This is a genomic window from Pseudomonas sp. PME37.24/006 (assembly GCF_055556635.1).
On the sequence record NZ_JBVHNL010000004.1, the window covers coordinates 56,679 to 287,364 of the forward strand.

Annotated in this window: 206 protein-coding genes, 1 other RNA gene and 1 pseudogene (2 of these 208 only partly in view); 117 read left to right on the forward strand and 91 right to left on the reverse strand. The window is 61.3% G+C overall.

The genetic code is table 11. The features are described from left to right. The 4 genes from ACZ3GY_RS16405 to ACZ3GY_RS16420 all read right to left on the reverse strand — a co-directional run. A protein-coding gene (locus ACZ3GY_RS16405) for an ABC transporter substrate-binding protein (RefSeq protein WP_465911108.1) crosses the window boundary here: on the reverse strand, positions 1–230 show its beginning. Its footprint begins 805 nt before the window's first position; 230 of the gene's 1,035 nt are visible here — the first part of the coding sequence; it begins with the start codon at positions 228–230; the stop codon falls past the left edge of the window. A gap of 44 nt (positions 231–274) precedes the next feature. Further along, positions 275–1,384 (reverse strand): ABC transporter ATP-binding protein, encoded by a 1,110-nt coding sequence (locus tag ACZ3GY_RS16410; RefSeq protein ID WP_465911109.1) that lies wholly within the window; start codon positions 1,382–1,384, stop codon positions 275–277. A gap of 218 nt (positions 1,385–1,602) precedes the next feature. Continuing rightward, a complete protein-coding gene (locus ACZ3GY_RS16415; RefSeq protein ID WP_463562431.1) occupies positions 1,603–2,232 on the reverse strand; it encodes a response regulator in 630 nt (209 codons plus the stop codon). Between the two features lie 15 nt (positions 2,233–2,247). Next, a complete protein-coding gene (locus ACZ3GY_RS16420) occupies positions 2,248–4,650 on the reverse strand; it encodes a PAS domain-containing sensor histidine kinase (RefSeq protein WP_465911110.1) in 2,403 nt (800 codons plus the stop codon). A gap of 189 nt (positions 4,651–4,839) precedes the next feature. Between ACZ3GY_RS16420 and ACZ3GY_RS16425 the strand changes: the two genes are divergently transcribed. Then, positions 4,840–5,811 (forward strand): alpha/beta hydrolase family protein, encoded by a 972-nt coding sequence (locus tag ACZ3GY_RS16425; RefSeq protein WP_465911111.1) that lies wholly within the window; start codon positions 4,840–4,842, stop codon positions 5,809–5,811. A 68-nt stretch (positions 5,812–5,879) separates the two neighbouring features. Here the strand turns inward: ACZ3GY_RS16425 and ACZ3GY_RS16430 are convergent, their stop codons facing one another. From ACZ3GY_RS16430 to ACZ3GY_RS16440, 3 genes are read right to left on the reverse strand one after another with little or no spacing between them, the layout of a single operon-like run. Continuing rightward, on the reverse strand, positions 5,880–6,638 hold the full coding sequence (locus tag ACZ3GY_RS16430; RefSeq protein ID WP_465911112.1) for a DnaJ domain-containing protein: 759 nt from the start codon (positions 6,636–6,638) through the stop codon (positions 5,880–5,882). Between the two features lies 1 nt (position 6,639). Next, complete coding sequence (gene murU / locus ACZ3GY_RS16435) at positions 6,640–7,311, reverse strand: N-acetylmuramate alpha-1-phosphate uridylyltransferase MurU (RefSeq protein WP_465911113.1); 672 nt, start codon at positions 7,309–7,311, stop codon at positions 6,640–6,642. Further along, positions 7,308–8,333, reverse strand: a complete 1,026-nt coding sequence (locus ACZ3GY_RS16440) for an aminoglycoside phosphotransferase family protein (protein WP_465911114.1) — start codon at positions 8,331–8,333, stop codon at positions 7,308–7,310. Before ACZ3GY_RS16440 ends, murU begins: the two co-directional genes overlap by 4 nt. A gap of 125 nt (positions 8,334–8,458) precedes the next feature. Between ACZ3GY_RS16440 and ACZ3GY_RS16445 the strand changes: the two genes are divergently transcribed. From ACZ3GY_RS16445 to ACZ3GY_RS16495, 11 genes are all read left to right on the forward strand, one after another. Further along, positions 8,459–11,266, forward strand: a complete 2,808-nt coding sequence (locus ACZ3GY_RS16445) for an LPS-assembly protein LptD (RefSeq protein WP_465911115.1) — start codon at positions 8,459–8,461, stop codon at positions 11,264–11,266. Then, positions 11,247–12,542: a peptidylprolyl isomerase gene (locus ACZ3GY_RS16450; RefSeq protein WP_463562437.1), complete on the forward strand. Its 1,296-nt coding sequence runs from the start codon at positions 11,247–11,249 to the stop codon at positions 12,540–12,542. Before ACZ3GY_RS16445 ends, ACZ3GY_RS16450 begins: the two co-directional genes overlap by 20 nt. Positions 12,543–12,641: 99 nt before the next feature. Further along, on the forward strand, positions 12,642–13,646 hold the full coding sequence (pdxA, locus tag ACZ3GY_RS16455; RefSeq protein WP_465911116.1) for a 4-hydroxythreonine-4-phosphate dehydrogenase PdxA: 1,005 nt from the start codon (positions 12,642–12,644) through the stop codon (positions 13,644–13,646). A 120-nt stretch (positions 13,647–13,766) separates the two neighbouring features. Further along, on the forward strand, positions 13,767–14,579 hold the full coding sequence (gene rsmA, locus ACZ3GY_RS16460) for a 16S rRNA (adenine(1518)-N(6)/adenine(1519)-N(6))-dimethyltransferase RsmA (RefSeq protein WP_465911117.1): 813 nt from the start codon (positions 13,767–13,769) through the stop codon (positions 14,577–14,579). Positions 14,580–14,593: 14 nt separating this feature from the next. Beyond that, the gene (gene apaG, locus ACZ3GY_RS16465; protein WP_465911118.1) at positions 14,594–14,974 is read left to right on the forward strand and encodes a Co2+/Mg2+ efflux facilitator ApaG/CorD; all 381 of its coding nucleotides are present in this window, start codon (positions 14,594–14,596) and stop codon (positions 14,972–14,974) included. After that, entirely contained in the window at positions 14,974–15,798 is an 825-nt protein-coding gene (locus ACZ3GY_RS16470; protein ID WP_463562441.1) for a symmetrical bis(5'-nucleosyl)-tetraphosphatase, read from the forward strand. The genes apaG and ACZ3GY_RS16470 overlap by 1 nt, the downstream gene beginning before the upstream one ends. Beyond that, entirely contained in the window at positions 15,795–16,124 is a 330-nt protein-coding gene (gene glpE / locus ACZ3GY_RS16475; RefSeq protein ID WP_463562442.1) for a thiosulfate sulfurtransferase GlpE, read from the forward strand. The genes ACZ3GY_RS16470 and glpE overlap by 4 nt, the downstream gene beginning before the upstream one ends. 413 nt (positions 16,125–16,537) lie before the next feature. Then, positions 16,538–18,460 (forward strand): PrkA family serine protein kinase, encoded by a 1,923-nt coding sequence (locus ACZ3GY_RS16480; RefSeq protein WP_463562443.1) that lies wholly within the window; start codon positions 16,538–16,540, stop codon positions 18,458–18,460. A gap of 72 nt (positions 18,461–18,532) precedes the next feature. Continuing rightward, positions 18,533–19,804 carry a YeaH/YhbH family protein gene (locus tag ACZ3GY_RS16485; protein WP_465911121.1) on the forward strand — a complete coding sequence of 424 codons (1,272 nt, stop codon included), beginning with the start codon at positions 18,533–18,535 and terminating at the stop codon, positions 19,802–19,804. After that, positions 19,801–21,369 (forward strand): SpoVR family protein, encoded by a 1,569-nt coding sequence (locus ACZ3GY_RS16490; RefSeq protein ID WP_465911122.1) that lies wholly within the window; start codon positions 19,801–19,803, stop codon positions 21,367–21,369. The genes ACZ3GY_RS16485 and ACZ3GY_RS16490 overlap by 4 nt, the downstream gene beginning before the upstream one ends. 87 nt (positions 21,370–21,456) lie before the next feature. Beyond that, complete coding sequence (locus ACZ3GY_RS16495; RefSeq protein WP_465911123.1) at positions 21,457–22,677, forward strand: multifunctional CCA addition/repair protein; 1,221 nt, start codon at positions 21,457–21,459, stop codon at positions 22,675–22,677. A 262-nt stretch (positions 22,678–22,939) separates the two neighbouring features. Here ACZ3GY_RS16495 and folK read toward each other — a convergent pair whose 3' ends face one another. Together folK and folB are read right to left on the reverse strand one after the other, a co-directional pair. Further along, a complete protein-coding gene (folK, locus tag ACZ3GY_RS16500) occupies positions 22,940–23,467 on the reverse strand; it encodes a 2-amino-4-hydroxy-6-hydroxymethyldihydropteridine diphosphokinase (protein ID WP_465911124.1) in 528 nt (175 codons plus the stop codon). Further along, positions 23,458–23,814: a dihydroneopterin aldolase gene (gene folB, locus ACZ3GY_RS16505; protein WP_465911126.1), complete on the reverse strand. Its 357-nt coding sequence runs from the start codon at positions 23,812–23,814 to the stop codon at positions 23,458–23,460. Before folB ends, folK begins: the two co-directional genes overlap by 10 nt. Positions 23,815–23,888: 74 nt before the next feature. Between folB and plsY the strand changes: the two genes are divergently transcribed. Further along, positions 23,889–24,458 (forward strand): glycerol-3-phosphate 1-O-acyltransferase PlsY, encoded by a 570-nt coding sequence (gene plsY, locus ACZ3GY_RS16510; RefSeq protein WP_463565941.1) that lies wholly within the window; start codon positions 23,889–23,891, stop codon positions 24,456–24,458. Positions 24,459–24,497: 39 nt separating this feature from the next. On the opposite strand, the gene tsaD is transcribed toward plsY, so the two are convergent. Then, positions 24,498–25,523, reverse strand: coding sequence for a tRNA (adenosine(37)-N6)-threonylcarbamoyltransferase complex transferase subunit TsaD (gene tsaD / locus ACZ3GY_RS16515; protein WP_225838000.1), 1,026 nt, complete (start codon positions 25,521–25,523; stop codon positions 24,498–24,500). Between the two features lie 205 nt (positions 25,524–25,728). Between tsaD and rpsU the strand changes: the two genes are divergently transcribed. The 3 genes from rpsU to rpoD all read left to right on the forward strand — a co-directional run bounded on the left by rpsU (position 25,729) and on the right by rpoD (position 29,981). Then, positions 25,729–25,944, forward strand: a complete 216-nt coding sequence (gene rpsU, locus ACZ3GY_RS16520; RefSeq protein ID WP_003296736.1) for a 30S ribosomal protein S21 — start codon at positions 25,729–25,731, stop codon at positions 25,942–25,944. A 142-nt stretch (positions 25,945–26,086) separates the two neighbouring features. After that, positions 26,087–28,066, forward strand: a complete 1,980-nt coding sequence (gene dnaG, locus ACZ3GY_RS16525; protein WP_465911130.1) for a DNA primase — start codon at positions 26,087–26,089, stop codon at positions 28,064–28,066. A 67-nt stretch (positions 28,067–28,133) separates the two neighbouring features. Then, positions 28,134–29,981 (forward strand): RNA polymerase sigma factor RpoD, encoded by a 1,848-nt coding sequence (gene rpoD, locus ACZ3GY_RS16530; RefSeq protein ID WP_463566151.1) that lies wholly within the window; start codon positions 28,134–28,136, stop codon positions 29,979–29,981. A gap of 66 nt (positions 29,982–30,047) precedes the next feature. On the opposite strand, the gene yjiA is transcribed toward rpoD, so the two are convergent. The 3 genes from yjiA to ACZ3GY_RS16545 all read right to left on the reverse strand — a co-directional run bounded on the left by yjiA (position 30,048) and on the right by ACZ3GY_RS16545 (position 33,372). After that, entirely contained in the window at positions 30,048–31,013 is a 966-nt protein-coding gene (gene yjiA / locus ACZ3GY_RS16535) for a GTPase (RefSeq protein WP_465911131.1), read from the reverse strand. Positions 31,014–31,097: 84 nt separating this feature from the next. Continuing rightward, on the reverse strand, positions 31,098–31,301 hold the full coding sequence (locus ACZ3GY_RS16540; protein WP_042556574.1) for a YbdD/YjiX family protein: 204 nt from the start codon (positions 31,299–31,301) through the stop codon (positions 31,098–31,100). Continuing rightward, positions 31,291–33,372, reverse strand: coding sequence for a carbon starvation CstA family protein (locus ACZ3GY_RS16545; protein ID WP_465911132.1), 2,082 nt, complete (start codon positions 33,370–33,372; stop codon positions 31,291–31,293). Before ACZ3GY_RS16545 ends, ACZ3GY_RS16540 begins: the two co-directional genes overlap by 11 nt. 270 nt (positions 33,373–33,642) lie before the next feature. Here ACZ3GY_RS16545 and ACZ3GY_RS16550 point away from each other — a divergent pair, with 270 nt between their 5' ends. From ACZ3GY_RS16550 to ACZ3GY_RS16565, 4 genes are all read left to right on the forward strand, one after another. Continuing rightward, positions 33,643–35,019, forward strand: a complete 1,377-nt coding sequence (locus tag ACZ3GY_RS16550; RefSeq protein ID WP_465911134.1) for a cache domain-containing protein — start codon at positions 33,643–33,645, stop codon at positions 35,017–35,019. Further along, on the forward strand, positions 35,016–35,642 hold the full coding sequence (locus ACZ3GY_RS16555) for a response regulator (RefSeq protein WP_463562452.1): 627 nt from the start codon (positions 35,016–35,018) through the stop codon (positions 35,640–35,642). Before ACZ3GY_RS16550 ends, ACZ3GY_RS16555 begins: the two co-directional genes overlap by 4 nt. A gap of 141 nt (positions 35,643–35,783) precedes the next feature. Further along, on the forward strand, positions 35,784–36,152 hold the full coding sequence (locus ACZ3GY_RS16560; protein ID WP_463562453.1) for a PilZ domain-containing protein: 369 nt from the start codon (positions 35,784–35,786) through the stop codon (positions 36,150–36,152). A gap of 127 nt (positions 36,153–36,279) precedes the next feature. Beyond that, positions 36,280–36,426, forward strand: coding sequence for a hypothetical protein (locus ACZ3GY_RS16565; protein ID WP_465911136.1), 147 nt, complete (start codon positions 36,280–36,282; stop codon positions 36,424–36,426). A gap of 25 nt (positions 36,427–36,451) precedes the next feature. Here the strand turns inward: ACZ3GY_RS16565 and radA are convergent, their stop codons facing one another. Next, positions 36,452–37,816, reverse strand: coding sequence for a DNA repair protein RadA (gene radA / locus ACZ3GY_RS16570; RefSeq protein ID WP_463562455.1), 1,365 nt, complete (start codon positions 37,814–37,816; stop codon positions 36,452–36,454). Between the two features lie 135 nt (positions 37,817–37,951). Here radA and ACZ3GY_RS16575 point away from each other — a divergent pair, with 135 nt between their 5' ends. Continuing rightward, positions 37,952–38,437: a GNAT family N-acetyltransferase gene (locus ACZ3GY_RS16575; protein ID WP_465911137.1), complete on the forward strand. Its 486-nt coding sequence runs from the start codon at positions 37,952–37,954 to the stop codon at positions 38,435–38,437. A 76-nt stretch (positions 38,438–38,513) separates the two neighbouring features. On the opposite strand, the gene ACZ3GY_RS16580 is transcribed toward ACZ3GY_RS16575, so the two are convergent. Then, complete coding sequence (locus ACZ3GY_RS16580) at positions 38,514–38,786, reverse strand: DUF465 domain-containing protein (RefSeq protein ID WP_465911138.1); 273 nt, start codon at positions 38,784–38,786, stop codon at positions 38,514–38,516. 289 nt (positions 38,787–39,075) lie between these two features. On the opposite strand from ACZ3GY_RS16580, the gene mscL reads away from it, so the two are divergent. Next, the gene (mscL, locus tag ACZ3GY_RS16585; protein ID WP_463562458.1) at positions 39,076–39,489 is read left to right on the forward strand and encodes a large-conductance mechanosensitive channel protein MscL; all 414 of its coding nucleotides are present in this window, start codon (positions 39,076–39,078) and stop codon (positions 39,487–39,489) included. A gap of 60 nt (positions 39,490–39,549) precedes the next feature. Here the strand turns inward: mscL and ACZ3GY_RS16590 are convergent, their stop codons facing one another. From ACZ3GY_RS16590 to araD1, 4 genes are all read right to left on the reverse strand, one after another. Then, positions 39,550–41,115: a TerC family protein gene (locus ACZ3GY_RS16590; protein WP_465911139.1), complete on the reverse strand. Its 1,566-nt coding sequence runs from the start codon at positions 41,113–41,115 to the stop codon at positions 39,550–39,552. A gap of 282 nt (positions 41,116–41,397) precedes the next feature. Further along, positions 41,398–42,171: a ferredoxin--NADP reductase gene (locus tag ACZ3GY_RS16595; protein ID WP_225837978.1), complete on the reverse strand. Its 774-nt coding sequence runs from the start codon at positions 42,169–42,171 to the stop codon at positions 41,398–41,400. Between the two features lie 346 nt (positions 42,172–42,517). Further along, positions 42,518–44,095, reverse strand: coding sequence for an aldehyde dehydrogenase (NADP(+)) (locus ACZ3GY_RS16600; protein WP_465911140.1), 1,578 nt, complete (start codon positions 44,093–44,095; stop codon positions 42,518–42,520). Between the two features lie 66 nt (positions 44,096–44,161). Then, on the reverse strand, positions 44,162–45,157 hold the full coding sequence (araD1, locus tag ACZ3GY_RS16605; protein WP_465911141.1) for an AraD1 family protein: 996 nt from the start codon (positions 45,155–45,157) through the stop codon (positions 44,162–44,164). A 115-nt stretch (positions 45,158–45,272) separates the two neighbouring features. Between araD1 and ACZ3GY_RS16610 the strand changes: the two genes are divergently transcribed. Next, positions 45,273–46,193: a LysR family transcriptional regulator gene (locus ACZ3GY_RS16610; RefSeq protein WP_465911142.1), complete on the forward strand. Its 921-nt coding sequence runs from the start codon at positions 45,273–45,275 to the stop codon at positions 46,191–46,193. A 168-nt stretch (positions 46,194–46,361) separates the two neighbouring features. Here ACZ3GY_RS16610 and ACZ3GY_RS16615 read toward each other — a convergent pair whose 3' ends face one another. After that, entirely contained in the window at positions 46,362–47,351 is a 990-nt protein-coding gene (locus tag ACZ3GY_RS16615; protein ID WP_465911143.1) for a DctP family TRAP transporter solute-binding subunit, read from the reverse strand. A gap of 313 nt (positions 47,352–47,664) precedes the next feature. On the opposite strand from ACZ3GY_RS16615, the gene ACZ3GY_RS16620 reads away from it, so the two are divergent. Then, entirely contained in the window at positions 47,665–48,786 is a 1,122-nt protein-coding gene (locus tag ACZ3GY_RS16620; RefSeq protein WP_465911144.1) for a methyltransferase, read from the forward strand. Positions 48,787–48,887: 101 nt separating this feature from the next. On the opposite strand, the gene ACZ3GY_RS16625 is transcribed toward ACZ3GY_RS16620, so the two are convergent. Together ACZ3GY_RS16625 and ACZ3GY_RS16630 are read right to left on the reverse strand one after the other, a co-directional pair. Then, the gene (locus ACZ3GY_RS16625) at positions 48,888–50,207 is read right to left on the reverse strand and encodes a TldD/PmbA family protein (protein WP_465911145.1); all 1,320 of its coding nucleotides are present in this window, start codon (positions 50,205–50,207) and stop codon (positions 48,888–48,890) included. Then, positions 50,207–51,649 carry a TldD/PmbA family protein gene (locus ACZ3GY_RS16630; RefSeq protein ID WP_465911146.1) on the reverse strand — a complete coding sequence of 481 codons (1,443 nt, stop codon included), beginning with the start codon at positions 51,647–51,649 and terminating at the stop codon, positions 50,207–50,209. The genes ACZ3GY_RS16625 and ACZ3GY_RS16630 overlap by 1 nt, the downstream gene beginning before the upstream one ends. A 356-nt stretch (positions 51,650–52,005) precedes the next feature. Here ACZ3GY_RS16630 and ACZ3GY_RS16635 point away from each other — a divergent pair, with 356 nt between their 5' ends. Next, complete coding sequence (locus tag ACZ3GY_RS16635; RefSeq protein WP_465911147.1) at positions 52,006–52,794, forward strand: transporter substrate-binding domain-containing protein; 789 nt, start codon at positions 52,006–52,008, stop codon at positions 52,792–52,794. Positions 52,795–53,082: 288 nt separating this feature from the next. Here ACZ3GY_RS16635 and ACZ3GY_RS16640 read toward each other — a convergent pair whose 3' ends face one another. The 4 genes from ACZ3GY_RS16640 to ACZ3GY_RS16655 form a co-directional block, all read right to left on the reverse strand. Beyond that, positions 53,083–55,230 carry a TonB-dependent siderophore receptor gene (locus ACZ3GY_RS16640; RefSeq protein WP_465911148.1) on the reverse strand — a complete coding sequence of 716 codons (2,148 nt, stop codon included), beginning with the start codon at positions 55,228–55,230 and terminating at the stop codon, positions 53,083–53,085. A 256-nt stretch (positions 55,231–55,486) separates the two neighbouring features. Continuing rightward, on the reverse strand, positions 55,487–55,630 hold the full coding sequence (locus ACZ3GY_RS16645) for a DUF2474 domain-containing protein (RefSeq protein WP_225837963.1): 144 nt from the start codon (positions 55,628–55,630) through the stop codon (positions 55,487–55,489). Continuing rightward, a complete protein-coding gene (gene cydB, locus ACZ3GY_RS16650) occupies positions 55,630–56,637 on the reverse strand; it encodes a cytochrome d ubiquinol oxidase subunit II (protein WP_465911149.1) in 1,008 nt (335 codons plus the stop codon). Before cydB ends, ACZ3GY_RS16645 begins: the two co-directional genes overlap by 1 nt. Positions 56,638–56,639: 2 nt before the next feature. After that, positions 56,640–58,085, reverse strand: coding sequence for a cytochrome ubiquinol oxidase subunit I (locus tag ACZ3GY_RS16655; RefSeq protein ID WP_465911150.1), 1,446 nt, complete (start codon positions 58,083–58,085; stop codon positions 56,640–56,642). Positions 58,086–58,584: 499 nt separating this feature from the next. On the opposite strand from ACZ3GY_RS16655, the gene ACZ3GY_RS16660 reads away from it, so the two are divergent. From ACZ3GY_RS16660 to ACZ3GY_RS16675, 4 genes are all read left to right on the forward strand, one after another. Then, the gene (locus tag ACZ3GY_RS16660; RefSeq protein WP_465911152.1) at positions 58,585–60,744 is read left to right on the forward strand and encodes a TonB-dependent receptor family protein; all 2,160 of its coding nucleotides are present in this window, start codon (positions 58,585–58,587) and stop codon (positions 60,742–60,744) included. A gap of 170 nt (positions 60,745–60,914) precedes the next feature. Continuing rightward, complete coding sequence (locus ACZ3GY_RS16665) at positions 60,915–61,469, forward strand: RNA polymerase sigma factor (protein ID WP_225837956.1); 555 nt, start codon at positions 60,915–60,917, stop codon at positions 61,467–61,469. Next, positions 61,466–62,395, forward strand: coding sequence for a FecR family protein (locus ACZ3GY_RS16670; RefSeq protein ID WP_465911154.1), 930 nt, complete (start codon positions 61,466–61,468; stop codon positions 62,393–62,395). The genes ACZ3GY_RS16665 and ACZ3GY_RS16670 overlap by 4 nt, the downstream gene beginning before the upstream one ends. 126 nt (positions 62,396–62,521) lie before the next feature. Further along, entirely contained in the window at positions 62,522–64,924 is a 2,403-nt protein-coding gene (locus tag ACZ3GY_RS16675; protein ID WP_465911155.1) for a TonB-dependent siderophore receptor, read from the forward strand. A 71-nt stretch (positions 64,925–64,995) separates the two neighbouring features. On the opposite strand, the gene ACZ3GY_RS16680 is transcribed toward ACZ3GY_RS16675, so the two are convergent. The 6 genes from ACZ3GY_RS16680 to ACZ3GY_RS16705 form a co-directional block, all read right to left on the reverse strand. Continuing rightward, positions 64,996–67,398 carry a TonB-dependent receptor gene (locus ACZ3GY_RS16680; RefSeq protein WP_465911157.1) on the reverse strand — a complete coding sequence of 801 codons (2,403 nt, stop codon included), beginning with the start codon at positions 67,396–67,398 and terminating at the stop codon, positions 64,996–64,998. Positions 67,399–67,578: 180 nt separating this feature from the next. Beyond that, positions 67,579–68,511 carry a FecR family protein gene (locus ACZ3GY_RS16685; RefSeq protein ID WP_465911158.1) on the reverse strand — a complete coding sequence of 311 codons (933 nt, stop codon included), beginning with the start codon at positions 68,509–68,511 and terminating at the stop codon, positions 67,579–67,581. Further along, positions 68,508–69,011: an RNA polymerase sigma factor gene (locus ACZ3GY_RS16690; RefSeq protein ID WP_465911159.1), complete on the reverse strand. Its 504-nt coding sequence runs from the start codon at positions 69,009–69,011 to the stop codon at positions 68,508–68,510. Before ACZ3GY_RS16690 ends, ACZ3GY_RS16685 begins: the two co-directional genes overlap by 4 nt. A gap of 182 nt (positions 69,012–69,193) precedes the next feature. Continuing rightward, positions 69,194–70,492 (reverse strand): TRAP transporter large permease, encoded by a 1,299-nt coding sequence (locus ACZ3GY_RS16695; RefSeq protein ID WP_463562476.1) that lies wholly within the window; start codon positions 70,490–70,492, stop codon positions 69,194–69,196. After that, entirely contained in the window at positions 70,482–70,958 is a 477-nt protein-coding gene (locus ACZ3GY_RS16700) for a TRAP transporter small permease (protein WP_463562477.1), read from the reverse strand. The genes ACZ3GY_RS16695 and ACZ3GY_RS16700 overlap by 11 nt, the downstream gene beginning before the upstream one ends. Positions 70,959–71,000: 42 nt before the next feature. Next, positions 71,001–71,999 (reverse strand): DctP family TRAP transporter solute-binding subunit, encoded by a 999-nt coding sequence (locus ACZ3GY_RS16705; protein ID WP_465911161.1) that lies wholly within the window; start codon positions 71,997–71,999, stop codon positions 71,001–71,003. A 335-nt stretch (positions 72,000–72,334) separates the two neighbouring features. Here ACZ3GY_RS16705 and ACZ3GY_RS16710 point away from each other — a divergent pair, with 335 nt between their 5' ends. The 13 genes from ACZ3GY_RS16710 to ACZ3GY_RS16770 all read left to right on the forward strand — a co-directional run bounded on the left by ACZ3GY_RS16710 (position 72,335) and on the right by ACZ3GY_RS16770 (position 89,383). Further along, on the forward strand, positions 72,335–73,681 hold the full coding sequence (locus ACZ3GY_RS16710; protein ID WP_465911162.1) for an MATE family efflux transporter: 1,347 nt from the start codon (positions 72,335–72,337) through the stop codon (positions 73,679–73,681). 271 nt (positions 73,682–73,952) lie between these two features. After that, positions 73,953–75,722, forward strand: a complete 1,770-nt coding sequence (locus tag ACZ3GY_RS16715) for a protein-disulfide reductase DsbD (protein ID WP_465911163.1) — start codon at positions 73,953–73,955, stop codon at positions 75,720–75,722. 120 nt (positions 75,723–75,842) lie between these two features. After that, positions 75,843–76,292, forward strand: coding sequence for a type II 3-dehydroquinate dehydratase (aroQ, locus tag ACZ3GY_RS16720; RefSeq protein WP_225837939.1), 450 nt, complete (start codon positions 75,843–75,845; stop codon positions 76,290–76,292). A gap of 72 nt (positions 76,293–76,364) precedes the next feature. Continuing rightward, positions 76,365–76,814: an acetyl-CoA carboxylase biotin carboxyl carrier protein gene (accB, locus tag ACZ3GY_RS16725; protein WP_225837937.1), complete on the forward strand. Its 450-nt coding sequence runs from the start codon at positions 76,365–76,367 to the stop codon at positions 76,812–76,814. 17 nt (positions 76,815–76,831) lie between these two features. Next, on the forward strand, positions 76,832–78,187 hold the full coding sequence (gene accC / locus ACZ3GY_RS16730) for an acetyl-CoA carboxylase biotin carboxylase subunit (protein WP_225837935.1): 1,356 nt from the start codon (positions 76,832–76,834) through the stop codon (positions 78,185–78,187). Between the two features lie 137 nt (positions 78,188–78,324). Next, a complete protein-coding gene (prmA, locus tag ACZ3GY_RS16735; RefSeq protein WP_463562481.1) occupies positions 78,325–79,203 on the forward strand; it encodes a 50S ribosomal protein L11 methyltransferase in 879 nt (292 codons plus the stop codon). A 165-nt stretch (positions 79,204–79,368) separates the two neighbouring features. Next, on the forward strand, positions 79,369–80,775 hold the full coding sequence (locus ACZ3GY_RS16740; RefSeq protein ID WP_465911166.1) for a DUF3426 domain-containing protein: 1,407 nt from the start codon (positions 79,369–79,371) through the stop codon (positions 80,773–80,775). A gap of 203 nt (positions 80,776–80,978) precedes the next feature. Next, positions 80,979–81,977 carry a tRNA dihydrouridine synthase DusB gene (dusB, locus tag ACZ3GY_RS16745; protein WP_465911168.1) on the forward strand — a complete coding sequence of 333 codons (999 nt, stop codon included), beginning with the start codon at positions 80,979–80,981 and terminating at the stop codon, positions 81,975–81,977. After that, complete coding sequence (gene fis / locus ACZ3GY_RS16750) at positions 81,974–82,294, forward strand: DNA-binding transcriptional regulator Fis (protein ID WP_131174301.1); 321 nt, start codon at positions 81,974–81,976, stop codon at positions 82,292–82,294. The genes dusB and fis overlap by 4 nt, the downstream gene beginning before the upstream one ends. 73 nt (positions 82,295–82,367) lie before the next feature. Beyond that, positions 82,368–83,972 carry a bifunctional phosphoribosylaminoimidazolecarboxamide formyltransferase/IMP cyclohydrolase gene (purH, locus tag ACZ3GY_RS16755; RefSeq protein WP_465911170.1) on the forward strand — a complete coding sequence of 535 codons (1,605 nt, stop codon included), beginning with the start codon at positions 82,368–82,370 and terminating at the stop codon, positions 83,970–83,972. A gap of 198 nt (positions 83,973–84,170) precedes the next feature. Then, complete coding sequence (gene purD / locus ACZ3GY_RS16760; RefSeq protein WP_465911171.1) at positions 84,171–85,460, forward strand: phosphoribosylamine--glycine ligase; 1,290 nt, start codon at positions 84,171–84,173, stop codon at positions 85,458–85,460. A 160-nt stretch (positions 85,461–85,620) separates the two neighbouring features. Next, the gene (locus ACZ3GY_RS16765) at positions 85,621–88,410 is read left to right on the forward strand and encodes a hybrid sensor histidine kinase/response regulator (RefSeq protein WP_465911172.1); all 2,790 of its coding nucleotides are present in this window, start codon (positions 85,621–85,623) and stop codon (positions 88,408–88,410) included. Between the two features lie 88 nt (positions 88,411–88,498). Further along, entirely contained in the window at positions 88,499–89,383 is an 885-nt protein-coding gene (locus tag ACZ3GY_RS16770) for a LysR family transcriptional regulator (RefSeq protein ID WP_465911173.1), read from the forward strand. Here the strand turns inward: ACZ3GY_RS16770 and ACZ3GY_RS16775 are convergent. From ACZ3GY_RS16775 to hslO, 4 genes are all read right to left on the reverse strand, one after another. After that, the gene (locus tag ACZ3GY_RS16775; protein ID WP_465911174.1) at positions 89,373–90,701 is read right to left on the reverse strand and encodes an NTP/NDP exchange transporter; all 1,329 of its coding nucleotides are present in this window, start codon (positions 90,699–90,701) and stop codon (positions 89,373–89,375) included. The genes ACZ3GY_RS16770 and ACZ3GY_RS16775 overlap by 11 nt on opposite strands. A gap of 68 nt (positions 90,702–90,769) precedes the next feature. Continuing rightward, positions 90,770–92,695: a RecQ family ATP-dependent DNA helicase gene (locus tag ACZ3GY_RS16780; RefSeq protein WP_465911175.1), complete on the reverse strand. Its 1,926-nt coding sequence runs from the start codon at positions 92,693–92,695 to the stop codon at positions 90,770–90,772. 127 nt (positions 92,696–92,822) lie between these two features. After that, positions 92,823–94,364 (reverse strand): phosphoenolpyruvate carboxykinase, encoded by a 1,542-nt coding sequence (locus tag ACZ3GY_RS16785; RefSeq protein ID WP_465911176.1) that lies wholly within the window; start codon positions 94,362–94,364, stop codon positions 92,823–92,825. Positions 94,365–94,518: 154 nt separating this feature from the next. Then, complete coding sequence (hslO, locus tag ACZ3GY_RS16790; RefSeq protein ID WP_225837915.1) at positions 94,519–95,406, reverse strand: Hsp33 family molecular chaperone HslO; 888 nt, start codon at positions 95,404–95,406, stop codon at positions 94,519–94,521. 218 nt (positions 95,407–95,624) lie between these two features. Here hslO and ACZ3GY_RS16795 point away from each other — a divergent pair, with 218 nt between their 5' ends. Then, entirely contained in the window at positions 95,625–96,416 is a 792-nt protein-coding gene (locus ACZ3GY_RS16795; RefSeq protein ID WP_465911177.1) for a phosphatase PAP2 family protein, read from the forward strand. Between the two features lie 6 nt (positions 96,417–96,422). Here ACZ3GY_RS16795 and ACZ3GY_RS16800 read toward each other — a convergent pair whose 3' ends face one another. Further along, positions 96,423–96,836, reverse strand: coding sequence for an RNA-binding S4 domain-containing protein (locus tag ACZ3GY_RS16800; protein WP_463565943.1), 414 nt, complete (start codon positions 96,834–96,836; stop codon positions 96,423–96,425). A 109-nt stretch (positions 96,837–96,945) separates the two neighbouring features. Between ACZ3GY_RS16800 and rimA the strand changes: the two genes are divergently transcribed. The 4 genes from rimA (at position 96,946) to ACZ3GY_RS16820 (ending at position 100,073) form a co-directional block, all read left to right on the forward strand. Then, positions 96,946–97,728, forward strand: a complete 783-nt coding sequence (gene rimA, locus ACZ3GY_RS16805) for a S6 modification regulatory phosphodiesterase RimA (protein ID WP_465911178.1) — start codon at positions 96,946–96,948, stop codon at positions 97,726–97,728. Between the two features lie 82 nt (positions 97,729–97,810). Then, positions 97,811–98,278, forward strand: coding sequence for a retropepsin-like aspartic endopeptidase RimB (gene rimB, locus ACZ3GY_RS16810; protein ID WP_442963975.1), 468 nt, complete (start codon positions 97,811–97,813; stop codon positions 98,276–98,278). After that, positions 98,275–99,180 (forward strand): 30S ribosomal protein S6--L-glutamate ligase, encoded by a 906-nt coding sequence (gene rimK / locus ACZ3GY_RS16815; protein WP_042554499.1) that lies wholly within the window; start codon positions 98,275–98,277, stop codon positions 99,178–99,180. Before rimB ends, rimK begins: the two co-directional genes overlap by 4 nt. Continuing rightward, on the forward strand, positions 99,177–100,073 hold the full coding sequence (locus ACZ3GY_RS16820) for a S66 peptidase family protein (protein WP_465911179.1): 897 nt from the start codon (positions 99,177–99,179) through the stop codon (positions 100,071–100,073). Before rimK ends, ACZ3GY_RS16820 begins: the two co-directional genes overlap by 4 nt. Positions 100,074–100,079: 6 nt before the next feature. Here the strand turns inward: ACZ3GY_RS16820 and ACZ3GY_RS16825 are convergent, their stop codons facing one another. The 3 genes from ACZ3GY_RS16825 to ompR all read right to left on the reverse strand — a co-directional run bounded on the left by ACZ3GY_RS16825 (position 100,080) and on the right by ompR (position 106,105). Next, positions 100,080–103,868 (reverse strand): bifunctional diguanylate cyclase/phosphodiesterase, encoded by a 3,789-nt coding sequence (locus tag ACZ3GY_RS16825; RefSeq protein ID WP_465911180.1) that lies wholly within the window; start codon positions 103,866–103,868, stop codon positions 100,080–100,082. Positions 103,869–103,957: 89 nt separating this feature from the next. Continuing rightward, positions 103,958–105,271, reverse strand: a complete 1,314-nt coding sequence (locus tag ACZ3GY_RS16830) for an ATP-binding protein (RefSeq protein WP_463562494.1) — start codon at positions 105,269–105,271, stop codon at positions 103,958–103,960. 96 nt (positions 105,272–105,367) lie between these two features. After that, on the reverse strand, positions 105,368–106,105 hold the full coding sequence (gene ompR, locus ACZ3GY_RS16835; protein ID WP_131180899.1) for an osmolarity response regulator transcription factor OmpR: 738 nt from the start codon (positions 106,103–106,105) through the stop codon (positions 105,368–105,370). Between the two features lie 263 nt (positions 106,106–106,368). On the opposite strand from ompR, the gene ACZ3GY_RS16840 reads away from it, so the two are divergent. From ACZ3GY_RS16840 to rmf, 4 genes are all read left to right on the forward strand, one after another. After that, a complete protein-coding gene (locus ACZ3GY_RS16840; protein ID WP_465911181.1) occupies positions 106,369–108,696 on the forward strand; it encodes a Tex family protein in 2,328 nt (775 codons plus the stop codon). A 3-nt stretch (positions 108,697–108,699) separates the two neighbouring features. Then, on the forward strand, positions 108,700–109,089 hold the full coding sequence (locus tag ACZ3GY_RS16845; protein ID WP_465911183.1) for a PaaI family thioesterase: 390 nt from the start codon (positions 108,700–108,702) through the stop codon (positions 109,087–109,089). Between the two features lie 217 nt (positions 109,090–109,306). Next, entirely contained in the window at positions 109,307–110,887 is a 1,581-nt protein-coding gene (gene gshA, locus ACZ3GY_RS16850) for a glutamate--cysteine ligase (protein ID WP_465911185.1), read from the forward strand. A gap of 132 nt (positions 110,888–111,019) precedes the next feature. Beyond that, on the forward strand, positions 111,020–111,256 hold the full coding sequence (gene rmf, locus ACZ3GY_RS16855) for a ribosome modulation factor (protein ID WP_465911186.1): 237 nt from the start codon (positions 111,020–111,022) through the stop codon (positions 111,254–111,256). 112 nt (positions 111,257–111,368) lie between these two features. On the opposite strand, the gene ACZ3GY_RS16860 is transcribed toward rmf, so the two are convergent. The 10 genes from ACZ3GY_RS16860 to ACZ3GY_RS16905 all read right to left on the reverse strand — a co-directional run bounded on the left by ACZ3GY_RS16860 (position 111,369) and on the right by ACZ3GY_RS16905 (position 122,754). Further along, a complete protein-coding gene (locus ACZ3GY_RS16860; RefSeq protein WP_465911187.1) occupies positions 111,369–113,183 on the reverse strand; it encodes a T6SS phospholipase effector Tle1-like catalytic domain-containing protein in 1,815 nt (604 codons plus the stop codon). Further along, the gene (locus ACZ3GY_RS16865) at positions 113,180–113,653 is read right to left on the reverse strand and encodes a DUF3304 domain-containing protein (protein ID WP_465911188.1); all 474 of its coding nucleotides are present in this window, start codon (positions 113,651–113,653) and stop codon (positions 113,180–113,182) included. The genes ACZ3GY_RS16860 and ACZ3GY_RS16865 overlap by 4 nt, the downstream gene beginning before the upstream one ends. A gap of 2 nt (positions 113,654–113,655) precedes the next feature. Beyond that, on the reverse strand, positions 113,656–114,132 hold the full coding sequence (locus ACZ3GY_RS16870) for a DUF3304 domain-containing protein (protein ID WP_465911189.1): 477 nt from the start codon (positions 114,130–114,132) through the stop codon (positions 113,656–113,658). Next, on the reverse strand, positions 114,107–114,961 hold the full coding sequence (locus ACZ3GY_RS16875; RefSeq protein WP_465911190.1) for a DUF4123 domain-containing protein: 855 nt from the start codon (positions 114,959–114,961) through the stop codon (positions 114,107–114,109). Before ACZ3GY_RS16875 ends, ACZ3GY_RS16870 begins: the two co-directional genes overlap by 26 nt. Continuing rightward, the gene (locus ACZ3GY_RS16880) at positions 114,958–117,024 is read right to left on the reverse strand and encodes a type VI secretion system Vgr family protein (RefSeq protein WP_465911191.1); all 2,067 of its coding nucleotides are present in this window, start codon (positions 117,022–117,024) and stop codon (positions 114,958–114,960) included. Before ACZ3GY_RS16880 ends, ACZ3GY_RS16875 begins: the two co-directional genes overlap by 4 nt. 128 nt (positions 117,025–117,152) lie before the next feature. After that, a complete protein-coding gene (locus tag ACZ3GY_RS16885) occupies positions 117,153–117,671 on the reverse strand; it encodes an Hcp family type VI secretion system effector (RefSeq protein WP_465911192.1) in 519 nt (172 codons plus the stop codon). A 455-nt stretch (positions 117,672–118,126) separates the two neighbouring features. Beyond that, a complete protein-coding gene (gene argA / locus ACZ3GY_RS16890; protein WP_463562498.1) occupies positions 118,127–119,425 on the reverse strand; it encodes an amino-acid N-acetyltransferase in 1,299 nt (432 codons plus the stop codon). A 118-nt stretch (positions 119,426–119,543) separates the two neighbouring features. Beyond that, entirely contained in the window at positions 119,544–120,689 is a 1,146-nt protein-coding gene (argE, locus tag ACZ3GY_RS16895; RefSeq protein ID WP_465911193.1) for an acetylornithine deacetylase, read from the reverse strand. An 80-nt stretch (positions 120,690–120,769) separates the two neighbouring features. Then, positions 120,770–122,035: an inorganic phosphate transporter gene (locus tag ACZ3GY_RS16900; RefSeq protein ID WP_465911194.1), complete on the reverse strand. Its 1,266-nt coding sequence runs from the start codon at positions 122,033–122,035 to the stop codon at positions 120,770–120,772. 38 nt (positions 122,036–122,073) lie between these two features. Further along, positions 122,074–122,754 (reverse strand): TIGR00153 family protein, encoded by a 681-nt coding sequence (locus ACZ3GY_RS16905; RefSeq protein ID WP_463562501.1) that lies wholly within the window; start codon positions 122,752–122,754, stop codon positions 122,074–122,076. A gap of 299 nt (positions 122,755–123,053) precedes the next feature. Between ACZ3GY_RS16905 and ACZ3GY_RS16910 the strand changes: the two genes are divergently transcribed. The 8 genes and pseudogenes from ACZ3GY_RS16910 to ACZ3GY_RS16945 all read left to right on the forward strand — a co-directional run bounded on the left by ACZ3GY_RS16910 (position 123,054) and on the right by ACZ3GY_RS16945 (position 130,742). Beyond that, the gene (locus ACZ3GY_RS16910; RefSeq protein ID WP_465911197.1) at positions 123,054–124,424 is read left to right on the forward strand and encodes a CYTH domain-containing protein; all 1,371 of its coding nucleotides are present in this window, start codon (positions 123,054–123,056) and stop codon (positions 124,422–124,424) included. 67 nt (positions 124,425–124,491) lie between these two features. After that, complete coding sequence (locus ACZ3GY_RS16915) at positions 124,492–125,232, forward strand: DUF502 domain-containing protein (RefSeq protein WP_463562503.1); 741 nt, start codon at positions 124,492–124,494, stop codon at positions 125,230–125,232. A 195-nt stretch (positions 125,233–125,427) separates the two neighbouring features. After that, positions 125,428–127,212: a type IV pilus assembly ATPase TfpB gene (tfpB, locus tag ACZ3GY_RS16920; protein ID WP_465911199.1), complete on the forward strand. Its 1,785-nt coding sequence runs from the start codon at positions 125,428–125,430 to the stop codon at positions 127,210–127,212. Between the two features lie 579 nt (positions 127,213–127,791). Continuing rightward, a pseudogene (locus tag ACZ3GY_RS16925) lies at positions 127,792–128,010 on the forward strand (HAMP domain-containing protein); the annotation flags it as partial. 144 nt (positions 128,011–128,154) lie between these two features. Continuing rightward, positions 128,155–128,868 carry a methyl-accepting chemotaxis protein gene (locus ACZ3GY_RS16930; RefSeq protein WP_465911841.1) on the forward strand — a complete coding sequence of 238 codons (714 nt, stop codon included), beginning with the start codon at positions 128,155–128,157 and terminating at the stop codon, positions 128,866–128,868. A 76-nt stretch (positions 128,869–128,944) separates the two neighbouring features. Then, positions 128,945–129,868: an SPFH domain-containing protein gene (locus tag ACZ3GY_RS16935; protein ID WP_463562505.1), complete on the forward strand. Its 924-nt coding sequence runs from the start codon at positions 128,945–128,947 to the stop codon at positions 129,866–129,868. 3 nt (positions 129,869–129,871) lie between these two features. Next, complete coding sequence (locus ACZ3GY_RS16940; RefSeq protein ID WP_463562506.1) at positions 129,872–130,324, forward strand: NfeD family protein; 453 nt, start codon at positions 129,872–129,874, stop codon at positions 130,322–130,324. A 115-nt stretch (positions 130,325–130,439) separates the two neighbouring features. Next, positions 130,440–130,742 carry a DUF2388 domain-containing protein gene (locus ACZ3GY_RS16945; RefSeq protein WP_465911201.1) on the forward strand — a complete coding sequence of 101 codons (303 nt, stop codon included), beginning with the start codon at positions 130,440–130,442 and terminating at the stop codon, positions 130,740–130,742. 192 nt (positions 130,743–130,934) lie between these two features. Here ACZ3GY_RS16945 and gcvH read toward each other — a convergent pair whose 3' ends face one another. From gcvH to ACZ3GY_RS17005, 12 genes are all read right to left on the reverse strand, one after another. Then, complete coding sequence (gene gcvH / locus ACZ3GY_RS16950) at positions 130,935–131,318, reverse strand: glycine cleavage system protein GcvH (RefSeq protein ID WP_465911202.1); 384 nt, start codon at positions 131,316–131,318, stop codon at positions 130,935–130,937. Positions 131,319–131,430: 112 nt separating this feature from the next. Then, a complete protein-coding gene (gene gcvT, locus ACZ3GY_RS16955; protein ID WP_465911203.1) occupies positions 131,431–132,525 on the reverse strand; it encodes a glycine cleavage system aminomethyltransferase GcvT in 1,095 nt (364 codons plus the stop codon). Between the two features lie 207 nt (positions 132,526–132,732). Then, entirely contained in the window at positions 132,733–134,349 is a 1,617-nt protein-coding gene (locus ACZ3GY_RS16960; RefSeq protein WP_465911204.1) for an ABC transporter permease, read from the reverse strand. Between the two features lie 108 nt (positions 134,350–134,457). Continuing rightward, positions 134,458–135,459: an extracellular solute-binding protein gene (locus ACZ3GY_RS16965; protein WP_465911205.1), complete on the reverse strand. Its 1,002-nt coding sequence runs from the start codon at positions 135,457–135,459 to the stop codon at positions 134,458–134,460. 138 nt (positions 135,460–135,597) lie between these two features. After that, the gene (locus ACZ3GY_RS16970; protein ID WP_465911206.1) at positions 135,598–138,039 is read right to left on the reverse strand and encodes a TonB-dependent siderophore receptor; all 2,442 of its coding nucleotides are present in this window, start codon (positions 138,037–138,039) and stop codon (positions 135,598–135,600) included. A 117-nt stretch (positions 138,040–138,156) separates the two neighbouring features. Further along, complete coding sequence (locus ACZ3GY_RS16975; RefSeq protein WP_463562513.1) at positions 138,157–139,092, reverse strand: FecR domain-containing protein; 936 nt, start codon at positions 139,090–139,092, stop codon at positions 138,157–138,159. A gap of 3 nt (positions 139,093–139,095) precedes the next feature. After that, positions 139,096–139,596, reverse strand: a complete 501-nt coding sequence (locus ACZ3GY_RS16980) for a sigma-70 family RNA polymerase sigma factor (RefSeq protein ID WP_465911207.1) — start codon at positions 139,594–139,596, stop codon at positions 139,096–139,098. Positions 139,597–139,682: 86 nt separating this feature from the next. Further along, complete coding sequence (locus ACZ3GY_RS16985) at positions 139,683–140,903, reverse strand: 2-octaprenyl-3-methyl-6-methoxy-1,4-benzoquinol hydroxylase (RefSeq protein ID WP_465911208.1); 1,221 nt, start codon at positions 140,901–140,903, stop codon at positions 139,683–139,685. 12 nt (positions 140,904–140,915) lie between these two features. Continuing rightward, positions 140,916–141,398: a DUF4442 domain-containing protein gene (locus ACZ3GY_RS16990; protein WP_225837843.1), complete on the reverse strand. Its 483-nt coding sequence runs from the start codon at positions 141,396–141,398 to the stop codon at positions 140,916–140,918. Beyond that, the gene (gene ubiH / locus ACZ3GY_RS16995; RefSeq protein ID WP_465911210.1) at positions 141,395–142,585 is read right to left on the reverse strand and encodes a 2-octaprenyl-6-methoxyphenyl hydroxylase; all 1,191 of its coding nucleotides are present in this window, start codon (positions 142,583–142,585) and stop codon (positions 141,395–141,397) included. The genes ACZ3GY_RS16990 and ubiH overlap by 4 nt, the downstream gene beginning before the upstream one ends. 4 nt (positions 142,586–142,589) lie before the next feature. After that, positions 142,590–143,924 carry a Xaa-Pro aminopeptidase gene (pepP, locus tag ACZ3GY_RS17000; protein WP_465911211.1) on the reverse strand — a complete coding sequence of 445 codons (1,335 nt, stop codon included), beginning with the start codon at positions 143,922–143,924 and terminating at the stop codon, positions 142,590–142,592. Positions 143,925–143,963: 39 nt separating this feature from the next. Continuing rightward, positions 143,964–144,518 carry a YecA/YgfB family protein gene (locus ACZ3GY_RS17005; protein WP_463562518.1) on the reverse strand — a complete coding sequence of 185 codons (555 nt, stop codon included), beginning with the start codon at positions 144,516–144,518 and terminating at the stop codon, positions 143,964–143,966. Positions 144,519–144,659: 141 nt separating this feature from the next. On the opposite strand from ACZ3GY_RS17005, the gene ACZ3GY_RS17010 reads away from it, so the two are divergent. From ACZ3GY_RS17010 to ACZ3GY_RS17030, 5 genes are all read left to right on the forward strand, one after another. Continuing rightward, the gene (locus ACZ3GY_RS17010) at positions 144,660–144,869 is read left to right on the forward strand and encodes a TIGR02449 family protein (protein ID WP_027908823.1); all 210 of its coding nucleotides are present in this window, start codon (positions 144,660–144,662) and stop codon (positions 144,867–144,869) included. After that, positions 144,866–145,180: a cell division protein ZapA gene (locus ACZ3GY_RS17015; RefSeq protein ID WP_225837836.1), complete on the forward strand. Its 315-nt coding sequence runs from the start codon at positions 144,866–144,868 to the stop codon at positions 145,178–145,180. The genes ACZ3GY_RS17010 and ACZ3GY_RS17015 overlap by 4 nt, the downstream gene beginning before the upstream one ends. A 33-nt stretch (positions 145,181–145,213) precedes the next feature. Continuing rightward, positions 145,214–145,392: non-coding RNA, 6S RNA (ssrS, locus tag ACZ3GY_RS17020), on the forward strand. A gap of 127 nt (positions 145,393–145,519) precedes the next feature. Continuing rightward, positions 145,520–146,116 (forward strand): 5-formyltetrahydrofolate cyclo-ligase, encoded by a 597-nt coding sequence (locus ACZ3GY_RS17025; protein ID WP_465911213.1) that lies wholly within the window; start codon positions 145,520–145,522, stop codon positions 146,114–146,116. A gap of 236 nt (positions 146,117–146,352) precedes the next feature. Next, positions 146,353–146,802: an EVE domain-containing protein gene (locus tag ACZ3GY_RS17030; protein WP_463562520.1), complete on the forward strand. Its 450-nt coding sequence runs from the start codon at positions 146,353–146,355 to the stop codon at positions 146,800–146,802. Here ACZ3GY_RS17030 and ACZ3GY_RS17035 read toward each other — a convergent pair whose 3' ends face one another. Next, a complete protein-coding gene (locus ACZ3GY_RS17035) occupies positions 146,803–147,216 on the reverse strand; it encodes a flagellar basal body-associated protein FliL (RefSeq protein ID WP_465911214.1) in 414 nt (137 codons plus the stop codon). A gap of 150 nt (positions 147,217–147,366) precedes the next feature. Between ACZ3GY_RS17035 and ACZ3GY_RS17040 the strand changes: the two genes are divergently transcribed. From ACZ3GY_RS17040 to fecA, 4 genes are all read left to right on the forward strand, one after another. Beyond that, entirely contained in the window at positions 147,367–148,344 is a 978-nt protein-coding gene (locus ACZ3GY_RS17040) for an NADPH:quinone oxidoreductase family protein (protein WP_465911216.1), read from the forward strand. Positions 148,345–148,428: 84 nt separating this feature from the next. Continuing rightward, a complete protein-coding gene (locus tag ACZ3GY_RS17045) occupies positions 148,429–148,941 on the forward strand; it encodes a sigma-70 family RNA polymerase sigma factor (RefSeq protein WP_465911217.1) in 513 nt (170 codons plus the stop codon). A gap of 2 nt (positions 148,942–148,943) precedes the next feature. Next, on the forward strand, positions 148,944–149,912 hold the full coding sequence (locus tag ACZ3GY_RS17050) for a FecR domain-containing protein (RefSeq protein ID WP_465911219.1): 969 nt from the start codon (positions 148,944–148,946) through the stop codon (positions 149,910–149,912). A gap of 73 nt (positions 149,913–149,985) precedes the next feature. Further along, positions 149,986–152,361 carry a TonB-dependent Fe(3+) dicitrate receptor FecA gene (gene fecA, locus ACZ3GY_RS17055; protein ID WP_465911220.1) on the forward strand — a complete coding sequence of 792 codons (2,376 nt, stop codon included), beginning with the start codon at positions 149,986–149,988 and terminating at the stop codon, positions 152,359–152,361. Between the two features lie 143 nt (positions 152,362–152,504). Here the strand turns inward: fecA and ACZ3GY_RS17060 are convergent, their stop codons facing one another. The 4 genes from ACZ3GY_RS17060 to trxA all read right to left on the reverse strand — a co-directional run bounded on the left by ACZ3GY_RS17060 (position 152,505) and on the right by trxA (position 156,881). Further along, complete coding sequence (locus ACZ3GY_RS17060) at positions 152,505–153,470, reverse strand: CDP-6-deoxy-delta-3,4-glucoseen reductase (protein WP_465911222.1); 966 nt, start codon at positions 153,468–153,470, stop codon at positions 152,505–152,507. Beyond that, on the reverse strand, positions 153,470–154,936 hold the full coding sequence (gene ubiD, locus ACZ3GY_RS17065; protein ID WP_225837818.1) for a 4-hydroxy-3-polyprenylbenzoate decarboxylase: 1,467 nt from the start codon (positions 154,934–154,936) through the stop codon (positions 153,470–153,472). The genes ACZ3GY_RS17060 and ubiD overlap by 1 nt, the downstream gene beginning before the upstream one ends. A 118-nt stretch (positions 154,937–155,054) precedes the next feature. Next, complete coding sequence (gene rho, locus ACZ3GY_RS17070; RefSeq protein ID WP_042552300.1) at positions 155,055–156,314, reverse strand: transcription termination factor Rho; 1,260 nt, start codon at positions 156,312–156,314, stop codon at positions 155,055–155,057. Between the two features lie 240 nt (positions 156,315–156,554). Next, positions 156,555–156,881 carry a thioredoxin TrxA gene (trxA, locus tag ACZ3GY_RS17075; protein WP_073262724.1) on the reverse strand — a complete coding sequence of 109 codons (327 nt, stop codon included), beginning with the start codon at positions 156,879–156,881 and terminating at the stop codon, positions 156,555–156,557. A gap of 254 nt (positions 156,882–157,135) precedes the next feature. Here trxA and ppx point away from each other — a divergent pair, with 254 nt between their 5' ends. From ppx to ACZ3GY_RS17150, 15 genes are all read left to right on the forward strand, one after another. Continuing rightward, entirely contained in the window at positions 157,136–158,641 is a 1,506-nt protein-coding gene (gene ppx / locus ACZ3GY_RS17080) for an exopolyphosphatase (RefSeq protein ID WP_465911223.1), read from the forward strand. A 283-nt stretch (positions 158,642–158,924) separates the two neighbouring features. Beyond that, positions 158,925–160,676, forward strand: coding sequence for a potassium/proton antiporter (locus tag ACZ3GY_RS17085; RefSeq protein WP_465911224.1), 1,752 nt, complete (start codon positions 158,925–158,927; stop codon positions 160,674–160,676). A 147-nt stretch (positions 160,677–160,823) separates the two neighbouring features. Beyond that, positions 160,824–164,162, forward strand: coding sequence for a mechanosensitive channel MscK (gene mscK / locus ACZ3GY_RS17090; protein WP_465911226.1), 3,339 nt, complete (start codon positions 160,824–160,826; stop codon positions 164,160–164,162). Further along, entirely contained in the window at positions 164,159–165,622 is a 1,464-nt protein-coding gene (gene selO, locus ACZ3GY_RS17095; protein WP_465911227.1) for a protein adenylyltransferase SelO, read from the forward strand. The genes mscK and selO overlap by 4 nt, the downstream gene beginning before the upstream one ends. A gap of 10 nt (positions 165,623–165,632) precedes the next feature. Continuing rightward, complete coding sequence (locus ACZ3GY_RS17100) at positions 165,633–166,142, forward strand: CbrC family protein (protein WP_465911228.1); 510 nt, start codon at positions 165,633–165,635, stop codon at positions 166,140–166,142. A gap of 437 nt (positions 166,143–166,579) precedes the next feature. Beyond that, the gene (locus ACZ3GY_RS17105; RefSeq protein ID WP_465911230.1) at positions 166,580–167,173 is read left to right on the forward strand and encodes a hypothetical protein; all 594 of its coding nucleotides are present in this window, start codon (positions 166,580–166,582) and stop codon (positions 167,171–167,173) included. A gap of 78 nt (positions 167,174–167,251) precedes the next feature. Next, a complete protein-coding gene (locus ACZ3GY_RS17110; RefSeq protein ID WP_465911231.1) occupies positions 167,252–167,671 on the forward strand; it encodes a hypothetical protein in 420 nt (139 codons plus the stop codon). Between the two features lie 141 nt (positions 167,672–167,812). Then, positions 167,813–168,250 (forward strand): DUF695 domain-containing protein, encoded by a 438-nt coding sequence (locus tag ACZ3GY_RS17115; protein WP_465911233.1) that lies wholly within the window; start codon positions 167,813–167,815, stop codon positions 168,248–168,250. A 78-nt stretch (positions 168,251–168,328) separates the two neighbouring features. Next, positions 168,329–168,685, forward strand: a complete 357-nt coding sequence (locus ACZ3GY_RS17120; protein WP_465911235.1) for a hypothetical protein — start codon at positions 168,329–168,331, stop codon at positions 168,683–168,685. An 88-nt stretch (positions 168,686–168,773) separates the two neighbouring features. Further along, entirely contained in the window at positions 168,774–169,001 is a 228-nt protein-coding gene (locus ACZ3GY_RS17125) for an HTH-like domain-containing protein (protein WP_465911236.1), read from the forward strand. 25 nt (positions 169,002–169,026) lie between these two features. Continuing rightward, a complete protein-coding gene (locus ACZ3GY_RS17130) occupies positions 169,027–169,323 on the forward strand; it encodes a hypothetical protein (RefSeq protein ID WP_465911237.1) in 297 nt (98 codons plus the stop codon). A gap of 135 nt (positions 169,324–169,458) precedes the next feature. Continuing rightward, positions 169,459–169,965, forward strand: coding sequence for a hypothetical protein (locus ACZ3GY_RS17135; RefSeq protein ID WP_465911238.1), 507 nt, complete (start codon positions 169,459–169,461; stop codon positions 169,963–169,965). A 79-nt stretch (positions 169,966–170,044) separates the two neighbouring features. After that, a complete protein-coding gene (locus ACZ3GY_RS17140) occupies positions 170,045–170,395 on the forward strand; it encodes a hypothetical protein (protein ID WP_465911239.1) in 351 nt (116 codons plus the stop codon). 89 nt (positions 170,396–170,484) lie between these two features. Next, positions 170,485–170,934 carry a hypothetical protein gene (locus tag ACZ3GY_RS17145; RefSeq protein ID WP_465911240.1) on the forward strand — a complete coding sequence of 150 codons (450 nt, stop codon included), beginning with the start codon at positions 170,485–170,487 and terminating at the stop codon, positions 170,932–170,934. Between the two features lie 146 nt (positions 170,935–171,080). Beyond that, the gene (locus ACZ3GY_RS17150) at positions 171,081–171,545 is read left to right on the forward strand and encodes a hypothetical protein (RefSeq protein WP_465911241.1); all 465 of its coding nucleotides are present in this window, start codon (positions 171,081–171,083) and stop codon (positions 171,543–171,545) included. Between the two features lie 167 nt (positions 171,546–171,712). On the opposite strand, the gene ACZ3GY_RS17155 is transcribed toward ACZ3GY_RS17150, so the two are convergent. Further along, on the reverse strand, positions 171,713–172,030 hold the full coding sequence (locus tag ACZ3GY_RS17155; protein WP_465911242.1) for a CcdB family protein: 318 nt from the start codon (positions 172,028–172,030) through the stop codon (positions 171,713–171,715). Then, positions 172,030–172,275, reverse strand: coding sequence for a type II toxin-antitoxin system CcdA family antitoxin (locus tag ACZ3GY_RS17160; protein WP_225837786.1), 246 nt, complete (start codon positions 172,273–172,275; stop codon positions 172,030–172,032). Before ACZ3GY_RS17160 ends, ACZ3GY_RS17155 begins: the two co-directional genes overlap by 1 nt. A gap of 179 nt (positions 172,276–172,454) precedes the next feature. Between ACZ3GY_RS17160 and ACZ3GY_RS17165 the strand changes: the two genes are divergently transcribed. Further along, complete coding sequence (locus tag ACZ3GY_RS17165) at positions 172,455–174,644, forward strand: OsmC domain/YcaO domain-containing protein (RefSeq protein ID WP_465911244.1); 2,190 nt, start codon at positions 172,455–172,457, stop codon at positions 174,642–174,644. Between the two features lie 219 nt (positions 174,645–174,863). Here ACZ3GY_RS17165 and ACZ3GY_RS17170 read toward each other — a convergent pair whose 3' ends face one another. Continuing rightward, entirely contained in the window at positions 174,864–176,327 is a 1,464-nt protein-coding gene (locus ACZ3GY_RS17170) for an alpha/beta hydrolase (protein WP_465911246.1), read from the reverse strand. Positions 176,328–176,549: 222 nt separating this feature from the next. Here ACZ3GY_RS17170 and ACZ3GY_RS17175 point away from each other — a divergent pair, with 222 nt between their 5' ends. Next, positions 176,550–177,527, forward strand: a complete 978-nt coding sequence (locus ACZ3GY_RS17175; protein ID WP_465911248.1) for a sulfite exporter TauE/SafE family protein — start codon at positions 176,550–176,552, stop codon at positions 177,525–177,527. A gap of 74 nt (positions 177,528–177,601) precedes the next feature. Next, positions 177,602–178,036 carry a thioredoxin TrxC gene (trxC, locus tag ACZ3GY_RS17180; RefSeq protein ID WP_465911249.1) on the forward strand — a complete coding sequence of 145 codons (435 nt, stop codon included), beginning with the start codon at positions 177,602–177,604 and terminating at the stop codon, positions 178,034–178,036. An 89-nt stretch (positions 178,037–178,125) separates the two neighbouring features. Here trxC and ACZ3GY_RS17185 read toward each other — a convergent pair whose 3' ends face one another. Continuing rightward, on the reverse strand, positions 178,126–178,896 hold the full coding sequence (locus tag ACZ3GY_RS17185) for a ParA family protein (protein WP_465911251.1): 771 nt from the start codon (positions 178,894–178,896) through the stop codon (positions 178,126–178,128). Positions 178,897–179,126: 230 nt separating this feature from the next. Here ACZ3GY_RS17185 and ACZ3GY_RS17190 point away from each other — a divergent pair, with 230 nt between their 5' ends. The 22 genes from ACZ3GY_RS17190 to ACZ3GY_RS17295 all read left to right on the forward strand — a co-directional run bounded on the left by ACZ3GY_RS17190 (position 179,127) and on the right by ACZ3GY_RS17295 (position 198,263). Next, positions 179,127–179,840, forward strand: coding sequence for a beta-ketoacyl synthase chain length factor (locus tag ACZ3GY_RS17190; RefSeq protein ID WP_465911253.1), 714 nt, complete (start codon positions 179,127–179,129; stop codon positions 179,838–179,840). Next, positions 179,813–180,622, forward strand: a complete 810-nt coding sequence (locus tag ACZ3GY_RS17195; protein ID WP_465911254.1) for a lysophospholipid acyltransferase family protein — start codon at positions 179,813–179,815, stop codon at positions 180,620–180,622. Before ACZ3GY_RS17190 ends, ACZ3GY_RS17195 begins: the two co-directional genes overlap by 28 nt. Next, positions 180,603–180,863 (forward strand): phosphopantetheine-binding protein, encoded by a 261-nt coding sequence (locus tag ACZ3GY_RS17200; protein WP_463562544.1) that lies wholly within the window; start codon positions 180,603–180,605, stop codon positions 180,861–180,863. The genes ACZ3GY_RS17195 and ACZ3GY_RS17200 overlap by 20 nt, the downstream gene beginning before the upstream one ends. A gap of 11 nt (positions 180,864–180,874) precedes the next feature. Then, positions 180,875–181,132 (forward strand): acyl carrier protein, encoded by a 258-nt coding sequence (locus ACZ3GY_RS17205; protein ID WP_465911256.1) that lies wholly within the window; start codon positions 180,875–180,877, stop codon positions 181,130–181,132. Continuing rightward, positions 181,129–181,674: a COG4648 family protein gene (locus ACZ3GY_RS17210; RefSeq protein WP_463562546.1), complete on the forward strand. Its 546-nt coding sequence runs from the start codon at positions 181,129–181,131 to the stop codon at positions 181,672–181,674. Before ACZ3GY_RS17205 ends, ACZ3GY_RS17210 begins: the two co-directional genes overlap by 4 nt. Continuing rightward, entirely contained in the window at positions 181,671–183,329 is a 1,659-nt protein-coding gene (locus ACZ3GY_RS17215; RefSeq protein WP_465911257.1) for an ApeI family dehydratase, read from the forward strand. The genes ACZ3GY_RS17210 and ACZ3GY_RS17215 overlap by 4 nt, the downstream gene beginning before the upstream one ends. A 14-nt stretch (positions 183,330–183,343) precedes the next feature. Beyond that, positions 183,344–184,075, forward strand: coding sequence for a glycosyltransferase family 2 protein (locus ACZ3GY_RS17220; RefSeq protein ID WP_465911842.1), 732 nt, complete (start codon positions 183,344–183,346; stop codon positions 184,073–184,075). After that, positions 184,075–185,010 carry a lysophospholipid acyltransferase family protein gene (locus ACZ3GY_RS17225; protein ID WP_465911258.1) on the forward strand — a complete coding sequence of 312 codons (936 nt, stop codon included), beginning with the start codon at positions 184,075–184,077 and terminating at the stop codon, positions 185,008–185,010. Before ACZ3GY_RS17220 ends, ACZ3GY_RS17225 begins: the two co-directional genes overlap by 1 nt. Beyond that, positions 184,991–186,532 carry an HAL/PAL/TAL family ammonia-lyase gene (locus tag ACZ3GY_RS17230; protein ID WP_465911259.1) on the forward strand — a complete coding sequence of 514 codons (1,542 nt, stop codon included), beginning with the start codon at positions 184,991–184,993 and terminating at the stop codon, positions 186,530–186,532. Before ACZ3GY_RS17225 ends, ACZ3GY_RS17230 begins: the two co-directional genes overlap by 20 nt. A 233-nt stretch (positions 186,533–186,765) precedes the next feature. Then, positions 186,766–187,191: an acyl-CoA thioesterase gene (locus tag ACZ3GY_RS17235; protein WP_465911260.1), complete on the forward strand. Its 426-nt coding sequence runs from the start codon at positions 186,766–186,768 to the stop codon at positions 187,189–187,191. Then, positions 187,188–187,796 (forward strand): outer membrane lipoprotein carrier protein LolA, encoded by a 609-nt coding sequence (locus ACZ3GY_RS17240; RefSeq protein ID WP_465911261.1) that lies wholly within the window; start codon positions 187,188–187,190, stop codon positions 187,794–187,796. The genes ACZ3GY_RS17235 and ACZ3GY_RS17240 overlap by 4 nt, the downstream gene beginning before the upstream one ends. Beyond that, positions 187,786–190,128 carry an MMPL family transporter gene (locus ACZ3GY_RS17245; RefSeq protein ID WP_465911262.1) on the forward strand — a complete coding sequence of 781 codons (2,343 nt, stop codon included), beginning with the start codon at positions 187,786–187,788 and terminating at the stop codon, positions 190,126–190,128. Before ACZ3GY_RS17240 ends, ACZ3GY_RS17245 begins: the two co-directional genes overlap by 11 nt. Then, positions 190,125–191,273: a cation:proton antiporter gene (locus ACZ3GY_RS17250; RefSeq protein WP_465911263.1), complete on the forward strand. Its 1,149-nt coding sequence runs from the start codon at positions 190,125–190,127 to the stop codon at positions 191,271–191,273. Before ACZ3GY_RS17245 ends, ACZ3GY_RS17250 begins: the two co-directional genes overlap by 4 nt. Next, a complete protein-coding gene (locus ACZ3GY_RS17255; RefSeq protein WP_465911266.1) occupies positions 191,260–192,504 on the forward strand; it encodes an NAD(P)/FAD-dependent oxidoreductase in 1,245 nt (414 codons plus the stop codon). The genes ACZ3GY_RS17250 and ACZ3GY_RS17255 overlap by 14 nt, the downstream gene beginning before the upstream one ends. A gap of 10 nt (positions 192,505–192,514) precedes the next feature. Then, complete coding sequence (locus tag ACZ3GY_RS17260) at positions 192,515–193,243, forward strand: class I SAM-dependent methyltransferase (RefSeq protein WP_465911267.1); 729 nt, start codon at positions 192,515–192,517, stop codon at positions 193,241–193,243. Then, a complete protein-coding gene (locus tag ACZ3GY_RS17265; protein ID WP_465911268.1) occupies positions 193,240–193,722 on the forward strand; it encodes a hypothetical protein in 483 nt (160 codons plus the stop codon). The genes ACZ3GY_RS17260 and ACZ3GY_RS17265 overlap by 4 nt, the downstream gene beginning before the upstream one ends. After that, on the forward strand, positions 193,719–194,927 hold the full coding sequence (locus ACZ3GY_RS17270) for a beta-ketoacyl-[acyl-carrier-protein] synthase family protein (protein ID WP_465911270.1): 1,209 nt from the start codon (positions 193,719–193,721) through the stop codon (positions 194,925–194,927). The genes ACZ3GY_RS17265 and ACZ3GY_RS17270 overlap by 4 nt, the downstream gene beginning before the upstream one ends. Beyond that, positions 194,924–195,394 (forward strand): hotdog family protein, encoded by a 471-nt coding sequence (locus ACZ3GY_RS17275; RefSeq protein ID WP_463562558.1) that lies wholly within the window; start codon positions 194,924–194,926, stop codon positions 195,392–195,394. Before ACZ3GY_RS17270 ends, ACZ3GY_RS17275 begins: the two co-directional genes overlap by 4 nt. Next, a complete protein-coding gene (gene fabG, locus ACZ3GY_RS17280; protein WP_225837744.1) occupies positions 195,391–196,119 on the forward strand; it encodes a 3-oxoacyl-ACP reductase FabG in 729 nt (242 codons plus the stop codon). Before ACZ3GY_RS17275 ends, fabG begins: the two co-directional genes overlap by 4 nt. Positions 196,120–196,138: 19 nt before the next feature. Then, positions 196,139–197,365: a beta-ketoacyl-ACP synthase gene (locus ACZ3GY_RS17285; protein WP_225837734.1), complete on the forward strand. Its 1,227-nt coding sequence runs from the start codon at positions 196,139–196,141 to the stop codon at positions 197,363–197,365. 34 nt (positions 197,366–197,399) lie between these two features. Then, on the forward strand, positions 197,400–197,804 hold the full coding sequence (locus tag ACZ3GY_RS17290) for a hypothetical protein (protein WP_465911271.1): 405 nt from the start codon (positions 197,400–197,402) through the stop codon (positions 197,802–197,804). An 18-nt stretch (positions 197,805–197,822) separates the two neighbouring features. Beyond that, positions 197,823–198,263, forward strand: coding sequence for an excinuclease (locus ACZ3GY_RS17295; protein ID WP_465911272.1), 441 nt, complete (start codon positions 197,823–197,825; stop codon positions 198,261–198,263). A gap of 55 nt (positions 198,264–198,318) precedes the next feature. Here ACZ3GY_RS17295 and ACZ3GY_RS17300 read toward each other — a convergent pair whose 3' ends face one another. Continuing rightward, positions 198,319–198,873 (reverse strand): methyltransferase family protein, encoded by a 555-nt coding sequence (locus tag ACZ3GY_RS17300; protein ID WP_225837727.1) that lies wholly within the window; start codon positions 198,871–198,873, stop codon positions 198,319–198,321. Between the two features lie 60 nt (positions 198,874–198,933). Between ACZ3GY_RS17300 and ACZ3GY_RS17305 the strand changes: the two genes are divergently transcribed. Genes ACZ3GY_RS17305 through ACZ3GY_RS17330 form a run of 6 tightly spaced genes read left to right on the forward strand, consistent with a single transcriptional unit; the run spans position 198,934 to position 203,298 of the window. Beyond that, a complete protein-coding gene (locus tag ACZ3GY_RS17305; protein WP_463571611.1) occupies positions 198,934–199,341 on the forward strand; it encodes a beta-hydroxyacyl-ACP dehydratase in 408 nt (135 codons plus the stop codon). Continuing rightward, positions 199,334–200,218: an ABC transporter ATP-binding protein gene (locus ACZ3GY_RS17310; RefSeq protein WP_465911275.1), complete on the forward strand. Its 885-nt coding sequence runs from the start codon at positions 199,334–199,336 to the stop codon at positions 200,216–200,218. Before ACZ3GY_RS17305 ends, ACZ3GY_RS17310 begins: the two co-directional genes overlap by 8 nt. Further along, positions 200,215–201,402 carry an ABC transporter permease gene (locus ACZ3GY_RS17315; RefSeq protein ID WP_465911276.1) on the forward strand — a complete coding sequence of 396 codons (1,188 nt, stop codon included), beginning with the start codon at positions 200,215–200,217 and terminating at the stop codon, positions 201,400–201,402. The genes ACZ3GY_RS17310 and ACZ3GY_RS17315 overlap by 4 nt, the downstream gene beginning before the upstream one ends. After that, complete coding sequence (locus ACZ3GY_RS17320) at positions 201,384–201,650, forward strand: acyl carrier protein (RefSeq protein ID WP_084304607.1); 267 nt, start codon at positions 201,384–201,386, stop codon at positions 201,648–201,650. The genes ACZ3GY_RS17315 and ACZ3GY_RS17320 overlap by 19 nt, the downstream gene beginning before the upstream one ends. After that, positions 201,647–202,750 (forward strand): beta-ketoacyl synthase N-terminal-like domain-containing protein, encoded by a 1,104-nt coding sequence (locus ACZ3GY_RS17325; RefSeq protein WP_225837710.1) that lies wholly within the window; start codon positions 201,647–201,649, stop codon positions 202,748–202,750. The genes ACZ3GY_RS17320 and ACZ3GY_RS17325 overlap by 4 nt, the downstream gene beginning before the upstream one ends. Beyond that, a complete protein-coding gene (locus ACZ3GY_RS17330) occupies positions 202,747–203,298 on the forward strand; it encodes a hypothetical protein (RefSeq protein ID WP_465911277.1) in 552 nt (183 codons plus the stop codon). The genes ACZ3GY_RS17325 and ACZ3GY_RS17330 overlap by 4 nt, the downstream gene beginning before the upstream one ends. A 167-nt stretch (positions 203,299–203,465) precedes the next feature. Here the strand turns inward: ACZ3GY_RS17330 and darH are convergent, their stop codons facing one another. From darH to ACZ3GY_RS17350, 4 genes are read right to left on the reverse strand one after another with little or no spacing between them, the layout of a single operon-like run. Then, positions 203,466–204,467 carry a BtrH-related acyltransferase DarH gene (gene darH, locus ACZ3GY_RS17335; protein WP_465911278.1) on the reverse strand — a complete coding sequence of 334 codons (1,002 nt, stop codon included), beginning with the start codon at positions 204,465–204,467 and terminating at the stop codon, positions 203,466–203,468. After that, a complete protein-coding gene (locus ACZ3GY_RS17340; RefSeq protein ID WP_465911280.1) occupies positions 204,464–204,871 on the reverse strand; it encodes a DarG family dialkylresorcinol biosynthesis protein in 408 nt (135 codons plus the stop codon). The genes darH and ACZ3GY_RS17340 overlap by 4 nt, the downstream gene beginning before the upstream one ends. Beyond that, on the reverse strand, positions 204,861–206,018 hold the full coding sequence (locus tag ACZ3GY_RS17345; RefSeq protein ID WP_225837704.1) for a beta-ketoacyl-ACP synthase III: 1,158 nt from the start codon (positions 206,016–206,018) through the stop codon (positions 204,861–204,863). The genes ACZ3GY_RS17340 and ACZ3GY_RS17345 overlap by 11 nt, the downstream gene beginning before the upstream one ends. A 19-nt stretch (positions 206,019–206,037) precedes the next feature. Beyond that, positions 206,038–206,955 (reverse strand): dialkylrecorsinol condensing enzyme, encoded by a 918-nt coding sequence (locus ACZ3GY_RS17350; protein WP_465911281.1) that lies wholly within the window; start codon positions 206,953–206,955, stop codon positions 206,038–206,040. A gap of 82 nt (positions 206,956–207,037) precedes the next feature. Between ACZ3GY_RS17350 and ACZ3GY_RS17355 the strand changes: the two genes are divergently transcribed. Next, positions 207,038–207,439, forward strand: a complete 402-nt coding sequence (locus ACZ3GY_RS17355; RefSeq protein WP_225837701.1) for a DUF2141 domain-containing protein — start codon at positions 207,038–207,040, stop codon at positions 207,437–207,439. Positions 207,440–207,445: 6 nt separating this feature from the next. On the opposite strand, the gene hemE is transcribed toward ACZ3GY_RS17355, so the two are convergent. The 11 genes from hemE to ACZ3GY_RS17410 all read right to left on the reverse strand — a co-directional run bounded on the left by hemE (position 207,446) and on the right by ACZ3GY_RS17410 (position 223,167). Continuing rightward, complete coding sequence (hemE, locus tag ACZ3GY_RS17360) at positions 207,446–208,513, reverse strand: uroporphyrinogen decarboxylase (protein WP_465911283.1); 1,068 nt, start codon at positions 208,511–208,513, stop codon at positions 207,446–207,448. Between the two features lie 199 nt (positions 208,514–208,712). Then, a complete protein-coding gene (locus ACZ3GY_RS17365) occupies positions 208,713–210,131 on the reverse strand; it encodes an FAD-dependent oxidoreductase (RefSeq protein ID WP_465911285.1) in 1,419 nt (472 codons plus the stop codon). A 114-nt stretch (positions 210,132–210,245) separates the two neighbouring features. Continuing rightward, positions 210,246–214,694 (reverse strand): glutamate synthase large subunit, encoded by a 4,449-nt coding sequence (gltB, locus tag ACZ3GY_RS17370; RefSeq protein ID WP_465911286.1) that lies wholly within the window; start codon positions 214,692–214,694, stop codon positions 210,246–210,248. 222 nt (positions 214,695–214,916) lie between these two features. After that, positions 214,917–216,509, reverse strand: a complete 1,593-nt coding sequence (locus ACZ3GY_RS17375; protein WP_465911288.1) for an AAA family ATPase — start codon at positions 216,507–216,509, stop codon at positions 214,917–214,919. A 7-nt stretch (positions 216,510–216,516) separates the two neighbouring features. Beyond that, on the reverse strand, positions 216,517–217,623 hold the full coding sequence (gene aroB / locus ACZ3GY_RS17380) for a 3-dehydroquinate synthase (RefSeq protein ID WP_465911290.1): 1,107 nt from the start codon (positions 217,621–217,623) through the stop codon (positions 216,517–216,519). A gap of 51 nt (positions 217,624–217,674) precedes the next feature. After that, positions 217,675–218,193, reverse strand: a complete 519-nt coding sequence (aroK, locus tag ACZ3GY_RS17385) for a shikimate kinase AroK (RefSeq protein ID WP_465911291.1) — start codon at positions 218,191–218,193, stop codon at positions 217,675–217,677. Between the two features lie 3 nt (positions 218,194–218,196). Then, positions 218,197–220,341: a type IV pilus secretin PilQ gene (locus ACZ3GY_RS17390; protein WP_465911292.1), complete on the reverse strand. Its 2,145-nt coding sequence runs from the start codon at positions 220,339–220,341 to the stop codon at positions 218,197–218,199. Positions 220,342–220,395: 54 nt separating this feature from the next. Continuing rightward, positions 220,396–220,914: a type 4a pilus biogenesis lipoprotein PilP gene (gene pilP / locus ACZ3GY_RS17395; RefSeq protein WP_463562579.1), complete on the reverse strand. Its 519-nt coding sequence runs from the start codon at positions 220,912–220,914 to the stop codon at positions 220,396–220,398. Next, positions 220,911–221,534 carry a type 4a pilus biogenesis protein PilO gene (gene pilO, locus ACZ3GY_RS17400; RefSeq protein WP_463562580.1) on the reverse strand — a complete coding sequence of 208 codons (624 nt, stop codon included), beginning with the start codon at positions 221,532–221,534 and terminating at the stop codon, positions 220,911–220,913. The genes pilP and pilO overlap by 4 nt, the downstream gene beginning before the upstream one ends. After that, the gene (locus tag ACZ3GY_RS17405) at positions 221,531–222,103 is read right to left on the reverse strand and encodes a PilN domain-containing protein (RefSeq protein WP_465911293.1); all 573 of its coding nucleotides are present in this window, start codon (positions 222,101–222,103) and stop codon (positions 221,531–221,533) included. The genes pilO and ACZ3GY_RS17405 overlap by 4 nt, the downstream gene beginning before the upstream one ends. After that, the gene (locus ACZ3GY_RS17410; RefSeq protein ID WP_463562582.1) at positions 222,103–223,167 is read right to left on the reverse strand and encodes a pilus assembly protein PilM; all 1,065 of its coding nucleotides are present in this window, start codon (positions 223,165–223,167) and stop codon (positions 222,103–222,105) included. The genes ACZ3GY_RS17405 and ACZ3GY_RS17410 overlap by 1 nt, the downstream gene beginning before the upstream one ends. Before the next feature lie 181 nt (positions 223,168–223,348). Here ACZ3GY_RS17410 and ACZ3GY_RS17415 point away from each other — a divergent pair, with 181 nt between their 5' ends. Continuing rightward, positions 223,349–225,787: a penicillin-binding protein 1A gene (locus ACZ3GY_RS17415; protein WP_465911294.1), complete on the forward strand. Its 2,439-nt coding sequence runs from the start codon at positions 223,349–223,351 to the stop codon at positions 225,785–225,787. 230 nt (positions 225,788–226,017) lie between these two features. On the opposite strand, the gene ACZ3GY_RS17420 is transcribed toward ACZ3GY_RS17415, so the two are convergent. The 4 genes from ACZ3GY_RS17420 to rpmE all read right to left on the reverse strand — a co-directional run bounded on the left by ACZ3GY_RS17420 (position 226,018) and on the right by rpmE (position 229,863). Next, positions 226,018–227,286: a malic enzyme-like NAD(P)-binding protein gene (locus tag ACZ3GY_RS17420; RefSeq protein WP_465911295.1), complete on the reverse strand. Its 1,269-nt coding sequence runs from the start codon at positions 227,284–227,286 to the stop codon at positions 226,018–226,020. Between the two features lie 102 nt (positions 227,287–227,388). Beyond that, entirely contained in the window at positions 227,389–228,825 is a 1,437-nt protein-coding gene (locus ACZ3GY_RS17425) for a M48 family metalloprotease (RefSeq protein WP_465911843.1), read from the reverse strand. Beyond that, positions 228,825–229,622: a thermonuclease family protein gene (locus ACZ3GY_RS17430; RefSeq protein ID WP_465911296.1), complete on the reverse strand. Its 798-nt coding sequence runs from the start codon at positions 229,620–229,622 to the stop codon at positions 228,825–228,827. The genes ACZ3GY_RS17425 and ACZ3GY_RS17430 overlap by 1 nt, the downstream gene beginning before the upstream one ends. Positions 229,623–229,647: 25 nt before the next feature. After that, the gene (gene rpmE, locus ACZ3GY_RS17435) at positions 229,648–229,863 is read right to left on the reverse strand and encodes a 50S ribosomal protein L31 (protein WP_463562586.1); all 216 of its coding nucleotides are present in this window, start codon (positions 229,861–229,863) and stop codon (positions 229,648–229,650) included. A 167-nt stretch (positions 229,864–230,030) separates the two neighbouring features. Here rpmE and ACZ3GY_RS17440 point away from each other — a divergent pair, with 167 nt between their 5' ends. After that, positions 230,031–230,686: the 5' end (the start) of a primosomal protein N' gene (locus ACZ3GY_RS17440; protein WP_465911297.1), read on the forward strand. The gene runs 1,564 nt beyond the window's last position; the window shows 656 of its 2,220 coding nt (coding positions 1–656); it begins with the start codon at positions 230,031–230,033; the stop codon falls past the right edge of the window.

The following is a 230,686-nucleotide window of genomic DNA, read 5'->3' on the forward strand; positions in this document are numbered from 1 at the left end:
CACGACACGCTGTTGGTGTCGACCATGGCTTTGACCTTGGCCATTTCACCGTTGTACTCACCGGCAATGATCTTGCCGTTACCCGCCGCTTCCCATGGCTGGTAGTAGGCCTTGACCTGGGCGTCCTTGTTGGCGCCACCGAAGTTGATGACGGTGAGGTCTGCAGCGTGAACCTGTGCAGCGCAGACCAGGCCCAGTGTCAGCGCGGAAAGGGAGAATAGCTTCGACATTTTTATGTTGGCTCCAAGTGCTGTGGTAAAGCGCAAAACGCCGATCATTCCGCCGACAGCGGATCGAGGGCGCGAACGTGCTCGACCTGCCAGCCGAGCGGGATCACGTCACCGACGGCAAGCGCAGAATCGAGCTCGGCAATCGGCTGTTTGACGAAGAAATCGGTCTTGCCGCACACCTCGAGGCGCACCCTTACATGGTCGCCGAGGTAGATGAATTCGGACACACGACCGGAAAAACGGTTGTCGCAGTTCTGCGCAGCTGCATTCAGGCGAACGCGCTCCGGGCGGATCGACAGGCTCACCGCGTCGCCAGGCTGGCCGACGTTGACCGCCAAGGCCTGCACCTTCTCGCCACGGCTCAGCTGCACCGTGCAGTTGTCGCCATTGCGCTCGACCAGTTGGCCAGCGAAACGGTTGTTTTCACCGATGAATTGCGCGACGAAGGTGTTGCTTGGTGACTCATAGAGATCCCGCGGCGCGGCGATCTGCTGAATCTCGCCCTGGTGGAACACCGCCACGCGGTCGGACATGGTCAATGCTTCGCTCTGGTCGTGGGTCACGTACACCACAGTCACGCCCAGACGCTGGTGGATGTGCTTGATCTCCATCTGCATGTGCTCGCGCAACTGCTTGTCCAGCGCCCCGAGCGGTTCGTCCATCAGCACCAGTTGTGGTTCGAACACCAAGGCACGGGCCAGCGCCACGCGCTGCTGCTGACCGCCGGACAACTGCGCCGGATAACGGCTGGCGAAAGCATCGAGCTGTACCATCGACAGGGCACGTTTGACCCGCTCACTGACGTCGGCCTTGCTCATGCCGCGCACAGTCAGAGGAAATGCCAGGTTTTCCAGCACGGTCATGTGCGGGAACAACGCGTAATTCTGGAACACCATGCCGATGTCGCGCTTGTGCGGCGGCACGTTGTTCAAACGCTTGCCGGCCAGGGTGATCTCACCAGCCGTGGGCGTTTCGAAACCGGCCAGCATCATCAGGCTGGTGGTCTTGCCGGAGCCGGATGGCCCGAGCAGAGTCAGGAACTCGCCTTTGCGAATTTCCAGGTTGAGGTCTTTGACGATCAGGTTCTCGCCGTCGTAGCTCTTTTGCACGCCACGAAAGCTGACCAGGATGTCGCTCGAAGAAGTGTCGCCCATCACCGCACCTGCCTGTTGTTCTACCGTGGCTCAAGACTAGAACCGGCACTAGAACCTGCAAATCGGGCGTAATGACTCTTTGCTATAAGGCAGACGGAAAGGCAATTGTAGGGCGAACCCTACAGCGATGTCGCAAATGGATAAGTCGACGACCGGCAGACCTCAATCAACGGGGCGTAAACCTTAGAGAGCGTGTCGCTGATAGATAACCCGGTCTTTTAGACCAGCTTGTGCTCGACCGCGTAGCGCACCAGATCAGCGACTGAATGCAGGTTGAGCTTCTGCATCAGGCGCGCCTTGTGGGTGCTGATGGTCTTGCTGCTGAGTGCCAGGTGGGCGGCGATCTCGTTGACGCCCTCACCTTGTACCAGGCGCTCGAACACCGAAAACTCGCGCTCGGAAAGTCGCGCGTGGGGCGGCCGTGCATCAGTCAGGCCAACCTCGAAGACCATACGATCAGCCAGATCAGGGTCGATGTAGCGACCGCCACCAGCAACCTTGCGAATCGCGGTGAGCAGCAGGGCCGGATCGCTGTCCTTGGTAGCGTAACCGGCAGCGCCGACCTTCAGCGCACGGGCCGCCATCTGTGCTTCGTTGTGCATCGACAGCACCAGGATCGCCGGAGCTTGGGGCAATGCGCGAATCCGCGGAATCGCCTCCAGACCGTTGACGCCAGGCATGGAGATATCCAGCAGTACCACCTCACAGGGCGTGTGACGCAGGGTTTCCAGCAGTTGCTCACCGTTACTCGCCTCGCCGACCACTTGCAGGTCGCGGGCCATGCCGATCAGTTGCTTGATGCCTTCGCGGACGATGGTGTGGTCTTCGGCCACCAGTACTCGGATCACGTGCTCAACCTCTGCTCAGTCATTGGGCACACACTCATGCAGCGGCACCCTGACCCGCAACAGAGTACCTTCGCCGGGACGGCTGTCGAGGGTCAATTGTCCGCCGAGCATCAGCACGCGCTCGCGCATGCCCACCAGTCCAAAGGAATCGGTACGTACCGCAGCTGGATTGAAACCACGGCCGTCGTCACTGATCGACAGGCGCAAGCTGTCGCCCAGCAGCTCCAGGCGCACTGTCACCGTATGCGCATCGGCATGGCGCATAACGTTGGTCAGCGACTCCTGCAGGATGCGAAATAACCCGGTCGCCTTGGCATCGCTAAGCGGCGGTACGTTCTCCGGCACTTCGACCAGGCAGGGAATCTGCGTACGCGCTTCGAAGCGCCGCGCCTGCCACTCGATGGCCGAGGCGATGCCCGCGTCCAGAATTGGCGGGCGCAGCGCGGTGGCCACATCGCGCACCAACTGGAACAACTGGGCGATCAGCTTCTTCATGTTGTTCAGGCGATCACGCAGGCCGGGGTCAAGATCGGCGTAACCCAGTTCGCACATCGAGGTTTCCAGCTTGAGTACGGTCAGCACCTGGCCCAGCTCGTCGTGCACTTCGCGGGCGATGCGTGCTTTCTCCTCCTCACGCACGCTCTCCAGGTGCGCCGACAGATCGCGCAGACGCACCTGCGATTCGGCCAGCGCCAGCTCGTTGCGTTTGTTCTCGCTGATGTCCCAGACCACCCCGTCCCAGATTAGCCGACCATCGGCCATGCGCCGGGCCATGGCCTTGATGTCAACCCAGCGCGACTCGCCGAGGTGGGTGAGCATGCGTCCCTGCCAGTGCCAGTCGCTGTCGCTGTCGAAGGCGCGATCCTGGACGCGGTGGTAATCGGCCTTGTCGTCCGGATGCACCAGGCTGCGTAAGCCATGATCGGGCGCCAGCAATGTCGATGCCCGATAGCCGACCAGGCTTTCGCTGCCCTCGCCGATGAAGGCGAATAGCGCCAAATCACCCGGACGCGCGCGCTCCAGGCGAAATACCACGCCGGGCACGTTGGCAGCGATGCCCTGCAGCCGCGCCTCGCTCTCCTGCAGCGCGGCCAGGGCACGGCGGCGCTCGGTGACATCAGTGATAAACACCACCAGGTATTCGGTATCGCGGTACTGCAGAAAACTCAGCGATACGTCCACCGGCAAACGGCTGCCATCGACCCGCAGGCATTCGGTCTCGAAGCTCGGCGGCCGCTCGTCACCACTGCGCGCCAACCGCCACAGGTTGAGCCAGCGATCCATGTTCAGGTTCGGCTCGAAATCACTCAATGGCCGGTCGACCACGCCGCCGCTGCGGCAGCCCAGCATCGCCTCCGCCGCACGATTGGCGTAACGCACATGGCTGTCCCAATTGACCCAGAGAATGCCCACCGTGCTGTTGTCGATGGAAAATTGCGACAGCCGCAGTGCATCGCGGGCGACCTCACGCAGTTCGATCTCGTGACGCGCGGCGAGCAGACGAAACTCCAGGGTGTCGCGTTGACGCCTCATCAACAGCGCCAGCAATAGTGCGAAGATCAGCAGCAGGCCAAGCAGCAGGCTGATACCACGCCAGAAGCTCGATGAGCCTTCCTGCTGCAGGTAGCTCGGCGGCAGCCAGCGGTTGTGCAGATCATCCAGCTCGCGGGCGGACACGCTGCGCAGCGCAACATCGACGATGGCCGAGAGCTCCGGCCAGTCACGCCGGGTGGCGACGCGCAGCAGCTGTGGAAAACCGATATCGCCGACGATCGCCAGACCAAGAAACTCCGGCTCACGGGATAGACGGCCTAGTTGCGCTTCATCGAGCACCGCGTAGTTGGCCTGCTGATTGAGCACCCGCTGCAGGGCCTGACGCGGTGAACTGACGGTATCCAACTTGAGTTTCGGGTAGCTGCTGCGCAGGTAATCGAGCACCGCCTCCGACACTTTCAAGGCAATGGGCGAGCGTCCGTCGAGCTGCTCCAGATCGACCGCCCCACTGCTGTCCCGCTCGCCAATCAGCAAATGCGACACGCGCAGGAAAGGGTCGGAAAATACCCAGCGACGCAGCCCTGCGGGCGTCTGGCCAAGGCCACTGGCGAGGTCGATCTGATCGTTGTGCAACGCCTGTTCCAGCTCTTCCTGAGTCTGGAAGGTTCGCCAACGCAGTTGCACACCCATCAGCGCGGCCAGCGTATTCATCATCTCGACATTGGCGCCCGTGAGACGGTGCACGCGACGGTCGAGCTGGGCATAGGGCGCCTGCAATACCACCCCAGCTCGCAATATGGGGTGGCTGGCGAGCCACTGCTGCTGCTCGACATCGAAGATCGGCGCGCGCGCAGGCGGCGACTCATCCGCCCACAGCACGGTCGGCAAGCTCAGCAGCAGGAGAAACAGCCAGCGGTGGATCATGCTCGGGCACCGAAAAAGCAAGGAGACAGTGGGGGGCGAACGCCCGCCGCAAAGGCAGCATTAGGCTACATCAGGATCCGATAAATCCACGACAAGTTGGCGAGCACCATGCTTTCGACAAGGCCGCGCCTTGCACTGAAACGCCAACAGACCCTAGTCTCTAAGCGCTATCCACATGCGAGCCATACGATGACGCGCTTTCGACACTCGCCACGCTACGTGCTGTGCCTTGCGCTCCTGTCAGGCTGCATGCCTGCCCTGGGCGATCAGAGCCCACCGGCCGAAGCCGGCGAAAAAACTGAAGCCAAGCCCGAGCAACGCGCGCCCTTGGCAGAACGCAGTGACCTCGAAGCACTGGCCCTTGAGCGTCAGCTGGCCGCCAGTGAACAACAACAGCTCGACGCCGCCGGTACGCCGTTTCTCGCGCTCTGGCTGCCAGCCAATGATCCAGCCCCCAAGGGAGCAGTGGTTCTGCTGCCGGGTGATGAGGAGAGTGCCGATGCGCCAAGGGTCATCGGCCCTTTGCGGCAAAAGCTGCCGGATACCGGCTGGCACAGTTTGAGTCTGAGCCTACCGGATCCTCAGGGCGCCAACCTTCCGCTGCGCGTCGCCGAACCGCCCGCGGCGGCGGGCGAGGCGCCGGCCGAGAAATCTGCGGAGCCGGCCACGCCCGAGCCGACACCAGCACCAGCTACCGAGCCAGCCCAGAGCGCAGAGGCCGCGCGCACCGCGCATGTCGAGCGCGTGTTCGCCCGAATCGATGCAGGCATCGCCTTTGCCGCGCAACAACAAGCCAAGACGGTGGTACTGCTGGGCCACGGCAGCGGCGCCTATTGGGCCGCCCGCTATATCGCCGAACGTACACCCGCCAACATCACCAACCTGCTGTTGGTGGATATCCGCCAGCCAGAAGGCTTCGATTCGCCGATCAATGACCTGCTGGCGCAACTCAAGGCCAGTGTCGGTGACTTCTATTACCGCGACAGCCCTACCGCTCGACAGGCCGCGCTATTGCGCAAGCAGCTCAGTCAGCGACAGAAGCAACCCACTTACGTCCAGATTGGCCTGGACGCTCTACCGGGCAACCCTCGCGTAGCCGAAGAGCAATTGTTCAGACGCCTGCGCGGTTGGCTGGATAAGCAGGTGGGGGGCGGCAAGTAAGCAGTTCGCAGCGCCACCGTTGCGCTATCGCTGAGCCGGATGAGCGCCCGACTACGCGACAGGCTTGCTCAGCGGAATCCGCGGCGCTGGCGAATCAGCGCATAGGCATTGTGTAGTTCGCGGGTCGCTTCGGTTGCTTCACGCACCTTCTCAGGCGATGCGCCACTACCAGCGATTTTGTCCGGATGATGACGACTGAGTAGGCGGCGATAAGCTTTCTTGATCTGCAGAGCATCGCTGTCGGCATTTACACCGAGCAGCCTCAGCGCCTGCTGATAGCCATCGGGGGCCGCAGTTGGTGGGCCACGACGCGGCGAGCAGTCCGCACTCAACGCCTCCTGGACATCGGCTGAAACACCCAACCACTTCCCCCACAACAGAATCAGTTCGCGCTCGGCCTGCCCCACCTTGCCATCGGCCCAGGCCATGCGCCAACAGGCTCGCAATAGTGCATCCGCATCGGCGCGCTGGCGTTGTAGAGCGCCACGCAGATTATCCTGCCCCGTCTTGCCCCGGGAAAATGCCTCGATGGCTGCTGCCTTGGCTGACTCGCCGACGGCCAGCCGCTGCATCTCGGCACGGGCCTGGCGGATATGCGCCTGCTGCACCACGCCATCACTTTTCGCCAAGCGGCCAAGCATGACGAACAGCAAGTGTTCATCACCCACGGTTGATGAGCTACGCAGTCGCTCCCCCAACACCTTCCAGCCACGCAGACCGAGGCGCCGGTCGAGTACCTGCCCCAGCAGCCCGCCGAGCAGCAGCCCGGGGATGCTCGCCAGTGCATAGCCCGCCACGGCACCTACCAGCGTCAGTGGCCAGTACATCTCAGCGCTCGCCCGTCAGCAGGCGTTCGACTTCGGCCAGCCGCTCGTGGGTACCGACATCGACCCAGCACCCGGAGAAACGCTCACCGCTCACCTCGCCTGCCAGCATGGCGTTGCGTAGCAACGGAGCGAGCTTGAAGGCTCCCGCCTGGCAATCAGCGAACAGCGCCGCACTGAGCACGGCGATACCGCTGTAGGTGAAGCTGTCGCGGCCTGCGACGGCATCTTCGACCTGGCCGCCCTGCAGCTGGAAGTCGCCTTTCGGGTGGTGAGGCGGGTTGTCCACCAGCACCAAATGCGCCTGCCCGCTCAGCGGACGGCGCAGATTGGCGAAATCGTAATCCGTGAAGATATCGCCATTGACCACCACGAAAGGCTCATCACCCAGCAGCGGCAGCGCCTTGAAGATCCCACCGCCGGTTTCCAGCGGCTCGCCCTCGGGCGAGTAGTGAATGCTTACGCCATAGCGCTCGCCATCACCAAGATAATCCTCGATCTGCTGGCCGAGCCAGGCGTGGTTGATCACCAGCTCGGTAAAACCGGCACGAGCCAGAGCCCGCACGTGGTATTCGATCAGCGGCACACCGGCGGCCTTAACCAGGGGCTTGGGCGTATGCAGCGTCAGCGGCCGCAGCCGCTCGCCCTTGCCGGCGGCGAGGATCATCGCCTTCATCGGGCAGCCCCCGCAGCTTGCTTGAGCTGGGAAATCAGTTCGCCAAGCTCTGCCAGTTCCGGCCGCCTGCCGAGTACCGCTTCTATATAGGCGAAGAAACGCGGCACATCCGCCAGGTAGCGCGGCTTGCCGTCCCGGTGGCAGATGCGCGCGAAGATACCGATCACCTTGAGGTGGCGCTGCACGCCCATCAGGTCGCTGGCCCTCAGAAAGTCCTGCACATCGTCCTGCACCGGTATGCCTGCTGCACGGGCCTGCTGCCAATAATCTTCCAACCAGGCCTGCACGCGCGCTTCCGGCCAACTGAGAAAGGCATCCTTGAACAAGCTGGTGATGTCGTAGGTGACGGGGCCATAGACGGCGTCCTGAAAGTCCAGCACGCCGGGGTTGGGCTCACTGATCATCAGGTTGCGCGGCATGTAGTCGCGGTGCACCAACACCTTGGGCTGGGCCAGGGCACTGTCGATCAGCAGCGTACAAATACGCCCCCAGGCGGCCTGCTGCGCGGCATCGAAGGTAATGCCCAGCTCTCGGGCAACATACCAATCCGGGAACAATTGCAGCTCGCGGCGCAGCAAGGCGTCATCGTAGTGCGGCAATGGTTCGTCCATCGGCAGCCGCTGATAGGCGAGCAATGCGTCGATTGCGGGGCTGAACAGACTGTCGGCGTTGTCGCTGTCGATCACATCCAGGTATGTCTGTCGGCCAAGATCGCTGAGCAGCAGAAAGCCCTGCTCGAGATCCGCGGCATGGATAAGCGGCACGTTGAGATCGGCGCGTGCCAGCAAGCTGGCGATATCGACGAACGGTCGGCAATTTTCCTGCGGCGGCGGCGCATCCATCACGATCAGGCTGCGGCCAGCGGCCTGCCAACGGAAATATCGGCGGAAGCTGGCGTCGCTACTGGCTGGCTGCAATGAGGCATGTGGCACCTCTCCCCAGTGTTTTGAAGCGAATAATTCCTGCAACTGGGGCGCCAGCCACTGTTGCAGACGCTGCAGACGTACATCTTGATCAGGCATTACAAGGGTCTCCGACGGCGCTAGCCGTTGCGCGGGTCATGCTTTATTATCCAGCATCTTTTTCAGCCCATCGAGAGGCGTGCGGCCCCTGGGGCCAAAAGCGCACAGGAAGCCCGGAAAACAAGATGGCAGTAAAATACCCCGCTTTTCGCAAGAAATTCCCGCTTCTGGTAACGGGCGGCCTGTTGGCCCTTCAGCCTTTCGCCAGCCCATTCGCCACAGCTGCCGAACAGTTCAACTGTCAGGCATCGCCTACCGGCGGCTGGGCCTGTGCGCCTAAAACCAGTACGGCCAATCTGCCTATTCGCCCGACGCACAGCACCAATGCGGTGAGCGCAGGCACGGCTACTGCGGCAGCTGCTAAGCCTGAGACCAAGGCCGCGCCAACGCAAGTCACCGAAAGTGGTGGCAGAGCGCTGGCTTCACGCAGCGCTGATTACAGTCACCTGGACTGGGTGCCGCGCGAGCAACTGACCAGCGCGCAGCTGGCCGAGATCGGCCCATCCTGCTCTGGCTCTTATATCGAGCCGAGCCGCCCAGGCATGAACGACACTACGCCGATGAGCGAAGCGCCGATGTTCGTGTCGGCCAAGGCTTCTCGCTATCAGCAGGAAGAGCAGGTCGCCACCCTCGCGGGTGACGTGGTCGTGCGCCAGGCTGGCATGCAGGTCGAGGCTGACGAAGCCAACCTGCATCAGGCAGAAAATCGTGGTGAGCTGGTCGGCAATGTGCGCCTGCGCGACAAAGGCGCCCTGGTCGTCGGTGACCGTGCCGAGCTGCAACTGGACAATGGTGAAGCGCAAATCGAAAACGCCGAATACGTGATGCATGCCGCTCACGTACGTGGCAGCGCGGCCTACGCCAAGCGCGAAGAAACCGCAATCATCCGCCTCAAGGATGGCACCTACACCAGCTGCGAGCCTGGCAGCAACGCGTGGCACCTGACGGGTAACAACATCACCCTGAACCCAGCCACGGGTTTCGGGACCGCGACCAACGTCACCCTGCGGGTCAAGGATTTCCCGGTGTTCTACACACCGTATATCTACTTCCCGATCGATGACCGTCGCCAGTCCGGCTTCCTGCCACCCAGTTTCGGTAGTTCAAGCGACAGCGGTCTGACCCTGCAGACGCCGTACTACTTCAACCTGGCGCCGAACTTCGACGCCACCCTGTATCCGACCTATATGGCCGACCGGGGCCTGCTGCTAGAAGGCGAGTTCCGCTACCTGACCCGCAACAGTGAAGGTCAGGTAGGTGCCGCTTATCTCGATGACAGCAATGACGACCGTAAACTGCAGTCGGACTACACAGATAAGCGCTGGATGTACAGCTGGCAGCACAAGCAGGGTTTGAATGACCGTTTGCTGGCCGAAGTTGATTACACCGATATCAGCGATCCTTACTATTTCCAGGATCTGAGCACTGACCTGGGTATCGATACCACCCGCTACGTCAACCAGCGCGGCACCCTGACCTGGCGCGGCAGTAGCTACACCGCGCGGCTCAATGCTCATGCCTATGAGCTGGCCACCATTACCGATCTGACCCCTTATAACCGTCTGCCGCAAATCACCCTCGATGGCAAACTTCCAGTTGAGCCGGGTGGCTTCAACTTTACCTACGGCACGGAACTGGTGCGCTTCGACCGTGATCTGCGCAGCGGCAACTTCATCAACGAAAATGGTGAGATCGAGGGGCTCTGGCACGATGCTCGACTCAGGGGTTTAGCCCGAGCGAACGGCACTCGTATGCATGTCGAGCCGGCGGTTAGCCTACCGCTGGACTGGAGCTGGGGCTTCCTCAAGCCACAGGTCAAATACATGCAGACCAGCTACGATCTGGATCTTGACCAACAAGGCAAAAACACCCTGCTTACAGAGCAGCAGTACAGCAGTAGCCAGAACCGCGGCGTCGGGCTGTTCAGCGTCGACAGTGGTCTGTATTTCGACCGCGACACCTCGCTGTTCGGTCGTGAAGCTCGCCAGACTCTCGAACCACGCCTGTTCTACCTCTATGTCCCCGAGGAAGATCAGACAGATATCCCGGTATTCGACACTGGCGAAAGCAGCTTCAGCTATGCATCGCTATGGCGCGAGAACCGTTTCAGCGGCAAGGATCGTATCGGCGACGAGAACAAGTTGTCTTTGGGCGTAACCAGTCGCTGGATCGAAGCGAACGGTTTTGAGCGTCAGCGCTTCAGTATCGGCCAGGCCTTCTATTTTGAAGATCGCAAAGTGACCATGCCTGATTCGTATCGGGGCCTTCCAAACACTCAGCGTCTGCGAGACCGCTCTGATTACACCTCAGACGTTTCGCCCTACGCCTTGGAATATATGTACCGCTACAACCAGGACTGGCGCTTCACCTCGGACTTCAACTGGGATCCGGATAGCCGCCGTACCCGCTCGGGCAGCGCCATGTTCCATTACCAGCCCGCAGACAATCCACGCAAGATCGTCAACGCCGGCTATCGCTACCGTAACGACACAATGCGCTTCGATCAGAGTACTGGCGAGTGGAGCTATGGTGGCGACTATGGCAGACCTACCCTGCCAAATGGCTCGGCGAACCCCAACTTCATCAAGGACTACTACAAGATCAGCCAGCACGACTTCTCCGTCATCTGGCCACTCGGCCCGCAGTGGAGCGTCATTTCCCGCTGGCAGTACGACTACGGCCGCAACCGTACCCTGGAAGCCTTCGGCGGCTTCGAGTACGACAGCTGCTGCTGGAAGCTGCGCGTCATCAACCGTTACTGGATCGACTACGACGAGGTCAGCCTCAATCCATCGCGTAACGATGAACCAGACACCGGCATCTTCCTGCAAATCGTCCTCAAAGGCCTGGGCGGCGTGACTGGCAGCAACGTTGAGACATTCCTCGACCAAGGCATTCAAGGTTATCGTGAACGTGAAGATCAAGCTTTCTGAGTGCGTGCGCCCGCTGCTGTTGGGCGCGCTGTTTCTGGGTACCGCGGCACACGCCGATGTACAGCCCCTCAACCGCGTGGTAGCGATCGTCGACAACGACGTGATCATGCAGACCCAACTCGACGCCCGTGTCCGCGAGGTTCAACAGACCATCGCCAAGCGCGGCGCCGAGGTGCCACCGGCCAATGTCCTGGCCCAGCAAGTACTGGATCGTCTGATCATCGAGAATATTCAGTTGCAGATGGGCGAGCGCTCCGGCATTCGCATCAGTGACGAAGAACTCAACCAGGCCATCACCACCATTGCCCAGCGCAATGGCATGAGCATCGAGCAATTCCGTGCTGCCTTGGCCCAGGACGGCTTGTCGTTCAATGAAGCACGTGATCAGGTTTCCCGTGAAATGGTCATCAGCCGCGTGCGCCAGCGCCGCGTGGCCGAGCGCATTCAGGTAACGGATCAGGAAGTGAAAAACTTCCTGGCTTCCGACCTGGGCAAGATGCAACTTTCCGAAGAGTTCCGCCTGGCCAACATCGTCATCCCGGTGCAGGAAGACGCTTCTTCCGATGCCCTGCAGACCGCCGAACGTCGCGCCCAGGACATCTACCAGCAAGCGCGTCAGGGCGCCGACTTCGGCCAACTGGCCATCGCCAACTCGGCCAGTGAAACGGCGCTGGAAGGCGGTGACATGGGCTGGCGCAAAGCGGCTCAACTGCCGCCGCCTTTCGATAGCATGCTTGGCGCAATGAGCGTTGGCGACGTGAGCGAGCCGATCCGCACACCGGGCGGTTTCATTCTGCTCAAGGTGCTCGAGAAGCGTGGTGGCGAGGCTGCAGCCGTACGTGACGAAGTCAACGTGCGCCATATCTTGATCAAACCCAGCGAGATCCGCAGCGAAGCCGAAGCTCAGGTTCTCGCGGAGCGTCTCTACCAGCGCATCCAGTCTGGGGAAGACTTCGCCGAACTGGCGAAAAGCTTCTCCGAAGACCCGGGCTCTGCACTCAACGGCGGCAGCCTCAGCTGGATTGACCCGAACGCCTTGGTGCCTGAGTTCCGCGAAGTGATGAACAACACCGCCAGCGGGGAAGTCTCCAAACCGTTCAAGAGCCAGTTCGGCTGGCATGTGCTGCAGGTCATGGGCCGGCGCGCCACCGACAGCAGCGAGCAGATGCGCGAGCAACAGGCGCTGAATCTGCTGCGCAACCGCAAGTACGAGGAAGAGCTGCAGACCTGGCTGCGCCAGATCCGCGATGAAGCCTACGTGGAGACCAAGCTGTAAGCTTGGTTGTATGCTGCACGACTAAGCCCGGCCCAGCGCCGGGCTTTTTCATTTCCGCCTGCGCTAGAATCGCTAGCGACCTGCCTTCGAGAATTGATCATGCCCAACTGCCTGCGCTTCGCCATCACTCCCGGAGAACCTGCAGGTATTGGCCCTGACTTATGCCTGCTGCTTGCCCGCGAGCCCCAGGCGCATGCTCTGATCTGTATCGCCAGCGCCGCGTTGCTACGTGAGCGCGCCATGGAGCTGGGCCTGGATATCGCACTGATCGAAACCGGCCCTGGTCAATGGCCACAGCAACCGGCCGCCGCCGGCAGCCTGTATGCATGGGACACCCCGCTGGCCGAGCCAGTCAGAACCGGCCACCTGGATAAAGCCAACGCTGCCTATGTGCTGCAAACCCTGACCCGCGCCGGGCAGGGCTGCATCAACAGCTACTTCGCAGGCTTGATCACGGCGCCCGTGCATAAAGGTGTGATCAACGATGCAGGCATCGCCTTTTCCGGCCATACCGAATTTCTCGCCGAGCTGACTCACACTGAACAGGTGGTGATGATGCTGGCGACGCGGGGATTACGCGTTGCCCTGGTGACGACGCATCTGCCGCTCAAAGACGTGGCAAGCGCGATTACCCATGAGCGTCTGCAGCGTGTGACACGCATCCTGCACGCCGATCTACGTGACAAGTTCGGCATTGCCGAGCCGCGCATCCTGGTCTGCGGCCTCAATCCACACGCAGGCGAAGGTGGCCACCTGGGCCGCGAAGAAATCGACGTGATCGAGCCGGCGCTGCAGCAATTGCGCGCAGAGGGCATGAACCTGATCGGCCCATTGCCCGCCGATACACTGTTTACCCCCAAACACCTGGATCACTGCGATGCGGTGCTGGCCATGTACCACGACCAAGGATTGCCGGTGCTCAAATACAAAGGTTTCGGGGCTTCGGTGAACGTGACCTTGGGCTTGCCGATCATCCGCACATCGGTCGATCACGGCACCGCGCTGGATCTGGCCGGCACTGGACGAATCGATTGCGGCAGCCTGCAGGTGGCACTGGAGACGGCCTATGAAATGGCCCAAAGCAGCGATACACGCAGCACCTGAAGCCTACAGAGTCCTTCAGCAAAGCGCTTGACGGTCGTTCCCTGCTAAACTGCGCGTTTTCGCCTGATCGCTTTACGCTCTTGCTTGACGCTTGCAGCTTGAAGCTTGGAGCTGCTTCTGATGTCCGAGCCCTACCAACACCGTGCGCGCAAACGTTTCGGTCAGAACTTTCTTCATGATGCAGGGGTGATTCATCGCATTCTGCGTGCCATCCATGCACGCGATAACGAACACCTGCTGGAGATCGGCCCAGGCCAGGGCGCCCTCACCGAAGGGCTGCTAAACAGCGGTGCACAACTCGACGTGATTGAGCTGGATCTCGACCTGATCCCCATCCTGGAGGCAAAATTCGGTGGAGAGCCACGCTTTCGCCTGAATCAGGGCGACGCCTTGAAGTTCGATTTCGCACGCCTGCAAGCCGAACCCAACAGCCTGCGCGTCGTCGGCAACCTGCCCTACAACATCTCCACCCCGCTGATTTTCCACCTGCTGGCCAATGCCCACCTGATCCGCGATATGCACTTCATGCTGCAGAAGGAAGTGGTCGAGCGCTTGGCTGCCGGCCCCGGCGGCGGTGACTGGGGGCGGTTGTCGATCATGGTGCAGTACCATTGTTCAGTGGAGCACCTATTCAACGTCGGCCCCGGCGCCTTCAATCCGCCCCCCAAGGTAGATTCGGCGATCGTCCGCCTGACACCACACAAACAGTTGCCCCACCCGGCCAAGGATCACCATCTGCTCGAACGTGTAGTGCGCGAGGCGTTCAATCAGCGCCGCAAGACCCTGCGCAACACGCTCAAGGCTCTACTTCCAGCCAGCGAGATCGAAGCGGCAGGCGTCGATGGCAGCTTGCGCCCGGAACAGCTGGATCTGGCCGCATTTGTGCGCCTGGCCGACCAGTTAGCCGAACAACCCGTTCCCTCGCTCACCTGACTTACCGAGTGCCCATGTCCGACTCTCGCTACCAGATCGACGTCAGCATCATCACCCGTTACCTGCCGGAGCAGTCACAGCCGCAGCAGAATCGCTTCGCTTTTGCTTACGACGTGACCATCGCCAACAACGGCGAACTGTCAGCGCAACTATTGTCGCGCCACTGGCTGATCACCGATGGCAATGGCCAGGTGCAGGAAGTACGCGGCGCGGGCGTGATTGGTGAGCAACCACTGATCGAGCCTGGCACCAGCCACAGCTATAGCAGCGGTACATTGATGGCGACCCAGGTTGGCACCATGCAGGGCAGTTACCAAATGATCGCCAATGACGGCAAGCGTTTCGATGCCCTCATCGCCCCCTTCCGCCTTGCAGTGCCGGGTGCCCTGCACTGATGGCAACCTATGCCGTTGGTGATCTACAAGGATGCCTGAAGCCGCTGCAATGCTTACTGGAGCGTGTCGCCTTCGACCCCCAGCGGGACCGGCTGTGGCTGGTCGGCGACCTGGTCAATCGCGGGCCCGAATCGCTGGAAACCTTACGGTTTCTGTACCGAATGCGTGATTCGCTGGTCTGTGTACTGGGCAATCACGACCTGCACCTGCTGGCCGCATCACGCAATATTGAACGGCTCAAGCGTGGCGACACCTTACGGGAAATTCTCGAGGCAGCCGATCGCGACGATTTACTCGACTGGCTGCGCAAACAGAAGCTGCTGCATTACGATGAGCAGCGCGATATAGCTCTAGTGCATGCTGGCATTCCCCCGCAGTGGAACATGGCCAAGGCGCTCAGGCGCTCTGAAGAAGTCGAGAACGCCCTGCGTGACGACGCCCTTTACCCAATGTTCCTCGATGGCATGTACGGCAACGAACCCGCGCGCTGGAACAAGGAGCTGCAAGGTGTGACGCGGCTGCGGGTGATCACCAACTACTTCACCCGCATGCGTTTCTGCAAGGCGGACGGCACCCTGGATCTGAAAAGCAAGGAAGGCCTCGGCACCGCGCCCGCCGGCTACCTTCCCTGGTTCAGCCACAAACAGCGCAAAACCCGTGGCCATAAGATCGTATTCGGCCACTGGGCCTCCCTGGAGGGACACTGCGATGAACCTGGAGTATTTGCCCTGGACTCGGGCTGTGTGTGGGGGGGTAGTTTGACCCTGATGAATATCGATAGCGGCGAATACCATCGCTGCGACTGTAGCGAGGAAACAGCATGAGCGAGTTCAAACGCATCCCCCCGGAGCAGGCCAAGGCCCTGCGTGAGAATGGTGCGGTAGTGGTCGACATCCGTGACCCGCAAAGTTTCGCTGCCGGGCATATCAGCGGCTCGCAGCACCTGGACAACTACTCCTTGGCCGATTTCATCGCCAAGGCCGATCTCGATGGGCCAGTGATCGTCGCCTGCTACCACGGCAACTCCAGCCAGAGCGCAGCCGCCTACCTGATCGGGCAAGGATTCTCTGACGTTTACAGCCTCGACGGCGGCTTCGAACTCTGGCGCAACACTTACCCACAGGAAACCGCATCCAGCCCGGCGGAATAAAATTTTTCATCTGCCGGGCCCGCGTCAGCACTGGGCTCGGCTCCCCCCAGAGTGCTGCAACAGCACTACTGCCCGCGATTGCGCCTTGACCTTGTCGATTCCGAACTATCCTTACCTTAGGCCATCCCAATTCAGGTAGCCGGCCAACCGGCCGAACGGGCCATCGGTAACCACCTTCAGCAGACAGTCAGGCCATGCAACGAATGGTCATGGCGGGAGAAGGCAGCCGATACGCCGGGCGGGTAATAGCTCGGCGGCTGTCCTTGACCTGCCACGCCACGGACAGGCCGACCACGAGGTTCTGACTAACTGCGGGGTGCTCGGGGGATTCATCTCGGTAGCGCAAGCACCGAGTCTGCATGCACCCGCTCGACCGATCCCGGCCGGCTCCAAGCATCGAGCGAGGTGAAGTCATGAGCATTTTCAGTCACTTCCAGCAACGATTCGAGGCGACCCGCCAGGAAGAGTACTCGCTGCAAGAGTACCTCGAACTGTGCAAACAGGATCGCAGCACCTACGCCAGTGCTTCCGAACGCCTGCTGATGGCAATCGGCGAGCCGGAGCTGCTCGATACGTCGCACAACTCGCGTTTATCACGCATATTTTCCAACAAGGTAATCCGCCGCTACCCCGCCTTCGCCGACTTCCATGGCATGGAAGAGTGCATCGAGCAGATCGTTTCCTACTTCCGCCATGCGGCTCAGGGCCTAGAGGAAAAGAAACAGATCCTCTATCTGCTGGGCCCCGTTGGCGGCGGTAAATCGTCCCTGGCAGAGAAACTCAAGCAACTGATGGAGAAGGTGCCCTTCTACGCCATCAAAGGCTCACCGGTATTCGAATCTCCGCTAGGACTGTTCAATGCAGACGAGGACGCCGCAATCCTCGAAGAGGATTACGGCATTGAACGACGCTATCTGGGCAGCATCATGTCGCCTTGGGCCAGCAAGCGTCTGGCCGAATTCGGTGGCGATATCAGCCAGTTCCGCGTGGTCAAGCTCTACCCCTCGATTCTCAACCAGATCGCCATTGCCAAGACCGAACCCGGCGACGAGAACAACCAGGATATCTCCGCCCTTGTCGGCAAGGTGGACATTCGCAAGCTTGAGGAATACCCGCAGAACGATGCCGATGCCTACAGCTACTCGGGCGCACTGTGCCGGGCAAACCAGGGCCTGATGGAGTTCGTCGAGATGTTCAAGGCGCCGATCAAGGTGCTGCATCCACTGCTCACTGCTACCCAGGAAGGCAACTACAACAGCACCGAAGGTTTGGGGGCTATTCCCTATAACGGCATCCTGCTGGCCCACTCCAACGAATCGGAATGGCACACCTTCCGCAACAACAAGAACAACGAAGCGTTCATCGACCGTATCTACATCGTCAAGGTGCCCTACTGCCTGCGCGTCAACGACGAGATCAAGATCTACGACAAGCTGTTGATCAGCAGCTCGCTGGCCAACGCCCACTGCGCGCCTGACACCCTGAAGATGCTCGCCCAGTTCTCTACCCTGTCGCGCCTCAAGGAACCGGACAACTCCAATATCTACTCGAAGATGCGCGTCTACGACGGCGAGAACCTCAAAGACACCGACCCCAAGGCCAAATCGATTCAGGAATACCGCGATGCCGCTGGCGTCGATGAAGGCATGAATGGTCTGTCGACCCGCTTCGCCTTCAAGATTCTCTCCAAGGTGTTCAACTTCGACCCCCATGAAATCGCCGCCAACCCGGTGCATCTGCTCTACGTGCTGGAACAGCAGATCGAGCAGGAACAGTTCCCGGGCGAAGTGCGCGAGCGTTACCTTCGCTTCATCAAGGAGTACCTGGCACCGCGCTACATCGAATTCATCGGCAAGGAGATTCAGACCGCCTATCTCGAGTCCTACAGCGAATATGGCCAGAACATCTTCGACCGTTACGTGCTGTACGCCGATTTCTGGATTCAGGATCAGGAGTACCGCGACCCGGAGACAGGTGAAATCCTCAACCGCGTAGCCCTCAACGAGGAGCTGGAGAAGATCGAGAAACCGGCCGGCATCAGCAACCCAAAAGACTTCCGCAACGAAATCGTCAACTTCGTGCTGCGCGCCCGCGCCAACAACAACGGCAAGAATCCGACCTGGCTGAGCTACGAGAAGCTGCGTGTGGTAATCGAGAAGAAGATGTTCTCCAACACCGAGGATCTGCTGCCCGTCATCAGTTTCAACGCCAAAGCCAGCAAAGAGGATCAGCAGAAGCACAACGACTTCGTCAACCGCATGGTCGAGCGCGGCTACACCGAGAAGCAGGTTCGCCTGCTGTCCGAATGGTATTTGCGCGTACGTAAATCGCAGTAAGCGGCCTCAGGCTTCAGGCCATGGCGGCTCAGCCGCCCGTGGCTTGAAGCCTGTAGCGCCCGGAGGGCTTGTATGAGCTACGTGATCGACCGTCGCCTGAATGGCAAGAACAAGAGCACGGTGAACCGTCAGCGGTTCATCCGTCGTTACCGTGATCACATCAAGAAGGCCGTGGAAGAAGCAGTCAGCCGCCGCTCCATCACCGACATGGAACACGGCGAGCAGATCAGCATTCCAGGGCGCGATATCGACGAACCGGTGTTGCACCATGGCCGGGGCGGCAAACAGACCGTCGTGCATCCCGGCAACAAGGATTTCATCGCTGGCGAACGCATCCCTCGGCCACAGGGCGGTGGTGGCGGCCAGGGTGCTGGCAAGGCCAGCAATTCCGGCGATGGCATGGATGAATTCGTCTTTCAGATCACTCAGGAAGAATTTCTCGATTTCATGTTCGAGGATCTGGAGCTGCCCAATCTGGTCAAACGCCATCTGACCGGCGCCGAGACCTTCAAGACCGTACGCGCCGGTATCAGCAGCGAGGGCAACCCGTCGCGGATCAACATCATCCGCACCCTGCGCTCGGCCCATGCCAGGCGCATCGCGCTGTCCGGCAGCAGCCGGGCAAAATTGCGTGAAGCCAAGGCAGAGCTGGAACGCCTGCGCCGTGAAGAGCCCGACAACTTCGGCGACATTCAGCTCCTGGAAGCCGAAATCGAACGGCTCAGCGCGCGCATTCACCGCGTTCCGTTTCTCGACACTTTCGACCTCAAGTACAACTTGCTGGTCAAACACCCCACTCCCAGCTCCAAGGCGGTGATGTTCTGCCTGATGGACGTATCCGGCTCCATGACCCAGGCGACCAAAGATGTCGCCAAGCGCTTCTTCATCCTTCTCTACCTGTTCCTCAAGCGCAATTACGACAAGATCGACGTGGTATTCATCCGCCACCACACCAGCGCCAAGGAAGTGGACGAGGAAGAGTTCTTCTACTCGCGGGAAACCGGCGGCACCATCGTATCCAGCGCCCTGAAAATGATGCAGGAGATCATGGCCGAGCGTTATCCGGTCAACGAATGGAACATCTACGGCGCCCAGGCTTCCGACGGCGACAACTGGAACGACGACTCACCGGTGTGCCGCGACATCCTGATCAAGCAGATCATGCCCTTCGTGCAGTACTTCACCTACGTGGAAATCACCCCGCGCGAACACCAGGCCCTGTGGTTCGAATACGAACGGGTCGCCGAAGCCTTCGACGAGACCTTCGCCCAGCAGCAACTGGTATCGGCGGGCGACATCTACCCGGTATTCCGCGAACTGTTCCAGCGGAGGCTTTCGACATGAGCAGCAACGCCAGCAGCAGGAAACGCCAGCCTCTATCCACTGGCTCGGAATGGACCTTCGAGCTGATCCGCGACTATGACCGGGAAATCAGCCGGCTCGCCGAACGCTACGCACTGGATACCTACCCGAACCAGATTGAGGTGATCACCGCCGAGCAGATGATGGATGCCTATGCCTCCGTGGGCATGCCGCTGGGCTATCACCACTGGTCGTACGGCAAGCAGTTTCTCAGCACCGAGAAATCCTACAGCCGTGGGCAGATGGGCCTGGCCTACGAAATCGTCATCAACTCCGACCCTTGCATCGCTTACCTGATGGAGGAAAACACCATCACCATGCAGGCGCTGGTGATCGCTCATGCCTGCTATGGACACAACAGCTTCTTCAAGGGTAATTACCTGTTCCGCACCTGGACGGACGCCAGTTCGATCATCGATTACCTGGTGTTCGCCAAGCAGTACATCACCCAGTGCGAAGAGCGCCATGGCATCGATGCGGTCGAGGATCTGATCGACTCCTGCCATGCGCTGATGAATTACGGCGTGGATCGCTACAAACGCCCTTACCCGATATCAGCCGAGGAAGAGCGCCGTCGTCAGAAAGATCGAGAAGAGCACCTGCAGCGCCAGATCAACGACCTGTGGCGTACCATCCCCAAGAGCGCCAGCAAGGCCGGCGATGAGGACAACAAGCGCTTTCCAGCAGAGCCTCAGGAAAACATCCTCTATTTTCTGGAAAAACATGCGCCGCTGCTCGAGCCCTGGCAGCGCGAAGTGATCCGCATCGTGCGCAAGATCGCCCAGTACTTCTACCCGCAGCGTCAGACCCAGGTCATGAACGAAGGCTGGGCAACGTTCTGGCACTACACCCTGATGAACGACCTCTACGACGAGGGCCTCGTTACCGAGGGCTTCATGATGGAGTTTTTGCAATCACACACCAGCGTGGTGCTTCAGCCGTCTTTCGACAGCCCTTACTACAGCGGCATCAACCCCTACGCCCTGGGGTTTGCCATGTACCGCGACATCCGCCGCATCTGCGAGGAGCCGACCGAGGAGGATCGCCACTGGTTCCCCGACATCGCCGGCAGCGACTGGCTGAGCACACTGAAATTCGCCATGACCAGCTTCAAGGACGAGAGCTTCATCCTCCAGTACCTGTCGCCCAAGGTAATCCGCGACCTCAAGTTATTCAGCATTCTCGACGACGACCAGAAAGACGAATTGAGCGTACCGGCCATCCACGATGAACCCGGCTACCAGGTCATTCGCGAAACCCTGGCTGCCCAGTACAACCTGGGCAATCGCGAACCCAACGTACAGATATGGAACATCGACCGACGTGGCGATCGCTCACTGACCTTGCGCCACTTCCAACACGATCGCAAACCACTGGGCAACTCCACCGAAGACGTGCTCAAACACCTGCACCGCTTGTGGGGTTTCGATATTCACCTGCAAACGCTGCAAGGTGAACAGATCGTCAATACTCACCACGTACCACCGAAGAACGCCGCCTCGGACGGCGACTTGCCACGTCTGGATCTGCACATTCCTCCCCTCTGAACACCGGGCCCAACCTGGGCCCAGTGATGCCTACGCGACGACAGGCTCCGACGCAGCGGTTATCCTCTGCCCATGATGGAGATCCCTATGCATATCTACAAAGTCGGCGGCGCGGTACGCGACCGCCTACTCGGGCGGCCAGTCACCGAGATCGACTGGGTCGTGGTTGGCAGCACTGCAGAGGCCATGCTGGAAGCGGGCTATCGCCCGGTCGGTGCAGATTTTCCGGTGTTTCTGCACCCGCAAACCGGTGAGGAATATGCGCTGGCGCGCACCGAGCGCAAGAGTGGCCGTGGCTACGGTGGTTTCACGTTCCACGCCAGTCCTGAAGTGACTCTGGAAGAAGATCTGATCCGCCGCGACCTGACCATCAACGCCATCGCCGAAGACCAATACGGCCAGCTTATTGACCCGTACGGCGGGCAACGTGACCTCGCCGCCAAACAGCTGCGCCATGTATCTCCAGCTTTTGCCGAAGATCCGCTGCGCGTTCTGCGCGTGGCCCGCTTCGCTGCCCGCTATGCACCGCTAGGCTTTAGCGTGGCAGCCGAGACGCTGACGCTGATGCGCCAGCTTGCCGAATCCGGTGAGTTGGACGCTCTCACGCCCGAGCGCAGCTGGAAGGAGATATCCCGCGCGCTGATGGAACCGAGGCCTGATGTTTTCATTCAGGTGCTGCGCGATTGCGGCGCCTTGGCGGCCATGCTGCCAGAGGTGGATGCCCTGTTTGGTGTGCCTCAGCCAGCGGCACACCACCCGGAGGTCGACACCGGTATTCATGTGCTGGCCGTGCTGCGCCAGTGCGCCGAGCACGGGCAACCTCTGCCGGTGCGCTGGGCCTGCCTGCTGCATGACGTGGGTAAGGGGCTGACCAAACCTGCCGATTGGCCCCGACACATAGCCCATGAGCACCGAGGTATCCCGCTGATAAAGGCGATCAACAGCCGCTGCAAGGTGCCTCGGGAGTGCCAGGAGTTGGCCGAGCTGGTCGGCGAGTTTCACACCCACGCTCACCGTGCCCTGGAATTGCGCGCATCGACCCTACTGGAGCTGATGCAGCGCTTTGACGTGTTCCGCCGCCCGCAACGCTTCGAAGCCTTTGTCGCGGCCAGCGAGATGGATGCCCGTGGCCGTCATGGGTTGGAACAGCGTGAATATCCGCAGGCCGCCTACCTGCTGGACGCCATGCAGGCGGTTCGCCAAGTGGCCGTGCAACCGTTACTGGAGCGCGGCTACAAGGGCGCGGAACTGGGCGAAGCGCTCAATCGCGAGCGCCTTGCCGCACTGAAGACATTCAAGGGAGCCTAGGGTCTGTTGCCGTTTCACGCACGGCCGCGCCGGAGCCCGTTTTACCGCGAGGCAAGGCACGAGCCGCGAAGTTTAGCTGGCTAAATGAGCCGGCGAGAAACGCAGCATCGCGGCAAAACGGGCCCGGCCCTGCGGGTTGCGCGGGAAATCTCGCCATGTGTCGTTGGAGGACTTGAAAAGGGAACGCCATTCCCTGCGTCCTCCGCCTAACCTGGCGAGATTTCTCGCGGCAACGCGGCTCGCGTTGAAACGGCAACAGACCCTAGGGCGACGGCAGCAACTCGGCAGGCGTCAGCTCGGCACCGCGCCACTGGAAGGAAACCGGCCACAGTTGCTGCTCGATCCGCGCCTCGCGCCACAACTGGGCGAAGCTGCGACCTACACCCGGATGCTCGACATCGGGCACCAGCAGGGCCAGCGGCCTGAGCACAAACGCATTTCTGAGAATTTCTGCGCGGGGCAACACCAAGCCATCGAAATTGCCGACCAGCTGGTCGTACATCAGCACGTCGATATCCAGTGGCAATCCGACTCGATCCGGGGCATAGCGACCGTTATCAGCCTCGATGAACTTCAGCCGGCGATCCAATTCGAGCAGCGGTAACTCGGTATATCCAGCAATCACCAGATTGAAGAACGGGCCACTCTTGATGCCAACCGCCAGGCTTTCGAAGACTGGCGAGCAGCGCATGTCGGTGATGATATCGGCCAGGGCATCGAGACCAGCGCGCAGGTGCACTTCGCGCTCCATATTGCTGCCCAGGCCCAGCAGTATCGGGGTTAGCGACATCCGCGCTCGATCTCCACGCCAACACCACCACGGGCAGCAGGCACAGCCCCTGGTTTGGTCAGGCGCAGGCGCACCCAGGGTATGCCGAACTCGCTCATCAGCAGCGCGACCAGACGCTCGGCGAAGGTTTCCACGAGGATGAACTGCGACTCGCTGGCGAAGGCCTGGATACGCGTGGACACCGAGGCGTAATCCAGCGCCTTGCTCAAGTCATCATCTTCGGCCGCCGGACGGTTGTCCCAGCCCAGCCACAGATCCAGCTGCAGGCATTGGCGGATGGTGCGCTCCCAGTCGTAGGCACCGATAACGGTGTCGACTTCCAGACCCGCGATAAACACTGTGTCCAAGCATGCTCTCCACGGCACGACAAGCTCGCCGTACCTCGTTAGAATCGGGCATCCCCCGGCGCGGAATGGATACCATGTTTTGGTTGCTGGCGATCCTCGCCTACCTGCTCGGCTCGCTGTCCTTCGCTATCCTACTCAGCCGCATGACCGGCCTGGCAGACCCGCGCGCCAGTGGTTCGGGCAATCCCGGCGCCACCAATATGCTACGGGTGGCCGGCAAACGCCTGGCCATTCTCACGCTGATTGGCGATCTGTTCAAAGGTTTGCTGCCGGTTCTGTTTGCTGCCCACCTTGGATTCGAGCTGCAACAGCAGGCTTGGCTGGGGCTGGCGGCCGTGGTCGGGCACCTTTACCCGATCTACTTCCGCTTTCGCGGTGGCAAAGGCGTCGCCACCGCAGCCGGCATGCTGCTGGGCCTGTATCCACCCGCGGCGCTGCTGGCGCTCTGCACCTGGCTGTTGACCTTCACACTGACCCGTACCAGCTCCCTCGCGGCACTGACCGCAGCGCCGCTGACCTTGCCCCTGCTCGCCTGGCAACAGCCGGCCGCGCTGCTGCCGATGTGCGTACTCAGCGGGCTGATCGTCTGGCGTCACCGCAGCAATCTACGCGATCTGTGGGCCGGCCGTGAGCGGCATTTCTAGATACTAGCCATGAGCGAACTTCATGCAGCCTGGGCGGAGTCACAACGCCGGTAACTGCTCCATCGGCCAGCGTGCCTGTACGCTGATCGCCAGATCCTGATGTTGCCCGGCGAGCAGTCGCTGACAACCGGCGTAAGCGATCATCGCGCCGTTGTCGGTACAGAATGCCGGACGGGCGTAAAAGACCTTGCCCTTCAGCGCTGCAAGCATGTCTTCCAGCGACAGGCGCAGTGCCTGATTGGCGCTTACGCCGCCGGCGATCACCAGGCTGTTGAGGCCCGTCTGTTTGAGCGCCCGCCGGCATTTGATGGTCAGCGTCTCGACCACTGCCTGCTGGAACGCCAAGGCCACGTCACAACGGGTCTGCTCGCTGTCGTCGCCATTGGCGCAGCATTGCTGCCAGGTATTGAGGGTGAAGGTCTTCAAGCCACTGAAGCTGAAATCCAGGCCAGGGCGATCGGTCATCGGCTTCGGGAACACGAAGCGCCCGGGCGTGCCGCGCTCGGCGAGCCGGGCGATCTCCGGGCCACCGGGATAACGCAGGCCCATCAGCTTGGCGGTCTTGTCGAACGCTTCGCCGGCAGCATCATCCAGCGACTCACCGAGCAACTGGTATTCACCGATTCCGTCGACCCGAACCAGCTGGGTATGCCCACCCGACACCAACAAAGCGACGAACGGAAAAGCCGGCGGGTTAGGCTCGAGCATGGGCGCCAGCAGGTGGCCTTCCATGTGGTGTACGCCAATGGCCGGTACATCCCAGGCAAACGCCAACGCCTGGGCGCAAGACGCCCCGACCAGCAGTGCGCCGACCAAGCCAGGGCCCGCCGTGTAGGCAATGGCGTCGATATCGGTTGCCACGCAGCCGGCCTCCTCCAGCACCTGGCGGATCAGCGGCAGCATGCGTTTGACGTGGTCGCGCGAAGCCAACTCCGGCACCACGCCGCCATAGGCGCGGTGCAGGTCGATCTGACTGAACAGCGCGTCTGCAAGCAGGCCGCGTTCGCTGTCGTAGAGCGCGACACCGGTCTCGTCGCATGAAGTTTCCAATCCCAGCACCAGCATGGTTTCGCCTTGATTTAACAGACCGCAGAGCGTGAAAGGCCGGCATAATAATCGTCGCCAAGCGGCACAGACCAGTGCTTTTCGATCAGAGGCTTTGCATTCCGCCTGACTAGGCGGTAACATCCGCAACCCTTAAAAACCTGTGATCTTTCCGTGCTATTGCCAGGAAGACACAAACCTCCGGTAATAAAGAAGGTAGCTCTGGATGCCAGCCGTCAAAGTTAAAGAGAACGAACCCTTCGACGTAGCTCTGCGTCGTTTCAAGCGCTCCTGCGAAAAAGCCGGTGTTCTGGCCGAAGTTCGTAGCCGCGAATTCTACGAAAAACCGACTTCCGAGCGTAAGCGTAAAGCCGCCGCCGCGGTCAAGCGTCACGCGAAGAAAGTGCAGCGCGAGCAGCGCCGCAGCGTTCGCCTGTACTAATACAGTACTCGCAACGCCTGAATGCCCGGCGCAAGCCGGGCATTATCGCCAAAAACTCCGCATAGCCCACGGGCGAATGTTCGGAGTTTTTGCGTTTTTGCCGCTATTGTTCCCTACAGCGCTGCAGCAGTACTGAGCACCTATGGCCGGCCTGATCCCGCAATCCTTTATTGATGACCTACTTAACCGCACCGACATCGTCGACGTGGTGAGTTCGCGCATCCAACTGAAGAAGACCGGTAAGAACTACAGCGCCTGCTGCCCTTTCCATAAGGAAAAATCGCCCTCCTTCACCGTCAGCCCCGACAAGCAGTTCTATTACTGCTTCGGCTGTGGCGCCGGTGGTAACGCCCTGGGCTTCGTGATGGATCACGACCAGATGGAGTTTCCCCAGGCGGTCGAGGAACTGGCCAAACGCGCCGGCATGGATGTACCGCGCGAGGACGGCGGGCGCGGCGGCAAACCCCGCCAACCCAGCGACTCGCCACTCTATGCGCTGCTCAAGGCCGCCGCGGACTTCTACCGCCAGGCACTGAAGAGCCATCCGCAGCGCCGCGCCGCGGTCGACTACCTGAAAGGCCGCGGGCTGTCCGGCGAGATCGCCCGGGACTTCGGCCTTGGCTTCGCACCTCCGGGCTGGGACAACCTGCTCAAGCACCTGGCTGGCGATAGCCTGCAGCACAAGGCAATGATCGATGCCGGCCTGCTGGTGGAAAACCCCGACAGCGGCAAACGCTACGACCGCTTCCGTGATCGGGTGATATTCCCCATTCACGACAGCCGTGGCCGCGTCATCGCCTTTGGCGGCCGGGTACTGGGCGACGACAAGCCCAAATACCTGAACTCGCCAGAAACCCCGGTATTCCACAAGGGCCAGGAACTCTACGGCCTGTACGAGGCGCGCAAGCACAACCGCAATCTTGACGAAGTCATGGTGGTCGAGGGCTACATGGATGTCATCGCCCTTGCCCAGCAAGGCCTGCGCAACGCCGTGGCAACCCTGGGCACCGCCACCAGCGAGGAACACCTCAAGCGCCTGTTTCGCCTGGTACCAAGCGTATTGTTCTGCTTCGACGGCGACCAGGCCGGCCGCAATGCAGCCTGGCGGGCACTGGAAGCCGCCCTGCCAAACCTGCAGGATGGCCGTCGAGCCCGCTTCCTTTTCCTGCCTGAAGGCGAAGATCCGGACACCCTGGTACGTAGCGAGGGCACCGATGCATTCCGCGCACGCATTCAACAGCACGCCCAACCCCTGGCTGATTATTTCTTCCAGCAACTGAGTGAAGAAGCCGACCCACGCTCGCTGGAAGGCAAAGCACACCTGGTGACGCTGGCCGCACCGCTGATCGAAAAGATCCCCGGCAACACGCTGCGCGCCCTGATGCGTCAACGCCTGACCCAGATTACCGGCCTCAGCAGCGACGCCCTGAGCCAGATATCCACGCCGCCCGTCCGACAAGCTTCAGCGCCCCCTCAGCAAGAGGGCAATAGCCCTGCACCGCACTTCGAAGCCATCCCCGACAGCGCCTACTATGACGCAGCGCCTGGCCATGAGGAGCACCCAGTTGCCCCAGCATTCGAGCTTCCAGCCAGAAAACAGGGTAAGGGCGACTGGAAAAAAGAGGGCGGCAAGTGGAGCAAGAAAGGCCGTGATGACTACCACCCACCGCGCACCGTAGTGAGCGTCGAGTCGCCCCACCTGAGCGCTCTGCGCAGCTTGCTGCACCATCCAGAACTTGCACAGAAGGTCGATGATGTCAGCAACTTCGCTGCCGAAGGCGACACGTATGCTCAATTATTGGTGGCACTGGTAGGTACGCTACAGAAGCAGCCTGGCCTGCGCTCGCTGCAACTGATCGCCCGCTGGCACGGCACCGAACAAGGTCGACTACTCAAGGTACTGGCCGAAAAAGAATGGTTAATCGATCACGACAACCTTGAACGGCAGTTTTTCGACACCATAACTACACTTGTCCATAGTCAGTCATTACGACGCCGCGAAACCGCTCTGCGTAGCATCATGCAGAAAGGCCCTAGCGAACTCACCGACGAGGAAAAGGCTCTGCTGCGTGAGCATTACAGCAGTCTTTCCTCGCCCAGCAAGACCCCAACTGGCGCCTGAGCGCCGAGCTGAGGTATAATCCTCGGCTTGTTTTTAGCCCGCCAAGACCTTCAGTGGATAGGGTGTTATGTCCGGAAAAGCGCAACAGCAATCTCGTATCAAAGAGTTGATCACCCTGGGTCGTGAGCAGAAGTATCTGACTTACGCAGAGGTCAACGACCACCTGCCTGAGGATATTTCAGATCCTGAGCAGGTGGAAGACATCATCCGCATGATCAATGACATGGGGATCCCGGTACACGAGAGTGCTCCGGATGCAGACGCCCTGATGCTGGCCGATGCCGACACCGACGAAGCCGCCGCTGAAGAAGCTGCTGCTGCGTTGGCTGCGGTTGAAACCGATATCGGTCGCACCACCGACCCGGTGCGCATGTACATGCGCGAAATGGGTACTGTGGAGCTGCTGACCCGTGAAGGCGAGATCGAAATCGCCAAGCGGATCGAGGAAGGCATCCGTGAAGTAATGGGTTCAATTGCCCACTTCCCAGGTACCGTCGACAGCATTCTCGCCGAATACACCCGCGTCACCACCGAGGGCGGCCGCTTGGTCGAAGTCCTCAGTGGCTACATCGACCCGGATGACGGCATCGTTCCTGCTGAAGCTGCTGCTCCCGTGCCTGCGGCCGGCGATGCCGCTGCCGAAGAAAAGGGCGACGATGAAGAAGACGGCGATAGCGACGACGAGGAAGAAGAAGGCGACGGTGGACCGGATCCTGAAGAGGCTCTGCGCCGCTTCACCGCAGTCTCCGATCAGCTGGAAATCGCCAAGAAAGCGCTGAAGAAGCATGGCCGCAGCAGCAAACAGGCCATCGCAGAGCTCAAGGCATTGGCCGAGCTGTTCATGCCGATCAAGCTGGTGCCCAAGCAGTACGAAGCCCTGGTGGTTCGCGTACGTGAAGCGCTGGATCGTCTGCGTGGCCAGGAACGCGCCATCATGCAGCTGTGCGTACGTGATGCACGTATGCCGCGCGCCGACTTCTTGCGCCTGTTCCCGGGTAATGAAGTTGATCTGGACTGGGCTGCTGGCCTGGCCAAAGGCAAATCCAAGTATGCGGAAGCCATCGGCAACCTGCAGGCCGACATTCAGCGCTGCCAGCAGAAGCTGATTGCCCTGCAGACCGAAAGCGACCTGACGCTGGCCGAGATCAAGGACATCAACCGTCGCATGTCGATCGGTGAGGCGAAAGCCCGCCGCGCGAAGAAAGAGATGGTCGAAGCCAACCTGCGTCTGGTGATTTCGATCGCCAAGAAGTACACCAACCGTGGCTTGCAATTCCTCGATCTGATCCAGGAAGGCAACATCGGCCTGATGAAGGCGGTGGACAAGTTCGAATACCGTCGCGGCTACAAGTTCTCGACCTATGCAACCTGGTGGATCCGTCAGGCGATCACTCGCTCGATCGCCGACCAAGCACGCACCATCCGTATTCCGGTGCACATGATCGAGACGATCAACAAGCTCAACCGCATCTCCCGTCAGATGCTTCAGGAGATGGGCCGCGAGCCTACTCCGGAAGAGCTGGGTGAGCGCATGGAAATGCCTGAGGACAAGATCCGCAAGGTATTGAAGATCGCCAAAGAGCCGATCTCCATGGAAACCCCGATCGGCGACGACGAAGACTCGCACCTGGGCGACTTCATCGAGGACAGCACCATGCAGTCCCCGATCGACGTAGCCACCGTGGAAAGCCTCAAGGAAGCCACTCGCGAAGTGCTTTCCGGCCTGACTGCCCGCGAAGCCAAGGTGCTGCGCATGCGCTTCGGGATCGACATGAACACTGACCACACCCTCGAGGAAGTGGGCAAGCAGTTCGATGTTACCCGTGAGCGTATTCGTCAGATCGAAGCCAAGGCCCTGCGTAAGCTGCGTCACCCTACCCGTAGCGAACACCTGCGCTCGTTCCTCGACGAGTAAGGTTTCACGGGAATAAAAGATGCCGGACAGCGCGAGCTGACCGGCATTTTTTTGTCTGCGATAAAGCTAGGCGCTGAGCGCGGCGAAGCCCTGACGGATCGCCTCTTCAGGCAGGTTATCGCCGATGAAGACGATCACGCTCTCACGCTTCTCGTCAGCACCCCACTCGCTGTCCCAATCGAAACCATAGAGCCGCAACACGCCCTGGAACACCATGCGACGGTCTTCCTCGGTAATGCTCAGCACGCCTTTGTAACGCAGCAGTGAATTGCCGTGCTCTTCCAGCAGGTCTTCCATGAAACCGGAAAGCCGATCCAGATCCAGCGGCGTATCGCTGGTAAGCACCAGCGTGGAAATACGGTCACTGTTCTTGCTAGGTGCAACCGGGCGCAGGCTCGGTGCGATATCGGCGTTGAGGTTGAAGCCACGCACGTCGAGCAGTTCGCCCAGGTCAATGCGGCCGTGCTCGACCACCCGGATGGGCGCCCTTCTGTTGATGCGCTGCAAGCGCGCGATCAACGCCTCACGGCTGGCTTCATCGACCAGATCGGTCTTGCTCAGCAGGATGCGGTCAGCGAAGCCGACCTGAGCCTGGGCGATGGTTTCCTGCAGGTGGCGCTCGGCGTTGGCGGCATCCACCAGGGTGATGATGCCATCCAGCACGTAGCGCTCGCACAACTCCTCCGTAGCGAAGAAGGTCTGCGCTACCGGCGCTGGGTCAGCGAGGCCGGTGCATTCGATCACCAGCCGGTCGAAGGCCAGTTCGCCGCTGTCGAGCTTTTCCAGCAGCAGGAACAGCGCCTTTTCCAGCTCGACATGAATGGAGCAGCAGACGCAGCCATTGGCCAAGGTCATCACCTGCACCGGCTCGCTGCCGAGCAACTGGCTGTCGATCGGCACTTCGCTGTATTCGTTTTCGATGACCGCAATCTTCAGGCCGTGCTCGGCCTTCAGCACATGGCGCAATAGGGTGGTCTTACCAGCCCCGAGAAAACCGCTGAGCACGGTTACCGGAATGGGGGAAAAGGACATAAAACACGTTCCTCTGAATGACACACGCCACGACTAGGCGTGGCGTGTGGTTCTTGAACCGGGCAGTAAACCCGGCAGATGGAATCAACAGCAGCGGATAGGCCGCCCCTTGCCGCCACCATAACGCGCTTCCTGGCGCTCGCGGAAGAAGGCTTCGTAGCTCATCACCGGCTTGTCCGGATGCTTCTTGGCCATGTGCTCGACATAGGTGTCGTAGTCAGGCATGCCCACCAGCATCCGCGCGGCCTGGCCGAGGTACTTGCCCATGCGGCTGAGGTCATTGAACACGGGCTACCTCCGGTGCGTCGGCAGGAATGGCCTGATACGGCGCCTCATTATCGCTGCGCGAATCCTTGCGCCAGGCGGCACGGCCAACTTTGACGGCATAGAACAGCACACTGACCACCACGAACAGGAACAGCACAGTGAGCGTGGCGTTAGTGTAGGCGTTGAAGATCACGTGCTGCATCTGACCAAGATCCTTGGCCGGTGCGAGGATCTGACCGGCATCCACAGCAGCCTGATATTTCTTGGCCAGAGCCAGGAAGCCGACTGCCGGGTTCGGATCGAGCAGTTTGATCAGCCCTGCGGTGGTGGTGCAGATCAGCAGCCAGGTGGCCGGAATCAGCGTCACCCACACATAGCGCTCACGCTTCATCTTGATCAGCACCACGGTACCGAGCATCAGCGCGATGCCGGCAAGCATCTGGTTGGAGATGCCGAACAGCGGCCACAGGGTGTTGATCCCGCCCAGCGGATCGATCACGCCTTGATAGAGCAGCCAACCCCACAGCGCCACGCAGCCAGCGGTGGCGATGACGTTGGCGAACCAGGACTCGGTCTTCTTCAGCGAAGGCACGAAATTGCCCAGCAGATCCTGCAGCATGAAGCGCCCGGCACGGGTACCGGCATCGACCGCGGTGAGGATGAACAGCGCCTCGAACAGGATCGCGAAGTGGTACCAGAAAGCCATGGTGTTCTCACCCGGCAGCAGATTGTGGAGGATCTGCGCGATCCCCACAGCCAGGGTCGGCGCACCACCGGCACGCGCCAGGATGGTGTTCTCGCCGATATCCCGAGCGACCGCTTCCAACTCTTCGGGGGTAATCAAGAAACCCCAGCTGCTGACCGCGGCGGCAACCGACTGCACATCCGAGCCGACCAGCGCCGCAGGGCTGTTCATGGCGAAGTACACACCCGGCTCGATCACCGAAGCGGCGACCATCGCCATGATGGCCACGAAGGACTCCATCAGCATGCCGCCATAACCGATGTAACGGGCATGGGACTCGTTGGCGAGCAGCTTGGGCGTGGTGCCTGAGCTGATCAGGGCGTGGAAGCCGGAGACCGCACCGCAGGCGATGGTGATGAACAGGAAGGGGAACAGCGTGCCCTTCCACACCGGCCCGGTGCCATCGGTGAACTGGGTCAGCGCCGGCATTTTCAGCTCGGGCATGACCACCAGAATGCCGATAGCCAGAGCGATGATGGTGCCGATTTTCAGGAAGGTCGACAGGTAGTCACGTGGTGCCAGTATCAACCATACCGGCAATACCGCGGCGACGAAGCCGTAACCGATCAGCATCCAGGTGATCTGCACACCGGTGAAGGTGAAGGCCGGGCCCCACACAGGATCGGCAGCGATCACGCCACCCAGCCAGATCGAACCGAGCAGCAGGATCACCCCGATCAGGGAAATCTCACCAATGCGGCCGGGCCGGATATAGCGCATGTAAATGCCCATGAACATGGCGATGGGAATGGTCGCCATTACCGTGAACATGCCCCACGGGCTTTCCGCCAACGCCTTGACCACAATCAGCGACAGCACCGCAAGGATGATGATCATGATCATGAAAGCGCCGAACAGCGCGATGGTGCCTGGCACCTGGCCCATTTCCTCGCGCACCAGCTCGCCCAAGGAGCGGCCGTTACGGCGCGTGGAAATGAACAGCACCATGAAGTCCTGCACCGCACCGGCCAGAACCACACCGGCAATCAGCCAGAGCGTGCCGGGCAGATAGCCCATTTGCGCGGCGAGCACCGGGCCGACCAACGGACCGGCGCCAGCAATGGCGGCGAAGTGGTGACCGAAGAGGATGTGCTTGTTGGTGGGAACGTAGTCCAGGCCGTCGTTGTTGAGTACGGCGGGGGTCGCGCGACTGGGGTCGAGTTGCATCACCTTGGTGGCGATGAACAGGCTGTAGTAGCGATAGACGACGAGATAGATCGCCACGGCAGCGACGACAATCCACAAGGCATTGATCGACTCACCACGATTCAGCGCCACGGTACCTAGCGCGAAGGCGCCCAGTAAGGCGACGGCAAACCAGGCGAGATGGCTAGCCATTCTGGTCATTTGGCCTCTCCTGCCGCAGACCTTGGCCCACGGCGTTCATTGTTATTGTTGTGCCCCGCAAATCAGAGCCCAGCAACTATCTCTCTAAGTTCCCTTGCCGGTAATTCGCAAAACTACCCACGGCCCTCTACGTAGAACTACGCAGCTCGGCACCAAGCCTACCGACCGGTCACCGCCAGCTTTTGTGTATGCTCTGCCGGCCGCAGCCCCAGGGATGATCAATGCACCCTGCTCTACCCCGCCGGCGAACCTCCCCTCCGGAGTGAATCGATGCAACTCAAACACAAGATCGTCGCCCTGAGCCTGTTGCCCATGCTGTTAGCAGTGGCCGTGGTCTGCCTGCTGGTACTGGTGCAAAACCAGCGCCTGGGCAATCAGCAGGCGCAACTCATCGAGCGCAGCATCCTTAGCAGCAAGCAGGCCGAGCTCAAGCACTATGTGGAAATGGCCCTGAGCACCATCGAGCCGCTGTACGAGAATGGCCTCGACGACGACGAAACCAAACGTCAGGTGCTTGCCCTGCTGGCTCGGATCAATTTCGGCAGCGACGGTTACTTCTTCGTCTACGACCGCAACGGCAAAAGCCTGATGCACCCGCGCCAGGGCGCTCTGGTGGGTAAAGACCTGTGGAACATGACTGACTCCAAAGGCTTGCTGGTGATCCAGGCGCTGATCCGCAGCGCCCAACAGGGCGATGGCTTTCAGCGCTACGGCTGGCAGAAACCCTCCACCGGACAGATGGCGGACAAGCTCGCCTACGTGACCCTGCTCGATCGTTGGGGCTGGATGCTCGGCACCGGTATCTATCTGGAGGACGTCGACAACGCCATCGCCCAGGTTCGCCATGACGTTGGCAGCGGTATTCGTACCACCATGCTGGCCATCGCGGTGGTCGCCCTGATCGCCGTGCTAGTGGTGTTCGCCAGTGGGCTGACGCTCAACGTCAGCGAACATCGCCTCGCCGACCGCAAACTGCAGCAACTTACCCAACGCATCATCACCTCTCAGGAAGATGAGCGATCCCGGCTGTCCCGCGAGCTGCACGACGGCATCAGCCAGTTGCTGGTATCGATCAAATTCAAGTTCGAACTGGCAGGCCACGAACTGGAGGCCGGCAAGGCCAGCGCCGCGCAAACACTGCACCAAGGAATCGAGCGCCTGGCGGGAGCGATTGGCGAAGTCCGGCGCATCTCCCACGACTTGCACCCATCACTACTCGACACCCTCGGTCTCGCCTCGGCCATCGGCCAACTGGCCAGCGAATTCGAGCAGCGCAGCGGGCTCAGCGTGAACTATCACAACAGCCTGGGTGATACCCGGCTGAGCGATGACATGAACGTGGCGCTGTTCCGGATCTTGCAGGAGGCGCTAACCAACATCGAACGGCATGCCCACGCCAGCCGGGTGGCAATCAGCCTGACGGGCAACAGCCGAAGTGTAAACCTGCGGATCAGTGATGACGGTGCCGGCTTCAGCCCACGCAAGGCCGAACAGCACAGCGGCGGCATCGGCCTGCGCAATATCCGCGAGCGGGTCGAACATTTCGGCGGGGACTTCAACGTCACCTCGACGTCATCCGGCACCAAGCTCGACGTTGCCCTGTTACTCTCCGCCGCCACGCCACCTACTCAGGATCAGCCGCTATGAAGACGATCCGTATCGCGCTCGTCGACGACCACGTGCTGGTGCGCGACGGCATACGTACGCTGCTGTCGATGGTCGAGCACTTCGACATCGTCGGCGAAGCCGGCAGTGGCAGCGAAGCACTGGAACTGGTGGCCCGTGAGCAGCCCGACATTCTGCTGATGGACATCGGCCTCAAGGACATCAACGGCCTGGAACTGACCGGCATCATCAAAAAGCGCCACCCGGCCATCAAGGTGCTGATTCTGAGCATGTACGACAACCAGGAATACGTCAGCAGTTCGCTGCGCATGGGCGCATCGGGTTATGTGCTGAAAGAGGCGCCGTCGCAGGAAATCATCTCCGCTATCGATGTGCTGGCGGTTGGCGGTCGGTTCTACAGCGGCGATGTCGCGCAGAAGCTGTCTCAGGAAGAAACCGAAGAAGGCGAACTCACGCCGCGCGAGCGCCAGGTTCTGCTGATGATGGCGCAAGGGCTCAACAATAAGGCCATGGCCGGAGAACTGCAGATCAGCGTGCGTACCGTAGAAACCTACCGCCTGAACATTCGTCGCAAGCTCGATATCGAAAAGCCAGCCGATCTGGTCAAGCACGCCATCCAATACGGATGGGCGCCGGAAACCTGACAACAAACCGCGGAATGTTTGCTTACCGCGGTGATCATATGCAGATGCGCGATCACTCCCACATACGACAGTGATCTACCGATTGGCGGCGGCGATAAGCTCGCTTGGCTATAGTGGACAAAACAAATAGAGGATGCCCCCATGAGCAACACCCATGAACGCCGACGCTTCCAGCGCATCGACTTCGATGCCCCTGCGGAGATCGTCCAGGGCGAACGAGTCTGGCAAGTGGAGCTTCACGACATCTCGTTCAAGGGCGTTCTGGTACGTCGCCCATGGAACTGGGATGGCGGTACCGGTGAAGATTATCTGGTGCGCGTCACCCTCGACGACAAGCTACAGGTGGCGATGCAGGTCGAGCTGGTGCATCTCGAGGAGCGTGTACTGGGCTTTCAGTGCCACCACATCGACCTTGATTCCATGAGCCATCTGCGGCGTCTGGTCGAGCTCAATCTGGGTGATGAGCAACTGCTCGAACGGGAGCTGGCTGCGCTTTGCGAGGAAGACTGAACGCCATGCGGCGTCCTGTCGCGCACGTGCGCCGGCAATGATTGACCTTGATCAAGGTTCTCCGAAGGGGCGAATCGCAGGATAGAGACGAACCCAACAGGGGAACATTCCCCACGGAGGCATCGTCATGATCAGCGCCCCTATCGCCAAGGCAATCGACTTCCCCTCGCAACGTCAGGCACAGCGCCCGGCTCGCCCGAATGCCTGGCTGGCACGCATCGGCCAGCGCCTGCAGCGCCGCCAATACGCGGATGCCGTCTGCCCAATACACTGAGCAAAGCAGCTGACCGAGGACGCGCTTACTCGAAGAGCGCGTCCAACGCCTGCTCCAGACGGGTAACGGCGACTATCTGCAGGCCCGGCGGCGCTTCTTTCGGCGCGTTGCCTTTGGGCACGATGGCGCGCTTGAAGCCATGCTTGGCGGCCTCTTTGAGACGTTCCTGGCCACTCGGCACCGGCCGTATCTCACCTGATAAACCAACCTCGCCAAACACCAGCAGATCGTGAGGCAACGGCCGATTGCGCAAGCTGGATATGACGGCCGCCATCAACGCCAGGTCGGATGCCGTTTCCAGCACCTTCACCCCGCCGACCACGTTGAGAAACACGTCCTGATCATAGGTAGGAATGCCGCCGTGACGGTGCAGCACCGCCAGCAGCATGGCCAGGCGATTCTGATCCAGCCCCAGGGTGACCCGGCGCGGATTGCCCATATGGCTGGTGTCGACCAGCGCCTGCACCTCCACCAGCATCGGCCGAGTGCCTTCCCAGGTCGCCATGACCACGCTGCCCGGTACTTCTTCCTGAGCACGGGTCAGGAAGATCGCTGATGGGTTGCTCACTTCCTTGAGGCCCTTGTCGGTCATGCCGAACACGCCCAACTCGTTGATCGCGCCAAAACGATTCTTCACCGCCCGCAGCAGACGTAATCGGCCATCCGGGTCGCCTTCGAAATACAGCACGGTATCGACCATGTGCTCCAGCACCCGCGGCCCGGCTAGCGAGCCTTCCTTGGTGACGTGGCCGACAAGGAAGATCGCCGTCCCACTTTGTTTAGCGAAACGCACCAGCAGCGCCGCGCTCTCGCGCACCTGAGCAACACCACCAGGTGCCGACTGCAGCTGCTCGGTGAAGATGGTCTGAATCGAGTCGATCACCATCACCTTGGGCTTTTCCTGGCGGGCGGTGGCGATGATGCTTTCGATGCAGGTTTCGGTCATCACCTTGAGCTTGTCTTCAGGCAGCCCCAAGCGCCGGGCACGCATCGCCACCTGCTGCTGGGATTCCTCGCCAGTGACGTAAAGCGCCGGGAAACGCTGAGCCACATTGCACAACGTCTGCAGGAGGATGGTCGACTTACCGATGCCAGGGTCGCCACCAATCAGCACCACAGAGCCGTCCACCAGGCCGCCACCGAGCACCCGGTCGAGCTCCGCCGAGGCGGTGGAAAAGCGCGGCATTTCCTCGACGCTGACTTCGGCCAGGGTCTTGAGCTGAGCCTGCGCGCCCGTCCAACCCGTTCGCCCGCTGGGCGCCGCCGCGCCGGCTTCGATCATGGTTTCGGTCAGCGTGTTCCACGCACCGCACTCACCGCACTGCCCGGCCCACTTGGGAAAGGTCGCGCCGCACTCGGTGCAGCCATACAAGCGTTTGGCCTTGGCCATGAGAGTCGTCCTGCTGGAAAGCGAAGCCCGAAACGATACCGAACAACTGGATAAATTTACAGACATTCGGCACGCAGGCTATCAGCGGCCGGCGCAGGGGCCGATAATGTGCCGCTCATCCGCGAGATACCTGCCATGTCCATCGAACTCGTTCCCGCCAGCGCCGAGCAGCTACCGCTGATCCGCAACCTCTATCAGTTCTACGCCTACGAGTCGTCGGACTGGGAGCAGGAGGACGTTGAAATCGACGGGCGTTTTTATGTTCATGAGCCGCATCTGCAGCGCTACTGGCAGGACGAAGGCTGGAGCGCGCTGCTGATTCTGGTCGATGGTTTCATCGCGGGTTTTCTATTGCTCGAACGATGCGACGACCCGAGCGTGGCCGAGATGGAATTCGCCGACCTGTTCGTTCTACGCAAATACCGCCGCCTGGGCATCGGGCGGGCGGTGTTGCAGCAGGTGGTAAGCGACGGGCGCACCTGGCTGACCTGCTGTTACGAGCAGGACGAACTGGCGAGCGCCTTCTGCAAGCAGGTGCTGAGCGAGCTACCGCAGAACGTGAGAGAACTGGACGCCACCGAGGCCGAACCCGGTCTGCGCCGCTTCGTGCTGCACCCGTAGCCTGCGGTTGAGCGATACCCGGGGATGGTGACAAAGCCGAGATCGCTTCCTGGGTATCGCTTCGCTCAACGCAAGGCTACGTCGATTTACGAGTTCCGCACTGCTTGCCACAGTTGCAGCATCCACCATCGGCCTTGCGGATCTGCCGAGCCAGATCCTCGCGCAGACCGGAGCGCCGCAGCTTGAGTGCGGAAAGCGGCACACCATCAGGCCGCTCGATGCCGTTTTCGATGCGCGCGATACGCCGGTCGGCATCGTCGTGTTGTTCGGCCAACGCGGCGTAGGCAGGATTGCGGCGCTGCAGCATCTGCGACTGCGTTTCGGGGTGAGCGGAGTAATCGATATGCATGGCTGGGCTCCCGCCAAATGAATTAGCACCACTGTAGCCCGGTAGCACGTGATGGTTTTTGATCCTCGTCAACGCCCCTCAAGCAACGGATCAACCTCCCGTCGACTAGCCAGGAGAAGCGAAGCAGAGCGGCCCTTACGAGCCCCCCGAGTAATTGGCCGGTAATAAATTCGGACAATATCCCGACACTGGGGTCACAACCGATACACGCGGCCTGGAGGCGGTGTATGGCAGATAAGCGGGAGTGATTTACACTTCACTGCACGAATCAGACTAATGGGGGTTGTACATGGGCATCATCAACGAATTCAAGGCGTTCGCCGTCAAAGGCAATGTCGTCGATATGGCGGTCGGTATCATCATCGGCGCCGCCTTCGGCAAGATCGTATCGTCGTTCGTTGGCGATGTGATCATGCCGCCGCTGGGCTTGTTGATCGGTGGGGTGGACTTCTCCGATCTGGCGATCACCCTGAAGGCCGCCGAAGGCGATCTGCCCGCCGTAATGCTGGCTTATGGCAAGTTCATCCAGACAGTCATCGATTTCGTCATCGTCGCCTTCGCCATCTTCATGGGCGTCAAGGCGATCAACCGCCTCAAGCGCGAAGAAGCGGTGGCGCCCTCGGTACCGCCAGCGCCGACTCCTCAAGAGCTGCTGCTGGGCGAGATCCGCGATCTGCTCAAGGATCAGCAGCGCAAGGATTGACCCGAACACCGCAAACAATAACGGCGCCTCGAGGGCGCCGTTATTGTTTATGCCAACCGGTTACACGGCCAGTTCGGTGCTACCAGGCTTCAGCAGCACCCGCGTTATACGACGCTCCTTGACCTCGATCACGGTCAGCTCCCAGCCCAGATAATCGACTTTGTCACCGATCAGCGGCAGGCGGTCGAGCAGGCTCATGGCTAGGCCGGCAAGGGTCTGATAGTCGTCCGTAGGGCGCGCAGCGAAATCCAGCCGGTCGCGCAATACCGCCAGGTTTACCGCACCGTTGACGCGATAACCGCCCTCCACTTCCTCGACATCCGGGCCATCCACTTCGCTGGCATCCGGCAGCTCACCGGCAATTGCTTCAAGAATGTCGGTCAGCGTCAGCAAGCCTTCGAAACCACCGAACTCGTTGACCACGAAGGCCACGTGAGTGGAGCCCTGGCGCATCTGCTCCAGGGCGCTGAGCACGCTGGAGCTGTCCGGCAGGTTGATCGGCGCACGCACAAGGTTCTCGATATCCGGTTGCTGGCCCTTGAGCAGCTCCTTGAACAGCTCCTTCTTGTGGATGTAACCCAGCGGCTCATCACGGGAGTCGTTGCGGGTAACCACAAGGCGCGAGTGCGGTGAGTCGAGCAGCGCCTGGTGGATCTTCTCAGGGGCGTCGTCGAGGTTGATGCGGTCGACTTCCATGCGGTCGGTCATGACCTTCTGGATCGACATTTCCGCCATGTTCAGCACGCCACTGATCATCACCCGCTCGCGGCGGTCGAACAGCGCGGTTTCGCCCTGCTCGCCGTCGAGCATGTCGGCGATGTCCTCACCCACTTCGTCGGCCTGCACCTTGCCGCCCAGCATGCGCATCACCGCATGGGCCGTGCGGTCACGCAGACCACGCTGGCCTTGCAGGCTGCGCTTGCGGCGCGAACGAGCGATCTGGTTGAACAGCTCGATGAGAATCGAGAAACCGATAGCCGCGTATAGGTAGCCTTTCGGAATGTGGAAGCCCAGACCTTCGGCAGTCAAGCTGAAGCCGATCATCATCAGGAAGCCCAGACACAGCATGATCACCGTCGGGCGTGCGTTGACGAACGCGGTCAGTGGCTTGCTGGCGACGATCATCAAGCCCATGGAGATCACCACGGCGATCATCATCACTTGCAGGTGCTCGACCATGCCCACGGCGGTGATGACCGCGTCCAGAGAGAACACTGCGTCGAGCACGATGATCTGCGCCACAACCGGCCAGAACCGCGCATAGACCTTGCTGCCACCATGTTGGTGGGTACGCCCTTCGAGACGTTCGTGCAGCTCCATGGTGGCCTTGAACAACAGGAACACACCACCGAACAGCATGATCAGGTCACGGCCGGAGAAGGTCTTGCCGAACACGTCGATCAGCGGCTCGGTCAAGGTGACCAGCCACGCGATGCTGGCCAGCAAGCCCAGGCGCATGATCATCGCCAGGCTCAGGCCGATCAGGCGGGCACGGTCACGCTGCTCGGGCGGCAGCTTGTCGGCGAGGATGGCAATGAACACCAGGTTGTCGATGCCCAGGACGATTTCCAGGACGATCAGGGTCAACAGGCCTAACCAGGCCGTCGGATCAGCGATCCATTCCATTTAGTGTGTAGCTCTCTCTAGGGGAAAACAAAGGCAGCCGAAAGCGCCACGCATGCACAGGGCAGGCACGGGAAATCTCGGCTGACGGGAAGAATGCGCAACGTTCGGCTGCACGGAAGGCTTGCACCGAGCGGCGCTGCCTTTGGGAAGTACCGCCCTCGTCCATAACGGCGAGGGCGATCGTCTACTGTCGCTGTCCATGAAGACCGGATAGTGGAAAACAGACCACGCAATCTACTGGAGCGCGAGTCACACTGAAAGCGCTGAGTTTGTAACGGCGCTTTACCAGTAGTTTTCCACGGCCACTTGGCCAGGACGGCGGGTCAGGCTCAAGTTGAGGCCCCGCGCCTTCAGGCGCTGGCGGATGTCGTCGATCATCTGCGGGTTGCCACAGATCATTAGCCGCGAATGCTCAGGCGCCAGTTCCAGACCAGCGGCACGCTCCAACTCGCCGCTGTCGAGCAGCTCGGTGATGCGGGCATTCAGGCAACCCGGCGCCTGCTCGCGGGTAACTACCGGCAGGTAGGTGAGCTTATGGGTGTACTCAGCCAGGTGCTCGAGCTCGGCAAAACCGTGGATCATCGGCTGGTAAGCCAGTTCGTCGAGCGACCTTGCGCTGTATACCAGCACGATGCGCTCGAAACGCTCCCAGATTTCGAAATCCTGCAGCATCGACAGGAACGGCGCGATGCCGGTGCCGCTGCCAAGCAACCACAGATCGCGACCATCGATGAAACGGTCGAGGGTCAGGTAACCCGTCGCCATCTTCTCCACCAACAACGTATCGCCCACGCGCAAACGACTCAGTTCACTGGTGAACTCACCACCTGGCACGACGATGGAAAAGAACTCCAGATGCTCGTCGTGGGGCGCCGAGACCAGCGAGTAGGCACGCCAGACCACGGTGCCGTCAGCCTTTTCCACCCCGAGACGGACGAACTGCCCGGCGCGGAAACGAAACCCCGCATCCCGGGTGGTACGCAGGGTGAACAGGCTCGGGGTCAGGGTCTGCACCTCGAGCAAGGTCTGGCGGGTGAACTTGTCTTCGCTGCTCATCGACGGCTCCATCGGGACTCATGCCCCTAGTGTCGCGCAAAGCCACGCGGCTAAACACCGGCAAAGATCAGGGACAACGGCACCCAAAACCACGCAACCAACTTTGTAGGAGCGTCGACCCCGGCGCGATGCGAGGGTGGCCGTCCAACAGAATCTGCTGCGCGCCTTCCATTCGCCGCGAGGTCGCGGCTCCTACAGACCGGTAGCCTGGGGTGAGCGAAGCGATACCCGGGAAAGGCCTTGCCTTACAACGCCAATCAATCCTGGCACACGAAAAAGCCGACCCTGAGGTCGGCTTTCTCTTTACCGCTTAGAGCGGGCTGGCGCCGTGTCGGTGAGCCGTTTCTTACAGCGCGTCGCGGCTGCTGGCGCCATCCACAAGACGGGCGATACCCAGCGGGTTGGCATTCTTCAGTGCGTCGGGCAGCAGAGTGTCCGGGCAGTTCTGGTAGCACACCGGACGCAGAAAGCGGTCGATGGCCAGGGTGCCGACCGACGTACCACGGGCATCGGACGTCGCCGGGTACGGGCCGCCGTGCACCATGGAGTCGCAGACTTCCACGCCGGTCGGGTAGCCATTGAACAACACGCGACCGACTTTCTGCTCGAGCAGCGCGAACAGCTCTTCGCTACCGGCGAGATCGCCCGGCTCGGTGATCAGCGTAGCGGTCAATTGACCGTGCAGCCCCTTGATGGCGGTCAGCAGCTCGGCCTTGTCGGCCACTTCGACGACGACAGTAGTCGGGCCGAAGACTTCTTCCTGCAGTCGTTCGTCGCCGTTCAGCAGCAGGCTGACGTCGGCCTTGAACAGTTGCGGGCGAGCCTGGCTGCCTTCTTGTTTAGCGCCGCTCAGATGGCTGATGCCGGGGTGTGCAGCGAGTGCTGCAACGCCCTTGCCGTAACTCTCTAGGCCGACAGGATTGAGCAGGGTCTGCGCCGGCTGTTCGGCCATTTGGGCGGTCAGGCTCTGCAGAAAGGCGTCGAACTCTGGCGAGCGGATACCAATCACCAGGCCGGGATTGGTGCAGAACTGGCCAGCTCCCAGCACTACCGAAGCGGCCAGCTCGCCAGCGACCTGTTTGCCGCGCGCCTTGAGGGCTTCGGGCAGCAGGATGACCGGGTTGATGCTGCTCATCTCGGCGAACACCGGGATCGGCTGCGGGCGGGCTGCTGCCATATCGCACAGGGCACGGCCACCACGCAGCGAGCCGGTGAAGCCGACAGCCTGAATGGCCGGGTGCTTGACCAGCGCGGCACCGACGATGCCCCCGTAGATCATGTTGAACACGCCTTTCGGCATGCCGGTTTTCTCAGCGGCGCGCAGCAGTGCCGCGCCAACCAGTGCGGTGGTAGCCATATGGCCGGGGTGAGCCTTGAACACCACCGGGCAGCCAGCGGCCAGCGCGGAAGCGGTGTCACCACCCGCTGTGGAGAAGGCCAGCGGGAAGTTGCTGGCGCCAAACACGGCCACCGGGCCGAGGCCGATGCGGTACTGGCGAATGTCCGGGCGCGGCAGCGGCTGACGATCCGGCAACGCACGGTCGATGCGCGCGCCGAAGAAATCGCCACGGCGCAGCACCTTGGCGAACAGGCGCATCTGGCCGCTGGTACGGCCACGCTCGCCCTGGATACGACCAGCGGGCAGCGCGGTTTCCTTGCACACGGTGGCGACGAAATCGTCACCCAGGGCATCCAACTCGTCGGCGATTGCATCGAGGAAATCGGCGCGCTTGGCCGCCGGCAAGCTGCGGTAAGTCGGGTAGGCGGCGGCTGCAGCTTTGGCAGCGGCGTCGACTTCTTCGGCGGTGGCCTCGACGAATTCATACGGCAGCGTTTCGCCGCTGGTGGCGTCGACGCTCTGCAGCTTCACGGAGCCGCGGGCACTGTAGGCGCCGCCGATGATGTTATGGCCGTTAACGGACATGAAATATTCCTCCTGGTCAGAACCGGGTCGGGGCCCTGAGGCCCCGCGGTGAATGACGGCTGGTGGTTACAGGGCAGTCACGCCGCCCGGCTCGAGCGGCTCGTCGGCCGCCACCAGCCCATTGCGCAAAGGTGCGCCAAACTCGTTCATTTCGATCTCGAAGGTATCACCCGGCTGGGCCTTGATACCGTCGGCATAGGACAGCGTAGCGGTTCCGAAATAATGCACATGCACATCACCCGGACGCAGGAACTGCTGGTACTTGAAGTGGTGGAACTCCAGGTTCTCCAGACTGTGGCACATGTTCTCCTCGCCACTGAGGAACTCCTTCTCCCACAACACCTCGTTGCCACGGTGAATGCGGCTGGTGCCGGACAGATGGGCCGGCAGCTGGCCTACGCGCAGCTCAGGGCCATAGGCGCAGAAACGCAGCTTGGAGTGAGCCAGGTACAGGTAGCTGCGGCGTTCCAGCACGTGGTCGGAAAACTCGTTGCCCAGTGCGTAACCGAGGCGGTAGGGCTTGCCGTCATCACCGATGACGTACAGACCGACCAGCTCGGGCTCTTCGCCGCCGTCCTCGGCGAACACCGGCACCGGCAGATCGGCGCCCGGGCGCACGACGATGCTGCCATCGCCCTTGTAGAACCACTCTGGCTGGGCGCCAATCTTGCCAGCGCCAGGCTTGCCGCCTTCGAGCCCCCAGCGAAACATGCGCATGGTGTCGGTCAGGGTGGCTTCGTCCTGGGCCTTGTGCTGGTGCATCTTGTCACGGGTCGAGGCGCTGCCGAGGTGGGTCAGGCCGGTACCGGTGACCAGGCAATGGGCCGGGTCCTCATGATCCAGCGGCGGCAGGATGCGCCCGCCTTTCTGCAGATCGGCATACGCCGGGCCAGCCTCGGTACCTAGGCCGTTCACTTCATCCTGCAGGCTGTGCCCGGCACGGATCGCCGCCAGCGCCAACTCACGGGTGCTGCTGATGCCGCGAACGGTGCGGATGGTATCGCCTTCGACAACACCAACCTGACGCTGGCCTTCGGTGGATTCGAACTGGATCAGTCGCATGGCTTATCTCTCTTATTGGTCGCTTGCCCGAAAGGGTACAGAGCAGACTTTACGAACTGCGCGCCAGCCTGCCTAATGACAGCCTCTGATCAAGCAATAACTATTGGTTATCCCCATGATCGCTTCGCTACCCGCTTTGGTTTCCCGGCTGCGCCTGAAACAGCTGCGCCTGCTGATCGCCCTCGACGAACAGGGCTCGCTGCACAAGGCCGCGGACGCCGTGGCGATCAGCCAGCCCGGCGCGACGAAAGCCCTCAACGAAATAGAGTCGGCTTTCGGCATGCGCCTGTTCACGCGCACCAGCCAGGGGCTGGAAGCCAATGACCTGGGGCGTTGCGCGATTCGCTACGCACGGCTGATCCACAGTGACCTGGCTCACCTGCGCGAAGAAATGCTGGGCATTCTGCAGGGCCAGGGCGGCCGCCTGGTGGTAGGCGTGATCATGGGCGCGGTGCCCCAGCTGACCCGCGCCTTGTCGCGGCTGCGGGCGCGCCAACCGGAGCTATCGGTGGAAATCGTCGAAGACACCAGCGCACGCCTGCTCAGCCTGATCGACCAGGGCCGTCTGGATCTGGCGATCTGCCGCACCAGCGTCAGCCGCAGGCCGGACGACTACGATTGCCTGAGCCTGCATCAGGAACAGCTGAAAGTGGTCGCCAACCCCGCGCACCCGCTAGCAGCCACTCCGGGCTTGAGCCTGGAGCAGCTGGCAGCCTACAGCTGGGTGGTGTTCCCGGCGAACATGCCCATGCGCCTGGTGCTGGAGCGGGCGTTCAGCGATGCCCAGCTGGAATTCCCGCGCTACCCCCTGGAAACCGCCTCGACCTTCGCCACCCTGATGCTGCTGCAGGAAGACCCGAACCTGGTCGCGCTGATGCCGCGGGAAACGGCTCAATACGCGGCACGCTCAGGCCAGCTGGCATGCCTGGAGCTCTCCGAGGTGCTGCGCAGCGAGCCCTATGGCGTGATCAGCCGCCATGGCTCGCCTCTGTCGTCGCCTGCCCGCTTGCTGCTGGAGGAGTTGCGGGCTTCGTAAGATGGGTCGGGCCACGTGGGTGTAACCCATCACCATGGAGGAGCTGTGCACCCATCCTACGGCCGCGAATTCTAGTGAGAGCGGGCCATGCGCGCGGAAAAATCGCGGGCATGGACTAGGCGTCCCCGCCCGCTCCCACAGGAATACGCATTAAGCCGACGTAATCGATCAGCGACGATTGACCGTCTGCGCCGCGCGCAGCACGTCGGCACCGATCTCGGCTTCGGAGGCCTGCCAGACCGGGCGCATCGCTTCACGCCAAGCGCTGCGCTGCTCGGGGGTCAGCGGCAGGATCTGGCTGCGACCGCCAGCGACGATCTGCTCGCGGCTCTTGCGGTTCTGCTCTTCGGCGTCCTGATTCACCTTGAAGCTGACCTCTTCGATGATCGCTTCCAGCTGCACGCGCACCTGATACGGAATACCGACCCAGAACTTGGAATTGCTGATCAGCATGTAGTTGAGCGAGCCGTGATTGGTTTCGGTGATGAACGGCTGGGCGCTGTCGAGTTTCTGGCTCGCCAGGTTCGACCAGGGGTTTTCCGCGCCTTGCACGGTGCCCTTCTGCAACGCAGCCAGGGTTTCACTGAAGGCGATCTTGCTGGTGCTGGCGCCGATCTGCGCGAACTGCGCTTCCAGTACTGGCGACGGCTGAATGCGGAAGGTCAGGCCCTTGGCATCGGCAGGCAACTTCAACGCGCGGTTGGCGGAGAGCTGCTTCATGCCGTTGTTCCAGTAAGCCAGGCCGTAGATGTCGTAGCTGGCCATGGAGCGCAGCAGCTCGCGGCTCTTTTCGCGCTTCTGAAAGCGCTTGACCGCTTCCAGGTCATCGAACAGGAACGGAAGGTCGAACACCTGCAGTTGCTTGGTGTAGGCATCGAATTTCGACAGCGAAGGCGCCAGCAGTTGTACCTTGCCGTCGCGCAGGGCCTGCAACTCGTCGTCGTCACCGAACAGGCTGGAGTTGGGGTAGACCTCGACTTTCACCTGGGCACCGAGGCGCTCTTCCACCAGTTGTTTGAACAGCAGGGCGCCTCGGCCCTTGGGCGTATCGTCGGCAACCACGTGGGAGAACTTGATGACGATGGGTTCGGCGGCGGATACCGACGTGCAGACCAGCAGCAGAGCAGACAGGGCAATGGTGACAACGGACTTGAACATGCAACACCTTGGCAATGGCAGGCAAAGGCGCATGCGCGAGGCAGGCACCTGAAGGAAATGGATTATCGAGTGACCTCAACGAGGCATCGGCAAAGCGCTGTCGGCTACGCCCGGCGAATGGCGCGGGTGTGCGACTATTATTGGAAGGGCTGCGGCAAAGGGTCAGTGAGCTTGACCTTGTCGGCAGGGGCGCGATTCTTGTCGATCCCCCGCCGCGGAACAAGCGGCAATAACGCCAACTGCAGCACAGCTTGAAGATTCGCCGCCCGCGGCATGGCAGAATGCGCGCCGCCACACCCACCACGAGATCAGCATGTCGTCGTCTTTCGTCACCCCTTTCGCCACCCTGGAACTGCAGCGCCAGCCCGAGCAACCCGGCATGCCGCTGCAAGCCTTCGATGCCGCCGACGCCTACCTGCTCGAACAGGTGCAGACGCTTTCAGGCACCCTGCGCGTGCTGCTGCTCAACGACAGCTTCGGCGCCCTGGCCTGTGCGCTGGCCGGCCGCGCCCAGGTAACCAGCAGTGGCGACTCGCATCTGGGTCACCTGGCGCTGCGTCTCAACCTGACACGTAACGGTCTTGCCGAAGATACGGTGAACTTCGTGCCGGCCAGCGAGGGGGTGAGCGGCCCCTTCGATCTGGTGCTGATCCGCGTGCCGAAAACCCTGGCGCTGCTCGAGGAACAGCTGATCCGCCTACACGGCCAGCTAGCGCCTGAGGCCCAGGTGATCGCTGGCGGCATGATCAAGCATCTACCCCGTGCGGCTGGTGATCTGCTGGAGAAATACATAGGCCCGGTGCAGGCTTCGCTGGCGGTGAAAAAAGCCCGCCTGCTGCATGCCACGCCAGAAGCTAAAGCGACGCCGACGTCGCCCTACCCGACCCGCTATCGCCTCGACAAACCGGCACTCGAACTGAGCAACCACGCCAACCTGTTCTGCCGCGAAGGGCTAGATATCGGCACCCGCGCCTTTCTGCCTCACTTGCCAAAGCACCTGGACAACCGTCGAGTCGCCGACCTTGGCTGCGGCAACGGTGTGCTGGGCATCGCCTACGCATTGAGCAGCCCCAGCGCCGAGCTGACCCTGGTGGACGAGTCCTACATGGCCGTGCAATCGGCCGCGGAAAACTGGCGTGCCGCGCTGGGCGATCGCCCGGTGACCGTCCGCGCCGGTGACGGCCTGGCCGAGCAAGAAGCCGACTCGCTGGATCTGGTGTTGTGCAACCCGCCCTTCCATCAGCAGCAGGTGGTCGGCGACTTTCTCGCCTGGCGCATGTTCCAGCAAGCCCGCAACGCATTGGTCACCGGCGGTGAACTGTGGATCGTCGGCAACCGCCATCTGGGTTACCACACCAAACTGTCGCGCCTGTTCCGGGGTGTCGAGCAGGTGGCGGCAACGCCCAAGTTCGTGGTGCTCAAAGCGACCAAGTAATCGCCGCGGCCCCGGGTATCGCTACGCTCAACGCCGGGCTACCAGAGTCACTCGTAGCCTGCGGTTGAGCGCAGCGATACCCAGGAACGGGCAGCGCCGCGCTACAAGGTCAGGGTAAACCGCGACAGCAACGCGCCAGGCAAAGCCATCGAGCCGGTCTGCCGCGCGCCGTAAGTGCCGCCGGGCAACAGCAGTTCCGGCTCGCGGGTCAGGGCTTCCAGATTCGGGCCGAGGAAATCGAACAGCGAATCGTCGAAGCGCATGGTGTTGACCGGTGCCTGGATGCGGCCGTCTTCGACCCAGAAAGTGGCAAAGCGGGTCATTCCTGTCAGACGCCCGGCCGGCAGGTCGGAGAAGTTGCTGTACCACAAGTTGCCGATATACAGCCCGGTACCGAGCCGCTGCAGGGCCTCGCTGTCGTCCAGATCGCCGCCATGCATACGCAGCGACAATGGATATTCACCACTCCCTGCGCCGTTGGCCATCAAGCCATATTCGGCTGCGCTGCGTGAGCTGACCAGGCGCTCGCCGGGCTGCCCTTCGCTCAGCAGCCGCAGCGGCTGACGCGGGCCCTCGCGGGTAAACGCCGGTGCCAAACCGCCTTCGATACGCTCGTCGATGGTCACCTTGGCACTGAGGCTGGCGCTCCCGGCGAACAAGCGCTGCAAGGGGCTGCTGCCGGTGGCCAGCGCCTGGGCGGAAAAACCCCAGGCGAACAGGCCGAACAACTCTTCCAATGCAGCAGGCGTCAGGTAGGCGCGATAAGCCCCCGGTTTCAGTTCATGGGCGGGCTTGCCGAGATGCTGCAACTGCTCGCGGGCGAACGCCAGTTTGCGATTGAAGGCCTGAGCATCCCAGTGCTCCCCGGCGTAGTTGCTTTTCACCGCCTGACCATTTTCATGGAACAGGCTGAATTCGAAGTTGAAGCTGCTCGCCGCGTGCCAGCCGAAGGCGCCCCAGGAACTAGCGAAACCCTGATATTGCGGCCCGGCGGCATAGAAGCCGACCATATCCAGCCCGGCTGACGCCTCATTGATCTGGACGGTGGCGGCCTGGCTGTCCTGAATCCCCTGACCCGCAGCGGTTTCACAGCGCCAGGCTTCACGATTCAGGCGCAGGTAAGGATCGTCGGCCAGTGTCGGCAGTACCGCGCGCAGGCGCTGCAGGGCCTGATCGAGGCGCAGTTGGTCATCCGCGAACACCCCGCTCAGGGCCAGCTCGAAATTGCCATGCCGCTCACCCTGATACAGGGCCAGGGTGGCGTATGCCTGCTGCACCTGGCCAGCCTGGCGCACACGGGCATGGTTGAAGCGGATAAAGTCGGAGGCTTCGGCCTCGTAGGCCAGGGTGAACCCCTCGCCGGTCTGCAGGCGGGTATTCAGGTAAGCGAGCAGACGCTCGAAATGCTGACGCGCTTCCATCAGGCAGCCCCTCCAAAAACATCGATATCGGCGAACACGCACGCCGGCGTGGCGTGGCCGACGCGAATCACCTGATTCGGCTCGCCCTTGCCACAGTACGGCGTACCCAGCACCTCGAAGGTACTGGCATCGCCGACGGCCTTGAGGTTGCGCCAGAACCGCGCGGAGATACCGCGGTAGTTGGCGTTCTTCACCACGCCCTTGAGTTCGCCGTTCTCGATCAACTGCCCCCACTCGCAACCAAACTGGAATTTATTGCGCGCATCGTCGATCGACCAGGAGCGATTGTTGCTCATCAGGATGCCGTGCTCGATGCCGCCGATCATCTGCTCCAGGCGTTGCGTGCCGGGCTCGACATTGAGGTTGGCCATGCGGTCGAGGGTCGGCCGGTTCCAGCTGCAGGCACGGCTGTTGGCCACGCCCTCCAGCCCACTGCGCCACTGCGACAGCGCGCCGCCGAGCGGCCGTTGCAGAACGCCCTCGCGTATCAGGTATTCGCGCTGCGCCGGGGTGCCGTCATCGTCATGGCGATAGCTGGCCAACTCGCCCGCCACCGTCGGGTCGAAGGTCACGTTGAGCAGCGGCGAGCCGTATTGGTAACTGCCGAAATCCTCCTGGCGGATAAAACTGGTGCCGGCGAAATTGCGCTCGTCACCGAGGATGCGATCCAGCTCCAGCGGATGACCGATGGACTCGTGGATCTGCAGGATCATCTGATCCGGCATCAGCAACAAGTCACGGTGACCGCTCGGCGTGTTGGGCGCCAGCAGCAACTGCAGCGCCTCGTCGGCAATACGCGTAGCGGTGCCAACCAGACCCAGCTGATCGATCACCTCGACACCGCCCTGGCGAGCCAGGTGGCTGCCGCCAAAGCTGCGGCTCTGGCTGTCGGCGCCATCGCTGGTGGTCACCCCCAGTTGAGGGAACACATAGTGCTGGGCGCGCCGCAAACGGGCACCGACGCTGTTCAGGTAAATCTGCTCGGTGGCGGTGAAACTCAGGCCTGCGTACCAGTCCACTAGGCGCTCGTCACGCGGCACCCGCGCCGACTCGGCCGCCAGCAACTCGTACCAGTGCGCTGGGCTGGCCAGGGATCGTTCGTAGCCGGGCATCACGTCATCAGCCTGCTCATGGGGCACCGGTATCTCATGCATATCGAGCAGATTACGGCCCGCAAGCTGCCGAGCCAGTTGCTCGGCCTTGTCGAGCGCTGCCTGCAGCCCGGTCTGGCTGAGATCGCTGGTCGCCGCGTAGGCCTCCACGCCAGCGATACGCACACTGAGCATCGCGCCGGTATCGTCACCGAACGACGGCGCCAGCGCCACGTTGCGGCGCACCCAATAGCGCTCGGTGGTTTCCCGCACATGGCGCAACGACCAGAAGTCGGCGGTGGAGTGCAGCGCGGCAAAGCGGCGTTGCAGGGTTTCGCTGAAGGCGAACATCGGGGCTCCCTTTGGCTGGTGGCAAAGGGGGCAGTATGGGAACGATTGTCGGGATGGATCAACTCGGAATGAGTGGATCGTTCCCACGCTCCGCGTGGGAACGCCTCGGCAGGGTGCTCTGCGTCAGCGACATCGTCAGCTCAGCCTGCAGGGGCTGCATTTCAACGTGGCTAGTTGATGGACATACGTAGCGTGGACAACGCGAAGCTTGTCCACCATTTTCACAGCACGTTGTCCCGAATGAATTCGGGTTAGTCTGGGTCAGTGTCTCGCTCAGGGGCTTGGCTCCGTGGCACCTCATCCTTACTGTGTCTTGCAAGATTGCCCCTTCCTCCAACCGCGAGCATCGACTCATGATGAAAAACCTGAAACACAGCGCCATAGCCGCCTTGCTTATCGGCCTGTCGAGTTTTGCCCAGGCTCAGGAAACGCCATCGCATCTGGACAAGGTGCTGGAGAAGGGGCAACTGGCGGTGTGCACCACCGGCGATTACAAGCCCTATACCTTTCTGCGCCAGGACGGCGAGTACGAAGGCATCGATATCGAGATGGCCCAGTCCCTCGCGCAAAGTCTTGGGGTGAAGGTGCAGTGGGTGCCGACCACCTGGAAAACCCTGATGCCGGATATGGTGGCGGGCAAATGCGATATCGGCATGGGCGGTATCTCGGTGATGCTCGAGCGCCAGAAGAAGGCCTTTTTCAGCAGCACGCTGGATGTCGACGGCAAGATTCCTTTGGTTCGCTGCGAAGACGTTTCGCGTTACCAAACCGTCGAGCAGATCAACCAGCCTTCGGTGCGCCTGATCGAGCCGGCCGGCGGCACCAACGAAGCCTTTGCGCGGGCATATCTACCGAAGGCTCAGCTGAACTTCCACGACAACAAGACGATCTTTCAGGAGCTGCTGGATAAGCGCGCCGACGTGATGATCACCGACTCGTCCGAAGCCCTGTATCAGCAAAAACGCATGCCCGGCCTGTGCGCCGTCAACCCGACGGACTACATGCAATACGGCGAGAAAGCTTACCTGCTGCCTCGCGACGACATGACCTGGAAGAGCTATGTGGATCAGTGGCTGCACTTGAGCAAGGCCACCGGCGCGTATCAGAAGACGCTCGGTCACTGGCTGGCGGTGCCGGGGCAGTAACAGAATCGCGTCTGCGCAGAATGTGGGCCCGACCGGGATGGATAATGACTAAAGTGTCCTCCATTCCACGACTGCGTCCCTGAGCATCGTCAGCTCAGCCGGCACAGGCGGCGCGGAGCTCCACCGGATGCATTACCACGCAGAGTGCGGAGAACGATCTAATGTTTCACACGCACAGTGAGAATTGCACTTTGCAGAAATGGGGTCGGCACCAAGGAGAGGGTATTTCAGAAGGTAAAGACACCCAGTGCGCCAGCGTGGCGCACCGGGTTGATGAACAGCGAAGGATCAGAAGTTGTAAGCCACGGTACCGGTCACGGTGCGGCGGTTGCCAGTGAAGCAGTCGCCACGGGCCAGGCAGGTGGTGTAGTAGGTTTCGTCTTCGAGGTTGGTGGCGTTCACCGTGAAGTCCCAGTTCTGGTACTGGTAGCCGACCATGGCATCGAACAGGGTGGTGGACGGGGTTTTCAGGTCGTCTTGGCCATCCCAGCTCGCCCCCACGTAACGCACACCCGCACCGACACTGAAGCCCGAAATGCCTGCGACGCTGAAGCGGTGTTTGCTCCAGACCGAGGCCATGTTGTCCGGCACGCTCTCGATGCGCTTACCTTTGTTGACGGCCTCACCTTCCAGCGTCTCGGTATCGAGCTTGGTATAGGTGGCGATCAGATCCCAATTGGAGGTGACTTCAACCTGGGCTTCCAGCTCCAGGCCGCGCACGCGGGTTTCACCGCTTTGCAGGGTATTGAGCGGGTCGTTGGGGTCAGACATCTGGCGGTTCTTCTCACGCAGGTCGAATACCGCCGCGGTGTACAGGCTGTTGCTGCCCACCGGCTGGTACTTGATCCCCATCTCCCACTGCTCGCCTTCGAGCGGCTTGTAGGACGCCAAGGTGCGGCGGTTGAGACCGATCACCGGCTGGAATGACTCGCTGTAGCTGATGTACGGCGCAATGCCGTTGTCGAACAGGTAGGTTAGGCCAACGCGGCCGGTAGCGGCGTCATCCTTCTGCGCGCGGCTGCCCTCAGTCTTAGTGTCGGCCCAGTCCTTGCGCATGCCCAGAGTGAGCAACCAGTTCTCGTAGCGAATCTGATCCTGGACATACAGGCCCTGCTGCACCACGCGCTGTTCCGGGTCGTCACTCAGGGTGATGTCCGAACCGTCATAGGTGCCATAGATCGGGTCATACAGGTCCAGTGGCGTGGCGGTACCGTAGCCGGTCTTGCCGTTGGTTACCGCGTGCTGGTAGTCGGTACCGATCAACAGCGTGTGCTGCAACGCGCCCGTGTCGAAACGCGCTTCGCCCTGATGGTCGGCCGTCCACATTGTCACTTCAGGTTTGGAGATGGAAGACACGCGATTCACCGTGCGACCGTCTGCGCCAAATACCGGTGCCCAGCCGTAGACGGTCTGGTAGCTGGCTTTGCTCTTCTGCCAGCGCAGGTTCTGCCGCACGGTCCAGGTGTCATCCAGGCGCCAGGAGAAATTGGAGGTCAGTGCGGTCTGCTCGGTGTCGTACTCGTCGAAGCCCGGTTCACCGGCGAAGGTGCTGCTGCTCAGGCGGCCGGCGCGGCCTTTATAGAGCGTGCCCTCGTGGGGCAGAAACTGCGAGGAAGACACCGAATCGTCCTTCTGCACGTTGGCCATGACGGTCCATTCGATGTCGTCGCTCGGCTTCCAAGTCAGCGATGGCATCAACAGCGAGCGGTTGTCGTGCACGTGATCCACCTGCGAACCGGAATCGCGCTTGATCGCCACCACGCGGTACAGCAGGGTGCCGTCTTCATTCAGCGGGCCGGTGGTGTCGATGGCCAGCTGTTTGCGGTCGAAGGTGCCATATTGCGCCTGGATCTGAGTTTTCTGTTCCGCCTGCGGGCGCTTGCTGACCATATTCACCAGGCCACCCACCGGGCTCTGGCCATAGAGCATGGACGACGGGCCCTTGAGCACCTCGATGCGCTCCAGAGTGAACGGGTCAACACGCGTGTTGTTGTAGTAACCGACGCCCTGCTGCAGGCCATCCAGGAACATGGCCGGTGAGGTGCCGCGCACCATCACTGAGTCGACACGGCTGTCGAGACCGAAGGCCTCACCGCGCACGCCGGCGGTGTAGCGCAGGGCATCTTGTACGGTCAACGAACCCTGGTCGCGAATCCGGTCGGCGGTGACCACGCTGATCGACTGGGGGATTTCCGTGATCGGCACATCGGTCTTGGTGCCGCTGGCACTGCGGGCGGCCACGTAGCCCTGCACCGGATCACTGGCACGCTCGCCTTGAGGTGTAGCGATGATGCTTTGCGGCTGGAGCTCGATGGTTTCGGGAGGGTTTTCTTCAGCACCGACAACCAGGGAGACGGCGGCAACGGGAAAACCCAGCGCGGCAGCACGGATAGAGCGGACAAGGCATCGACGAACAGTAATAAAGGAGGCAGACATTGCGCATCTCGATTAAAAGCAGGCGAAATTGAATGCGCATGATATTGATAACAATTAATATTTAAAACCAAAAGAACACCCAAACAATCCCCGCGCTGCTCAACGGTCACTCACCCGTGCACCGCCAAAGCCGGAACTTGAGCCCATTGTTCAACCCGTTGACCAGCGCCCCCCCCGAATCAGAGCCACTGACTTCCCACCAGGTAACTAAGCTACAACTGTGCGTACTGGACAGAAACATAGATCGGTCGGGCCATTACGGCGTACTCAACCCCGCCGCATTCATGAATAGCCGCAATAGATACGACACCAGCCCGAGGCTCAGCACGCTGACCGTCCAGATGCCGGCCAGCCAGGCGATGCGTTGCCAGAGGGGTTTCTTCTCGGTCGATCTTTCCATCAGTGGTACCCCTGATCAGGCGTCACCTTGCCGCGGAATACGTAGTAGCTCCAGGCGGTGTAGACAAGGATGAACGGAATGATGAACAGTGCGCCGACCAGGGCGAAGCCCTGGCTTTGCGGGGGTGCGGCGGCCTGCCAGATGGTCAGCGAGCCGGGCACGATGTTCGGCCACAGGCTGATGCCCAGGCCGCTGTAGCCGAGGAAGATGAGCACCAGGGTCAGCACGAACGGCTTGCTGTTGTCGTGGTTGGCCACCGAGCGCAGCAGGTAGAAGAAGGTCGCCAGCACCAGCAGCGGCACGGGTGCGAACCAGAACAGGTTGGGCAGGCTGAACCAGCGCTCGGCAATGCTCGATTGAGACAGTGGCGTCCAGAGGCTGACGATGCCGATCACGGCCAGCATCAGCAACGCCAGGGGCCGGGCCATCCTGTGCATCTGTTGCTGCAGGCGCCCTTCGGTTTTCATGATCAGCCAGGTGCAGCCGAGCAGTGCATAGGCGGCGATCAGCCCCAGGCCGCTGAACAGCGGGAACGGCGCCAGCCAATCCAGCGAGCCGCCGGAAAACGCCCGGCCTTCGACCGGAATACCCTCGATGAACGCCCCCAGCGCCACGCCCTGAAAGAAGGTCGCGGCGATGGAGCCGCCGATGAACGCCTTGTCCCAGATATGCCGTTTGTGATCCCTGGCCTTGAAGCGGAACTCGAAGGCCACACCGCGAAACACCAGCCCCAGCAGCATGAACATCAACGGCAGATACAAGGCACTGAGCACCACCGAGTAGGCCAGCGGGAAGGCGGCGAACAGCCCGGCGCCGCCCATCACCAGCCAGGTTTCGTTGCCATCCCACACGGGCGCCACGGTGTTCATCATCACGTCGCGTTCGCCCTTGTCCGGCACGAACGGAAAGAGGATGCCGATGCCCAGGTCGAAGCCGTCCATGATCACGTACATCATCACGCCAAAGACGATGATCACCGCCCAGATGACGGAAAGATCGATACCCATGGTCATGCCCTCCCGCTCGCAGTGCTGGTGATCGAATCGCTGTCGTCCAGGCCTTCCTTCGCGGCGGACAAAGGCCGCGCCTGCGTATGTCGAGTGCCCGGCCCGCCGTCATCCTGATGGTCGCCTTCACCGCTGACCGGCCCTTTGCGCACCAGGCGCATCACGTAGCTCATGCCTGCACCGAACACCGCGAAGTAGACGACCACGAACAGCACCAGGGTGATCCCCAGCTGCGCGGCGCTGTGCATCGACACGCCATCGGCGGTACGCATCAGCCCGTAAACCACCCACGGCTGGCGGCCGATCTCGGTGGTAAACCAGCCGGCGAGGATCGCGATCAGGCCAGACGGCCCCATCCATAAGCAGAAGTACAGGAACGGGCGCGACTGATAGAGACTGCCGCGCCAGCGCAGCCACAGGCTCCAGAGCCCAGCCAGGATCATCAGCATGCCCATGGCGACCATCACCCGAAACGACCAGAACACGATGGTCGAGTTGGGCCGGTTCTCCTTGGCGAATTCCTTCAGAGCGGGCACCTGCTTGTCGAGGCTGTGGGTCAGGATCAGGCTGCCCAGGTACGGCACCTCGACCTTGAAGCGGGTTTCCTCGCGCTCCATGTCCGGCCAGCCGAACAGGATCAGCGGCGTCGGCTCACCGGAGCTGTTGTCCCAGTGGCCCTCGATGGCGGCGATCTTCGCAGGTTGATGCTCGAGGGTATTGAGGCCATGGAAGTCGCCGATCACCGCCTGTACCGGAGCGACCAGCAGGGCCATCCACAGCGCCATGGAGAACATCTTGCGCATCGCCGGGGTGTCGCGCCCACGCAGCAGGTGCCAGGCCGCCGACGCGCCGACGAAGAACGCGGTGGCGAGAAACGCGGCAGTGGCCATGTGCGCCAGGCGGTAGGGGAACGAGGGGTTGAATACCACGGCGAACCAATCCACGGGAATGACCCGGCCGTCGACGATCTCGAAGCCCTGGGGCGTTTGCATCCAGCTGTTGGAGGCGAGAATCCAGAAGGTCGAGATCAGCGTGCCGATCGCCACCATGATCGTCGAGAAGAAGTGCAGCCCCGGCCCGACGCGGCTCCAGCCAAATAGCATGACGCCGAGAAAACCCGCCTCGAGGAAGAATGCGGTCAGCACTTCGTAAGCCAGCAGCGGCCCGGTGACCGAACCGGCGAAATCCGAGAAGGCGCTCCAGTTGGTGCCGAACTGGTAGGCCATCACAAGGCCGGAGACAACGCCCATGCCGAAGTTGACGGCGAAGATCTTCGCCCAGAAATGGTAGAGGTCGCGGTACACCGTTTCGCCGGTCTTCAGCCAAAGCCCTTCGAGCACAGCCAGGTAACTGGCCAGGCCGATGGTGATGGCCGGAAAGATGATGTGGAAGGAAATGGTGAAGGCGAACTGGATGCGCGCGAGATCCAAAGCCTCTAGGCCGAACATGGACGTGCCCCTCGATCAAAGTTATTGGTTATCGAATTCTTGTAGTGATTGCAGACGCCAACAGCCAAGGCGAAAGGCGCCTTGATCTGGATCAATGGATCAGTTTCAGATTACGCCTTGCGGTGCCACTTACCAGCGTGGCCGGATGCCGCGCGACAGGCTGTCGCTGTGGCGTTGTGCCTTAGTCTGCTCGATTTCGGCGCTTTGCCTGCAAAGTGGCGATACCAACCCGTGGGAGAGGCTTTAGCCTCGAGCCTTGTAAGCCTATCCAGGCAAAATCGAGGCTAAAGCCTCTCCCACAAAAGTGTTCAACGAATGGCCGTTTTTACCTTTTAGCAGTCGCTTTATGTCGCCTAAAAAAGATCGTGAACAGGCTTTAAGTTCTTCAGTTATCGCGCACCGTGCGCGTGATCGGACGAGGTGCAGAAGTGGCCTGGCACACGCGGGCGCCGTCCTACCCCGCGCTATCCCAAATACCGCTCCACGGAGAACTTCCCGAATGCCTTGCCTGCCCCCCTTCGCCCTGCGCCCTCGCCACCTGCTGGCCGCCAGCCTGCTGACCTGCGCGGTACTTCCTGCCGCCCATGCCGAAACCAGGCCGGGCATCGTGCAACTGGAAGGCGTGCGGGTGACCGACCAGGTGCTGACCGAGCAGCAGGCGGCCGAAGAGCAGCTCAAGCAGGTACCGGGCGGCACCAACCTGGTGGACATGACGCGCGTCGAGCAGGGGCGCGTGGCCGGCAACCAGGATGTGCTGGCCTACCAGCCGGGCGTGTACGCGCAGTCGCCTGGCAACGAGGGCATCAAGATCGCCATCCGCGGCTCGGGCATCAATCGCGGCACCGGCTCTCACGCTTCCGGCAACCACATCATGCTCGACGGTTTGCCGCTGACCGGCTCGGGCGGCACGCCTTATGAGCTGCTGGAACCGCTGTGGATAAGCCGCGCCGAAGTGCTGCGCGGCGCCAATGGGTTCGACAAAGGCTCGCTGGCCCTGGGCGGCGCCATCGACTACATCACCCGCACCGGCCGCGACGCCGACACGCTGCAACTGCGCTACGAAGCCGGCAGCCACGGTTACCAGAAACGCAGCATCAGCTCCGGTCAGGTGCTGGGCGATTTCGATTACTACATCAACCTCACCGACAGCCAATACGACGGTTATCAGGATCATGCCTCGGGCAAAGGCAAGGGCGTGGCCGCGAACGTTGGTTATCGCCTCAACGACAACCTGGAAACGCGCTTCTACCTGCGCTATCGGGAAACAGAGCATGACGTCCCGGGACGCCTGAGCAAGGCGCAGATCAAGCACGACCCACGGGCTGCCGCCGCCAACAACCTGCGTATCGATGCGCACCGCGACCAACCCGGCAGCACCTGGCTGGCCAACAAGACCACCTGGCAGATCGACGACGATTCGACGCTGGTAGCCGGCCTGGCCTATCACCACTACCCGATGGATATCGTCGAGAACAGCTCGCCCAACGGCAACACCTACCGGGTGCGCGTGGACTACAGCGATGTCAGTGGCACCCTGAACTACAACCGCCGCCACACCCTGTTCGGGCTCGACAGCACCACCACAATCGGCTTTCGCAGCACCACCAATCTGCCAAGCAGCAAGTCCAAGGAAAATGCCGCCCTACCGATCAGCGTCGGTGGCACCGATTACCCGGCCGGCACCCTGATGCGCGCCTACGAACACCTCGGTTCGGACAACGTGCTGCACGCCAGCAACGAAACCGAGCTGGTGCCCGATCTGTGGCTGACCACCGGCCTGGCGCTGATCTATACCCGCCGTCAGGTCGAGGTGACCTGGCCGGCCACCGAGGACACGCTCAGCGAACACACCTGGGACTACGCACCGCGCATCGGCCTGCGCTATCAGCTCAACCCCGAGGTGCAGCTGTACGGCAATATCAGCCGCTCCGTCGAACCGCCCCACGCCTGGTCGATGCTCTGGAGTTCGCCGCTGCGTTTCCCGGCCAGCAACCAGCCGTACAGCGCTCGCCAGCGCGCGCCGATCTCGATGGACAACCAGACCGCCACCACCTTCGAAGTTGGCGGGCGCGGCGACTCCGTGCTTGGCCAATGGGACGCGGCCTATTACTACTCGGTAGTACGCCACGAGTTGCTGACCGTGCAGGTCGAGAACAACGTGTTCTCCGAATCCAACGCCAGCCCGACTATCCACCAGGGGATCGAGCTCGGCCTCGACAGCCCGCTGTGGCGAGGCGGCGCAGCCGGTGATCTGGCCTTGCGCCAGGCGTATACCTTCAGCGATTTCCACTACCGCGACGACGACACCTACGGCGATAACCGACTGCCCGGCCTGCCGCGCCATTACTACCAGGCCGAGCTGCGTTACAGCCACCCGAGCGGTTTCTACGCCGAGCTCAACACCCAGTACGCCTCGAAGGTTGCCGTGGATTACGCCAACTCCTACTACGCTGATGCCTACGCCATCTTCGGCGCGACCCTGGGTTACGCCTCGCCGAAAGATGACTGGCAGACCTGGCTGGACTTGCGCAACCTGACCGACAAGCGCTACGCCGCCACCGTCACGCCGGGCTACAACGACAACGGCGCAGACGCCGCTCGCTCCACGCCGGGCGACGGTTTTGGCGCCTTCGTCGGAGTGTCTTACAGCTTCAATTGACGCGAGTCGCCTGGCTGACTGCGCCGTGTATCGCGGCGAGTCAGCCAGGCAATGGCCGACCTCAAGACCAATCACGCTAACGCCCGCCACACCAATAGCAATAATTGTTATTTACGAATTATTGCCAATTGCCTATCCTCTGGCCGCTTCCAACACCCAGAGGGCTTATCGTGCCGATTGCCACGCTGCAGGCCAGCCAACCCGCGCTCCGCGACGCCGCCAAGGTCGACTGGCAAGGCATCGACCTTGGCTGGGCCTACAGCGATCTGCTGCTCAGCCTTAGCCGTCGCACCCGCTGCGTGCAACGCGCTTACGATGTGCTGCACGATGCCCTGCTGCGCTTTGCCCTGGCGCAACATCAGCGCCGTATCGAGCAGCCCAACGCCTACCTGCGCCGTGTCGCCCATTCGGTGCTGATCGATTTCTACCGCAGCGAGTGGCGCCTGGAATCACTGGAATCGCACAACCCGGAAGACCTGGCCCCCGATCAGGTGGCGCCGTCCTGCGAACATCTGCTCGATATCCAGCAGCGGCTCAAGGCGTTGCAGCGCATCCTCGACTGCCTGCCCGAGCGTTGCGCAGAAGTGTTCTGGATGGCCCGTATCGAGGGTTACACCCAGCCGGATATCGCCACGCGCCTGGGCATCAGCCTGAACATGGTCGAACGGCACATGATGCGCGCCCTGCTCGACCTGCGCCGCGCCCGCGACCTGCTGCAATCATGAGCGACCCGACCGAGCAGGCCGCCGCCTGGTTTCTGCGCCTGCGCGGCGATGCGCGACTGGCGGAGCAGGCGGAATTCCGCAGCTGGCTGGCAGCCGACCCGGCGAACGCCGAGGAATACCGTGCCTTCGAAGCGCTCTGGAACGACTTCGGCAGTACCCGCCAGACCGAAGCGCTGGCCATGGCCATGGAGCGCCAGCAACGCGGGCAGCCACGTTACCTGCGCCGCGGCGTCTATGCGCTGGTGCTGATGCTCGCCTCGGCTGCGGGCTGGCTCGGTTATCGGCAGAGCCCTCAGCAGCTCGCGTTGCACACGCCGATTGGCGAGCGCCAGCAGATCACCCTGCGCGATGGCAGCGAGTTGCAGTTGAACGCCGCCACCCGGATCGACGTCCGTTATGGCTGGCGCCAGCGCAACATTGACCTGCGGCAGGGCGAGGCGCTGTTCGATGTCGCACGCAACCCTCTGCGCCCCTTCGTGATCGATAGCGGCCTGGCGCAGATCACCGTGCTAGGCACCCGCTTCGTGGTCAACCGCCTGCCGGATCGGCTGCGGGTGAGCGTCGATCATGGCCGGGTCGAGGTGGCCAGCACACGCCACCCGAACGAAACCTGGCAGGTGGAGGCCGGCCAGGTCGTGGAAGTCGATGGTAATGGCCACCTGCGCAAGGTCGACCTGCCGGCCGACAATGCCCTGGCCTTCACCCGCGGCAACCTGGTGTTCGAAGACGCCGATCTTGGCGAGATCGCCGCCAGCTTGTCGCGCTATCGCGAACGGCCGCTGCAAGCCCACGCTGGCTACCGGAGCCCGCGCATCAGTGCCGTGCTGCAACTGAGTGACGTGGAAGACTTCATCCGCGCCCTGCCGACCATCGCCCCGGTGCGCGTGACCGAAGGCAGCCAAAGCACCGAACTGAGCGTGCGTTAGCGATTCGCCCCACATCGCCACGGCCACGAAGAGAACAGCACAACGGCGACCATTCGTCGCCGCTACATCAGGGGAAACGCCGGGCATTCCGTCCTTCAGGCAAATTCCCATGAGAAGGATGTCTCGATGCGTCATTCGTTCGCGCTACGCAACCTGCTGGCCGTTGCCAGTTTCGCCTTGGTTGCGCCCGCGCTGGCTGCCCCTGTCGATCTGAACCTGCCCGCCCAGCCCCTGAGCCTGTCGCTGCGCCAACTGGGCGAAGCCGCCGGTTTGAGCATCGCCGCCGACAGCAGCCTGACCGGGCATCTGCACGCACCCGCGGTAAGCGGCACGCTGGAACCCACAGTGGCGCTGCAGCGCCTCCTCGATGGCAGCGGCCTGACTTACCAGCGTGCGGGCAACACCCTGATCATCACCCGCCAGAGCGACACCGGCGCCTCGCTGGAACTGGGCGCCACCAGCATCACCGGCGCAGGCCTGGGTGACACCACCGACGGCACGGGCTCGTACACCACCGGCTCGACCAGCACAGCGACCAAGATGCCGCTGACCATCCGCGAAACGCCACAGTCGATCAGCGTCATGAGCCGCCAGCGCATGGATGACCAGAACCTCACGCAGCTGACCGATGCGGTGCGGCAGACCCCTGGCCTGAGCGTAAACCAGAGCGGCAACATGGGTTCGGACAGCAGCGCCATCTACTCCCGCGGCTTCCAGGTACAGAACTATCAGATCGATGGCGAACCGCTGCTCAACAGCAATTACAACTCGGTATTCCAGACCAACGACCTGGCGCTCTACGACCGTATCGAAGTGATCCGCGGCGCCACGGGGCTGACCAATGGCATTGGCACTCCAGGCGCCACCATCAACCTGGTGCGCAAGCGCCCGACCAGCGAATGGAAGAGCAGCATTGGTCTGCAGGCAGGTTCCTGGGATAACAACGCCATCGAACTGGACAGCGGCGGGCCACTCAATGAAAGCGGTAGCGTACGGGGCCGCATGGTCGCCGTTTATCGCGATGCCGGCTCGTATATCGACCGCCTGCAGGAACGTCACAAGGTGTTGTACGGCATCGTCGAGGCCGACCTGACACCAGACACCCTGCTCACCATCGGCGCAGACGCACAGCAGCACGACGCCAACAACCACGCCCGCGGCGGTCTGCCGCTGTACTTCAGCGATGGCTCGCGCACCGACTGGTCACGCTCGGCCTCGGCAGCCAGCACCTGGGCCTACTCCGAACGTCACTTCGCCTCCGGCTTTGCCTCCCTCGACCAACAATTGAACGATGACTGGAAAGCCAAGCTGACCCTCAGCAGGGGACGCTATGCGTTCGACGAAGTGCTCGGCTATGCCGGTGCACGGGTCTATCCGAATCGTGAAACCGGAAGCGGTGGCATGCTCTATGGCGGCCGCTGGGGGGCAAAGCCCGTGCAGGACAGCCTCGACATGCACCTGCGCGGCAGCTTCGAGCTGCTCGGCCAGCAGCATGACCTGGTGATCGGCCACTCCCGCCAACAGACCCGCTACAAAGCGGACAACTATGACCTCTGGCGTTTCGCCGGCTGGAGCAGCGACATTCCCAGCTATTACGGTTGGGATGGCAAGACTCCGGCAGAGCCCAATATTCCGGTTAACGGGCGCATGAATTACAACGAGAAGCAGCAGGCGACCTACACCAGCATGCGCCTACGCGCGACCGACAAACTGTCGGTATTCCTCGGCGGCCGCGTGACCGACTGGGAGAACGTGCAGAAGACCGACAACTACGGCGGCATCGACGATGAAACCACCCGACGTACCGAAACCGGTGTGTTCACGCCCTTCGCAGGTGTCGTCTATGAGCTGGACGACACCTGGTCGGCCTATGCCAGTTACACCAGCATCTTCAAGCCCCAGAGCAATCGTCTGCTAGACGGCAGCTTTATCGACCCGCTGGAAGGTGTCGGCTACGAGCTGGGCGTCAAGGCAGGCTTCTTCGAGGATCGCCTGAATTTCTCCACGGCGATCTACCAGATCGAGCAGGACAACCTTGCCGTCTCCATACCCGGTGAGTTCGCCCCTAATGGTGATCAGGCGTACCGCGCCGAATCCGGCACCAAAACCCGTGGCTTTGAGGTGGAGTTGAGCGGCGAACTCATGACGGATTGGCAACTGACGGCCAGTTATTCGCGCAATATCGTCCAGGACAGCAATGGCAGAGCGCTGAATACCGAGATCCCGCAGAATACCGCCAAGCTGTTCACCAGCTATCTGCTCGACAACCTGGGCAATGGCCTGACCGTGGGCGGCGGGGTGAACTGGCAGCACGCAATCTACAGCGATGCCATGGGGCCCAACAGCGTGCGCTTCACCCAAGGCAGCTACGCCGTGGTCGACCTGATGGCCCGCTACCCCATCACCGAGCAACTCAGCGCAACGCTCAACCTCAACAACCTGCTCGACAAGGAGTACTACACCAGCACGTCGTCGGCCTACTACGGCACGCCGCGTAACGCGTCGCTGGGCTTGCGCCTGACGTTCTGACCGGCACCAGCCCGACGTGGGAGTACGCCGGGCTGGTTAGCGTGATGCAGGGTCGTTATCTACGCTGCAATTTAGAAGTCCAGAGTGGCCGAAACCTTCAGGGTTCGCGGCTCGCCCTGGGTCAGGTAGCCGCCGTTGGTGGACGCCCAGTAGGCCTTGTCAGCGACGTTCTCCAGGCCGGCACGCAGGGTCAGCTTGCGCTCTTCATCGAGATTCATCCCATAACGGGCGCCAAGATCCACTCGCGTCCAGGCGGGGATGCTCAGGTCGTTGGCCGAGTCTATGTACTGGCCGCCAGTGCGCAACAACAGACTGTTGAGGCTCAGCCCAGGCACACCTGGCACATCCCAGTCGGCACCCACGTTGAACTGGAACTGCGGCACGCCAACAGCGCGGTTACCGTCATTGGCGCCATCTGCAGTGCCTCGCAACTCGGTGTCCATCCAGGTCGCCCCAGCCAGTACACGCAGCCCGGATACCGGCTCACCGAACAGGTTCAACTCGACGCCGCGGTTGCGCTGTTCAGCATCCACGCTGAACGTACCGCCCTGAGTAATTCCTTGCGGTTGCTCGATCCGATAGACACCCAGGCTACCACCGAAGGTGCCCCAATCCAGCTTGATGCCCGCCTCGATCTGTTTGGAACGATAAGGCGCGAATGTCTGCCCGGCGTTGTTGACCGCCGCGGTAGGCGCGGTCGGCCCCTGCTGCAGAGATTCGATGCGGTTGGCGTACAGCGACACGACGTCCGTGGCCTTGAACACCACGCCATAGGCCGGCGTGGTGATGCTCTCATCATAAGGCGTCCCACGAACTCCGCTGTTCGCGTTCCAGGAGTCAGAGGTCAGGCTCTGCCGACGCAAGCCCAGCGTCAGCAGCAGGCGGTCGTCCATGAAGCCCAGCGTGTCGGAAATGGCAGCACTGCGGGTCGTGAGTTTGGCCGTCTTGCGTGGATCATGGATATCACCACTGACACTGGGTATCGGCTCGGGGCTTGGGAAGGGATCGTACAGATTGCCCGGCAAGCGATTGGCTGCGATGGTCGACTCGAAGGCATTGCGCTTTACCTGCCACAAACCGTTGACCGCGAAGTTCAGTTGATGACTGATCGCACCGGTCTGCACACGACCACGCAAGCCGCCTACCGAGCTGAGGGTTTCCTGGTCGAGCGGCGAATAGAGACGACCGACCCGACCATCTCCATTCGACGAGGCGAGAAACAGCGAGGAATACACACCATTCTCGCGGGTGTACTTTCCGCCGCCGGCCAGGTAGGCCGTCCAGTTATCACTGAGGTCGTACTCGGCGTTGAACATGCCATAGGTATCCTCCAACTGCGACCAACTCCAAGGCTGCGCGTAGTTGGCGTCCGAGTCCGGTGCCTTGGGGAGCTTGCCGCCTAGCCCAGCGGTTGACGCAGCCAGGTTGATGACCGCTCGGCCTTCATTGATACGCTGCTTCTGGTAGCCGAAATCAGTCGAGACGCGCAGCCTGTCACCGCGGTAATCCACGCCGACAGCCGCCAGGCTGAAATGTGAATGCTCACCGTCCACCGCCGCTTCGCCATCACGCTTGGCCAGGTTGACGCGTAGCCCGAAGCGATTGTCCTCGCCGAAACGCTGGCCCAGGTCGATATGCCCGCCAACACGCGAATCACTGGCGTAATCGAGGGTAATGCTGCGATTGGGGGTATCCTCGGCGCGCTTGGAAATCACGTTGATCGTGCCGCCGACGCCGCTACCACCAGGTGCCACACCATTGAGAAAGGCATTGGCGCCTTTGAAAACCTCCACACGTTCCACGGCCTCGGTGGAAATGATCTGCCGCGGCAGGATGCCGTACAGACCGTTGAAGGCGATCTCGTCGCTGTACAGCTGGAAACCGCGCACCACGAACACCTGGGAGAAGTTGCCGAAGCCGTTGGACTGGCGAATCGCCGGATCACTGGCCAACACCTCACCAAGGCTGCGCGCTTGACGATTATCGATCAGTTCGTTGGTGTAGCTGGCCGCGCTGAACGGCACATCCTGCATGTCCTGATTGCCCAGCATACCGATGCGCGCACCTCGGGCAACCTGGCCACCGGCGTATTCCACGGGCAGATCGAGGCGGCCTTCGGCCTGGCCGCTGACGGTGGTGGCGCCGAGTTGCAGGGCGTCGTTGCCCTGGCTGAGCGGCACCAGGGTCACGGTGCCCTGCTGGTCGATCTGGTAGCTGAGGCCACTGCCCTGCAGCAGCAATTGCAGGCCTTCAGCGACCGAGTAATCGCCCTTCAAGGCCGGTGCCTGACGATCACTCTGGGTCAGGCTGGCGTCGTAGAGCAGACGCACATTGGCCTGTTCGGCGAAATCGGTCAGCGCAGCATCGAGGCGCTGGGCAGGCAGGTCGAACTCCAGCGCTGACGCGGTCGTGGCAACGAGCAGCAGGTGGGCGGCAGCCAGTGCCTGGAAAAGAGGAGAACGCGTCATGCGCATGCTGGGTTTCCTGTGTTCTGCCAAAGTTCATGCGAAAAAGTCGCATTTGCAGAAACGGAAGACGAAACGCCGATGCGTTTCTGAACCAGGAACGTAAGTATTTTTACGTCAGCCGCTAAATATCTATCGTGGCACCTGCAAGACCGGCCCGGCATCGCTGAAGACCGCGCTGCGAAAACCTTAGCTGCGGCTCACCAGCAGCAGCCCGGGCAGCCTTACCAGGCGCACGGGCAAGTTGCTTTCGATGGCGCGCAGCACCGCCTGCGGGTCGTCATGGGCGAAGACTCCGGTCACCTTCAGGTCACGCACGCTCTGGTCGAGAAAGATCACCCGCTGGCTCTGGCTGCGCTCTAGCTCGGCGAACACCTCGCTCAGAGGCTGTGCACGAAACACCAGTTTGCCGCGCTGCCAGGCCAGTTGCTGACGGGCATCGAGTGGCTGCACAGGCTCCAGTTGATCACCGCTCCAGCGCACCTGCTGGTTCGCACCTACTGGCAGCGGTTGCTCGCGGGCATCGCTGGCCTGCACCTGCCCTTCGGTCACAGCCAGTACCACCTGGCCACCGCTGTAGTCGACATCAAAGCGCGTACCGGTCACGCGAATACGCGCTGGCCCGGCCTCGACGAAGAACGGCCGGCTGGCATCCTTGGCCACCTGGAAGTCCGCTTCACCACGATACAGACGAATGCTCCGGCGCCCTTCGCTGATGCTCCAGTCCAGCGCGGTGGCGCCATTGAGCGTCAGCACCGTGCCATCTTCCAATTCGACGATGCGCACTTCGCCCGGAGCGGTCGCCAGGTCGGCGTACCAGCCCACCCAGGTGCCCTGGGGCAACCAGAGGGCCAGGAGCAGCATGGCGGCGCTGGCCAGTGGCACCGCCCAACGCAGCCGCCGGCCACGGCGTAGTGGCAGAACCAGCGCAGGCGCGGGCTGCTCGCCAAGCTGCCCCAACAAAGCCCACAACCGATCCACCTCACTGGCGGCCTGCTCATGGGCCGGCGAAGCACAGCGCCATGCATTAGCGGCGGCCCGGTCGGCAGCGCTGGCGCGGCCGGAATGCAGCAGTACCTGCCACTCTCGAGCCTGGGCGAGAAGCGAAGAATCGGTGGTCACGACATCAAGTCCATTTTCTGCTGACACTGCTCCAGGGCCTTGAGGATATAGCGCCCGGCCATGCTTTCGGAAACACCGAGGCGCTGGCCGATTTCCTTCTGGGTCAAGCCATCGAGGCGGTTCCACAGCAGCGCCTGGCTCAAATGTGGGGGCAGATCGTGAAGAATATCTTGCAGGCGGGCAAGCTGTTGACCATCACCGACGATCTGCTCGGGACCAGGCTGATCCGACTCCAGTTCCACCGACACGCTTTCCTGCACGGGCCGCGCCTGTTGCTGACGACGGTGATCGATGATCAGGTTACGGGCGATGCGATAAAGAAAGGCACGCAGATTCTCCACTTCTCCCGTGCCACGGCGCTGAAAGCGCAGCCAGGTTTCCTGACGCAGGTCGGCCGCCAGCTCGTCGCACTTCACCTGGCGGGTGAAGAAGCGCAGCAATTCGCCGGCATGGTGCTGGAACTGGCCTTCCTGGGCATCGAAGTCGTGGGGCGGGCGCACTCGGCAATCTCGTGCTGGAAACGGGTTGCGAACATATATCCGCTGATAATAATTTTCAATCAGCCAAGGCAACCCCTCGTCGGCCACCGGGCAGCACAAGCGCATTGCTCGACCAGCCCGGTTAACCTCTTGAGGGTTCACGCCAGCCGCCTACAACCCAGGCGCCAACCCTCAACCCCTCATCAATCCACCGCGTAGCCAAGTACCCGTGGCAGCCACAGGGCGATTTCTGGGAACACGGCAACCAGCACCAGTGCACAGCCCATCACCACGACGAATAACAGCGCCCAGCCGATGGTCTGCTCGAGGCGAATCTTCGCGACTTCGGCGGTGACCATCAGGTTGATCGCCACGGGCGGCGTGAACTGGCCAATGGCGATGTTCATGGCCAGCAGAATGCCGAACCACACCGGGTTCCAGCCGAAGTGCTGCATCACCGGAATCAGGATCGGCATGAGGATCAGGTAGATCGAAATGGCGTCCAGCAACATGCCCGCCAGCAGCACCGCGACCATCACCAAAATCAGCAAGACCGTGCCGTTATCGGACAGCGAGATCAGCCATTCGGCCATGTGCCGGAACGTGCCAAGCATGGTGCCGGCCCAGGCGAAGATGCCGGCCAGGGCGATGATCAGCATCACCACACCGGAAATTACCCCCGCCTCGCCACACAGGCGCCACAGGCTGCGCCAGTCCAACTCCCGGGTGACGAACAGCCCCACCGCCACGCCATAGGCAACCCCGACCACCGCCGCTTCCGTAGGGGTGAACAGGCCACTGCGCAAACCACCCAGAATCAGCACCGGCGCCAGCAGTGCCGGAATCGCCTGCTTAAAGCTTGGCCACAGCGGTGGCCGCTCAGCACCTTCGGGCGACTCCCAGCCGTAGTGACGCGCCAGCAGCCAGATCGGCAGCAACAACACCGCACCGGCCAGAATCCCGGGAAACAGACCGGCGGCGAACAGCGCACGCAGGTCGACACCGGGCACCACGATTGAATAGAGAATCAGCGCAATCGAGGGCGGAATCAGAATGGCCGTCGACGCCGATGCGGCGATCAGCGTCGCGGAAAAGGGCTTGGGGTAACCGGCTTTGGTCATGCTCGGCAGCATCACCATGGCCACCGCAGCGGCATCCGCCGGCCCGGAGCCACTCATGCCGCCCATGATCAGGCAGACCAGCACCGCGACCATCGCCAACCCGCCATGCCGCGGGCCGATCATCGCCTGGGCAAAGCGCACCAGACGCAATGCTACGCCGGCCTTTTCGAACACCAGGCCGGTGAGGATGAACAGCGGAATGGCGATCAGCGGGTACTTGGCCACACCGTTATAAGTGTTGGTGCCCAAGGTCGCGAGCATGTCCGGCGACAAGCCGGCAATGATGCCAATCGCACCGGACAGGCCGAGGGCGAAGGCCACTGGTACACCGATCAGCAATAGCAGCAGAAAACTGGCGATCAGCCAGAGATCAGGACTCATCGTGTTCGCTCCCACGCAAGCGATCCAGAGTCATCTGGCTCAGGCGCACGAACATCAACAGGCTCAGCAGCGGCAGCCAGACCACGTACCACCAGTTGGGCAGACCCAGGCCAGGGGACTCGGATTGCCATTGGTATTCCTCGAGGGCGAATTGCCCGCCGAACCACAGCACCAGTCCGAGCACCAGCGTGCAGGCCAGCCATTGCACGATGATCAGCGGCGTGCGCAGGGCCGGGCACAGGCGCTCGAGAAAGCCGATACGAATGTGCCGGTTGCGGCGCAGCGCCACCGAGGCACCGGCAAAGGTCAGCACCACCAGCAGAAAGACCGACAGTTCTTCGGTAAAGGCAAAGGATGCATTGGTGAAATAACGCACCACCACGTTGGCCAGGCTGATCAGGCTGATGATCAGCAGCGCCAGGGTGGCGAGTCCGCGCTCGAGCGGCGCGTCCGCTGGTTTGTTCATGACGTCCTCACAACGGGAGCCGGCGCCGGCTCCCTACAACGATCAGGGTTTGGCAATGGCGCTACGGGCCGCGTCGAGCAGTTTGTCACCGATCTTCGACGCCCACTTTTCGTGAACACTCTGGGTCGCGTCGACGAACGTCTGACGCTCGGCAGCGCTCAGCTCGACCACCTCGACACCCCGGCTGCGGATGTCTTCCAGGCGCTTGGCCTGCTGGCTGCGCGACAGCTCGACTTCCCACTTGCCGGCGTCGATTGCCGCCTGCTCGAGCAATTTGCGATCAGCCTCTGGCAGGGTTTTCCACACGCGCTGGTTGACCGCGAAGATCAGCGGGTCGGCCATGTAGTGCCACAGCGTCAGGTACTTCTGGCCAACCTGATCGACCCGCGCCACATCGAATACCGACAGCGGGTTTTCCTGGCCGTCCACCGCGCCGGTGGTCAGCGCCGGTTTGGCATCCGCCCAGCTCATCTGCGTAGGGTTGGCACCCAGTGCGCTGAAGGTGTCCTGGAACAACGGCGAGCCGACCACGCGGATCTTCATGCCAGCCAGATCGGCCGGTGCGCGCACCGGTTTTGATGAGTTGGAGACCTCACGAAAACCATTCTCGCCCCAGGCCAGGGGCACGATACCGCGCGCCTCGATAGCGGCGAACGACAGTTTGCCCGCCTCGCCCTGGGTGATGGCATCCAGATCAGCGTTGTCGCGCATCAAGAATGGCAGGGAAAACAGGTTCAGCTCAGGCACCTGCGGCGACCAGTTGATGGTCGAGCCCACGGCCATGTCGATCAGCCCGGAGCGCATCGCCGAGAACTCCTTGGTCTGATCACCGGCAACCAGTTGCGCGTTCGGGTAGACCCGCAAAGTGATGCGTCCTTCGGAGCGCTCATTGACCAGATCCGCCCACTTCTGCGCGGCCTGCCCCCAGGGGAACGCATCCGACAATACGGTGGACACGGAATATTCACGCGCCTGCGCAGAAAAGCCTGCAGTCAGTGCAGCAGTCGCGGCCACAGCCGCGAAAAAACCAGTGAGTTTCATGATGCGTCCTTTATTGGATCGTGGTTCTAGTTGTTTTAAGCGCTTACGCCTCGGCAGCAGCCAGGGACGCAGCAGATCCAGCGGCGAGTGGATGCCTCGCCTGGTAGTGCCGGATTGGCACGAAGAGAGCACCGACGGTGCCAGAGCGGCCGTTTTCGTCTTGTGAACGACTGGCCGCCGCCTTGCGGGTTGCGCTGAGCCTGGCAACTATCCCAGAAGCGCCGCACGCATGCCATCTCCACTGCCGCCGAAAAACGTTCAACGGCCACATCCCTAAAGCTGCCCGCTGTCATCGCACGCCGCTTTATACTGCGCAACCCCGATGGAGCCCCCGCATGTTTCGTGATGCCTGGCGCCACGCGCCGACCCACCGCAAGGTCTGGGCGCTGGCTGCACCGATGATTCTTTCCAACCTGTCCGTGCCACTGGTGGCGCTGGTCGATACAGCCGTGGTCGGTCACCTGCCCCACGCTCATCAATTGGGCGCCGTGGCGGTGGGCAGCAGCCTGTATATCCTGATCGTCGGGCTGCTCGGTTTTCTGCGCATGGGCACCACGGGCTTCGCCGCCCAGGCTTGTGGCCGGGGGGATGGCGGCGCATTGCGCCAGGTGCTGGTGCAGGGCCTGCTGCTCGCCGCATTGCTGGCACTGACCCTCGGTGCGCTGGCGGTTCCCTTCAGCGGTCTGGCCTTGGGGCTGATGAATCCGTCGGCCGAGCTGGATGCCCTGACCCGCGACTTTCTGCACACCCGCCTGCTCGGCCTGCCGGCCGCACTGGCCAACTTCGCCTTGATCGGCTGGCTGCTCGGCGCCCAGAACGCGCGCGCGCCCCTGGTGATGCTGCTAGTCACCAACCTGCTGAACATCGTGCTGTCGCTGTGGTTCGTGCTGGGCCTCGACTGGGAAGTCGTTGGCGCTGCCCGCGCGGCGGTGCTGGCTGAATGGGGTGGGCTGCTGGTGGGCCTGGCGCTGACCCGTGGCGCCCTGCGCCGTCATCCTGGCAGCACCCAATGGGCGGCGATGGGCAAGTGGCAGAGCTGGAGCGCGCTGCTGGGCGTCAATCGCGATATCTTCCTGCGCTCTCTGGCGCTGCAGGCGGTGTTTTTGCTGATCACCATTCAGGGGGCACGCCTGGGCGACGCCACCGTGGCAGCCAACGCGCTGCTGCTCAATGGTCTGCTGGTCACGGCCTATGCCTTGGATGGGCTGGCCCACGCGGTCGAGGCGCTGTGCGGTCACGCCATCGGCGCGCGCGACCGCCTGGCGCTCAGGCGTAGCCTGATCGTCGCCGGTTTCTGGTCGCTGCTGGCCAGCCTGCTTTTCGCGCTGGCGTTTGGCGCGGGCGGCCACCTGTTCGTCAACCTGCAGACGAACATCCCAGTGGTACGCGAAACGGCTGGGCACTACCTGCCCTACCTCGCCTTACTGCCGCTGTTCGCGGTGTGGAGTTATCTGCTCGACGGCCTGTTCATCGGCGCCACCCGTGCCCGGGAGATGCGCAACGCCATGCTCGTGGCCCTGGCCCTCGGCCTGCCAATCGCCCTGGCACTGCAGGGCTTTGGCAACCACGGCCTGTGGATGGCGTTCCTGGCCTTCATGGCCCTGCGCGGCCTGACGCTGGGCGCCCTGGCCTGGCACCTGGCGCGCCGCGACCTGTGGCTCGCAACTCCCAGCGGCCGGTAATGCCAGGCTACTATTGACTCGGTCTGAAGGCGCGCTCAGTGGAAGGTTGATGGGCTTCGGCCCAGTCATTTTCGTGGATCGGCCGCGAACCGCGTCAACATTCCTCGCTTTGCGCCCCAGCAAGCGCCCACAGGCTCGCGGCCTTATGCCGCAGCAACCGAGCGCAACGGCTGGTGACAGCCACCTGGCGCAACCACCACTTACAGCACACCCCATGGCGTAGCTCGCTGGCTCCGTTATCATGGCGCCATCAACGCCCCACGAGATGCCCATGCCACGTTTCCTCTGCCTGCTGCTGTTGCTCGTCGTCCTGCCTGCTGGCGCGGGTGTTTTCGATAGCCGCCCGAATGCGGCGCCGCTCGGCCAGGCGCTGAACAACAGCGCGGATTTCCTGCCGGTGCGCGAGGCGTTCAAGCTGAGCCTGGTGAACAGCACGCCCACTTCCGCGACCCTGCGTTTCGTCGCGGCCGAGGGCTATTACCTCTATCGTCACCAGTTCAAGTTCAAGGTCGAACCCGCTGCGCTGGCCGGCGCGCCCGTGGAAGTGCCGGAAGGCCTGCACAAGAACGACCAGTATTTTGGCGACGTGCAGGTGTTCTACGAGGTGCTGGATGTCGAGGTGCCGCTCGACAATCCGGACAATGGCCCACTCAACCTCGCTGTCACCTACCAGGGCTGCGCCGATAAAGGCCTGTGCTATCCACCGGAAACCGAGACACTGGCCATCAATGGCGGGGTTACCGCTTCGAGCGGCGAAGCGCTGCCGAGCAAAGCGGGCTGGAGCTGGACCGATCTGGCGCTGATGTTTGCTGCCGGTCTGACGCTGACCTTCACGCCATGCGTGCTGCCCATGCTGCCGATCCTCTCCGGCGTGGTGCTACGCGGCCGGCCGAGTCGCGGCCGTGGGCTGGCATTGTCGCTGGCCTACGTGCTGCCAATGGCCGCCTGCTACGCCGCACTGGGTGCATTGATGGGTCTGTTCGGCGCCAAGCTCAACCTGCAGGCGATGCTGCAATCGCCGTGGATTCTGGTGCCATTCGCGCTGTTCTTCGCACTGTTCGCAGTGGCCATGTTCGGCGTCTTCGAACTGCGCCTGCCGGCCTTCATCCGCGAGCGTCTCGATCGCAAGGCAGCGCAGACACAAGGTGGCACTCTGGCCGGCGCAGCGACCCTGGGCGTGCTTTCCAGCCTGATCGTTTCCCCCTGCATCACCGCGCCGTTCACCGCGCTACTGCTCTATATCAGTAGTACCGGCGATGCCGTTGGTGGCGCGCTGCAGCTGTTCGCGCTCGGTTTGGGCATGGGCACGCCGCTGGTGATCTTCGCAGCCGGCGGCGGCGCGCTGCTACCCAAATCGGGCACCTGGATGGTCGCTGTGCGCAACGCCTTTGGCGTGATGTTGCTGGCGGTATCGGTGTGGCTGCTCGAACGAGTCTTGCCCGGCAGTTTGTCGCTGGCGCTATGGGGCCTGCTGGCCGCTGGCGTCGCGCTGTTCCTGGGAGCGCTGGAGTTCACGCCGAAAAGCGCGCGGGACAAACTGGCCCAGCTCGCCGGCCTGGTTTTGCTGGTCTACGCCCTGGCAGCCTGGACGGGCGCCCTGCAAGGCCGCGACGACCCGCTGCGACCGCTGGGCAGTGGTTCGGCGGGCGCCGAGCAGAACACCACGACAGCCGGCAGTTGGCAAACCATCAGCACCCCTGCGGAACTGGACGCAGCCCTGGCGCAGGCCAAGGGCGCAGGCCAGCCACTGCTGCTCGACTGGTATGCCGACTGGTGCATCAGCTGCAAGAAAATCGAGCGCGAGGTGTTCAATTCACCACAGGTCGGCCCGCAGTTGGCTGACTATCATCTGCTGCGTTTCGACATGACAGACAGCACGGCAGCCCAACGCGCGCTGCTCGACCGCTATCAGCTGTTCGGTCCGCCGGCGATCCAGCTGTTCGATGGCCGCGGCCAGGAATTGCACGACCTGCGGGTGGTCGGCGAGATTGACGCTGCGGGCTTTTCCGAACGCCTGAATCAAGCACGAGAACGTTTTTAGGCAATTCGGTCACATCTTCGGCGAAAGATGCGGACATCGTGCCGACTACTCCCGAAAACTGGACATCCCTACGGCACTTCTGGCAGAGTCCGCGCAGCTAAAAAGAAGGAAGCCCGGATCATGTCGACCCTACTGGTTTTGCACGGCCCCAATTTGAACCTGCTCGGTACCCGAGAGCCCGGCACCTATGGCGCCACGACCCTCGAGCAGATCAATCTCGACCTGGAGCAACGTGCCCGCGAGGCCGGCCATCATCTGCTGTACCTGCAGAGCAATGCCGAGTATGAGTTGATCGACCGTATCCATGCTGCCAGAGGCGAAGGCGTCGACTTCATCATCATCAACCCTGCCGCCTTCACTCACACCAGCGTCGCATTACGTGACGCGTTGCTGGCGGTGAGCATCCCATTCATCGAAGTGCACCTCTCCAATGTGCACAAGCGCGAGCCTTTCCGGCATCACTCCTACTTTTCCGACGTGGCGGTAGGCGTGATCTGCGGTCTCGGCGCCAGCGGTTATCGGCTGGCCCTCGAGGCGGCCCTGGAAAACCTGGCGAGCCAAAACACCTGAAACCGGCGCCTTGAAGCGGCGGTTCATTCGCACAACTTGAACGACCCTGACCAGACTGGGAGTTGAACACCTATGGATATTCGCAAAGTCAAAAAACTGATCGAGCTGCTGGAAGAGTCCGGCATCGACGAACTGGAAATCAAGGAAGGCGAAGAGTCCGTACGCATCAGCCGTCACGGCAAACAACCGGCCTATGCCCAGCCTGTCTATGCACCGGCTCCGGCACCAGTTGCAGCAGCCGCTCCGGTTGCTGCCGAAGCCGCCGCACCAGTTGCTGCCAAGCTGAACGGCACCGTAGTGCGTTCGCCAATGGTCGGTACTTTCTACCGCGCTGCTTCGCCAACCTCGGGCAACTTCGTTGAAGTCGGTTCGACCGTGAAGAAAGGCGACATCCTCTGCATCGTTGAAGCGATGAAGATGATGAACCACATCGAGGCCGAAACCAGCGGCACGATCGAATCCATCCTGGGCGAAAACGGCCAGCCGGTGGAATACGATCAACCGCTGTTCACCATCGTCTGATGCACGGGGAACCCGTAATGCAGAAGCTGGAAAAAGTTCTGATCGCCAACCGCGGCGAGATTGCCCTGCGCATCCTGCGTGCCTGTAAAGAACTGGGCATCAAGACCGTAGCGGTGCACTCCACTGCCGACCGCGAACTGATGCACTTGGCCCTGGCCGATGAGTCGGTCTGCATCGGCCCGGCACCCGGTAACCTGTCGTACCTGAACATCCCGGCGATCATCAGTGCCGCGGAAGTCACCGGTGCGACCGCCATCCACCCCGGCTACGGCTTCCTCGCGGAAAATGCCGATTTCGCCGAGCAGGTGGAAAACTCCGGTTTTGCCTTCATCGGCCCGAAAGCCGACACCATTCGCCTGATGGGTGACAAAGTGTCGGCCAAGCAGGCCATGATCAAAGCTGGCGTACCCGTGGTGCCTGGCTCTGACGGCCCGCTGCCAGAAGACGAAGCAACCGCTCTGGCAATTGCCCGCGAAGTCGGCTACCCGGTGATCATCAAGGCCGCTGGCGGCGGCGGTGGTCGCGGCATGCGCGTGGTGTGGAAAGAAGAAGAGCTGATCAAGTCGGCTCGACTGACCCGCAGCGAAGCCGGTTCGGTGTTCGGTAACCCAATGGTCTACCTGGAGAAATTCCTCGGCAATCCACGTCACGTGGAAGTCCAGGTGCTCTCCGACGGCCAAGGCAACGCCATCCACCTCTATGACCGCGACTGCTCGCTGCAACGCCGTCACCAGAAGGTACTGGAAGAAGCCCCGGCTCCGATGATCGACGAGAAGGCCCGCGCCGAAGTGCTCAAGCGCTGCGTCGATGCCTGTATCGAAATCGGCTACCGCGGTGCCGGCACGTTCGAATTCCTCTATGAAGACGGTCGTTTCTACTTCATCGAGATGAACACCCGCGTACAGGTCGAGCACCCGGTCACCGAAATGGTCACCGGTATCGACATCGTCAAGGAAATGCTCAGCATCGCCGCGGGTAACAAACTGTCGTACAAGCAGGAAGATGTAAAGCTTCTGGGCCACGCTCTGGAGTGCCGCATCAACGCCGAAGACCCGGATACCTTCATGCCTTGCCCCGGCAAGGTGAAGCACTTCCACGCGCCAGGCGGTTTCGGCGTACGTGTCGACTCGCACCTGTATAGCGGCTACACCGTACCGCCGAACTACGACTCGCTGATCGGCAAGCTGATCACCTACGGCACCACCCGTGACGAGGCCCTGGCCCGCATGCGCAATGCCCTGGAAGAAATCGTCGTCGACGGCATCAAGACCAACGTGCCTCTGCACCGCAACCTGGTTGTGGACAAGGGCTTCTGCGAAGGCGGCGTGAATATCCACTACCTGGAAAAGAAACTGGGTATGGATAAGCACTAAGCAACGAGCAGTATGTTGTGTGCATGACAGGGAGCGGCTAAGGCCGCTCCCTTGTTTTTTCCGGTCGTATTATCATTGACCGCCTTTTTTCTGCAGCCCGAGCCTCCGCCTCGAGGCTGCCTGCACGGGAGCCATCCATGCCCTGGTTACAACTGCGCCTCGCCATCACCCCAGAACAGGCTGAAACCTACGAAGATGCCCTGCTCGAAGTTGGCGCGGTATCGGTTACCTTCATGGATGCCGAAGATCAGCCTATCTTCGAGCCGGATCTGGGCACCACGCCCCTGTGGAGCAACACCCATCTGCTCGCCCTGTTCGAAGCCGACACCGATGCCGAGGCCCTGAGCGCCCATTTGCAGCTGCTGACCGGCGGCGAATTGCCCGAGCATCACTTCGAGGCGATTGCCGACCAGGATTGGGAGCGCAGCTGGATGGACGGCTTCGCGCCGATGCGCTTCGGCCAACGCCTGTGGATCGTACCCAGCTGGCACGAAGCACCCGAGCCGGACGCAGTCAACCTGCTGCTCGACCCCGGCCTGGCGTTTGGCACCGGCACCCACCCAACCACCTCGCTGTGCCTGCAATGGCTCGATGGCCAGGAACTGGAAGGCTGCAGCGTGCTGGACTTCGGCTGCGGCTCGGGAATCCTGGCGATCGCCGCACTGCTGCTCGGCGCACCACGCGCAGTCGGTACCGATATCGACCCCCAGGCACTGGAAGCCTCCCGTGACAATGCCGGGCGCAATGGCATCGCCGAGGAACGCTTCCCGGTCTACCTGCCGGCCGACCTGCCCCAAGAAGCCGCAGATGTGGTGGTGGCCAACATTCTTGCCGGGCCACTGGTCAGCCTGGCACCGCAGATCACTCGCCTGGTGAAAAACGGCGGCCGTCTGGCACTGTCAGGCATTCTCGCCGAGCAGGCCGAGGAAGTGCGCGCTGCCTACGCGTCAGAGTTTCTGCTTGACCCAACCGCAACGCTGGATGGCTGGGTACGTATCAGCGGTGTACGCCGCTGATCAGAGCAAGTGACTGACTGGCCGCCCCCGGATTACGCCCTTGGCTAATCCAGGCTACGCAGGTCGCAATCGCCCGACGCCGCTGATGCCGAAGTGTTGGCTCGTCAGGCAGTTGAGTTAGACTAACCGACCGTTTTCGCCGCCACGCCGGCCGCCGGATTGCGCATGACCGAAAGTTTCATCACCCAATGCCCGAACTGCAGCACCAGCTTCCGCGTGAACTTGGCTCAGCTCGGTATTGCCCAGGGTTCAGTGCGCTGTGGCGCCTGCCTGCAGGTGTTCAACGCCGCTCGCCAGTTGCGCGAGCAGGGTCATAACATCCCGGACATGCGTGCGGCCGCGCCTACAGCACCCAAGGTACCTGCACCTGCACCTGCACCTGCACCTGCACCTGCACCTGCACCTGCACCTGCACCTGCACCTGCACCGAGTATTGCGCCAGAAGCGGCGGCGCCAGCCAAGCCTGCCAGCAAGCTCGATGACGAGACGCTGTGGATTCACGACGACCTCGATCTCGATGATCTGGATCTGGACGAAGAGCTGGCCAAGCTCGAAGCACAGGAACAGCAGCTCTCTCGCCAGTTCCTGGAGCTTGACCAGCTCTCGCGACAGACGCCACGTTTCGACCAACCGGAAGAAGATAACGAGCCCGCCGATGACGAGCGCTGGGCCGAGGCACTGCTGCGCGACGATCCGCCGGTCAGCAAACTGGAGCTCGAACCGCTGATCGAGCAGTCATTCGGCGACTCGCCGGACTTCGGTCAGCCGCCACCGCCCAGCACCAGCGTGCCTGACGATGTGCCACCGATTCCAAAGACACCCGGCATCCGCGACCTGATCGACGCCCCCCAAAAACGCAGCACGACGCGCGAAGATGCTGAACCGAGCTTCAGCCTCAGCGCGCAACGCGATAACGAACCTGCCACCATCGAGCCTGAACACCCGGACGACGATCTGGATGAACCGCAGCCACCCAAACAGAAGAGCGTCCCACGCACTCGCTCACGCAGCGAACCGAACCTGCGTGACGACGCGCTCTTCGAGCTTGAGGAAGAGCCGCTGCAGCTCGACTGGCAACCACCGCGCAAACCCTGGGGCCGCTGGCTGGGCTGGGGCCTGCTCAACCTACTCGCGATTAGCGCGCTGGCCGGCCAGTACGTGATTTATCACTACGCCGAACTGGCGCGCCAGGATCAATACCGCCCCTGGTTCGAACAAGCCTGCCCGGTGCTCGGCTGCAGCCTGCCATCCAAGGTCGATATCGACCAGATCAAGAGCAGCAACCTGGTAGTACGCAGCCACCCCGAATTCAGCGGGGCACTGGTAGTCGACGCGATCCTCTACAATCGCGCGCCCTTCTCCCAGCCATTCCCGCTATTGGAGATGCGCTTTGCCGACCTTAACGGCCAGTTGATCGCCAGTCGCCGCTTCAAACCCAGCGAATACTTGGCGGGCGAACTGGCCGGCCAGGCGGAGATGCCGCCGCAAACACCGATCCATATCGCCCTCGACATCCTCGACCCTGGCGCTCGGGCAGTGAACTACAGCCTCAACTTCCACTCGCCGGAGTAAGGCGCGCCTAGCCGATCAACGGCTTTCAGTAGAAAGCCGTCTGCAACAAGGCAATCGGGCAGCGCGACCGGAAGCCACAGGCCAACTGTTCAGATTTTGTTCAAAACGATCTTTATCCGGTCATTCAGAGCGGGTATGATCTCCACCCTTTTTCGCACTCTCCTACTGGCCTCAACAGCACGTCTCTTGAGCAGGGAAGCCCTATGTCGGCGCTAAGCATCGGCCCCTATACATTGCCCAATCGACTGATCCTGGCCCCAATGGCCGGCGTCACCGATCAGCCGTTCCGACAGCTTTGCCGCCGCCTTGGCGCCGGTATGGTGGTGTCGGAGATGGTTACCAGCGATGTGCGCCTGTGGAATACGCGTAAATCGAGCCTGCGCATGATCCACAGCGGCGATCCGGAGCCACGCTCCGTACAGATCGCCGGTGGCGACCCGCAGATGCTCGCAGAGGCAGCCCGAGCCAACGTGCAACTGGGCGCCCAGATCATCGACATCAACATGGGTTGCCCGGCCAAGAAGGTCTGCAACAAGGCTGCGGGCTCTGCCCTGCTCAAGGATCAGCCGCTGGTGCAGGCGATCCTCGAAGCGGTAGTGGCTGCGGTAGACGTCCCGGTCACGCTGAAGATCCGCACCGGCTGGGACAGACAGAACAAGAACGGTGTCGACGTGGCGCGTATCGCCGAACAATGCGGCATCGTTGCCCTGGCCGTACATGGCCGCACCCGCGCCGACCTGTACACCGGCGACGCCGAATACGACACCATCGCCGCGATCAAACAGGCGGTATCCATCCCGGTATTGGCCAATGGCGACATCGACTCACCGGAAAAGGCCGCTCATGTACTGGCAGCCACCGGAGCCGATGGTTTGCTGATCGGCAGGGCAGCCCAGGGCCGCCCATGGATTTTCAGAGAAATAGAGCATTACCTGCGCACCGGCGCCCACTGCCCCGCCCCTGCGCTGACCGAGATTGAACGCATTCTGCTCGAGCACTTGGCCGCCCTCCACGCCTTCTACGGCGATGTGATGGGTGTGCGCATCGCCCGCAAGCACGTCGGTTGGTACCTCTCGACGTTGCCCGGCGCCCGCGAATTCCGAGCTGAGTTCAATCGTCTGGATAGCCAGGAGGCGCAGTGTGCAAGCGTTCGCCAGTTCTTCGGTGAGCGCTATAACGATGAAGATGGGGTGGCCGCATGACCATGTTGAACGAGACCTTAGGAAGTGGGATTGCACCCGTGAGCGACAACACCAGTTTGAAACAACACCTCAACACGCCGAGCGAAGAAGGCCAGACCCTGCGCGGCAGCGTCGAAAAAGCCTTGCATAACTATTTCGCTCACCTTGAAGGTGCGGACGTTACCGACGTCTACAACCTGGTGCTCACCGAAGTGGAAGCCCCGCTGCTGGAAACCGTCATGAATTACGTGAAAGGTAACCAGACCAAAGCCTCCGAACTGCTTGGTCTGAACCGCGGCACCCTGCGCAAGAAGCTCAAGCAGTACGACCTTCTCTGATCCTGCATTCCGGAAAAAGGCGACTCGATGAAGTCGCCTTTTTTGCTAATACTCTGCTCTGATGGACTCTGAAATGACCGACCAGACCACCCGCCTCCCCGTCCGCCGCGCGCTGATCAGTGTCTCCGACAAGACCGGCATCCTCGAATTCGCCCGCGAACTCGTCGCCCTAAACGTGGAAATCCTCTCCACCGGCGGCACCTACAAGCTGCTCAAGGACAATGGTGTGGCAGCAGTGGAAGTGGCCGACTACACCGGCTTCCCGGAAATGATGGACGGCCGGGTGAAGACCCTGCACCCGAAAATCCATGGTGGCATCCTTGGCCGTCGCGCCCTCGACGGCGCGGTGATGGACGAGCACGGCATCAAGCCGATCGACCTGGTGGCAGTCAACCTGTATCCCTTCGCCGCCACCGTCGCCAAGCCGGGCTGTGACCTCGCCGACGCCATCGAGAACATTGATATCGGCGGGCCGACCATGGTGCGTTCGGCTGCGAAAAACCACAAAGACGTGGCCATCGTGGTCAATGCCGGCGACTACGCCGCGGTCATCGACTCCTTGAAAATCGGTGGCCTGTGCTACGCGCAGCGCTTCGACCTGGCCCTCAAAGCCTTCGAGCACACCGCGGCCTATGACGGCATGATCGCCAACTACCTGGGCACCATCGACCAGGGCCGCGACACACTGTCCACCGAAGACCGCAGTTTGTTCCCACGCACCTTCAGCGCTCAGTTCATCAAGGCGCAAGACATGCGCTACGGTGAAAATCCGCACCAGAAAGCCGCCTTCTACGTCGAGCATGCCAGCGAAGCCTGCGTGGCGACCGCGGTGCAGCTACAGGGCAAGGAACTGTCGTTCAACAACGTGGCCGACACCGACGCCGCACTGGAATGCGTGAAGAGCTTCGTCAAGCCGGCCTGCGTGATCGTCAAGCACGCCAACCCGTGCGGCGTGGCCGTGGCCCTGGACAGCGAAGGCGGCATCCGCCAGGCCTACGAACTGGCTTACGCCACCGACACCGAATCGGCGTTCGGCGGCATCATCGCCTTCAACCGCGAGTTGGATGGCGAAACCGCCAAAGCCATCGTCGAGCGCCAGTTCGTCGAAGTGATCATCGCCCCGAAAATCAGCGCCGCGGCTCGTGAAGTGGTCGCCACCAAAGCCAACGTGCGCCTGCTCGAGTGCGGCGAATGGCCGGCCGAACGCGCGGCGGGCTGGGACTACAAACGCGTCAACGGCGGTCTGCTACTGCAGAGCCGTGATATCGGAATGATTACCGCCGATGACCTGAAGATCGTCACCCAGCGCGCGCCAAGCGAGCAGGAAGTCCACGACCTGATCTTTGCCTGGAAAGTGGCCAAGTTCGTCAAATCCAATGCCATCGTCTACGCCAAGGGCCGCCAGACCATCGGCGTCGGCGCCGGCCAGATGAGCCGCGTCAACTCCGCGCGCATCGCCGCGATCAAAGCTGAGCATGCCGGCTTGCAAGTCGCTGGCTCGGTGATGGCATCCGATGCTTTCTTCCCGTTCCGCGATGGCCTGGATAACGCCGCCGCCAATGGCATCACTGCAGTGATTCAGCCAGGCGGTTCGATGCGCGATGCGGAAGTGATCGCTGCCGCCGACGAAGCCGGTATTGCCATGGTGTTTACCGGCATGCGCCACTTTAGGCACTAAATCGGCCTCACTCGGACAGGCATCTGCGGCGTTGCCTGGTACCTCCTCAATGCTCATTGCCAGTAGGCAACTCCGCTTGAGGAGGTACCAGGCGCCTTGCATCTACCAGCCCGATCGCGACCTCGATATTTGCAGGGTGAATAGTAAAAGCACTATCCACCGAACGGGCCCAAGGCCCGCCTCCATTGGGAGAAAGACATGAATGTATTGATCATCGGCAGCGGCGGTCGTGAACACGCCCTGGCCTGGAAAGTGGCGCAGGACAAGCGCATCGAGAAAGTCTTCATCGCCCCGGGTAACGCTGGCACCGCCACCGAAGCCAAGTGCGAAAACATCGCCATCGACGTCCTGGATATTCAGGCACTGGCCGATTTCGCCGAGAAGAACGTGCAACTGACCATCGTTGGTCCGGAAGCGCCACTGGTCAAAGGCGTGGTCGACCTGTTCCGCACCCGCAAGCTGGATATCTTCGGCCCCACCGCCGCGGCGGCTCAGCTGGAAGGCTCCAAGGCCTTCACCAAGGACTTCCTGGCGCGCCAGAATATCCCTACCGCCGATTACCAGAATTTCACCGAAGTGGAGCCAGCCCTGGCCTACCTGCGTGAGAAGGGCGCACCAATCGTCATCAAGGCCGACGGTTTGGCAGCAGGCAAAGGCGTGATCGTCGCCATGACGCTGCAGGAAGCCGAAGATGCCGTGCGTGACATGCTCGCCGGCAATGCCTTCGGTGAAGCCGGCTCACGGGTAGTGATCGAGGAATTCCTCGACGGCGAAGAAGCCAGCTTCATCGTCATGGTCGACGGCGAGAACGTGCTGCCGATGGCCACCAGCCAGGATCACAAGCGCGTTGGCGACGCCGACAGCGGCCCGAACACCGGCGGCATGGGCGCCTACTCGCCGGCCCCGGTGGTCACCGCTGAAGTGCATAAACGGGTGATGGACGAAGTCATCTACCCCACCGTGCGCGGCATGGCAGCCGAGGGCAATGTCTACACCGGTTTCCTGTACGCAGGCCTGATGATCGACAAAGCCGGCAAGCCCAAGGTCATCGAATTCAACTGCCGTTTCGGCGACCCGGAAACCCAGCCGATCATGGTGCGCCTCGAGTCGTCGCTGGTGCTGCTGGTCGAAGCCGCACTGGCCAAGGCACTGGACAAGGTCGAAGCACGCTGGGATCCACGCCCAACCGTCGGCGTCGTGCTGGCGGCTGGCGGCTACCCGGGCGACTACGGCAAAGGTGACGTAATCGAAGGCCTGGACGACGCCGCGACCCTCGAAGGCAAGGTGTTCCACGCCGGTACTGCGCTCAAAGACGGCAAGGTCGTCACTGCTGGCGGCCGCGTGCTCTGTGCCACAGCCATCGGTGCGAGCGTTGCCGACGCCCAGCAGCAGGCTTACCGCCTGGCCGAGAAGATTCGCTGGAACGGCATGTTCCACCGCAACGATATCGGCTACCGTGCTATCGCACGCGAGCGCGGCGAAAACTGATGTAACAAGACAGCGGCATCAATCGATGCCGCCCGTCCGCAATACTCGAGCACCACGGATCATCAGGGTGCTCAGGCTGTCAGGATAGCGTCTCAGTGTCATAGTTTGCGCCACCACGGCCGGCTATAATCCAGCCGTATCACCTCAAAGGGACTGCCTCGTGCGACGGCTCAGGATTGCCATAGGTTTACTCGTTAGCCTGCTATTGGCCGGCGCCTGCCTGTCGAGCATGGCAGCGCCATATCAAGCCTCGGCGCCTTATGCCAGCGGCTGGTCGGTCTTCGTCGACGACAGCGCCCAGATGACCCTGGATGACGTGCGCAACCGGCGTAACCAGTTCCTTGCGCTCGATAACCTCGCCTTTACTTACCCCCCCAGCCAGAAAGCCGTCTGGTTGCGTTTCGACGTGCCTGAACACCAAGCACCCTATTGGCTTTGGGTGTTCGCCCCTCGTGTGCAATTGCTTGATTACTACCTGCTGCAGGGCGCGCAGGTTGAGCAAAGCGTACACACCGGTGAATCGATGCCGCTGAGTTCGCGCCCGCTGCCCTCGCGTGCGTACCTGATGTCCCTCCCCAATGACGGGCAGGCGCGGGAGGTCTATGTACGGATGACCTCCAACCACCCGCTGATGGCCTGGTTCAAGGTCATCGACGAGAGCGAACTGGTCAGCCTGGAAAAACCGGCCTACCTGTTTGGCGCACTGCTCGGCGCCCTGCTGCTGGTGGTGGTCTACAACCTGATCCGCTTCGCCTACGCGCGCTCGGTCTGCAGCCTGTGGCTGGCAGGGCTGCACGCAGGCCTGGCAACCTGTGCAGCGGCCAACCTGGGCATGCTCGCGGCCTGGGTGCCAAGCCTCGGTTACAACCAATCACTGATCGCCGATATCAGCGCGTTGATCGCCGCGTTCTGCCTGTCATCGTTCGCCCTCGGTTTCTTCCGCAATACACCGATGCAGCGCAGCAAGCTCAACTGGCTGCTGCAGGGGCATGCGCTGCTGACCCTGGCGCTGGGCCTGACCATTCTGATCACCGGCCTGCTCTGGTACAGCTCGCTGGTGTACCTGACGGTATTCCTCGGCACCTTGTTCGTGCTGCTAGTCAGCGCTGTGCACTGGCATAACGGCTACCAGTCGGCACGGCTGATCGTCAGCGGCATGGTGGTGTTCAACGTTGGCTTCGGCCTCTTCATTCCGATTCTGCTCGGTTTCGATCAGCTCGATCCCGGCTGGCTGGTAACCGGGGTATTCACCATCGCCACCCTCAGCGGCGTGGTACTCAGCGCAGCATTGGCCGAACATCAGCGGCAGTTGCAGCGTGCTGCCTCACGAGCACGCACCGCACTGGCTGCCAATGACGCCGAGCTAAAAGCCAAGGCCGAGTTTCTGGCCAAGATCAGCCACGAGATCCGCACCCCCATGAATGGCGTACTGGGCATGACCGAGCTGCTGCTCGGTACGCCCCTGTCGGCGAAACAGCGCGACTATGTACAAACCATCCACAGTTCCGGCAACGAGCTGCTCAACCTGATCAACGAGATTCTCGACATTTCCAAACTGGAATCCGGGCAGATCGAACTGGATGACGTGCAATTCGACCTCAACGCTCTCACGGAAGACTGCCTGGATATCTTCCGTGCCAAGGCCGAATTGCAAAAAATCGAGCTGATCAGCTTTATTCAGCCACAGGTGCCACGGATCGTCAGCGGTGATCCCACACGCCTGCGCCAGACGTTGCTGAGCCTGCTCGACAATGCCTTCAAGCAGACCAGCGAAGGCGAGATTCTCCTGGTGGTGGCACTCGATACCAGTGGTGAGCAACCACGCCTGCGCTTCGCCGTGCAGGACAGCGGCCACCCACTCAATGCCAGCGAGCGCGACGCATTGCTCAATACCGAACTGCAGAGCAGTGACTTCCTGTCAGCTACCCGCCTGGGCGGTCGCCTGGGGCTGATCATCGCGCGCCAGTTGATTCGTCTGATGGGCGGGGAGTTCGGCATTCAGAATGGCGGTAACCAGGGGTCGACGCTGTGGTTGACCCTCCCCCTGGACAACGCCCGCCTGCAACAGCCAGGCACTGATATCGACGGTACGCTACAGGGCACCCGCCTACTGGTGGTAGACGACAACGACACCTGCCGCAAAGTGTTGCTGCAGCAGTGCAATGCCTGGGGTATGAACGTCAGCAGCGTGCCATCGGGCAAGGAAGCGCTGGCCCTGCTGCGCACCAAGGCGCACATGCGCGAATACTTCGACGCGGTGCTACTCGATCAGGACATGCCCGGCATGAGTGGCATGCAGTTGGCGGCGAAGATCAAGGAAGACCCAAGCCTCAACAACGATATCCTGATCATCATGCTCACCGGCATCAGCCATGCACCGAGCAAGGTCATTGCCCGCAATGCCGGCATCAAGCGCATCCTCGCCAAACCGGTGGCAGGCTACACCCTCAAGGCCACCCTGGCTGACGAACTGGCCCAGCGTCAGCGTGGGCAGAGTGTTCCCATGGCCCTCAGTACCACGCCGCTGAGGGTACCGGAAGATTTTCGCATCCTTGTCGCCGAAGACAACAGCATTTCCACCAAGGTGATTCGCGGCATGCTCGGCAAGCTCAACGTGCAGCCCGATACGGCCAGCAATGGTGAAGAAGCGCTGAGTGCGATGAAAGCGCAGCGCTACGACCTGGTGCTGATGGATTGCGAAATGCCGGTGCTTGATGGCTTCTCCGCAACCGAGCAACTGCGCGCCTGGGAAATTGCCGAACGCCGCCAACGTACTCCGGTGGTTGCATTGACCGCGCATATCCTCAACGAGCACAAGGAACGCGCGCGGCAGGTCGGCATGGACGGTCACATGGCCAAACCAGTAGAGATGTCACAACTGCGCGACCTGATCGAGCACTGGGTCGGCGAACGCCGGGATCAGCCCGAGGACGACACCGTGCCGAATTGAGTGGCCTGCTAGAATCGCGCTTGAACACTGCTGAGCAGGCGCGCCCTACGCGCCGCGACAGCGTCGCCACCGTCACGACGAAGCGCCCATGGATATCAAGCAGCTCAAGTTTCTGATCGCCCTCGACGAGACCCGTCACTTCGGCCAAGCGGCAGCACGCTGCCACATAACGCAGCCGACGTTGTCGATGCGTCTGCGCAAGCTGGAAGACGAGCTGGGTCTGGAACTGGTGCGGCGCGGGCAGCGCTTCGAAGGTTTCAGCACCGAAGGTGAACGCATCCTCGCCTGGGCCCGTAGCCTGATGGCCGCTCACGATGGCCTGTATGCAGAGGCAGCGGCCTGCCGCGGGCAACTGGTCGGCACTCTGCGCCTCGGCGTGGTGCCACTGTCGGGTTTCGATCCGATGGATCTGGTGCAGCTGTTCGCCGAACAGCATCCCGGGCTACGTTTCCAGCTATTCGCCTTGAGCAGCGACCAGATCCTCGAGCGCCTGGGCAGTAATCAACTCGACCTCGGGCTGTCGTACCTCGACCGTCTCGACCGTGAACATTTCGACAGCCTGGAACTGGCCGCGACACACATGGGGTTGCTGTATGACCGTCGTCATTTTCAGTTCACGGAAACAACCCTGCGCTGGGAAAACCTGATCGAACTGCCGCTGGGCCTACTGTCTGCCGGTATGCACTTTCGCCAGTCGATCGACCACAGCTTCCGCTCACGGGGCCTGACGCCACTGCCGAAGCTGGAAACCGATGCCGTTCACCAGTTGCTGCAGGCCGTCAGCGCCGGCCTGTGCTGCTCAATCATGCCGCTGCGCAATGGCCTTGCCGAATTCACCAACGACTTGGTGCTGACGCCCATCGAGGACGCCCATACCCTGGCGCCGCTGGGCCTGATCATGCGCCGCAGCGCACCTCGCTCGGCGCTGGCCGAAGCCTGCTTCGCCGAGGCACGCTCGCTAATCAGCGCATGAGCGGAGGCTCGCCGCTCTCGCTCGGTGGCTGTACGCCGGTTTCACCGCGATCGGCGCGACCGCCCAGGTACCAGCCGAGCAGCCCCCAGATGGCCGCACACAGCGCTCCGATCACCGCAATCAACGCCACGCCGTAACCGAGCATGTCGATCAGGCTCTTGGCCCAACCGCTGACCGCATCACCGCCGCGATAGACCACGGTGTCGATGAAGTTCTTGGCCTTGTACTTGCTCTCGGCATCCAGCGGCGCGAAGAGCATTTCCCGCCCCGGCCGTACGAATGCGTATTCACCGATGCGCCGCACGATCATCAGCCCCGCCAGCACGGCGAAGGTGGGTGCCATGGCCAGGGCGAGAAAGCCCACGCACATCAGCACCGGCACCGCCGCCAGCAGCGCGCGTACGCCCAGGCGCTGAGCGACCCGCCCGGTGATGAACAACTGGGCCAGTAGCGCTCCCGCCTGCACCACGAAGTCGATCAACCCGAACACGCGCACCTGCTCGTCACGATCAGGGAACAGCTCGGCCACCAGCCGCGCCTGCTCGAAGTACAGAAAGGTAGTGACGGTGGCGAGCAGGATGACGAAAGCGGATATCCCCAGCAGGTAGGACGACTGGAACACCCGAGTCATGCCGCTGAACGGATTGCCCGCCACCGGGCGCCGTGGATTTTCCGCCTGGCTGGCGCCCGGTCGCCCTGCTCCGGCACGCTCGCGCCAGCCCATCAGGTAATGTTTGAGCGCCAGGGCACCAGCCAGCAGCAATGCAGCCAGCAACGCCAGGCCACTGGCACCGACGGCGCCCACCAGCAGCGCACTGAGCGCCGGACCAGCCAGGCCACCGACGCTGGCACCGGCAGCGATGAAAGCGAACAGCCGCTTGGCCTGCGGTGAGTCGAAGACATCGGCCATCAGGCTCCAGGCCACAGACACCACGAACAGGTTGTAGACCGAGATCCACACGTAGAACACCCGTGCCATCCACAAGCTCTCGCTGGTGACACTGAATGCCACGGCGAAAGCCAGCAGGTTGAGGCAGAAGAAGCCGTAGACCCAGTCGATGAAATGAATGCGCGGCACTCTGGAGTTGAGCCAGGCGAACAGCGGCACGGCCAGCAACATGACCACGAAGGTCGCGGTAAACAGCCACTGCAGATTCTCCACACCGGCCTGGATACCCATGGACTCACGGATCGGCCGCAGCATGAAGTAGCCGCAGAACAGGCAGAAAAACAGCGCGAAGCCCGCCAGAGCGGCTGCCAGCTCTCCGGGCTGTGCATTGATCGCGCGGGCCACGCGCTGCGGCAGAGAAAGGGACATGGCAACGCTCTCGGAGTCGAAGCGTTGCAGTATGGCCTACTCGGGCGAGTGGTATTTCGACAGCCGGCTCAACCCGCGCTCAACCAGGCCCTGATCTCGCTGTACGGATAATCCTCCAACGCCGCGAAACCACTGATCTGCCGGGCCTTGAGGCGGGTGAACAGCGGCACGCTGATGCCGCACAAGAAGCGCGCCAGACATTCGTTACTAGGCAATTCACCACCGCGGGCGCCTTGGTACTTGCTGATGAACGCGCCACACAACTGATCACGATCAAGGCCCGCCAACGGCGCGAGCGAAGGCGGCTCCGGCAGGTGAGCGACCTGGCCGCGACAGACCGAGCAGTGCCCGCACTGCCGTGGCGCACGCTCGTCGCCGAAGTACACCGCCAGGCGATGGCTCAGGCACTGCTCACTGGCGAACAGCTCGAGCATGGCCTGGATACGACGGATCTCGCTGCCCTCCTGAGCCTGGAAGTAGCCGTGCAGTTCGCCCGCCAGGGTCTGAGTGTCGAAGCCTTGCAGCACGGCATAGACATCAGTCATCTGCTTGCTTTCCAGTTCGATCCAGCCGCGCTCCTGAAAGAAGTCCAGTGCCTTGACCACCCGCAAGCGTTCCGCCTGGTGATCGCGATACAACGCGTCGAAATCCACCGTGCACCAGGTCCGCGCCCGGGTCGAGGCATTGACGATGGCTTCGACGAACTGCCGGCGCTCCCCTTCGAAACGCGCCAGCAAGGCCTCGGGTTCGATCAGGTACTTGAAGCGGTATTCGGCGAAGTAGGCATAACGCGGCGCGATGATGCCGCGCAGCTCGAGTTGCACGAGCAGCGTCTTGAGCGGCAACTGGCGGATATTGCTGTGGTCGCTCAGCGCATTGATGGTCATTTCCCACTGGCCGCCGCTGGCGTTGTCGCGAATTTCCTCGAGCACCCTGGCGATACCGTCGAGCTCCGGCGTATCGCCGTAGACGAAGTTCTCCAGCACATTGAGGCTGTCGCGATTGGCCAGCACCAGGCAATCCGAGGGTTCGCCATCACGGCCGGCGCGGCCAATCTCCTGGCTGTAGTTCTCTACCGACTTGGGCAGGTCGAAATGCACCACGTTGCGGATATCACGCTTGTCGATGCCCATGCCGAAGGCGATGGTCGCGACGATGCAACCCAGCTCACCCGCCATGAAGCGGCGCTGGATCGCCTCACGGATCTCATGCCCCATGCCGGCGTGGTAGGCGCTGACGGAAAGGCCCTGCTGGCTGAGTTGCTCGGCCACCTGCTCCGCGGTCTTCTGCTGGGTGACATAGACGATGCTCGACTCGCCCCGCTTGGCGCCCAGCCACTGCTGCAGGCGCCGTTGCTTGTCACGGCCCGCCACGGGCTCGACCAGCAGGTTCAGGTTGGGCCGATAGAAACCGGTGGTGACCACGTCCTCGGCGGCGATGGCGAACTTCTTCTGCATGTCCGCGATCACCGGCGGCGTGGCCGTGGCGGTGAGCAGCAGCACCTGGGCGATAGCGAACTGACGCTGATAATCCGGCAGCTTCAGGTAGTCCGGTCGGAAGTTGTGGCCCCACTCGGAAATACAGTGAGCCTCGTCGACCACCAGCAGGGAAATCGGCACGCCGGCGATGAAGTTGCGAAACCGCTCGTTCTTCAGGCGCTCGACCGAAATCATCAGGATCTTCAGCTCACCAGACTTCGCCTTGGCCATGGTTTCGCTGACCTGCTCGCGGCTCTGCGCCGAATCGATGCTGGCCGCACTGATGCCATGTCGATGCAGAAAGGCGAGCTGATCCTGCATCAGTGCCAGCAGCGGCGAGACCACCACGGTCAGGTGCGGCAAATGCAATGCCGGCAACTGGTAGCACAGGGACTTGCCCGAGCCGGTGGGGAAGATCGCCGCAGCCGAGCGGCCGGCGAGTACGGCGCTGATGACCGTTTCCTGGCCGGGCCGCAGCTGATCGAAACCGAAGACACGTTTGAGGGTACTGGGCATATGCTGTCACTCCATTGACCGCCTGATGGCCAATAACCGTAGCGTGTATGGAAAGCGTTTTACAGGCCGCGATAGCCCATAAATGACAAAGCCGCCCGAAGGCGGCTCTGTCGAACACGTGGCGAGCTTACAGCTGCGGGCCGGCGCTCTTGATGGCATCGCTGACATCGAACTTGGTGAAGTTGTCGATGAACAGCTTGGCCAGGCCTTTGGCGGCCTCGTCGTAGGCATTCTGGTCAGCCCAGGTGTTGCGCGGGTTGAGCAGATTGGTCTCGACGCCCGGAACGGCCTTCGGCACGCTCAGGTTGATGATCGGCAGTTGCTCGGTTTCGGTACCGATCAGCGCACCGCTCTGGATGGCTGCAATCACGCCACGCGTGGTCGGGATGTTGAAACGCTTGCCGACGCCGTAGCCACCGCCAGTCCAGCCGGTGTTGACCAGATAGACTTTGGAGCCGAACGCCTGGATGCGCTTGATCAGCAGCTCGGCGTAAACGCCAGCCGGGCGCGGGAAGAACGGTGCGCCGAAGCAGGTGGAGAAGGTCGACTTGATGCCAGGACCCGAACCCATTTCGGTAGAACCGACCAGAGCGGTGTAACCGGACAGGAAGTGATAGGCCGCCTGCTCTTCGTTGAGGATCGACACCGGTGGCAGCACGCCAGTCAGGTCGCAGGTCAGGAAGATCACTGCATTCGGCTCGCCACCGAGGTTCTTCTCGCTGCGCTTCTCGACGAATTCCAGCGGGTAAGCGGCGCGGCTGTTCTGGGTCAGGCTGTCGTCGGTGTAGTCCGGCGCGCGCTGCTCGTCGAGCACCACGTTTTCCAGCACGGTACCGAACTTGATGGCTTTCCAGATGACTGGCTCGTTCTTCTCGGACAGGTCGATGCACTTGGCATAGCAACCGCCTTCGATGTTGAACACCACGCCGGTGCCCCAGCCATGCTCGTCGTCACCGATCAGGTAACGGCTTTCATCGGCGGACAGGGTGGTCTTGCCGGTGCCGGACAGACCGAAGAACAGGGTCACGTCGCCTTCTTCACCGATGTTGGCAGCGCAGTGCATCGGCAGCACGTCGGCGGCCGGCAGCAGGAAGTTCTGCACGCTGAACATGGCTTTCTTCATTTCACCGGCGTAACGCATACCGGCGATCAGCACCTTCTTCTGAGCGAAGTTGATGATCACGCAACCGTCGGAGTTGGTGCCATCACGCTCAGGCACGCATTCGAAGTTGGCAACGTTGAGTACTTGCCATTCCTGCCTGGCGGACGGGTTGTACTGCGCCGGCTCGATAAACAGCTGGCGGCCGAAGAGGTTCTGCCAGGCGGTGGCAGTGGTCATCTTGACAGGCAGGTAGTGAGCTTCGGCGGAACCTACATGAACGTGAGAAACGAAGCTGTCCTGAGCGTCGGAGAACGCCTGAACGCGATCCCACAGGGCATCGAACTTGTCAGCCGGGAACTTGCGGTTGATCGGCCCCCAGCCGATGTCAGCCGAAGTGCTCGGCTCATCGACGATGAAGCGATCGACCGGAGAACGCCCGGTACGGTGGCCGGTGCGTACAACCAGAGCACCGCTGGACGCCAGTTCGCCCTCACCGCGACGAAGGGCTTCTTCGACCAGTTGAGCGGTGCTGATGTCGGTGTACACAGCGTTATTGGCTTGCGTCATGTGAGTCCCCGTCGGCCAACGGCCGAGTCTTCCAAACGTTTTGTAGTCATGCACGGAGCAGGACTACAGCTAAAAAAGTGCGCGGATTATGCCAGAAAAGCGAACTGCGAGGGCAGCCCCCAAATCCGAACACGCTGCGCGTTGCTGGCGGCCCTCAATGACGCGTGTCAGAGGGCTGCTGACTGCCTCCACCGGCGAACAACTGGGCGATGTCAGTGGCATCAAACCCATAGCGCTCGTTGCAAAATTGGCAGTCGACTTCAACACGGCCGTGATGCTCGCTGAGCAACAGCTCGGCATCGGCCTGCCCTAAACTGACCAGCGCTTTGGCTGAGCGTTCACGAGAGCAGCTACAACGGAACTGCAAGAGGCGCGGATCGAACAGTCGAACCGACTCTTGATGGTAGAGACGATGCAACAGGGTTTCGTTATCCAACCCCAGCAATTCCTCGCTTTGCAGGGTGTCAGCGAGGATCACCAGTTGCTCCCAACTGGCAGCGCGCTCTTCGTCATCGGTAAGGCGATCGGCTGGCAGTTGCTGCAACAGGAACCCGCGGGCACGCAGGCCGTCGGCACACAACCAGAAGCGCGTGGCCAGCTGCTCGGAAGTGGCGAAATAGTTGGTCAGGCAGTCGGCCAGGGTGTCACCGTCCAGGGCGACAATGCCCTGATAACGCTGCCCCTGCTTCGGATCCACGGTCATGGCCATCACGCCTTCGGGCATCAGTTGCGTCAGGCCGTCAGCATCGGCAATGCGCTCAGCCTCGTAGCGGGCGATGCCACGCAGCTCGCCGTCGCTGGAGCACTCCACCATCAGCAGCGGCACCGGGCCCTCCGAACGTATCTGCAGCACCAGCAAACCGTCGAACTTCAGCGTACCGACCAGCAAAGACGCAGCGGCCAGCAATTCACCAAGCAATTGCGCCACTGGCCGTGGGTACTCGTGCTTGGCCAGCACCTGCTGGTAGCTGCCAGACAGCCCGACCAATTCACCGCGCACATCGGTATCGTCGAAAAGAAAGCGTTGGGTGAAGTCGGACATAACGGATCGCCTGCTCAAAGATGCGTAGCAGACCAGGGGACGGCGCCACTGGCCTGGAGGCCGGCAATTTTAGGCGCAAACGCGGCGCCGACCAAGCTGAATGCGAAGAACGGCTGAGGTGCGCCCCGCTGAACGAAGGCTGAACGAGAGCCTGAAAGGCACCAAGGCGGCGCCCAGGCTGCCTAGAATCGGCGGTTTTCCTCGAAAGTCCTTCCGCCATGCTCCTCAGTTTAAATGCCCAATGGCGCCCTCGCGCCCTGATCATCAGCCACCTGCTCATCGCCCTCCTGTTCGCCAGCTGGCTATGGCCGGTGACTCGTATTTACTGGAATCAGTTCGATCTGTGGCTGTTCCACCTGCTCAACGACCCGGTACATGCCGGCGGCCTGTGGGCGCACATCTGGGCCATCGGCAGCATGCGCCCGGTAGACGCGGGTGTGGGCCTGGTGATGCTAGCAATCATGCTGCGCGCCGGCCTGGTATTTCCGGCCGCCCAGGTACGCACTGGGCTGTATGCGTTTCTGGTGGCGCTGACTGTCATGCTGCTGATGCGTGTGCTGTTCGCCGATCTGGTCGAGTACATGGGCTGGCAGCACGCCAGCCCCTCGCTGCTGGTGGAAGGCAGCGCGCGACTCACCGAAATGTTCCCGGCCTGGGAAGAACGCTGGGATCTGAAGGACAGCGCCAGCCGCAGCTTCCCCGGTGATCACGCCTCGGTGCTGATGATCTGGGCAATATTCTGCAGCCTCTTCGTCAGCGGCTGGCGTCGGGCATTGGTCTGGGCGGTCGCGCTAATCGGCTCGATGCCGCGCCTGGTCGCCGGGGCCCACTGGGGTGCGGACGCCTTGGTCGGCGGCGTGCTGCTCAGCGTCCTGGGAATCGCCTGGAGTTGCTACACCCCGCTGGCCTTCCGCGCCAGCGCGGCAATAGAGCGTGTGACGCTGCCGCTGATGCGCAGCCTGGCAAGAGTGCCATTGCTGGGATCGTTCAGCGTGATCAGCGCGCGCTGACCCCGACTACTCCACCCAATCGCCGGAGCCGCCGCGCAGGTAGAAAAGCTGCCGGCGCTGCTTCTTGCTGGGCCGCCCATCGGTTTGCACGCCCAAGGCGCCAGCCTTGCGCTGCTCCGCGGCCAACTCGCGCCGCACGATGCTCTCGCCGGTCTCGGCATACAGCGTCTGGGCCTCTGGTGCGCCGCGGCGCACCACGGAGAGCGCCTGCACGGTCACCGTACGCTCCTCATAACCGGTGCGAATCACATACTCCTCGCCTACTTTCGGCTCCTTGCCCGGCTTGCAACGCTCGCCACGGCAATGCACCTTGCCGCCTTCGATCGCCGCCTTGGCCAGCGCACGCGTCTTGAAGAAGCGCGCGGCCCACAGCCACTTGTCCAAACGTACCTTGTCATCGGCATCCTGCTTTGCCACCATCACCTCACTGTAGATTGAATTGCCATCACAATTTTGCTGCCACATCAGCCTGTCCATATTGTCATACGGATACAAGCATTGATCGTGCAACCGCTATATCGGAGCAGCAGTGACCCATTTTCCCAGCGATCTCACCCATCCCGAAAAATGTCGCGGCTGCCAGAGTAGTCCGCAGCTGGATTTCGACTTCAACTTCGCCTTCCAGCCCATCGTCGACATCCGCACTCGGCAGGTGTTCGCCCATGAAGCACTGGTTCGCGGCACGGCAGGTGAAGGTGCGCTAAGCATTCTGGAACGCGTCAACGACGACAACCGCTACCGTTTCGACCAGCGCTGCCGTACCCAGGCGATTGCCGAAGCGACGCAATTAGGCATGGACACTTATCTGTCGATCAACTTCCTGCCCAATGCCGTGTACCGCCCCGAGTTATGCATCCGCAGCACTCTGGAAGCGGCTCGCCAACATAATTTCCCGCTGGATCGGCTGATTTTCGAGACGCTGGAAAGCGATCACATGCGCGACAGCAAGCACCTGACCCATATCCTGCGTCAGTATCAGGAGTTCGGTTTCAAGACCGCCATCGACGACTTCGGCGCCGGGCATTCAGGCCTTACCCTGCTTGCCGACTTTCAGCCTGATCTGATCAAGCTGGACATGGCGCTGATTCGCGGTGTCGATCAGGACAAGGCGCGCCAGGCCATCGTGCGCGGCATCATCGCCATTTGCCGTGACCTGAACATCCAGGTGATCGCCGAAGGGATAGAGACGCCAGGAGAGCGGGACTTCTTGGCCGCCAGCGGGATTGATCTGATGCAAGGTTACCTGTTCGCCAAGCCACTGTTCAAAGGCCTACCGGCAATCGCAGAGGCAGCCTGGCCGGCGACGGATTAGACTCGCTGACAGGCGCGCAAAGCGGCTCATTTCAGTACCATAAGCGCCTCATTGCCGACCTCAGCCGCTACGGAATTCCTGCTTGAAAACATTCGACCACCTCAACGTGATCGGCCTGCGCGAATGGGTCAACTTGCCGGAACTGGGCATCATCGGCCTGCGCGCCAAGATTGATACCGGCGCCAGCACCTCGAGCCTGCATGCCAGCGATATCCAGCCATTCGAACGCGACGGCGAACGCTGGGTGCGGTTCACTGCCTATATCGGCACTCAGGTGCAGCGTCGTCATCGTTGCGAAGCGCGTCTGGTCGCCTACAAGAGCATCAAAAGCTCCAATGGTCTGGCGCAGAGCCGTTACGTAATTCGCACTAGTTTGATGTTGGGCGATCTACAGTGGCCGGTGGAGTTCACCCTGGCCAGCCGCAAGACCATGCGCTACCGCATGTTGCTGGGCTCCAAAGCGCTGATCGAGGGCCAACTGGTGGTCAATCCGGCGCTCACTTATGTACAAGACAAACCCGTGCTTCCCGACCCGAGCGGTGCCCAATGAAAATCGCTGTGCTGTCGCGCAACCCGCGCCTGTATTCCACCCGCCGCCTGGTCGAAGCCGGGCAGCAGCGCGGCCATGAAATGGTGGTGATCGACACCCTTCGGGCCTACATGAACATCGCCAGCCACAAGCCGCAGATCCACTACCGCGGCAAGCCGCTGGAGGGCTTCGACGCGGTGATCCCGCGCATCGGCGCCTCGGTGACCTTCTACGGCTGCGCGGTACTGCGCCAGTTCGAGATGATGGGCGTGGTACCACTCAACGAATCGGTGGCCATCGCCCGCTCGCGAGACAAACTGCGCTCGTTGCAGCTACTGTCGCGCCGCGGCATCGGCTTGCCAGTGACCGGCTTCGCCCACTCGCCGGACGACATCCCCGACCTGATCGACATGGTCAACGGCGCACCGCTGGTGATCAAAGTGCTGGAAGGCACCCAGGGCATCGGCGTGGTGCTTTGCGAGACGGAGAAGGCGGCCGAGTCGGTGATCGAGGCCTTCATGGGCCTCAAACAGAACATCATGGTGCAGGAATACATCAAGGAAGCCGGCGGCGCTGACATCCGCTGTTTCGTGGTCGGAGACAAGGTCATCGCGGCGATGAAGCGTCAGGCCAAGCCCGGTGAATTCCGCTCCAACCTGCACCGCGGCGGCACCGCCAGCCTGATCAAGATCACCCCGGAAGAACGCATGACCGCCATCCGCGCCGCCAAGGTCATGGGGCTGTCGGTAGCGGGGGTCGATATCCTGCGCTCCAACCACGGCCCGCTGGTGATGGAGGTGAACTCCTCGCCCGGCCTGGAAGGTATCGAAGTGACCACCGGCAAGGACGTCGCCGGGATGATCATCCAGTTCCTGGAGAAGAACGGCGGCCCCAACCTGACGCGAACCAAGGGTAAAGGATGAGTAAACCATTCGCAGGCCGCCTGGCGCTGATCGCTCCCGCCTCGGCCATCGCCGACGACGTATTCGAAGCGACCTTGGCGCAGCTCGAGGTGCAGGGCATCGACTACCACCTGGGCCGCAATGCGCGCGCCCGCCATCGCTACCTGGCCGGCACGCCTGCGCAGCGTCTGGATGACCTTCACGAAGCGTTCAGCCTGCCGGATATCGACGCCGTATGGTGCCTGCGCGGCGGCTACGGCTGCGCGCAATTGCTGCCAGGGGTCGACTGGCCGCTGCTGCAGAAAGTCAGCCCGCGCCCGCTGATCGGCTATTCCGACCTGTCGCTGCTGCTCGATGCCTTCGGCAATAATGGGCTGCCCGCCATTCACGGCCCGGTCACTACTGCGTTTGGTCTGCAGACGCTATCCGCACCGAGCGGCCAGCGCGAGCGCCTGGCCTCCATGCGCTCGCTATGGGATCTGTTGCAAGGCCGTAGCCATTCACTGCCGGTGCGCCATATCAGCGGCCCGCAATCTGCCGTTGAAGGCTCGCTGGTTGGCGGCAACCTCACCGCACTGGCCAGCGGCTGTGGCACCGTCGCTGGCATGCAACTGCCCAAGGATGCCATCCTGATTCTCGAAGACGTCGGCGAGCCCTACTACCGCCTGGAGCGCAGTTTCTGGCAGCTGTTCGAAAGCTTCGGCGAGCGGCGCCCGGCAGCGATATGCCTGGGCAGCTTCACCGACTGCCCGCGACGCGGTGTGCAGCACAGCATCGAGGAAATCATCGGTGAGTACCTTGCGCCGTTCGATATTCCGCTATACGGCAACTTGCCCAGCGGCCACGGCGATCTCAATCTTGCCTGGCCCTACCGCCGCCAGGCGCGCCTGCAGGGCGCGAGCCTTGCCTGGTAACGCGGCCTAGGGAAGCACCCGCAACGGCGTGTCCAACCTGGCCAGAAAGTCCGCTTCGACCACTGGCCTGCCCAACAGGTAGCCCTGGCCGAACTCACAGCCCAGCGCCTTGAGGTGCTCAAGCTGCTCAGCCGTCTCGATGCCTTCGGCTACGCATTCCAGGTCGAGATTGCGGGCGATCATCAGGATGGTTTCGACTAGCAGCGTGTTGCTACCAACCTCGCCAGTACCAAGATCCTGGGTGAAGCTGCGGTCAATTTTCAGCCTGTCCAGCGGCAATCGCTTGAGGTACGTCAGGGAGGAATAACCGGTGCCGAAATCGTCGATGGAGAAGCGCACACCCAACACCTTGAGCGCCTGCATATTGGCGATGCACTGCTCGACATCCTCGAGCAGAACACCCTCGGTAAGCTCCAGTTCCAGCGCTGCGGCAGGCACTGCATAGCGTTGCAGGCAACCGCTGACCCGAGCAACACAACCTCGACTGCGCAGCTCACGCGGGCTGAGGTTAACCGCCAGCACCAATTGTGGTCGCTCCGGCAACCAGCGCTGCAGGGTTGCACAGGCCTGCTCCAGCACCCAGTTGCCGATGTCCTGAATCAGCCCGGTTTCCTCGGCCAGGGGGATGAACTGACCCGGCATTATCTCGCCACGTTCAGGGTGCGCCCAACGCACCAGCACTTCGGCGCCGATGACACTGCCATCGGTGAGTCGCAGCTGTGGTTGGAACGCCAGGTACAGCTGGTTGCGCGAGATCGCCTGGCGCAACTCACCCTGCAGCTGCAACCGCTGATCGATGGCAGCCTGCATTTCCGGTGCAAAGAAATGCAGGGCATTGCGGCCTGCCTGCTTGGCCCGATACATGGCGGTATCCGCCTGTTTCAGTACATCAGCGGCGTTCTGTGCGCCGAATGGATGCAGGGCAATACCGATACTGGCGCTGACCGACAATTCATGACCGTCGATCAGGCAGGGTGCCTCAAGGCTCTTGAGCAACCTCTCCGCCGTCAGGGCTGCCTGCTCACCTGCCAGTTGAGCATTGGCATCCAGTGCTTCGAGCAGCACGACGAACTCATCCCCTCCCATTCGCGCCAGCGTGTCTTCAGGGCGCAACTGGCTGGCCAAACGCGTCGTGACCTCACGCAACAGACTGTCCCCCACCAGATGGCCGAGGCTATCGTTGACGTTTTTGAAATGATCGAGATCGATAAACAACAAGGCGCCCAGGCTGCCCTCACGCATTTCACGATCCATGGCGTGCTGCAGGCGATCGAGCAGCAGACGGCGATTGGGTAACCCTGTCAGCTCATCACTGTAAGCCAGGCGTTCGATTTCCCGCTGATAGCGCTGGCGCTCCGATATATCAGAGATGCTACAGCGAATCAGCACCGGCTCGCCCGGCAGACGTACCAGGCGTACTTCACAAGGAAAATGGCGCCCACTGCTGTCGCGGTGCGTCCATTCAAACACCGGTGCATCACCCTGCAGGGCAGCCTCGACATACCCTTTGCCGGCCTGGGCCGACAGCGCCCCGCTAGGCTGCCGCAGGGGGCTCAATTCGAAGGGCAGGCGGCGGAGCAGATCTTCGCGGCGACAGGCGAACATGCGCAGGGCGTTCTCGTTGAAATCGACCATTCCACCATCCTCGGTGTACAGCAAGATGGCTTCTGGGGCATGTTCGACGATGGTGCGATAGCGCGCTTCGGCCTCGAAGCGCGCGCTGATGTCCTCGACCAGCAGCAGGAACATGCTGATGGCACCGTTGCCACGCCGCACGGCGCGCAAGTTGAGCCGCGTCTGTACTTCGCTGCCATCGGGGCGCAGGAAACGCCGGTCACGCTCGAAGCCTTCCCGGCTACATTGCAGCACATCATCGAGCAGCAATTGTTCGATCTCAAGATCATCAGCGACGCTGATACTTTCCCAGTTGCAGTCCAATAACTGCTCACGGCTGCGCCCGAGAATGCTGCACAGCTTGAGGTTGACCTCTTCCCAGCCAAACGTAGGAGTGATCAACGCCATGCCGATCAGAGGCGCCTCGAAGAACAACCGCAGGCGATCATCGCGCTCGCGCAACTGCTGCTCAGTACGGCGCCGCGCAGTGATGTCCTGAACGGCGCCATACAGACGAACCAATTGCGTACCATCTCTCTCAGCAGCACCACGCAGGCGAATCCAGCGTGTCTTGCCAAGAAAGGTGGTCACTCGTACTTCGAGGTCGAAACGCTCACCGCCCTCGATCATCTCCTGCAGGGTTCGATAAACCAACGCCTGCCCGGTGGCATCGAACCGGCTCACCGATTCGTCGAAGGTAAGCGCTGCCTTTCGCGGATCCAATTCATAGATCGTGAAGCAGCCAGCACTCCAGTACATGCTCATATCGTGCATGTTGAGCACCCAACCGCCGATATTGGCCAGGTCTTCTGTCTGGCTGAACAGGTGGCTCTGCTGAAGCAGCTCCTCACGCTGACGAGTTACCTCCTGGGCCAACTGCTCACGGGCACTGACATCCTGCTGCATGACGATGAAATGACTGAGCCCCGACTCATCATGCATCGGCGCCAGAATCACCTCACTCCAGAACGGCTGACCGTCCTTGCGCTGCAGGTGCAGCACCGCATTACCCGGGGTGCCACGGCGGATAGCCGTTTCCAACACCCGCATCTCGTCATGTCGCCGGTCATCGCGCAGCAACCGGCGCAGGCTTAGCCCCAGGCTGCCTTGCACATCACGACCAGTAATCCGCTCGAACGACGGGTTGCAGTAGATCAGCGGTAAATCTTCGCGCCTGGCATCGGCGATCACCACCCCGAGCGGGCTGGCGTCAAGCGCTAGGTTGGCCAACGCAAGCTGTTGCTGCATCGCTGCGCTACGGACGAGCGCCAGGCGCAGATCACTGAGGCTACGCCCCACCAACATGGCCGCCAGGGTAAACAGCAGAATGCTGAAGTGCAGCTCCAGCCGCTGCGGCTCGATCCAGCTGGAATTGGAAGCCACGCCATGAAACCAGGGCAGTGCGAGAATGCTCAGCACGCTCATCGCGGCACCGCACAAAGCACCGGCAAAGCCCCACACCAGCGCCAGGCTCAGCATGACCAAGCCAATCAACGGCAGCTTCAGGGGCAGCGGCAGAAACTCCAGAAGAACCGGCAAACAGATCAGCAAGACCACAAGCAGTGACTTGGATGGTACCAAGCGCAGCACCTCGGGCACGTGTAGCAGCGGCACCAGAATGCCTTCAACGTGCATCAACCAGCCACGGCGACGCAACCACGGGGTAACGTAGGTCAGCAGCGGAATCGAGATAACCAGCGCGGTCAGGCTATCGGCCAGCCACATAGTGAGTGCCACCTGCGGCGCCGCATAGGCGGATAGGCTGCCAAAAAGTAACAATGTGCCCAACAATGACAAGCACGTCAGCGCCGCAGGTAGCAATACGCCCAGCAGGATGAAGCGCAGCAAATGGCTGATATCTGGCAAGGCCGCATCGAATGGCCGCCAGCGCAACAGCAGATAACAGAACGCAACGCCCATTGTCTCCGGTAGTGCATGCACGGCAGCCCAGTGCCAATCGAGCCCCCATAGGGGCACACAGAGCATCGCATTGACGTAAAGCGCCAACAGCACACGTGGCCCCCACCAGAGCGTCAGCACCAAACCCAGGGCAAAAGGCAGATACAGGATTGCTATGCCACCCTCGAACTGGGTGGTTAGGGAAAGCAGAGTGGCCAGGTGGAGCGCCGGGAGCGGCAACCACCATGTCCAGAACGGCAGGCGCTCGGAAGTGGGGGGCATGCAGACCTCATATCGATACGCCAGTACAGCATAAATCAGCCAGCGTGCACTGGGCAGCTGCCTGCCTCGAAATAAAGCCTAGCCGAGAATCACGCTGCGTCGCGCGGCAGCAGCAGCCCCAATGGCAGGCATATCCGCGCCTCCAGGCCACCGCCAATGCGGTTGCGCAGCTCGACGCTCCCTCCATGTAATGAGGCAATGCGCTTGACGATAGCCAGACCAAGTCCAGCCCCTTGGCCACCGCGCGCACGGTCACCGCGTATGAACGGGTTGACGATGTTGCCAAGCTCGCTCGGGTCGATGCCGTTGCCGCGATCCATCACGCTGAGCACCACATAGGGTGCACTGTGGTCATCGGCCACCGAGAGAACGATTTCCACGGCACTGCCGCCATAGCGCAGGGCGTTTTCGATCAAGTTGACGATCAGCCGCTTGATCGAAACTCGGCGCAACGGGAATGCGGGCACCGCTTCCAGAAACAGGCTCACCTGCTCCTGTTTCTGGTTGTAAGGGGCCACCACTTCGCGGATAAGCTCGGGCAGATTCAACTCTTCCACCGGTTCGTCTCGACCATCGCGGATAAAGGCCAGGAACTGATCGAGGATGGCATCCATATCCTCGATATCACGCACCATGTCGTCGGTCAGTTCGGAGTCGTTATTGAGGAATTCCAACGACAGACGCAAGCGCGTCAAAGGCGTACGCAGATCATGGGAAACACCGGCCAACATCAGTTCCCGCTCGCGGGCCGCCTGTTCGACATCCTCGGCCATCTGATTGAAGGCCCGATAGACCTCGGTCATCTCGCTTGGCGTATCACTGACTGGCAAGCGCACACTGCGTCCCTGGCCAAACTGCCGGGCGGCGAATACCAGGCGCTTGAGTGGCGCGCTTAGCTGGCGCACGAAAATCCAGGCGGCCGCAGTAGAAAGCAAGCCGATACCGAGGAACCAACCCAGTACGCTCCAGATACGCTGACCGCGCAGCGGATGGGGATAGAGCGGCACGCGCAGCCAGTCATCGCCCAGCGTCGGCGCGTGCACCCACAAGGCAGGCGGGCTTTTGGCACGCACGCGGGTTTCAGTATCGGGGCCAAGCTCGGACTGCATCTGCCGCTGGAAGATCTCGCTGTAGGGCCAGTGCTCCTCGCTGGCTGGCACCTCGGTACGCGGCACCCGCTTGAGGCCAGCAGCCTCGGCAATATTGGCCCGATCCTCGGGATTAGCCGCCCAATAGGCGCGTAGCGTCAATGCGGCACCGTGGCTGTACTGACGGTCGACCAGCACGTCCTCGTTCATCATCAGATAAACCAGGGTCAGCGCTTTGGAAAACAGCACGACGATCAGCACCAACCAGAGGGTGCGCGAGAAGAAGCTTTGCGGGAACCACAGTGGGGCTTTCATGGAGAACACACAATCCGTAGGTGTCAGCTAACTGGCGATCAGGGTGCAAGGATCGCCAGCAAGCTGGCTCCTAGATAGGTTTTGCCGTACGAACTGTTACTTGTTGCCGTCCGGCACGAACACGTAGCCCACGCCCCAGACGGTCTGGATATACCGTGGTTTGGAAGGATCCGGCTCAATCAACCGGCGCAAACGGGAAATCTGCACGTCGATGGAACGCTCCAGCGCATCCCACTCACGACCGCGCGCCAGGTTCATCAACTTGTCACGGGTCAGCGGCTCGCGGGCATGTTGCACCAGCGCCTTGAGCACGGCGAACTCACCGGTGGTGAGCATGTGTACCTCTTCGCCCTTCTTCAACTCTCGGGTCGCCAGGGACAGTTCATAGTCACCGAAAGTGACGCTCTCGTCCTCGCTGCCCGGTGCGCCCGGTACCACCGGTGCCTGACGGCGCAGCACGGCCTTGATCCGCGCCAGCAGCTCACGCGGGTTGAATGGTTTGGCCAGGTAATCGTCGGCACCCAGTTCCAAGCCCTGGATACGGCTGCTCTCGTCGCCCTTGGCGGTGAGCATGATGATCGGCACCTGATTGTTCGAGGCGCGCAGGCGGCGGCAGGCGCTCAGGCCATCTTCGCCGGGTAGCATCAGGTCGAGAACCACCAGATTGAACAGTTCGCGCGACAGTAGTCGATCCATCTGCTCGACGTTCTCCACCGCACGTACGCGGTAGCCTTGCTCGTCGAAGAAACGCTCGAGCAAACGCCGCAGACGGGCATCGTCGTCGACAATCAGGATTTTCTCACCTTCGACCGGTTGTGCTGCAGTGCTGCTCATAGGGGCTCCTTGATCGAGAATCCGCGACGCGACGCGCCCGACTTCAACGCGGCATTATGGCTCAGAGGCCGTATAGACCACGTATTGTCCATTGTTAGCAGATTTTTCGCTGCCCTTGGCGCACTTAACTGACTTTCACGGTCTGACAGCAGCTTGTGGCGTGGCATGCGCGCCTTCATGCATGGCTATAATGCGCCGCTTTATCATCCGGCCAATCATGAGCGAGGCCGGTTTTCGTCGTTTCAGGGTGGATTCTTCTTTCTATGCTCAGCATCAACAACCGTATCGCCGAAGAACTGGGCGTACGCCCGCAACAGGTCGCCGCTGCCGTCGCACTGCTCGACGAAGGCTCCACCGTGCCGTTCATCGCACGCTACCGTAAGGAAATTACTGGCAGTCTCGACGATACCCAGTTGCGTAATCTGGAAGAACGGCTGCGCTACCTGCGCGAACTCGACGAGCGTCGCGCCAGCATCCTCGCCAGCATCGAGGAGCAGGGCAAGCTGACCCCCGAGCTGACCCGTGAAATCAACCTCGCCGATACCAAGACCCGCCTCGAAGACCTTTACCTGCCCTACAAGCAGAAACGTCGCACCAAGGGCCAGATCGCGCTGGAGGCTGGCCTCGGCGAGTTGGCAGACGCACTGTTCAATGACCAGAACCTGACCCCGGAAACCGAGGCGGTGCGTTTTATCGATGCCGAGAAAGGCTTCGCCGACACCAAGGCAGTGCTCGAGGGCGCCAAGTACATCCTCATGGAGCGTTTTGCCGAGGACGCCAGCCTGCTAACTAACCTGCGCGACTTCCTCAAGGACAACGCCACCCTCAGCGCCCGCGTGATTGCCGGCAAGGAAGCGGAAGGCGCCAAGTTCCGTGACTACTTCGAGCATGACGAGAAGCTCAAGGGCGCCCCTTCACACCGCGCTCTGGCGATTTTCCGTGGCCGCAACGAGGGCATCCTCAGCGCCAGCCTCAAAGTTGGCGAAGAACTACCAGGCACCCTGCATCCGTGCGAGGGCATGATCGCCGAGCGCTTTGGCATCTCCAACCAGGGCCGCGCCGCCGACAAATGGCTGGGCGAAGTGGTGCGCTGGACCTGGAAGGTCAAACTCTACACCCACCTGGAAACCGACCTGCTGGGCGAGCTACGAGAAGGCGCCGAGCACGAAGCCATCAGTGTTTTCGCCCGTAACCTGCATGACCTGCTGCTGGCCGCACCGGCCGGCCCGCGCGCCACCCTGGGCCTCGACCCGGGCCTGCGCACCGGCTGCAAAGTGGCCGTGGTCGACGCCACCGGCAAGGTGCTGGATACCGCCACCGTCTACCCCCACGCACCACGCAACGACTGGGACGGCACCCTCAACGTGCTGGCCAAACTGTGCGCCAAGCACGGTGTCGATCTGATCGCCATCGGCAACGGCACCGCCAGCCGCGAGACCGACAAACTGGCCATCGAGCTGATCAAGAAATATCCAGGCCTGAAGATGACCAAGATCATGGTCAGCGAAGCCGGCGCTTCGGTGTATTCGGCCTCGGAACTGGCCGCGAAGGAATTCCCAGATCTCGACGTGTCACTGCGTGGCGCCGTGTCTATCGCCCGTCGCCTGCAGGATCCACTGGCCGAGCTGGTGAAGATCGACCCGAAATCCATCGGTGTGGGCCAGTACCAGCATGACGTTTCCCAGCTCAAGCTGGCGCGCAGCCTGGACGCCGTGGTCGAGGACTGCGTGAACGCCGTTGGCGTAGACGTGAACACCGCCTCCAGCGCCCTACTTGCGCGCATCTCCGGCCTCAATGCGACCCTGGCCCAGAACATCGTTGCCCACCGCGATGCCCACGGCGCCTTCAAGACCCGTGACGCCCTGAAGAAGGTTCCACGCCTCGGCGACAAAACCTTCGAACAGGCCGCTGGTTTTCTGCGCGTGATGAACGGTGACAACCCGCTGGACGCCTCGGCAGTGCACCCGGAAACCTACCCGCTGGTGCAACGCATTGCCGTCGATACCGGCCGCGATATCCGCTCACTGATCGGTGATGGCGGGTTTCTCAAGCGCCTGGACGCGAAAAAATTCACCGACGAGACGTTCGGTCTGGTGACTGTCGGCGACATCCTCAGCGAACTGGAAAAACCCGGCCGCGATCCGCGTCCCGAGTTCAAGACTGCCGAGTTCCAGGAAGGCGTGGAAACCCTCAAGGATCTCGAGCTGGGCATGATCCTCGAAGGCGTGGTGACCAACGTGACCAACTTCGGCGCCTTCGTCGATATCGGTGTCCATCAGGACGGTTTGATACACATTTCGGCGCTGTCCGAGAAGTTCATCAAGGATCCGCACGAGGCGGTCAAGGCCGGCGACGTGGTCAAGGTCAAGGTCATGGAAGTGGACATCCCGCGCAACCGCATTGCTCTGTCGATGCGCATGGGCGACACCCCCGGCGAGAAAGTCGAGGGCCCACGTGGTGGCGCTCGCCAGGGTGGCGGCAAAGGCGGCCAGGCACCGCGCAGTGAGCGTCACTCCGGCCAGGAAAAGCCTGCACCGGCCAATGCCGCCATGGCCTCGCTATTCGCCAATGCCAAGCAACTGAGGAAGTGATCCGTGAACGAATCCTTGGAAGAAATCGGCAAGAGCAGCGCCTTCGGGCGCCTGCTTGGCCTGCAGATCGTCAAAGCCCAAGCCGGCGAAGCGGTGATCAAGCTGAACATGCACGACGGCCTGCGCAACCTGCACGGCAAGCTGCACGGTGGCGCTCTTTTCTCACTGATCGACACCGCCATGGGCCAGGCCAGCCACAGTCTCAGTGACGGCGAGCCGACCAGCGTCACTCTGGAGTGCAAGGTCAACTACATCCGTGGGGTTACCGAGGGTGAGCTGAGCTGCCGCGCCTGGGTGGTGCACGCGGGGCGCCGCACCCAGGTGATCGAGGCAGAGGTGCATCAGCACGACAAGCTGGTCGCCAAGGCTCAGGCCACCTTCGCCTGCCTGTAAGTGAGCCGCCGTTAAAGCTGGCTCTGCCTGCCAACAGCCTGCAGAACCGGCAGGTCGGCCCGAACCCCACGCCGGGCAGTAGCCCTTCGCCAGAGCGCCTTGCAGCGTTAGAATGCACACTCTATTTCGCCAGACGACCAACGTCAGCAATCCGCCCCTTGTAGAGTGCAGAATCCACCCCCATATTGGGGCGACCGCTGCGTGAAGGAATGCAATCTTGAGCGACCTGTTCTCCCGCCGTCTGGCACTGCTCGGTGAGCACGCCAACCTTTCCCTGCTTTCCCAGTGCCTGCACGGCATCGAGCGCGAGTGCCTGCGCGTCGATAGTGAAGGCGAGCTGGCGCTGAGCGAACATCCGGTCGCCCTGGGTTCGGCGCTCACCAACGCACAGATCACCACGGATTACTCCGAGTCGCTGCTCGAGTTCATTACCTCGACCGCCGTTGACCCGAGCGACACGCTGGACGAACTGGATCGCATCCACCGTTTCGTCTACAGCAAGCTCGACGGCGAGTACCTGTGGAGCCCGTCGATGCCGGGCCCGCTGCCGGACGAGGATACCATTCCGATCGCCCGCTATGGCCATTCCCACATCGGCCAGCTCAAGTACGTCTACCGCAAAGGGCTGGCCCTGCGTTACGGCAAAACCATGCAGTGCATCGCCGGCATTCACTACAACTTCTCCCTGCCGGAGCAGCTGTGGGCCGTGCTGCAGGAGGCCGAGAGCGACACGCGCAGTGCCCGCGACTATCAGTCGTCGCGCTACATCGCGCTGATCCGCAACTTCCGCCGCTACAGCTGGTTGCTGATGTACCTGTTTGGCGCCTCGCCGGCTCTGGACAAGAATTTCATGCGTGGCCGCCCCCACCAGTTGCAGGAACTCGATGCCGACACCCTGTATCTGCCCTATGCCACCAGCCTGCGCATGAGCGACCTGGGTTACCAGAGCGAAGCCCAGGCCGGGCTGACGCCCTGCTACAACGACCTGACCAGCTACACCGACAGCCTGCGCCAGGCGGTCGGCACGCCCTACCCGCCCTACGTCGATATCGGCACCAAGAAGGACGGTGACTGGCTGCAGCTCAACACCAATATTCTGCAGATCGAAAACGAGTACTACTCCAACATCCGCCCGAAACGCGTGACTTACAGCGGCGAGCGGCCGATCCAGGCACTCATGGCTCGCGGCGTTCAATACGTGGAAGCTCGCTGCCTGGACATCAACCCGTTCCTGCCGTTGGGCATCGACCTCGCCGAATCGCGTTTCCTCGACGCCTTCCTGCTGTTCTGCGCCCTGCAGGACAGCCCGCAGTTGAGCAATGGCGAGTGCGGCAACTGCTCGGACAACTTCCTCAAGGTGGTCAAGGAAGGTCGCCGTCCCGGCCTGCACCTGCATCGCCAAGGCGGGCCGGTGGTGCTGCAGAGCTGGGCTCATGAGCTGCTCGACGGTATCGAAGCGATTACCCGGCTGCTCGACAGCAGCCAGGGTGGCGAAGCCCACGCCAGCGCCCTGCAGGCGCAACGCGCGAAAATCGATGACGCGAGCCTGACGCCATCGGCACAGGTGCTGGCAGAACTGCAGAAAGGTGAAAGCTTTTCGGCCTTCTCCCTGCGCCAGAGCAAACGTCACGCCGAGTACTTCCGCGCACAGCCGCTGAGCGCCGAGCAACAGGCCGAATTCGAGCAGGCGGCGCAACGTTCGCTGCAAGAGCAGGCTGAGCTGGAGGTGCATGAGGATGGTAACTTCGACAGCTTCGCAGCTGCCTATCAGGCCAGCATTCTGGCGCTGGCGGTATGAGGAACTGACTGGCCGCTCACGCCAACCCCGTCACAAAAAAAGCCAACGGTCATAAATCCGAGACCAGCGGCCCGTTTCTATCGGATGGATTTGGCTAGCATTGATTGCAGGCACTCAATGCGAACCCATCTCATGACCCACAGCGAAAAAGACCAGCACTGGAGCCTGGAGAGCCTTACCAAGGCCTACCAACAAGGCTACATGGCTGGTCTGGCAGGCCACTCCTCAGACGCACAGCCCTTCGCTGACAGCGTCCCCGCTGCCGCCTGGGAAGCCGGCTGGGTCGACGGAGAGGGCCAACGCCGACTCAGCGCAGAGAAGATCAACCGCGCCGCACCCAACCCTTCCGCCACCAAAAAGCGCGCCTGATTCGCTTCGAACCCTCAAGCTGCCATTCCAGGGCAGCAGCAACAGCCTTATGCACCAGGATCGCCGGCGAGCTAGCGCATTTTGGAAATATGCTACGGACTGCCGAGCCTGGCTAGCTTGGTAAATCGAACCCTCGAATAGCGAAGAAGTTCTGCCCCGTAAACTGCGTCAAAGAACGCTGGGCTGTACCGACGGCGAGGCGATCATGAACGAAGTGACCAAATAGCCGGTGTACGGGTTCGCTTACGCCTTTCGAGGGCTCTTCAAACCATGCCAACAGAAGCACTACCCATAAATCTGCTTGCTCTCGCGTACCAGCGGCGCCCCAACCTCTAGCTGGATTGTTCAGTGCTGAGCGCATGCGTACCGCTTCTTCATTGACTTCCTCCAGCCAGCCGAGGTTGGTACGCAACTGCGCCTTTTCCTGTCTAATTGCCCTCAGGCTCTGTTCGCGTGCCTGGCGCTGCGCGGCGCTTTCCCGAGGGATACCCAGCATGCCAGCCATATTGCCAGTCGCGCTGGCGCGCAGCCGGTCTTCATCTTCGTTTAGTTGCTTGATGCGCGCGTGATAAGGCCCCCAGAGTGCGGCCATCCAACGGATGTAAACACGCATATGGGCGGCGAACTGCTGCTGCTCGTGGCGCATGGGTGCACCAGCGTAAACAGGTTTGAAAGCCTTGACTTCGGCAAGGCTGGCTTGCACTTCGCGTTCGTAGTGACGGCTTAGCCCTCTGGCACTGCTTTGTTCGAAGTGATCGTTGAAAACGAAAAGCTCAGCCGTATCTGCGTCTTTTTCATATAGTTCGTTCAGTTCTGGAAGTGGTGCACCTGCGCGGCGGGCGGCGTGGTACATCTCGTGCAGGCTTACCAATGCCAGCTCGGCGCTGGGTTTCTGCTCCCCTGGCAGCAGGCTGCCTCCTACATCCTCACTCACACCGGGCACCCATTTTTCTCTCCAGTTCGCTTGAGCTGCGCCCAGCAAGCGCGCGCGCCGGTAGAAGCGCCGTTCGTGGGCGGCCACCAGATGCAGCGCCTGTTTTACCCGCGCGGGTAAAGGGCCGCCGTCGTCCAACACGGTACGCAGTGGCAGGGGCAGATAGGGGAAATCGACATGGCTGCGATCGATGCCATCGAACAGGCCGGCAAAAAGAATGCTCAGCTCCTTGCCCTGGTAACGATAAGAACCCTCTGCAGTTTGTGGCTCACGGCTAAGCAACTCGTGCAGAAATGCGCGTGCCAGCGTGGCCCCGTAGTCGAAACCATAGACGGTCAGTTCGATATGCTTGAGCGGGGGCTGATCGCGCTGTGCCTCGACCTTGCGGATTGCTTCGTTAAGGAAATCGATTGCGCCCTGAATGCGGGTGTCCGCTCCAGTCTTTAGCAACTCGGCGGCAAATCGGCTATCACGCACGGGGGCCATCGCTTCGAGGCTGGCGTCGATCACCGCACCTTTGAGCAGGCCGGCGATCTTGAGCGGGTTATGCAGCAGCGGTTTCAGGTTGCGGCTGATACGCTCCCACCAATTTCGCTTGGAATCTAGAGCATCCTTGGCAGACTCTATGGCCTGCTCTTTGGCCATATCGGAGGGTACCTCGCTGGCCGTCTTGCCGAAGCTGCTCAGGGCACTATTGGAGGCGAGGTTCAGATCGGCAGAAAAGTCTTCACCCAGGCCGGATGCATAGAACTTTCTATATGAAAAAAGTGGATCCTGACCTTGATTTGGCTGATCAAACGTATGGACAAGGAATAGCTTCCCGATATTGCTGACCCGACCTGTTTGCATATCCCTAACAAGGTGACGACCGAATCCGTCGAAGAAAAATCCGATTTTCAACGTGCGTGCGCAGCTCGTTATATGTGGGCTGGCTAGTGAGGGGCGACAGCGCGCGGCCATGGCTGCCGCTTGCTCGCTAAGGTCATTACTCATGGCATTTGCATCTCTTTGTCTGGGGCTTCCGTAAAGCTTTCATAGCGGCTATCCAGATTGGGGCTCCAGAACAAACGCACCTGATCACCAGGGAAGAAATGCACATGCAGGTATTTGTCTTGCCGGGTGCGAGGCGGATTGGGTACTTCCTGCGTGATGGTCTCTTTTTGTATGCCCTGGCGAACTTGTTCTCCGGTACGGCCCTTGATCCATTCCACCTTGAGCACATCACCGTCTATACGCCAGCAGCACGTCGCCCCACCATTCCCCCCCCAGTTTTCGTTGACGAAATAACTGAACACAGGACGATCCGTATGATTGTGTCCATATAGGATTGCACCGGGCATCTGGGTATAAGCCCAAGCTACATAAGCAAGTACTAACAGACCTAAAAACACCAAACCAAGCAGGGATTTTGAAACCGCCGGCAGCGCTCTCCAGCGATTAATTAACGAGTTTATGGCGTTCACTGTCATATCTCCTTGTCCGGGACTGCCGTGAGGTTTTCATAACGGCTGTCCATATTAGGGCTCCAGAACAAACGCACCTGATCACCAGGAAAGAAGTGCACATGCAGGTATTTGTCTTGCCGGGTGCGCGGCGGATTGGGTACTTCTTGCTCAAGAGTTTCCTCTCGAACGCCTGCTTCGTACTGAGGTTGCGTCATGCTTTTGATCCATTCCACCGTAAGCACAGCTCCCTCGATACGTGAGCAACAAGTGACCTTTCCACCGCCATAAGCAGAGGTATTGCCGCCCCAAGCCTCGTTTACGGCATACCCAGATATGGGACGATCCGTATGGTTATGCACATAGAGCATCGCGCCTGGCGTTTGCATATAGGCCCAGGCGATATAGGCAGTGCGGAAGCGACTATGAATACTGCGCTTAAGGTGCCTCTGCTCCGCATGAGCTTGTGCCAACTCATCCCTGATTATCCAACTGTTCATCCTGTTCGAGCTGGAGGTCGGCCAGAGCGTGGCCGTCACGCTCGATTCTTTGCAGCATGGCGGGCCAATGTGGATTCTGGTCGATGGCTTTACCGCCCAGCAGGCTGTAAAGGGCGTAAAAGTATTGATCCGAGGGGCGCGACAGGCCTGCCTTGCGCGCCTGGGCTAACGCCTGACTGGCTTGGTTCAGCCGCTCACCATGGCATTCGCTGTTGAACACCTCGGGGGCGTTGCCCTGCAACTCGGCAACCAGCGTCTGGGCATGCGGGTCGACACCCAGTGCGCCCACCAGCGGTGGATCGAGTTCGATTGGGTAGTACGGCGGCAGGTCGTTTCGCGCTAGCCCTTCGACGCGCTGCCAACCTTGTGAAGTGGGCAACCACCAATAGACGATGGGGCCAAACAACCATGTGTGCCAAGGCTGCTCCTGACGTGCATGCAGGATTGGCACTACGTTGTGGGCATAACTGCGGATCAGCAGGGGCTCGCCATCGATATTGCGGCAGGCCAGGGCATCGCCAAGATGTTTCTGCAGTTCCCGGATATCAAGTTGGCTGCTTAGCCAACCATGCTGTGCTCCCTTATCGAGGCGCTCATCGAGCTGTGTGTACTTGGCGAACGGCTGAGCACTGAGCTCGATGAGCGCAGGGCCTTCGATACCTAAATGTGCCACCTCCGGCTGCTGCAGCAGAGGCAAAACCGAGTACTCTGTGAAAAGTGCCATACGCAGCTCGGACGATAGCAGGCCGAGCTCTACAACCATTGCCACCGTGTGCCCTGCCGCAATTGCCGCTTCCCAATCGGTACGCACCGCGTTTTGCTCACTCATACGAAGACTCCGGCAAGCGTCGCACTGCCTTCACGCATGGCCTTGCGAAGGCATTCGAGGCAAATGCCCTGCGGCGGTGCCAGCCTTGGCTCAGGTTGGGCTCTGTGCAACAGGTTACCGGCCTTATCCGCGTCAGCCTGTTTCAACGCCCCCGGCAATAACGGCACAGCCCCAGTGCTATTGCCCGGGCTGCCACCCGAGTTGATGTTGATTATCGCCCCGCTCAGGGTTACGCCGCCGCCGTCGATCTTGATGAAGCTGCCGCCAGCCTTGAGGGTCAGTTCACTGCCGGCTTCGAGCACCACTTTCAGGCCGCTGCTTAGGTGGATCTCCTGGCCGGCTTCGATGAACTGGCCGGTGCCGATCTGCACATGCTGGTTCACGCCCACGGTCAGGTGGTCATCGGCCCGCGCTCCGACTTTGCGGTCGGCGTGCACGGTGTGGTGTTCTTCGGCCTTGAATTCGCTGTAGCTGTTTTGCTCGACGGTGTCGTGGCGTTCGTTGCCAACGCGGATCTTCTGGTTGTTCTGGACGTTCTCGTCCCAGTCGCGCTGGGCGTGCAGGTAGATCTGCTCCTGGCCTTTCCTATCTTCGATGCGCAGTTCGTTGTAACCGCCCCCGCCGAGGGAACTCAGGGTCTTGAAGGTGCTGCGAGTCTTGTTGGCTGGCAGGTCATAGGGAACGACGTTTTCCTTGTGGAACAGGCAGCCGGTGATCAGCGGCTGATCCGGGTCGCCTTCCAGAAAGGTCACCAGCACCTCCATGCCGATTCGCGGGATGGCGATGCCGCCGTACTGGGCACCCGCCCAGGCTGATGAGACGCGCAGCCAGCAGCTGGTCTTGTCGTTGGCCTGGCCCTCGCGATCCCAGTGGAACTGCACCTTGACGCGGCCGTACTCATCGCAGTGGATTTCTTCACCGGGCGGCCCGGTGACGACAGCACTCTGGCTGCCAAGGATGCGTGGTTTACGGTGTAGCAGGGACGGACGGTTGGGTACGTCCCATGGGGTGGCCAGGAAGCGGTTGCGGTAGCCCTGGTGGAAGTCGTCTTTCAGGTCGGTGGTGTCGCTGCTGACCGACTCCTCCAGGACTTGGGGCTGCTTGCCTTCGTGGAGAATTTCGGTGAGCAGCCACAGATCATTCCATCTGGCTTTGGGGTGTTGGGTCAGGGCGAGAAAGTGGCCACTGACCAGCAGCGGCTGGTCGCTTTTGCCTTCTGCAAGCTGGTAGTCGCTGCGGTGACGTTCGAGGGCGCGTTTGGCCAGGTGCTTGCCCCGGTCACGGTCGATGAAGCGACCCGGGTAGTCGTAGTCTTCAAGGTCGGGCAGCGCGTCGCCGCGGTTCTCGCTTTCCAGCTTCAGGCGCGGTTTCTCGAAATCATAGTCGCGGCGGGTCGTGCGGCTGGTACGGGTTTCCAGGCGCAGATCGAAGCGCTTGATGACCGGGTCATTGGCGGCCATGCCGGAGTCTTGCTGGTAGGCTACCGGTGCCAGTTTGGGGAACACCGTCTGGTCATCGCCAAATACCAGTTTGTGGGCCTCGGCGCTGTGCTGGAAGTGGTAATGGATCCCTTCTTCCTCGCACAGGCGCTGGATGAACTGCAGATCCGATTCGTCGTACTGGACGCAGTAGATGCGCTCGGGATAGACCGAACCGGTTTTGAATTCGTAGGCATCGCTCTGAATGCCATGCTCTTCGAGCACCTGGCCGATAATGTTCGGCACCGTGAGGTTCTGGAAGATGCGTTGGTTGATACGGTGTGCGAGATAGGCCAGCTGTGGGCGTAAGGTCACTGCATAGCGGGTCAGGCGCTTGCCTGACTCACCTTGGGCGGCGCGGTAGATCTGCCCATGAATGCCACTGCCGTCAGACGATAGCTGCAGGAAAGCCTGCTTGTGAAGCAACGTTTCAAGCGCAAGGGAAGGTTGTTCACTGACCAGTTCCACATCGAACACAAACGGTTGGCTGATGGCCTCCCGGCCGCTGAGGGCGAATACCTGAAGGTCGTTCGTAAGCCCTTCTACGGTCAGGCTGAAATGGGTCTGATTGGCCGGCGCGAACATCCCTTGTTCCTCGTGCAATGCAGCGGCGACCGCAACACCCAGGCAGGGCGTTTGTGGACGCAACGTTCTTGAAGTACGCAAACAGCATCGGCCAGCAGAGCTGGCCGATGCTTGAACGGTCGGCGGGCTTAGCCTGCGACCGGGGAGCGCCAATCATCGGAGCCCGAAGTACCGGAGACTTCGTGGGTCCAGGTGATTTTGCGATAGGTGAAATGCACGTCTTCCAGATGAGTGAAGTGTGCGTTGGCCGGATCCTGGCAGTTATGCATGTAGTCCTTGATGTCGACGATGATCGCGTCTTCAAGTTTGGTGGTGTAGTAGTGCTCCTGAGTGCCTTGGGCAGAGGTGCGGTACCACTGAATTTCGATGCTGGTCATACGTTCACCAGAGGTCAGGGCTGCCAGCAGCAGTGGCGAAGCCTTGTCGAAAACCTTGGTGATGACGACGGGCTTGTGCACGCGCTGACCGGTCGGCTGGCCCGACTGTGGGTCACGCGGGATGATCACCTCGTGGTTGAAGCCCTGAACCATGACCTGGTCTTCGTGACCTTCCTGGTAGGTATTACCAACCGAGTCCGCGGTGAACGCGCCGGCGGTGATCAGGCCTTGTTTTTCGCCAGTGATGGATATGTACGCAGGTGTTGCCATGGATGCTCTCCTTGCAAGAAGTTAGGGTGCCCGGAGGCGAAATCGCCGCTGGGTTCCCGCTTGTAATCAAGCTTCATGCCAGATTTTGAAAAGTGTAAGTAAACCAACTGTTTCCATGCCGAATGAGTAAATTTCTTTCCGCATTGTTAAGGAATACTCCAGGAAAGTGCGCAAGAAGTTGCGCGCTACTGTGCAGGTTCTTGCGCACAAGGGTTCATCTCCACTAATGCCGGGGTGTTCAGGTGTATATCGACTGGATAATACTCTTCATCGTGTGCAACTTCTTGCGCAATGGGTTTCTGCATGGGAGGAGTCGTTAAAAGGCGAATGTAAGTTAATTTAAAAATTGCTTGAGCCAACTTATGCCGCTAGCGAACTCGACTTGGCAAACGAGCGGTTCATTGACATAACACTGGAACAGCACGCCCCAAGTAATCACTCGCTACCTTTGCCTGTTAAAGCGCTTTCTCGAAGATCTTCGAATTACGTTGGAAGTTGTATAGCGAAGCGCGCGCCGCCGGCATGCGCTCGACGCTGCTTGGCTCGAAACCGCGTTCGCGGAACCAGTGCGCCGTGCGGGTGGTGAGCACGAACAGGGTGTTGATACCTTTGGCCTTGGCCCGCTCCTCGATGCGTTCGAGCAGTTCGTCGCCGCGCCCGCCGTGGCGGTACTCGGGATTGACCGCCAGGCACGCAAGCTCACCACAGGTCGAGTCGGCGATTGGGTAGAGCGCGGCGCAAGCGATGATCATGCCGTCGCGTTCGACGATGCTGAATTGGCCGATCTCGCGCTCAAGCACTTCCCGGGAGCGGCGCACCAGAATGCCCTGCTCTTCCAGTGGGCTGATCAGCTCGATCAGGCCGCCAACGTCCCCGATATTCGCCTCGCGCAGCGATTCGAACTGCTCGGGGTCGACCAGGGTGCCGCCCCCATCGCGGGTGAACAACTCCGTCAGCAGCGAGCCGTCGCCGGTGTAGCTAACGATATGGCTGCGCTTGACGCCGCTGCGACAGGCCTGGGCCGCGGCATCCAGCAGCTCACCCTGATAGTCGCTCCCCAGGCGCGAAACATGGGCTGGAACCTGTTGCGGGCGTAGTTCACGGATCAGCTTGCCGTCGTCGTCGAGCAGACCCTGCTGGCTGCTGAACAGGATCAGCTTGTCGGCAGCCAGATCGATGGCCGCGCGCATGGCCACGTCCTCGCAGGCCAGGTTGAATATTTCGCCGGTTGGCGAATACCCGAGCGGCGACAGCAGCACGATATTGCGCTCGTCGAGCTGACGGTTGATGCCCTTGCGGTCGATACGCCGCACCTCGCCGGTGTGGTGATAGTCGACGCCATCCAGCACGCCGATGGGCCGCGCGGTGACGTAGTTACCGCTGCTCACCCGCAGGCGCGAGCCCTGCATCGGCGAGGCGGCGATATCCATGGACAGACGTGCTTCGATAGCGATGCGTAGTTGGCCGACCGCATCGATCACACACTCCAGGGTCGGGCTGTCGGTCACGCGCAGGTCGCGGTGGTAAACCGGTGTCAGCCCACGACTGGTCAGGCGTGCCTCGATCTGCGGGCGCGAGCCGTGCACCAGCACCAGACGCACACCGAGACTGTGCAGCAGCACCAGATCGTGGACGATATTGCCGAAATTCGGATGAGCGACCCCTTCGCCCGGCAGCATGACCACGAAGGTGCAGTCACGGTGAGCGTTGATATAGGGCGAAGCGTGGCGAAGCCAGTTGACGTAGTCGTGCATGTGCAGCGGAACCCTTGTGAAAACGAAGGAAGCATCAATGGGCGCGAAGCAAGACGCTTCGCTGGCGTACTCGGTGCGTTATCGTCGTCGCAACGGCATCAGGGGGACGCTCCTCGTATCAGTTCGGGGTCAGGCAATAGTGCTGGATCAGTTGGCGCAGCAACTGCACCGTCGGCACCAGGCGGTCAGTATCCAGATACTCACCGGGCTGGTGCGCGCAGTCGATATCACCGGGGCCAAGTATCAGCGTCTCGCAACCAAGCTGCTGAAAATACGGGGCTTCGGTACCAAAGGCTACCGCCGCTGCAGTATGCCCGGTCAAGCGTTCGGCAAGGCGCACCAGCTCGGCGTCGGCGACCTGCTCGAAAGGCGGCACGCTGGGGAACAACGGTGCGAAGTCGATGCTCACCTGATGTTGCTCGGCCAGGGGCTGCAGCTTCTGGCGAATCGCCGCGCGCAGCGCTTCCGGCTGCATGCCCGGCAACGGGCGCAGGTCGAACTCTAGGGAACATTGGCCGCAGATCCGGTTGGGGTTGTCGCCGCCATGGATGCAACCGAAGTTGAGGGTCGGTTGCGGTACGCTGAATTGCGGGTTGCGGTACTCCTGCTGCCATTGGCGGCGCAGTTGCATCAGCTCACCCATGACGTCGTGCATGGCATCCAGCGCGCTATGGCCCAGCGCCGGATTGGAGGAGTGCCCGCTCTGCCCGAGGATGTCGATGCGCTCCATCATCACACCCTTATGCAGGCGGATCGGTTTGAGCCCGGTCGGCTCACCGATCACCGCAGCGCGGCCAAGCGGCCGCCCGGCTTCGGCCAGGGCCCGCGCGCCCGACATCGAACTCTCTTCATCGCAAGTGGCGAGGATGATCAGCGGCTGCTTGAACGGCTGGTCGAGCAGCCCCTGAACGGCCTCGATGATCAGCGCGAAGAAGCCCTTCATGTCACACACGCCAAGGCCTACCCAACGATCACCCGTGTCGGTCAGCTTGAGCGGGTCGCTTTGCCACAAGGCTTCGTCGAAGGGAACGGTGTCGCTGTGCCCGGCCAGCACCAGACCACCAGGCCCGCTACCCAAGGTCGCGATCAGATTGAATTTGCCTGGCTCGATCTGCTGCTTCTCGCAGGCGAAGCCCAGGTCGCTCAGCCAGTTGGCCAGCAGATCGATGACCTGAAGGTTCGATTGATCCAGCGCAGGCTGCGTGCAACTGACCGATGGCGCGGCAATCAGCGCCGCGAAACGATCCTTGAGGGTAAATGACATGGCGGCTCTCTCGGGTCGGTCGCTTCATCATAAAGAGAAGCAACGCCCGCGAGAACCGCCAATGGGGAATTGCTGCTCCCTTACAGGAAGATCAGCATGAAGATCTCTAGGTAGATGATCGCAAGCGCAGCACCAATTGGCAGCGTCACGACCCAGGAGGTGAAGATCTTGCCGACCACTGCCAGGTTCAGTGCACCGATGCCACGGGCCATGCCGATACCCAATACCGCACCCACCAGCGTGTGCGTGGTAGAGATCGGCAAGCCAATACCGGAGGCAGCGACTACGGTGGCGGCAGTGGCCAGTTCGGCAGCGAAGCCACGGCTTGGCGTCAGCTCGGTGATCTTCTTGCCAATAGTGGCGATCACCTTCCAGCCATAGGTGGCCAGGCCGATGACGATACCCACGGCCCCCATCAGCAGCACCCAGCCTGGCACCGACGACTGGCCACCGATGACCATGTCGCCACCGGCTTCGATCACCCCGACCACAGCAGCCAGCGGGCCGACTGCGTTGGAAACGTCACTGGCGCCGTGAGCGAAGGCCATGGAGCAGGCGGTGAAGATCATCAGCACCGCGAAGACTTTCTCGACGCTGGCGAAGTGGAAATCCTTGTCGGCTTCCTCGTCCAACTTGATGCGGCGCAGCAACAGGATGCCCAGGCCGGCCACCAGCAGGCCGACACCGGCAGACAGCAGAATGCTTTGGCCGGTGGTGAAGTTCAGACCAACATGCTTGAGGCCTTTGGTGAAGGTCATCAGCGCCAGCATGAAGCCGGTCAGGAACATATACACCGGCACCCAACGCTTGGCATTGCGGAACGGGTCTTCGGTATCGAAGATCAACCACTGAACGCTCATGAACAGGCCGAAAGCGAGCAGCCCGGAAATGAACGGCGTGACCACCCAGCTCGACACAATAGGTACCAGGCCGCCCCAATTCACCGCATCGACCGACACGCTGACCGAAGCGAAACCGATAATCGCGCCAACGATGGAGTGCGTGGTCGACACCGGCCAGCCGCGCAACGAGGCGATCAGCAACCAGGTACCGGCCGACAACAACGACGCCATCATGCCCAGCACGAACATGTCGGCGGGAATCACCGATGCATCGACGATGCCGTTCTTGATGGTTTCGGTCACCTGGCCACCAGCCAGGTAGGCACCGCAGAATTCGAAGACCATGGCGATGAGAATCGCCTGCTTGATGGTCAGTGCCTTCGCACCCACCGAAGTGCCCATGGCATTGGACACATCATTAGCACCGACACCCCACGCCATGAACAAACCAAAGCAGCAGGCCATCACGAGGAGTACGAAACCGTAGTCCGCGACAAGAGACATAGAGATTTACCTGTAAACCCAGAAAGGATGCTGGCGGCTTAGCGCGCCAGCAGTTGTTCCAGCCGGTTGCCCACGCGCTCGGCGCGATCGGCAATGTCTCCGACCCAGTCGATGATCCGATAGAGGAACATCACATCGACTGCGGGAAGATCCTTTTCCAGTTTGAACAAGGTGCGGCGCACCTCGATCTGCTGGCGGTCGGTCTCGCGCTCGATTTCTTCGAGCTCCTCGACCATACGCTCGACCAGAGTGGCCTCACGACCGGCGAAACCCGCCTCGAGCAGCGAATCCAGCTCCTTCATTGCCTTCAGCGCCTGGGCGCTGGCATCCACGCAACGACGCACGTACGCCAGCATCAGCGGTTGCAGGTCGACGGGAATGGTCATGGAGCGGCCCAGCATCAGCCCGGCGATGTCCTTGGCCCGGTTGGCCACTTTGTCCTGAGTGCTGAGCAACTCCAGCAGATCGGAACGTGGCACGGGCAGGAACAAGCTCTTGGGCAGGTGCATGCGCACATTCTTCTTGAGTTTGTCCGCTTCGTTCTCGAGGCGAACCATCTCTTGCTGCACCTGCTCGACGCGCGCCCAGTCTTCGGCCATTACCGCCTCGAAGAATGGCACCAGATTGGCGGCGCACTCATGAGCCTTGGCGATATGCTGCTGCATCGGCCCGATCGGCGAGCGGCCAAAAAGGCTGCTGATGAACGGATTGCTTGGCATGGGGGTGACCCCTGTCTGTCAAAGAGGCGGCAAGTATACGGATGACATCCGAGGCAAGCCAGCACGTGTCATCGTTCCGTCACAATGTCGCATTTCCTCACGGATTTTCAGCGAACACCGGGGAAATATCAGCGAAACTATAACCATGCATAGCTTAGCCAAGCCGTTATCGACAGCCAGTACCGTTCGCCGACCTGCATCCGCCGCACTTTTCCACTACCCTGTACGCCCTAACGTGCCGGGCAGCGTCCAGCACCGTGCAACCCCCGCCGCCGTCGCCGTTTCACCGAGCCCTCGCAATGAATAAAGAAACCGAAATCAAACTGCGCGCCAGTCGCGAAACCCTGGCTGCCCTGCAAACCCACCCACTGCTGAAGAAACGCAGCAAGGCTGGCTGGGAGACAAGCGAGCTGTTCAACCAGTACTTTGACACCGAAGCGCGTGACCTCGCTGGCGCCAAGGTCGCCCTGCGCATTCGCAAGGATGGCGATCAGGTAATCCAGACCCTGAAGAGCCGTGGCCAGAGCGTGGCCGGGTTGTCCGAGCGTAACGAGTGGGACTGGAACCTGGCCAAGGCCAAGCTGGATCTGAAAAAACTCGACGACAGCTGCTGGCCAGCCAGCCTGACGGAGCTGGACAAAAAACAACTGAAGCCGCTCTTCACTACTGATTTCGTTCGCCAACGCACGGAGATCGCCTGGGGCCGCGGCAAGGCCCGAGTGATCATCGAGGCCGCTCTGGATCTGGGCAAGGTGGTCGCTGGCAAGCAACAGGAAGAAATCTGCGAGCTGGAACTCGAGCTGCGCCAGGGTGAACCCGAAGCACTGCTGGAGCTGGCCGCCGAACTGGCCGCCGACCTGCCATTGATGCCCTGTGACATCAGCAAGGCCGAGCGTGGTTACCGGCTGTTCGACGAAGGTAGCTACAACCTGCACTTCCCTACACCGGAACTGCCGTCCGAGCAGAGTCTGGACGACAGCGTCGCCGCCATCGGCTGGTTCCTGCTCGGCAGCAGCCAGCGCCTCGCCGAGCAGTATCGTCACAACGGCCACTGGCGCCTGCTGGTTGAGTGGCAGCAGTGCCTGATCGACCTGCGTGCCCTGCTCGGCAGCCTCGGCCAAGCGGCACCGCGTGCCAGCAGCAGCGAGCTGCGCAAACTGCTCGACGCGCTTCTGGAAGACTGGCGCCCACGAGTGCTCGCCGGCCAGGAAGACGACGCGGCACGCCAGGATGCGCCTGCACAATTCACTGCCGAACTGGCACAAACCCGCTGGGGCCTGTTCTCGCTGAACGCCTCGCGCTGGTTGCTGAGCCGTGCCTGGACGGCCTCGCGCAACAAGCGTGGTGACCGCCAGGGCGCTGCCGCCCTGCAAAGCTGGTTGCCGACCTTCATCGCTGAAGAAGGCCGTGATCTGCAGCTCAAGCGCTACCAACAGCAGCCTGAGGATCTCGCCGAGCAACTGCCACGTCTTGAGCGCCTGTTGCTTTGGCTGCATCTGGCACGTGGCGTGCTCGAGGTTGCCGAGACCGACCGACTGTTTGGTGAGCTGAACAAACTGGCTGAACTGGCCAAGCGTCCGCTGAGTCCAGAAGAGCTGGAGCCGCGCATGACTCAGACCCAGATCATCATGAGTCTGAAACCCTGGAAAACGCTGCTGAAAAACGGCTGATAGCGGGTGACAAAAACAGGCAGGTAGCCCCCTACCTGCCTCGCTTCGACGACAGGATTCTCCCTCGATGTTCAAACTCAGCCTGAAATCCATCATCGCAACCTGGCTCACCGGCCTGCTGGCCTTGCTGCCACTGGCGCTGACCATGGTGGTGTTGGCCTGGATCGTCAGCCTCCTGAACAACCTGATCGGCCCGTCCACCGCCATCGGCAGGCTATTCGCCGCCCTCGGTACACCGTTCGCCAGCAACCCCTTTCTGGCCTACCTGCTCGGCAGCCTGGTGTTGCTGATCAGTCTCTATCCACTGGGACTGGCGGTAAAACTGGGCTTACGCCGCCCCCTCGGCTGGCTGATCGACGTGACCTTGCGCCGTACACCACTGATCGGCAATTTCTACAACCTGGCCGACCGCTTCGTCGGCCTGCTGGACAAGAAGAACACCGACATCACCAGTATGCGCCCCGTGTGGTGCTTCTTCGGCGGTGATGGCGTAGCGGTTCTAGCGCTGCAACCCAGCTCGCAACCGGTGATACTGGAAGGCCGCCCGCACTTCGCGATTCTGGTGCCCACCGCGCCGATCCCCATCGGCGGCGGCTTGCTGTATGTCCCGGTTGAGTGGGTGAAATCAGCCAATATGGGCGTCGACGCACTGACCAGCATTTACGTGTCCATGGGACTGACGCCACCGCCAGCGCTTCCCGTACAGGGCCTGGAAGACGACAGCGCCAAGGACAGAACAGAAGATCGCCCCCCCTCGCAAGAGCAGTTGCCCCTCAACAACGAGCAGCCACCCGCGCCGAGGGTATGACACGACCCGCAGGGCCTGCTCGATAGCCTGACCCACTTCGGGCCGCGCGAGACAACCAGTAGCCTGCTAGATGTGTTTCACCGTGCGGGGCCGACAGCAGCAAACCTTGAACAGGCGCTTAGTCAGCACAACGACAATCAGGCATGCTGGCACCCCGCACGGAGCACCCCACTCAACGGATATCCAGGAGCCCGCATGTCCAGCCTCTCGCCTTCCGCCCCCGACCGCCTGCTGGATCTCAACGAGCTGTTGCGCGAGCTGGTTGCCCAAGGGCGGGTCTCCCAGGAGAATGCCGAGCAATGCCTGGCAATCCGCCGTAGTGGTGCCAACAACGACCTGCATCCGCTGGAGTTTATGGCTGCTCAGCAACTCGACGATCTGTCGAGACCGGGACGCAAGCACGATCTGGAAGGTCTGACCCTGTGGTTGGCAGAGCTTGCGGGCCAGCCTTATCTGCGTATCGACCCACTGAAGATCGACGCCGCAGCGGTCACGCCGCTGATGTCCTACGCCTTCGCCCAGCGGCACAAGATCCTGGCCGTCGCGGTGAACGCCGAATCGGTGACCATCGCCAGCGCCCAGCCCTTCATGCACGGTTGGGAAGCCAACCTCACCCACGTACTGAAGCGCTCGATCAAGCGTGTGGTAGCCAACCCGGCGGACATCCAACGTTTCACCGTGGAGTTCTATCGCCTGGCCCGCTCGGTCAGCGGCGCGACGAACAGCGATGCGAAGATCAGCAACGTCGGCAACTTCGAGCAACTGCTCAACCTCGGCGCACAGGATCAGGAACCGGACGCCAACGACGCCCACGTGGTGAACATCGTCGACTGGCTGTTCCAGTACGCTTTCCAGCAGCGCGCCAGTGACATCCACATCGAGCCGCGACGGGAACAAGGCAGCGTGCGCTTTCGCATCGACGGCGTGCTGCACACCGTCTACCAGTTCCCGGCCCAGGTCACCATGGCTATCGTCAGCCGTCTGAAGACGCTGGGGCGGATGAACGTCGCCGAAAAGCGCAAGCCCCAGGACGGCCGGGTGAAAACCAAAACGCCCGCCGGTAACGAGGTCGAGCTGCGCCTGTCGACCCTGCCGACCGCCTTCGGCGAGAAGATGGTGATGCGGATCTTCGACCCGGACGTGCTGCTGCGCGGCTTCGACCAGTTGGGCTTCAGCCCGGACGACCTCAAACGTTGGGAGAGCATGACCCGCCAGCCCAACGGCATCATTCTGGTTACCGGCCCCACCGGCTCGGGCAAGACCACCACGCTGTACACCACACTCAAGCAGCTGGCGACCGACGAGGTGAACGTGTGCACCATCGAAGACCCCATCGAGATGATCGAGGGCGCCTTCAACCAGATGCAGGTGCAACACAACATCGACCTGACCTTCGCCAGCGGCGTGCGAGCGCTGATGCGCCAGGACCCGGATATCATCATGGTCGGCGAGATCCGCGACCTGGAAACCGCCGAGATGGCCATCCAGGCAGCACTGACCGGCCACCTGGTGCTGTCGACCTTGCACACCAACGACGCGCCAAGCGCCATCACGCGCCTGCTCGAACTGGGCGTGCCGCACTACCTGCTCAAGGCCACCTTGCTCGGCGTCATGGCCCAGCGTCTGGTGCGTACGCTGTGCCCACACTGCAAGGCGCCTCTCGAGCTCGAAGAAGCAGACTGGCAGGAGTTGACCCGGCCCTGGAACGCACCGCTGCCAACCGGCGCGCACCGCGCCGTGGGCTGCGTGGAGTGCCGGGAAACCGGTTACCGCGGACGCGCTGGGGTGTATGAAATCATGGTACTAAACGACAGCCTCAAGCCATTGATCAGTGCCGACACTGACCTCACCCCACTGCGCCGCCAGGCCTTCAAGGACGGTATGCGCAGCCTTCGCCTGTCCGGCGCGCAGAAGATCGCCGCTGGCCAGACCACCATTGAGGAAGTGTTGCGCGTGACACCGCAAAGCGAGCAGCGTTAATCTCCGCTAAACGGGCTCACCGGGCCCGATTCAGCCAGGAGCGGCGCCATGAATATCCGCCAGAAGATGCTTGCCTGCGGGGCTGTCAGCATCATTGCCACACTTCTGGTGGGAGGCATCGGCCTCTGGGGCCAGGCACTGCTGGGAAATGCCCTGGCCGCCAACGAAGTGAATGCCAACGCACTGCGCAATCACATGGACGGCGACATGATGCACGACGCCTTGCGCGCCGATGTGCTGGGAGCATTCCTCACCGTACCCGGTGACAGCGCTGCGGCCACTCAGGTGCGCGATGACCTGAAAGAACACAGCGATCGCTTTCGTCAGGCCATGGCAGAAAACAGCAAGCTGCCGCTGGCTGCCAACACTCGCAAGGCCATCGATGAGCTCGGCCCGGCGCTGGAAAACTACATCCAATCAGCGACCCGCATCGTCGAGCAAGCCCTCGTTGATCCCACAACAGCACGCACGCTGATGCCCGAGTTCTCGCGCAGCTTCAGCGAGCTGGAAGAGCGCAATGAAACCGTCAGCGCGCTGATAGAAGCCAGCGTGGCACAGACCCGAACGGACAGCGAGGCCATGGTGCGCAAGGCATCATGGTGGCAATGGATCGGCCTGGGTCTGGCGTGCCTACTGATCCTGTGGATTACCCGGCGCCTGCTGCAGTCGGTACTGCAGCCCTTGGCGAAAGTCATCCACGCTGCGCGTACCATGGCCCAGGGTAACCTGAGCACGAGCATCAGCGTCGATAGCAATGACGAAGCCGGCCAACTGCAACAGGCCCTGGCGGATATGCAGATCAGCCTGCGCAAGATGATCGAGACGATTCGTAGCGAGAGTGAAGAGCTGCGCAAGACGTCCCAGAATATCAGTCGAACCTCCAGCTCGGTGGCCAGAGGCGCCAGCGAGCAAGCCGACAGCGCGACCAGCATGGCCGCCGCCATGGAGCAGATGATCGGTAATATCGCGCAGATCGCCGAACACGCACGCAGCGCCCGCGACATCTCCGAACAGTCGGAGCACCTGACCAACAGTGGCGGGCAGGTCATTCTCGGCGTGGTAGAGGGCATGAATCACATTGCCGATGCGGTCAATCAGTCCTCGCAGACCATTACCGCACTGGGCCAGTCATCCGAGGAAATCAACTCGATCATCCAGGTGATCCGAGGCATCGCCGAGCAGACCAACCTGCTCGCACTCAATGCTGCCATCGAGGCGGCACGTGCCGGTGAGGCCGGGCGGGGCTTTGCCGTGGTGGCCGACGAAGTGCGCAGCCTGGCAGCGCGTACCGCGCAGTCGACCCAGGAAATTACCGGGATGATCCAGCGCATTCGCGAATCCACCGCGCAGGCCGTCAAGAGCATGGATTCGGGTGTCAGCCGGGTGAACGACGGCGTCGGCATGGCGCAGCAGGCCAACACCTCGATCAGCGATATTCGCCAGGGCGTGCAGCGCTCGGCGCAGATGGTCGATGAGATTTCCCACACCATCAGCGAACAATCCAAGGCTAGCAACGAAGTCGCCAAACGTGTGGAGATGATCAGTGAGGTGGCCCAACATAACAATCTGGCCATGCAGGATCTGGCCACCATGTTGGTGCACATGAATAACTCGGCCGAAGCGGTGCAGGCCTCGGTGAAACGTTTCGAACTCTAAGTCCGCATCATTGCAACGCAATCTCCAGTACGCTTGCAGCCCATTCGAATAGACATTCAACAGGGATCTTCTTTTTATGGAAATCGGTACTGCAGTCGTCTTCCTCTTCGTTGGCTTGGCATTCGCCATTGTCTTCATGGGCTTCAAGGTCGTCCCGCAAGGGTCGGAATGGACAGTCGAGCGCTTTGGACGCTACACCACCACACTCAAACCCGGCCTGAATATCATCGTGCCGGTGATGGATCGCGTCGGCCGCAAACTCAATGTAATGGAAAGCGTGCTCGACATTCCGCCTCAGGAAGTCATCACAGCGGACAACGCCACCGTGCAGATCGATGCGGTGTGCTTCTTTCAGGTGATCAATTCAGCCCAGGCCGCCTACGAGGTGAACAACCTCGAACACGCCATTCGCAACCTGCTGCAGACCAACATCCGTACCGTGCTCGGTTCCATGGAGCTGGACGCCATGCTCAGCCAGCGTGACGGCATCAACGAGAAGTTGCTGAGAACCGTTGACGAGGCTACCGCGCCCTGGGGCATCAAAATCACCCGGATCGAGATCAAGGACATCAGCCCGCCTGCCGACTTGATGGCGGCGATGTCCGGCCAGATGAAGGCCGAACGCATCAAACGTGCGCAAATTCTCGAGGCTGAAGGCCTGCGTGCCGCCGCCATCCTCACTGCGGAAGGCAAGAAGCAAGCGCAGATCCTCGAGGCAGAGGGCGAGCGCCAGGCGGCGTTTCTCGAGGCAGAAGCGCGTGAACGGGCTGCCGCTGCAGAGGCCGAGGCGACGCGCGTGGTCTCGGTGGCAATTGCCGAGGGTAATGTGCAGGCGGTCAATTACTTCGTTGCCCAGAAGTACATCGACGCCCTCGGTAAACTGGCCAGCGCCAACAACAGCAAGGTTATCCTGATGCCACTGGAAGCCAGCCAGATGATCGGCTCGATCGGTGGTATTGGCGAGATCGTCAAAGCTACATTTTCCGACAAGAAGGCCTGAGTCATGCTGGCTTATCTGCAGAACCTGACGTTCTGGGACTGGCTGGCACTCGGCACCGTGCTGCTGATTCTCGAGGTGTTCGGTGCGGGCGGTTACTTGCTGTGGATAGGCATCGCCGCGGCCAGTATCGGTGTATTGACCTACGTGATCCCCGACACGCCATGGGCGCTGCAATTCATCCTGTTTGGCAGCCTGTCCGTGCTGACGGCGGTGTTCTGGTGGCGGCGCCAGCGCAGTTCTGGTCAAACCTCCGAGCAGCCGGGCCTGAACCGCCGCGGCCAGGAACTGCAGGGACGACGCTTCGTGCTGCACGAAGCTATCGCTGGGGGGCGCGGCAAGATCAAGGCAGGAGACTCACTGTGGCTGGTGGTTGGTCCGGACATGCCGGCCGGCACCCTGATAGAAGTGATTGGCCAGGACGGTGTCTTGCTGAAGGTTCGTGCGGCAGACACCTGAAACGACTCACTCGCGATACCAGCACTGCACGCAGACCGCTATCCGAGAATACGGTGGAACCAGTCGCAGCGCTGCACACTCCTAAGCAATAGGAAAATCAACAGGAGTTACTGCTATGCGCCGTTTAAGTTCGTTGTTGTTCGCCGGCCTGTTCTTGGCCGCATCCTCCCAGGCATTCTCCGCCAACCTGCGCGATATCCTCTCGTCGGGTGCGACCACTGCGTCGACCTACCTGACGTTCAAGGACAACAAGATGATCATCCCTGCGCAGGATGACGCCAGCAGTTATGTCGCCACTAATGGCGAGATCCGCGGGCCGTACCTGGAAGCCGCACTGCAGAAAATCCGTGCGGATCATCCTGATCTGCAAGCCAGCGACCTGGAGCTGGCTACTGCGATCCTCACTGCCCAGCAGTGATAAAAAAGCCGGCTCGAAACAGGCCGTGTGAAAACGTAGCGAGCGAAGGTCAGGCAAGGCAAAAACCGGCGAAAAAGCGCAGTTTACGAGTTGTAAATGAGCATTTTGAGCCGGTTTTTAACGCCGCATGACCGAGCGCAGTAGTTTTCACACAGCCTGGATAGCCGGCTTTTTCTATACAGCCTCGAAGACTCAGCCGTCGATGCTCGCCTCATAACCAGCGCTGTCGAGCAGCTTCTCCAGTTGCGCGGCGTCGCTAGGCTGCAGTTTGAAGAACCAGCTGCCGTACGGATCATTGTTGACGCTTTCCGGGCTGTCAGTGAGTGTCTCGTTGATTGCGATCACTTCACCACCGACCGGCGAATAAATGTCGGATGCGGCCTTCACCGATTCCACCACACCAGCGTCCTGGCCAGCTTCCAGCACCTTGCCGACTTCCGGCAATTCGATGAACACCACATCGCCCAGAGCTTCCTGAGCATGATCGGAGATGCCCACGGTTACGCTGCCGTCGGCCTCCAGTCGCGCCCACTCGTGGCTGGTGGCGTAACGCAGATCGGCGGGGATAGAGCTCATGTTGTCGTTCCTCATCAGACAGGACGGCGACCGCGCCGTCAGGGAAATTTAGCAGGTGCGCACAGGTTGCATCCAGCCGCTCGCATGCAGCGACCGTAACGAGTCGACCGTATCAGATCAACACTTTACCGTGGCGTACGAAATTCGGCTGCACAACGCGTAGCGGGTACCACTTACCGCGGATTTCCACCTCAGCGCGATCCCCCGTCTTGGCCGGCACACGAGCCAGGGCGATGGACTTGCCCAGTGTGGGCGAAAAGCTGCCGCTGGTGATCTCACCCTCGCCCACGCCATCGACCCGAACCACCTGCTGAGCTCGCAGCACGCCACGCTCCTCGAGCACCACGCCAACCAGACGCGAGTGCGAACCGTCCTGATACTGACGCAATAACGCCTCACGGCCGATGAAAGCGCGCTCGGCTGGCTCCCAGGCCAACGTCCAGGCCAAGTTGGCAGCCAGCGGGGAAACCTGCTCGTCCATGTCCTGGCCATAGAGATTCATGCCGGCTTCCAGGCGCAACGTATCGCGTGCACCCAGGCCGATCGGTGAAATACCCGCGCCGACCAGGTCATTGAAAAAGGTCACCGCTTCGCCAGCCGGCAACATGATTTCCAGACCATCTTCACCGGTGTAGCCGGTACGCGCGATGAACCATTCACCATCGGGCAACCCCTGGAACGGCTTGAGCTCGTGGATCAGGCTGGCACGGGCCTGGCTCACCAGCTCGCTGGTCTTGGGGCGTGCCTTGGGCCCCTGGATGGCGAACATCGCCAGATCGCTGCGCTCGCGCAGTTCGACAGCGAAGTCGGTGCTCTGCGCACGCATCCAGGCCAGATCCTTGTCGCGGGTCGCGGCATTGACTACCAACCGGTAGGTCGGCGCACTCGAGGCCTCGAGCAGATAGACGATCAGGTCATCGATCACGCCGCCTTCTTCGTTGAGCATGGCGCTGTACAGCGCCTTGCCCGGCGCTTGCAGACGCGCCACATCGTTGGCCAGCAGGTGCTGCAGGTAGACTTGGGCTTCGCCCCCCAGCACATCGACGACGGTCATGTGCGAGACGTCGAAAACCCCGCAGTCACGACGCACCTGGTGGTGCTCCTCGACCTGCGAGCCATAGTGCAGCGGCATGTCCCAGCCGCCGAAGTCGACCATCTTCGCGCCGAGCGCGAGGTGCAGGTCGTAAAGAGGTGTGCGCTGTCCCATGGGATCTCCTTCCGGGCGTTGCAAGGCCGTGGCGCGCACTGATCGGGCCATTCCAGATGATTTTGGAAATGGCTGCATGACGGGCCGCAGCGAATGGCGCGCATTGTAGCCGCATGGTCGGGGCCGGTCATCTTGGACATTGGCAAGCCTTGTAACAAAGCCCGCCAGGCGGGCCATGGAGCGGCTCTGCGCCTGCCTGGAGACCGTTTATCCGAATCGCCGGGCAGAGCGGCGGATGAGCAGAATCACCGGTAGCAGGCCCACCAGCACCAGCGTCAGCGCCGGCAATGCGGCCCGCGCCCACTCACCTTCACTGGTCATTTCGAAGATGCGTACGGCCAGGGTGTCCCAGCCGAACGGGCGCATCAACAGCGTGGCGGGCATTTCCTTGAGCACATCGACGAACACCAGCAGCGCCGCGGCCAAAGCGCCGGGCATCAGCAGTGGCAGATACACACGCAAAAACAGCGGCACACCGCCGACGCCCAAGCTGCGCGATGCTTGCGGCAGCGAAGGACGAATCCGCGCCAGGCTGTTTTCCAGCGGCCCGTAGGCCACTGCCAGAAAGCGGATCAGATAAGCCAGCAACAACGCGCCAAGGCTGCCGAGCAGCAGGGCTTTGCCGGCGCCACCCAGCCATGTCGACAGCGGGATGACCACCCCGTTGTCCAGGCCGCTGAAGGCCAGCATGATCGCCACGGCCAGCATCGAACCAGGTAGCGCATAGCCGAGGTTGGCCAGACCGACGGTGGCGCCCATCAGCCGCGTAGGTGCCAGACGCCGGGCGAACGCCAGCAGCAACGCCACAGACACCGTGATCAGTGCCGCCATTACGCCCAGGTACAGGGTGTGCAGGATCAGCGCCAGGTAACGCTCATCCAGATCGAAGCGCCCGCGCTGCCAGAACCACACCAGCAGTTGCAGCACCGGGATGACGAACCCGCAGGCGAACACCAGCAGGCACCCGCCACTGGCTGCGAACGCGCGCCATCCACGAAGATGGTACAGCGCCCCGCTACGCGCTCGCTCGGCGCAAGGCCGCACCGCACCACGTGCGCGACGCTCGCCGTAAAGCACCAGCATCACCGCGAACAGCAGCAGGCAAGCCAGCTGCGCGGCGCTGCCCAGACTATAGAAGCCGTACCAGGTCTTGTAGATGGCCGTGGTGAAGGTATCGAAATTGAAGACCGACACGGCGCCGAAGTCGGCCAGGGTCTCCATCAGCGCCAGCGCCAGCCCGGCACCAATGGCGGGTCGTGCCACGGGCAGGGCGACCCGCCAGAAAGCTTGCCAAGGCGAATGACCGAGGGTGCGTGCCGCCTCCATCAGCCCCCGGCCCTGGGCCAGGAATGCATTGCGCGCGAGCAGGTAAACGTAGGGGTAGAACACCAGCACCAGAACGATGATCACCCCGCCGGTGGAACGCACTCGCGGAAACCGCACGCCACTGCCGAACCATTCACGCGCCAGGGTTTGTACCGGCCCGGAGAAATCCAGCAGGCCGACGAACACGAACGCCAGTACATACGCGGGAATGGCGAATGGCAGCATCAGCGCCCAATCGAGCCAGCGCCGCCCGGGGAATTCGCAAAGGCTGGTCAGCCAGGCCAGGCTCACGCCCAGCACCGTTACGCCAACGCCCACGCCAAGCACCAGGGTCAGGGTGTTGCCGATCAGCCGTGGCAGTTGCGTCTCCCACAGGTGCGACCAGATCTGCCGATCCACCTCGTGCCAGCTGGCCAGCAGAACCAGCAGGGGCATGAGCACCAACAGGGCCACGGCAAAGGCGATGGGATACCAGCGGCGCTGGGCGGGATGAGCCACGCAAACTCCTAGAAAGCGCAAAGCACGACGCCCCGGACAGGCCGGGGCGTCGAATTACCAGTGTCTGACGAGTGGGTTTAGGGCCCGTTCAGGCACAGCAGTCAGTGATCAGTTCCAGCCAGCACGATCCATCAGGCGGATAGCTTCGGCCTGGCGCTTACCTGCCACTTCCACGGCGATGCTGTCGGCCTTGAACTCACCCCAAGAGGCGACTTCGGAAGATGGCTTGACCTTTGGATTGGCCGGAAACTCCTTGTTGGCGTCGGCAAAGATGTTTTGCGCCTCGGCACTGGTCATCCACTCGACCAGTTTCTGAGCGGCTTCGGGGTTCGGCGCATTCTTGGTCAGGCCGACACCAGACAGGTTGACGTGCACCCCGCGATCATTCTGATTCGGCCAGAACAGCTTGGCTTTGAGATCAGGCTTCTGCTCGTGCAGACGACCGAAGTAGTAGGTATTGACGATGCCCACGTCGCACTGGCCAGCGGCAACGGCGTTGATCACCGAGTTGTCATCGGGGAATACGTCCGTGGCCAGGTTGTTGACCCAACCCTTGATGATCTCTTCGGTCTTGGCCTCGCCATGGGTTTCGATCAGCGTGGCGGTGAGCGACTGGTTGTAGACCTTCTTGCTTGTACGCAGGCACAGGCGGCCTTCCCAGTTCTTGTCGGCCAGCGCTTCGTAGGTGGTCAGCTCGCCATCTTTCACACGCTCAGGCGAAAACACGATGGTGCGCGCACGCAGCGACAGGCCAGTCCAGGCACCGCTGCTGGCGCGGTACTGAGCAGGAATGTTGGCGTCGACAACGCTGGACTTCATCGGTTGCAGAATGCCCATCTGTTCGGCTTGCCAGAGGTTGCCGGCATCTACGGTGAGCAGCAGATCCGCTGGCGTGTTCTCGCCTTCGGCCTTGATGCGCTCCATCAGCGGCGCTTCCTTGTCGGTGATGAACTTCACCGCAACCCCGGTCTTGGCGGTGTAGGCATCGAACACCGGTTTGATCAGCTCGTCGATACGCGAGGAGTAGACGACCACTTCATCGGCCGCCTGCACAGCGCTGGCAAGCGTACTGAGGGTGAAAACAGCGAGAAGCGCGCGGCGTACCGACATGGTGAAGACCTATTGGAGTTGGAAGAGCGAGGATGATAGTGACTCGCATCTACAACGCACACCGTTAGGTCATTGCCAGATATTACCGCTGTCCCTGAACAGCGAGCGCCCACATCCGTGTGGGCACTCGACGCCTGATCAGTAGTTGTACTGCAGGCTGGTCATGACGTTGCGCGGCGCGCCATACAAACCTGCCGCCGTGGTGGTGAGGTACTCCTTGTCGAACAGGTTGTTGAGGTTCACCGATGCCGACAGCGCCGGTGTGACCTGGTACTTCGCCATCAGGTTGACCAGCGCATAACTGCTCTGCGTGGTCGCATAACTGAGGTCGTAGCCACTCTCGCTCTGCCAGTTCACGCCGCCGCCGACGGTCAGCTTGTCCAGAGCACCCGGCAGCCGATAGCTGGTGAAAAGCTTGACGCTGTTGCGCGGGATCTCGGTGACGATGCGTTTGTCGTCATCATTGAAACTGACGCTGTAGGAGTAGCCACCCGTGAGCTGCCAACCGTCGGCCAGCTCACCATTGACCTCCAGCTCCACACCTTCGCTGGTGGTGCCATTTTCCGCCTTGTAGGCCTGGAAGCCGTTGGGCTGCAGCAAGCTGCCGTTAGCCACCGCGAGGTTGTCCTGCTCGACACGAAACACCGCCACGCTGCCATTGAGGCGCCCGTCGTAGAAGTCGGCCTTCAGCCCGAGCTCGTAGCCAGTGCCTTCCTGAGGGTCCAGAGGTGTGCCATTGACGTCGCGGATGTTGGCGTTCTGCGGGTTGAAGATTTGCGTGTAGCTCGCATAGGCCGTCCAGGTGTCGCTGAGGTCGTAGACGAAGCCGGCATAGGGAATGACGATGCCGGTTTCGGTGCGCTCCGTTTTGCTGGTGGCGCCTCCATACAAGCGGCTTTTGCTTTCGCGATTCCAGTCCACCACACGCGTACCAAGGATCAGGCTGGCCGCATCGGTCAGGTGCCAGCGCGACGTCAGGTAGGCGGCGTACTGGGTTTCGGTCAGGTCGCTTTCACCGATCTTGTTGAATACCGGCTTCGGCGCCTGGCCGTTCCAGCCGTAGATGTTGTCGATGCTGCCGGCATAGCCGGAGCCCGGACGCTGCCAGCCGCCATAGTTGGAGGTTCCCCGCTCCTCGAGGCGCGACAGGGTCACCCCGCCGATAAGCTCATGCTCGCGGCCCAGCAGTGGGAAGAAGCCAGTGAGATAGGCGTCGAGATTGTCCTGTTCGGGCGTCGCCTGCCAGCGGGTCGGCATGATGTAGGCACCCGAGCCGGTGGCCGGGTTGATGAGGCCATCCATGTAGCTGACCACGGTGTCGTAATCGTTGCGCGCGTGGCTGTACTCCACCTTGCCGCTCCAGCCATTGGCAAACTGCTGCTCGACGGAGGTGAACAGCGTGCTCTGCTGGCGATCGTAGTACGTCCAGTCAGGCGAGCTGTTGAACGAGCGCTTGATGTCGGTTCTTTCGCCGCTGGTAGTGAACAGCGGAAAACCAGTACGCATTGGTGCGTTGCTGTTGGTCGTCTGATGGCTGAAACCCAGGGTCAGCAAGGTGGATTCGCTCAGATCCAGCTCGGTAATCCCGTACAAGGTACTCACCTCCTGGCTGAAGCGGTCGATCCAAGCGTGCTGATCCTTGTGATCGACGACGAAACGCCCGCGTACGTTGCCACTCTCGGTCAACGCGCCGCCGACATCCACACCCAGGCCATAACGATCCCAGCTACCGGCTTCTGCCGACAACTGCACCTGAGGCTCAATGCCCGGGCGCTTGCGGATCAGGTTGATGGTCGCGGAAGGATTGCCCAGGCCGCTAACCAACCCCGTGGCGCCACGCACCACCTCTATCCGGTCGTACATGGCGGTGTTCTGGGTGTAGTTGTCCATCCCCGCCGACGTCGGCACGCCGTCGATGGCGAAGTTGCGGATGGCGAAGCCGCGCGACAGATAGGTGGTGCTGTCAGCGCCCAGGCTTTCGCGAATCACGGTGATGCCGGCGGTGGCATCCAGGGCATCGGTCAGGCTGTCGAGGTTCTGGTCATCCAGGCGCTGGCGGGTCAGCACGGTGACCGATTGTGGCGTCTCCTTGAGGGACAGGTTCAGGCGCGTCGAGCTGCTGGACGATTCGGTGGTGTAAGAGCCCGTGCCCTCGGTGGTCGACCCCGGCGCCTTGCCGGAAATGCTCAGTGCAGACAGCTCCAACCCCTTTCCCTGAACCTGACGGGTCGGCACCAGTACATAGCTGCCATTGCCCTGACGCTGGGCCTGCAAACCGCTACCCTGCAGCAGGCGAGCGAGCCCTTCGTCCACGCCGTAATCGCCCTGCAGGCCTGGCGAGTCGAGCCCGTCGGTTTGTACGGCAGCGAATGAAAGCGTTACTCCGGCTACCGTCGCGAGCTGGCTCAGCGCGGTGCCCAGCGAGCCTGGGGCAATGCGGTAGCTCTGTACCGCCGCCTCCTGCGCCAGAACCTGGCCTGGCATTGCAAAGAGAAGAGGTATCGACGCGCAGGTCAACCCGAACAGGGCCAGGTGAACGGCGCGGGCCATCGGCTTGGCCGACGAGAGAAAGCGGGGCATGGTCATTTCCTTGTCATGAGCTGGGCAGATCCGCGGTGATGCAAAACCGCTTCATGTGCTTGGCCGAATGAGAATGAAAATCGGCAACCCCCAATAGCTATTTTTTTGCAAAACCGTTCAGGCAGGCTCGATACGCGCCCAATAGCGACTCAGGTAACGCACCCGAATGGGCAACGAGGCGCCCAGGTTTTCCAGAATGATGTCCGTGTCGTCGATCCGAAAAGCGCCAGACAGGCGCAGACCAGCCACCGCATCGGCACACTTCAGATAACCGGGACGGTAGCGCGCCAACTCGGCGATGAAGGCATCTAGACGCCAGTCGATCACCGTCAGCATGCCCTGGGCCCAGGCACCCGCTCCCGGCGGCAATGTGTCGGGCGTACCGACCGCAGCGGCCTCGACAGCGACCCGTTGATTGGCGCCGATGCGCACCGCCCGATTGGGCTGCCGGGCGGCACGTACCTCGACCGCATCCTCCAGCACCGCAACCTGAGTGCTGTCGCCCTCGCAGCGCACGCTGAAACACGTGCCCAACGCTCGTACGCTGCCCTGCGCGGTATGTACCACGAAGGGCCGTCCGGCCGGATCGGCAGCGGTACGCACGAGAATCTCACCGCGGTGCAGTTGCAATTGACGAAGGCTGGTGTCGAAACGGATATCCACTGCCGTCGCGGTATTCAGATCGAGCACGCTGCCATCGCTCAGTTGCAGGTGGCGGCGCTCGCCGGTAGCCGTGCGCTGATCGGCAAGCCAGCCCTGCTTCGGCGCCAGGTCAAAGGACGCCCAGCCCGCCGCCCCGGAGGCGAGCAGCAGGCCTAGTGTTTTCAGCACCACCCGTCGCCGCGCCCGCACACCGTCCAACGCGGGTAGCGCGACATCGGCAGGCAAGCCGCCGAGCTGATGCTGCAAGCGCTCCACCCGCGCCCAGGCCTGGCGATGCCGGGGGTGCTGCGCCAGCCACTCACGGTGCGCCTTGCACTCGGCTTCGCTCGGCGGCGTGGCGTTGAGCTGCACGTACCAGGTGGCGGCCGCTTCCAGGGTCTGGCGATCCATGGCTCAGTCGTCCATCAGCAACAGGCAGTGGGTCATTGCGCGGATCATGTGCTTCTTCACCGTGGTCACCGACACGCCGAGGCGCTCACCAGTGGCGACATAGCTGAGCCCTTCCAACTGCACCGTCAGAAAGATCCGCCGTGTGCGCTCACCAAGACCGTCGAGCATGGCATCGACCGCCGTGAGGGTTTCGAGGATCAGCAGACGGGTCTCCGGCGAAATGTCCATGGGCTCGGGACGCAGCGCCAGTACATCGAGATAGGCCTGCTCGACGGCCTGGCGACGGAACTTGTCGATCATCAGCGCGCGGGCAATGGCGCTCAAGTAGGTGCGCGGCTCGCGAATGGCCTGCACGTCACGGGCGCTGAGCACCCGCAGGAAGGTGTCCTGGGCGAGGTCAGCAGCATCGCTGGTATTGCCCAGGCGTGCCCGCAGCCAGCTTTTGAGCCAGCCGTTGTGTTCGCTGTAGAGAAGATGCAACGCGGAATGATCCGTGCCGGACATGGCAGCACCAGGGCGAAAGATGATAATGCATCGCATTGTCTTCCAGCCACAGGTATGACGCAAGGCCTGAACGCCCCGTGCAGCGCTTAGCGGGCCCTGGCCAGATCCGGCAGATCGCCGCTCAGGCCCAGTGCCTGGCGCACGAACAGCGCTTTGGCCTCGTCCAGGCCATCGACCACTCCCAAGCCAGTATTGCGCAGCAAGCGCAGCGTCAGCGAGTCGCTCTGGAACAGCCGCTGGAAGCCTTCCATCGCCGCCATCATCGCCAGGTTGTGGGGCATGCGGCGGCGCTCGTAGCGGCTCAGCACGCGCTCGTCGGCAAGTCGTTCACCACGCCCGGCTGCCTGCGCCAGCACCTCGGCGAGCACCGCGGCGTCGAGAAAGCCCAGGTTGACGCCTTGGCCGGCCAGCGGGTGGATGGTGTGGGCGGCATCGCCGATCAGCGCTAGCCCAGGTTCGACATAACGCTTGGCGTGGCGCTGGCGCAGCGGGATGCACAGCCGTCGATCCACGTGCAGCACCTCGCCAAGGCGATATTCGAACGCCTGGCCCAGGGCTGTGGAAAACTCATCGTCAGCCAGCGCCATCAAATCAGCAGCCTGCTCCGGGGTGGTCGACCAGACGATCGAGCACCAGTGCTCGCCATCGCGCTCGCCCAGGGGCAGAAAGGCCAGCGGGCCCTCGTCGGTGAAACGCTGCCAGGCGGTGGCCTGGTGCGCATTGGCACAGCGCACGCTGGTGACGATGGCGTGGTGCAGGTAATCCCACTCGCGGGTTTCACAGCCCGCCAGGCGGCGCACCGCCGAATTGGCGCCGTCTGCCGCGACCACCAACGGTGTACGCAATTCGCGGCCGTCGGCCAGGGTCAGCAGCCAGTCGTCACCGGAGTGGCGCAGGCGCTCCAGTCGCGCATCGGCAAGCAGGCGCACGTCGCTGGCGTGCAGGCGCTCGAGCAGAGCGTCCTGCACCACGCGGTTCTCGACGATATGGCCGAGGATATTGGCATGCACACTGGCGGCGCTGAAATGGATGCTGCCGGTGCCGCTGCCATCCCACACGCGCATATCGCGGTACGGGCAACTGCGCCGTGCCAGCACGCCAGGCCAGGCGCCAAGGCGCTCGAGGATGCGCTGGCTGGCCATCGACAGTGCGCTGACCCGCGGTTCGTAAGCCGCGCGGCCATCGAACGGCTCGACCTGCAGCGACCCGCCGTCCAGAACCAGGCAATCCAGCCCCTGCTCGCGCAGCGCCAGAGCCAGGGCGCTGCCGACCATTCCAGCGCCGACGATGATCAGATCTGCATGCATTTGGTCCATTCCTCAGGCTGCCTGCCGCAGGCGCGGCTTGAGCCGCACGTAAAGCGTCTTATGTACCCGTGCGACCAGGGTGCCATCGCCATCACGGACTTCCACCTGCAACTCGGGCAGGTACTTCTCACCCGCAGCGGTGTGCTGACGCACCTCGTCGACGAATGCCTGGTCGATGGCGAACGAGGCGAATACCGGGCCTCTGCCGGGTGCGATGAAATCGATGCTGGCGGCCTTGTCCCAGACCACGTAATCGCGGCCCAGGTTCTCCATCAGCATCAACATGTAGAAAGGATCGGTCATCGAATATAGGCTGCCGCCGAACTGGGTGCCCACGTAATTGCGGTTGTACCAGCCCAGGCGCATCTTCACGTCGACCTGACGAAAATCCGCGGCGATGCGCCGAATCCATACCCCAGCGCCCAGATAGGGCGGGTAGCAATTCATGACCCAGCGCAGCAGGCGAGCCTTGCGCGCCAGCCGGCGGGCGTTCATCGCTGGGTACCGCGAGTACCCATGCCCATGGCCTGACGTGCGAACCAGCGCTTGGCCGGCGGCAGCAATTCAAGACCGAGCAGGCCAAGGTTGCGCCCCGCGGCGAGCAGCGGCTGGTCGGTGCTGAACAGCCGGGTGACCTGATCCGAGAAGCCAACGGTGAAGGCCTGATCGCCAGCCTGAGCACTGGCGTAGCGCTGCAGAGTGGCCAGGTCGCCAAGCGGTGCGGAGCCCGACAGCACGGTATCAGCCAGGGCCCGCACATCACGCAACGACAGGTTGAAGCCCTGCCCGGCAATCGGGTGCAGGCTGTGGGCAGCATTGCCCAGCACCACCAGATTGGCGCGTACCTGCTCGGCCGCCTCGACCAGCACCAGCGGATAAGGCAGCCGCGCGCCGACCTGACGCAACGCACCGAGGCGATAACCGAAGGCCTCCTGCAGCTCGGCGAGGAAGGCGCGCTCGTCCAGCTTGAGCAGACGCTCGACATCGCCGCTCGGGTGCGTCCACACCAGCGCACAGCGATTCTCGGACAGCGGCAGCAGCGCCAGTGGCCCGGACTCGGTGAAGCGTTCGAAGGCTTCGCCAGCGTGCGGGCGGGAAGGCGTGATATTGGCGATCACCGCGGTCTGGTCGTAAGGCCGCTGATTCACGGTGATGCCCAACTGCTCACGCAGCGAGGAGCGTCCACCATCGGCAAGCACCGCCAGGGAGCAGTCGATCAGGCTTTCGTCATCGAGGGTCAGGCGATAGCCATCCGGCAGCGCCTCCATCCGCTCGACCTGGGCCGGGCAGCGCCACTGGATCACTTCGGCGTCGAGCGCCTGCCACAGGCAGTGGCCAAGCCAGGCGTTTTCCACCACATAGCCCAGGGCCGGAACACCTTCCTCCTCGGCATTCAGCCGCGCGGCGGCGAAGCGGCCGCGATCCGATACGTGTATCTGCTCGATGGGAGTGGCATGCTCGGCGATCGCCGGCCACAGGCCAAGATCTTCGTAGATCAGCCGCGAGCCGTAGGACAGTGCCGTGGAGCGGGCATCGTAGCTTGGCTGGTAGCCTTCGCCGGGAGCGAATGGCTCGATCAAAGCGATTTTCCAGCCGCGCTTGCGTGCCTCGCCCTGCAGTGCCAGCGCCAGGCTGGCACCGACCAGACCACCGCCAATGATCGCCAGATCGACCCGCAGCATGGCCTCAGGCCACCTGCGCGCGAGCGGCGGCCATCAGTGCCTCGATCTCGTCGACGGTCTTGGGGACGTCGCCGGTGAGAATCTCGCAACCGGTCTTGGTCACGACGACATCGTCCTCGATGCGCACGCCGATGCCACGCCATTTCTTGGCGACATTCTGGTTATCCACGGCAATGTAAATACCCGGTTCGACGGTCATGGCCATGCCCACTTCGAGCACACGCCATTCGCCGCCGACCTTGTACTCGCCGACGTCATGCACGTCCATGCCCAGCCAGTGGCCGGCGCGGTGCATGTAGAACGGTTTGTAGGCTTCCGCGGCGATCAGCTCATCGACATTGCCCTTGAGCAGACCCAACTCGACCAGGCCGGCGGTGATCACCCGCACCGTGGCCTCATGCGCCTCGTTCCAGTGACGACCCGGCGCGATGTGTTTGAAGGCTTCCATGTTGGCCGCCAGCACAATCTCGTAGATGGCCTTCTGCTCGGGCGTGAAGGTACCGCTGACCGGAAAGGTGCGGGTGATGTCGCTGGCATAGCAGTCGATCTCGCAGCCGGCGTCGATCAGCACCACGTCACCGTCCTTCAGCAGAGCGTCGTTCTCGCGGTAATGCAGAATGCAGGCGTTTTTGCCCGCCGCGACGATGGAGCCGTAGGCCGGCATCTTCGAGCCGCCCTTGCGGAACTCGTAATCCAGCTCTGCTTCCAGATGGTATTCATACAGCCCAGCGCGGCTGGCCTGCATCGCCTTGATATGGGCACGGGCGGAAATCTGCGCCGCTTCGCGCATCACCTTCACCTCCCCGGCCGACTTGTACAAACGCAGGTCGTGGAGGAAGTGGTTGAGGGCGACGAATTCTTTCGGCGGCGTGGCGCCCTGGCGGGCCTTGGAGCGGATCACGTTGACCCACTCCATCAGGTGGCGATCGAACTCCGGGTTGGTACCCACGGCGTAATAGACACGCTCACGACCTTCGATCAGCCCCGGCAGGATGTCGTCGATATCGCCGATGGGAAAGGCATCGTCCGCTCCGTAGCGGCTGATGGCGCCTTCCTGACCGGCACGCAGGCCATCCCACAGCTCACGCTCAGGATCACGCTCGCGGCAGAACAGCACGTATTCACCGTGCTCGCGGCCGGGAATCAACGCGATCACCGCATCGGGCTCAGGAAAGCCGGACAGGTACTGGAAGTCACTGTCCTGGCGATACACATGTTCAACATCACGGTTGCGGATGAACACAGGCGCCGCCGGCAGAATGGCGATGCTGTTGGGTTCCATCAACGCCATCAGCGCCTTGCGTCGACGGGCGTATTCCGCTTTGGAGATGCTGGTCATGGGCAGGCTAGGTTCCGATCAGTCGAATAAAGGGCGGGATCAGTGCAGCGAAGGCTTCGGCGCTGGGGCAGCCGGCTTGTTGCACTCGGCGAACAGCAGTAACGGCGCCACACGCAGGTACTCGGTGACCTCCATGTAATCGTTCTCGCCGTCCTCGGACTCATCCAAGGCATTTTGCACTTGAGCGATGGCAGACAAATCCTGCAGCACTTCCATGGCTTCGCCGCTCAGCGCTGCATCGCCAGAGGTCAGACCGAAACCACCGAGGAAGCCCTGGCACCATTGGCCTAGAGCGGCGGCACGTTCGGCCAGCGGGGCTTCGTCGGAGGGCAGCAGCAAAACCACGGTGACATCGTCACCGGTCAACTCGCCACGAACCATCTCCTGCAGGCCAATCAGCGCCTGGCGGACGTTGTCCGGCGGCTCGCTGCCGAGCAATTCGATGGCGTCGACCAGCCAGGGGCCGGCCTCGAAGCCGGCACCCGCACAACTGCGGCCCAGCAACAGGCCATGCAATTCGGCAGGAGAAACAGAGGAACCACCACTGGCGAGCAAGGTGGCGAATGCAGCGTAGGGAGAACTGGAAGTCGGCATCGATCACTAGGCGCCAAGAGGCGCAATCACTAGAATGGAGGGCTTGTATCCTAGCATCGGCAGACGCGCCAAGACCATCAACGGGTTTTTACTCCGCTGCCGACGCGCCTATACACTCTGAACATGCCAAAGCGAGAGCCAATGGAAGACGCCGATTTACAAGCCCTGACGGCCAAGTTGGAGTTGCTTATCCAGCGCGTCGAGCGCCTCAAGGCTCAAAACCGTCTCTTGCTGGAGAGTGAACAGGCTTGGCGTGAAGAGCGCGCTCATCTGATCGAAAAGAACGAAATGGCTCGGCACAAGGTCGAATCGATGATTTCGCGCCTTAAGGCCCTGGAGCAGGACTCATGACCCAATCGAATACCGTTACCGTTCAGATCTTGGACAAAGAATATTGCATCACCTGCCCTGCAGATGAGCGCAGCAACCTGCAGAGTGCCGCCCGCTACCTGGACGGCAAGATGCGTGAGATCCGCAGCGGCGGCAAAGTGATCGGCGCCGACCGCGTGGCCGTGATGGCCGCACTGAATATCACCCACGACTTGCTGCACAAACAGCAACACCTGGATCAGCAGGCCACTGCGAGCCGCGATCACGTACGTGACCTGCTTGGGCGGGTCGACAATGCCTTGGTCGATGATGCCGATGGCCGTGGCGTCTGACCAACGGTCGTCACTTTGCGTTATACTCGCCGCAGCTCCCTGGAGTGTGCGCCAGTTGGTGATGTCCCTGAGCCGATACGCACAACCCTGGGGGTTGTCAGTTGATGCCGGTGTGCATGTCCGCTCGACGGAAAGCCTTAAGGTTTCCTGCAACCTCCACCTTGAACTTTCGGGTTCAAGGGCCAAACCGACAGCGGCACGCTGGGGAGTCACAATTTATAGCCTGTTGCTGGCTCACGCTGGCAGCGGGCTTTTTGTTGCCTGCCTTTTGTCGCAGCAACGCTGCGGGCCGTCGCCCGTGACGTTAAAAATCGCTCCCCGCGATATGTTCATCTGCGCATGATCGAAACCGATAAGCTCACTCGCGCCCAACTGCGCCGCAAACTGCGCCAGCAACGCCGTGCGCTGAGCCCAGCAGCTCAACGAAACGCCGCCCTGGCGCTGTATCGTCAGCTGGCCCAACACCCGCTGTTTCGCCGCTCCCGGCATATTGCGCTGTACCTGGCTAACGACGGGGAAATCGATCCGCACCTGCTCATCGCGGCAGCTCATGCCCGCGGCAAGCAGGTCTATCTGCCCGTACTGAAATCCTGGCCGCGCACCAGCATGGTGTTTCAGCGCATCGATGCGCACGAGAAATTGGCAGGCAATCGCTTCGGCATCCTCGAACCCCGGCGCAACAATCAGCGCCAGCGTAAAACCTGGGCACTGGACCTGATTCTGCTGCCACTGGTTGGCTTCGACCAGCATGGCGGCCGGCTAGGCATGGGCGGTGGCTTCTACGACCGCAGCCTGGCCTATCGCACACGGCGCAAAAATTGGCACAAACCGACGCTACTTGGGCTGGCTCACACTTGCCAGCAAGTGGACAGCCTGTCCATGGCAAGTTGGGACATACCGCTAAATGCCACCGTTACCGATGAAGGCTGGCACTAACGCTTGATGAAGCCTGACTGAGCACCGACCGGCAGCATGGAGTCTTGCTGCCACTGGCTTTGCGTATACCCGGTCGTCATCACGCCCAGGCTGAACACCACAACCAACACCCACAATAAATCCGGTTTTCTCTTCACCACCACCGCCCCTCCGGATCAATCGCCCGGGACTAAAAAGGTATATTTGCCGAAATCCCTTCGCACACTCACCGCCCTGATACCCCGAGAGCAAAGTTCATGCCCTACTGGCTGATGAAATCCGAACCCGACGAACTGTCCATTCACGACCTGCAGCGCTTGGGCGAAACGCGCTGGGATGGCGTACGCAATTATCAGGCGCGCAACTTCATTCGCAGCATGCAGGAAGGCGATCAGTTTCTGTTCTATCACTCGAGCTGCCCGCAGCCGGGGGTAGCCGGCATTGCCCGCATAGCAGGCAGTCCCTATGCAGACCCAGCGGCGCTGGACTCGAAAAGTCACTACTTTGATGCCAAGGCCAGCGCGGATAAGAACCCCTGGACGGCCATCGACGTGGCATTCGTCGAAGCCTTCCCACGGGTCATCCCACTAGCCGAACTGAAGGCTCAGGGCGCGCTGGAGGAGTTGGCGCTGGTACAAAAAGGCAGCCGCCTGTCGGTGATGCCGGTTACCGAAGCTCAGTGGACGGCGATCCTGCTGCTGCGTTGATCAGCCCTGCAGAATCAGGTTGTTGAACAGCAGGTCTTCGACCAGTGGCTGGCCTTCCTCGTCGCTGAGCACCTGCTGCACCTGCTTGAGGGCTTCCTGACGGAGCTTTTCCTTGGCGTCGGGCGTGGCCAGGCTTTCCTCGGTCTGCTGGGAGAACAGCATCACCAGTTGGTTGCGAATCAGTGGCTCATGGTGCGTGACCTTGGCTTCGGCCTCCGCGCCAGTAACGCGTAGTGCGACGTCAGCCTTGTAGTACTTGAGCTTCGGGCCGGCGCCGAAGTTACCGACCAACGCAGGCGTCAGGCTGTGGTAGATGACCTGCGGCGCGGCGCCCTCGCCTTCCTTCTTTTCCTCATTGGCGAAAGCCGGGATCGACAGCGCGCAGGCAAGCAGAAGCGTGATGAGGGTTTTCACAGGGCGATCTCCATTGAGTTGCCCGCAAGCATAGCAACGCCTGCGGCGGATCCCAACGCTTATACCGAGCCATCAGACCAAGCCATGCTCGTTGACCCGCACAGCAGCCTACCTAAACTGCAGGGCCAACCGGCTAAAGAGTGGACTGCGATGAAAGCGCTGCTGTGCAAAGCCTTCGGTACCGCCGAAACCCTGGTACTCGAAGACCTCGAGAGCCCACGCCCCAAGGCCAACGAAGTGTTGATCGATATTCAGGCCGCCGGCGTGAATTTCCCCGACACGCTGATCATCGAAGGCAAATACCAGTTCAAGCCGCCCTTCCCCTTTGCGCCCGGTGGCGAGGTGGCTGGCGTGATCAGCGCGGTGGGCGACAAGGTTACCCACCTGCAGGTCGGCGCCCGGGTCATGGCGCTGACTGGCTGGGGCGGCTTCGCCGAGCAGGTCGCAGTGCCTGCCTACAACGTCCTGCCGATGCCCGACAGCATGGACTTCATCAGCGCCGCCGCCTTCGGCATGACCTACGGCACCTCCATGCACGCCCTCAAGCAGCGCGCAGCCTTGCAGCCAGGTGAAATCCTACTGGTGCTCGGCGCGTCCGGCGGCGTCGGCCTGGCGGCGGTGGAGATCGGCAAGGCAATGGGCGCCCGAGTGATCGCCGCAGCGAGCAGTGCCGCCAAGCTGGAAGTCGCCAAACAGGCGGGTGCCGATGAGCTGATCGACTACAGCACGCAGAACCTCAAGGAGGAAGTGAAGCGCCTGACCAACGGCCAGGGTGCCGACGTGATCTACGACCCGGTGGGTGGCGACCTGTTCGACCAGGCAGCACGCAGCATCGCCTGGAACGGCCGGCTGCTGGTGGTCGGTTTCGCCAGCGGGCGTATCCCGGAACTGCCGGTGAACCTGATGCTGCTCAAGGGCGCTGCAGTGGTCGGCGTGTTCTGGGGTGCCTTCGCCCAACGTCAGCCCGCCGACAACGCCGCCAATTTCGGCCAGCTGTTCGTCTGGCATGCCGAGGGCAAGCTCAAGCCACTGGTATCACAGACCTATGCGCTGGCCGACGGCGGCGCGGCCATCAATGCCCTCGCGCAGCGCAAGGCGGTCGGCAAACTGGTGGTCACAGTGCGCTGAGGATATCGGCACAAAGCGATCATGCTATGCAAATAAGAACCATTGCTATATAAAGCGCGCTTTATTTCTCCGGATATTGCGCGCATGTCGACTTTGTCCAGCCTGCACGAAAGCCCTACCGCTGCGCATCACCTCTACAGCGAGCACCACAGCTGGCTGCGCCTGCGCCTGCAACAGCGCCTGGGTTGCGCCTTCGATGCGGCCGACCTGGCCCATGACACCTTCCTGCGCATTCTTGCCCGCCGCGATCTTGCCGATATCCGCGAACCGCGCCCCTATCTGGCCACCGTCGCCAAAGGCCTGATGGTCAATCACCTGCGTCGCAAGGCGCTGGAGCGCGCGTATCTGGAGAGCCTGGCAAACCTCCCCGAAGACCTGCTGCCAGGCCCGGAAGCGCGTTATCTACTGTTGGAAACGCTGCTGGAAATCGATGCCCTGCTCGATGGTCTGCCCACCAAGGTGCGTCAGGCCTTTCTGCTATCGCAACTCGACGGCCTGACTTACCAGCAGATCGCCGAGCACCTGGGCGTGTCGCTCAGTTCGGTGAAGCAGTACATGTTCAAGGCAATCCGCCACTGCATGCAGCCAGGCCTCTGAGCATGAGCTCCCGAGCACCCTATCAACCGCTGTCCGAGACCGCGCTCGACCAGGCCGCACACTGGTTCGTCACCCTGCATGCCGGCGATGCCAGCGAACAGGATCAGCAGCATTGGCGGCTATGGCTCGAAGCCTCACCCGAGAATGCCCGCGCCTGGGCCTGCGCCAATGGCGTCGGCGGCCACTTCAAGGGGCTGCCGGCCGATCTGGCCAGAGCCACGCTGAACGTCCCGGCGGGTATCGGCCGTCGACGTGCGATCAAGAACCTGGCAGTGCTGATCGGCGTTGCCGGCAGCGGCTGGTTCGCCCTGCGCGAGCAGCCCTGGCAGCCCTGGCAGCGTTGGACTGCCGACTATCAGACAGGCCTGGCCGAGCAGGGTGAATGGCGCCTGGCCGACGGTAGCTTGCTGAACCTCAACAGCAGCAGCGCAGTGCGTGTCGAATTCAGCCGCGCAGAGCGCATCCTGCATCTGCTCGATGGCGAACTGCTGCTGGAAACCGGCCGCGATCCCCGTCCGCTAAGGGTGATCACCGCCGAAGGCAGCGTACGCCCTATCGGCACACGCTTCTCCGTCACCCAGCAAGCCGGGCACACACGGGTCGCGGTATTCAGCGGCCGCGTAGAGCTCACGCCGAGTGCCGCCCCGGCCAGCAAGCGCCAGCTCGACAGTGGACAGACGTCACGCCTGTATCGCACCGGCAGCGAAATCCCGACCGCCGCCAGCGATGACCTGCTCGCCTGGCTGCACGGCATGCTGATCGCCGACGACATGCCCCTCGGCGAATTCGCCAACGCCTTCGACCGCCAGCGCCGTGGCAGGGTGACCTGCGCCGCTGCGGTGGCCGACCTGCGCATATCCGGTGCATTCCCGCTGAACGACAGTGACCGCGCCCTCGACTCCCTGGCCGCCAACCTGCCGGTGCGCATCCGCCGCTTCACCCGCTACTGGGTGCATATCGAGCCACGCTGAAAAAACGTCTGCGCGGCCTGTACCTTTTCGAATCTCGACTGGCCCTTCAATACACCACCCATTGGAGGGCAACATGGTCTCGCTCACGTCCTTTACCGCACGTCACCCGCTCACCCTCGCCATAGGCCTGACCCTTGGCACCCTGAGCGCACTTCCCGCCAACCTGGCCGTGGCCGCCGAAAGCCCGGCGACCAGCATGGCAACTCGCAACTATGACGTGCCCGCCGGCCCGCTGGGTGCGGCACTGTCGCGCTTCGCCGCGCAGAGTGGCGTGCTGCTGTCCTTCGATCCCGCGCTGACTGCCCACAAGAGCAGCGCCGGCCTGAAGGGCAGCTACGGGATCGACGAAGGCTTCGCCCAGCTACTGCAAAGCAGTGACCTGAGCACCGAGCGGGACGCCGACGGCGGTTACCGTCTGCAGGCGCTGAGCAGCGTTGCCAGTGGCGAACCCTTGCAGTTGCAGGCCTCCAGCGTGGTGGGTGACTGGCTGGGCAGCGCCGATGCGCTGGACGTATACAACCACCCGGGCGCCCGCGACGTGATCCGCCGCGAAACCTTCGAGCAGGTGGGAGCCAGCAGTGCCCGGGAAGTACTCAACCGCATTCCCGGCGTCAACGCGCCGGAAAACAATGGCACCGGCAGCCATGACCTGGCGCTCAACTTCGGTATCCGCGGCCTCAATCCGCGCCTGGCTTCGCGCTCCACGGTACTAATGGATGGAATTCCGGTGCCCTTCGCGCCTTATGGCCAGCCACAGCTATCCCTGGCCCCGATCTCCCTGGGCAACATGGACGCCATCGACGTGGTTCGCGGCGGCGGCGCGGTGCGTTACGGCCCACAGAACGTCGGCGGCATCGTCAACTTCGTGACCCGCGCTATCCCTGACCAGCCGACCATCAAGGGCGGTCTGCAGACCGAAGTCAGCCCTTCCAGCAGCCAGGACGGCTTCAAGAAGACCGGCAATCTGCTGATCGGCGGCACCCACGAAAATGGCCTGGGCGGCGCCCTGCTCTACTCGGGCACCCGCGGCAGCGACTGGCGCCAGCACAGCGACACGCAGATCGACGACCTGATCCTCAAGGGCAAATACAGCGCCGACGATGTGCACACCTTCTCGGCCATGGGTCAGTACTACGAAGGTGAAGCCGACATGCCTGGCGGCCTCAGTACCGCGGCCTTCGCTGCCGACCCGTACCAGTCCACCCGCCCCTACGACAGCTTCTGGGGCCGCCGCACCCTGGCCAGCGCCAGCTACTCCTACACACCGGACGCCGATCGCGAGTTCACCGTGACCAGCTTCTTCACCAAGACCCTGCGCAGTGGTTTCCTCGAGCAGGGCAACTTCCTCTCCCTGTCGCCGCGCGAGTACTGGGTGCGCGGTATCGAGACCCGCTACTCACAGGCCTTCGAGACGGGCGCCCTGAACCACGAGGTGGGCGTGGGCTATCGCTATGTCAGCGAAGAAAGTCACGAAGAGCGCTTCCGCAATCCGACCAGCACCGGTGTGCTGCCCAGCACGGCCAGCCTGCGTGATCGCAACAGCCGCGGCGAAACCGAAGCCAGCGCGGTGTATATCGATGACCGTATCGATATCGGCAACTGGACCATTACCCCTGGCGTGCGCTACGAGAAGATCGCCTCGCGCCAGGACAACAAGCTCAACGGCACCCGTGCCGCCGGGCGCTACAACACCGCCCTGCCGGCGCTGAACGTGCTGTACCGGGTCAATGATCGGGTCAACCTGTACGCCAACACCGAGGGCTCGTTCGGCGCCGTGCAGTACAGCCAGATGGGCAAGGCGCTGGCCAGCGGCGACGTCGAGCCGGAGAAAGCACGTACCTGGGAACTCGGCACCCGCTATGACGATGGCCTGCTGCAGGCAGAAATCGGCGCCTTCCTGATCAACTTCGACAACCAGTACGAGAGCAACCAGCAGACCAACGACGTGACCGCACGGGGCGAGACCCGCCATCGCGGCGTGGAAAGCAGCCTCAACTACGCCCTGGAGGCACTGAACCCGGCACTCAGCGGCCTGTCGGTGTACGCCACCTACACCTTCGTCGATGCCGAGATCCGCGAGAACGGCGCCAACAAGGGCAATCAGGTGCCCTTCTCGTCGCGTCACAAGGGCGTGGTGGGCGCTCGCTATGAAACCGGCCCGTGGCAGTGGGGCGTGGATGGCAGCTACCAGAGCAGCCAGTTCGCCGACAACGCCAATACCAAGGCGGAAAACGCGGCAGGCAACAACGGCGAGATTCCCGGCTACATGGTATGGGGGCTGCGCGGCGCGTACGACTTCGGCCCGCAGCTGTCCGACCTGACGGTCGCGGCGGGGGTCAAGAACGTGTTCGGTCGTGAGTACTACACCCGCTCGTTCGACGACAACAACAGCGGCAAGTACCTCGGCCAGCCGCGCACCGTCTATCTGCAGACGTCGATGGCATTCTGATCGGTGGCGGTGAACGCCTGACCGTAGCCCGTCACTGAGCGAAGCGATGTGCAGGAGCGTTCGTCAGGCATGCACCTTTGTCATGACGAACACGTCCCTGGGTTTCGCTGCGCTCTACGCCAGGCTACGCGGCGTTGCGCGGGTCAACGTGGCGCGTAGGCGAATACGTCGGCGCGCATCTGGTGGGCGTCCATGCCGGCTTCGACCAGCGCATCCAGCGTGGCGTAGACCATGCTCGGAGAGCCGCTGGCGTAGACGTGCAGCGCGCCAAGGTCGTCGAAGTCCTCGCGGATCGCTTCGTGCAGCAGGCCGCAACGGCCCTGCCAGCCACACTGGTCGCTGACCACCTGGTGCAGGAACAGATTGGGCAGCGCCAGCCATTCGTCCCAGTGCGGCAAACTGTAGAAATCCTCTGGCTGCCGCGCACCCCAGTACAGATGAACCGGATGCTCGAAGCCGCGCGAGCGACATTCCTCAATCAGGCTGTGCATCTGCGCCATGCCAGTACCGGCGGCGATCAGCACCAGCGGGCCGTCCGGCAACTCGGCCAGATGGGCATCGCCGAACGGCAGTTGCACACGCGCCACACCGTCCTCGCGCAGTTGCTGCAGCAGGTTCAGGGCGCTCGCTTCGCGGCCAAGGATATGCAGCTCCAGATCGCGACCTTCCTGGGGCGCCGAAGCCAGGGAAAACGCCGACTTCTCGCCATCCTGACGCTCGATCAGCAGGTACTGGCCAGCGTGGTAGCGCGGCGGTTTGCCGGCCGGTGCACGCAGGCGCACGCGCCAGACGTCGCCACCGGCATCGATGCACGCCAGCAACTGACAGCCCAGGCTGCGTACCGCGAGTTCACCAGGCGCCAGCACACCATCCCAGTGCAGCACGCAGTCTTCCAACGGTTCGGCGATGCAGGTGTACAGCTCGCCGTGGTCGAGTTCGGCATCGCCTTGGCGCACGCGCCCTTCGACCAGCAGCGCCATACACACGTGACAATTGCCATTACGGCAGCTCTGCGGGCAGGTGTAGCCGAGGCGCCGGGCAGCATCGAGGATGCGTTCGCCGGCGTCGACATCGAGAACCGCACCGGAGGGTTGCAGGGTGACCTTCATCAATCGATTCCCAACTGGCTCCAGATTTCATCCACACGACGCGTGACCGCGTCGTCCTTGACGATCGCCCGGCCCCACTCGCGATTGGTCTCGCCCGGCCACTTGTGGGTGGCGTCGAGGCCCATCTTCGAGCCCAGACCGGAGATCGGCGAAGCGAAATCCAGGTAGTCGATCGGCGTGTTCTCGATCATCACTGTGTCGCGCTTGGGATCCATGCGCGTGGTGATGGCCCAGATTACGTCGTTCCAGTCCCGGGCGTTGATGTCGTCGTCGGTGACGATAACGAACTTGGTGTACATGAACTGTCGCAGGAACGACCACACACCGAGCATCACGCGCTTGGCATGGCCGGGGTACTGCTTCTTGATGGTCACCACCGCCATGCGGTAGGAACAGCCTTCCGGCGGCAGGTAGAAGTCAGTAATTTCGGGGAATTGCTTCTGCAGAATCGGCACAAACACTTCGTTCAGCGCCACGCCGAGAATCGCCGGCTCATCCGGCGGCCGACCGGTGTAGGTCGAGTGATAGATCGGGTCGCGACGCCGGGTGATGCGCTCGATGGTGAACACCGGGAAGGTATCGACTTCGTTGTAGTAGCCGGTGTGATCGCCGTATGGTCCCTCTGGTGCGGTCTCGCCCGGATGGATAACGCCCTCGAGGACGATTTCGGCACTGGCTGGTACCTGCAGATCACTGCCAATGGCTTTGACCAGCTCGGTGCGGTGGCCACGCAGCAGGCCGGCGAACGCATATTCGGACAAACTATCGGGCACCGGCGTCACCGCGCCGAGAATGGTCGCCGGGTCAGCGCCCAGGGCCACACAGACGGGATAAGGCTTGCCTGGATGCTTCTCGCACCACTCACGGTAATCCAGCGCGCCACCACGGTGGCTGAGCCAGCGCATGATCACCTTGTTGCGACCGATGACCTGCTGGCGGTAGATGCCGAGGTTCTGGCGTTCCTTGTTCGGCCCCTTGGTGATCGTCAGACCCCAGGTGATCAGCGGTGCCACATCGCCCGGCCAGCAATGCTGGATTGGCAGTTTGCCGAGGTCGACATCATCGCCCTCCTCGATCACTTCGTGGCACGGCGCATCCTTGAGCACCTTGGGCGCCATGCTGATGATTTTTCTGAATATCGGCAGCTTGCTCCAGGCATCCTTGAGCCCCTTCGGCGGCTCAGGTTCCTTGAGAAATGCCAGCAGCTTGCCGATTTCGCGCAGCTCCGACACCTCTTCCGCGCCCATGCCCAGCGCCACGCGCTTCGGCGTGCCAAACAGGTTGCCGAGTACCGGCACGTTATGGCCAGTAGGGTTCTCGAACAGCAATGCCGGACCGCCCTTGCGCAGGGTACGGTCGCAAATCTCGGTCATTTCCAGGATTGGCGACACCGGCGCCTGAATGCGCTTGAGCTCGCCGCGCTGTTCCAGGCCGCGGATAAAGTCGCGCAGGTCGCGATACTGCATGCTGGAGCCTCTCGAATCGGGGCGCAAAGTTTAGCGCCGAAGTCGGTATTGCAGAAGAATAGCGATACTACAGACAGACAAAAGCCGGGTTTCCCCGGCTTTGTCATGCCACCAGACGTTACTTGCGCTTCATGGACATGAAGAACTCGTCGTTAGTCTTAGTGGCCTTGAGCTTGTCGATCAGGAACTCGATGGCGGCGATCTCGTCCATCGGGTGCAGCAGCTTGCGCAGAATCCACATGCGCTGCAGCTCGTCTTCGGCGGTCAGCAACTCTTCGCGACGGGTACCGGCGCGGTTGATGTTGATGGCCGGGAACACGCGCTTCTCGGCGATACGACGATCCAGGGGCAGCTCCATGTTGCCGGTACCCTTGAATTCTTCGTAGATCACTTCGTCCATCTTCGAGCCGGTTTCGACCAGCGCGGTAGCGATGATGGTCAGCGAGCCGCCTTCTTCGATGTTACGCGCGGCACCGAAGAAGCGCTTCGGCTTCTCGAGAGCGTGTGCGTCGACACCACCGGTCAGCACCTTGCCGGAGCTCGGGATCACGGTGTTGTAGGCACGTGCCAGACGGGTGATGGAGTCGAGCAGGATGACTACATCCTTCTTGTGCTCGACCAGGCGCTTGGCCTTCTCGATCACCATCTCGGCAACCTGCACGTGACGGGTTGGCGGCTCGTCGAAGGTCGACGCAACCACTTCGCCGCGCACGGTGCGCTGCATCTCGGTCACTTCTTCCGGGCGCTCGTCGATCAGCAGAACGATCAGGTGGCACTCAGGATTGTTACGCGCAATGTTCGCTGCGATGTTCTGCAGCATGATGGTCTTACCGGCTTTTGGCGGTGCGACGATCAAGCCACGCTGGCCCTTGCCAATCGGCGCGCAGAGGTCGATCACACGGCCGGTGATGTCCTCGGTGGAGCCGTTGCCGGCTTCCATGGTCAGGCGCTTGTTGGGGAACAGCGGTGTCAGGTTTTCGAACAGAATCTTGTTTTTCGCGTTCTCGGGACGATCAAAGTTGATCGTGTCGACCTTGAGCAGCGCGAAATAACGCTCGCCTTCCTTTGGAGGGCGGATCTTGCCAACGATGGTGTCACCGGTGCGCAAGTTGAAGCGACGGATCTGGCTCGGCGAGACGTAGATATCGTCTGGGCCGGCGAGATAGGAAGCGTCTGCAGAGCGGAGGAAGCCGAAGCCGTCCTGGAGAATCTCCAGCACGCCATCACCAGAGATTTCCTCGCCGCTTTTCGCGTGCTTTTTCAGCAGGGAGAAAATCACGTCCTGCTTGCGCGAACGGGCCATATTTTCTATGCCCATCTGTTCGGCCAATTCGAGCAGTTCGGTAATCGGCTTTTGCTTGAGTTCAGTCAGATTCATATAGGAATGACGTAATCATATAAGGAGGGGATGGTAAGCATTGAGCTTGAGAGGCCGCAGCGCAGAGAGGCGACAGGCGCCCGCTTTATTGTCGAATGTTCGATTAGGAATGCGTCGGCAGCGGCGTGCAGGGGGTCACTTAGGAAAAGCAACGGCCCCGAATGTAACATCGGTTTTACGAATGCGTCTAGCCTTTACACAGAAAAAAGCCCCGCTATCTACGGGGCTTTTCGCGGAAGCTTAGAGGTTGGCATCGATGAAAGCCGCCAGCTGCGACTTCGACAAGGCACCAACCTTGGTGGCTTCGACACTGCCGTTCTTGAACAGCATCAGGGTCGGGATACCACGCACGCCGTACTTCGGCGGGGTGTCCTGGTTTTCGTCGATATTCAGTTTGCAGATCTTCAGCTTGCCCTGGTATTCCTTGGAAATTTCGTCCAGAACCGGTGCGATCATCTTGCACGGGCCGCACCACTCAGCCCAGTAGTCGACCAGTACCGGGCCATCTGCCTGGATGACATCCTGGTCGAAGCTGGCATCGCTGACGTTGGTGATGAATTCACTCATGGGAAGTCTCCGTGTTCGCAGGCAATAACGATAAAGTGACGGCCATCATAGCCCGGCTAGGCTGACACAGGAAGGCGCGCGCCATTGAGCGTAACCATGTCACCTATCAACAATAACGATGGGAAATACCCCAGGCAGGCCACACCGCACAACGTATCAACCGCACAATCCACCCTCCCACAGCCGCAGTATGCGTTGGCGCGCGCGCCCTATCGTGGCACGATGACGGGGTTCTGCCTCGAGATAAACTGATCATGCCGCACACCCATGCCGAGTCCTTTCCCCTGGTCGCAGCCATCGACCTGGGCTCCAACAGTTTCCACATGGTGCTGGCCAAGGCCGACCATGGCGAAATCCGTATTCTCGAGCGGCTCGGTGACAAAGTGCAGTTGGCGGCGGGTATCGATGAACAGCGCCTGCTCAGCGAAGAGGCCATGCAGCGCGGTCTCGACTGCCTGCGTCGCTTCGCCCAACTGACCAACAGCCTGCCCCAGGGCGCAGTGCGTATCGTCGGCACCAACGCGCTGCGCGAAGCTCGCAACCGAGCCGAGTTCATTCGTCGCGCGGAAGCCCTACTGGGTCATCAGGTGGAAGTCATCTCCGGGCGCGAAGAAGCGCGCCTGATCTATCTCGGCGTATCGCACAGCATTGCCGACACACCTGGCAAACGTCTGGTGGCCGACATCGGCGGCGGCAGCACCGAATTCATCATTGGCCAGCGCTTCGAACCGCTGCTGCGCGAGAGCCTGCAGATGGGCTGCGTGAGCTACACCCAGCGCTACTTCAAGGACGGCAAGATCACACCTGCCCGCTATGCACAGGCGTACACCGCTGCGCGCCTGGAAATAATGGGCATCGAGCACGGCCTGACCCGCCTCGGCTGGCAAGACGCAGTGGGCGCTTCAGGCACCATCAAGGCCATCGGCCTGGCGATCCAGTCTGCCGGGCTGAGCAATAATGGCGAAGTGACCAGCGAAGGCCTGGCCTGGCTCAAGCGCAAAGTGTTCAAGTGCGGTGACGTCGAACGCCTCGATCTGGACGGCCTGAAGCCGGATCGCCGGCCAATATTCCCGGCGGGGCTGGCGATTCTCGAGGCCATCTTCGATGCCTGTGAACTGAACCGCATGAGCCACTCCGAGGGCGCACTGCGCGAGGGCGTACTCTATGACCTGCTTGGCCGCCACCAGCATGAAGACGTGCGCGAGCGAACCCTGTCGGCCTTTATGGAGCGCTACCACGTCGACCAGGAACAGGCCGTCCGTGTCGAGGCCAAAGCACTTTCTGCGCTGGATAAAGTCGCCGCGGATTGGCAACTGACCGAAGACTGGCATCGCGAGTTGCTCAGCTGGGCCGCCAAGGTGCATGAGGTGGGCCTGGACATCGCCCACTATCAGTACCACAAGCATGGCGCCTACCTGATCGAGCACTCGGATCTGTCCGGCTTCTCGCGCCAGGATCAGCAGATGCTCGCGCTGCTGGTGCGCGGCCACCGACGCAATATTCCCAAGGACAAACTCAGCGAGCTCGGTGAGGACGGCGTGAAGCTGGTTCGCCTGTGCGTGCTGCTGCGTTTCGCCATTTTGTTTCACCACATTCGCGGCAGCCAGAACATGCCAAGCGTGCGCTTGAAAGCGGGCCCCTCAAGCCTGGCAATTCAATTTCCCGATGGCTGGCTGGCCGCCAATCCGCTGACCCAGGCGGACTTCGAAAGCGAAGCCGAGTGGCTCAAGCGTATCGATATCACGCTGACCGTTCGCTGACGCCGTATACGGGCACCGTATCCGCGCTGCCCGCTCATCCCGACCGAGCTCAGGCATTTTGCGGCGGTAGCCTGCAGTGCTCCCGCCGCGCAAAACGCAGCAGATGGTCAAAAACCACGGCACGCATTCTGGCGGCAACCTCGTCGGCCAGTGCCTGACGCCGAAGCCGGTTCGCTCACGGCTGTCGACACGCTCTTGGTAATGCCCCGCAACCACCTATTTTTGACAGTTCCAATATCCATCAGGATAGAATCGGGATTGACTTCGCACCTTACTAAGAGAGATGACGTTGGATAGCACCACAGTTAACAGCCTATTTCTAATCGGGGCCTTAATGGTGGGTGCAAGCATCGCCGTCAGTTCCCTCTCCACACGCTTAGGCGTTCCAATCCTCGTCATCTTTCTTGCAGTGGGCATGCTGGCCGGCGTCGACGGCATCGGCGGTATTGCATTCAACGACTACTCGCTCGCCTACCTGATCAGTAACCTGGCCCTGGCCGTGATCCTGCTCGATGGCGGCATGCGTACGCGCAAGGCGACATTCCGTGTAGCGCTGTGGCCCGCACTCTCGCTGGCGACCGTAGGCGTCGCCATCACGGCCGGGCTGACGGGCCTGGCGGCGGCGTGGCTGTTCAACCTGACGCTCATCGAAGGTTTGCTGATCGGTGCAATCGTCGGCTCCACCGACGCAGCCGTGGTCTTCAACCTGCTCAATGGCAAAGGTCTTAACGAACGCGTCGGCTCCACACTGGAAATCGAATCGGGCAGCAACGACCCGATGGCGATGTTCCTGACCGTCTCACTGATCGCCATGCTGGCCAGCGGACAAACCAGCTTCAGCTGGGGGCTGCTGACCGACCTCATCTGGCAGTTCGGCATCGGTATCCTGCTTGGCGCGGCAGGCGGCTGGCTGTTGCTGCAACTGATCAACCGCCTGACCATTGCCGACGGCCTCTATCCGTTGCTGGCCGTCAGTGGCGGCATCCTCATCTATGCACTATCCGGCACACTGGGCGGCAGCGGCATCCTCGCCGTGTATGTCTGCGGCCTGCTGCTCGGCAACCAGCCGATCCAAAACCGCAACGGCATTCTGCACATGTTCGATGGCCTGGCCTGGCTGAGCCAGATCGGCATGTTCCTGGTGCTCGGCCTGCTGCTCACACCGAGCGATCTGCTGCCTATCGCGATACCGGCCCTGGCCTTGTCGCTGTGGATGATCCTGTTCGCACGACCGCTGTCGGTATTCATCGGCCTGCTGCCCTTCAAGGTGTTCCACCTGCGCGAGCGCCTGTTCATTTCCTGGATTGGCCTGCGCGGCGCCGTGCCGGTCATTCTCGCGGTCTTTCCGCTCATGGCAGGCCTGGAAAACGCCCAGTTGTTCTTCAACGTAGCGTTCTTCATCGTGCTGGTTTCATTGCTGCTGCAAGGCACGTCCCTCGGCTGGGCCGCTCGCAAGGCCAAGGTGGAAGTTCCGCCGTCGCCCTCGCCGATTTCGCGTAGTGGCCTGATGATTCACCCCACCAGCCAGTGGGAAATGTTCATCTATCGCCTGGGCGCGGAGAAATGGTGCATCGGCGCACCGCTGCGTGAGCTGAACATGCCCAAGGACACGCGCATCGCCGCTCTGTTTCGCGACCATCAACTGCTCCACCCGTCAGGTAGTACCCGCCTGGAGGCCGACGATCTGCTCTGCGTGATCGGCCACGAGCACAACCTGACGGCGCTCGGCAATCTGTTCAGCCAGGCACCGAAGCGCGCCAAGGATCTGCGTTTCTTTGGCGACTTCGTGCTCGAAGGCGACGCCGAGCTCGATGCAGTGGCCGCCCTCTACGGTTTGACCCTGGAAGAGCAGGATCGTGGCCAGTCGCTGGCCCAGTTCATCGGCCACCTGATCGACAGCGAAACCGTCGTCGGCGATCAGGTCGAGTGGCAGGGGCTGACCTGGACGGTCGCCGAGATGGAAGGGAACAAGATCCGCAAAGTCGGCGTCAGATTCCCCGAAGGTGCCCGCCCGGGCCCCGGTCTGTCGTTCTGACCTGAATGAGATTGCGTCAACCAGCGCCCTGCCACTCAGCAGCAGGGCCGGCGTACTGCAGATCATGAAAGGGGCCTGACAGATCGCCGCGCGGGACTCCTCACCAGTCTGTAGACTCACCAGGACTCCACCCCCGCGATCATGATCATGCTCTCATTCCGTCGTTTTTTTGCCGCTACCTTGTTGGGCCTCTGCCTGGCTCAATCGCCCGCCTGGGCCGATGCCAGGCCCACCAGTGCTGACGTGCAGCGCAGCCTGGATACCCTGGCCGAGCGCAAATTGGTCGAGCCTGAGCAGTCGCTGGTACGCCAGACACTGGAAAAGACCCTGGCGTCGCTCAACGCCCAGGCGGAAAGCCAACAGAAGCTGGTCGCCCTCGACAAGCAGCTGGCGCAAGCGCCGCGTCAGACCCAGGACGCCCACCGCGAGCTGGAAAAGCTCAAGGCAACCAAAGTGGTGCCCGTGCCCCAGCGTTACGCCGGCAGCAGCGTTGCCCAACTGGAGCAGATTCTCAGCCAGCGCAGCGCCCAACTGAGCGACTGGCAGAAGCAGCTCAACGATGCCAACACCCTGATCATCACTGCCCAGACTCGCCCGGAGCGGGCCCAGGCGGAGATCGGCAGCAGCCAGACACGTACTCAGCAGATCAACACCCTGCTCAAGGCCGGTCGGGAAAATGGCAAACCGCTGACCAAGGAGCGCAACAATCAGCTCACCGCGGAACTAGCCCAGCTCAGTGTCCAGACCCAGCTGCGCCGGCAGGAGATGGCCGGTAATAGTGTGCTGCAGGATCTGGGCACCGCTCAGCGCGACTTGCTCGATGAACAGATCAAGCGCCTCGACATCGAGTTGCAGGACCTGCAGACGCTGATCAACGAGAAGCGCCGCGACCAGTCCGAGCGCACCGTTGCCGAGCAGTCCATGGAGGCCCAGAAGGTGGGCGGCTCCGACACCGTGCTGTCGCGTGAAAGCGCGCTCAACGTCAAGCTATCCGACTACCTGCTGCGCGGCACCGATCGCCTCAACGAACTGACCCAGCTGAACCTGCGCACGCAACAGCAGTTGGACAGCCTGAACCAGACGGATCAGGCCCTCGACGAGCAGATCAGCGTGCTACAGGGCAGCCTGCTGCTGTCGAAGATTCTCTATAAGCAGAAACAGGCACTCCCCAAGCTCAAACTCGACAAAGGCCTGGCCGACGAAATTGCCGACATCCGCCTCTACCAGTTCGAGCTCAACCAGCAACGCGAGCAAATCGCCAACCCCAGCGCCTATGTCGACAAACTGCTGGCCGCCGAGCCGCCAGAGAACGTCACGCCGAAGCTGCGCGAAGACCTGCTGGATCTGCTCGACACCCGCCGCGCGCTGCACGACAGCCTGAACCGCGAACTCAACGCGCTGCTCAACGAGTCAATCACCCTGCAGTTGAACCAGAAACAGTTGCAGGACACCGCCACAGCGCTGCGCGCCACCCTCGATGAGCAGATGTTCTGGATACCCAGTAACAACCCGCTCAACCTAGACTGGTTCAAGAGCGTGCCCACCCAGTTGCAGCGGCAAATCGCCGAACTGCCCTGGCTCGATAACCTGAGCCAGCTCGGCGCCGGCCTGATCGAACGACCGCTGCTGTTTCTGCCGTTGCTGCTGGTCATCGGCCTGGTGCTCTACAGCCGCCGTTACCTGAGCAACAAGCTCACGGCTCTGCACAAAGACATCGGCCACTTCAAACGTGACAGCCAGTTGCACACACCCGTAGCGATTTTCCTCAACGTGCTGCTGGCGCTGCCCGGCACCTTGTTCCTGGCACTGTGCGGCTTCGCCCTGCAGATGGACGCCCGCGGGCTCAACGTCAACCTCGGTTCGGCGTTCCTGGGCATGGCTCAGGCGTGGCTGGTGTTCTACACCATGTACCGCATCTTCACCCCAGGCGGTGTGGCCGAACTGCACTTCCACTGGGCGCGCTCCCACGTTGCTTACCTGCACCGGCAGATTCGCGGGCTCGGTATTGTGGTCATGGCGCTGGTGGCGGTGGTCACCGTGGCCGAACACCAACCATCGAGCCTCTCCGATGATGTGATCGGTATCGCCGTGGTGCTGACCTGCTACGGCCTGATGATCTGGCTGCTGCAGAAGCTGCTGCTGCGCGGCCCGGCGCGCGAGAACGCTTCGTCCTTCCGCATGTTCATCGGCGTGCTGTTCAGCATGCTGCCACTGGGCCTGTTCCTCGCGGTGTGCTTTGGCTACTACTACACCGCGCTGAAACTCAGCGACCGGTTGATCGATACGCTGTATCTGCTGCTCATCTGGCTGGTGGTCGAAGCGGTGTTCGTCCGCGGCCTGGCCGTTGCTGCGCGGCGCCTGGCTTACCAACGCGCCACCGCCAAGCGCGAAGCGCAGACGGCGGAAAACAGCGAAGGCACGGAGATTCAGCTCGAAGCGCCGACCCTGGATATCGAGCAGGTCAACCAGCAGTCCCTGCGCCTGATCCGCCTGGCCCTGCTTGGCACCTTCATCGCCGCCATGTACTGGGTCTGGGCTGATCTGATCTCGGTCTTCGCCTACCTCGACAACATCACCCTCTACGAATACAACAGCAGCAGCGTGATTGGCAGCGCCGCGTCGCTGATTCCGATCAGCCTGCTCGACGTGCTGTATGCGCTGATCATCGCCTCCATCACCCTGGCACTGGGCCGCAACCTGCCTGGCCTGCTCGAGGTACTGGTGCTGTCACGCCTGCGCCTGGCCCAGGGCAGCGCCTACGCCACCACCACGCTGCTGTCCTACGTGATTTTCGGCACTGGCATCGTTCTCACCCTGTCGACCCTGGGGGTGAGCTGGAACAAGTTGCAATGGCTGGTCGCGGCACTATCGCTGGGTATCGGTTTCGGCATGCAGGAGATCTTCGCCAACTTCATCTCCGGCCTGATCATCCTCTTCGAGCGCCCGGTGCGCATCGGCGACCTGGTGACTATCGGCGGCGTGACCGGCACGGTGAAACGCATCCACATTCGCGCCACGCACATCATCGACAGCGATCGCAAAGAGGTGATCGTGCCGAACAAGACCTTCGTCACCAGTCAGTTGATCAACTGGACGCTGACCGACACCGTGACCCGCATCGTGCTGACCTTCGTGGTCAACCGCGGTTGCGATCTGGAGGAGGTACGCACCCTGCTGCTGCAAGCCGCCCAGGAAAACTCACGGGTGATGCGCGACCCGGCGCCGACCGCTCAGTTGAGCCTGTATACGCCGACCGGCCTGACCCACGAGCTGAAATTCTACGTCAAGGAACTCAGCGACCGCGGCGCAGCGACCGACGAACTCAACCGCCGTGTTGACCAACTGTTCGCCGACAACGACATCAACCTGTCCGGCACACCGAAAATGGACATCGTACTGAGCCGCGCCTCAGCGCCCCATGACACGCTGAAACTGGACGAAACCCAGGCCGCGCTGATTGAAAAAGACAGCGAGGCCAAGCCATGAAAACCCTCGACACCCTGACCTTCGATAATCGCTTCGCCGGCCTCGGCGATAGCTTCTCAACTCATGTACTGCCCGAGCCCATCGCCGAGCCGCGCCTGGTGGTGGTCAGCGAAAGCGCCATGGCGCTGCTCGATCTCGACCCGCAGGAGGCGCAGCGCGAGGTGTTCGCCGAACTGTTCTCCGGCAACCAGTTGTGGAGCGATGCCGAGCCGCGGGCCATGGTCTATTCCGGCCACCAGTTCGGCGGCTACAGCCCGCGCCTCGGCGATGGCCGCGGTCTGCTGCTGGGCGAAGTACTCAACCACGCGGGCGAACACTGGGACTTGCACCTCAAGGGGGCCGGCCTGACGCCCTACTCGCGCATGGGCGACGGCCGCGCCGTGCTGCGCAGTTCGATCCGCGAATTCCTCGCCAGCGAAGCCCTGCATGCACTCGGCATCCCCAGCTCGCGCGCGTTGTGCGTCACCGGTTCGAGCACGCCGGTATGGCGCGAGAAGCAGGAAACCGCCGCCATGCTGGTGCGCCTGGCGCAGAGCCACATCCGCTTCGGCAGCTTCGAGTACTTCTATTACACCCGCCAGCACGACCAGCTCAGGCAACTCGCCGATCACGTGCTGGCCAACCATTACCCGCAGTGCCTGGAACAACCGCAGCCCTACGAAGCACTGTTGCGTACCGTGCTGGAGCGCAATGCCGAGTTGATCGCCCGCTGGCAGGCCTACGGTTTCTGCCACGGCGTGATGAACACCGACAACATGTCGATTCTCGGCATCACCTTCGACTTCGGCCCGTACGCCTTCCTCGACGACTTCGATGCCCAGCACATCTGCAACCATTCCGACGACACTGGCCGCTACAGCTTCAGCAATCAGGTGCCCATCGCCCACTGGAACCTCTCGGCACTGGCTCAGGCGCTGACCCCGTTGGTGGAAGTCGATACGCTGCGATCAATCCTCGACCTGTTCCTGCCGCTGTACCAGGCCCACTACAACGACCTGATGCGCAAGCGCCTGGGCTTCACCACGGCCGAGGACGGCGACGAAGAACTGATCCAGCGCCTGCTGACACTCATGCAGGCAGGCAAATCAACGGACTACCACCTGTTCTTCCGCCACCTCGGCGAGCAGGCGCCAGCCGAGGCACTGCAGGTGGTGCGCAACGACTTCGTCGACCTCCAGGGCTTCGACGCCTGGGGCGCCGACTACCTGGCCCGCAGCAACCGCGAAGGCAGCGATCAGGCAGCCCGCCAGGCGCGCATGCACGCCGTCAACCCGCTCTACGTGCTACGCAACTACCTCGCCCAGGAAGCCATCGCCGCCGCCGAACAGGGCGACTACGCGCCGGTTCGAGAACTGCACGAAGTGCTGAGCCGCCCCTTCGAGAAGCAAGCTGGCAAAGAGCGCTATGCCCAGCGGCCACCGGATTGGGGCAAGCATCTGGAAATCAGCTGTTCATCGTGAGGCCGTGATAATGCTATTCCCCTACTTTAGAGACCCCGACAACTTCGCCTATCGCCTCGCCGAAGCCGCGCCCTGCTCGCTGTGCAGTGCGCCTGGGCTGTGGTTCTCGGCCGGAGGCTTCTACGGCCGCGAGACGATCGACTGCATCTGCGACACCTGCCTGGCTTCCGGCAAACTCAAGGCACTGGGGATCGAAACCAATGACGCAATGGAAGGTTCGCAGGAAGAGATAGACATCATCGTCTACGCCACACCGGCACTACCGACCTGGCAAGACCGTGTCTGGCCACGGATCGACGGCCGTTTCTGCGTCTTCGAGCGCTTCGCTTCCCGGGAAGACTTCATCGACAAGGCCGAATTCATCGCATCCTTCGGCGACCGCTACCCAGGCTCCGACCTGGACTGGCTCTGGGAAATTCTCCCGACGAAGCGCCTGACCCATCACCGCCAGGGCGGCGACGTAACTGTCTACCTGTTCACCAGCAACGGAACCAAGCACTGCACCTGGGACGCCAACTGACAACTACGTAGGGCGTATTAGTCGAAGTCGTAATCCGCCAGCATGCCTGCACCGTCCCGCAACGCAACGTGCAGCATATCGCTCGGCAAGCACTTGCCGTTTGTCGGGCAACCTCTTATCGTCAAAACCCTCTGCGGGTGGATGCCTGCACGCGTAAACCATTGCCAAAAGGAACTTGCAGTGCACCTCGCCCCTCTTCGCCCCACCGCACCGATTTCGCAGCCTGCACCGTCGGTGCAAAATACTGCACAGAACACAAGTCGCGCGAATACGCGGGGCACTGCATACCCACATGTCAACTTATTGTTTTCTATGGAAATTCAGGCTGAATCTTTAATGAAGCGGCGACGTTATGCAGAATTCCGCCATAACGCGTTAATGAAGAATTCCATCTAATCACTGTTATGTATCAAAGCTCCTGCGTGAGCATTCGGGTAATGATGAATACAATTTTCAAAAGCTTGCTTAGAAACGAGCTAATCCATATAAGCGAGCACGTGAGCGCTCTCTTAGAACCCCAGTCATCATCTGCGAAAACCATCTATGAAAATTATCAAAACTCTATAAGCCAAGATGAAATACACAATCAAAATATCAGCACGTTATCTATTGGCGAAATACAGAAATACAAACTTGAAGAAAAAGAAATATTATCTTTCAATCAATATATTGTAAAAATAATCACTGCATCCGGCTATAACAGCAATCGATTTGAGCAACTAATAATCAATAGCAAAGGTCAGATTGAGAAATATCAGCACACCGCTGAGGCGCATAAATTTCTCACTGATTTAAAAGATATTTGCAGTTCCTCTCAAACCATTGCTCGACTCATTAGTAAAAACAACTACCAACAGGCCAAGAGCGAGTTGGATTTTTTATTGGGTCGTTATCCCGAGTTTTTTCCAAGATATGAAGGCTTAATTGAGGCAAAGCCTGGAGCCTTCGGATTTTCGATAGACCTAATCAAGCTGGCTAAATTAGTAAACAGCATGAAGAAATCCTTACTGTCGAGATTCAAAAAAACATAACAATTGGTTCAAACCGTTCGCTTCGCTCACTGGGACGGGCTAAAGCCCGCCCCTTAACCAAACGTTAGGCAATAACCCATGAAGTCCAAAATCAAATATATATTCGCTATTCTGGTTGCTTTGCAGATGCAGCACCTGGCCGCCGCCCAAGATGCTGAACGGGTAAAAATAGGGGAAAAACTGTCAGATTGCGGCGCTTTGTTCGGTCTTCTATCCCAAGCCAATACAAAACAAGCAGAATTTTCTAAGAACCTATCAACGGCATCAGTCGCATATGCTCAAGTAGCTTTTAATGATGACAATAAATTTACTCAAGAAACAGGTCGATCCATGCAAAAAGCATCTGCCTTTATTAATGAGCTAAAAAAAACAAATAACAAGCAGAGATTCGAGGACGAATTTAAAACATGCATGTCGACACTTGAGATCGCCGAAAATAACCTACGAAAAGAAATGTCTGAAACCAGCAAGGCAATAGTTCCAGAGCTATTCAAGTAAGCGCAACGCCTAACAACTGGTTCAAATCGTTCGCTTCGCTCTCTGGGACGGGCTAAAGCCCGCCCCTTAACCAAACGTTAGCGGTCTAAAGAAGTTATGCGCATTCTCTTAGCACTAATATTCGCATTCGGAGCATCTTGTATGGCATTTGCTGAAGACACTTGGTCAGTTGGAGAGGCTAAAATCCAAGGCAAACCGGTTGTTTATAAATTTACCAACACTGCTCCGCCTGTAAGCATCCGTCAAAAATTACCTTGGCTCACCGTTATATCCTGGAAATATGATGGCTCAGAAAATAACGGCATGCCTCCAAAAAGAATCAATGAGGCAATGATCAAGCTCGAAGATGCTCTCGAAACAATAGAAGGGAGAGAAATACTTTACCTTGATGTCTACTCTGCGACAGGAAACAATCTGAAGGAGTTCGCTTTTTACATAGCTGATCGCGAACACTTTATGGTCAACTTCAATCACGCCTTGCATGACCATCCGGCTTACCCCATCGAAATAAACTTCTACGAAGATAACGAATGGAGTGACCTTGCCAAGCTTCATCAAGACTTTGGTGTAGACCGCTAACAATGCGCTCAAATCGCTCACTTCGTTCGCTGGGACGGGCTAAAGCCCGCCCCTTAGCTTAATCGTTAGGTGCAAACCGTGGCTAGAGTTACTGACCTTCAGTTGGAGCTTACCGAAAATGCCCAAGGCATATTCGTGGCACTAAAAAATCATGATGACCGATTCGAAATAACTGACAGAAATCCGAGAAAAATAAGAGTAAATGGCTTTGATAAAGAGCCAATTTCCGAAGAATATCTTTATATGCGAGCAAAGGAAGAGGCTCACATATTTTCAGAAGGGGAGATTGGCTTTCTTAACAAGTTTATCAGCAGTCAGGACACGCGAATATCTGAACAAATTATCGAAATACGACGAGCCATCAGAAAGGCAAATAATTTTATTCAAGCCAAAAATATAGCTGAGAAATTGTTAAATGAAATCAACCGCACCTAACTAGTGGTTCAAACCGTTCGCTTCGCTCACTGGGACGGGCTAAAGCCCGCCCCTTAACCAAACGTTAGCAAATACATCGGGAGATAATGTGCTAGAAACAATTAGGCAAGAAATCATATTGGCTGCGCATACAAAGCAAAAACTTGCAATGTTTAACTATCAAGTTTTAATAAATGCAAATGCACTAACCACTACAGACCCAGTGGAATTTTGCATTGCAGTAGGTGTTCCTCAAAGCTATGCCGCTGAGTTTAGGAAAATGCTTAGCTTAGCCACTGTAATGCAAGAGTCTGGAGCCAGAATTACAATCAGTTAAATCAATATTATAAGGAATATTTTTTATGAAGCCAGAAAGCTACAATCCTAAAGCACGTCAAAAATTCGGAGAAACTCTAGTAGAAATTGGTGTTTCTATTTTTAAGGGCATCATGCTTTTATTCACAACAGTCCCTCTAACTTTTATGTTAAGCAATGTTTCGTCAGAAGGCCAAGTAGAGACATCAATATCTGGTCTATTTGAATTCATGTCTAGCTCAACCTATTTGCTTTTTATATTGGTTTTATCATTGGCATTTTTTGCAGGGCACTATTTTAGAAAAGAAGGTCTGCGTCATATTCATGAAAGTGAAAATTGCTAACAAATCGCTGAAGCACCGCGCACTTCGTGCGCTGGACAGTTTTTAAGCCGCAGTTTTGTGGTTTTGCTGCGCAAAAGTATTCCACAAAACCACAACTTAAAAACTGCCGCTTAGCTCGGCGTTATGCGAGGACACATGATTAGCGCTTACTTCATGGATGTACCAGTCTACCGAATTGAGCGCGAGCGCTATTATGAGCAAATGGAAAAGTTCATAAACAAAGGATTGTACTCAAACCCAGAGCGCACTGAGCTGCAAAAAGAATTCTATAAACAAAATCCAGACCACGAAACAATGTTCCGCGAACACTTACAAAACAAGTACGGTGGCGCTTGGAATTACAACGAAATAATAGGTTATATTCAATTGCATTTTCTAGGCTCTCAAATCCGAGGAGAGTACTGGGGGCAGGCAGCCAAAAGAATTATCCGCACACGAAAGAAAAGCTTCGAATGGGAAACTCATAAACTAGCTCCAGAGCTAGAAATCCCTAGAGACTCTTCAAATTCAAAAATTTACGAAGTAATACTTAACTACCTATCACGCTGCCAAAAAGAGCTGAAAGGCAGATACATTGATGAAGCGCATATAATAGCTATTGGGCCATACGTTGACTGGAACTCTCTACGGCGTAACGCATAACAACTGGTTCAAACCGTTCGCTTCGCTCACTGGGACGGGCTAAAGCCCGCCCCTTAACCAAACGTTAGGTAGCTTATTCGTGCAATTCATTCGCACCACTAAAGCAACAGGCTGGAAGCAGCCACCCCCTTCAAGCCTTGAGCGCTTAGCAAGAGCACTTTTTAGTTTTATCCCAAAGGCCAATCCTGACTATGAATCAAAACTTCATCTAGTACATGAATGGCTAATAGAGTTTGACGACAAAGGCTTACCTAATCGTGAAATTGGTATAACCCAAAATGGCACACCCGTCATTGCAGCACCAAACAAAGAAAATTATGGTTTCTGGCTTGATACCAATATGAGCATTGCTGATTTTTGCAACACCCCACTTACCAGGGATGAATTTGAAACGACCTGGAGAAAAGCAGTAGAGAAGCTAAAGTTTTGAGCGCCACCTAACTAGTGGTTCAAGCCGTTCGCTTCGCTCACTCGGGACGGGCTAAAGCCCGCCCCTTAACCAAACGTTAGAGGCTTGGCATGGAAATTCGTGACGCTTTAAACCTTATTCATCGAATCGAAAACCTTCCTGAAATATATAATAAAATTGAGATGACAGTATGCGCAGTCATACACAGCTACTTTGATGAGATGTTTGAAGTTGAAAGAAAAGAATCTGCCATCATGGAAAAAGGAGATCACAAACCTGACGAATTAAATTTATTAATTGATCAAAAAATATTAATACATGAAAAGTATTGGTCTAACCAATCCATATATTACCGCCCGTGCTCATCCAGCAGCGAACCCAAGCATGTTTGGTCACACCTCTGCGACATTGAAGTGCTCCAGAATGGTGATGATGAGAATTCACTATTCATCTTCAAAGCGAACTATAAAAAATCAGAGACCAGCACAAAAATAATTAAAGCGTTTATCCTAAAGATATCAGGCTCATCACTTAAAATTGAACATGAATTCTTTGGGTAATCCTCTAAAAATTGGTTCAAACCGCTCGCTTCGCTCACTGGGACGGACTGAAGCCAATCGATAGGATCATAGTCTTTGATTGCGTGTCCAAGAATCAATCACTCTGACCCTACCGATTGTTGACCACAGCCCCATCAGGATTTCTTATGCCCTCACAAGCCCTCAAACTCTTCGCCGACTACCACCAGTTCTATCTGCAGGATGAGCCGGTCGAGGGTGACCTATCCCAGTCTTGGAGCACTGAAGCCGTCGAGCGGATGCTCGCGGTAGCCGAGGGTGTGGTGGGCATCGGCACGCTGCGCAATATGGAGGTTTCTGTGACGCTCGAACTCCTCGACGCGGAACCAACCGTCGAACCGGCGAGTTTCGATCATATTGCCGAGGCCTCGCTCGTTGTTCGCAGTGGCACGCTGGTGATCGCCGGCTGCACGGACTATTTCCCGGATGCGGCGCGCTTCAGTCTGGCGACAGGGTGCTACAGGGTGCGGCTATCCATTTCCGGTTTCGACACGCTCTCCGAGGACGGCCTCGATGGAAAGGATCAGTACTTGGTGCAGCTGTGGCAGGCGCCGTTGATCGAGCCGGTGGTACTCAAGCAGGGTGAGTTCTAGCTCCATCGTCTAGCAGGTACGAGTGTCCGAACGCGGTAAGACGGAAAATAACTCGTAGATGGATCGGGGCGCGTAGCCTAGCCAAAGGCGTAACCCGTCGTTTACCGCGAACCGCTTTGTCGAATTACGCCTGCGGCTAATACGCCCTACACCTCGGACAAAGTTGCTCAAATACCGGTAATGAGCAGATCAAGCGCCGCGATGATTTCATCACGCTGCACCGCTAAATCCGCAACCTTGGCACCCAGCTGCTTTTTGGCAATACCGGCCATTTGCGGCGTCATCATCACGTAGGGCTCACCCTCAATATCAAACCGCGGGGTGAGGGTTCTCAGCATTTTTCCCTGCATGGCGCTGGCTGTATACAGCGGCACGACAACCCGCGTACCGAGCTCCGCGAGCAGGTCGCTCTGTACATTGAGCAGCAAGGGCACGGCGGCCTTGGTGGCAGGATTGATGTTTTCGTAAACGGCAAATTGCGTCATTAGAAGCTCCGCAATTCATCACTGAACACGCCATTTGACTCTACATGCTCATTGTATGCAGTGATGGCCTGTCGGTTGTCTGCCAACCATTGCTCACGCTGCTTTTCCTTTAGCGCCTGGGCCAATGCCTTCTCCAGAGTGGCAGAGAGGTTGATGTCGAGAGACTTGGCCTTGTTGAGTAGATCCTCGTTGACACGAAGGTTGGCGGCTCGTTTCGGGGCGTTCAGATCGTACGAAGACAGCATGAGAATTTCCTTGCCAAGTAATGCGCACAATTTATGCGCATAAAAGATCTTGGTAAAGCGGCTTTCCGATGCATTCAGCTAACGGGCCACCACTTAGCCGCCAACCCCGCCACGCACAAGACTTCCTGGCGAAAACCCGGATAATGCCGGCCATTCGTTTTACTCGCTGGTGCCCGCTCATGGAAATCAAGGTCAATTTTCTCGACAACCTTCGCCTCGAAGCCAAGTTCGATGACTTCACGGTGATCGCCGATCAGCCCATCCGCTACAAAGGCGATGGCTCGGCGCCGGGGCCGTTCGACTATTTCCTGGCTTCGTCGGCCTTGTGTGCGGCCTACTTCGTCAAGCTGTACTGCCAGACGCGGGACATTCCCACCGAGAACATTCGCCTGTCGCAGAACAACATCGTCGACCCAGAGAACCGCTACGCGCAGATTTTCAAGATTCAGGTCGAGTTGCCGGCGGATATATCGGACAAGGATCGCCTGGGCATCCTGCGTTCCATTGATCGCTGCACAGTCAAGAAGGTGGTGCAGCAGGGCCCCGAATTCATCATCGAGGAAGTCGAAAACCTCGACGCCGATGCCCAGGCGCTGTTGATGCCAGTATCCGATACCACCACCTACATTGCGGGCAAGGATCTGCCGCTCGAGCAGACCATCGCCAATATGTCGGGCATCCTCGCCGACCTGGGGATGAAGATCGAGATCGCTTCCTGGCGCAACATCGTGCCCAACGTCTGGTCGCTGCATATCCGTGATGCGCAGTCGCCGATGTGCTTCACCAACGGCAAGGGTTCGACCAAGGAAAGCGCCCTGGCCTCGGCGCTGGGCGAGTTCATCGAGCGGCTGAACTGCAACTTCTTCTATAACGACCAGTTCTGGGGCGAGGATATCGCCAATGCCGAGTTCGTCCATTACCCCAACGAGAGCTGGTTCAAGCCGGGCCCGAAAGATGCGTTGCCCGAAGAGATCCTCGACGCGCATTGCCTGCCCATCTACAACCCGGACGGTGAGCTGCGCGGCTCGCACCTGTACGACACCAACTCGGGTAACACGCTGCGCGGCATCTGCTCACTGCCCTTCGTGCGCCAGAGCGACGGCGAAACGGTGTATTTCCCCTCCAACCTGATCGAGAACCTGTACCTCTCCAACGGCATGAGCGCCGGCAACACGCTGGCCGAAGCGCAGGTGCAGTGCTTGTCGGAGATTTTCGAGCGGGCGGTGAAACGCGAGATTCTCGAAGGCGAGCTGTGCCTGCCGGATGTGCCGCAGGACGTGCTGGCCAAATACCCGGGCATCGTCGCTGGCATCCAGGGCCTGGAAGAGCAAGGCTTCCCGGTGCTGGTCAAGGACGCTTCGCTGGGCGGTGAATTTCCGGTGATGTGCGTGACCCTGATGAACCCGCGTACCGGCGGTGTGTTCGCCTCCTTCGGCGCGCACCCCAGCCTTGAGGTGGCGGTGGAGCGCAGCCTCACCGAACTGCTGCAAGGCCGCAGCTTCGAGGGCCTCAACGACCTGCCGCAGCCAACGTTCGACAGCCTGGCGCTGACCGAGCCTAACAACTTCGTCGAACACTTCATCGACTCCAGCGGCGTGGTGTCCTGGCGCTTCTTCGGCGCCAAGGCCGACTTCGAATTCGTCGAGTGGGATTTCTCCGGGCAAGGCGCCGACTCCAACGAGCAGGAGGCCGCCACCCTGTTCGGCATCCTCGAAGACCTCGGCAAGGAGGTATACGTAGCGACCTACGACGACCTCGGCGCCAACGCCTGCCGCATCCTCGTGCCGGGTTACTCGGAGATCTATCCGGTCGAAGACCTGATCTGGGACAACACCAACAAGGCGCTGCTGTTCCGCAAGGACATCCTCAACCTGCATGCACTGAGCGACCGCGAACTCAAGTCGCTGCTGCGCAACCTGAACAACACCGAGGTCGACGACTACACCGATATCAGCACATTGATCGGCATCGAATTCGACGACAACACGGTGTGGGGCCAGCTGACGATTCTCGAGCTGAAGCTGATGATTCACCTGGCGCTGAAGAAATACGACGATGCCAAGGAGCTGGTCGAGGCCTTCCTGCAGTACAACGACAACACCGTCGAGCGCGGGCTGTTCTATCAGGCGGTTAACGCGGTGCTGGAAATCCAGTTGGAGGACGATCTCGAGCTGAGCAACTTCGAACACAACCTGCGGCGCATGTTCGGCGGCGAGCGCATGGACGCGGCAATCGGCTCCGTGGACGGCAGCGTGCGCTTCCATGGCCTGACGCCGACCAGCATGAAGCTCGAAGGCCTCGACCGGCATCTGCGCCTGATCGACAGCTACAAGAAGCTGCATGCGGCACGGGCCAAGGCAGTGGCCTGATTCGGCTTACAGCGTTAACCGAAAGAGCCTTCTGATCAATAGCGACCAGAGGGCTCTCAAGGAACAGTGCCTCTACAGAAGAGCGGTAAACGCCGCACGCGTAGGAGCGTCGACCTCGGCGCGAACAAGTACGGTCATACCGCGCCTTTCGCGCTGGCCAGACAATTCGCCCCAGGGTCGCGGATCCTACAGGGCCCGCCTTGCACTCACCAACCCGAACTACTGTCTGGCCGCCTCGAACCCGGCATGCTCCGCCAGCCGCTCAACCATATATGGATAGAACGGATTGGACGTCACCCGCTGCAGTGCCTCCATGCTGACCAGCAGCACGCCCCGCTCACCACGCACGGACAACGCACCAAGGTGCACGCCGTAATCCTCCGGCTCGTCAGGCTGCAAGCCGTACAACGAATCGCTCAGCGGAAATGGCAGGGCGACGTGGGACAGGGAGAACACTTCACGGGGAAATGCCAGGCCGAGCGGTGTCACCTGTTCCTCAGTGGCACCGGCTGCGGTGATGCGGGCAGCGGCATCCAGCGTTTGCGGCGAGGCGTTACCGATCAGCGTGGTGCGGTAATGGCGCGGTGTGGGGGGCAGCAGGTCGGTAGGTGATTTGGCGTGAGCGCCGAGCAACGGCCCGAAGTCGACGAATCGATTGAGGTCGAACAGCACCAGCTCGCTGCCATTGGCGGGCAACTGCGCGTACAGGGCGTTGACCACAGCGGGCGTGCTGACCGTGTAATCGACCAGCGACTGGAACGTCAGCAGCGGCGGCAGCTCCTGCAACGCACCGCGCTCGTTCAGCGTGGCGATCTGCTCCTGCAGCGCCGAGGTGAACAGGTAGGACTGGCGTGCGGCGTTGAGGGCAAAAGAGTTGTACTTGAACGGGTTGTACTCGGGCAGTACATCCAGCCAGGCGGCCTTGGCGAAAGCCGGGAATATGGCTGGCAGCCCCGCCAGCCCGGCGAAGCGGGCATAGCCGGCCACGCCGATCATCGGCGAGATCAGGGTCAGGCGATCTGGCCGCACCAAGTCATCGTTACCGAGGGCATCGAGGGCGTACTTGAGGGCCAGACCACCGCCTGCCGAATAGCCGACCAGATGCAATTGTGCGTCCGCGCCGCTCAGCCGCCTGGCCTCGCGAACGGCCAGGCGTGTGGCGGCCAGCCAGTCCTGCCAGGTCACGTCGGTGAGCGCGCCGGGTGTGGTGCCGTGCCCCGGCAGACGCAGGCCGACGACGATAAAACCGGCGTCGCGATACAGCTTGGCGATATGCCGCAGGCTGTAGGGTGAATCGGTCAGGCCATGAAGCATCACGGCGGCGCCTTTCGGCTCGCCATCGGGCTCCAGCACGTAGGATCGGTTCCAGTCCCATTCGAAGCGCGAGGCGTTCAGCGGGCTGTCGGCGAAGTAGCGGTTGTCGGGCACGCGCTCGGCATCGTCGAGGCGCTGGTAGACCCTGTCTGGCAGCGAGGCGAACAGCGCCTGTTCGGCCAGCAGGTAATCCTGCCAACTGGCGGAGTCCAGTTCATCTGCACCCAGCTCGTGAGGCACGAAGGTATGCCAGGGGCTCAGATCAGGCTTGCTCTGGGCGTCGTAAATCCGCAGGGCGAAGAAGGTCATGGCAGTCACAGCGACTACCAGCCCAGTCAGGCGCACCCACTTTTTCACCACTGCCTTCATGCCTCAACCTCTCAACCGCAAACGATCCATGATAACCCTCGCCGCACACGAACGCGGGTGCGCAGTCTTGGTATAGCCGACTGGTGAACATTTGCTTATCTATTAAACCGAATAGGCATATAGACCTTTCCAAAGATTCTTAGACCTGCAGGCAAAAGCCGTTTATCGTCGCGCCGCTTCAACTCGCCTGTTCTACCACCCGCTGTCAGGCCTTTGCACCGCATGAAAATTCGCAATCTCGATCTCAGCAACAGCCCGGTCAACGACGAACACCAGGCACTGGGATTACCCCCTCTGGAAGACCACGTCTCCCACCCGGACAACCACCCGATCCTGCGCGCGGCCATGTGGTTCGCCATCCTCACCCTGGCTGGCCTGCTGCTGTTCCTTGCCTGGCGCCTGTTCTTCGGCAACCATGAAAGCACCGGCCTGGAGATCATCGAAGATGCCCTGACCAGCCGCGCCTTCTGGAGCGCCGTGGCAGTCGGTTTCTTCGCTCAGGTCATCGACGGTGCGCTGGGCATGGCCTATGGCATCACGGCCACGACCTTCCTGCTCAGTACCGGCGCCACGCCGGCTGCAGCCAGCGCTAGCGTGCATATCGCCGAAGTGTTCACCACCGGGCTGTCGGGGATTTCCCACGCCAAGCTGGGCAACGTCAACAAGGCGCTTTTTCTGCGCCTGCTGCTGCCGGGCATGATCGGTGCGATTCTCGGCGCGGTGCTGATCACCACCTTCGACGGCGACGTGATGAAGCCCTTCATCTCGGCCTACCTGCTGCTGATGGGCCTGTACATCCTGCACAAGGCCTATCGCCACGTGCGACTGGTGAAGAAGGAGCCCAAGCACGTCGGCAAGCTGGCGCTGTTCGGTGGTTTCGTCGACGCCGCTGGCGGTGGTGGCTGGGGCCCGGTGGTCACCAGCAGCCTGCTCGGCTCGGGCAGCGACCCGCGCACCACCATCGGTTCGGTCAACTTCGCCGAGTTCTTCCTGACCATCACCAGCGCCACATCCTTCATTCTCCTGGCGGGTCAGCCTGATACCTGGCTGATGGTCGCCGGTCTGGTGTTCGGTGGCATGTTCGCTGCGCCGCTGGCCGCTCTGCTGTGCAAGAAGCTGTCCGCACGCACTCTGCTGACCATCGTCGGCTGCCTGATTACCTGCATCAGTGCCTATAACATCTACGCCAGCCTGGCCTGAGGCCGCCTGATCCTTGCGAAGGCTCACCACAGCCCATAGGCTTCGGGCAGATTAACCTCTGTTCGGAGCCTGTCATGAGCGATTCACCGATCATCCCCTGCCCCAGCTGCAGCAGCCTCAACCGTATCCCTGCCGCCCGCCTGAGTGAGACGCCGCGTTGCGGCCACTGCAAGGCCGAGGTGCTGCCGGGTGCGCCGTTCGACGTGAACCAGGGCAACTTCGCCGCGCAGCTAAAGGGCGATCTGCCGCTGCTGGTCGATGTGTGGGCCTCGTGGTGCGGCCCTTGCCGCAGTTTCGCGCCGACGTTCACGCAAGCGGCCAGCGAACTGCGCACCCGCTGCCGACTGGGAAAACTGGACAGCGAAGCCAACCCGCAGCTATCTACCCAGCTGGCTATCCGCTCGATTCCCAGCCTGATTCTGTTTCGTGACGGTAAGGAAGTGGCCCGGATGAGCGGCGCGCTGCCCTTGCCGCAACTGCTGGCCTGGCTGAACGCTCAGGGCGTTTGACGGGCAGCGCGCCGGGCTACCAGAGCAACATCACCGTAGCCTGCGGTTGAGCGCAGCGATACCCAGGTAGGCCATGGGCTTCGCCGCGATCAGCGTTGCTGCAGCAAGTCGTGCAGCGCGACGTATTGCTGGGTGAGTTTGTGCCGCGGGTCGAGATAGATCAGCGGCGTACACGCCTGATGCGACTCACGCATCTTCACCGAGCTCATCAGGTTCACCGGCAGCACCGGCAGGCCTTCGGCGATCAGCTCGTCGAGCAGTTGCTGCGGCAGCGTCGCGCGTGGCTGGAACTGGTTGACCACGATGCCTTCCACTTGCAGCGTTTCGTTGTGATCCTCCTTCAATTCTTCGATCTCGCGCAGCAGACCGAACAGGGCGTTGCGCGAGAAGGTATCGCAATCGAAGGGGATCAGCACACGGTCGGCGGCGATCAACGCGGAAACCGTATAGAAGTTCAGCGCTGGCGGGGTATCCAGGTAGATCTGCTCGTAGTCCTCGGAAAGTTCCTCGAGCAGTTTGCGCAGCTTGTTGATCTTGTGCTTCTGCTCCAGCTTGGGCTGCAGCTCCGCCAGTTCGGCGGTAGCGGTGATCACATGCAGGTTGTCGAAAGGCGTCTCGTAGATATCGACCTTGCCCTTCTTGGAAAACGGACCGCTGGACAACGTCTGCTTGAAGAAGTCGGCGATGCCCATGGGGATGTCATCACCGGTCAGCCCCGTCAGGTAATGGGACGAGTTGGCCTGAGCATCCAGATCGACCAGCAGTGTCCGATAGCCTTGGGACGCACTCACCGCAGCCAGGTTGCAAGCAATGCTGGATTTGCCTACGCCACCCTTCTGATTGAAAACTACGCGCCGCATCTGCACTTCCTCCTGTCTAGTACATTGATACTAGGCATATGTTCTTGACAGTAGCGAGAACGAGGAGAAACGCGTCACGCATCAGAAAATCGCTACTTAATGTTTGCGAGGCCAAGTTATCACCCGGATAATGCCAACGCAGCATCGCTCTCCACGACAGGCTCTTGTCGCACAGGACAGTCTTTCAGACAAGGAATTGCCCGGCGGGCCAAGCAGAGTTTCATCTAGACATGCATTTCAGGATCGATCAATGGCGTGCCTGGGCTCCCGGCCTGGACAGTACGGATAACTGGCTCGCCTGGAGCAAGGCGCCCGAACGCCTGCACGATAGTGGCGAACAGCCCGATGTCAGCTTCCTCCCCGCCTTGCAACGCCGCCGCTTGAGCCGTCTCGCTCGCATGGTTTTCCAGGTCGCCTGGCCGCTTGCCGAAGGTCACTCGGCGCTGCCGCTGGTGTTCGCTTCGCGCCATGGCGAAACGCCGCGAAGTCTGGCCATTCTTCAAGACCTTGCAGTAGCAGAGCCGCTGTCGCCGACTCAGTTCAGTCTTTCGGTACACAACGCGATCATCGGCCAGTGGTCGATTATGCGCGGCGACACCAGTGAGATGACCGCGCTGGCCGGAGAAGGTGATGGCCTCGAAATGGCCATGCTGGAAGCCGCTACGCTGCTCACCGAGGGCGCTCCCGCGGTGTTGCTGGTGATTGGCGAGGAAGCGCAACCGGAGCTTTACGCCCCATTCATCGATGATGTCCCGTTCCCTTACGCCCTGGCTTTACTACTGGTGCCGGGCGACGACTGGGACTTGCAGCTACGCACGGGCAGCGGCCCGCGCACGCAGTGGCCGCATCCACTGAGCCTGATACAAGCCCTGTGCAATGGCTGCGCAACCCTCGAACACACCTGGAAAGAGCGCCAATGGATCTGGTCACACAAAAGCCTGTGAAGCGCTACAGCGCGCCTTACTGGTGGCGGCTGATCGCCACGGCGGCGAGCTTTACCCTGTTCGGTATAGGCGGCGTGATGCTGCGCGTGCTGTTGTTTCCCGCGCTGTCGCTGCTTCCCGGCGATGCCGCGGCTCATCAACGCCGCGCCCGCCAGGTGGTGAGCTGGAATTTCCGCACTTTCGTCAAGTTCATGCACCGCAGCGGCGTGCTCACCTATGAAGTCGAGAATGCTGAACGCCTGGGCCGACCCGGGCAAATGATCATTGCCAACCACCCCTCACTGATCGATGTGGTGGTGACCATCGCCTTTACCCGCAACGCCAACTGCGTGGTGAAGCAGAGCCTGTGGAATAACCCCTGTATGCGTGGGCCGATCCGCTCAGCGGGTTACATCAGCAACAGCGGCAGCATGGACATGCTCGACGAAGCGGCCGGCGTGCTGCAGCAAGGCCAGACTCTGGTGATTTTTCCGGAAGGCACACGCACCACGCCCGGCCGGCCGCCGGAGTTCCACCGCGGCGCCGCGGCCATCGCCTTGCGTGGCGCCCGTGTGATTACCCCGGTGGTGATCAGCGTCTCACCTACCACGCTGACCAAGGCGGAGCCCTGGTACCGGATTCCAGCGCGGCGTTTTCATATTCATTTGCGTGTGGGCGAGGACATCGACCCGGCGCAATTTACAGCCATGGGCGCTGCCCCAGTAGCGTCGCGCAAACTCAACGACCATTTGCATCAGCATTTCATTAAGGAGCTCGCAAGCGATGAGCGCTCTACAGCTTGAGATCAAACACCTGATCATCGATTCCCTGGGACTCGAAGACATCACGCCCCAGGATATCGGTGACGACCTCACCCTATTCGGTGAAGGCCTCGGCCTGGACTCGGTCGACGCCCTGGAACTGGGCCTGGCAATCCAGAAGCGTTTCGGTATCAAGATCGACGCCGAAGCCAAGGACACCCGCACCCATTTCGCCAACGTGGCCAGCCTGGCAGCCTTCGTTGCCAGCCGCCAGGCAATCTGAGGACAACCACCATGCAAACCCGTGACGAAATCTTCGCCACCTTGCGCGACGCTCTGGTGGAGCTGTTCGAGCTGAGCCCCGAGCGGATCAGCCTGGACGCCAACCTTTACGAAGACCTGGAAATCGACAGCATCGACGCCGTCGACCTGATCGACCATATCAAACGCCAGACCGGCAAGAAGATTGCCGCCGAGGCGTTCAAGTCGGTGCGCACCGTCGGTGACGTGGTCGAAGCGGTGCATCAATTGGTCAACGCGGACCCCGCATGAGCCGTTTGCTCGGCCTGTTGGTAGCGCTGGTCAGCGTGGCCTATCCGTTCGCCGTGTATTTCGGCGCGGGCCACCTTTCGCCGGCGTTGTTCGCCGGGCTGCTGGGCGGCCTGTGGCTGGCCCGACTGCTCGCCAACCCGAGTGACCGCAACAGCCGCAGGATGACCGGTGCGGTGCTGGTGTTCTGTCTGCTGCTGGCCCTGGCCGACGAGCCGGCGCTACTGCGCTGGTATCCGGTGCTGGTCAGCGCACTGTTGATGGCGCTGTTCGCCAGCAGCCTGAAGATCGGCATGCCCATGGTCGAGCGCCTGGCACGCCTGCGCGAGCCCGAACTACCTGAAGTGGCCGTGCGTTACACGCGTCGGGTCACCGAGGTGTGGGCGCTGTTTATGCTGGCCAACGGCCTGGTGGTGGTCGCCCTGAACCTGTGGGCACCACTGTCCTGGTGGGCGCTCTACACCGGGCTGATTTCTTACCTGCTGATGGGCCTGCTATTCGCCGGCGAATGGCTGGTGCGTCAACGTGTAAGGAGATTCGAATGAACTGGCTAAGCCTCGAGAACCTACTGCTGGAGGCAGATGCCAGCCGTCAGGTTACCCCGGCGCTCGATCACGCACAGCTGTGCCTGCGCGCACTGAGCCTGGCGGCGCACTGGCAGGCCGCGGGCGTGAAACGCATCGCCCTGCACCTGGAAGACGCCTCCGAGCTGGCCATCGCCTTGCTCGCTGCCTGGCAGGCTGACATTCACGTGCTGCTGCCTGCCGATGCCCAATCGCAAACCCGCCAGCGCCTGGGTGCCCAGGTCGACCTCTGGCTGGAGCGCCTCGATGACTCGATGGCCGCAACATCGCTGACGGCTCGTACGCTCGATCGTGAACGCTGCCGCCTGACCCTGTGCACATCAGGCTCCAGTGGCGAGCCCAAGCTGATCGACAAGAGCCTCGGCCAACTGGCCAACGAAGTGCAGGCATTGGAAGACCTGTGGGGCGAACGCCTCGGCGATGCGCTGATCATCGGCAGCGTGGCTGCCCAGCATATCTACGGGCTGTTGTTCCGCGTGCTCTGGCCGCTGTGCGCCGGACGGGTATTTCTGCCCAAAGCAATGCCCTTCCCCGAAGACCTGCAACTGGCCAGCCTGCCTCATCCGGCTTTCGCCTGGATCACCAGCCCGGCGCTGCTCAAGCGCATGGGCGACAACCTCGACTGGGCGGCACTGAGCCGCGTACGTCAGGTGTTTTCTTCCGGAGGTGCATTGCCTGCCGAAGCGGCCGCCTCCGTGCAGCAGCGTCTGGGCCAGTGGCCGACGGAAATCTACGGCAGCTCGGAAACAGGTGGCATCGCCTGGCGTCAGGGTGGCGAACACTGGCTGCCTTTCGCTGACGTAAGGCTCGAGCTGAACAACGAAGGCGCACTGCGCCTGAGCTCGCCTTATCTGCCTGCCGGGCACTGGGAGCAGATGGCCGACGCCGCGCAAATCGACGCCGATGGCCGCTTCATTCTCGGTGCGCGCCTGGATCGCATCGTCAAGCTGGAAGAAAAACGCATTTCCCTGCCCCTACTGGAACAGGCCCTGGCGCTGCATGACTGGGTCAGCGAGGCGCGCCTCGGCGTAGTGCAGCAGGGGCGTGCCTTTCTCGGTGCGCTGGTGGCGCTGTCTCCCGAAGGCCTGCATGTGCTGCGCAACCAAGGTCGTCGCCATCTGACCGAGGGCCTGCGCCAGCACCTGGCCGGCCACTGCGAGACCATCGCCCTGCCGCGCCGCTGGCGCCTGCTGCCCCATCTGCCGTACAGCAGCCAGGGCAAGCTGGGTCAGGTGCAGGTCAATGACCTGCTGGCCGCCGACCGCCCCACGCGGGTCGAGCCAATCAGCGCGCGGGAAGAGCAAGGCGAATGGCACCTGGAGCTGGACGTACCTCTAGATCTGGCGCATTTCAGCGGCCACTTCCCAGGCACGCCCGTGTTGCCAGGTGTGGTGCAGATCGACTGGGCGCAGCAGCTCGCGCGCACCCTGATCAGCGACCTACCACCGCTGTTCGGCGGTATGGAAGTGCTCAAGTTCCAGCAACTGGTACGCCCTGGCGACCGCCTGCAACTGACCCTGCGTTTCGACGGCGAACGCAACAAGCTGTACTTCACCTTCCGCAACGGCGAGGCCAACTGCTCCTCCGGGCGCATCCTGCTCAAGGCCGCGCCATGACTGCGCTTGCAGCCATTCATCGCCCCTGCGCGCTGATCCCGGTGTACAACCATGAAGGGCCGCTGCCCGGCGTGGTGGCCGCACTGCTCGACGCCGACCTACCTTGCGTATTGGTCGACGATGCATCCAGCCCGAGCTGCGCGGCGGTGATGGACGAGCTGGCCAAGCAGGCCGATGTTCACCTCTTGCGCCTGGCGGACAACCAAGGCAAAGGCGGTGCCGTAATGGCTGGCCTGCGTGAAGCCCAGCGCCTGGGTTTCAGCCATGCGCTGCAGGTAGACGCTGACGGCCAGCACGACCTGCAGGCGGTACAGGCCTTTCTCGACGAATCCCGCGCCCACCCCGAGGCGATCATCTGTGGCTACCCGCAGTACGACGCCAGCGTACCCAAGGGCCGCCTTTACGCCCGCTACCTGACCCACGTCTGGGTGTGGATCAACAGCCTGTCGCTGCAGATCCGCGATTCCATGTGCGGCTTTCGTGTCTACCCGCTGGCCGCCAGCGTGGCGCTGATCGACTCGGCGAAGCTCGGCACGCGCATGGATTTCGACTCGGAGATTCTCGTACGCCTGTCATGGCGCAGGCAGCCCATGCAGTGGCTGCCGACCCGCGTGCATTACCCGGCGGACGGCGTGTCGCATTTCCGTCTGTGGCAGGACAACGTGCTGATCTCGAAAATGCATGCGCGACTGTTCTTCGGCATGCTCTGCCGGGCGCCCATGCTGCTCTACCGGCGGTGGCGCTGATGGACCGCAGCAGACACTGGGCCGGCCAGCGCGAGCGCGGCAGCTTCGCCCTGATGAAGTTCACCGCCCTGGCCTCCCGCTACCTGGGCCGCCGAGCGCTGAGCCCGTTGCTGCACCTGATCGTCGCTTACTTCTTTCTGTTCGGTGCCAAGGCGCGGCGTAGCGTTCGCCAGTATCAAGACAACCTCGCAAGCTGGAGCGCCCGCCCTGAGCTGCGCCCGACCCGACGCTCGGTATTCGCCCAGTTCATGGCTTTCGCCGACAGCCTGCTGGACAAGCTGGACGTATGGAGCGGCCGCCTGAATTTCAGCGACATCGAGCTGATCGACCCACACGGTCTACACGGCCAGATGAGCGGAACACGCGGCCAGCTGCTGGTCGGTGCCCACCTCGGCAACCTCGAAGTGTGCCGTGCCCTGGCCGAGCTGAGCGCCCAGGTGCGCATGAACGTGCTCGTTCACACGCGGCATGCCGAGCAGTTCAATCGCCTGCTCAAGGAAACCGGCGCCAACAACCTGCGGCTGATTCAGGTCAGCGAACTGGATCCGGCGGTGATGATGCGTCTGGCCGACCACCTGGAGCGCGGCGAATGGCTGGCGATTGCCGGCGACCGCGTGCCGCTGCACGGCGAGCGCACCGTGAACGTGGACTTCCTCGGCGAGTCGGCGCCACTGCCCCAGGGCCCCTGGCTACTCGCCGGGCTGTTGCAGTGCCCGGTCAACCTGATCGACTGCCTGAAGATCGATGGCCGCTACAAGGTCATGCTGCAGCCCTTTACCGATGCCGTGCAGTGGAAGCGCAGCGAGCGCGACGCGGTCATTCAGGGCTGGGCACAACGCTACGCCGACCACCTGGCCCAACGCTGCCTGCAAGCCCCGCGGCAGTGGTTCAATTTCTATCCGTTCTGGAACGACCATGACAACCCATCAGTCTGAAACGGTGACCTTCGGCGCTCAGCCGCTGCGTCTTGAACAGATCGTCGGCCTGGCCCAGCGCACTGCGCGCGGCGAGCTGGACAGCAGTGCCGAATGGCGCGATCGCATCGGCCGCGGCGCGCGCTTCGTCGACAGCCTGCTCGACCGCGAAGGCATGATCTACGGCATCACCACCGGCTACGGCGACTCCTGCGTGGTGGCGGTACCGCTGCATCAGGTCGAGGCGCTGCCGCGTCATCTGTACACCTTCCACGGCTGCGGCCTGGGCAAGCTGCTCGACGAGCAGGCCACCCGTGCGGTGCTGGCTGCTCGTTTGCAGTCGCTGTGCCAGGGCATGTCCGGGGTGCGCCTGGAGCTGCTGGAGCGCCTGCAGGCGTTCATCGAACACGACGTGCTGCCGCTGATCCCGGAAGAGGGCTCGGTGGGCGCCAGTGGCGATCTGACGCCGCTGTCCTACATCGCTGCGACCCTGTGTGGCGAGCGCGAAGTGATGTACCGCGGCGAGCGCCGCAGCGCCGCTGACGTGCACGCCGAGCTGGGCTGGACGCCGCTGGTGCTGCGCCCCAAGGAAGCCTTGGCGCTGATGAACGGCACTGCGGTGATGACCGCTCTGGCCTGCCAGGCCTATTCCCGCGCCGATTACCTGCTCAAGCTGGCGACACGCATTACCGCACTCAACGTGATCGCCCTGCAGGGCAACCCGGAACACTTCGACGAACGCCTGTTCGCCGCCAAACCGCACCCGGGCCAGAATCAGGTCGCCGCTTGGATTCGACAGGATCTGGCCATCGATGCGCCGACCGCGCCGCTGCACCGCCTGCAGGATCGCTACTCGATCCGCTGCGCACCGCACGTGCTGGGCGTGCTGGCCGACAGCCTGGGGCTGCTGCGCCAGTTCATCGAAACCGAGCTGAACAGCGCCAACGACAACCCGCTGATCGATCCCGATGAAGAGCGCGTGCTGCATGGCGGGCACTTCTATGGCGGGCATATCGCCTTCGCCATGGACAGCCTGAAGAACCTGATCGGCAACCTCGCCGACCTGCTCGACCGGCAGCTCGCTCTGCTGGTCGACACCCGCTACAACCACGGCCTGCCGAGCAACCTGTCCGGTGCCCCGGCGGAAACTGCGATGATCAACCATGGCTTCAAGGCAGTGCAGATCGGCGCCAGCGCCTGGACGGCCGAAGCCCTGAAGAACACCATGCCGGCGAGCGTGTTCTCGCGCTCCACCGAATGCCACAACCAGGACAAGGTGAGCATGGGCACCATCGCCGCCCGCGACGCCCTGCGCAGCCTGGAGCTGGCCGAACAGGTCGCCGCGGCCACGCTGCTGGCAGCCAACCAGGGCGTGTGGTTGCGCCAGCGCGCCGAATCCACCGTCTTGCCAGCAGCCCTAGCGGACATGCACGTGACACTGGGCGAAGACTTCCCGCCGCTGATCGAAGATCGTGCTCTGGAAGGCGAACTGCGCCTGTGCCTGCTACGCATCCGTGCCCAGCACTGGAGCCTGTATGCGTAACACATGCTGTGCAGGAGCCATGCTGGCGATAACGCGGTTGAAATCTGCTTCGGTGTTGCCGCGTAAATCGCATTCGCTGGCAAGCCAGCTCCTACCGAGCGCGCAACACGACCGCGTAACTCAGGTATCCGTAGGAGCCGGCTTGCCGGCGATAACGATGCTGAGATCTGCCTCGGTGTTGCCGCGTAAACCGCTTTCGCTGGCAAGCCAGCTCCTACAGGGACGCAGCAGTTATGCGTAGCAAGGGCGTACTTCAGGCCGAGGTGGAAATCCTCGTGCCGTTCTTCGACGTGGACATGATGGAAATCGTCTGGCACGGCCACTACGTCAAATACTTCGAACAGGCGCGCTGTGCGCTGCTCGACCGCCTCGACCACGGCTACCCGCAGATGCGCGACAGCGGTTATGCCTGGCCGGTGATCGATCTGCAGCTGCGCTATATCCGCGGTGCCCAGTTCGGCCAGCGCATTACCGTGTGCGCCGATCTGGTGGAGTGGGAAAACCGCCTGAAGATCCATTACCTGATCAGCGACACCGCCACCGGCGAACGCATGACTCGTGGTAGCAGCGTGCAGGTGGCGGTGGAAATCGCCAGCAAGGAAATGCTGCTGGCCTCACCTCAGGTATTCATCGATGCCGTACAACGGGTGATCGGATGAGTCGCATGACGCGCGCCACCTTGCTGTTCAGCCTGATGCTGACGGCCCTGAGCAGCCAGGCCGAGCCTTTCACCCTCGATGGGCTCAGCGAGCAACTGGCGCAACACACAGTGGTGCGTGGCCCCTTTATCCAGGAAAAACACTTGCGCGCCTTGCCCCAGCCGCTGACCAGCAGTGGCACCTTCATGCTGGCTGCCGATGCCGGTCTGCTGTGGAAGCTGGAAAAACCGCTCAAACAGGATTACCGCATCGATGCCAACGGCATCGCCAAGCGCACCGCTGATGGCTGGCAAATGCAGCCAGGGCGCGATGTCGCGGCCCAACAGAGCAAGCTTTTTCTCGATGTGCTCAAGGGCAACCACAGCGGCCTGGCGCGGGATTTCGACCTGCAACTGAGTGGCGACGCCAAGGCCTGGACACTGAACCTGCTGCCGACCTCGATGCTGCTCAAGCAGGTGTTCAGCCGTATCGAGATCAGCGGTGGCGAGCTGGTCGAGCGCATCGAGCTGCACGAAACCCAGGGTGATCGCACGCTGATGCGCATGCCCGCCAGTGTTTCGGCCGATGCCCTGAGCGAGCAGGAGCGCAGCGATTTTGCCCGCTGAAGCCGGAAAATCACTTATAGAACGCCGCCTGCCGCGGCTGTTCGCCGTGCTGCTGCTGGCGCTGCTCGCGCTGACTGCCTGGCAGTGGCGCAGCGGCCCGCCAGTGGCCGCCAGCATGCTCGCCCTGCTACCCAGCGGTGCGGGCGATGCGCGGCTGCAACAGGCCGAGGCGCGTATGCAGGAGCCTATTCAGCGCGACCTACTGGTATTGGTCGGTCATCCACAGCGCGAACGGGCCGTCGTTCTAGCCGCGACCCTGGGCCAGCAATGGCGCGACGGTGGTAATTTCCAACAGGTGCGCTGGCAACTCGACAGCGATCTCGATGCCCTGCGTCAGCACTTGCGCGACAGCCGCCTGAACCTGCTGCCTGCGGCTGACCGTCAGTTGCTCAGTGAGCAGCCGGAAACCTTTATTCAGCAACGCGCTGCCGAACTGTTCGATCCGTTTGCGTCTTTCAGCCTACTGCCGCCGGAACAGGACTGGCTAGGCCTGGGCGGACGCGCACAGCAGGCACTCAATTTTGGCGGCCGAGTACAGCCCGATCTGGCCAGCGGCACTCTGCTGGTTCAGGAGACCGGCATGAGCTGGGCCGTGCTGCACTTGCGCAGCCGTGGCGATGCCTTCGACATGCAGGCGCCGTTAGACATCGCGCAGAGTATCGACGCTGCGCGCGCCACCACCGAAGCGGCAGGCGGTCAGTTGCTTGCCACTGGCGGCGTGCTGTACGCCGCGGCAGGCCAGAACAAGGCCATGAGCGAGATGACCCTGATCGGCGGTGCCGCCAGCCTCGGCATGCTGTTGCTGTTGCTGCTGGCCTTCCGTCGAGTACGCGTGCTGCTCAGCCTGCTGCCGATCGCCGTGGCCCTGCTCGCCGGTAGCGCCGCCTGCGTACTGATATTTGGCCAGATCAACGCCCTGACTCTGGTACTCGGCGCCAGCCTGATCGGCGTCGCGGCCGACTACCCGCTGCATTACCTGAGCAAGAGCTGGGGCCATAACCAATGGCGCAGCTGGAGCGCATTACACAGCACCCTACCGGGCCTGAGCCTAAGCCTGGGTACCAACCTGATCGGCTACCTGGCACTGGCCTTCACGCCGTTCCCGGCCCTCACACAGATCGCGGCGTTCTCCGCCGCAGGCCTGATTGGTGCCTATCTCTGCTCGGTCTGCCTGCTCCCCGCCTGGCTGGATGGCATGCAACTGCGCCCAGCGCCGCGTCTGGTGGCGGTTGCCACACGCCTGCTGAGCTGGCATTCCCGTGTACAGAGAGGCAACGGCAATTTCTGGCTGCTCGGCGCGTTCCTGCTGTTCTGCGCCGGCGGCATCTGGCAGTTGCACAGCCAGAACGATCTGCGCCAATGGCTGGGCAAAGACCCAGCGCTGTTCGCCCAGTCACAACGCATCGTCGAACTCACCGGGCAGCAGCCTACCAGCCAGTTCTTCCTGGTGCGCGCCAACGACGAGGCGCAACTGCTGCAGCGCCAGCAAACGCTGGGCGCACGCCTGGATACGCTGGTGCAGAACCAACAGTTACGCAGCTACCTGTCGCTCAATCAACTGGTAGCGCCTGACGCCCAACTGCAGTCGTTGCGTACGGCTCTGACAGAGCTGCCGAAACACTGGCAGGCACTGCTCGATCTGGGCGTGCCAGCAAGCGCACTGCAAGCCGAGCTGCAGCAACTGTTGGAACAGCCGCAAACCAATCTGGATGAAGCCCTCGCCAGCCCACTCGGCGAGCCGTGGCGCACCCTGTGGCTCGGCCGCGATGACAGTGGCGTGGCGGCCATCGTCAGCCTGCAAGGGCAGACCGACAGTGCACTGCTGCAAACCGCCGCAGATGGCCTAGACGGCGTGCAACTGGTCGACCGCCTGGGCGAGTTGAACAACCTGTTCGCCGCCACCCAGATCAGCGCCGCAGAACTCAAGCTGATCTCCTGCCTGGCGATCGTGCTGCTGTTGTGCATCCCGTTCGGCATCGGCGGCGCGCTGCGGGTGGTCTGCCTGCCGTTGCTGGCCGCCCTCGCCGCGCTGGCCTGCCTGGGCTGGCTGGGCCAGCCACTGACCCTGTTCAGTCTTTTCGGCCTGCTGTTGATCACCGCCATCGGCGTCGATTACGCCATCCTGATGCGCGAAAACATCGGCGGCCCCGCCGTCAGCCTGCTCGGTACGCTGCTCTCGGCCATCTCCAGCTGGCTGTCGTTCGGCCTGCTGCTGATCAGCCAGACGCCCGCCATCGCCAACTTCGGCCTGGCCATCAGCCTCGGCCTGATGTTCTGTTTCCTGCTGTCGCCTTGGGCCGCAACGCGGTCTGACAAGGAGGTCGCAGCGTGACCGTGCTCGGTTTCTGGCTGCTGGCCCTGGCGATCTACGCGCTGGTCGGCATCCTTGGCGGTCGTCGCCTGATTCCCATCGTCGGCCAGTTGCTGGTCGCCAGTCTCGCGGTTCCCGCGCTGCTGCTCGGCTGGGTCGAGCCGCACCTGCAGCTCAGCGCCGCCGACCTGCTCGCGCCCATCTGGATAGACCTGCTGTACGGCCTGTGCTTCGCCCTGCTGCTGGGTTATATCCTCAGCGATGTGATCGATCTGGAGCTGAGCCCGGCATGCCTGAAGATCGCCCTGCCAAGCTTTCTGATTCCGCTGCTGGCCGGCCTGGCCTGCGCGCTGTGGGTGCTGCCCGGTGATTACGGCTGGCTGAGCGCGGTGGGCATCGGCCTGCTGTTCTCGATCACCGCTATTCCGGTGCTCTATCTGTTCCTGCAGAGCATCGACTATCCGCCTGCGGCGACCAAGCGCCTGCTGCACGCGGCGATCCTGATGGATTTCATGTGCTGGAGCCTGTTTGGTCTGGCCCAGGGCAGCAGCCACCCAATCAGCCTGCTGTGGCCGTTGCTGGCTGCCGCCCTGCCGCTGCTGTTGCACGTACTGAAGCTGCGCCATCCGCTGTTCTACAGCCTGCCGTTCTTCGCGCTGATGGTGCTGCTGCACAACCTCAAGCTCAACGCGCTGGTATTCGGCATCGCCTACATGCTGTGCCTCGCCGCGATCCGCGTACCGTTCCGCCTGCCGCTGCCAGAGCGCCAGTGGAAGCTGCTGATGAATGGCCTGGCCGTTCCGCTGATTCTTACCTGCGGCGTCCTGCGCGTGGACTTCCACGGCATTGACGCCACGGACTCCTGGTTCGCCGTCAGCGTGCTGCTGGTGGCGCCGGTGGTCAGCAAGGTCGTGGGCAGCTGGCTTGGCCTGCACTGGGCCGACCCGGCCGCATCGGCGCAGATCAAGTGGCGCGAAAGCATGCTGCTGAATATTCGTGGCCTGACCGAAATCGTGTTCCTCAACCTGCTCCTGCAATTACAGCTGATCGATGCAATGGTCTATTTCGGCCTGCTGCTGATGAGCCTGTTCTCTACCCTGCTGCCGGCCCTGTTGGGCCGGCGTGCGTACACACGCGAGGCGAAAAGCCGCTATGAAGTCTCCTGAAGTCCAACACCATCAGATCGTCGTAGTCGGTGCAGGCCCATCCGGCGCCATCGCTGCCGCCATCCTCAAGCGCAAGGGCCACGAGGTGCTGATCCTCGAGCGCCAGCGTTTCCCGCGCTTCTCGATTGGCGAGAGCCTGCTGTCCCATTGCCTGGACTTCGTCGAAGAAGCCGGGATGATCGACGCCGTGCGTGCTGCCGGCTTCCAGACCAAGCACGGTGCAGCCTTTGCCTGGGACGATCGGTATACCGACTTCGACTTTCGCGAGACCTTCACGAAAAGCTTCGGCTCGACTTTCCAGGTGCAGCGCGCCACGTTCGACAAGGTGCTGGCCGACGACGCCGAGCGCCAGGGCGTGACCATCCGCTACGAAGAGGAAATCGTCGCCGTGGACTTCAGCGGCGAGCAACCGCTGCTGTCGGTGCGTCGCCTGGCCGACGGCTACGAGTACCAGGTGAGCTGCACCTTCGTGCTCGACGCCAGTGGCTATGGCCGCCTGCTGCCGCGCCTGCTCGACCTCGAACTGCCGTCCAACCTGCCGATGCGCAAGGCGCTGTTCACCCATATCGAAGACCGTATCGATCACCCGGCCTTCGACCGCGAGAAAATCCTCATCACCACCCATCCGACCCTGCGCGATGTGTGGTTCTGGACCATTCCGTTCAGCAACGGTCGCTGCTCCCTGGGCGTGGTCGGCCTGGCCGAGCGCTTCGACGGTTACCCGCAAGACAAGGACGCGGCACTCAAGCAGTTCGTCGCCGAAACGCCGAGCCTGACCAAGGTGCTGGGCAACGCCGTCTGGGATACCCCGGTGGGCGAGATCAAGGGCTACTCGGCCAACGTCAAAACCCTGCACGGCCCTGGCTTCGCGCTGCTCGGCAACGCCGCCGAGTTCCTCGACCCAGTGTTTTCTTCCGGCGTGACCATCGCCATGCGTTCGGCGAGCATGGCCGCCAACCTGCTGCACCGTCAGTTGAGCGGGGAAAGCGTGGATTGGGAACTGGACTTCGCCGTGCCGCTCAAACGCGGCGTCGATACCTTCCGCGTCTACGTGGAAGGCTGGTACGACGGCAGCTTCCAAGACGTGATCTATTACCCCAATGCCTCACCCGAAATCCGCGCCATGATCAGTTCCATCCTCGCCGGCTATGCCTGGGACGAACGCAACCCGTACGTTGCCGAGCCACGTCGCCGCCTGCGGGTTCTCGCCGAGTTGTGCGCCAGTGCCTGAGGAGATTGCGATGGATCGCGCCGCATCCAACTACGTCGAGGAAACCGGTTTCGGTTTCTGGTTTCTGCAAAGCCACGTGTGGCAGCACCATGTGCTGCGCGTGGCCATCGATGATCTGCACACGCTGATCAGTGGCCCGCTGCCGAGCGCTCCAGTGCTGCTGGACGCCGGCTGTGGCCAAGGCAAATCGTTCGCCCTGCTGCAGCGCGCCTTTCAGCCAGCCAGCATCATCGGCCTGGATGCCGACCCGCACAGCCTCGACTGCTCGCGCACCGAAGCACAGCGCCTGGGCCTGGACGTACAGCTCATCGCCAGTGACTGCGCGGCGATCCAGCTGCCCGATGCCAGTGTCGACATCCTCTTCTGTCACCAGACGTTCCACCATCTTGTCGAGCAGGAACAAGCCCTCGCCGAGTTCTGGCGAGTGCTCAAGCCGGGCGGCCTGCTGCTGTTCGCCGAGTCGACCAAGTACTACATCGATACCTGGGTGATTCGCTGGCTGTTCCGCCACCCGATGGAGGTGCAGAAGAGCGCCGACGAATACCTGAGCATGCTGCATGACCAAGGCTTCGAGTTCAGCGAGCGCAATGTCTCCTACCCCTACCTGTGGTGGAGTCGCTCCCAGGACTTCGGTCTGCTCGAACGCTGGGGCATTCGTCGGCCGAAGGCCTTTGGCCAGCGCAATGAAACCCTGGTCAATGCGGCGGTGCGCAAACCCTTCGAGCAGACGCCGACATGAACAAACTGTTGCTGCTCGCTTGCGTGCTGTTGCTGACGGCCTGTGCCGCCCGCACGCCGCTGCCCGAGTCGTCACCAGCGCTGGTAGCGCCCTTGCCGATATCGCTGCAAGTAAGCACAGCCGATGGCCAGGACTGGCTGCTGGTGATTCAGGCGGAAGGCAGCAGCCTGCGCTGGTCGCTGTTCGACCCACTCGGCGTGCCCCTGGCTCGCCAGTCCCTGATCGCCGGCGCCTGGCACAATGACGGCCTGCTGCCGCCCAACGGGGACGCCCGCGAACTGTTCGCCGCGCTGCTGTTCGCCCTCACGCCTGCCGATCAACTGGCCCGTACCTACCATCAAGCCGATTGGCAGCAGCAAGGCGCCGACAGCCGTCAGCTGGCGCCCAACTGGCGCATCCAGTACACGGCGCCGCTGGCCATGCGCCTGGATAACGGCAAGCAGCGCTATCAGGTGAGCCCACTGGAGACACAACCATGATCGCTCGACTCGACGCCCTCGGCGTGGTCTGCGCCCTTGGCCAGGGCAAGCAAGCAGTGGCTGATGCCCTGTTCGCCGGCGATACCAGCGGCATGCGCCGCCAGGCCGGCTGGATAGCGGAGCGCAGCGTGACCGTTGGCGCGGTCGAGACGCCGTTGCCGGACATGCCCGCCGACCAGGAACACGCCTCGACCCGCAACAACCGGCTGCTGCTGGCCGCGGCGCTGGAAATCCACGACGAGATTCAGGCCGCCATCGCCCGTCATGGTGCCGGGCGCATCGCCGTGATGCTCGGCACCAGCACCTCGGGCATCGCCGAAGCGGGCGAGCATATCGCGGCCTACGTGAACGACGGCGTGCTGCCTGCCGAGTACCACTACAGCCACCAGGAAATCGCCGCACCGGCCACCTTCCTCGCCGACTGGCTGGGGCTGAGCGGGCCGATTTACTGCCAGTCCACCGCCTGCACCTCCAGCGCTCGCGCCCTGCTCAGTGCCCAGCGCCTGCTGCAACTGGGCGTGTGCGATGCCGTACTGTGCGGCGGTGTCGACAGCCTCTGCAAGCTCACCCTGAACGGTTTCGCCAGCCTGGAGGCGGTATCCGACGAGCGCTGCAACCCGTTCTCGATCAACCGCCACGGGATTAATATCGGTGAAGCCGCAGCCCTGTTCCTGATGACCCGCGCGAGCGACGACGATCACGCACCAGGTATCGCCCTGCTCGGCGGCGGCGCCAGCTCTGACGCCCACCATATTTCCGCACCGCACCCCCAAGGTATCGGCGCACAGCAGGCCATGCACAAAGCATTGAGCGCTGCGGGCCTGGCGGCCGAGCAGATCAGTTATCTGAACTTGCATGGCACCGCCACCACCCACAACGACGCCATGGAAAGCATCGCCGTGCAGGCGCTGTTCCCGGCGGGCGTGGCCTGCTCATCGAGCAAATCACTGACCGGCCATACCCTCGGCGCTGCCGGGGCACTGGAGGCTGCGTTCTGCTGGCTGACCCTGAGCGATTACAACGCTGCCAATCGGCTGCCGCCTCATGTCTGGGATGGCCAGGCCGATACGCAACTGCCGCGCCTGAACCTGGTCGATGCGACCGCCCCTGCACTATTGCCAACGGATGGGCGACGTTACCTGATGAGCAACTCGTTTGCCTTTGGCGGCAACAACCTGTCCTTGATTTTAGGAGACCTGCCGTGAGTGTCTGGCCCGTCGCAGAGCTGGTGCCCCACGCTGGCGACATGATTCTGATCGACGAAGTGCTGGCGTTTGGCGCCGAGCATATCGAGACCCGCCTGGTGGTACGCCCGGGCGGGCTGTTCAGTCATTCGGACGGCAGCCTGCCCGCGTCGGTCGGCATCGAGCTGATGGCCCAGAGCGTTGCGGCCTTCGCGGGTTGCCACGCGCGCCAGGAAGGCCGCCCGGTGGAGCTCGGCTTCCTGCTCGGCACCCGTAATTTCACCTGCAACGTGGATCGTTTTCCGGCCGGCAGTACACTGCACATCACCGCCACCCGCTCGCTGCAGGATGACAACGGCATGTGCGTATTCGAATGCCGCCTGCAAGGCCCGGACATTCTCGTCGAGGCCAGGCTGAACGTGTTTCAGCCCCGCGATGTGGCCACCTATATTCAGGAACCCCCCCTTTCTCAGGAGCCGTCTGCATGAGCGAGACCATTCTGGTCACCGGATCGAGCCGCGGTATCGGCCGTGCCATTGCATTGCGCCTGGCGCGCGCCGGTTACGACCTGGTGCTGCATTGCCGTTCGCGCCGCGATGAGGCCGAAGCGGTGCAGGCGCAGATCGAAGCCCTCGGCCAGAGCGCCCGCATCCTGCAATTCGACGTCGCCGACCGCGCCGCTTGCCGCGACGCCCTGGAAGCAGACGTGGAAGCCCACGGCGCCTATTACGGCGTCGTGTGCAACGCCGGCCTGACCCGTGACGGCGCCTTCCCGGCGCTCAGCGAAGAGGACTGGGATGTGGTGCTACGCACAAACCTGGACGGTTTCTACAATGTCCTGCATCCATTGACGATGCCCATGGTGCGCCGCCGCAAACCTGGGCGTATCGTCTGTATCACCTCGGTTTCCGGGCTGATCGGCAATCGCGGCCAGGTCAATTACAGTGCCTCCAAAGCCGGTATCATCGGTGCGGCCAAGGCGCTGGCCATCGAGCTGGGCAAACGCAAGATCACCGTCAACTGCGTGGCACCGGGGCTGATCGATACCGAGATTCTCGACGAGCACGTACCGCTGGAGGAGATTCTCAAGATGATCCCGGCGGCGCGCATGGGCACTCCGGAAGAAGTGGCCGGCACGGTGAATTTTCTGATGTCCGAAGAGGCGGCGTACATCACCCGCCAGGTAATCGCCGTGAATGGCGGTCTGTGTTGATCAAGAGTGAAGTTGCACGATGAAGCGCGTAGTCGTTACCGGCATGGCCGGCATTACCTCCCTGGGCGATAGCTGGGACAGTATCTCGGCGAATTTTCGCGCCAACCGCAACGGCATTCGTGTCATGCACGAGTGGGATCGCTTCAGCGAAATGAACACCCGCCTGGGCGGCCCGGTGGATGACTTCGTCGTGCCCAGCCATTGGACGCGCAAGCAGCTGCGCAGCATGGGCCGCGTATCGAAGCTGTCTGTCTATGCCGCCGAACGCGCACTGGCCCACGCTGGCCTGCTCGGCGACCCGCTGATCGGTGACGGCCGCATGGGCGTGGCCTGCGGCTCGTCCACCGGCAGTACCGACGAGATCAAGGCGTTCGGCAACATGCTGCTCAACTCGATCGCCGACGGCCTCAACGCTAACTCCTACATCCGCATGATGCCGCACACCACGGCAGCCAATATCAGCATCTTCTTCGGCCTTACCGGCCGGCTGATTCCGACCTCCAGCGCCTGCACCAGCGGTAGCCAGGGCATTGGCTATGCCTACGAAGCGATCAAGTTCGGCCGCTTGCCGCTGATGCTTGCCGGCGGTGCCGAGGAGCTTTGCCCGACCGAAGCCATGGTCTTCGACGCGCTCTACGCCACCAGCCTGAAGAACGATGCGCCGCACACCAGCCCGCGCCCCTACGACCAGGGTCGCGATGGCCTGGTGATCGGTGAGGGCGCCGGCATGCTGGTACTTGAAGAGCTCGAACATGCGCTCGCCCGCGGCGCCACTATCTACGCCGAAATCGTCGGTTTCGGCTGCAACGCCGACGGCCAGCACGCCACCAAACCGGTGCAGGCCACCATGCGCCGGGCCATGGAACTGGCGCTGGAAGACGCCGCGCTGGCGCCGGATGCCATCGGCTACGTCAACGGCCATGGCACCGCCACCGAGCAGGGCGACGTAGCGGAAACCCAGGCCACCAGCAGCCTGTTCGGCACGCGCATGCCGATCAGCTCGCAGAAGAGTTACCTCGGCCACACCCTGGGCGCCTGCGGCTCGCTGGAATCCTGGTTCAGCATCGAAATGCTCAACAGCGACAGCTACGTGCACACGCTCAATCTGGATCAGATCGACCCACGCTGCGGCGAACTGGACTATCTGCGCGGTGAATTCCGCGAGATGAACAATGAATACGTGATGAACAACAATTTCGCCTTTGGCGGTGTCAATACGTCGTTGATCTTCCGACGCTGGCACTGAAAAACCGTAACTTCTTCACTGACAAGGAACATGGATGATGTCTCGTTTCAACCGCATTGCCCTGCTCGCCCTGCTGGTACTGGGCATCACCGCCTGCACCTCAAAGCCGGTGGTAAACATCGAAAACAGCGCACCACCTGCCGCGGTCAAGGGCCAGGATGACATGCGCCGGGCGATTCTCACCGCCCTGCAACGCCGTCAATGGACGGTCGAGAGCGCGGATCAGGGGCAGATCCTGGCGTCGGTCACGCGCCGCAGCCACCAGGCGAAAGTCACCATTCCCTATACCGCATCGACTTACTCGATCCGCTACCGCGACAGTCGCAACCTCGACTACCGCAACGGCAAGATCCACCGAACCTACAACACGTGGACACAGAATCTGGATCGCAGCATTCAGCAGGAATTGAGCAGCCCTTCCCTTTACATGCCCCAGTAAACACTCAAGGAGTTACCCATGAACGCAAAAACCTGGACCGCTGCTGCACTTATCACCGCCGCCCTGCTGCCTGCCGTCAGCCAGGCTCGTGACACCGCCCACTTCCTGGATTTCCAGTCGGTGGTCAACGAAGCCACCCAGGCTGGCCGCCTCGATGGTTCGGTTAAGTTCTACCTGAACAAGACCCCGGCTGGCGCCAAGATCATCAACGCCAACGTCACCACCAGCCAGAAGACCAACGCCTTCAACAAGACCGACGAAGCTGCCTGCAGCTGGGCGCTGCAATCGGCGCTGATCAAACTGCAGAATTCGGCCAAAGCCGCCGGTGCCAACGCAGTGGTCGACCTGGCCAGCAACTACAAGAACAAGGAATACCGCGACAACAGCAAATACGAATGCCATGCCGGCGCCATCATGGCCGGCGTCGCGCTGAAGGCCAAGTACGCTCGCGTCAAGTAAGCGAACCGTGCGCCGAGAGCTTTAACTCTCGGCGCATAGGCTTATCGCTGACGAGCTAGAAAATGAACGGCACGAACATCCGACTGCGCGCCATATAGTCGCGATAGGCATCGCCGAAGTAGGCCTGGCACTCGCGCTCTTCGCACCTGGCGGCGAGCCATAGCGCCACACTCGACAGTAATGCCAGTACCAGCGTCAGCGCAGTCGGCTGCTTCCAGGCAATGCCCCAGGCGAGCAGCAGCAGCGAGCAGTACATCGGATGGCGGATATAGCGAAAGATGCCGCTGGTGACCAGCTTCGACGTGCGCTCGAAGGCGAACAACTCATCATCCTGGCGACGCTCGTCGGCACGCCCGAAGCGACGCATCTGGTATATGCCGGCGAACAGCACCAGCAGTGAAACCGTCAGTAATACCCAGGAAACCTGTTGATGGGTCGCATCGCGGTTCTCGAACCAGAACGGCGCATTGAGCACTAACAACACCAGCATCAGTTCCCAGGCGATAAAGCGATAAAATCCATGACTACGCGGGTTACCCAGCGAGCGCCAGGAAATGCCCGTCAGAACGATGCTCAGTACCACGAAAACCAGTAATTGCCAGACCCCCACCACATTCCTCCCCAATCGCCCTCTGTTACACTGCTGCGCTCGCACGCCCAGACGCTCGCCATGGATCGCACCCAACTGCACACACTGCTGCCACACCAGGGCAAAGCACTCTGGTTGGACGCGCTGCTCGAACACGATGCGAGCAGCATCCAAGGTCTGAGCGGCTGGCACCACCTCGACAGCCTGGGCGAAAACGCTTCGCCTTGCCTGCTGTTCGAAGCTGCCGCCCAATTGTGTGCCGCGCATGGTGCCTTATACGGCAACGACAGCGCCATCAAAATGGCCCTGGTCGGCAAACTCTCGCAGCTGCAATTGCATGATCACCCCGCGCAACGTCAAGGCGATCTGCTGGTCAGCGCCACCCAAGAAGCAATGAGCCCGGCGGGCGCCCTGTATGGCTTCAGTGTGCACGCTGAACAACGTTTACTGCTCGATGGCAAACTCCTGCTGGTGCTCGTCCGTGCTTGAACTCAAGAACCTCGGCTATCGCTACCCGGAAGCCCAACAACCTGCACTGCAGAATATCGACCTGCATCTGCAAGCCGGGCAATGCCTGGGGCTGCTCGGCAGCAACGGCGCCGGCAAAACGACCCTGCTGTCACTGCTCAGCGGAGTGCTGCAGCCGCTGAGTGGCGAAATCGTTTGGCATGGCGAACGGCGCCTGGGCCTGGTGCCGCAGCAACTGGCGTTCTATGCCGGGCTGAAGGTGAAGGAAAACCTCGAGCTGTTCGCCGATCTCTATGAGCTGCGCGGCCCAGAGCGTCGTCAACGCCTCGAGCGCTGCATCGCCAGTACGGCGCTGGAAGACAAGCTCGATCGCCGCGCTGAACGCCTGTCTGGCGGTGAGCAGCGACGCCTGAACTTCGCCATCGGCCTGCTGCAACCGGCAGAGCTGTATCTGTTCGACGAAGCCACCGTGGGCGTCGATGCCGCCAGCCGGCAGATGCTCCTTGAAGCCGTCCAGCTGCTGACTGCCGAGGGCAAGGCGGTGATTTACACCAGTCATTATCTCGACGAGGTGGAGCGGGTGGCGGATCGCATCCTGCTGCTCCACGAAGGTCGCGTGCAGCTGGATATCGACAAGCATCAGTTGCTCGGTGATCAGCCGGGGCTGTTTCTGCAGTGGCCCGAGCGCCAGCCTGAAGCCTTGCTGCCGCTGCTCGATAGCCTGGGCCTGAGTGTCGAACAACTGGCCAATGGCGTGCGCATCGCGGAACTGGATGTGGCGCAGTTGCTGGCGATCACCGGTTTCATCGCCGAACAGCCGCAAGCCCCCAGCCTGCTGCGCTTTGGCCGCCCATCACTGGAGCAGCTCTACCTGCGCCTCAATGGAGGCCGGCTATGAGGCTGCGCGCCCTGGTTCGCAAGGAAATCCTCCTGCTGCTGCGTGACCCGCACGCACTGGCCGTGCTGTTCATCATGCCGACGCTGTTTCTAGTGATCATGGCCGGGGCCATGTCCAGCTACCTGCAAGATCGCCTGCCGCCCCTGCAGTTGGTAATCGATGCGCCGCAGCAAAGCGATTCCAGCCGTTTTTTCCACAGTGCACTGCAGGCGCAACTGCCTGACAGCCAGTTGCTGGCCAGCGGCCCGCCCGAGATGACGCACATCAGCCTGGCCGCTGACTTCGACGGCAGGCTGCTGGATACCCCCCACCAGGGCCCGACCCTGAGTTTTCCCGCGCAGTTCGACCGTCTCTCGCGCCAGCGCCTGCATGGCGCCGTCACCATCGCCCTGGCGCAGACCCGACTGCTCGCCTACCTGCAGGACAGCGGTGCGCTGGATGAGGGGCTCACCCAGGCCGAACAGCTCGAACTGATCCAGCAACGTACCGAGAGCCAGATCAATGAGCAGGAGCGCCTGGCCAGCGGCGACCTGAGCAACCAGGCCAACGCCACGCAGATGAGCGTCCCGGCGTGGCTGATCTTCGGCATGTTCTTCGTCGTGCTGCCGATGGCCGGCAGCTTTCAGCGCGAGCAGCAGAGTGGCGCGCTGCTGCGCTTCCGCTGCCTGGGCCTGGGGCTCGGCACCCTGGCACTGAGCAAGATGCTGCCTTACCTGGCCATCAACCTATTGCAGTTCGTGCTGCTGCTGAGCATTGGCATGCATGGCCTACCACTGGTCGGTCTGCCAGCGCTGGAGCTCAATGGCAGCCTGCCCGCTTACGCCCTGCTGGCGGCGAGTATCGCACTGGCCACCAGCAGCCTGGGTCTGCTGCTGGCGGCATTGGCACGCAGTAGTGAACAAGCCCTATTGCTTGGCGGCGGGATCAATATCATCCTCGCCGCCATCGGCGGCATCATGGTGCCCAAGAGCGTGATGCCGGAGGCCATGCGCCAACTGGCGGAAGTTTCCCCGATGAGTTGGGCGCTCGACGCCTTTCTCACCCTGCTGGTGGGCCATGGCTCACTGAACGACATAGCCCCCTGGTGCGTACGCCTGCTGCTGTTCGCAGCACTGGCCGGCGCCAGCGGCTTGTTCCTGTTCCACAAACGAGTACAGCAAACGCAATGGACCACACACTACTAGAAGAAAAGCTCAAGCAATTGCTGATTCGCGAGTGCGACAAGGAAGATGACATCGACTGGCAAAGCATCGACGACGACGAGCCGCTGTTCGGCCAGCAGAGCCGCATCCAGATGGACAGCCTGGACGCGCTGCAAGTCTCGCTCGCGTTGCAGCAGCACTACGGCGTGCGCATCGAAGGCGCCAAGGACGGTCGGCGCATTCTCAATAGCATCGCCAGCATCGCGGCCTTCATCAGGCAGAAACAGTGACGCCCATCTACCTCCAGCGAGGCGCTCTGCACAGTGCACTTGGCGCGAACCTACGCGCGGCTGGTGAGGCGCTGCAGCGCGGCGTGCTGCCTGAGGCGGACACCTTCGTACTGCATGAACTGCGGCAGCCACGCCCTTACCTGGCCGTAGCGGCAGGCGAGAGCCGAGACCAGCACTTCGACCGACTGATCCGCGAGACCCTTGGCGACGACAGTGCGCTGGAGGATTGCCTGTTGATCGTGGCCAGTACCAGCCTGGACATCAATGAACTGGAAGACTTGGCGAAACAGGACGGCGGCTTTCGCCCCGATCATTCGACCTCCCTCGACCTGATCGCCGAGCAGCTGCGCGAGCGCTGGGGCTTCGCCGACGCCTTCACCCTCAATACCGCCTGTACCAGCGCCGCTAACGGGCTGCTGTACGGCGCCCGACTGCTCGGCGCGAACCTTTATCGCCGCGCTCTGGTGCTGGCTTTCGAAACGCCCAGCGCGATAGCCCAGCAAGGCTTCGGCGCACTGGATCTGATTTCGCCCAGTGGCCTCTACCGACCCTTTCACCCGCAGCGTGATGGCCTGGTGCTCGGTGAAGCCTACGTGGCCACGCTGCTGGCACTGGAACCTGGCCCGGCACCGCTGGCCAGGCTGCTTGGCGGTTTCAGCGCCTGCGACACCAGCAACCTGACCACCACCCGCGAAGACGGCAGCCACATCGACTGGGTGATGCGCGAGGCCTTGCGCAGCGCAGACACCAGCGTCGAGCAGATCGGCCTGGTGAAACTGCACGGCACCGCCACCGGCGCCAATGATCGCGCCGAGAGCAACGGTGTACGCCTGCTGTTTGGCGAGGCGCTGCCGCCGCTGTGCGTGCTCAAACCGTGGATTGGCCACACCCTGGGCGCCTGCGGCCTCGCTGAAACCCTGCTGCTGGTGCAGAACCTCGGGCACCTACCGGCTTGTGATTACGCCAGTGAAGCCCTGCTACCGCTACCAGGCGAGCCACTCGCCATTGCCGATGACAGCCTGCTGTTGGCCAACTTCTTCGGCTTTGGCGGCAACAACGCCAGCCTGGTGCTGCAGCGCTGCACGGGAGAAACACCATGAGCACAGTCATCGCCGCGTGCAGCGTCAGTGGTGACGCCAGCGCGTCCGACAAGGATCTGAAGGCTACCCTGAGCCAATGGCTGGCCAGCCCGCCTCGACGCATCGACCGGCTGATCCTCCAGGCGCTGCTGTGCACCGCTCCACTCAAAGCGAAGGTACGCAGTGACTGCGGGCTTTATCTGGCATCCCGTCACCCGGCAAGAGGGACAATGGGCTCGCTGCTCGACGCGGTATGCGTACATCAGTTGCAGCCCAAGCCCTTCGAATTCGTCAACAGTGTGAGCAACGCCGCGGGCTTCCACGTCGCAGCACAGCTGGGACTGGAGGGGCCGAACATGTTCATCGGTGCCGGGCCGCGTGCCTGGAAACAGCTGCAGGCATTGGCAGGGTTGGATCTGGCAGATGGCGTGGTCAGCCAGGCGCTGCTGGTGGTGATCGACGAGAACGGCGAGTTTCAGGCACAGGCTGTGCTGATCACCGGCCCATACCAGGCAGCAGATTTTGCCGAGCTGACGGCGGCGATCGATGTGCTGCAGTTGCAACTATAAAACAGCGGCGGCTGTGTGGCGGGAGCGGCCGGTGAGCAGAGCTTTTGTGGGAGAGGCTTTAGCCTCGATTTTGCCTAGCTAGGCGTAAAGAGCTCGCGGCTAAAGCCTCTCCTACAAAAAGAAAGCTCTGCATCCACCGTCCGCTTCTGCCTTTCTGCAGCCCTCGCTTACCCCTTGCCCTTGGCCCAGGCGCCAAGCTCTTTCATCAAGGCGCGCTCCTGACTGGCAATGCCGCGCAGCCTATCGGCGATCGGCCGGAAGTCCGGCGCTTCGCCCTTGCTACGGCTGGCCCGTACGCACGCTGAGGCGAACTGGCGCCAATCATCGCCCACTGCGGTCATGCGCACCGAAGCTTCCTGCAGCGTGGTATCGCCAATCTTCTCGCCGGCCTCCTGCAGGAAGCTCGCGTACATGAAGCGGAAGCCTGCACCACCGGTACCGATCTCCTCCTGCATGCGCACGATGTGGGTGAGGTAAAGGCGGTTGTACTTGGCCTGAGCCGGATCGAGTGCCTCGACGCGCTTGGCCAGGTGGCCAATGCCACGAATGCCGATCCACGGCAGCGGCATGCCATCGAGGATACGCGCGGTCGACAGCACGCTCTTGCGAATCAGCCGCTCCCAGTCCTGATCGGGCGGCACGTCGTCCAGGTAATACATCAGCCCCTTGGCCGCCAGAGCCCCCTTGGCGAAGCGTGCTTTCTGCAGATCCTCGGCGGCACAGCGTACCGGCGCCTCGAACACTGGGTCGCTGAGCAGGTATTCGTTACCCTCGCGACCATAGGCCAGCAGGTTGTGGGCGTTGAAGTGAAAGCGCATTTCTGGCGGAAAGTACGGCAGCCAGAAAACCGAGCTCTGCAGCCCAGCCAGGCGCCCACTGTCGAGTGCGGCATCGAGGGCGACACGTCCCTGCTCAGGATTGGAGAAGGTACGGCTAGTCAGGCGCACGCCCAGGCGCTTGCTCAGCGTCTTGATCAGGTGACGGGGTGGCATGCGGTAGGCAATCAGCGGCATACCGCCGAGCTTGACGATCGGCAGGTAGGCGAACGCCAGGCCAGATGCCAGCCCGAACGCCATCGGCTCGCTCATCGGCAGGCCGGCATGGGTCAGCAGACTGGCCATCACGCCGCTTTCGCAGTGGGCGCTCTGGCGGTGCTCGAACGCGCTCATAGCAGTTCCTTCTGATAGCGACGCAATTCGTCGACGGACAGGCCAAAGGCCTCGGCATAGCGGGCCAGCAGCGAATCGCTCAGGCGTCGGTAGATCTCGGGGCGAAAATGCCGGCGCACGCGCCATTGCCAGAGCCCGGAGATCTGCGCCAGCGCCGGCTCGTCCATGCGGTAGCGATACATCAGGCATTTCAGCGGCGACAGCTCCCCACGGCGCCAGGCTGCTTGGGCCTCGGCCTCCTGAGCCTCCAGCTCGGCGACCGCGAGCTGAGTGGAGTACGACTCGGGCTCCCAGCCATCGCTTTGGGTGCCCTGGTAATGGCCGCTGGCATCCACGGCGTAGACCAGCTTGCTGTGGCCACCGTAGGTGGAGCTGTGATCCTGAGGAACCTCGTCAAGCTTCATTGCCGACCACCGTGAGGTGCATGAATGCACTGGAGAAGCGCCCACTTTCCGGCACGTAGCACAGCAGCTTCTGGCCACTGCGCAGCTGCCCGCCATTGAACAGCTCTTCAAGGATGATGAAGATCGACGCTGCGCCAGTGTTGCCCTTGCTGGTCAGGTTGGTGAACCAGCGCTCCATCGGGATTGGCAGGTCGACATTGGCCAGCCCCACGGCCAGACGGTCGCGGAAGAACTCCGACGAGTAATGCGGCAGGAACCAGTCGATGTCCGCCACGCGCAGCTCACGGCGCGCCATGATGCGCCGCAACGCTTCTTCCACGGTGTATTTGACGATGTTCTCGTTGAGCAGTTTGACGTCCTGCTTGATCGCCATCACCGACTGACGGGCGCGCTCATCGGCGTCATAGCGGCTCCAGCCACGCAGGCTGCCGTCTTGCATCTCGGCGCCGGCATACATACAGGCGGGCATCTGGTCGGCGAACGAGAGAATATCCAGCCAGTCGACACGCAGGCTCAGCCCGCTAGCGTTGGGATGATCCTGCAGCAGCACGGCGCCAGCACCGTCGGAAAGCATCCATCGCAGGAAATCCTTCTCGAAAGCGATCTCCGGATGGTTCTCCAGCTCCTCGACGCGGCTCTCGTACTCGGCATTGAAGTTGCGCGCCTGCATCAGCGTCGAAGCCACTTCGGAGCCGCAGGCCACGGCATTGCGACTTTCACCGCTGGCCACGCTCATCCAGGCGTATTTCAGCGCGGTCATTCCGCACAGGCAGATACCCGCCGTGGTCGCGACCTCGCAAGGCGGATTGCCCAGCTCGCCATGCACCATCACCGCATGGCCTGGCATCACTTGGTCGGGAGACGAAGTGCTGGCGACCAGACAGTCCAGGCTGTCCAGCGCGAACCCCTCCCCTACCAGACCCCGGATCGCCTCGGCGCTCAGTTGCGCATTGCTCATGCTCGGCTCACCGGTCAGCGGGTCGATGACGTAGTGGCGCTGCTGAATGCCATTACGGCGCAAGACCAGCTTGCGGGCGCGCGATGGCTTGCCGCCAACCATACCGAGGCGAGCTTCCATCTGCTCGTTGTCGACTGGGTCATGGGGCAGGCTGGCACTGATGCGATTGATGAATACGGGTGTTACCACGGGATTACCTCGGGTCACTTCACTCGCCGGACGGACCGGCGAAGTAGGCCTTTTCACGCTGGATTCGCGCCTTGAACAGCGGGGCCAACAACTTTTTCAACAGGGCACTGATCGGCACCACGGTCAGAATCAGGCAGATCAGGAAGACGATGTACACCACCAGCCCGGCGCCGCGGCGCTTGCTTTGCTGCGGGCCGAGCGCGGTAAGCAGTCGGCTCCATAGCGTGAAGCTGCGATTGCCGACCTTTTCACTGGCGATCAGTTTTTCATCCACTTTGACTGCACCAAGGCCGCCGAGCATCGGCTGCTCGATGGGCTGCTCGTCTGCAAGCAGGCAGCGTGCCATGGCATCGCCGAAGCGGCCGGCATTGGCCATTTCCGTTTCGTCGATACCGGCGCGTGGCACCCAGCTGTAGGGCTTCTGCCGGCCGGTGAACATCCACAGTGGTGTGGCCAGGAAACTCGCCGCCGTACCACAAGCATCGGTGAGCACCACGTTGTCGACCAGCTTCGCGCCCAGTGCCTGCAGGCGTGCCTTGACCTTTTCCTGGGCCATCAGCCACATGTTGCGACAACCGATCAGGGTCACTACCGGCGTATCCTTCAACAACCGAGCGGCTTCAGGCGACGCGAGGAAACTGGTGAACGGCAGCGACGGCGACAGAAACCACACCTGATAGGCGAGAATGATCAGGTCGTAGCGTTTCTCGGGGTCGACCGTCAGCGGCAGCAACAGCTGCGGCTTCATCAACACGGTTTCCGGGAAGATCCGGAAGAAACCAAGAAAGGGCCACGGGAAGGGAAAAGGCTTGGCCGGTTGCAGCGCCAGGAAATCCACCTGAATGCCTTCACTCGCCTGCAACGGCGCACAGACCGATTGCACCAGGCGGTTCAATTGGCCAGTCTGTGAGAAGTGAACGACTAGAACCTGACGCATTTAAAGCGAATCCCTGCAAAATGGGCGGATTATGCCACAGAGAATTCTTCAAATCGTAACCAAACGCTGCACGGTCTGCGCAGTGGTTCTCCTGTTCGCCTCTTTGTCGGCGCAGGCAGGGGATCTGCTGATACGCGTGGAAGGCAACGAGAGTGCCGCCAAGCTTTACCTGGCACTGGTCGCTGCCGACCAGGAAAGCTGGGAACCGATGCTGCGCGAGCAGCAAGGTGAAGGCGAGCAACTGATCCTGAAAGACGTACCACCTGGGCAATACGCTCTGCAGTTGTTTCAGGACGCCAACGGCAACGGGCGTCTCGACCTCAGCCCGCGCGGCATTCCGCTCGAGCCCGTGGGCTTCTCCGGCAATCCGTCACTCCTGAAAGGCAAGCCCAAGCCCCAAGGCGCCAGATTCGAGCATGACGAAGACGACACCCTGATCGACATACGCCTGCGCCAACCTCGCGGAGGGCGCCAGGCGCAGTGATGCCGATCAGCGGTGATAGTCGGCAGACAGCTCGTGCACCGCTTCGAGGAAGGCCCCGGCATGAGCAGGATCGACTTCCGGGGTGATGCCGTGCCCCAGATTGAATACATGACCACTGCCAGTGCCGTAGCTGGCTAGGATACGCGCCACCTCGGCGCGAATCGCCGCAGGCTTGGCATACAGCACGGTAGGATCCATGTTGCCTTGCAAAGCCACTTGGCTACCGACACGGCGGCGCGCCTCGCCGATATCACAGCTCCAGTCCAACCCCAGCGCATCGGCGCCAGTGGCTGCCATCGACTCCAGCCACAGCCCGCCATTCTTGGTGAACAGGATCACCGGAATCTTGCGCCCGTCCTGCTCGCGGATCAGGCCGTCGACGATCTTCTGCATGTAAGCCAGGGAGAACGCCTGATAGGCAGCTGACGACAGGTTGCCGCCCCAGGTATCGAAGATCTGCACCGCCTGGGCGCCAGCGCGGATCTGCCCATTGAGATAGGCCGTGACCGACTGCGCCAGCTTGTCGAGCAGCGCGTGCATGGCCTCGGGCTGGTCGTAAAGCATCGCCTTGATCTTGCGGAAGTCCTTCGACGAGCTGCCCTCGACCATGTAGGTCGCCAGCGTCCACGGGCTGCCGGAAAAACCGATCAGCGGCACACGGCCATCCAACGCCGATTTGATGGTACGTACGGCATCCATCACATAGCCCAGATCCTTCTCTGGATCAGGAATCGGCAGCGCGTCGATATCGGCGGCGCTGCTGATGACCTTCTTGAAACGCGGCCCCTCACCGGTCTCGAAATACAGCCCCTGCCCCATAGCGTGGGGGATGGTGAGGATATCGGAGAAGAGGATGGCAGCGTCGAGTTGCGGATAACGATCCAGCGGCTGCAGGGTGACTTCGCAGGCAAACTCAGGGTTCATCATCAGCTTCATGAAATCCCCGGCCTTGGCCCGGCTGGCCCGATATTCCGGCAGGTAACGACCGGCCTGACGCATCATCCAAACCGGCGTAACGTCGACGGGTTGCTTGAGCAGGGCACGTAGGAAACGGTCGTTCTTCAAGGCGGTCATGGGTATTTCCCGAACAGAAGCGGTGAACAAAAAGTGTGCACATTGTCGCAGAGCAAGCCGTAAAAGGCACGGCATGGGACGCCGTGCCGCAGGTTCGGGAGCATAAGCGAGCGCGCTGAGCGGCGTATTGCCTCAGGTCAGCCAAGGGTCGGAAACGACGAGGCCGGCATTAAGCCGGCCTCGTCGGGAAGCGTGATGCTCAGACACCGAGGTAGTCGAGAATCCCTTCCGCCGCATTGCGGCCTTCGTAGATGGCGGTTACCACCAGGTCGGAACCACGCACCATGTCGCCGCCAGCGAACACCTTCGGGTTGCTGGTCTGGTGCTTGAAGGTAGACTTCTCCGGCGCAACCACACGACCCTGGGTATCGATACGGATATCGAACTCATCGAACCACGGCGCCGGGCTCGGACGGAAACCGAAGGCGATCAGCACGGCTTCCGCCGGGATGATTTCCTCTGAGCCTGGGATTGGCTCGGGGCTGCGGCGGCCACGGGCATCTGGCTCGCCGAGACGGGTCTCGACCACCTTGACGCCTTCGACCTTGTCTTCACCGACGATGGCGATCGGCTGGCGGTTGAAGAGGAATTTCACGCCTTCTTCCTTGGCGTTCTTCACCTCTTTGCGCGAGCCAGGCATGTTCGCTTCGTCACGGCGATAGGCGCAGGTCACGGACTTGGCCGTCTGACGAATCGAGGTGCGGTTGCAATCCATCGCCGTGTCACCACCGCCAAGCACCACAACGCGCTTACCCTTCAGGTCAACGAAGTCTTCCGGCGCCTTCTCGAAACCGAGGTTGCGGTTGACGTTGGCGATCAGGAAATCCAGCGCATCGTGGACGCCCGGCAGGTCTTCGCCCGGGAAACCGCCCTTCATGTATGTGTAGGTGCCCATGCCCATGAACACGGCATCGTACTCTTCGAGCAGTTGCTCCATGGTGATGTCTTTGCCGATTTCGGTGTTCAGGCGGAACTCGATGCCCATGCCGGTGAACACTTCGCGACGGTTGCTCAGCACGCTCTTTTCCAGCTTGAACTCGGGAATACCGAAGGTCAGCAGACCGCCGATTTCCGGGTTCTTGTCGAACACCACCGGGGTCACGCCGCCACGCACCAGCACGTCGGCGCAGCCCAGACCTGCCGGGCCCGCACCGATGATCGCGACACGCTTGCCAGTCGGTTTGACCTTGGACATGTCAGGGCGCCAGCCCATGGCGAAGGCGGTGTCGGTGATGTATTTCTCTACCGAGCCGATGGTCACCGCGCCGAAACCGTCGTTAAGGGTGCAAGCCCCTTCGCAGAGACGATCCTGCGGGCAAACACGGCCGCAGACTTCCGGCAAGGTGTTGGTCTGGTGGCTGAGCTCGGCGGCGGCGAGGATGTTGCCTTCGGCGACCAGCTTCAACCAGTTGGGGATGAAGTTGTGTACCGGGCACTTCCATTCGCAATACGGGTTGCCACAACCCAGGCAGCGGTGCGCCTGATCACCGGCCTGGGCCGGTTTGAAGGTGTCGTAGATCTCGACGAATTCTTTCTTGCGCTGACGCAACAGCTTCTTCTTCGGGTCTTTGCGCCCGACGTCGATGAACTGGAAGTCGTTATTCAGACGTTCAGCCATGTCATAAACCTCTTAGCAGCAGCTACACGCCATAAGCCTGGAGCTGCAATACAATCACGTTGAGCTGCGAGCCCTTCACTGCCAGGCAGCTTGGGCTCGCAGCTTGAAGCTGCTTTATTGCGGGTTGGCGCGGATGCTGGAGAGCAGCGACTTGAGGTTCGCAGCCTTGGGTTTCACCAGCCAGAACTTGCGCAGGTAGTCGTCCAGGTTCTCCAGCAGATTGCGGCCCCACTCGCTCGACGTCTCTTCGACGTACTCGGCCAACACGCGCTCCAGGTGGCTACGGTAAGCCTCCATGGACTCGTTGTTGATCCGTTGAATCTCCACCAGCTCGTGGTTCACGCGGTCGTAGAAGCTGTTGTCCAGATCCAGCACGTAGGCGAAACCACCGGTCATGCCTGAACCGAAGTTGTAGCCGGTTTTGCCCAGCACGCAGACGAAACCGCCAGTCATGTACTCGCAGCAATGGTCACCCACGCCTTCTACCACGGAATGGGCGCCGGAGTTACGCACCGCGAAACGCTCACCTGCAGTACCCGCCGCGAACAGCTTGCCGCCAGTGGCACCGTACAGGCAGGTGTTGCCGATGATGGCGCTGTCCTGGGTTTTGAACGGGCTGCCTTTCGGCGGCACGATCACCAGCTTGCCAGCGGTCATGCCCTTGCCGACGTAATCGTTGGCGTCGCCTTCGAGGTAAAGGTTCAAGCCACCAGCGTTCCACACGCCGAAGCTCTGCCCGGCCGTACCCTTGAAGCGGAAGGTAATCGGCGCTTTGACCATACCGTGGTTGCCATGCACCCGAGCGATCTCGCCGGACAAACGGGCACCAATGGAACGGTCGCAGTTGCAGATGTCCAGTTCGTACTCGCCACCACTGGCGCTGTCGATCGCCGACTTGGCCATGGACAGCATCTCTTCAGCCAGCAAACCCTTGTCGAACGGCGGGTTGCGGTCGACCTCACAGAACTGCGGCTTATCCGCGGGGATGTAATCGCTGCCGAGCAGCGGCGTCAGATCCAGATTGTTCTGCTTGGCGCTTTCCCCCGGCAGGACTTCCAGCAAATCGGTACGCCCGATCAGCTCGCCCAGGCTGCGCACGCCGAGCTTGGCCAGCCATTCGCGGGTTTCTTCGGCGATGTAGGTGAAGAAATTCACCACCATGTCGACAGTACCGATGAAGTGATCCTTGCGCAGCTTGTCATTCTGCGTGGCTACGCCGGTGGCGCAGTTGTTCAGGTGACAGATACGCAGGTATTTGCAGCCCAGGGCAACCATCGGCGCGGTGCCGAAGCCGAAGCTCTCGGCGCCGAGGATTGCGGCCTTGATCACGTCCAGGCCAGTTTTCAGGCCGCCGTCGGTCTGTACCCGCACCTTGCCGCGCAGGTCGTTACCGCGCAGGGTCTGGTGGGTTTCAGCCAGGCCTAGTTCCCACGGCGAACCGGCATACTTGATCGAGCTCAGCGGCGAAGCGCCCGTGCCGCCGTCGTAACCGGAAATGGTGATCAGGTCGGCATAGGCCTTGGCCACACCAGCGGCGATGGTGCCGACGCCCGCTTCGGATACCAGTTTGACCGACACCAGTGCACTGGGGTTGACCTGCTTGAGGTCATAGATCAGCTGCGCCAGGTCTTCGATGGAATAGATATCGTGGTGCGGCGGCGGCGAAATCAGCGTAACGCCCGGTACGGCATAGCGCAGCTTGGCGATCAGGCCGTTGACCTTGCCACCCGGCAACTGACCACCTTCACCTGGCTTGGCACCCTGAGCCACCTTGATCTGCAGCACTTCGGCATTGACCAGGTATTCCGGGGTAACCCCGAAACGGCCAGTGGCGATCTGCTTGATCTTGGAGCTCTTGATGGTGCCGTAACGCGCCGGGTCTTCACCGCCTTCGCCGGAGTTGGAGCGCGCGCCCAGGCGGTTCATCGCCTCAGCTAGGGCTTCGTGGGCCTCTGGCGACAGCGCGCCCAGAGAGATACCGGCGGCGTCGAAACGCTTGAAGATCGACTCCAGCGGCTCGACTTCGTCCAGCGCCAGCGGCGTATCGGCCAGCGTGACCTGCAGCAGGTCACGCAGCATCGACACCGGGCGGGTATCCACCAGCTTGGTGTATTCCTTGAAGGTCTCGTAGCTGCCCTGCTTCACTGCTGCCTGCAGGGTGTTGACCACATCGGGGTTGTAGGCGTGGTACTCGCCGCCGTAGACGAACTTCAGCAGGCCGCCCTGCTGGATCGACTTGCGGTTGTTCCAGGCTTCGCCCGCCAGCGCCTTCTGCTCGGCTTCCAGGTCGACGAAACGCGCGCCCTTGAGGCGGCTCGGCACACCACGGAAGCACATGCCAGTGACTTCATCGGCCAGGCCAACCGCTTCGAACAGCTGGGCGCCGCGGTAGGAACCGACCGTGGAGATGCCCATCTTCGAGAGGATCTTCAGCAGGCCCTTGGAGATGCCCTTGCGGTAGTACTTGAAGACTTCGTACAGATCGCCCAGCACTTCGCCGGTACGGATCAGGTCGCCCAGCACTTCATAGGCCAGGAACGGGTAAACCGCCGAGGCGCCGAAGCCGATCAGCACCGCATAGTGGTGCGGGTCACGAGCGGTGGCGGTTTCGACCAGGATGTTGCAATCGCAACGCAGGCCGGTTTCGGTCAGACGATGGTGCACCGCGCCAGTGACCAGCGCAGCATGAGCCGGCAGCTTGCCCGGCGCAATGTGACGGTCAGTCAGCACCAGCAGCACTTTGCCGGAACGCACGGCTTCTTCAGCTTGGTCGGCCATGTTGCGCACGGCCGCTTCCAGGCCGATCGACTCGTCGTAGTTGAGGTCGATGACCTGCCGCTCGAAACCTGGCCTCTCCAGGTTCATCAGGGTGCGCCACTTGGCCGGGGAGATTACCGGCGAGCTGAGGATCACTCGCGATGCGTGCTCCGGCGACTCTTCGAAAATGTTGCGCTCGGCACCGAGGCAGATCTCCAACGACATGACGATGGCTTCGCGCAGCGGGTCGATCGGCGGGTTGGTGACCTGCGCGAACTGCTGGCGGAAGTAGTCGTACGGCGAGCGCACGCGCTGGCTCAGCACCGCCATCGGCGTGTCGTCACCCATGGAGCCGACCGCTTCCTGGCCCTGCTCGGCGAGCGGACGCAGCACCTGGTCACGTTCCTCGAAGGTGACCTGGAACATCTTCATGTACTGCTTGAGCTGATCAGCCTCGTAGAAGGCCGAACCATGGTCGTTGTCTTCCATGGTCGCGCGGATGCGCAGCGCGCTCTTGCGCAGCCACTGCTTGTACGGGTGACGCGACTTGAGGCGGTTGTCGATGTCGTCGGTGGTCAGCACCTGGCCGGTTTCGGTATCGACGGCAAGGATCTGGCCCGGGCCGACACGGCCTTTGGCGACCACGTCTTCGGGCTGGTAATTCCATACGCCGATTTCCGAGGCCAGGGTGATGTAGCCATTGGTGGTGGTCACCCAGCGCGCCGGGCGCAGACCATTACGGTCGAGCAGGCACACGGCGTGACGACCATCGGTCAGCACGACGCCGGCCGGGCCATCCCAGGGTTCCATGTGCATGGAGTTGTATTCGTAGAACGCCCGCAGGTCGGCGTCCATGGTTTCGACGTTCTGCCACGCTGGCGGAATGATCATGCGCACGCCGCGGAACAGGTCGATGCCGCCGGTGACCATCAGCTCGAGCATGTTGTCCATGCTCGAGGAGTCGGAGCCCACGCGGTTGACCAGCGGACCGAGCTCTTCGAGGGCAGGAATCTGACCATTCTCGAATTTGGTACGGCGCGCCTGTGCCCAGTTGCGGTTACCGGTGATGGTGTTGATCTCGCCGTTGTGGGCGAGGAAACGGAACGGCTGAGCCAGCGGCCACTTTGGCAGAGTGTTGGTGGAGAAGCGCTGGTGGAACACGCAGATCGCGGTCTGCAGGCGCTCGTCACCCAGATCCGGGTAGAACTGCTGCAGGTCGGCCGGCATCATCAGGCCTTTATAGATGATGGTCTTGTGCGAGAAGCTGCAGATGTAGTGCTCGCTGTCTGCGGCATTGGTCACCGATGAGCGGCGACGCGCGCAGAACAGCTTGATGGCGAAGTCCTGATCGCTCAGACCATCGGCGCTGATGAACACCTGCTCGATCTGCGGCAGGCGCTCCAGAGCCAGACGGCCGAGTACGCTGGTGTCGATCGGCACCTTGCGCCAGCCGACCAGGGTCAGGCCGGCAGCCTGGATCTCGCGGTTCATGTTGTCGCGGGCAGCGCTGGCCTTGGTCTCGTCCTGGTTGAGGAAGACCATGCCTACGGCATATTGCTTGGGCAGCTCGACGCCAAAGGTGTCCTTGGCGACGGCGCGCAGGAACAGATCGGGTTTTTGAATCAGCAAACCACAGCCATCACCCGTCTTGCCGTCGGCATTGATGCCGCCACGGTGGGTCATGCAGGTCAGTGCTTCTATCGCCGTCTGCAACAGGTGATGGCTTGCCTCACCTTGCATGTGGGCGATCAGGCCGAAGCCGCAGTTATCCTTGAACTCATCAGGATGGTACAGACCTGCTTTCATAGGGAACTCTCACCAGACTGCCTTACTCGGCATTTTTCTTTCTAATTTCAATCAATTACCCTGCGCGCAGGTCAATGCGCCCAGCTTTGCGCAGGCAAACGGAGGTCATTGTACATAGCGAGATAGACGTCACAAAGAACAATGTGACGAAAAACAGGAATAAAATGTCGCAAAAATGAAAGAGCCCGTTACGACAATTACACCGTAACGGGCACGTTTCTATCAGGGCGTCATTTCTTGGGTGACGCTGGCGAAGGTTTTCGGCCAGGGCTTACCGGCCTGAACCTTGGCTGGCAAAGTCTTCACGGCTGCCTGGGCGGCATCGCGGCTGGCAAAACTACCATAAGTGATGACGAAAAGCGGCTTACCCTGGTGCATCTTCTTGAAGTAGCGGTATTGCGCGCCGTTCTGACTCACGAATGAACGCGCACTGCTTTCCGAGCTAGTACCGAGAATCTGCAGGGTGTAATGGCTCTTGGTCTGCGTCGCATACCAGCCGCTGCCCTGCGTTGCGCCGGCTGTTGTAGGCGCCGGAGGTGCAGGAGCGGGCTTGGGTGCTGGCGCCGGGGTCGGCTTCGGCTGCTCAGCCGGCTTGGGTTGCTGCGCGACTGGCGGGGCTGCCTGAGGAGCAGGTGTAGTGGGTGGTGCAGTCGCGGGGGCTGGCTGGGACGCCACTGGAGGAACGGTCACCGGCGTACTCGTCACTGGCTCAGGCAATTCCACATTGGCCTCACCGTCCGTCTCACCTGCAGCTTGAGCAAGCGGCTGACGGATCACTGGTTGGGACTGGCCAACCAAAGGCAGCGGCAGCGGCTGATTGCTGCCAGCGAACTCAATGGCAGGCCGGCCATCCGCTCCCTGCTCGGCGCCTGGCTGAGTCGCCTGAGCTTCGGGCGGCTGTTGCGGCTGTTGCGTGGCATCGATAGGCAACTGCGCCTGAGTTTCCGGAGCATCCGAGGGGCCCGAACGGCCTTGCATCAGCAGGGCCGCTACGACACCGAGAGCGACCACACCCAAGGCGAGCAGATGCTTCCTCGGCAGATTGAAGGAGAAACCACCGGCCTTTGCAGCTCCGCGGCGCGACGCCATGGCATCGACCAAGACGTCACGGGCCACCCGATTGATCTCGCCCGGCCAGCCGCCGGAACGATCATGAATCAATTCGATCTGCTCCTCGGAAAGCAACTCTATACCCTGCGCGGCCCCCTCCAAACGTAGCGCCAGGTATTCACGCGTCTCATCCTCTGCATAAGGCTGCAGTTCGATGACGTGGAATGCCTCTTCTGCGCCTGCCAACGCCTCCAGGCGCGAGATTAGATCCGTATCGGCGAACAGAAAGACATGGGGGCGCCCATCAGAATTGCCTTGAGCGAGCACCAGCAACGCTTCCAGCGACGCTTCACTGAGCTCCTCGGCATCATCGATGAGCAGATAAACTTCCTGCCCGGTCAGCGACAGCTGGCCGACCTGAGCCAGCAACGACGCACGATCCGTCTGCTGAGTATTGAGACCCTGCGCGATATGGCGCATCAGTGTCGCCGGGTCGGCAGCGCCTTGGGCGGAAACCACCACATTGTGCACGGCCTGCTTGTTGGTGCTGGCGACCAACGCCTGCCGCAGCAAGGTCTTGCCACTGCCTTCCGGCCCCGTCACCACCAGCAGCAACTGGCTGTAGCGCGCCAGATGGTGCAACTGCCCAAGCACGGGCTTGCGCTGCGCCGGGAAGAACTTGAAGCCCGGCACCCGCGCCGCGAACGGGTCATGGGTGAACTGGTAGTGGTCGAGAAACGCTTCGTCGGCGTGCAAACTGGTCATTGAATACTCACTGATTGTTAAGCCGAGCCACCAGCGCCGAGTAATCGGCAGCCAGGGTGGCACTCAAGATGTCTCGCGGGTAATCGCTGGTCACTACCGCTTCGCCTAGCGAACGCAGCAGTACCAGGCGCAACTGGCCATCCAACACTTTCTTGTCGACTGCCATGTGCTCAAGAAAGTGCGCCGAGGTCATTTCTTGCGGCGGTACTACGGGCAGGCCGGCCGCCTGAAAGAGGCGAATACCACGGTCACGCTCATCGGCATTGATCCACCCCAGTCGATGAGACATCTCCAACGCCATCACCGTTCCGGCGGCTACCGCCTCACCGTGCAACCAGACGCCATAGCCCATATGAGTCTCGATGGCATGGCCAAAGGTGTGACCGAGATTCAACGTGGCGCGCACACCCGTTTCTCGCTCGTCGGCGCCAACCACTCGCGCCTTGGCCGCGCAGGAGCGCTCAATGGCTTGGGTCAATGCAACCTGATCCAACGCGCGCAATGCAGCCATATTGGCCTCGAGCCAACCAAGAAAGGGCTCATCGCAGATCAACCCATACTTGATCACTTCAGCCAGCCCTGCCGACAACTCACGCGGCGGCAGCGTATCCAAGCTACGCGTATCGATCAGCACCACCTGAGGCTGATAGAAAGCGCCGACCATGTTCTTGCCCATTGGGTGGTTGATACCGGTCTTGCCGCCTACGGAGGAGTCGACCTGGGACAGCAGTGTGGTAGGAATCTGGATGAAATTCACGCCACGTTGATAGCAGGCTGCCGCGAAGCCTGCCATGTCACCGATCACACCACCGCCCAGGGCAATGACCGTAGTACGACGATCATGACGAGCACTGAGCAGACCATCGAAGATAGTTTGCAGCGTTTGCCAATTCTTGAAACCTTCGCCATCAGGTAGCACGACCGAGGTGACACGATAATCTGCCAAGGTCGCCTCAAGCCCAGCCAAATAAAGCGGTGCAATGGTTTCATTGGTGACAATGGCAACTTGGCGTCCGACGATATGCGGCGCCAGCAAATCGGCACGACTCAACAAGCCAGCACCGATATGAATGGGGTAGCTGCGCTCAGCGAGATCGACATGAAGTGTTTGCATGGAGCCCCCAATTTAAAAAGGGCTCTAGGATAACGCAGTTCGCCCCAGTCATTAACGGGGTGCTAGCGCTTCCAGCCTCTCGAGAATTTCCTGAACCACCATACGCGGTGGGCGCTCATCGGTTTCAATGATCACATCGGCAATTTCCCGATACAGCGGATCACGAATAGCGAGCAGATCAGCCAACACCTTGCCAGGGTTGGGCGTGCGCAGTAATGGGCGATTTCGATCACGTGCCGTGCGGTCGATCTGCTGCTCGACCGAGGCATGCAGATAGACCACTCGCCCGCCAGCATGCAAGGCCTGGCGGTTCTGCGGTCGTAATACGGCGCCACCCCCGGTAGCCAAGACCAGACCATCAGATTCGCAAAGCGAGCAGATCACCGCTTGCTCGCGCTCACGAAAGCCCTGCTCACCCTCGACATCGAAAATCCAGGGAATGTCTGCACCGGTACGCTGTTCGATCTCCTTGTCGGAGTCCTTGAATGGCAACCGCAACTCTTTGGCAAGTAAGCGCCCGATGGTGCTTTTTCCAGCACCCATCGGGCCGACAAGGATCAGATTACGCACAAATTACCGACTCACGGCCACCGCGGAAGTGTTCATGATGCGCGGAGTGATGAAAACCAGCAACTCGGTCTTGTTGTCGGTGACAAAGTCACGACGGAACAAGCGCCCCAGATAAGGCACGTCACCCAAGAATGGAACCTTCTGTGTGCCCTTGCTTTGCGTATTTTCAAATACGCCACCGATAACAATGGTTTCTCCGTCGGATACCAGAACCTTGGCATTGACCTCATTCTTGTTAATCGGAGGCGCACCCTCGCCAATCCTGCGCTCATAGTCCGCCGAATCCTTGTTGACCTTAACTTCCATGATAATGCGATTGTCAGGGGTGATCTGTGGTGTTACTTCCAAAGACAGCGCGGCTTCTTTAAAGGATGTACTAGTCGCGCCGCTGGAGGCGGCTTCCTGATAAGGAATTTCCTGGCCTCGCAGGATTTTGGCGGTTTCCTTATCCGAGGTTACGACTTTAGGCTGGGAAACAATCTCACCATTCCCAGAACTTTCCATCGCAGAAAGCTGCAAGTCGATGATGGCGCTATCGGTGATGAAACCGATACCAATCCCTGAGGTGCTATTCAGCGCCCCCATATCCACGAACGGCACCGGTGAGCCTGTGTTACCAATAGTCGGACGTGTACAAGTCCCGCCAAACGGCCCGCAATTACCAGCCCCGTCTTCAACACCAGTACTACCATCCTTACCATAAGTACGCCATTTGGAGCCGGCACTGCCCAACGTACCACCCCAGCGAACCCCCAGATCCTTGCTGTAGTTAACGTTAGCCTCAACGATCCGAGCTTCAATTAGCACTTGGCGCACCGCGACATCCAGCTGAGCGACAATACGACGCAACTCATCCAGACGCTCCTGGGTCTGGTAAGCGATGATGCTATTGGTACGCTCATCGACCGTAATCGAGCCACGATCATCCTGCACGCCACCATCAGCACTGGTCACCGACTGGAACAACTTGGCCATATCGGCAGCCTTGGCGTAGTTAACCTGAATCAGCTCGCGGCGCAGCGGTGCCAGCTCGGCAATCTGCTTCTGCGACTCCAGCTCCTGACGCTCACGCGCGGCGATTTCTTCAGCAGGCGCAACCAGCAGCACGTTGCCAATCTGGCGCTTGTCCAATCCCTTGGTTTTCAGCACCAGATCCAGTGCCTGATCCCATGGCACGTTCTGCAGGCGCAGGGTGATATTGCCAGCCACCGTGTCACTGGCGACCAGATTAAGGTCAGTAAAGTCAGCAATCAGCTGCAGTACTGAGCGCACATCGATGTCCTGGAAGTTCAGCGACAGTTTTTCGCCGGTGTAGGCAAAGCGCTCGGCCTGACGCTTCTCGGCATCTTCCGGGGTCAGCGGCTTGACGCTCAGGGTCAGCTTGTTCTCGGTCTGATAGGCCAAGTAGTCGAAAGCGCCGACGGGTTCGATAACGATACTCGCATCATTTCCCGTGCCGCTGGCACTGACGAATTGCACCGGTGTCGCGAAGTCCTTCACGTCCAGGCGCACGCGCAGTGCTTCGGGCAATTGAGTACGGTTGAAATTGAGGATGATCTTGCCACCGCGCTCCTGAATATCAGGGCTCACAGAGGCATCGGACAAATCGATAACAATGTTGCCCTCACCCTGCTCGCCACGCTGGAAGTCGATATTGCTGATCGCCTTGTTCACCGCGCCGAACACCTTGGGGGCGGCCGGAGCGGCGACAGGTGTTGCCGGCTGGGCAGCGGCTGCCGTATTCACCGGGGCAGCAGCGGTCGTGGCAACACCCGCTCCGACCTGTACAAACAGGTTATTGCCTTCAGTACGGGTGTTATACGGCGACAGACTGGTCAAATTGATGATCAGGCGGGTGCGGTCTTTGGCTTCGACAACAGTCACGCTGCGGGCATTGCCCATCCCCAACTCGCGATTCTTGACGCCGAGTTTATTGGCAACCCCTGGCAGATCCAGCGCGATACGCGCGGGTTGCTCGATGGTATAGCCACGCGGAGCCGTGACCGGCTCATCGAAGGACAGCTTCAGCTCGACGCGGTCACCCGGCAGAGCAGCCACATCCAGCGCCTGCAGGTTGGCGGCCAGGACGGCAGGAGAGAGCATAGCCACCAGTAGCGAAATGCTTAGGCGAGAGAGAGAGCTGTTCATGCTTGGGTTCCGTTTGGCAGACCGGTTATTTCTATTCATGCTTCACCTCGCTCCTCAGGAGCGCTCCTTCAGAGTGAGGGTACGGGGGCGTTCGAGCCAGCCACCATCACCGTCAGGGACGATTTCGACCACGTCGATCTTGGCACTGTCGATGGATACGATTCGGCCATCATTGCGTCCCAGGTAATCCCCGACCTTGACACGATGAACGCCGCCCGCCCCGTTAACCAAGGCGAATGAACCGTTGTCGTTGGCAAGCGTACCCACCATTTCGAAGAGCTCGATATTGAACCCCTCGAGAAACTGCTTGACCCGTGTTTCGTCCGGCTTTACTTCCTTGTCGCCTTTCACCCGACTAACCAAATCAATTTTCACGGGCGGCTGGAATGGACTACGCATCGCTGCAGCGCTATAGGTGAAACTCTCGTAAGGCTGAGGCTGAGGGAGAGGCTCGATCTGACCTTTCGGCCGCGCTCTCACTTCGTCCATGTAAGCCTGAAGATCAGTAAAGTCACCGCCACCGCAGCCCCCCAGGCTAAGCAGTAGCATGCTCGACAAGAAGACGCGCTTCATGGCTGTGCTCCCTTGTCGTTGTAGCGATAGGTTTTCGCCAGGATACTCATGCGCAGCTTGGAGGTACTGCCCTGTTCCGCAGGAACGAGCTCGAAATTATGCAGCGTTACGATACGCGGCTGACTGGCAACACCACTGACGAAGGTAGCCAAGTCGTGATAGCCGCCAACCACCTTAATCTGGATGGGCAACTCGATGTAGAAAGGCTGAGTGACTTCCGGTAGCAACTTGATTTCCTCGAACTCCAGACCGCTGTCCAAGCCGGTTCGAGTGATGTCCTCCAGCAAGCCTGGCACTTCAGTGTCGCTAGGCAGCTGCTTGAGCAGAGCACCGAATGACACTTCCGCTTCCTTCATCTGCTCGCGATAGGCCTCAAGGTTGGCCGCTTGAAAGGCCTTGGTAGAGAACTGTTGCTTTAGCGTCCCCTCCTCAGCTTGCAAGCGCTCCAGATTGGCTTGCAAATCCTTCAAATGGAAGTTGTACCCGAGAGCCAGAACAAGCACCACAGTCAGAATGCCAGCAATAACTTTGACTGCTGCAGGCCAAGAGCCGATGTTGTTGAGATCAAGATCGTTGAAGTCGATCTTGCGCAAGCCGGCCAGTGAATCGTTCAGGCTCATGGCTTGACCTCCGTTTCTTGCTTGACTGGTTGCGCTTGCTGAACGGTCAACTGGAAGGTATTGGCCTGATCCACCGCACCAGCTGTAACGGCCTTGACCTCGGTCAGATTGGGCGATGCCAACCAATCGGAAGCGTCCATATCACGCATCAACTTGGAGACCCGACTGTTGGATTCGGCCGCACCGACGATCGCAATGGTCTTGTCGGTCATTTTCACACCAGTGAAATACACGCCGTCAGGCAGCGTTCGCACCATCTGATCAAACACACGGCCAATGATCGGACGATTGCCCTGTAAATCCTGAATAATTTTCATGCGTTCGAGCAACTGCTGGCGGCGCGTGCGCAGTTCACTGATTTCAGCAATGCGCGTATCCAACACAGCAATTTCCTTACGCACATAGTCGTTGCGCGCCTGCTGATTTTCGATTTCGCCATTAAGGTACTGGTCACCCAGGAAAATCAGCGCCGCAGAAGCAATCAGCAAGCCGCCCAGCGAAACCAGAAAGCGCTGCTTGCGCTCTTCGCGCAACTGCTCGCGCCAGGGAAGGAGGTTAATCCGCGCCATCAGTCGAAACTCCTCATCGCCAGGCCGCAGGCAATCATCAGTGCCGGCGCATCACTGGCCAGCGCACCCGCATTGACCTTGCCACTCAGGGCCATGTCCGCGAATGGGTTGGCGACCAACGTCTGGGTGCCGATTTTCTGCTGAATGAGCCGATCAAGATCCGGGATCGACGCCGTACCGCCCGCCAACAGGATGTAGTCGACATCGTTGTACTGGCCGGCGGCGAAGAAGAATTGCAGCGAACGGGAGACCTGCTGCACGAGGGCATCCTTGAACGGCTGGAGCACCTCGCTTTCATAATCGTCGGGCAGGCCACCCTGCTTTTTCGCGAGACCCGCTTCGTCGACGGAAAGGCCGTAGCGGCGCTGAATTTCTTCAGTCAATTGCCGACCACCGAACAGTTGTTCGCGAGTGTAGATGGTACGCCCGTTATGCAGCACGCTGAGCGTGGTCATGGTCGCGCCGATGTCGACCACCGCAACGGTCAGCTCATCATGGACACCACCCAGCTGCTCGGAGAGCAAGTTGTAGGCACGCTCCAAAGCGTAGGCTTCGACATCCACTACTTTGGCAGTCAGACCAGCCAGCGCAAGGGCGGCCTCGCGGACTTCGACGTTTTCCTTGCGGCAGGCGGCCAGCAGCACTTCGACCCGATCCGAGTTGCGCGGGGACGTACCCTGAACCTCGAAATCGATCGCCACCTCTTCCAGCGGATAAGGGATGTACTGGTCAGCTTCCAACTTCAGCTGATTTTCCAACTCGTCATCCGAAAGTCCGGACTCCATCTCAATGGTCTTGGTGATGACCGCAGAGCCGGCGACAGCGACTGCCACCGTGCGCACATTGGTCTTCGCCTTCGTCAGCAAGCGCGACAGCGCCTCACCGACCCCCTCGAGCTCGGCGATATTTTTTTCGACGACAGCATTGGCGGGGAGCGGCTCTACAGCATAAGCCTCTACCTTGTAGCGGCTTCCTGAGCGACTCAATTCGAGGAGCTTGACTGAGGTCGAACTTATATCGATCCCCAAAAGCGTATTCGCTTTCTTACTGAAGAGCCCTAGCACGACCGATTTCCTATTCACATCCATAACTTACGGACGATTTATGTTTTTCCACATTAAATAGCAGACTTGACAGAAGCGCAAATGGCTCCCCAGCAAAAAAAACGCTTATAATGTGATCCGTTTTTGCCTTTTCGCTTTGTCTTCCGCTTAACTCATTCTTTTATCTGGAAATCCAAAAATCTTGATGCGTTTGCTGAAGTTTTTCTGCTGGTCCGTTATCGCTGTTTTTTGTGCGCTATTACTCAGCCTCAGCGGTGCCTTTCTCTATCTGAGCCCGACTCTACCCTCTGTCGATGCCTTGCGCAGCATAGAGCTACAGATTCCGCTTCGGGTCTACAGCAGCGATGGAAAACTCATTGCCGAATTCGGGGAAATGCGCCGTTCACCCATCGCATTCGCCGACATACCGCCTGACTTCACCAGTGCCCTGCTCGCTGCAGAGGACGACAACTTCGCAAACCATTATGGCGTTGATCTTACAAGCCTGATGCGCGCTGCCACGCAATTATTGAAAACGGGGCAAATTCAATCGGGCGGCAGCACCATCACCATGCAGGTGGCGAAGAACTTCTTCCTCACCAGCGAGCGTAGCTTCTCACGCAAGATCACCGAAATCCTCCTGGCCCTGCAGATCGAACGCGAGCTGAGCAAGAACGAAATCCTCGAGCTCTACGTCAACAAGATCTACCTGGGTCACCGTGCCTATGGCATTGAGGCTGCTGCTCAAGTCTATTACGGCAAATCCATCAAAGACTTGAGCCTGTCGCAGCTTGCGACGATAGCCGGTCTGCCCAAGGCACCTTCGAGTTTCAACCCGCTGACTAACCCGACTCGCGCCAAAGAACGTCGAGACTGGATCCTCGGCCGTATGCTCCGGCTGGGCCGCATCGACCAGGCCCGCTACGAGACCGCGCTCGCCGAGCCGGTAGACGCCAGCTACCACGTGAAAACACCGGAAGTGCCTGCCCCTTATGTAGCCGAGATGGCACGTGCCGAGATGGTCGGCCGCTACGGCAGCGATGCGTACACCCAAGGTTTCAACGTCACCACCACGGTGCCCAGCGATCTGCAGATGATGGCCAACCAAGCGCTGCGTGACGGTCTCATCGATTACGACCAGCGCCACGGCTACCGTGGCCCGGAAAGCCGCCTCCCCGGAATGACTCGGGAGACCTGGCAGGCGGAACTGAGCAAACAGGGCACACGGGGCGGACTGGATCCCGCGATCGTTACTCAGGTCGAGAAAAGCGGCATTCTGGTGCTGACTCGTAGCGGCAGCGAAGAAGCCGTGTCCTGGGACAGCATGAAATGGGCTCGCCCCTTCCTCAACACCAACAGCCTTGGCCCACGACCACAGCAACCCGCTGACGTGGTACAGATCGGCGACCTGGTTCGTGTGCAGCGCCAAGACGATCAGAGCCTGCGCTTCGTGCAACTACCCAGCGCGCAGAGTGCCTTGGTTTCCCTAGACCCGCAGAATGGTGCGATTCGCGCCCTGGTCGGTGGTTTCTCCTTCGAGCAGAGCAACTACAACCGTGCCATCCAGGCTAAACGTCAGCCGGGGTCGAGCTTCAAGCCATTCATTTACAGCGCGGCACTGGACAACGGCTACACCGCGTCCAGCCTGCTCAACGATGCTCCTATCGTCTTTGTCGACGATTACATGGATCAAGTCTGGCGCCCGAAGAATGATAACAATACCTTCCTCGGCCCCATCCGCTTGCGTGAAGCGCTGTACAAGTCGCGCAACCTGGTGTCGATTCGCCTATTACAGGCGATGGGCATCGAGCAGACGCTGACCTACATCGAGCGGTTTGGCTTCAACCGCCAGGATCTGCCACGCAACCTGTCTTTGGCGCTAGGTACCGCAAACCTCACCCCCATGGAAATCGCTACCGGCTGGACGACGTTCGCCAACGGCGGGCACAAGGTTCAGCCTTACCTGATCCAACGCATCGACAACCGCCACGGTGATCCGCAGTTCATAGCCAACCCACCTACCGTACCCAACAGTACGCAAGTCGAAGTACCGCCCCCGGTGAATGAAGAAGGCGTAATGAGCACCACAGAGGCTGCTCCGACGCAGCTGCCGGAAGCGCCAGAGCCGCTGGCCGCCGAGCGCATTCTTGACGAGCGCACCGCCTACATCATGACCAGCATGCTGCAAGACGTGATCAAACGTGGCACCGGACGCCGCGCCATGGCACTGGGACGAACCGATCTGGCAGGCAAGACCGGTACCACCAACGAATCGAAAGATAGTTGGTTCTCCGGCTACAACGCCGACTACGTGACGACCGTGTGGGCTGGCTTCGACCAGCCGGAAAGCCTAGGCCGTAATGAGTACGGTGGCACCGTAGCGCTGCCAATCTGGATGGGCTACATGGGCGCCGCGCTCAAAGACAAGCCCAACCATACGCCGAGCGAGCCGGACGGCATCCTCACCCTGCGCGTCGATCCGCACAGCGGCCGTGCAGCAGCACCAGGTACACCGGACGCCTACTTCGAACTGTTCAAGAGCGAAGACTCGCCGCCACCGATGAACGAGCTCGACCCAGGCATGGGCGTGCCAGGCAGCCCACTGCCTGCCGACGAAGCCGCGCCGATCGACCTGTTCTGACGAGGCTCCGGCAACTGCAAGCTCACGCCTGCAGTTGCCGGATCAACGACCACTGCAGAGTCGCAGCGCTCTCACTTGTCTCCACCCACCCCGGCATCGGCAACCGCTGCAGGCCAAAGCCCACCGCATTACTGGCCAGACTATGACTCCTTGCCATAGGTACCTCGCCACTAAAACCGAGCCATGAAAAAACCCGCCGAAGCGGGTTTCTTATTTCACCAGCCGATCACTCAGCCGTTGAACACGTCGTTGACCGACTGCAGCGGGTAGTGCTTTGGATACGGCAGGGTCGCCACACCACTTTCGATAGCAGCCTTGGCCACGGCATCGCAAACCACCGTGATCAGACGGGCATCCATCGGTTTCGGAATGATGTACTCGCGACCGAACTCCAGGGAAATGCCGCCATAGGCGTCGCAGACTTCCTGTGGCACCGGCAGCTTGGCCAGTTCACGCAGGGCATTGGCAGCGGCGATTTTCATCTCTTCGTTGATGCGGGTGGCACGAACGTCCAGAGCACCACGGAAGATGAACGGGAAACCCAGTACGTTGTTGACCTGGTTCGGGTAGTCGGAACGACCGGTGGCCATGATCACATCATCGCGAGTGGCGTGTGCCAGTTCCGGCTTGATTTCCGGATCCGGATTGGAGCACGCGAACACGATCGGGTTGGGTGCCATCAGCTTGAGACCTTCGGCACTCAACAAATCCGGGCCGGACAGACCGACGAATACGTCAGCACCAGTCAGCGCGTCATCCAGAGTACGCTTGGTGGTTTCGGTAGCGAATACCGCCTTGTACTGGTTCAGATCATCACGGCCTGCATGGATCACACCGTTACGGTCGATCATGAAGATGTTCTCGACCTTGGCACCCATGCTCACCAGCAGCTTCATGCAGGAGATGGCTGCGGCGCCAGCACCCAGGCAGACGATCTTGGCTTCCGGCAGGGTCTTACCGGCGATTTCCAGTGCATTGAGCATGCCGGCCGCGGTCACGATCGCGGTACCGTGCTGGTCGTCGTGGAAAACCGGGATATCGCACTGCTCGATCAGGGCGCGCTCGATCTCGAAGCACTCGGGCGCCTTGATATCTTCCAGGTTGATGCCGCCGAAGGTGATGGAGATACGCTTGACGGTGTCGATGAAAGCCTGCGGGCTCTCGGCATCGACTTCGATGTCGAACACGTCGACACCGGCAAAACGCTTGAACAGCACGCCTTTGCCTTCCATGACAGGCTTCGAGGCCAATGGGCCGAGGTTACCTAGGCCAAGAATCGCGGTGCCGTCGGAAATGACTGCTACCAGGTTGCCTTTACCGGTGTAACGGTAGGCAAGCTCCGGATCGCGAGCGATCTCACGCACCGGCTCGGCGACGCCCGGGCTATAGGCCAGCGAGAGATCACGGGCAGTGGCGGTGGGCTTGGTGAGCTCGACGCTCAACTTACCCGGACGGGGCTTCTCATGGTATTCGAGAGCGGCAGTTTTCAGATCAGACATAGTGGCATTTCCGCTTTTTTGGGCTATTGACTGGCAGGCGGCCGAGGATACGCAAGTTGCAGGGACCTGCACAAGACTATGCAGTCAGCCTGCAAACGTGCCTCAACGAACCGTCTTGAACCATTCGCCTGGGCGTGGCTCGCCCTGTGGATAAAGATTATTGAGCAAGCGCAGCCGGCCTTCGCCATCGCCTGAAAGGCCGCTTTCGGCCGCCAGGGCCTTGAGCGTCTGGTCGTTACCCACACGCACCAACTGCAGCCTCAACGGCTCGGCCAGCTTGCGTTCGGCTGCCGGCAAGGATCGGAAACTTTTGATCGCAGCGATGAACTGCGCATCGTCCTCTGCTCGCACTGCGCGGCCCTTGACCGCACCGACGAACAGATACGCCTTGTCGCCTTTGAGGATAGCCGCAACCCGGCGCTGCGCACTACCATCGATCACGCCCATGTGTCCTTGCAGACCGGCCTGCTGCAAAGCCGCCTCGTCGCGCAGTCGATTGCCGCCGATACGCTGACGCAGCAGAGTCGCAGCATCGAGGCTGCCGGGGTTGTCTTCCAGGGTCATGGCAACGAAGACCTGCTCGTCAGGCGAATGACCAATCAACACCTGAGGCTGATTGACGATGCTCCAGCCTTTGGCAAAGGCCAGCGTGAAGTCGAGGTCACGGTGATAGAAGCGCTCACCGCGACGAATGCCGCTCTCGGCCGAATCGCCGAACGGCAGGTTCTGCAGGCGCTGCAGAAAAGCATCACGATTGACCTCCTGCTGCCCGGTCACCAATGCACGCGCCGGCCCGAGGACTTCCTGCAAGCGCCGGTCGTTATCCGGATGGGTATCGAACAAACCATGGTAACCACTGACCGGCTGTTCCTCGCCGCGCCTGGCAGCCTCATCACGGGCGAAATCCTCTTGCTGCTTGAGCACCTTCACCACTTCGATCATCGCCTGTGGGTCATAGCCGCCGCGCGCCAGGTATTGCGCACCCAGACCATCGGCCTCCAATTCCATGTCACGCCCATAACCGCGCACGAAAGCACTGCCCAGAGCGCCGGTCACATCGCCTGCTGCGCCCACGCCAGTTCCCATCGCCACGGCCTGACCGAGAATGCTCCAGGCTGTCGACTGACTTTGTTGGCGCACCCCGTGGCGCGCAGTGACGTGGCCGACCTCATGACCAAGTACCGCAGCCAACTCCGCTTCCGAACCCAGATACGCCAGCAGACCACGGTGGATATAGATGTAGCCGCCGGGCAGAGCGAACGCGTTGATGTCCGGACTGTCGATCACCGTGAAATGGTAGTCCAACTGACCACGGTGACTGTAGCGGGCCACTCGCTCGCCCACGCCTTGTACATAGGACTGCAGCGCCTCGTCGGCGTAGCGCGGGTATTGCTGAAGAATCTGCTGATGGGCATCGCGCCCCAGCGCCAGCTCCTGGGCCTCGCTCATCATCACAAAATCGCTGCGCCCGGTGGCGGGGTTCACCGCACACCCTACCAATGGCGCCAGCACCGATAGCATACAAAGCAGACGCAGCATCATGGCAACACCTCCAGCATGGCCCCGTGGGTCAGCGGCAACATCCAGCGTGCCTGGCCCGTTTTGAGGCCACCACCGCGGGAGCGATCAATCATCCAGCCGCGCCCCTCGATGCGCTTGCCCTGCAGATCACGCAACAGTGCAGGCTCAAAGGTGCCAAGTACCTGTGGCGCGATACGCAGCACCACAGAGTTGCCCAGCTCTATCCAGACGCCACCACGGTTTCGCTCAACCCGCTGCACCTGCCCCTCAAGCAACACAAAGCCGCCGTTGCGAACTGCACGGGCCGACAAGGGCCGCAACTGTGCCCAAAGCCCAGCCCGCGCACTACGAGCCTTGCGCTCGGCTTGGCGATGACAAGCGACCAGGGCCACATTCGGCGTAATCGCCACCAACTGGCCAAAACCCTCGGCCAGCATCTGTGCCTCCAGGTTATTGCCGGCTCTGTCGTAAAGATGGGCCAGGGTTCGGCCGTAACGATCCTGCTTCTGCTCGCCAGTCTTCACGCCCACACGCCCGCCATTGGCCGTGACCAGCTGGCTCAGGCGATCGCGCGCGGCTGCAGCAAACGGCTCCGCGGGCCGCCCCTTGCGCGCCAGTTCTGGGCTGTTGAGGCCAATCAGGCGAATACTGCGCCCATCCGCCAGGCGCACGGTGTCACCATCCACCACACGCTGCACCTTGATCTGCGCCAGCTTGCCTGGCGAGGGGCAGAGCGCGTATGCGGGTAGACAAAGCACAGAAATGAAAAAGGCGCCCACTAGGGACGCCTTCTTCAGTAGCGCGGCACAGCCCATAAGGCCTCCGTCGCTGCGCACAAGCTTACTGCTTGGCGCCGAACATGCCGAAACGCTGCTTGAAGCGATCAACACGGCCGCCAGTATCCAGCATTTTTTGCTTGCCGGTGTAGAACGGGTGGCACTCGGAACATACGTCCAGGCTCAATGGCTTGGCCAAAGTGGAACGCGTGTTGATGACGTTACCGCAGCTGCAGGTAGCGGCGATGGCGACGTATTCCGGATGGATATCGGCTTTCATGATTGTTTCCTCAGGTCTTGTGCCGCCACCAGACTGGATGCCCGGTACCGCACGTAGGTTGGTCGCGGATCATACCAGAGCGTACCGCCGATGCAACTCGGCAGCGGCTACCGGCCGTCGCACATGAGCATGCTAAGATCGCGCCTCGCCCGCCTGGAGCCCTCCGCGTGCCCGACGCCATCCTGCGACTCGCTCTGCCCTCGCCACTGCGCCGCCTGTTCGACTACCTCGCCCCGCCTGGCGTGTCGGCCCGCGACCTGCAGCCTGGCGCGCGGCTGCGCGTGCCGTTCGGCCGCCGCGAGATGATCGGCGTACTGATCGAGGTCAGCGACCACAGCGACGTACCGGCCGACAAGCTCAAGCCCGCCCTGCAACTGCTCGACCTGCAAGCGCCCATGCCACCAGCGTTGCTACGCCTCTGCCAGTGGACGGCGCAGTACTACCAGCACAGCCTGGGCGACACGCTGAGCTGGGCGCTGCCGGTACTATTGCGCCAGGGCGAGCCGGCCGAAGCGCGCCAGGAGCGCTTCTGGCTGATTGCCAAGGACGCGCAACTGGACGACCCACGCCTGACCAGGGCTCCACGTCAGCGTGAAGCGCTGAAGACCATCGCCCAGCACCCCCACGGCGTCGCCCATCAGTTGCTCAGCCAACTGCAGATTAACCGCGACAGCCTGCAATTACTGCAGGAGAAAGACCTGGTGCGCGTCGAAGTGCGCCGCCTGAGCAGCCCCGAGCGCCACGCCAACTGGCTGGCTCAACCGGAGCTGCCACTCAACCCCGAGCAGCGCGCCGCGGCCGAAGCGATACGCGCCGGGCTGGG

Coding starts and splice junctions, on each gene's coding strand:
- ACZ3GY_RS16410 (WP_465911109.1), bottom strand. CDS start 1,384: ATGGGCGACACTTCTTCGAGCGACATCCTGGTCAGCTTTCGTGGCGTG.
- ACZ3GY_RS16420 (WP_465911110.1), bottom strand. CDS start 4,650: ATGATCCACCGCTGGCTGTTTCTCCTGCTGCTGAGCTTGCCGACCGTG.
- ACZ3GY_RS16425 (WP_465911111.1), top strand. CDS start 4,840: ATGACGCGCTTTCGACACTCGCCACGCTACGTGCTGTGCCTTGCGCTC.
- ACZ3GY_RS16430 (WP_465911112.1), bottom strand. CDS start 6,638: ATGTACTGGCCACTGACGCTGGTAGGTGCCGTGGCGGGCTATGCACTG.
- murU (WP_465911113.1), bottom strand. CDS start 7,311: ATGAAGGCGATGATCCTCGCCGCCGGCAAGGGCGAGCGGCTGCGGCCG.
- ACZ3GY_RS16440 (WP_465911114.1), bottom strand. CDS start 8,333: ATGCCTGATCAAGATGTACGTCTGCAGCGTCTGCAACAGTGGCTGGCG.
- ACZ3GY_RS16445 (WP_465911115.1), top strand. CDS start 8,459: ATGGCAGTAAAATACCCCGCTTTTCGCAAGAAATTCCCGCTTCTGGTA.
- pdxA (WP_465911116.1), top strand. CDS start 12,642: ATGCCCAACTGCCTGCGCTTCGCCATCACTCCCGGAGAACCTGCAGGT.
- rsmA (WP_465911117.1), top strand. CDS start 13,767: ATGTCCGAGCCCTACCAACACCGTGCGCGCAAACGTTTCGGTCAGAAC.
- apaG (WP_465911118.1), top strand. CDS start 14,594: ATGTCCGACTCTCGCTACCAGATCGACGTCAGCATCATCACCCGTTAC.
- ACZ3GY_RS16470 (WP_463562441.1), top strand. CDS start 14,974: ATGGCAACCTATGCCGTTGGTGATCTACAAGGATGCCTGAAGCCGCTG.
- glpE (WP_463562442.1), top strand. CDS start 15,795: ATGAGCGAGTTCAAACGCATCCCCCCGGAGCAGGCCAAGGCCCTGCGT.
- ACZ3GY_RS16480 (WP_463562443.1), top strand. CDS start 16,538: ATGAGCATTTTCAGTCACTTCCAGCAACGATTCGAGGCGACCCGCCAG.
- ACZ3GY_RS16485 (WP_465911121.1), top strand. CDS start 18,533: ATGAGCTACGTGATCGACCGTCGCCTGAATGGCAAGAACAAGAGCACG.
- ACZ3GY_RS16490 (WP_465911122.1), top strand. CDS start 19,801: ATGAGCAGCAACGCCAGCAGCAGGAAACGCCAGCCTCTATCCACTGGC.
- ACZ3GY_RS16495 (WP_465911123.1), top strand. CDS start 21,457: ATGCATATCTACAAAGTCGGCGGCGCGGTACGCGACCGCCTACTCGGG.
- folK (WP_465911124.1), bottom strand. CDS start 23,467: ATGTCGCTAACCCCGATACTGCTGGGCCTGGGCAGCAATATGGAGCGC.
- plsY (WP_463565941.1), top strand. CDS start 23,889: ATGTTTTGGTTGCTGGCGATCCTCGCCTACCTGCTCGGCTCGCTGTCC.
- tsaD (WP_225838000.1), bottom strand. CDS start 25,523: ATGCTGGTGCTGGGATTGGAAACTTCATGCGACGAGACCGGTGTCGCG.
- rpsU (WP_003296736.1), top strand. CDS start 25,729: ATGCCAGCCGTCAAAGTTAAAGAGAACGAACCCTTCGACGTAGCTCTG.
- dnaG (WP_465911130.1), top strand. CDS start 26,087: ATGGCCGGCCTGATCCCGCAATCCTTTATTGATGACCTACTTAACCGC.
- rpoD (WP_463566151.1), top strand. CDS start 28,134: ATGTCCGGAAAAGCGCAACAGCAATCTCGTATCAAAGAGTTGATCACC.
- yjiA (WP_465911131.1), bottom strand. CDS start 31,013: ATGTCCTTTTCCCCCATTCCGGTAACCGTGCTCAGCGGTTTTCTCGGG.
- ACZ3GY_RS16545 (WP_465911132.1), bottom strand. CDS start 33,372: ATGACCAGAATGGCTAGCCATCTCGCCTGGTTTGCCGTCGCCTTACTG.
- ACZ3GY_RS16550 (WP_465911134.1), top strand. CDS start 33,643: ATGCAACTCAAACACAAGATCGTCGCCCTGAGCCTGTTGCCCATGCTG.
- ACZ3GY_RS16555 (WP_463562452.1), top strand. CDS start 35,016: ATGAAGACGATCCGTATCGCGCTCGTCGACGACCACGTGCTGGTGCGC.
- ACZ3GY_RS16560 (WP_463562453.1), top strand. CDS start 35,784: ATGAGCAACACCCATGAACGCCGACGCTTCCAGCGCATCGACTTCGAT.
- ACZ3GY_RS16565 (WP_465911136.1), top strand. CDS start 36,280: ATGATCAGCGCCCCTATCGCCAAGGCAATCGACTTCCCCTCGCAACGT.
- radA (WP_463562455.1), bottom strand. CDS start 37,816: ATGGCCAAGGCCAAACGCTTGTATGGCTGCACCGAGTGCGGCGCGACC.
- ACZ3GY_RS16575 (WP_465911137.1), top strand. CDS start 37,952: ATGTCCATCGAACTCGTTCCCGCCAGCGCCGAGCAGCTACCGCTGATC.
- ACZ3GY_RS16580 (WP_465911138.1), bottom strand. CDS start 38,786: ATGCATATCGATTACTCCGCTCACCCCGAAACGCAGTCGCAGATGCTG.
- mscL (WP_463562458.1), top strand. CDS start 39,076: ATGGGCATCATCAACGAATTCAAGGCGTTCGCCGTCAAAGGCAATGTC.
- ACZ3GY_RS16590 (WP_465911139.1), bottom strand. CDS start 41,115: ATGGAATGGATCGCTGATCCGACGGCCTGGTTAGGCCTGTTGACCCTG.
- ACZ3GY_RS16595 (WP_225837978.1), bottom strand. CDS start 42,171: ATGAGCAGCGAAGACAAGTTCACCCGCCAGACCTTGCTCGAGGTGCAG.
- ACZ3GY_RS16600 (WP_465911140.1), bottom strand. CDS start 44,095: ATGTCCGTTAACGGCCATAACATCATCGGCGGCGCCTACAGTGCCCGC.
- araD1 (WP_465911141.1), bottom strand. CDS start 45,157: ATGCGACTGATCCAGTTCGAATCCACCGAAGGCCAGCGTCAGGTTGGT.
- ACZ3GY_RS16610 (WP_465911142.1), top strand. CDS start 45,273: ATGATCGCTTCGCTACCCGCTTTGGTTTCCCGGCTGCGCCTGAAACAG.
- ACZ3GY_RS16615 (WP_465911143.1), bottom strand. CDS start 47,351: ATGTTCAAGTCCGTTGTCACCATTGCCCTGTCTGCTCTGCTGCTGGTC.
- ACZ3GY_RS16620 (WP_465911144.1), top strand. CDS start 47,665: ATGTCGTCGTCTTTCGTCACCCCTTTCGCCACCCTGGAACTGCAGCGC.
- ACZ3GY_RS16625 (WP_465911145.1), bottom strand. CDS start 50,207: ATGGAAGCGCGTCAGCATTTCGAGCGTCTGCTCGCTTACCTGAATACC.
- ACZ3GY_RS16630 (WP_465911146.1), bottom strand. CDS start 51,649: ATGTTCGCCTTCAGCGAAACCCTGCAACGCCGCTTTGCCGCGCTGCAC.
- ACZ3GY_RS16635 (WP_465911147.1), top strand. CDS start 52,006: ATGAAAAACCTGAAACACAGCGCCATAGCCGCCTTGCTTATCGGCCTG.
- ACZ3GY_RS16640 (WP_465911148.1), bottom strand. CDS start 55,230: ATGTCTGCCTCCTTTATTACTGTTCGTCGATGCCTTGTCCGCTCTATC.
- ACZ3GY_RS16645 (WP_225837963.1), bottom strand. CDS start 55,630: ATGGAAAGATCGACCGAGAAGAAACCCCTCTGGCAACGCATCGCCTGG.
- cydB (WP_465911149.1), bottom strand. CDS start 56,637: ATGGGTATCGATCTTTCCGTCATCTGGGCGGTGATCATCGTCTTTGGC.
- ACZ3GY_RS16655 (WP_465911150.1), bottom strand. CDS start 58,085: ATGTTCGGCCTAGAGGCTTTGGATCTCGCGCGCATCCAGTTCGCCTTC.
- ACZ3GY_RS16660 (WP_465911152.1), top strand. CDS start 58,585: ATGCCTTGCCTGCCCCCCTTCGCCCTGCGCCCTCGCCACCTGCTGGCC.
- ACZ3GY_RS16670 (WP_465911154.1), top strand. CDS start 61,466: ATGAGCGACCCGACCGAGCAGGCCGCCGCCTGGTTTCTGCGCCTGCGC.
- ACZ3GY_RS16675 (WP_465911155.1), top strand. CDS start 62,522: ATGCGTCATTCGTTCGCGCTACGCAACCTGCTGGCCGTTGCCAGTTTC.
- ACZ3GY_RS16680 (WP_465911157.1), bottom strand. CDS start 67,398: ATGCGCATGACGCGTTCTCCTCTTTTCCAGGCACTGGCTGCCGCCCAC.
- ACZ3GY_RS16695 (WP_463562476.1), bottom strand. CDS start 70,492: ATGAGTCCTGATCTCTGGCTGATCGCCAGTTTTCTGCTGCTATTGCTG.
- ACZ3GY_RS16700 (WP_463562477.1), bottom strand. CDS start 70,958: ATGAACAAACCAGCGGACGCGCCGCTCGAGCGCGGACTCGCCACCCTG.
- ACZ3GY_RS16705 (WP_465911161.1), bottom strand. CDS start 71,999: ATGAAACTCACTGGTTTTTTCGCGGCTGTGGCCGCGACTGCTGCACTG.
- ACZ3GY_RS16710 (WP_465911162.1), top strand. CDS start 72,335: ATGTTTCGTGATGCCTGGCGCCACGCGCCGACCCACCGCAAGGTCTGG.
- ACZ3GY_RS16715 (WP_465911163.1), top strand. CDS start 73,953: ATGCCACGTTTCCTCTGCCTGCTGCTGTTGCTCGTCGTCCTGCCTGCT.
- aroQ (WP_225837939.1), top strand. CDS start 75,843: ATGTCGACCCTACTGGTTTTGCACGGCCCCAATTTGAACCTGCTCGGT.
- accB (WP_225837937.1), top strand. CDS start 76,365: ATGGATATTCGCAAAGTCAAAAAACTGATCGAGCTGCTGGAAGAGTCC.
- accC (WP_225837935.1), top strand. CDS start 76,832: ATGCAGAAGCTGGAAAAAGTTCTGATCGCCAACCGCGGCGAGATTGCC.
- prmA (WP_463562481.1), top strand. CDS start 78,325: ATGCCCTGGTTACAACTGCGCCTCGCCATCACCCCAGAACAGGCTGAA.
- ACZ3GY_RS16740 (WP_465911166.1), top strand. CDS start 79,369: ATGACCGAAAGTTTCATCACCCAATGCCCGAACTGCAGCACCAGCTTC.
- dusB (WP_465911168.1), top strand. CDS start 80,979: ATGTCGGCGCTAAGCATCGGCCCCTATACATTGCCCAATCGACTGATC.
- fis (WP_131174301.1), top strand. CDS start 81,974: ATGACCATGTTGAACGAGACCTTAGGAAGTGGGATTGCACCCGTGAGC.
- purH (WP_465911170.1), top strand. CDS start 82,368: ATGACCGACCAGACCACCCGCCTCCCCGTCCGCCGCGCGCTGATCAGT.
- purD (WP_465911171.1), top strand. CDS start 84,171: ATGAATGTATTGATCATCGGCAGCGGCGGTCGTGAACACGCCCTGGCC.
- ACZ3GY_RS16770 (WP_465911173.1), top strand. CDS start 88,499: ATGGATATCAAGCAGCTCAAGTTTCTGATCGCCCTCGACGAGACCCGT.
- ACZ3GY_RS16775 (WP_465911174.1), bottom strand. CDS start 90,701: ATGTCCCTTTCTCTGCCGCAGCGCGTGGCCCGCGCGATCAATGCACAG.
- ACZ3GY_RS16780 (WP_465911175.1), bottom strand. CDS start 92,695: ATGCCCAGTACCCTCAAACGTGTCTTCGGTTTCGATCAGCTGCGGCCC.
- ACZ3GY_RS16785 (WP_465911176.1), bottom strand. CDS start 94,364: ATGACGCAAGCCAATAACGCTGTGTACACCGACATCAGCACCGCTCAA.
- hslO (WP_225837915.1), bottom strand. CDS start 95,406: ATGTCCGACTTCACCCAACGCTTTCTTTTCGACGATACCGATGTGCGC.
- ACZ3GY_RS16795 (WP_465911177.1), top strand. CDS start 95,625: ATGCTCCTCAGTTTAAATGCCCAATGGCGCCCTCGCGCCCTGATCATC.
- ACZ3GY_RS16800 (WP_463565943.1), bottom strand. CDS start 96,836: ATGGTGGCAAAGCAGGATGCCGATGACAAGGTACGTTTGGACAAGTGG.
- rimK (WP_042554499.1), top strand. CDS start 98,275: ATGAAAATCGCTGTGCTGTCGCGCAACCCGCGCCTGTATTCCACCCGC.
- ACZ3GY_RS16820 (WP_465911179.1), top strand. CDS start 99,177: ATGAGTAAACCATTCGCAGGCCGCCTGGCGCTGATCGCTCCCGCCTCG.
- ACZ3GY_RS16825 (WP_465911180.1), bottom strand. CDS start 103,868: ATGCCCCCCACTTCCGAGCGCCTGCCGTTCTGGACATGGTGGTTGCCG.
- ACZ3GY_RS16830 (WP_463562494.1), bottom strand. CDS start 105,271: ATGAAAGCCCCACTGTGGTTCCCGCAAAGCTTCTTCTCGCGCACCCTC.
- ompR (WP_131180899.1), bottom strand. CDS start 106,105: ATGAGCAGCACTGCAGCACAACCGGTCGAAGGTGAGAAAATCCTGATT.
- ACZ3GY_RS16840 (WP_465911181.1), top strand. CDS start 106,369: ATGCTCAGCATCAACAACCGTATCGCCGAAGAACTGGGCGTACGCCCG.
- rmf (WP_465911186.1), top strand. CDS start 111,020: ATGACCCACAGCGAAAAAGACCAGCACTGGAGCCTGGAGAGCCTTACC.
- ACZ3GY_RS16860 (WP_465911187.1), bottom strand. CDS start 113,183: ATGAGTAATGACCTTAGCGAGCAAGCGGCAGCCATGGCCGCGCGCTGT.
- ACZ3GY_RS16870 (WP_465911189.1), bottom strand. CDS start 114,132: ATGAACAGTTGGATAATCAGGGATGAGTTGGCACAAGCTCATGCGGAG.
- ACZ3GY_RS16875 (WP_465911190.1), bottom strand. CDS start 114,961: ATGAGTGAGCAAAACGCGGTGCGTACCGATTGGGAAGCGGCAATTGCG.
- ACZ3GY_RS16880 (WP_465911191.1), bottom strand. CDS start 117,024: ATGTTCGCGCCGGCCAATCAGACCCATTTCAGCCTGACCGTAGAAGGG.
- ACZ3GY_RS16885 (WP_465911192.1), bottom strand. CDS start 117,671: ATGGCAACACCTGCGTACATATCCATCACTGGCGAAAAACAAGGCCTG.
- argA (WP_463562498.1), bottom strand. CDS start 119,425: ATGCACGACTACGTCAACTGGCTTCGCCACGCTTCGCCCTATATCAAC.
- argE (WP_465911193.1), bottom strand. CDS start 120,689: ATGTCATTTACCCTCAAGGATCGTTTCGCGGCGCTGATTGCCGCGCCA.
- ACZ3GY_RS16900 (WP_465911194.1), bottom strand. CDS start 122,035: ATGTCTCTTGTCGCGGACTACGGTTTCGTACTCCTCGTGATGGCCTGC.
- ACZ3GY_RS16905 (WP_463562501.1), bottom strand. CDS start 122,754: ATGCCAAGCAATCCGTTCATCAGCAGCCTTTTTGGCCGCTCGCCGATC.
- ACZ3GY_RS16910 (WP_465911197.1), top strand. CDS start 123,054: ATGAATAAAGAAACCGAAATCAAACTGCGCGCCAGTCGCGAAACCCTG.
- ACZ3GY_RS16915 (WP_463562503.1), top strand. CDS start 124,492: ATGTTCAAACTCAGCCTGAAATCCATCATCGCAACCTGGCTCACCGGC.
- tfpB (WP_465911199.1), top strand. CDS start 125,428: ATGTCCAGCCTCTCGCCTTCCGCCCCCGACCGCCTGCTGGATCTCAAC.
- ACZ3GY_RS16930 (WP_465911841.1), top strand. CDS start 128,155: ATGGAGCAGATGATCGGTAATATCGCGCAGATCGCCGAACACGCACGC.
- ACZ3GY_RS16935 (WP_463562505.1), top strand. CDS start 128,945: ATGGAAATCGGTACTGCAGTCGTCTTCCTCTTCGTTGGCTTGGCATTC.
- ACZ3GY_RS16940 (WP_463562506.1), top strand. CDS start 129,872: ATGCTGGCTTATCTGCAGAACCTGACGTTCTGGGACTGGCTGGCACTC.
- ACZ3GY_RS16945 (WP_465911201.1), top strand. CDS start 130,440: ATGCGCCGTTTAAGTTCGTTGTTGTTCGCCGGCCTGTTCTTGGCCGCA.
- gcvH (WP_465911202.1), bottom strand. CDS start 131,318: ATGAGCTCTATCCCCGCCGATCTGCGTTACGCCACCAGCCACGAGTGG.
- gcvT (WP_465911203.1), bottom strand. CDS start 132,525: ATGGGACAGCGCACACCTCTTTACGACCTGCACCTCGCGCTCGGCGCG.
- ACZ3GY_RS16965 (WP_465911205.1), bottom strand. CDS start 135,459: ATGTCGGTACGCCGCGCGCTTCTCGCTGTTTTCACCCTCAGTACGCTT.
- ACZ3GY_RS16970 (WP_465911206.1), bottom strand. CDS start 138,039: ATGCCCCGCTTTCTCTCGTCGGCCAAGCCGATGGCCCGCGCCGTTCAC.
- ACZ3GY_RS16975 (WP_463562513.1), bottom strand. CDS start 139,092: ATGGATCGCCAGACCCTGGAAGCGGCCGCCACCTGGTACGTGCAGCTC.
- ACZ3GY_RS16980 (WP_465911207.1), bottom strand. CDS start 139,596: ATGTCCGGCACGGATCATTCCGCGTTGCATCTTCTCTACAGCGAACAC.
- ACZ3GY_RS16985 (WP_465911208.1), bottom strand. CDS start 140,903: ATGCATGCAGATCTGATCATCGTCGGCGCTGGAATGGTCGGCAGCGCC.
- ACZ3GY_RS16990 (WP_225837843.1), bottom strand. CDS start 141,398: ATGAACGCCCGCCGGCTGGCGCGCAAGGCTCGCCTGCTGCGCTGGGTC.
- ubiH (WP_465911210.1), bottom strand. CDS start 142,585: ATGCTGCGGGTCGATCTGGCGATCATTGGCGGTGGTCTGGTCGGTGCC.
- pepP (WP_465911211.1), bottom strand. CDS start 143,924: ATGACCAGCATCTCCAAAGCGGAATACGCCCGTCGACGCAAGGCGCTG.
- ACZ3GY_RS17005 (WP_463562518.1), bottom strand. CDS start 144,518: ATGCCGACTTCCAGTTCTCCCTACGCTGCATTCGCCACCTTGCTCGCC.
- ACZ3GY_RS17010 (WP_027908823.1), top strand. CDS start 144,660: ATGGAAGACGCCGATTTACAAGCCCTGACGGCCAAGTTGGAGTTGCTT.
- ACZ3GY_RS17015 (WP_225837836.1), top strand. CDS start 144,866: ATGACCCAATCGAATACCGTTACCGTTCAGATCTTGGACAAAGAATAT.
- ACZ3GY_RS17025 (WP_465911213.1), top strand. CDS start 145,520: ATGATCGAAACCGATAAGCTCACTCGCGCCCAACTGCGCCGCAAACTG.
- ACZ3GY_RS17030 (WP_463562520.1), top strand. CDS start 146,353: ATGCCCTACTGGCTGATGAAATCCGAACCCGACGAACTGTCCATTCAC.
- ACZ3GY_RS17040 (WP_465911216.1), top strand. CDS start 147,367: ATGAAAGCGCTGCTGTGCAAAGCCTTCGGTACCGCCGAAACCCTGGTA.
- ACZ3GY_RS17045 (WP_465911217.1), top strand. CDS start 148,429: ATGTCGACTTTGTCCAGCCTGCACGAAAGCCCTACCGCTGCGCATCAC.
- ACZ3GY_RS17050 (WP_465911219.1), top strand. CDS start 148,944: ATGAGCTCCCGAGCACCCTATCAACCGCTGTCCGAGACCGCGCTCGAC.
- fecA (WP_465911220.1), top strand. CDS start 149,986: ATGGTCTCGCTCACGTCCTTTACCGCACGTCACCCGCTCACCCTCGCC.
- ACZ3GY_RS17060 (WP_465911222.1), bottom strand. CDS start 153,470: ATGAAGGTCACCCTGCAACCCTCCGGTGCGGTTCTCGATGTCGACGCC.
- ubiD (WP_225837818.1), bottom strand. CDS start 154,936: ATGCAGTATCGCGACCTGCGCGACTTTATCCGCGGCCTGGAACAGCGC.
- rho (WP_042552300.1), bottom strand. CDS start 156,314: ATGAATCTGACTGAACTCAAGCAAAAGCCGATTACCGAACTGCTCGAA.
- trxA (WP_073262724.1), bottom strand. CDS start 156,881: ATGAGTGAATTCATCACCAACGTCAGCGATGCCAGCTTCGACCAGGAT.
- ppx (WP_465911223.1), top strand. CDS start 157,136: ATGCCGCACACCCATGCCGAGTCCTTTCCCCTGGTCGCAGCCATCGAC.
- ACZ3GY_RS17085 (WP_465911224.1), top strand. CDS start 158,925: ATGACGTTGGATAGCACCACAGTTAACAGCCTATTTCTAATCGGGGCC.
- mscK (WP_465911226.1), top strand. CDS start 160,824: ATGCTCTCATTCCGTCGTTTTTTTGCCGCTACCTTGTTGGGCCTCTGC.
- selO (WP_465911227.1), top strand. CDS start 164,159: ATGAAAACCCTCGACACCCTGACCTTCGATAATCGCTTCGCCGGCCTC.
- ACZ3GY_RS17100 (WP_465911228.1), top strand. CDS start 165,633: ATGCTATTCCCCTACTTTAGAGACCCCGACAACTTCGCCTATCGCCTC.
- ACZ3GY_RS17105 (WP_465911230.1), top strand. CDS start 166,580: ATGATGAATACAATTTTCAAAAGCTTGCTTAGAAACGAGCTAATCCAT.
- ACZ3GY_RS17110 (WP_465911231.1), top strand. CDS start 167,252: ATGAAGTCCAAAATCAAATATATATTCGCTATTCTGGTTGCTTTGCAG.
- ACZ3GY_RS17115 (WP_465911233.1), top strand. CDS start 167,813: ATGGCATTTGCTGAAGACACTTGGTCAGTTGGAGAGGCTAAAATCCAA.
- ACZ3GY_RS17130 (WP_465911237.1), top strand. CDS start 169,027: ATGAAGCCAGAAAGCTACAATCCTAAAGCACGTCAAAAATTCGGAGAA.
- ACZ3GY_RS17135 (WP_465911238.1), top strand. CDS start 169,459: ATGATTAGCGCTTACTTCATGGATGTACCAGTCTACCGAATTGAGCGC.
- ACZ3GY_RS17145 (WP_465911240.1), top strand. CDS start 170,485: ATGGAAATTCGTGACGCTTTAAACCTTATTCATCGAATCGAAAACCTT.
- ACZ3GY_RS17150 (WP_465911241.1), top strand. CDS start 171,081: ATGCCCTCACAAGCCCTCAAACTCTTCGCCGACTACCACCAGTTCTAT.
- ACZ3GY_RS17155 (WP_465911242.1), bottom strand. CDS start 172,030: ATGACGCAATTTGCCGTTTACGAAAACATCAATCCTGCCACCAAGGCC.
- ACZ3GY_RS17160 (WP_225837786.1), bottom strand. CDS start 172,275: ATGCTGTCTTCGTACGATCTGAACGCCCCGAAACGAGCCGCCAACCTT.
- ACZ3GY_RS17165 (WP_465911244.1), top strand. CDS start 172,455: ATGGAAATCAAGGTCAATTTTCTCGACAACCTTCGCCTCGAAGCCAAG.
- ACZ3GY_RS17170 (WP_465911246.1), bottom strand. CDS start 176,327: ATGAAGGCAGTGGTGAAAAAGTGGGTGCGCCTGACTGGGCTGGTAGTC.
- ACZ3GY_RS17175 (WP_465911248.1), top strand. CDS start 176,550: ATGAAAATTCGCAATCTCGATCTCAGCAACAGCCCGGTCAACGACGAA.
- trxC (WP_465911249.1), top strand. CDS start 177,602: ATGAGCGATTCACCGATCATCCCCTGCCCCAGCTGCAGCAGCCTCAAC.
- ACZ3GY_RS17185 (WP_465911251.1), bottom strand. CDS start 178,896: ATGCGGCGCGTAGTTTTCAATCAGAAGGGTGGCGTAGGCAAATCCAGC.
- ACZ3GY_RS17190 (WP_465911253.1), top strand. CDS start 179,127: ATGCATTTCAGGATCGATCAATGGCGTGCCTGGGCTCCCGGCCTGGAC.
- ACZ3GY_RS17195 (WP_465911254.1), top strand. CDS start 179,813: ATGGATCTGGTCACACAAAAGCCTGTGAAGCGCTACAGCGCGCCTTAC.
- ACZ3GY_RS17200 (WP_463562544.1), top strand. CDS start 180,603: ATGAGCGCTCTACAGCTTGAGATCAAACACCTGATCATCGATTCCCTG.
- ACZ3GY_RS17205 (WP_465911256.1), top strand. CDS start 180,875: ATGCAAACCCGTGACGAAATCTTCGCCACCTTGCGCGACGCTCTGGTG.
- ACZ3GY_RS17210 (WP_463562546.1), top strand. CDS start 181,129: ATGAGCCGTTTGCTCGGCCTGTTGGTAGCGCTGGTCAGCGTGGCCTAT.
- ACZ3GY_RS17215 (WP_465911257.1), top strand. CDS start 181,671: ATGAACTGGCTAAGCCTCGAGAACCTACTGCTGGAGGCAGATGCCAGC.
- ACZ3GY_RS17225 (WP_465911258.1), top strand. CDS start 184,075: ATGGACCGCAGCAGACACTGGGCCGGCCAGCGCGAGCGCGGCAGCTTC.
- ACZ3GY_RS17230 (WP_465911259.1), top strand. CDS start 184,991: ATGACAACCCATCAGTCTGAAACGGTGACCTTCGGCGCTCAGCCGCTG.
- ACZ3GY_RS17235 (WP_465911260.1), top strand. CDS start 186,766: ATGCGTAGCAAGGGCGTACTTCAGGCCGAGGTGGAAATCCTCGTGCCG.
- ACZ3GY_RS17240 (WP_465911261.1), top strand. CDS start 187,188: ATGAGTCGCATGACGCGCGCCACCTTGCTGTTCAGCCTGATGCTGACG.
- ACZ3GY_RS17255 (WP_465911266.1), top strand. CDS start 191,260: ATGAAGTCTCCTGAAGTCCAACACCATCAGATCGTCGTAGTCGGTGCA.
- ACZ3GY_RS17260 (WP_465911267.1), top strand. CDS start 192,515: ATGGATCGCGCCGCATCCAACTACGTCGAGGAAACCGGTTTCGGTTTC.
- ACZ3GY_RS17265 (WP_465911268.1), top strand. CDS start 193,240: ATGAACAAACTGTTGCTGCTCGCTTGCGTGCTGTTGCTGACGGCCTGT.
- ACZ3GY_RS17270 (WP_465911270.1), top strand. CDS start 193,719: ATGATCGCTCGACTCGACGCCCTCGGCGTGGTCTGCGCCCTTGGCCAG.
- fabG (WP_225837744.1), top strand. CDS start 195,391: ATGAGCGAGACCATTCTGGTCACCGGATCGAGCCGCGGTATCGGCCGT.
- ACZ3GY_RS17285 (WP_225837734.1), top strand. CDS start 196,139: ATGAAGCGCGTAGTCGTTACCGGCATGGCCGGCATTACCTCCCTGGGC.
- ACZ3GY_RS17290 (WP_465911271.1), top strand. CDS start 197,400: ATGATGTCTCGTTTCAACCGCATTGCCCTGCTCGCCCTGCTGGTACTG.
- ACZ3GY_RS17295 (WP_465911272.1), top strand. CDS start 197,823: ATGAACGCAAAAACCTGGACCGCTGCTGCACTTATCACCGCCGCCCTG.
- ACZ3GY_RS17305 (WP_463571611.1), top strand. CDS start 198,934: ATGGATCGCACCCAACTGCACACACTGCTGCCACACCAGGGCAAAGCA.
- ACZ3GY_RS17315 (WP_465911276.1), top strand. CDS start 200,215: ATGAGGCTGCGCGCCCTGGTTCGCAAGGAAATCCTCCTGCTGCTGCGT.
- ACZ3GY_RS17320 (WP_084304607.1), top strand. CDS start 201,384: ATGGACCACACACTACTAGAAGAAAAGCTCAAGCAATTGCTGATTCGC.
- ACZ3GY_RS17330 (WP_465911277.1), top strand. CDS start 202,747: ATGAGCACAGTCATCGCCGCGTGCAGCGTCAGTGGTGACGCCAGCGCG.
- darH (WP_465911278.1), bottom strand. CDS start 204,467: ATGAGCGCGTTCGAGCACCGCCAGAGCGCCCACTGCGAAAGCGGCGTG.
- ACZ3GY_RS17340 (WP_465911280.1), bottom strand. CDS start 204,871: ATGAAGCTTGACGAGGTTCCTCAGGATCACAGCTCCACCTACGGTGGC.
- ACZ3GY_RS17350 (WP_465911281.1), bottom strand. CDS start 206,955: ATGCGTCAGGTTCTAGTCGTTCACTTCTCACAGACTGGCCAATTGAAC.
- hemE (WP_465911283.1), bottom strand. CDS start 208,513: ATGACCGCCTTGAAGAACGACCGTTTCCTACGTGCCCTGCTCAAGCAA.
- ACZ3GY_RS17365 (WP_465911285.1), bottom strand. CDS start 210,131: ATGGCTGAACGTCTGAATAACGACTTCCAGTTCATCGACGTCGGGCGC.
- gltB (WP_465911286.1), bottom strand. CDS start 214,694: ATGAAAGCAGGTCTGTACCATCCTGATGAGTTCAAGGATAACTGCGGC.
- ACZ3GY_RS17375 (WP_465911288.1), bottom strand. CDS start 216,509: ATGACCAGTTTGCACGCCGACGAAGCGTTTCTCGACCACTACCAGTTC.
- aroB (WP_465911290.1), bottom strand. CDS start 217,623: ATGCAAACACTTCATGTCGATCTCGCTGAGCGCAGCTACCCCATTCAT.
- ACZ3GY_RS17390 (WP_465911292.1), bottom strand. CDS start 220,341: ATGAACAGCTCTCTCTCTCGCCTAAGCATTTCGCTACTGGTGGCTATG.
- pilP (WP_463562579.1), bottom strand. CDS start 220,914: ATGAAGCGCGTCTTCTTGTCGAGCATGCTACTGCTTAGCCTGGGGGGC.
- pilO (WP_463562580.1), bottom strand. CDS start 221,534: ATGAGCCTGAACGATTCACTGGCCGGCTTGCGCAAGATCGACTTCAAC.
- ACZ3GY_RS17405 (WP_465911293.1), bottom strand. CDS start 222,103: ATGGCGCGGATTAACCTCCTTCCCTGGCGCGAGCAGTTGCGCGAAGAG.
- ACZ3GY_RS17420 (WP_465911295.1), bottom strand. CDS start 227,286: ATGTCTGATCTGAAAACTGCCGCTCTCGAATACCATGAGAAGCCCCGT.
- ACZ3GY_RS17425 (WP_465911843.1), bottom strand. CDS start 228,825: ATGCTGCGTCTGCTTTGTATGCTATCGGTGCTGGCGCCATTGGTAGGG.
- ACZ3GY_RS17430 (WP_465911296.1), bottom strand. CDS start 229,622: ATGGGCTGTGCCGCGCTACTGAAGAAGGCGTCCCTAGTGGGCGCCTTT.
- rpmE (WP_463562586.1), bottom strand. CDS start 229,863: ATGAAAGCCGATATCCATCCGGAATACGTCGCCATCGCCGCTACCTGC.